The 227282-nt window shown below is 72.2% G+C and carries 206 protein-coding genes, 8 tRNA genes and 2 pseudogenes (2 of these 216 cut by a window edge); 138 read left to right on the top strand and 78 right to left on the bottom strand.

Annotation, left to right across the window (positions count from 1 at the left end; all coding sequences use genetic code 11):
- From GTY67_RS05115 to GTY67_RS05105, 3 genes are all read left to right on the top strand, one after another.
- On the top strand, positions 1 to 3426 hold the 3' portion of the coding sequence (locus GTY67_RS05115; protein ID WP_161277915.1) for a DNA polymerase III subunit alpha. It extends 123 nt beyond the left edge of the window; 3426 of the gene's 3549 nt are visible here — the last part of the coding sequence; its start codon lies off the left edge, out of view; it ends in the stop codon at positions 3424 to 3426.
- Positions 3423 to 4424, top strand: coding sequence for a hypothetical protein (locus tag GTY67_RS05110; protein ID WP_161277914.1), 1002 nt, complete (start codon positions 3423 to 3425; stop codon positions 4422 to 4424). The genes GTY67_RS05115 and GTY67_RS05110 overlap by 4 nt, the downstream gene beginning before the upstream one ends.
- A gap of 333 nt (positions 4425 to 4757) precedes the next feature.
- A complete protein-coding gene (locus GTY67_RS05105) occupies positions 4758 to 5651 on the top strand; it encodes an alpha/beta fold hydrolase (protein WP_093685865.1) in 894 nt (297 codons plus the stop codon).
- Positions 5652 to 5745: 94 nt separating this feature from the next.
- Here the strand turns inward: GTY67_RS05105 and GTY67_RS05100 are convergent, their stop codons facing one another.
- Positions 5746 to 6816: a lytic polysaccharide monooxygenase gene (locus GTY67_RS05100; protein WP_161277913.1), complete on the bottom strand. Its 1071-nt coding sequence runs from the start codon at positions 6814 to 6816 to the stop codon at positions 5746 to 5748.
- Positions 6817 to 7173: 357 nt separating this feature from the next.
- On the opposite strand from GTY67_RS05100, the gene GTY67_RS05095 reads away from it, so the two are divergent.
- Complete coding sequence (locus tag GTY67_RS05095) at positions 7174 to 7686, top strand: hypothetical protein (RefSeq protein WP_093685867.1); 513 nt, start codon at positions 7174 to 7176, stop codon at positions 7684 to 7686.
- 37 nt (positions 7687 to 7723) lie between these two features.
- Here the strand turns inward: GTY67_RS05095 and GTY67_RS05090 are convergent, their stop codons facing one another.
- Entirely contained in the window at positions 7724 to 8377 is a 654-nt protein-coding gene (locus GTY67_RS05090; protein ID WP_202461713.1) for a response regulator, read from the bottom strand.
- A 148-nt stretch (positions 8378 to 8525) separates the two neighbouring features.
- Between GTY67_RS05090 and GTY67_RS05085 the strand changes: the two genes are divergently transcribed.
- Genes GTY67_RS05085 through GTY67_RS05070 form a run of 4 tightly spaced genes read left to right on the top strand, consistent with a single transcriptional unit; the run spans position 8526 to position 13121 of the window.
- Positions 8526 to 9509, top strand: a complete 984-nt coding sequence (locus tag GTY67_RS05085) for a tripartite tricarboxylate transporter substrate binding protein (RefSeq protein ID WP_161277912.1) — start codon at positions 8526 to 8528, stop codon at positions 9507 to 9509.
- Between the two features lie 32 nt (positions 9510 to 9541).
- A complete protein-coding gene (locus GTY67_RS05080; RefSeq protein ID WP_256062074.1) occupies positions 9542 to 10075 on the top strand; it encodes a tripartite tricarboxylate transporter TctB family protein in 534 nt (177 codons plus the stop codon).
- Between the two features lie 3 nt (positions 10076 to 10078).
- Positions 10079 to 11614 carry a tripartite tricarboxylate transporter permease gene (locus tag GTY67_RS05075; protein WP_161277911.1) on the top strand — a complete coding sequence of 512 codons (1536 nt, stop codon included), beginning with the start codon at positions 10079 to 10081 and terminating at the stop codon, positions 11612 to 11614.
- Between the two features lie 13 nt (positions 11615 to 11627).
- Positions 11628 to 13121, top strand: coding sequence for a trifunctional class I SAM-dependent methyltransferase/NUDIX hydrolase/VOC family protein (locus GTY67_RS05070; protein ID WP_161279955.1), 1494 nt, complete (start codon positions 11628 to 11630; stop codon positions 13119 to 13121).
- A 43-nt stretch (positions 13122 to 13164) separates the two neighbouring features.
- On the opposite strand, the gene GTY67_RS05065 is transcribed toward GTY67_RS05070, so the two are convergent.
- Positions 13165 to 13677: a DUF402 domain-containing protein gene (locus GTY67_RS05065; protein ID WP_093685871.1), complete on the bottom strand. Its 513-nt coding sequence runs from the start codon at positions 13675 to 13677 to the stop codon at positions 13165 to 13167.
- Positions 13658 to 14578, bottom strand: coding sequence for a GNAT family N-acetyltransferase (locus GTY67_RS05060; RefSeq protein ID WP_161277910.1), 921 nt, complete (start codon positions 14576 to 14578; stop codon positions 13658 to 13660). Before GTY67_RS05060 ends, GTY67_RS05065 begins: the two co-directional genes overlap by 20 nt.
- Before the next feature lie 97 nt (positions 14579 to 14675).
- Between GTY67_RS05060 and GTY67_RS05055 the strand changes: the two genes are divergently transcribed.
- A complete protein-coding gene (locus tag GTY67_RS05055; RefSeq protein ID WP_093685873.1) occupies positions 14676 to 15050 on the top strand; it encodes a GntR family transcriptional regulator in 375 nt (124 codons plus the stop codon).
- A 173-nt stretch (positions 15051 to 15223) separates the two neighbouring features.
- Here GTY67_RS05055 and GTY67_RS05050 read toward each other — a convergent pair whose 3' ends face one another.
- Complete coding sequence (locus tag GTY67_RS05050; RefSeq protein WP_161277909.1) at positions 15224 to 16318, bottom strand: DUF5925 domain-containing protein; 1095 nt, start codon at positions 16316 to 16318, stop codon at positions 15224 to 15226.
- 257 nt (positions 16319 to 16575) lie between these two features.
- Between GTY67_RS05050 and GTY67_RS05045 the strand changes: the two genes are divergently transcribed.
- Together GTY67_RS05045 and GTY67_RS05040 are read left to right on the top strand one after the other, a co-directional pair.
- Positions 16576 to 17385: an SGNH/GDSL hydrolase family protein gene (locus GTY67_RS05045; RefSeq protein ID WP_161277908.1), complete on the top strand. Its 810-nt coding sequence runs from the start codon at positions 16576 to 16578 to the stop codon at positions 17383 to 17385.
- Positions 17386 to 17627: 242 nt separating this feature from the next.
- Positions 17628 to 17891 (top strand): hypothetical protein, encoded by a 264-nt coding sequence (locus tag GTY67_RS05040; protein ID WP_026242095.1) that lies wholly within the window; start codon positions 17628 to 17630, stop codon positions 17889 to 17891.
- Positions 17892 to 18004: 113 nt separating this feature from the next.
- Here the strand turns inward: GTY67_RS05040 and GTY67_RS05035 are convergent, their stop codons facing one another.
- The 4 genes from GTY67_RS05035 to hmgA form a co-directional block, all read right to left on the bottom strand.
- Positions 18005 to 19201, bottom strand: coding sequence for a CaiB/BaiF CoA-transferase family protein (locus GTY67_RS05035; RefSeq protein WP_161277907.1), 1197 nt, complete (start codon positions 19199 to 19201; stop codon positions 18005 to 18007).
- Between the two features lie 68 nt (positions 19202 to 19269).
- Positions 19270 to 20517 carry a type ISP restriction/modification enzyme gene (locus GTY67_RS05030; protein ID WP_161279954.1) on the bottom strand — a complete coding sequence of 416 codons (1248 nt, stop codon included), beginning with the start codon at positions 20515 to 20517 and terminating at the stop codon, positions 19270 to 19272.
- Positions 20518 to 20838: 321 nt separating this feature from the next.
- On the bottom strand, positions 20839 to 21702 hold the full coding sequence (locus GTY67_RS05025) for a GntR family transcriptional regulator (RefSeq protein ID WP_176727328.1): 864 nt from the start codon (positions 21700 to 21702) through the stop codon (positions 20839 to 20841).
- A gap of 62 nt (positions 21703 to 21764) precedes the next feature.
- Positions 21765 to 23084 (bottom strand): homogentisate 1,2-dioxygenase, encoded by a 1320-nt coding sequence (gene hmgA, locus GTY67_RS05020; RefSeq protein WP_161277906.1) that lies wholly within the window; start codon positions 23082 to 23084, stop codon positions 21765 to 21767.
- Positions 23085 to 23257: 173 nt separating this feature from the next.
- Here hmgA and GTY67_RS05015 point away from each other — a divergent pair, with 173 nt between their 5' ends.
- The 7 genes from GTY67_RS05015 to GTY67_RS04985 all read left to right on the top strand — a co-directional run bounded on the left by GTY67_RS05015 (position 23258) and on the right by GTY67_RS04985 (position 33408).
- Positions 23258 to 23869, top strand: a complete 612-nt coding sequence (locus GTY67_RS05015) for a TetR/AcrR family transcriptional regulator (RefSeq protein WP_161277905.1) — start codon at positions 23258 to 23260, stop codon at positions 23867 to 23869.
- A gap of 154 nt (positions 23870 to 24023) precedes the next feature.
- Positions 24024 to 26207 (top strand): molybdopterin-dependent oxidoreductase, encoded by a 2184-nt coding sequence (locus GTY67_RS05010; RefSeq protein WP_161277904.1) that lies wholly within the window; start codon positions 24024 to 24026, stop codon positions 26205 to 26207.
- Between the two features lie 151 nt (positions 26208 to 26358).
- Positions 26359 to 27765, top strand: a complete 1407-nt coding sequence (locus GTY67_RS05005) for a citrate:proton symporter (RefSeq protein ID WP_161277903.1) — start codon at positions 26359 to 26361, stop codon at positions 27763 to 27765.
- Positions 27766 to 27835: 70 nt separating this feature from the next.
- A complete protein-coding gene (locus GTY67_RS05000; RefSeq protein ID WP_161277902.1) occupies positions 27836 to 29197 on the top strand; it encodes an MFS transporter in 1362 nt (453 codons plus the stop codon).
- Positions 29198 to 29344: 147 nt separating this feature from the next.
- Positions 29345 to 30718, top strand: a complete 1374-nt coding sequence (locus GTY67_RS04995; RefSeq protein WP_161277901.1) for an ABC transporter ATP-binding protein — start codon at positions 29345 to 29347, stop codon at positions 30716 to 30718.
- 181 nt (positions 30719 to 30899) lie between these two features.
- Positions 30900 to 32294, top strand: a complete 1395-nt coding sequence (locus tag GTY67_RS04990; protein WP_161277900.1) for an aldehyde dehydrogenase family protein — start codon at positions 30900 to 30902, stop codon at positions 32292 to 32294.
- 34 nt (positions 32295 to 32328) lie between these two features.
- The gene (locus GTY67_RS04985) at positions 32329 to 33408 is read left to right on the top strand and encodes a Zn-dependent alcohol dehydrogenase (RefSeq protein ID WP_161277899.1); all 1080 of its coding nucleotides are present in this window, start codon (positions 32329 to 32331) and stop codon (positions 33406 to 33408) included.
- Here the strand turns inward: GTY67_RS04985 and ppk2 are convergent.
- From ppk2 to GTY67_RS04965, 4 genes are all read right to left on the bottom strand, one after another.
- Entirely contained in the window at positions 33405 to 34427 is a 1023-nt protein-coding gene (ppk2, locus tag GTY67_RS04980; RefSeq protein WP_161277898.1) for a polyphosphate kinase 2, read from the bottom strand. The genes GTY67_RS04985 and ppk2 overlap by 4 nt on opposite strands.
- Positions 34393 to 35370: a DMT family transporter gene (locus GTY67_RS04975; RefSeq protein WP_161277897.1), complete on the bottom strand. Its 978-nt coding sequence runs from the start codon at positions 35368 to 35370 to the stop codon at positions 34393 to 34395. Before GTY67_RS04975 ends, ppk2 begins: the two co-directional genes overlap by 35 nt.
- Before the next feature lie 321 nt (positions 35371 to 35691).
- Positions 35692 to 36450: a helix-turn-helix domain-containing protein gene (locus GTY67_RS04970; RefSeq protein ID WP_161277896.1), complete on the bottom strand. Its 759-nt coding sequence runs from the start codon at positions 36448 to 36450 to the stop codon at positions 35692 to 35694.
- Between the two features lie 14 nt (positions 36451 to 36464).
- A complete protein-coding gene (locus GTY67_RS04965; protein WP_093685888.1) occupies positions 36465 to 37142 on the bottom strand; it encodes a TetR/AcrR family transcriptional regulator in 678 nt (225 codons plus the stop codon).
- An 89-nt stretch (positions 37143 to 37231) separates the two neighbouring features.
- Between GTY67_RS04965 and GTY67_RS04960 the strand changes: the two genes are divergently transcribed.
- The 3 genes from GTY67_RS04960 (at position 37232) to GTY67_RS04950 (ending at position 39497) form a co-directional block, all read left to right on the top strand.
- Positions 37232 to 38383 carry an acyl-CoA dehydrogenase family protein gene (locus tag GTY67_RS04960; protein ID WP_161277895.1) on the top strand — a complete coding sequence of 384 codons (1152 nt, stop codon included), beginning with the start codon at positions 37232 to 37234 and terminating at the stop codon, positions 38381 to 38383.
- Between the two features lie 96 nt (positions 38384 to 38479).
- Positions 38480 to 38770 carry a YiaA/YiaB family inner membrane protein gene (locus GTY67_RS04955; RefSeq protein ID WP_015607581.1) on the top strand — a complete coding sequence of 97 codons (291 nt, stop codon included), beginning with the start codon at positions 38480 to 38482 and terminating at the stop codon, positions 38768 to 38770.
- Positions 38771 to 38858: 88 nt separating this feature from the next.
- Complete coding sequence (locus GTY67_RS04950; RefSeq protein WP_161277894.1) at positions 38859 to 39497, top strand: TetR/AcrR family transcriptional regulator; 639 nt, start codon at positions 38859 to 38861, stop codon at positions 39495 to 39497.
- A 10-nt stretch (positions 39498 to 39507) separates the two neighbouring features.
- Here GTY67_RS04950 and GTY67_RS04945 read toward each other — a convergent pair whose 3' ends face one another.
- Complete coding sequence (locus GTY67_RS04945; protein WP_093685892.1) at positions 39508 to 39969, bottom strand: MaoC family dehydratase; 462 nt, start codon at positions 39967 to 39969, stop codon at positions 39508 to 39510.
- A 135-nt stretch (positions 39970 to 40104) separates the two neighbouring features.
- On the opposite strand from GTY67_RS04945, the gene soxR reads away from it, so the two are divergent.
- Positions 40105 to 40590 (top strand): redox-sensitive transcriptional activator SoxR, encoded by a 486-nt coding sequence (gene soxR, locus GTY67_RS04940; RefSeq protein WP_093685893.1) that lies wholly within the window; start codon positions 40105 to 40107, stop codon positions 40588 to 40590.
- On the opposite strand, the gene GTY67_RS04935 is transcribed toward soxR, so the two are convergent.
- Both GTY67_RS04935 and GTY67_RS04930 read right to left on the bottom strand, forming a co-directional pair.
- Positions 40587 to 41306: a 3-keto-5-aminohexanoate cleavage protein gene (locus tag GTY67_RS04935; protein ID WP_161277893.1), complete on the bottom strand. Its 720-nt coding sequence runs from the start codon at positions 41304 to 41306 to the stop codon at positions 40587 to 40589. The genes soxR and GTY67_RS04935 overlap by 4 nt on opposite strands.
- Before the next feature lie 61 nt (positions 41307 to 41367).
- Positions 41368 to 41991 carry a hypothetical protein gene (locus tag GTY67_RS04930; protein WP_031123776.1) on the bottom strand — a complete coding sequence of 208 codons (624 nt, stop codon included), beginning with the start codon at positions 41989 to 41991 and terminating at the stop codon, positions 41368 to 41370.
- Between the two features lie 277 nt (positions 41992 to 42268).
- On the opposite strand from GTY67_RS04930, the gene GTY67_RS04925 reads away from it, so the two are divergent.
- On the top strand, positions 42269 to 42751 hold the full coding sequence (locus tag GTY67_RS04925) for a GNAT family N-acetyltransferase (RefSeq protein WP_093685894.1): 483 nt from the start codon (positions 42269 to 42271) through the stop codon (positions 42749 to 42751).
- A 103-nt stretch (positions 42752 to 42854) separates the two neighbouring features.
- On the opposite strand, the gene GTY67_RS04920 is transcribed toward GTY67_RS04925, so the two are convergent.
- Entirely contained in the window at positions 42855 to 44120 is a 1266-nt protein-coding gene (locus GTY67_RS04920; RefSeq protein WP_161277892.1) for a DUF1343 domain-containing protein, read from the bottom strand.
- Positions 44121 to 44431: 311 nt separating this feature from the next.
- Here GTY67_RS04920 and GTY67_RS04915 point away from each other — a divergent pair, with 311 nt between their 5' ends.
- From GTY67_RS04915 to GTY67_RS04900, 4 genes are all read left to right on the top strand, one after another.
- A complete protein-coding gene (locus GTY67_RS04915) occupies positions 44432 to 45208 on the top strand; it encodes an SDR family oxidoreductase (protein WP_161277891.1) in 777 nt (258 codons plus the stop codon).
- Positions 45205 to 46890 (top strand): AMP-binding protein, encoded by a 1686-nt coding sequence (locus GTY67_RS04910; protein ID WP_161277890.1) that lies wholly within the window; start codon positions 45205 to 45207, stop codon positions 46888 to 46890. Before GTY67_RS04915 ends, GTY67_RS04910 begins: the two co-directional genes overlap by 4 nt.
- 49 nt (positions 46891 to 46939) lie before the next feature.
- Complete coding sequence (locus GTY67_RS04905; RefSeq protein WP_093685898.1) at positions 46940 to 47533, top strand: TetR/AcrR family transcriptional regulator; 594 nt, start codon at positions 46940 to 46942, stop codon at positions 47531 to 47533.
- A gap of 304 nt (positions 47534 to 47837) precedes the next feature.
- The gene (locus GTY67_RS04900) at positions 47838 to 49175 is read left to right on the top strand and encodes a M28 family metallopeptidase (RefSeq protein WP_093685899.1); all 1338 of its coding nucleotides are present in this window, start codon (positions 47838 to 47840) and stop codon (positions 49173 to 49175) included.
- A gap of 54 nt (positions 49176 to 49229) precedes the next feature.
- Here the strand turns inward: GTY67_RS04900 and GTY67_RS04895 are convergent, their stop codons facing one another.
- On the bottom strand, positions 49230 to 50444 hold the full coding sequence (locus GTY67_RS04895; protein ID WP_093685900.1) for an acyl-CoA dehydrogenase family protein: 1215 nt from the start codon (positions 50442 to 50444) through the stop codon (positions 49230 to 49232).
- Between the two features lie 6 nt (positions 50445 to 50450).
- Positions 50451 to 51473, bottom strand: a complete 1023-nt coding sequence (locus GTY67_RS04890) for a phosphotransferase family protein (protein WP_161277889.1) — start codon at positions 51471 to 51473, stop codon at positions 50451 to 50453.
- A 194-nt stretch (positions 51474 to 51667) separates the two neighbouring features.
- Between GTY67_RS04890 and GTY67_RS04885 the strand changes: the two genes are divergently transcribed.
- Positions 51668 to 52972, top strand: a complete 1305-nt coding sequence (locus tag GTY67_RS04885; protein WP_161277888.1) for a glucarate dehydratase family protein — start codon at positions 51668 to 51670, stop codon at positions 52970 to 52972.
- A gap of 23 nt (positions 52973 to 52995) precedes the next feature.
- Here GTY67_RS04885 and GTY67_RS04880 read toward each other — a convergent pair whose 3' ends face one another.
- The gene (locus tag GTY67_RS04880; protein WP_161277887.1) at positions 52996 to 53352 is read right to left on the bottom strand and encodes a helix-turn-helix domain-containing protein; all 357 of its coding nucleotides are present in this window, start codon (positions 53350 to 53352) and stop codon (positions 52996 to 52998) included.
- A gap of 100 nt (positions 53353 to 53452) precedes the next feature.
- Between GTY67_RS04880 and GTY67_RS04875 the strand changes: the two genes are divergently transcribed.
- Together GTY67_RS04875 and GTY67_RS04870 are read left to right on the top strand one after the other, a co-directional pair.
- Positions 53453 to 53941, top strand: a complete 489-nt coding sequence (locus tag GTY67_RS04875) for an NAD(P)-binding domain-containing protein (RefSeq protein ID WP_161277886.1) — start codon at positions 53453 to 53455, stop codon at positions 53939 to 53941.
- Positions 53942 to 53977: 36 nt separating this feature from the next.
- A complete protein-coding gene (locus tag GTY67_RS04870; RefSeq protein WP_161277885.1) occupies positions 53978 to 54913 on the top strand; it encodes an NADP-dependent oxidoreductase in 936 nt (311 codons plus the stop codon).
- Between the two features lie 89 nt (positions 54914 to 55002).
- Here the strand turns inward: GTY67_RS04870 and GTY67_RS04865 are convergent, their stop codons facing one another.
- From GTY67_RS04865 to GTY67_RS04855, 3 genes are read right to left on the bottom strand one after another with little or no spacing between them, the layout of a single operon-like run.
- Positions 55003 to 55317 carry a DUF202 domain-containing protein gene (locus GTY67_RS04865; protein ID WP_161277884.1) on the bottom strand — a complete coding sequence of 105 codons (315 nt, stop codon included), beginning with the start codon at positions 55315 to 55317 and terminating at the stop codon, positions 55003 to 55005.
- On the bottom strand, positions 55314 to 55709 hold the full coding sequence (locus GTY67_RS04860; RefSeq protein ID WP_093685906.1) for a DUF202 domain-containing protein: 396 nt from the start codon (positions 55707 to 55709) through the stop codon (positions 55314 to 55316). Before GTY67_RS04860 ends, GTY67_RS04865 begins: the two co-directional genes overlap by 4 nt.
- Before the next feature lie 18 nt (positions 55710 to 55727).
- Positions 55728 to 56237, bottom strand: coding sequence for an NUDIX domain-containing protein (locus GTY67_RS04855; protein ID WP_161277883.1), 510 nt, complete (start codon positions 56235 to 56237; stop codon positions 55728 to 55730).
- A gap of 120 nt (positions 56238 to 56357) precedes the next feature.
- Between GTY67_RS04855 and GTY67_RS04850 the strand changes: the two genes are divergently transcribed.
- The gene (locus tag GTY67_RS04850) at positions 56358 to 58010 is read left to right on the top strand and encodes an FAD-binding dehydrogenase (protein WP_161277882.1); all 1653 of its coding nucleotides are present in this window, start codon (positions 56358 to 56360) and stop codon (positions 58008 to 58010) included.
- 122 nt (positions 58011 to 58132) lie between these two features.
- Here GTY67_RS04850 and GTY67_RS04845 read toward each other — a convergent pair whose 3' ends face one another.
- The gene (locus tag GTY67_RS04845) at positions 58133 to 58576 is read right to left on the bottom strand and encodes an ASCH domain-containing protein (protein ID WP_093685909.1); all 444 of its coding nucleotides are present in this window, start codon (positions 58574 to 58576) and stop codon (positions 58133 to 58135) included.
- A gap of 204 nt (positions 58577 to 58780) precedes the next feature.
- Here GTY67_RS04845 and GTY67_RS04840 point away from each other — a divergent pair, with 204 nt between their 5' ends.
- Positions 58781 to 59752, top strand: a complete 972-nt coding sequence (locus tag GTY67_RS04840; protein ID WP_093685910.1) for a hypothetical protein — start codon at positions 58781 to 58783, stop codon at positions 59750 to 59752.
- Positions 59753 to 59823: 71 nt separating this feature from the next.
- The gene (locus GTY67_RS04835; protein WP_093685911.1) at positions 59824 to 61404 is read left to right on the top strand and encodes an APC family permease; all 1581 of its coding nucleotides are present in this window, start codon (positions 59824 to 59826) and stop codon (positions 61402 to 61404) included.
- Positions 61405 to 61493: 89 nt separating this feature from the next.
- Here the strand turns inward: GTY67_RS04835 and GTY67_RS04830 are convergent, their stop codons facing one another.
- Together GTY67_RS04830 and GTY67_RS04825 are read right to left on the bottom strand one after the other, a co-directional pair.
- Complete coding sequence (locus GTY67_RS04830; RefSeq protein ID WP_161277881.1) at positions 61494 to 62891, bottom strand: gluconate:H+ symporter; 1398 nt, start codon at positions 62889 to 62891, stop codon at positions 61494 to 61496.
- Positions 62892 to 62902: 11 nt separating this feature from the next.
- Positions 62903 to 63412 carry a gluconokinase gene (locus GTY67_RS04825; protein WP_093685913.1) on the bottom strand — a complete coding sequence of 170 codons (510 nt, stop codon included), beginning with the start codon at positions 63410 to 63412 and terminating at the stop codon, positions 62903 to 62905.
- Positions 63413 to 63542: 130 nt separating this feature from the next.
- Here GTY67_RS04825 and GTY67_RS04820 point away from each other — a divergent pair, with 130 nt between their 5' ends.
- The 3 genes from GTY67_RS04820 (at position 63543) to GTY67_RS04810 (ending at position 66029) form a co-directional block, all read left to right on the top strand.
- Positions 63543 to 64244, top strand: a complete 702-nt coding sequence (locus tag GTY67_RS04820; RefSeq protein WP_161277880.1) for an FCD domain-containing protein — start codon at positions 63543 to 63545, stop codon at positions 64242 to 64244.
- 70 nt (positions 64245 to 64314) lie between these two features.
- A complete protein-coding gene (locus GTY67_RS04815; protein ID WP_161277879.1) occupies positions 64315 to 65400 on the top strand; it encodes an S-(hydroxymethyl)mycothiol dehydrogenase in 1086 nt (361 codons plus the stop codon).
- On the top strand, positions 65400 to 66029 hold the full coding sequence (locus GTY67_RS04810; RefSeq protein ID WP_161277878.1) for an MBL fold metallo-hydrolase: 630 nt from the start codon (positions 65400 to 65402) through the stop codon (positions 66027 to 66029). Before GTY67_RS04815 ends, GTY67_RS04810 begins: the two co-directional genes overlap by 1 nt.
- Before the next feature lie 12 nt (positions 66030 to 66041).
- Here GTY67_RS04810 and GTY67_RS04805 read toward each other — a convergent pair whose 3' ends face one another.
- Together GTY67_RS04805 and GTY67_RS04800 are read right to left on the bottom strand one after the other, a co-directional pair.
- Positions 66042 to 66980: an RluA family pseudouridine synthase gene (locus GTY67_RS04805; RefSeq protein WP_161277877.1), complete on the bottom strand. Its 939-nt coding sequence runs from the start codon at positions 66978 to 66980 to the stop codon at positions 66042 to 66044.
- A 62-nt stretch (positions 66981 to 67042) separates the two neighbouring features.
- A tRNA-Leu gene (locus tag GTY67_RS04800) sits at positions 67043 to 67130 on the bottom strand.
- A gap of 184 nt (positions 67131 to 67314) precedes the next feature.
- On the opposite strand from GTY67_RS04800, the gene GTY67_RS04795 reads away from it, so the two are divergent.
- From GTY67_RS04795 to GTY67_RS04785, 3 genes are all read left to right on the top strand, one after another.
- The gene (locus tag GTY67_RS04795) at positions 67315 to 68649 is read left to right on the top strand and encodes a M20/M25/M40 family metallo-hydrolase (RefSeq protein ID WP_093685918.1); all 1335 of its coding nucleotides are present in this window, start codon (positions 67315 to 67317) and stop codon (positions 68647 to 68649) included.
- 165 nt (positions 68650 to 68814) lie between these two features.
- Positions 68815 to 69048, top strand: coding sequence for a chaplin ChpH (gene chpH / locus GTY67_RS04790; protein ID WP_015607544.1), 234 nt, complete (start codon positions 68815 to 68817; stop codon positions 69046 to 69048).
- Positions 69049 to 69186: 138 nt separating this feature from the next.
- Positions 69187 to 69984 (top strand): chaplin, encoded by a 798-nt coding sequence (locus GTY67_RS04785; RefSeq protein WP_093685919.1) that lies wholly within the window; start codon positions 69187 to 69189, stop codon positions 69982 to 69984.
- 97 nt (positions 69985 to 70081) lie between these two features.
- Here the strand turns inward: GTY67_RS04785 and GTY67_RS04780 are convergent, their stop codons facing one another.
- Complete coding sequence (locus GTY67_RS04780) at positions 70082 to 70270, bottom strand: DUF5703 family protein (RefSeq protein WP_003970138.1); 189 nt, start codon at positions 70268 to 70270, stop codon at positions 70082 to 70084.
- A 47-nt stretch (positions 70271 to 70317) separates the two neighbouring features.
- Here GTY67_RS04780 and GTY67_RS04775 point away from each other — a divergent pair, with 47 nt between their 5' ends.
- On the top strand, positions 70318 to 70980 hold the full coding sequence (locus GTY67_RS04775) for a hypothetical protein (protein ID WP_093685920.1): 663 nt from the start codon (positions 70318 to 70320) through the stop codon (positions 70978 to 70980).
- A 51-nt stretch (positions 70981 to 71031) separates the two neighbouring features.
- Here the strand turns inward: GTY67_RS04775 and GTY67_RS04770 are convergent, their stop codons facing one another.
- Positions 71032 to 73362 carry a helix-hairpin-helix domain-containing protein gene (locus GTY67_RS04770; RefSeq protein ID WP_161277876.1) on the bottom strand — a complete coding sequence of 777 codons (2331 nt, stop codon included), beginning with the start codon at positions 73360 to 73362 and terminating at the stop codon, positions 71032 to 71034.
- A complete protein-coding gene (locus tag GTY67_RS04765) occupies positions 73359 to 74342 on the bottom strand; it encodes an aldo/keto reductase (RefSeq protein ID WP_093691564.1) in 984 nt (327 codons plus the stop codon). Before GTY67_RS04765 ends, GTY67_RS04770 begins: the two co-directional genes overlap by 4 nt.
- Before the next feature lie 138 nt (positions 74343 to 74480).
- On the opposite strand from GTY67_RS04765, the gene GTY67_RS04760 reads away from it, so the two are divergent.
- Both GTY67_RS04760 and GTY67_RS04755 read left to right on the top strand, forming a co-directional pair.
- Entirely contained in the window at positions 74481 to 75530 is a 1050-nt protein-coding gene (locus GTY67_RS04760) for an LLM class F420-dependent oxidoreductase (RefSeq protein ID WP_161277875.1), read from the top strand.
- A gap of 234 nt (positions 75531 to 75764) precedes the next feature.
- The gene (locus GTY67_RS04755; RefSeq protein ID WP_093691568.1) at positions 75765 to 76553 is read left to right on the top strand and encodes a hypothetical protein; all 789 of its coding nucleotides are present in this window, start codon (positions 75765 to 75767) and stop codon (positions 76551 to 76553) included.
- A gap of 61 nt (positions 76554 to 76614) precedes the next feature.
- On the opposite strand, the gene corA is transcribed toward GTY67_RS04755, so the two are convergent.
- The gene (gene corA / locus GTY67_RS04750) at positions 76615 to 77601 is read right to left on the bottom strand and encodes a magnesium/cobalt transporter CorA (protein ID WP_093691570.1); all 987 of its coding nucleotides are present in this window, start codon (positions 77599 to 77601) and stop codon (positions 76615 to 76617) included.
- 125 nt (positions 77602 to 77726) lie between these two features.
- On the opposite strand from corA, the gene GTY67_RS04745 reads away from it, so the two are divergent.
- The 5 genes from GTY67_RS04745 to GTY67_RS04725 all read left to right on the top strand — a co-directional run bounded on the left by GTY67_RS04745 (position 77727) and on the right by GTY67_RS04725 (position 84449).
- Positions 77727 to 78449 carry a histidine phosphatase family protein gene (locus tag GTY67_RS04745; RefSeq protein ID WP_093691572.1) on the top strand — a complete coding sequence of 241 codons (723 nt, stop codon included), beginning with the start codon at positions 77727 to 77729 and terminating at the stop codon, positions 78447 to 78449.
- A gap of 73 nt (positions 78450 to 78522) precedes the next feature.
- Positions 78523 to 79113 (top strand): DUF3090 domain-containing protein, encoded by a 591-nt coding sequence (locus GTY67_RS04740; protein WP_018515374.1) that lies wholly within the window; start codon positions 78523 to 78525, stop codon positions 79111 to 79113.
- Positions 79077 to 79916: an SCO1664 family protein gene (locus tag GTY67_RS04735; protein ID WP_161277874.1), complete on the top strand. Its 840-nt coding sequence runs from the start codon at positions 79077 to 79079 to the stop codon at positions 79914 to 79916. The genes GTY67_RS04740 and GTY67_RS04735 overlap by 37 nt, the downstream gene beginning before the upstream one ends.
- Before the next feature lie 130 nt (positions 79917 to 80046).
- Positions 80047 to 81276 (top strand): cysteine--1-D-myo-inosityl 2-amino-2-deoxy-alpha-D-glucopyranoside ligase, encoded by a 1230-nt coding sequence (gene mshC / locus GTY67_RS04730; RefSeq protein WP_093691576.1) that lies wholly within the window; start codon positions 80047 to 80049, stop codon positions 81274 to 81276.
- Between the two features lie 125 nt (positions 81277 to 81401).
- Positions 81402 to 84449 (top strand): NPCBM/NEW2 domain-containing protein, encoded by a 3048-nt coding sequence (locus GTY67_RS04725; protein ID WP_161277873.1) that lies wholly within the window; start codon positions 81402 to 81404, stop codon positions 84447 to 84449.
- 66 nt (positions 84450 to 84515) lie between these two features.
- Here the strand turns inward: GTY67_RS04725 and GTY67_RS04720 are convergent, their stop codons facing one another.
- The 6 genes from GTY67_RS04720 to GTY67_RS04695 form a co-directional block, all read right to left on the bottom strand.
- Positions 84516 to 85583 carry a PAC2 family protein gene (locus tag GTY67_RS04720; protein WP_161277872.1) on the bottom strand — a complete coding sequence of 356 codons (1068 nt, stop codon included), beginning with the start codon at positions 85581 to 85583 and terminating at the stop codon, positions 84516 to 84518.
- 146 nt (positions 85584 to 85729) lie between these two features.
- A complete protein-coding gene (locus GTY67_RS04715) occupies positions 85730 to 86788 on the bottom strand; it encodes an LLM class flavin-dependent oxidoreductase (protein WP_161277871.1) in 1059 nt (352 codons plus the stop codon).
- 96 nt (positions 86789 to 86884) lie between these two features.
- Positions 86885 to 88495, bottom strand: a complete 1611-nt coding sequence (locus tag GTY67_RS04710; RefSeq protein ID WP_161277870.1) for a glycerol-3-phosphate dehydrogenase/oxidase — start codon at positions 88493 to 88495, stop codon at positions 86885 to 86887.
- A 14-nt stretch (positions 88496 to 88509) separates the two neighbouring features.
- Positions 88510 to 90054 carry a glycerol kinase GlpK gene (glpK, locus tag GTY67_RS04705; protein WP_093691586.1) on the bottom strand — a complete coding sequence of 515 codons (1545 nt, stop codon included), beginning with the start codon at positions 90052 to 90054 and terminating at the stop codon, positions 88510 to 88512.
- A 78-nt stretch (positions 90055 to 90132) separates the two neighbouring features.
- A complete protein-coding gene (locus GTY67_RS04700; protein WP_093691588.1) occupies positions 90133 to 90924 on the bottom strand; it encodes an MIP/aquaporin family protein in 792 nt (263 codons plus the stop codon).
- A 395-nt stretch (positions 90925 to 91319) separates the two neighbouring features.
- Positions 91320 to 92066, bottom strand: a complete 747-nt coding sequence (locus tag GTY67_RS04695; protein WP_161277869.1) for an IclR family transcriptional regulator — start codon at positions 92064 to 92066, stop codon at positions 91320 to 91322.
- 240 nt (positions 92067 to 92306) lie between these two features.
- Here GTY67_RS04695 and metH point away from each other — a divergent pair, with 240 nt between their 5' ends.
- From metH to GTY67_RS04680, 3 genes are all read left to right on the top strand, one after another.
- Positions 92307 to 95822 carry a methionine synthase gene (gene metH, locus GTY67_RS04690; RefSeq protein WP_161277868.1) on the top strand — a complete coding sequence of 1172 codons (3516 nt, stop codon included), beginning with the start codon at positions 92307 to 92309 and terminating at the stop codon, positions 95820 to 95822.
- A gap of 141 nt (positions 95823 to 95963) precedes the next feature.
- Positions 95964 to 96665 carry an HAD family phosphatase gene (locus tag GTY67_RS04685; protein ID WP_093691592.1) on the top strand — a complete coding sequence of 234 codons (702 nt, stop codon included), beginning with the start codon at positions 95964 to 95966 and terminating at the stop codon, positions 96663 to 96665.
- 261 nt (positions 96666 to 96926) lie between these two features.
- Positions 96927 to 98525, top strand: a complete 1599-nt coding sequence (locus GTY67_RS04680; RefSeq protein WP_161277867.1) for an ABC transporter substrate-binding protein — start codon at positions 96927 to 96929, stop codon at positions 98523 to 98525.
- Positions 98526 to 98603: 78 nt separating this feature from the next.
- Here GTY67_RS04680 and GTY67_RS04675 read toward each other — a convergent pair whose 3' ends face one another.
- Together GTY67_RS04675 and GTY67_RS04670 are read right to left on the bottom strand one after the other, a co-directional pair.
- On the bottom strand, positions 98604 to 99275 hold the full coding sequence (locus GTY67_RS04675) for a response regulator transcription factor (RefSeq protein WP_030570198.1): 672 nt from the start codon (positions 99273 to 99275) through the stop codon (positions 98604 to 98606).
- Positions 99276 to 99284: 9 nt separating this feature from the next.
- On the bottom strand, positions 99285 to 100130 hold the full coding sequence (locus GTY67_RS04670) for a PD-(D/E)XK nuclease family protein (RefSeq protein ID WP_237502704.1): 846 nt from the start codon (positions 100128 to 100130) through the stop codon (positions 99285 to 99287).
- A 177-nt stretch (positions 100131 to 100307) separates the two neighbouring features.
- On the opposite strand from GTY67_RS04670, the gene GTY67_RS04665 reads away from it, so the two are divergent.
- The 3 genes from GTY67_RS04665 (at position 100308) to GTY67_RS04655 (ending at position 103318) form a co-directional block, all read left to right on the top strand.
- Positions 100308 to 101558, top strand: a complete 1251-nt coding sequence (locus GTY67_RS04665) for a site-2 protease family protein (RefSeq protein ID WP_161277865.1) — start codon at positions 100308 to 100310, stop codon at positions 101556 to 101558.
- A 43-nt stretch (positions 101559 to 101601) separates the two neighbouring features.
- On the top strand, positions 101602 to 102519 hold the full coding sequence (locus GTY67_RS04660; protein ID WP_093691602.1) for a tRNA (adenine-N1)-methyltransferase: 918 nt from the start codon (positions 101602 to 101604) through the stop codon (positions 102517 to 102519).
- Positions 102520 to 102736: 217 nt separating this feature from the next.
- A complete protein-coding gene (locus tag GTY67_RS04655) occupies positions 102737 to 103318 on the top strand; it encodes a hypothetical protein (RefSeq protein WP_161279953.1) in 582 nt (193 codons plus the stop codon).
- Between the two features lie 9 nt (positions 103319 to 103327).
- Here the strand turns inward: GTY67_RS04655 and GTY67_RS04650 are convergent, their stop codons facing one another.
- Positions 103328 to 103639 carry a ferredoxin gene (locus tag GTY67_RS04650; protein ID WP_093691604.1) on the bottom strand — a complete coding sequence of 104 codons (312 nt, stop codon included), beginning with the start codon at positions 103637 to 103639 and terminating at the stop codon, positions 103328 to 103330.
- A gap of 240 nt (positions 103640 to 103879) precedes the next feature.
- On the opposite strand from GTY67_RS04650, the gene arc reads away from it, so the two are divergent.
- The 6 genes and pseudogenes from arc (at position 103880) to prcA (ending at position 109747) form a co-directional block, all read left to right on the top strand.
- Positions 103880 to 105646: a proteasome ATPase gene (arc, locus tag GTY67_RS04640; protein WP_093691606.1), complete on the top strand. Its 1767-nt coding sequence runs from the start codon at positions 103880 to 103882 to the stop codon at positions 105644 to 105646.
- A 234-nt stretch (positions 105647 to 105880) separates the two neighbouring features.
- The gene (gene dop, locus GTY67_RS04635) at positions 105881 to 107392 is read left to right on the top strand and encodes a depupylase/deamidase Dop (RefSeq protein WP_093691608.1); all 1512 of its coding nucleotides are present in this window, start codon (positions 105881 to 105883) and stop codon (positions 107390 to 107392) included.
- 128 nt (positions 107393 to 107520) lie between these two features.
- Positions 107521 to 107739: a ubiquitin-like protein Pup gene (locus GTY67_RS04630; RefSeq protein ID WP_003970166.1), complete on the top strand. Its 219-nt coding sequence runs from the start codon at positions 107521 to 107523 to the stop codon at positions 107737 to 107739.
- 153 nt (positions 107740 to 107892) lie between these two features.
- A pseudogene (locus GTY67_RS34770) lies at positions 107893 to 108079 on the top strand (endonuclease domain-containing protein); the annotation flags it as partial.
- Positions 108031 to 108876, top strand: a complete 846-nt coding sequence (gene prcB, locus GTY67_RS04620) for a proteasome subunit beta (protein ID WP_030570217.1) — start codon at positions 108031 to 108033, stop codon at positions 108874 to 108876. The pseudogene GTY67_RS34770 and the gene prcB, both read left to right, overlap by 49 nt.
- Positions 108877 to 108934: 58 nt before the next feature.
- On the top strand, positions 108935 to 109747 hold the full coding sequence (prcA, locus tag GTY67_RS04615; protein WP_161277864.1) for a proteasome subunit alpha: 813 nt from the start codon (positions 108935 to 108937) through the stop codon (positions 109745 to 109747).
- 48 nt (positions 109748 to 109795) lie between these two features.
- Here prcA and GTY67_RS04610 read toward each other — a convergent pair whose 3' ends face one another.
- On the bottom strand, positions 109796 to 110830 hold the full coding sequence (locus GTY67_RS04610; protein ID WP_161277863.1) for a LacI family DNA-binding transcriptional regulator: 1035 nt from the start codon (positions 110828 to 110830) through the stop codon (positions 109796 to 109798).
- Positions 110831 to 110960: 130 nt separating this feature from the next.
- On the opposite strand from GTY67_RS04610, the pseudogene GTY67_RS04605 reads away from it, so the two are divergent.
- The 12 genes and pseudogenes from GTY67_RS04605 (at position 110961) to GTY67_RS04550 (ending at position 123343) form a co-directional block, all read left to right on the top strand.
- Positions 110961 to 112231: pseudogene (locus tag GTY67_RS04605) on the top strand (MFS transporter).
- A gap of 9 nt (positions 112232 to 112240) precedes the next feature.
- On the top strand, positions 112241 to 113602 hold the full coding sequence (gene pafA / locus GTY67_RS04600; RefSeq protein ID WP_030114134.1) for a Pup--protein ligase: 1362 nt from the start codon (positions 112241 to 112243) through the stop codon (positions 113600 to 113602).
- 130 nt (positions 113603 to 113732) lie between these two features.
- On the top strand, positions 113733 to 114671 hold the full coding sequence (locus GTY67_RS04595; RefSeq protein ID WP_093691616.1) for an FKBP-type peptidyl-prolyl cis-trans isomerase: 939 nt from the start codon (positions 113733 to 113735) through the stop codon (positions 114669 to 114671).
- A gap of 64 nt (positions 114672 to 114735) precedes the next feature.
- Positions 114736 to 115107: an FKBP-type peptidyl-prolyl cis-trans isomerase gene (locus GTY67_RS04590; RefSeq protein ID WP_093691618.1), complete on the top strand. Its 372-nt coding sequence runs from the start codon at positions 114736 to 114738 to the stop codon at positions 115105 to 115107.
- Positions 115108 to 115240: 133 nt separating this feature from the next.
- A complete protein-coding gene (locus GTY67_RS04585; protein WP_015607505.1) occupies positions 115241 to 116194 on the top strand; it encodes a WYL domain-containing protein in 954 nt (317 codons plus the stop codon).
- Positions 116195 to 116206: 12 nt separating this feature from the next.
- Positions 116207 to 117160 (top strand): WYL domain-containing protein, encoded by a 954-nt coding sequence (locus GTY67_RS04580; protein ID WP_093691622.1) that lies wholly within the window; start codon positions 116207 to 116209, stop codon positions 117158 to 117160.
- A gap of 321 nt (positions 117161 to 117481) precedes the next feature.
- On the top strand, positions 117482 to 117766 hold the full coding sequence (locus GTY67_RS04575) for a hypothetical protein (protein ID WP_161279952.1): 285 nt from the start codon (positions 117482 to 117484) through the stop codon (positions 117764 to 117766).
- A 36-nt stretch (positions 117767 to 117802) separates the two neighbouring features.
- Positions 117803 to 118000 carry a hypothetical protein gene (locus tag GTY67_RS04570; RefSeq protein ID WP_093691624.1) on the top strand — a complete coding sequence of 66 codons (198 nt, stop codon included), beginning with the start codon at positions 117803 to 117805 and terminating at the stop codon, positions 117998 to 118000.
- 217 nt (positions 118001 to 118217) lie between these two features.
- Complete coding sequence (gene tatA / locus GTY67_RS04565; RefSeq protein ID WP_093691626.1) at positions 118218 to 118514, top strand: Sec-independent protein translocase subunit TatA; 297 nt, start codon at positions 118218 to 118220, stop codon at positions 118512 to 118514.
- A 49-nt stretch (positions 118515 to 118563) separates the two neighbouring features.
- Positions 118564 to 119529, top strand: coding sequence for a twin-arginine translocase subunit TatC (tatC, locus tag GTY67_RS04560; RefSeq protein WP_161277862.1), 966 nt, complete (start codon positions 118564 to 118566; stop codon positions 119527 to 119529).
- A gap of 19 nt (positions 119530 to 119548) precedes the next feature.
- Positions 119549 to 120457 carry a diacylglycerol kinase gene (locus tag GTY67_RS04555; protein WP_161277861.1) on the top strand — a complete coding sequence of 303 codons (909 nt, stop codon included), beginning with the start codon at positions 119549 to 119551 and terminating at the stop codon, positions 120455 to 120457.
- A 45-nt stretch (positions 120458 to 120502) separates the two neighbouring features.
- Positions 120503 to 123343, top strand: a complete 2841-nt coding sequence (locus tag GTY67_RS04550; protein ID WP_093691632.1) for a DEAD/DEAH box helicase — start codon at positions 120503 to 120505, stop codon at positions 123341 to 123343.
- A 330-nt stretch (positions 123344 to 123673) separates the two neighbouring features.
- On the opposite strand, the gene GTY67_RS04545 is transcribed toward GTY67_RS04550, so the two are convergent.
- Together GTY67_RS04545 and GTY67_RS04540 are read right to left on the bottom strand one after the other, a co-directional pair.
- Positions 123674 to 124123, bottom strand: coding sequence for an SPW repeat protein (locus GTY67_RS04545; RefSeq protein ID WP_161277860.1), 450 nt, complete (start codon positions 124121 to 124123; stop codon positions 123674 to 123676).
- A gap of 181 nt (positions 124124 to 124304) precedes the next feature.
- Positions 124305 to 124952 (bottom strand): fasciclin domain-containing protein, encoded by a 648-nt coding sequence (locus GTY67_RS04540; RefSeq protein WP_093691636.1) that lies wholly within the window; start codon positions 124950 to 124952, stop codon positions 124305 to 124307.
- Positions 124953 to 125098: 146 nt separating this feature from the next.
- Between GTY67_RS04540 and GTY67_RS04535 the strand changes: the two genes are divergently transcribed.
- From GTY67_RS04535 to GTY67_RS04510, 6 genes are all read left to right on the top strand, one after another.
- The gene (locus GTY67_RS04535; RefSeq protein ID WP_161277859.1) at positions 125099 to 125455 is read left to right on the top strand and encodes a hypothetical protein; all 357 of its coding nucleotides are present in this window, start codon (positions 125099 to 125101) and stop codon (positions 125453 to 125455) included.
- Between the two features lie 165 nt (positions 125456 to 125620).
- Positions 125621 to 126895: an FAD-dependent oxidoreductase gene (locus GTY67_RS04530; RefSeq protein WP_161277858.1), complete on the top strand. Its 1275-nt coding sequence runs from the start codon at positions 125621 to 125623 to the stop codon at positions 126893 to 126895.
- Positions 126892 to 127626, top strand: a complete 735-nt coding sequence (locus GTY67_RS04525; RefSeq protein WP_161277857.1) for a DUF1365 domain-containing protein — start codon at positions 126892 to 126894, stop codon at positions 127624 to 127626. The genes GTY67_RS04530 and GTY67_RS04525 overlap by 4 nt, the downstream gene beginning before the upstream one ends.
- A complete protein-coding gene (locus tag GTY67_RS04520; protein WP_161277856.1) occupies positions 127623 to 129038 on the top strand; it encodes a class I SAM-dependent methyltransferase in 1416 nt (471 codons plus the stop codon). Before GTY67_RS04525 ends, GTY67_RS04520 begins: the two co-directional genes overlap by 4 nt.
- Positions 129035 to 130384, top strand: coding sequence for a cyclopropane-fatty-acyl-phospholipid synthase family protein (locus tag GTY67_RS04515; RefSeq protein ID WP_161277855.1), 1350 nt, complete (start codon positions 129035 to 129037; stop codon positions 130382 to 130384). Before GTY67_RS04520 ends, GTY67_RS04515 begins: the two co-directional genes overlap by 4 nt.
- A complete protein-coding gene (locus GTY67_RS04510; protein ID WP_161277854.1) occupies positions 130381 to 131184 on the top strand; it encodes a DUF1295 domain-containing protein in 804 nt (267 codons plus the stop codon). Before GTY67_RS04515 ends, GTY67_RS04510 begins: the two co-directional genes overlap by 4 nt.
- 40 nt (positions 131185 to 131224) lie before the next feature.
- Here the strand turns inward: GTY67_RS04510 and GTY67_RS04505 are convergent, their stop codons facing one another.
- The 5 genes from GTY67_RS04505 to GTY67_RS04485 all read right to left on the bottom strand — a co-directional run bounded on the left by GTY67_RS04505 (position 131225) and on the right by GTY67_RS04485 (position 135439).
- Complete coding sequence (locus tag GTY67_RS04505; RefSeq protein WP_161277853.1) at positions 131225 to 132577, bottom strand: deoxyribodipyrimidine photo-lyase; 1353 nt, start codon at positions 132575 to 132577, stop codon at positions 131225 to 131227.
- Positions 132578 to 132607: 30 nt separating this feature from the next.
- On the bottom strand, positions 132608 to 133360 hold the full coding sequence (locus GTY67_RS04500) for an anti-sigma factor (protein WP_161277852.1): 753 nt from the start codon (positions 133358 to 133360) through the stop codon (positions 132608 to 132610).
- A complete protein-coding gene (locus GTY67_RS04495) occupies positions 133357 to 133965 on the bottom strand; it encodes a sigma-70 family RNA polymerase sigma factor (protein WP_176727500.1) in 609 nt (202 codons plus the stop codon). The genes GTY67_RS04500 and GTY67_RS04495 overlap by 4 nt, the downstream gene beginning before the upstream one ends.
- A gap of 104 nt (positions 133966 to 134069) precedes the next feature.
- Positions 134070 to 134513, bottom strand: a complete 444-nt coding sequence (locus GTY67_RS04490) for an ABA4-like family protein (RefSeq protein WP_161277851.1) — start codon at positions 134511 to 134513, stop codon at positions 134070 to 134072.
- On the bottom strand, positions 134510 to 135439 hold the full coding sequence (locus GTY67_RS04485; RefSeq protein WP_202461318.1) for a hypothetical protein: 930 nt from the start codon (positions 135437 to 135439) through the stop codon (positions 134510 to 134512). The genes GTY67_RS04490 and GTY67_RS04485 overlap by 4 nt, the downstream gene beginning before the upstream one ends.
- 179 nt (positions 135440 to 135618) lie before the next feature.
- Here GTY67_RS04485 and GTY67_RS04480 point away from each other — a divergent pair, with 179 nt between their 5' ends.
- Positions 135619 to 136275: a MerR family transcriptional regulator gene (locus GTY67_RS04480; protein ID WP_161277849.1), complete on the top strand. Its 657-nt coding sequence runs from the start codon at positions 135619 to 135621 to the stop codon at positions 136273 to 136275.
- Positions 136276 to 136364: 89 nt separating this feature from the next.
- Here the strand turns inward: GTY67_RS04480 and GTY67_RS04475 are convergent, their stop codons facing one another.
- Complete coding sequence (locus GTY67_RS04475) at positions 136365 to 137216, bottom strand: siderophore-interacting protein (protein WP_093691686.1); 852 nt, start codon at positions 137214 to 137216, stop codon at positions 136365 to 136367.
- A 126-nt stretch (positions 137217 to 137342) separates the two neighbouring features.
- On the bottom strand, positions 137343 to 138251 hold the full coding sequence (locus GTY67_RS04470; protein ID WP_202461694.1) for a 5'-3' exonuclease: 909 nt from the start codon (positions 138249 to 138251) through the stop codon (positions 137343 to 137345).
- A gap of 261 nt (positions 138252 to 138512) precedes the next feature.
- On the opposite strand from GTY67_RS04470, the gene GTY67_RS04465 reads away from it, so the two are divergent.
- From GTY67_RS04465 to GTY67_RS04450, 4 genes are all read left to right on the top strand, one after another.
- Positions 138513 to 139664 carry a glycine betaine/L-proline ABC transporter ATP-binding protein gene (locus tag GTY67_RS04465; protein ID WP_161277847.1) on the top strand — a complete coding sequence of 384 codons (1152 nt, stop codon included), beginning with the start codon at positions 138513 to 138515 and terminating at the stop codon, positions 139662 to 139664.
- Positions 139657 to 142284, top strand: coding sequence for an ABC transporter permease/substrate binding protein (locus tag GTY67_RS04460; RefSeq protein ID WP_161277846.1), 2628 nt, complete (start codon positions 139657 to 139659; stop codon positions 142282 to 142284). The genes GTY67_RS04465 and GTY67_RS04460 overlap by 8 nt, the downstream gene beginning before the upstream one ends.
- 161 nt (positions 142285 to 142445) lie before the next feature.
- Entirely contained in the window at positions 142446 to 142991 is a 546-nt protein-coding gene (locus GTY67_RS04455) for a helix-turn-helix domain-containing protein (RefSeq protein ID WP_161277845.1), read from the top strand.
- 11 nt (positions 142992 to 143002) lie between these two features.
- Positions 143003 to 143713: a helical backbone metal receptor gene (locus tag GTY67_RS04450; RefSeq protein WP_161277844.1), complete on the top strand. Its 711-nt coding sequence runs from the start codon at positions 143003 to 143005 to the stop codon at positions 143711 to 143713.
- Here GTY67_RS04450 and GTY67_RS04445 read toward each other — a convergent pair.
- Positions 143652 to 144830, bottom strand: a complete 1179-nt coding sequence (locus GTY67_RS04445) for a TDT family transporter (protein WP_161277843.1) — start codon at positions 144828 to 144830, stop codon at positions 143652 to 143654. The two genes, GTY67_RS04450 and GTY67_RS04445, sit on opposite strands and share 62 nt — an antisense overlap.
- Positions 144831 to 144900: 70 nt before the next feature.
- Between GTY67_RS04445 and GTY67_RS04440 the strand changes: the two genes are divergently transcribed.
- Both GTY67_RS04440 and GTY67_RS04435 read left to right on the top strand, forming a co-directional pair.
- Positions 144901 to 145848, top strand: coding sequence for a LysR family transcriptional regulator (locus tag GTY67_RS04440; protein ID WP_161277842.1), 948 nt, complete (start codon positions 144901 to 144903; stop codon positions 145846 to 145848).
- 51 nt (positions 145849 to 145899) lie between these two features.
- On the top strand, positions 145900 to 146853 hold the full coding sequence (locus tag GTY67_RS04435; RefSeq protein WP_161277841.1) for a DUF2510 domain-containing protein: 954 nt from the start codon (positions 145900 to 145902) through the stop codon (positions 146851 to 146853).
- A 15-nt stretch (positions 146854 to 146868) separates the two neighbouring features.
- On the opposite strand, the gene GTY67_RS04430 is transcribed toward GTY67_RS04435, so the two are convergent.
- Positions 146869 to 148071, bottom strand: coding sequence for an amino acid deaminase/aldolase (locus GTY67_RS04430; RefSeq protein ID WP_161277840.1), 1203 nt, complete (start codon positions 148069 to 148071; stop codon positions 146869 to 146871).
- Positions 148072 to 148774: 703 nt separating this feature from the next.
- On the opposite strand from GTY67_RS04430, the gene GTY67_RS04425 reads away from it, so the two are divergent.
- Genes GTY67_RS04425 through GTY67_RS04415 form a run of 3 tightly spaced genes read left to right on the top strand, consistent with a single transcriptional unit; the run spans position 148775 to position 151661 of the window.
- Positions 148775 to 149659 carry a hypothetical protein gene (locus tag GTY67_RS04425; protein WP_343238639.1) on the top strand — a complete coding sequence of 295 codons (885 nt, stop codon included), beginning with the start codon at positions 148775 to 148777 and terminating at the stop codon, positions 149657 to 149659.
- Positions 149656 to 150840: a type VII secretion-associated serine protease mycosin gene (mycP, locus tag GTY67_RS04420; RefSeq protein WP_161277839.1), complete on the top strand. Its 1185-nt coding sequence runs from the start codon at positions 149656 to 149658 to the stop codon at positions 150838 to 150840. Before GTY67_RS04425 ends, mycP begins: the two co-directional genes overlap by 4 nt.
- A gap of 44 nt (positions 150841 to 150884) precedes the next feature.
- Positions 150885 to 151661, top strand: a complete 777-nt coding sequence (locus GTY67_RS04415; RefSeq protein ID WP_093693438.1) for an SseB family protein — start codon at positions 150885 to 150887, stop codon at positions 151659 to 151661.
- 76 nt (positions 151662 to 151737) lie between these two features.
- Here the strand turns inward: GTY67_RS04415 and GTY67_RS04410 are convergent, their stop codons facing one another.
- On the bottom strand, positions 151738 to 152103 hold the full coding sequence (locus GTY67_RS04410) for a DUF1844 domain-containing protein (RefSeq protein ID WP_073881883.1): 366 nt from the start codon (positions 152101 to 152103) through the stop codon (positions 151738 to 151740).
- A gap of 324 nt (positions 152104 to 152427) precedes the next feature.
- On the opposite strand from GTY67_RS04410, the gene infC reads away from it, so the two are divergent.
- The 9 genes from infC to GTY67_RS04365 all read left to right on the top strand — a co-directional run bounded on the left by infC (position 152428) and on the right by GTY67_RS04365 (position 162435).
- Positions 152428 to 153150, top strand: coding sequence for a translation initiation factor IF-3 (gene infC / locus GTY67_RS04405; RefSeq protein ID WP_093693439.1), 723 nt, complete (start codon positions 152428 to 152430; stop codon positions 153148 to 153150).
- Between the two features lie 121 nt (positions 153151 to 153271).
- A complete protein-coding gene (rpmI, locus tag GTY67_RS04400) occupies positions 153272 to 153466 on the top strand; it encodes a 50S ribosomal protein L35 (protein WP_003970213.1) in 195 nt (64 codons plus the stop codon).
- A 107-nt stretch (positions 153467 to 153573) separates the two neighbouring features.
- Entirely contained in the window at positions 153574 to 153957 is a 384-nt protein-coding gene (rplT, locus tag GTY67_RS04395) for a 50S ribosomal protein L20 (RefSeq protein WP_003970214.1), read from the top strand.
- Between the two features lie 114 nt (positions 153958 to 154071).
- On the top strand, positions 154072 to 154917 hold the full coding sequence (locus GTY67_RS04390; RefSeq protein WP_093693440.1) for an RNA methyltransferase: 846 nt from the start codon (positions 154072 to 154074) through the stop codon (positions 154915 to 154917).
- 172 nt (positions 154918 to 155089) lie between these two features.
- Complete coding sequence (locus GTY67_RS04385) at positions 155090 to 156235, top strand: ATP-binding protein (RefSeq protein WP_093693441.1); 1146 nt, start codon at positions 155090 to 155092, stop codon at positions 156233 to 156235.
- A 167-nt stretch (positions 156236 to 156402) separates the two neighbouring features.
- Positions 156403 to 157542 (top strand): phenylalanine--tRNA ligase subunit alpha, encoded by a 1140-nt coding sequence (gene pheS / locus GTY67_RS04380; protein WP_010070207.1) that lies wholly within the window; start codon positions 156403 to 156405, stop codon positions 157540 to 157542.
- The gene (pheT, locus tag GTY67_RS04375) at positions 157542 to 160055 is read left to right on the top strand and encodes a phenylalanine--tRNA ligase subunit beta (RefSeq protein WP_161277838.1); all 2514 of its coding nucleotides are present in this window, start codon (positions 157542 to 157544) and stop codon (positions 160053 to 160055) included. The genes pheS and pheT overlap by 1 nt, the downstream gene beginning before the upstream one ends.
- Before the next feature lie 416 nt (positions 160056 to 160471).
- Positions 160472 to 161821: a transcriptional regulator gene (locus GTY67_RS04370; RefSeq protein ID WP_161277837.1), complete on the top strand. Its 1350-nt coding sequence runs from the start codon at positions 160472 to 160474 to the stop codon at positions 161819 to 161821.
- 86 nt (positions 161822 to 161907) lie between these two features.
- Positions 161908 to 162435, top strand: coding sequence for an NUDIX domain-containing protein (locus GTY67_RS04365; RefSeq protein WP_093693444.1), 528 nt, complete (start codon positions 161908 to 161910; stop codon positions 162433 to 162435).
- A gap of 69 nt (positions 162436 to 162504) precedes the next feature.
- Here the strand turns inward: GTY67_RS04365 and GTY67_RS04360 are convergent, their stop codons facing one another.
- A complete protein-coding gene (locus GTY67_RS04360) occupies positions 162505 to 163365 on the bottom strand; it encodes a 3-hydroxybutyryl-CoA dehydrogenase (RefSeq protein ID WP_161277836.1) in 861 nt (286 codons plus the stop codon).
- A gap of 229 nt (positions 163366 to 163594) precedes the next feature.
- Here GTY67_RS04360 and GTY67_RS04355 point away from each other — a divergent pair, with 229 nt between their 5' ends.
- A complete protein-coding gene (locus tag GTY67_RS04355) occupies positions 163595 to 164833 on the top strand; it encodes a family 10 glycosylhydrolase (RefSeq protein ID WP_161279950.1) in 1239 nt (412 codons plus the stop codon).
- A 49-nt stretch (positions 164834 to 164882) separates the two neighbouring features.
- Here GTY67_RS04355 and GTY67_RS04350 read toward each other — a convergent pair whose 3' ends face one another.
- Positions 164883 to 165092, bottom strand: coding sequence for a DUF1918 domain-containing protein (locus GTY67_RS04350; RefSeq protein ID WP_018515301.1), 210 nt, complete (start codon positions 165090 to 165092; stop codon positions 164883 to 164885).
- Positions 165093 to 165134: 42 nt separating this feature from the next.
- Entirely contained in the window at positions 165135 to 166193 is a 1059-nt protein-coding gene (locus GTY67_RS04345) for a DMT family transporter (RefSeq protein ID WP_161277835.1), read from the bottom strand.
- Between GTY67_RS04345 and GTY67_RS04340 the strand changes: the two genes are divergently transcribed.
- From GTY67_RS04340 to GTY67_RS04325, 4 genes are all read left to right on the top strand, one after another.
- Positions 166192 to 167661, top strand: coding sequence for a PLP-dependent aminotransferase family protein (locus GTY67_RS04340; RefSeq protein WP_161277834.1), 1470 nt, complete (start codon positions 166192 to 166194; stop codon positions 167659 to 167661). The two genes, GTY67_RS04345 and GTY67_RS04340, sit on opposite strands and share 2 nt — an antisense overlap.
- Before the next feature lie 641 nt (positions 167662 to 168302).
- Positions 168303 to 168878, top strand: coding sequence for a histidine phosphatase family protein (locus GTY67_RS04335; RefSeq protein ID WP_093691126.1), 576 nt, complete (start codon positions 168303 to 168305; stop codon positions 168876 to 168878).
- A 93-nt stretch (positions 168879 to 168971) separates the two neighbouring features.
- Positions 168972 to 170141 carry a serine hydrolase domain-containing protein gene (locus GTY67_RS04330; protein ID WP_161277833.1) on the top strand — a complete coding sequence of 390 codons (1170 nt, stop codon included), beginning with the start codon at positions 168972 to 168974 and terminating at the stop codon, positions 170139 to 170141.
- Between the two features lie 75 nt (positions 170142 to 170216).
- The gene (locus GTY67_RS04325; protein WP_093691117.1) at positions 170217 to 170714 is read left to right on the top strand and encodes a peptidylprolyl isomerase; all 498 of its coding nucleotides are present in this window, start codon (positions 170217 to 170219) and stop codon (positions 170712 to 170714) included.
- Positions 170715 to 170818: 104 nt separating this feature from the next.
- Here the strand turns inward: GTY67_RS04325 and GTY67_RS04320 are convergent, their stop codons facing one another.
- Positions 170819 to 171211 carry a DUF5997 family protein gene (locus GTY67_RS04320; RefSeq protein WP_093691115.1) on the bottom strand — a complete coding sequence of 131 codons (393 nt, stop codon included), beginning with the start codon at positions 171209 to 171211 and terminating at the stop codon, positions 170819 to 170821.
- 90 nt (positions 171212 to 171301) lie between these two features.
- Here GTY67_RS04320 and GTY67_RS04315 point away from each other — a divergent pair, with 90 nt between their 5' ends.
- A complete protein-coding gene (locus GTY67_RS04315) occupies positions 171302 to 172114 on the top strand; it encodes a LysR family transcriptional regulator substrate-binding protein (RefSeq protein WP_093691113.1) in 813 nt (270 codons plus the stop codon).
- Between the two features lie 385 nt (positions 172115 to 172499).
- Entirely contained in the window at positions 172500 to 172946 is a 447-nt protein-coding gene (locus tag GTY67_RS04310) for a peptidoglycan-binding domain-containing protein (protein ID WP_093691111.1), read from the top strand.
- Positions 172947 to 173165: 219 nt separating this feature from the next.
- Here GTY67_RS04310 and gap read toward each other — a convergent pair whose 3' ends face one another.
- Both gap and GTY67_RS04300 read right to left on the bottom strand, forming a co-directional pair.
- On the bottom strand, positions 173166 to 174164 hold the full coding sequence (gene gap, locus GTY67_RS04305; protein WP_161277832.1) for a type I glyceraldehyde-3-phosphate dehydrogenase: 999 nt from the start codon (positions 174162 to 174164) through the stop codon (positions 173166 to 173168).
- A gap of 107 nt (positions 174165 to 174271) precedes the next feature.
- Positions 174272 to 175228 (bottom strand): helix-turn-helix domain-containing protein, encoded by a 957-nt coding sequence (locus GTY67_RS04300; RefSeq protein ID WP_161277831.1) that lies wholly within the window; start codon positions 175226 to 175228, stop codon positions 174272 to 174274.
- A gap of 111 nt (positions 175229 to 175339) precedes the next feature.
- Here GTY67_RS04300 and argC point away from each other — a divergent pair, with 111 nt between their 5' ends.
- From argC to GTY67_RS04275, 5 genes are read left to right on the top strand one after another with little or no spacing between them, the layout of a single operon-like run.
- Positions 175340 to 176368 carry an N-acetyl-gamma-glutamyl-phosphate reductase gene (gene argC / locus GTY67_RS04295; protein WP_093691107.1) on the top strand — a complete coding sequence of 343 codons (1029 nt, stop codon included), beginning with the start codon at positions 175340 to 175342 and terminating at the stop codon, positions 176366 to 176368.
- Positions 176365 to 177519, top strand: coding sequence for a bifunctional glutamate N-acetyltransferase/amino-acid acetyltransferase ArgJ (gene argJ, locus GTY67_RS04290; RefSeq protein ID WP_093691105.1), 1155 nt, complete (start codon positions 176365 to 176367; stop codon positions 177517 to 177519). Before argC ends, argJ begins: the two co-directional genes overlap by 4 nt.
- On the top strand, positions 177516 to 178445 hold the full coding sequence (gene argB / locus GTY67_RS04285; protein WP_093691103.1) for an acetylglutamate kinase: 930 nt from the start codon (positions 177516 to 177518) through the stop codon (positions 178443 to 178445). Before argJ ends, argB begins: the two co-directional genes overlap by 4 nt.
- Positions 178442 to 179650 (top strand): acetylornithine transaminase, encoded by a 1209-nt coding sequence (locus GTY67_RS04280; RefSeq protein ID WP_161277830.1) that lies wholly within the window; start codon positions 178442 to 178444, stop codon positions 179648 to 179650. Before argB ends, GTY67_RS04280 begins: the two co-directional genes overlap by 4 nt.
- 25 nt (positions 179651 to 179675) lie before the next feature.
- Positions 179676 to 180215: an arginine repressor gene (locus tag GTY67_RS04275; RefSeq protein ID WP_093691099.1), complete on the top strand. Its 540-nt coding sequence runs from the start codon at positions 179676 to 179678 to the stop codon at positions 180213 to 180215.
- Positions 180216 to 180225: 10 nt separating this feature from the next.
- Here GTY67_RS04275 and GTY67_RS04270 read toward each other — a convergent pair whose 3' ends face one another.
- Complete coding sequence (locus GTY67_RS04270; RefSeq protein ID WP_161277829.1) at positions 180226 to 180930, bottom strand: L,D-transpeptidase family protein; 705 nt, start codon at positions 180928 to 180930, stop codon at positions 180226 to 180228.
- Positions 180931 to 181198: 268 nt separating this feature from the next.
- A complete protein-coding gene (locus GTY67_RS04265; RefSeq protein ID WP_161277828.1) occupies positions 181199 to 182461 on the bottom strand; it encodes a hypothetical protein in 1263 nt (420 codons plus the stop codon).
- 171 nt (positions 182462 to 182632) lie between these two features.
- Here GTY67_RS04265 and GTY67_RS04260 point away from each other — a divergent pair, with 171 nt between their 5' ends.
- The 3 genes from GTY67_RS04260 to GTY67_RS04250 all read left to right on the top strand — a co-directional run bounded on the left by GTY67_RS04260 (position 182633) and on the right by GTY67_RS04250 (position 186523).
- Entirely contained in the window at positions 182633 to 183826 is a 1194-nt protein-coding gene (locus GTY67_RS04260) for an argininosuccinate synthase (RefSeq protein ID WP_015607439.1), read from the top strand.
- A gap of 113 nt (positions 183827 to 183939) precedes the next feature.
- On the top strand, positions 183940 to 185367 hold the full coding sequence (argH, locus tag GTY67_RS04255) for an argininosuccinate lyase (protein WP_161277827.1): 1428 nt from the start codon (positions 183940 to 183942) through the stop codon (positions 185365 to 185367).
- 184 nt (positions 185368 to 185551) lie between these two features.
- Positions 185552 to 186523, top strand: coding sequence for an aldo/keto reductase (locus GTY67_RS04250; protein WP_161277826.1), 972 nt, complete (start codon positions 185552 to 185554; stop codon positions 186521 to 186523).
- 23 nt (positions 186524 to 186546) lie between these two features.
- Here GTY67_RS04250 and helR read toward each other — a convergent pair whose 3' ends face one another.
- A complete protein-coding gene (helR, locus tag GTY67_RS04245) occupies positions 186547 to 188712 on the bottom strand; it encodes an RNA polymerase recycling motor ATPase HelR (protein WP_161277825.1) in 2166 nt (721 codons plus the stop codon).
- 180 nt (positions 188713 to 188892) lie between these two features.
- Complete coding sequence (rox, locus tag GTY67_RS04240; RefSeq protein ID WP_161277824.1) at positions 188893 to 190341, bottom strand: rifampin monooxygenase; 1449 nt, start codon at positions 190339 to 190341, stop codon at positions 188893 to 188895.
- 286 nt (positions 190342 to 190627) lie between these two features.
- On the opposite strand from rox, the gene GTY67_RS04235 reads away from it, so the two are divergent.
- On the top strand, positions 190628 to 191179 hold the full coding sequence (locus GTY67_RS04235) for a TetR/AcrR family transcriptional regulator (RefSeq protein WP_015607434.1): 552 nt from the start codon (positions 190628 to 190630) through the stop codon (positions 191177 to 191179).
- Positions 191176 to 192720: an MFS transporter gene (locus GTY67_RS04230; RefSeq protein ID WP_093687484.1), complete on the top strand. Its 1545-nt coding sequence runs from the start codon at positions 191176 to 191178 to the stop codon at positions 192718 to 192720. Before GTY67_RS04235 ends, GTY67_RS04230 begins: the two co-directional genes overlap by 4 nt.
- A gap of 72 nt (positions 192721 to 192792) precedes the next feature.
- Here the strand turns inward: GTY67_RS04230 and GTY67_RS04225 are convergent, their stop codons facing one another.
- Positions 192793 to 193464 carry a lysophospholipid acyltransferase family protein gene (locus tag GTY67_RS04225; RefSeq protein WP_093687482.1) on the bottom strand — a complete coding sequence of 224 codons (672 nt, stop codon included), beginning with the start codon at positions 193462 to 193464 and terminating at the stop codon, positions 192793 to 192795.
- A gap of 277 nt (positions 193465 to 193741) precedes the next feature.
- Between GTY67_RS04225 and GTY67_RS04220 the strand changes: the two genes are divergently transcribed.
- The 3 genes from GTY67_RS04220 to GTY67_RS04210 all read left to right on the top strand — a co-directional run bounded on the left by GTY67_RS04220 (position 193742) and on the right by GTY67_RS04210 (position 196110).
- A complete protein-coding gene (locus GTY67_RS04220) occupies positions 193742 to 194902 on the top strand; it encodes a glycerophosphodiester phosphodiesterase (RefSeq protein ID WP_161277823.1) in 1161 nt (386 codons plus the stop codon).
- Between the two features lie 109 nt (positions 194903 to 195011).
- Entirely contained in the window at positions 195012 to 195569 is a 558-nt protein-coding gene (locus GTY67_RS04215; RefSeq protein ID WP_161277822.1) for a sigma-70 family RNA polymerase sigma factor, read from the top strand.
- A 37-nt stretch (positions 195570 to 195606) separates the two neighbouring features.
- On the top strand, positions 195607 to 196110 hold the full coding sequence (locus GTY67_RS04210) for a GNAT family N-acetyltransferase (RefSeq protein ID WP_015607429.1): 504 nt from the start codon (positions 195607 to 195609) through the stop codon (positions 196108 to 196110).
- Positions 196111 to 196143: 33 nt separating this feature from the next.
- Here GTY67_RS04210 and GTY67_RS04205 read toward each other — a convergent pair whose 3' ends face one another.
- Complete coding sequence (locus tag GTY67_RS04205) at positions 196144 to 196578, bottom strand: hypothetical protein (RefSeq protein WP_093687476.1); 435 nt, start codon at positions 196576 to 196578, stop codon at positions 196144 to 196146.
- A gap of 1 nt (position 196579) precedes the next feature.
- Positions 196580 to 196939, bottom strand: coding sequence for a hypothetical protein (locus GTY67_RS04200; RefSeq protein WP_161277821.1), 360 nt, complete (start codon positions 196937 to 196939; stop codon positions 196580 to 196582).
- 595 nt (positions 196940 to 197534) lie between these two features.
- Between GTY67_RS04200 and GTY67_RS04195 the strand changes: the two genes are divergently transcribed.
- From GTY67_RS04195 to GTY67_RS04160, 8 genes are all read left to right on the top strand, one after another.
- Complete coding sequence (locus GTY67_RS04195) at positions 197535 to 198626, top strand: ATP-binding cassette domain-containing protein (protein WP_093687474.1); 1092 nt, start codon at positions 197535 to 197537, stop codon at positions 198624 to 198626.
- The gene (locus GTY67_RS04190; protein WP_161277820.1) at positions 198623 to 199291 is read left to right on the top strand and encodes a methionine ABC transporter permease; all 669 of its coding nucleotides are present in this window, start codon (positions 198623 to 198625) and stop codon (positions 199289 to 199291) included. The genes GTY67_RS04195 and GTY67_RS04190 overlap by 4 nt, the downstream gene beginning before the upstream one ends.
- An 88-nt stretch (positions 199292 to 199379) precedes the next feature.
- Entirely contained in the window at positions 199380 to 200246 is an 867-nt protein-coding gene (locus tag GTY67_RS04185) for a MetQ/NlpA family ABC transporter substrate-binding protein (RefSeq protein ID WP_093687470.1), read from the top strand.
- A 175-nt stretch (positions 200247 to 200421) separates the two neighbouring features.
- Positions 200422 to 201069: a GNAT family N-acetyltransferase gene (locus GTY67_RS04180; protein WP_093687468.1), complete on the top strand. Its 648-nt coding sequence runs from the start codon at positions 200422 to 200424 to the stop codon at positions 201067 to 201069.
- A gap of 104 nt (positions 201070 to 201173) precedes the next feature.
- Positions 201174 to 202412: a precorrin-6y C5,15-methyltransferase (decarboxylating) subunit CbiE gene (cbiE, locus tag GTY67_RS04175; RefSeq protein ID WP_093687466.1), complete on the top strand. Its 1239-nt coding sequence runs from the start codon at positions 201174 to 201176 to the stop codon at positions 202410 to 202412.
- A gap of 335 nt (positions 202413 to 202747) precedes the next feature.
- Positions 202748 to 206332, top strand: a complete 3585-nt coding sequence (cobT, locus tag GTY67_RS04170; RefSeq protein ID WP_161277819.1) for a nicotinate-nucleotide--dimethylbenzimidazole phosphoribosyltransferase — start codon at positions 202748 to 202750, stop codon at positions 206330 to 206332.
- A gap of 355 nt (positions 206333 to 206687) precedes the next feature.
- On the top strand, positions 206688 to 207995 hold the full coding sequence (gene cobA / locus GTY67_RS04165) for a uroporphyrinogen-III C-methyltransferase (protein WP_161277818.1): 1308 nt from the start codon (positions 206688 to 206690) through the stop codon (positions 207993 to 207995).
- Positions 207996 to 208078: 83 nt separating this feature from the next.
- Positions 208079 to 208897 (top strand): RNA methyltransferase, encoded by an 819-nt coding sequence (locus GTY67_RS04160; RefSeq protein WP_161277817.1) that lies wholly within the window; start codon positions 208079 to 208081, stop codon positions 208895 to 208897.
- Positions 208898 to 208979: 82 nt separating this feature from the next.
- Here the strand turns inward: GTY67_RS04160 and GTY67_RS04155 are convergent, their stop codons facing one another.
- A complete protein-coding gene (locus tag GTY67_RS04155; protein ID WP_161277816.1) occupies positions 208980 to 210290 on the bottom strand; it encodes a serine/threonine-protein kinase in 1311 nt (436 codons plus the stop codon).
- Positions 210291 to 210884: 594 nt separating this feature from the next.
- Between GTY67_RS04155 and GTY67_RS04150 the strand changes: the two genes are divergently transcribed.
- From GTY67_RS04150 to GTY67_RS04140, 3 genes are all read left to right on the top strand, one after another.
- Positions 210885 to 211091 carry a hypothetical protein gene (locus tag GTY67_RS04150; RefSeq protein WP_093687456.1) on the top strand — a complete coding sequence of 69 codons (207 nt, stop codon included), beginning with the start codon at positions 210885 to 210887 and terminating at the stop codon, positions 211089 to 211091.
- A 917-nt stretch (positions 211092 to 212008) separates the two neighbouring features.
- The gene (locus tag GTY67_RS04145; RefSeq protein WP_161279949.1) at positions 212009 to 213004 is read left to right on the top strand and encodes a phosphotransferase; all 996 of its coding nucleotides are present in this window, start codon (positions 212009 to 212011) and stop codon (positions 213002 to 213004) included.
- A gap of 66 nt (positions 213005 to 213070) precedes the next feature.
- A complete protein-coding gene (locus tag GTY67_RS04140) occupies positions 213071 to 213376 on the top strand; it encodes a zf-TFIIB domain-containing protein (protein WP_161277815.1) in 306 nt (101 codons plus the stop codon).
- 60 nt (positions 213377 to 213436) lie between these two features.
- Here the strand turns inward: GTY67_RS04140 and GTY67_RS04135 are convergent.
- The 5 genes from GTY67_RS04135 to GTY67_RS04115 all read right to left on the bottom strand — a co-directional run bounded on the left by GTY67_RS04135 (position 213437) and on the right by GTY67_RS04115 (position 213899).
- Positions 213437 to 213511 (bottom strand) — tRNA-Val (locus GTY67_RS04135).
- A 23-nt stretch (positions 213512 to 213534) separates the two neighbouring features.
- A tRNA-Val gene (locus GTY67_RS04130) sits at positions 213535 to 213606 on the bottom strand.
- A 36-nt stretch (positions 213607 to 213642) separates the two neighbouring features.
- Positions 213643 to 213714: transfer RNA gene (locus GTY67_RS04125), tRNA-Val, on the bottom strand.
- Between the two features lies 1 nt (position 213715).
- Positions 213716 to 213789 (bottom strand) — tRNA-Cys (locus tag GTY67_RS04120).
- Positions 213790 to 213826: 37 nt separating this feature from the next.
- Positions 213827 to 213899: transfer RNA gene (locus GTY67_RS04115), tRNA-Gly, on the bottom strand.
- Positions 213900 to 214073: 174 nt separating this feature from the next.
- On the opposite strand from GTY67_RS04115, the gene GTY67_RS04110 reads away from it, so the two are divergent.
- The 3 genes from GTY67_RS04110 to GTY67_RS04100 all read left to right on the top strand — a co-directional run bounded on the left by GTY67_RS04110 (position 214074) and on the right by GTY67_RS04100 (position 216845).
- On the top strand, positions 214074 to 215126 hold the full coding sequence (locus GTY67_RS04110; protein WP_093687454.1) for a chorismate-binding protein: 1053 nt from the start codon (positions 214074 to 214076) through the stop codon (positions 215124 to 215126).
- Positions 215123 to 215944, top strand: coding sequence for an aminodeoxychorismate lyase (locus GTY67_RS04105; protein ID WP_161277814.1), 822 nt, complete (start codon positions 215123 to 215125; stop codon positions 215942 to 215944). Before GTY67_RS04110 ends, GTY67_RS04105 begins: the two co-directional genes overlap by 4 nt.
- A gap of 64 nt (positions 215945 to 216008) precedes the next feature.
- A complete protein-coding gene (locus GTY67_RS04100) occupies positions 216009 to 216845 on the top strand; it encodes a GNAT family N-acetyltransferase (protein WP_161277813.1) in 837 nt (278 codons plus the stop codon).
- Between the two features lie 23 nt (positions 216846 to 216868).
- Here GTY67_RS04100 and GTY67_RS04095 read toward each other — a convergent pair whose 3' ends face one another.
- Positions 216869 to 217384, bottom strand: coding sequence for a DsbA family protein (locus GTY67_RS04095; RefSeq protein WP_093687448.1), 516 nt, complete (start codon positions 217382 to 217384; stop codon positions 216869 to 216871).
- 181 nt (positions 217385 to 217565) lie between these two features.
- On the opposite strand from GTY67_RS04095, the gene GTY67_RS04090 reads away from it, so the two are divergent.
- Both GTY67_RS04090 and GTY67_RS34435 read left to right on the top strand, forming a co-directional pair.
- Positions 217566 to 218027, top strand: coding sequence for a hypothetical protein (locus GTY67_RS04090; RefSeq protein ID WP_161277812.1), 462 nt, complete (start codon positions 217566 to 217568; stop codon positions 218025 to 218027).
- A gap of 207 nt (positions 218028 to 218234) precedes the next feature.
- The gene (locus tag GTY67_RS34435) at positions 218235 to 218390 is read left to right on the top strand and encodes a hypothetical protein (RefSeq protein WP_164711272.1); all 156 of its coding nucleotides are present in this window, start codon (positions 218235 to 218237) and stop codon (positions 218388 to 218390) included.
- Positions 218391 to 218428: 38 nt separating this feature from the next.
- Here GTY67_RS34435 and GTY67_RS04085 read toward each other — a convergent pair whose 3' ends face one another.
- The gene (locus tag GTY67_RS04085; protein ID WP_161277811.1) at positions 218429 to 219025 is read right to left on the bottom strand and encodes a CGNR zinc finger domain-containing protein; all 597 of its coding nucleotides are present in this window, start codon (positions 219023 to 219025) and stop codon (positions 218429 to 218431) included.
- 269 nt (positions 219026 to 219294) lie between these two features.
- Positions 219295 to 219708 carry an SsgA family sporulation/cell division regulator gene (locus GTY67_RS04080; RefSeq protein WP_003959770.1) on the bottom strand — a complete coding sequence of 138 codons (414 nt, stop codon included), beginning with the start codon at positions 219706 to 219708 and terminating at the stop codon, positions 219295 to 219297.
- Positions 219709 to 219898: 190 nt separating this feature from the next.
- On the opposite strand from GTY67_RS04080, the gene GTY67_RS04075 reads away from it, so the two are divergent.
- Together GTY67_RS04075 and GTY67_RS04070 are read left to right on the top strand one after the other, a co-directional pair.
- Positions 219899 to 220393 (top strand): TIGR02611 family protein, encoded by a 495-nt coding sequence (locus tag GTY67_RS04075; RefSeq protein ID WP_161277810.1) that lies wholly within the window; start codon positions 219899 to 219901, stop codon positions 220391 to 220393.
- A gap of 16 nt (positions 220394 to 220409) precedes the next feature.
- A tRNA-Val gene (locus tag GTY67_RS04070) sits at positions 220410 to 220481 on the top strand.
- Between the two features lie 90 nt (positions 220482 to 220571).
- Here GTY67_RS04070 and GTY67_RS04065 read toward each other — a convergent pair.
- The gene (locus GTY67_RS04065) at positions 220572 to 223145 is read right to left on the bottom strand and encodes a hypothetical protein (protein ID WP_161277809.1); all 2574 of its coding nucleotides are present in this window, start codon (positions 223143 to 223145) and stop codon (positions 220572 to 220574) included.
- Positions 223146 to 223305: 160 nt separating this feature from the next.
- Here GTY67_RS04065 and GTY67_RS04060 point away from each other — a divergent pair.
- Positions 223306 to 223377, top strand: a tRNA-Val gene (locus GTY67_RS04060).
- 50 nt (positions 223378 to 223427) lie between these two features.
- On the opposite strand, the gene GTY67_RS04055 is transcribed toward GTY67_RS04060, so the two are convergent.
- Positions 223428 to 224156 carry a 3'-5' exonuclease gene (locus GTY67_RS04055; protein ID WP_161277808.1) on the bottom strand — a complete coding sequence of 243 codons (729 nt, stop codon included), beginning with the start codon at positions 224154 to 224156 and terminating at the stop codon, positions 223428 to 223430.
- Positions 224157 to 224350: 194 nt separating this feature from the next.
- On the opposite strand from GTY67_RS04055, the gene GTY67_RS04050 reads away from it, so the two are divergent.
- The 3 genes from GTY67_RS04050 to thrS form a co-directional block, all read left to right on the top strand.
- A complete protein-coding gene (locus GTY67_RS04050) occupies positions 224351 to 224944 on the top strand; it encodes a DUF4365 domain-containing protein (RefSeq protein ID WP_161277807.1) in 594 nt (197 codons plus the stop codon).
- The gene (locus tag GTY67_RS04045) at positions 224944 to 226194 is read left to right on the top strand and encodes a hypothetical protein (RefSeq protein ID WP_161277806.1); all 1251 of its coding nucleotides are present in this window, start codon (positions 224944 to 224946) and stop codon (positions 226192 to 226194) included. Before GTY67_RS04050 ends, GTY67_RS04045 begins: the two co-directional genes overlap by 1 nt.
- Before the next feature lie 99 nt (positions 226195 to 226293).
- A protein-coding gene (gene thrS / locus GTY67_RS04040) for a threonine--tRNA ligase (RefSeq protein WP_093693453.1) crosses the window boundary here: on the top strand, positions 226294 to 227282 show its 5' portion. Its footprint extends 988 nt past the window's final position; the window shows 989 of its 1977 coding nt (coding positions 1-989); its start codon is at positions 226294 to 226296; its stop codon lies off the right edge, out of view.

The following is a 227282-nucleotide window of genomic DNA, read 5'->3' as shown; positions in this document are numbered from 1 at the left end:
CGCGACACCCTCGCGGGGGCGGTCCGGTTCGCCAAGGCGTGCCAGGAGGAGGGTGTCGAGGTCCGGCCGGTCTTCGGGGTGGACCTCGCGGTGGCTCCGTACGCGGATGGGGAGGGGCGGGCTGCTGTGCGCCCGCGCACCCCCGCGCGGGGCGGTGCCTTTGTCGATGAATCCGCACCCCGGGCCACCTTCCTCGCCCGGGACGGCGCACACGGCTGGGCCGAGCTGTGCCGCCTGGTCACCGCCGCCCACACCCGGGGCACCGGCTCCCGGCCGCTGGACGGGTCCGGGCCGCCGGACGTCACCGGACCGCCCCTGGTCGGCCGGGAAGCGCTGCCCGCCGACGGGCTGACCGTGCTGCTCGGGCCCGCCTCCGAGGTGGGCCGGGCGCTCGCCGCGGGCCGCCCCGACCGGGCCGCCGCGCTGCTCGCGCCCTGGCGGAAGATGTACGGCGACGACCTCCGCCTCGAAGCCGTCGACCACGGCCGCCCGGGCGCCGGGGCCGGATCGCTGCGGCTGGCCGCCCGTACCCTCGGCTTCGCCGCCGACCAGGGCGTACGGGCCGTGCTGACCAACGCCGTCCGGTACGCCGACCCGGGGCAGGGCCCCCTCGCCGACGTACTCGACTCCGCCCGCAGGCTCGTCCCCGTCGACCCGCGCCGCTCGCCCCTGGACAGCGGTGAGCGCTGGCTCAAGGGTGAGGACGCGATGCGGGAGGCCGCCGGGCGGATCGCCTCCGCCGCCGGGCTCGGGCAGAGCGCGGCGGCCCGGCTGCTGGCGGAGACCCGGCACACCGCCGACGCCTGCCGGGTGGACCCCGCCGCCGACCTCGGACTGAACGGCATCCACTTCCCCGAGCCGCACCTGGTCGGCGCCGGCCGGCGTACCGCCCAGCGGGTGCTCGCCTCCCGGGCCGCTGCCGGGATGGTGCTGCGCGGCCACGACCGCGACCGCGCGTACTGGGACCGGATGCACGAGGAGCTGGACATCATCGCCCACCACGGCTTCGCCTCGTACTTCCTGACCGTGGCCCAGGTCGTCGACGACGTACGGGAGATGGGCATCCGGGTCACCGCGCGCGGCTCGGGCGCGGGCTCCCTGGTCAACCACCTCCTCGGCATCGCCCACGCCGACCCGGTGGAGCACGGGCTGCTCATGGAGCGCTTCCTCTCCAAGCGCCGCTTCGTCCTGCCCGACATCGACATCGACGTCGAATCGGCCCGCCGCCTCGACGTCTACCGCCGGATCATCGAACGCTTCGGACCCGAACGCGTCGCCACCGTCGCCATGCCCGAGACCTACCGGGTGCGCCACGCCATCCGCGACGTCGGCGCCGCGCTCTCCATGGACCCGGCCGAGACCGACCGGCTCGCCAAGGCGTTCCCGCACATCCGGGCCCGCGACGCCCGCGCCGCGATGGAGGAGCTGCCCGAGCTGAAGGAGGTCGCGCGGAACCAGGAGAAGTACGGGCGGCTCTGGGAGCTGGTGGAGGGGCTGGACGCGCTGCCGCGCGGCGTCGCCATGCACCCGTGCGGGGTGCTGCTCTCGGACGCCGGGCTGATGCGCCGTACGCCGGTGATGCCCACCAGCGGCGAGGGCTTCCCGATGTCCCAGTTCGACAAGGAGGACGTGGAGGACCTCGGGCTGCTCAAACTCGATGTGCTGGGCGTACGGATGCAGTCGGCGATGGCGCACGCCGTCGCCGAGGTGAAGCGCGCCTCGGGCACGGAGGTGGACCTGGACGCCGTGCCGCCGGGCGACCCGGAGACGTACCGGCTGATCCGCACCGCCGAGACCCTGGGCTGCTTCCAGATCGAGTCGCCCGGCCAGCGCGACCTGGTCTCCAGGCTCCAGCCCGCCACCTTCCACGACCTGGTCGTCGACATCTCGCTGTTCCGGCCGGGGCCGGTCGCCGCCGACATGGTGCGGCCGTTCATCGAGGCCCGGCACGGCCGAGCCCCGGTCCGCTACCCCCACCCTGACCTGGAAGAACCGCTGAGCGGCACCTACGGCGTGGTCGTCTTCCACGAGCAGATCATCGAGATCGTCGACATCATGACCGGCTGCGGCCGGGGCGAGGCCGACCGGGTGCGGCGCGGGCTCTCCCACCCCGAGTCGCCGGGGCTGATCAAGGTCTGGTTCGCGCGGCATGCGGAGGCCCGGGGATACGACCCCGAGGTGATCGCCCGTACCTGGAAGATCATCGAGGCGTTCGGCAGCTACGGCTTCTGCAAGGCGCACGCCGTCGCGTTCGCCGTACCGACGTACCAGTCGGCCTGGCTCAAGGCGCACCACCCGGCCGCCTTCTACGCCGGTCTGCTCACCCATGACCCCGGGATGTACCCGAAGCGGCTGCTGCTCGCGGACGCCCGGCGGCGCGGGGTGCCGGTGCTGCCGCTGGATGTGAACCGGTCGGCGGTCGCTCACCGAATCGAACTGGTGTCTGATGAGGTGGATTCCTGGGGGCTGCGGCTCGCGCTCTCCGACGTCCACGGCATCAGCGAGGCCGAGGCCGCCCGGATCGAGGAGGGGCAGCCGTACACCTCGCTGCTGGACTTCTGGCAGCGGGCCCGCCCGGGCCGTCCGGTCGCCGAACGGCTCGCGCAGGTCGGCGCGTTGGACGCCTTCGGCGCCAACCGCCGCGATCTGCTGCTGCACCTCTCCGAGCTGCACCGTGCCCACCGTGCCCACCGAGGCGCCCGCTCGGGCTCCGGCTCCCGCTCCGGTTCAGGTTCCGGTTCCGGCGCCCGGGAAGCCCAGCTCCCGCTGGGCGGCGGCCACCGCACGGGCTCCATCGGGCTGCCCGATCTCAACGAGGCGGAGCGGCTGAGCGCCGAGCTCGGGGTGCTGAGCATGGATGTCTCCCGCCATCTGATGGGGGACCACCGGGCGTTCCTGGACGAGCTGGGCGTGGTCTCCGCCAAGCGGCTGCGTGAGGCGCGGCACGGCGAGACCGTGCTGGTCGCCGGGGCCAAGGTGGCCACCCAGACGCCGCCGATCCGCTCCGGCCGCCGGGTCGTCTTCACCACCCTGGACGACGGCAGCGGCCTGGCCGACCTGGCGTTCTTCGAGGACAGCCACGCCGCCTGCGCGCACACCGTCTTCCACTCCTGGCTGCTGCTGGTACGCGGAGTGGTGCAGCGGCGCGGCGCGCGCAGCCTGAGCGTGGTGGGCGAGGCGGCCTGGAACCTCGCCGAACTGGCCGAACTGCGCCGTACCGGAGGACTCGACGCGGTGGCGGCGCGGCTGGCGGAAGAGGAGGGGGAGCCGGAGAAGGGCACGGATGAGGAGACGCCCGGCCCCGGCCGTCGTATACGGATGGAGACCGGTTACGAGATGAACCCCTGGGCCGACCTCCAGCCACCCGGCGAAGGGACGCCCACCGGAAGGAAGTTGTGGCACCAGTCGCAGGGGAGCGCGGGATGACGCAAGACCCGGGAGGCGTCCTGTACCTGCGGTTCCGCAGGACCGCCGGCGGGCCCCCCGACAGCGCCGGCTACATCGGACTGCTCGCCCTGCTCGGCGCTTTCACCCCGCTCGTCGAGGCCGCACCGCCCGACGGGGCGCTCGCCGATGTGGGCGGCGCGCTGCGCTACTTCGGGCGGGACGCGCAGGGCCTGGCCTCGGTGATCCGGGTCCGGGCGCTCGCCCTGCACGGTGTGGACTGCGCGATCGGGGCGGGGAGCAACCCCATGGTGGCCCGGATGGCGGCCCGGCGGGCGGCGCCCGGGACCACCTTCGTGGTGGGCCGGGGCGAGGAGGCGGCCTTCCTCGCCCCGCTCCCGGCCGCCGCCCTGGACGGCGTCGGTGCCGCCACGGCGCGCACCCTGTGCGGATACGGGCTGGACTCCGTCGGCCGGATCGCCGCCGCACCGCTCGCCACGCTCCAGCGCATCACCGGCGTACGCACCGGGCGTGAGCTGTGGGAACGGGCGCGGGGCATCGACCGTACCCGGGTCGTCCCGAACGCGGCCGCCCGCTCGCTCGCCGCCGAACGCTCCTTCCCCCGCGACGAGTTGTCCCCCGAGCAGCACCGCCGGGCCCTCCTCTCGCTCACCGAGGAGCTGGGGGCGCGGCTGCGGGGCGAGGGGCAGGTGTGCCGGTCGCTGGCGGTCTCGGTGCGGTACGCGGACCGGACCGGTTACGCCACGCTGACCCGGAGCCGGACGCTGGGGGAGGCCACCGCGCACTCGGCGGCGCTCACCGAGCTCGCCTACCGGATCCACGAGTCCTTCGGGCTCCAGCGGGCCCGGGTGCGGGGGATCGCGCTGCGGGCGGAGGGGCTGGTCGACGCCGGCCGGTCCTCCCGCCAGCTCACCTTCGACCCGGCGGACGAGCGGTCGCGCCGGATCGAGGAGGTGGCGGACCGGCTGCGGGAGAGGTTCGGGCCGGGTGCGGTGAAGCCGGCGGGACTCGCGGCCTGATCGGCGGGGTTGACGTACGAGGGTGGGCGGGGGAACGGAGCCGCACGTCCGGGCCTGACGCACGAGGGTGTCGAGTGGAGCGGGGCCGCACGTCCAGGGCTGACGCGCGAGGGTGTCCGGTGGAGCGGGGCCGCACGTCCAGGGCTGACGAGCCGGAGACGTCCGGGACACCCTCTACTCGGCCGACGGCGATACCGCGCCACCTTTTACCGACGCGTAACTTCCCACCGAACCTTACCCGTGCGTAATTTGGCATGAGCACATAAAGCTTGTGGTCCGGGCCACAGGGCGCACCGCCATCGCACCTCCCTTGAGCCGCAAGGAGACCACACGATGCTGCCCTGGTTCCGTGCTGCGCGCGTCCCCCGCACGCGCAGCGTCTTCGCCGCCTTCCTCCTGGCCGTCACCCTGCTGGTCGCCCCCACGGCGACCGCGACCGCGGCTGCCCCCACCGCCGCGACGGCCACTTCCCGTGGCTGGAACGACTACTCCTGCAAGCCCTCCGCCGCCCATCCCCGCCCCGTCGTCCTGGTCCACGGAACCTTCGGGAACTCGATCGACAACTGGCTGGTCCTCGCCCCCTACCTGGTCAACCGGGGCTACTGCGTCTTCTCCCTCGACTACGGCCAGCTCCCCGGCGTGCCGTTCTTCCACGGCCTCGGCCCCATCGACAAGTCCGCCGAACAACTCGACGCGTTCGTCGACAAGGTGCTCGCCTCCACCGGAGCGCCCAAGGCCGACATCGTCGGCCACTCCCAGGGCGGCATGATGCCGAACTACTACCTGAAGTTCCTGGGCGGCGCCCCCAAGGTCAACGCCCTCATCGGCCTCGCCCCGGACAACCACGGCACCACGCTGCTCGGCCTCACGAAGCTGCTGCCGTACTTCCCCGGCGTCGAGAAGTTCATCAGCGACAAGACCCCCGGCCTCGCCGACCAGGTCGCGGGATCCCCCTTCATCACCAAGCTCACCGCGGGCGGCGACACCGTCCCCGGCGTCCGCTACACGGTCATCGCCACCAAGTACGACCAGGTGGTGACCCCGTACCGTACGCAGTACCTGGACGGCCCGAACGTACGCAACGTCCTGCTCCAGGACCTGTGCCCGCTGGACCTGTCCGAGCACGTGGCGATCGGGACCGTCGACCGGATCGCCTTCCACGAGGTGGCCAACGCCCTGGACCCGGCGCGCGCGACCCCGACCACCTGCTCCTCGGTGATCGTCTGACACACGACGTACGACGTACAACGGGGCTGAGGCCGCTGTCCGGTGGGGCGGACAGCGGCCTCAGCCCGTGTGTCATGGCCTGCTACGCGTGGGGTCAGCGGCCGTGACGACCACCGGAGGCGGTGGCCCGGCGGCGCTGGGAGGAGAACAGCACGGCCGCACCGACGGCGAGCGCGGCGGCGCCGCCCATGGCGAGGTAGGTGCTGCTGCTCGAACCACCGGTCTCGGCGAGCACGTCACCCTGCCCGGCGGCGTTGACCTGCGGAGAGTTGCCCTCGGCGGCATCGTCACCGGCACCGGCGTCGGCCTCGGTCTCGGCGACCGGGGCGGCGGTGTCGACCTTCGCGTTGGTGTTCGCGTCGTCGTCGCCGTGCCCGTTGTGCTCCACGGAGGACTTCTCGGCCCCTTCGGTGATGGCGTCCTCGGAGGGAGCGGAGGGGGCGGGAGCAGGCGCACTCTCCTGAGGCTTCGGCGCCTCACCCGCAGGCTTCTCCTCCTGACCGCCACCGCCACCACTGGCATCGCCCGACCCACCACCGAAGACCACGTCGGAGCAGGCGTAGAAGGCCTCGGGCGAGTCGGAGCGCTGCCACACGGTGTAGATCAGCTGCCGCCCGGCCCGCTCGGGGATGGTCCCGTCGAACACGTACGAACCGTCCACCAGTGCCGGATCGGTGGCCTGGGCGAAGGGCTCGGCCTCCAGATCCGACCAGGCCAGCGGCTTCGTCGGGTCATAGCCCGGCTTGGTCAGGTACAGCTCGAAGGAGCCCTTGTGCGGCGCCGTGGCCCGGAACTTGAAGGTGTGCTTGCCCGCCTTCACGGGGGAGGCCGGCCAGTCGGCGCGCGGCAGGTCGAGACCCTTGAACTTGTCATTGGCGGCGCTGCACAGCTTGCCGTCCGGGATCAACTCCTGGTGCTTGCCCGCCGCGTTGGCGATGTTCACCCCGTTCCAGTCGTACAGCGCCTGCGTCCCGCCCGCCGCCACCGCCGCCTTGCACGCCGCAGACACCGGACTCTCCGGCCCCTCCGCGAAGCACGCGGACACCCGGCTCACCGGGTCGGTGAGCGAACCGTGGGCCAGCGCCGGAGTAGCGGTGATTCCGGCCAGCGCGAACGGTGCGAAGCCGAGGGCGACGATCCCGGCGGCCTTGCGACGAGCGGTCATGGAGGGTTCTCCTTCAAAGCGGCACAACGGTGGGGCGCCGGGCCCTGAATCCGTCCCGGCGATCAGCAAGCTAGCCGCTCGGAAGGGCGAAAAACCCTGCTGGGACGGGGTGGAGGGGATCCTTATGGTCGCTTTAAGGAGGGGCTAAGAGGGGGCTGAGACGGGAGCCGTTGAGAGCGGGAGCGAAGTCCGCCGAACTGGTCGGCGGGTGCCGTCCCACGGCTGGCGGGGTCGGCGTCCGAGCGGCGTTCAGGACGTCCACCGGCCCCGCCTCTCCACGGCCGTTGTCAGTGCTGTGCGTGATACTCGGCAGCACGTGAGGAAACGCCGAGGCGTTACGGGGGCGGGGGCCTGGAGATGACGAACCGTTGGGGTGAACACGAGGCGGCGGAGGGCGGGAGCCTGCCGTTGGAGTACGCCGTGCTGCCCGGGCAGCGCAGGTTGTGGCGGTGGATCGCCGGAGGGTGGACGGTGACCTATGCCCTGACCGCCCTGTACATGGGGGCGGGCAGCGATGCCGCTCTGCCGTTGTGGGTGGCTGCTCTCGTCTGTCTGCCGGTGATGGCCGGGGCGGTGCACTCGTGGCGTAAGGCCGCTGGAGGGACCCGTATCGATGACGACGGGGTCACCACCGGGGTCTGGCCCAGCCGGCGGTTGTGCCGGTGGGAGGAGATACGGACCGTCACCACCGTGCAGACGGGGATGGGCCCCAGCGCCCGTACCTTCATCCAGCTCATACGCCAGGACAGCCGTGCCGTGACGCTCCAGGCGCCTGTCGATCTCGCCGAGAACCCGGACCACCGCTTCCGGCGTGCCCATGAGTTCGTGCGGTCCACCTGGGAGGAGCGGTGCGCCGGCGGTACGCGGTGAGAGTGGGCGTACAGGGGTGGGGGCGTGGCGCCGGGGGTCAGGCCGTCCACCGGTAGCGGCGTTCCGGACGGCCCGTGCCCCCGTAGCGCAAGGTCACCTCCGCCCGCCCCGTGCCCACGAAGTGTTCCAGGTAGCGCCGTGCGCTCACCCGGGACAGGGCGCCCGCCTCCGCGCACTCCGAGGCGGACAGGCCCTCGGGGCGGGCGCGCAGGGTGCGTTCGACCAGGTCTGCTGTGGGGGCGGCCAGGCCCTTGGGGAGTTCGCGGGAGCCGGGTGGGCGGGGGCCGAAGATCTGGTCCACGTCCTCCTGGCGCGCCTCGCCCAGCTCGTCCAGGCGGGTGCGGAGCGCAGCCACATGGCGCAGCTGCTCCTGGAGGGCCGACCGGCTGAACGGCTTGATCAGGTAGTGCAGGGCCCCGGCCCGCAGCGCCGACCGGATCACCCCCGCGTCCCTCGCCGCCGTGATGAACAGGGCGTCCGCGCTGGGGCGTGAGGCGTCCCGCTCCTCCGCCGTACGCAGGGCGCGCAGGACGTCGATCCCGTCCATGTCCGGCAGGTAGATGTCCAGCAGCACCAGGTCGGGGCGCAGCCGCTCCGCCGCCCGCAGGGCGTCGGCGCCGTTGTGTGCCACACCGGCCACCGTGAAACCGTCCATTGCGGATACGTAGCGGCTGTGCAATTTCGCGACCATGAAGTCGTCGTCCACCACCAGCACCGTCGTCACGCCGACACGCTAAGCCGCGACCGCAACGACCACAACGTCCGTTGATTCCGGAAGAGAGACAGGTTCTTAACGCGCGGGCAACATGTGGGCCACTTCACAGCGAAAGGCGGAACCCGTGCGACTACGCACCCCCCTCGCCCTGCTCGGAGCCGCCCTGTTGGTGCTCGTGGGCCCGCCCCTGCTCGCCACGGGCGACGGCTCCGACACCGGCACCCAGATCCCCGGGCTCCGCTTCATGGTCCCCAACACCCCCGGCGGCGGCTACGACATCACCGCCCGCACCATGGCCAAGAACGCCGAGGACGCCGGACTCACCCACAACATCGAGGTGTTCAACCTCCCCGGAGCCGGCGGCACGGTCGGCCTGACCCGGCTCGTCGGCGAGCACGGCAACGGCAAGCTCGCCCTCTCCATGGGCCTCGGCGTCGTCGGCGCCGTCCACACCAACAGGTCCCCGAGCACCCTCGCCGACACCACCCCCATCGCCCGGCTCACCGAGGAGCCGGACATCGTGGTTGTCGGTAAGGACTCCCCGTACCGCACCATCGGTGAACTGCTTGCGGCCTGGAAGAAGAACCCGGCCGCCGTGCCGGTGGGTGGCGGATCGTCGCCCGGCGGGCCCGACCACCTCGCTCCCATGCTCATGGCGCAGGCCGCCGGGATCGCCCCCAAAGCGGTCAACTACGTCCCCTTCGACGGCGGCGGTGAGCTTCTCGCCTCCGTCCTCGGCAACAAGGTCGGCTTCGGCGTCTCCGGCCTCGGTGAGTACCGCGACCAGATCGAGGCCGGCGAACTGCGCCTGCTCGCCGTCACCGGCCCGAAGCGGGTGCCCGGCATGGACGCGCCCACCCTGCGCGAGGCCGGACTCGACACCGAGTTCACCAACTGGCGCGGCATCGTCGCCCCGCCCGGCCTCTCCGACGCCGAACGCACCAAGCTCATCGGCCTGATCACCAAGCTGCACGCGTCGAAGGAGTGGCAGGAGTCGATGGAGAAGAACGGCTGGGACGACGCCTTCCTCGCCGGTGAGCCCTTCGGGGACTTCCTCGCCGAGCAGGACCGGCGCGTCGCCACCGTGCTGAAGGAGCTGGGGCTGTGACCGTCGGACCCGAAGGCCCCACCGCGGAACCTGTGGACCCCGCAACGCCCGCCCCGGAGCACGACACCACCACCCGCTCCTGGCTCCGCGACCACTCCGAACTAGGCATCTGCGTCCTCCTCCTGGCCATCGGCGCCCTGGTCCTCACCGACGCCCTCACCATGAGCGTCGACATCGCCCAGCGCGGCCCCATCGGCCCCCGTACCGTCCCCTTCGTCGTCGGCTCCGCGCTCCTCCTGGTCGCCGTCCTCCTCGCCGTCGACGTCCTGCGCGGCGGACGCGGTGAGGCCGAGGGCGGTGAGGACGTCGATCTGGACGAGCCCGCCGACTGGCGCACCGTCCTCCTGCTCAGCGGTGTCTTCCTCGCCGCCGCCGTCCTCATCGGCCCGCTCGGCTTCCCGATCGCCGGGGCGCTGCTCTTCTGGGGCTCCGCCTACGCCCTCGGCAGCCGCCACCACGACCGCGATCCGCTCATCGCCGCCGTCCTCTCCCTCGCCACCTACTTCCTCTTCGACAACCTGCTCGGCGTCCCCCTCCCGGGCGGCCCGCTGATGGGAGTGATCTGACCGATGGACTCCCTCAACTCCCTCCTCGACGGCTTCGGTACGGCGCTCACGCCGGCCAACCTGCTCTGGGCCGCGCTCGGTGTCCTGCTCGGCACCGCCATCGGTGTGCTGCCCGGCATCGGGCCCGCCATGGCGGTGGCCCTGCTGCTCCCGGTGACGTACGGACTCGACCCGACCGGCGCGTTCATCATGTTCGCCGGGATCTACTACGGCGCGATGTTCGGCGGCTCCACCACCTCGATCCTCCTCAACACCCCCGGCGAGAGCGCCGCCGTGGTCGCCGCGATCGAGGGCAACCCGATGGCGAAGGCCGGACGCGGCGCCCAGGCGCTGGCCGCAGCCGCGATCGGCCACTTCGCGGGCGGCATGATCGGCACGATCCTGCTGGTCGTCCTCGCGCCGACCGTCGCCTCCCTCGCCATCGGCATCGGAGCGCCCGACTACTTCGCGATCATGGTGCTGGCCTTCATCGCCGTCACCTCCGTCCTCGGCGCCTCCCGCATCCGGGGCCTGGCCTCCCTGCTCATCGGCCTCACCATCGGACTGGTCGGCCTCGACCAGATGACCGGGCAGCAGCGCCTCACCTTCGGCTCGCTCCAACTCGCCGACGGGGTCGACGTGGTGATCGTCGCGGTCGGCCTCTTCGCGATCGGCGAGGCCCTCTGGGTCGCCGCCCATCTGCGCCGTACGACCGGGGAAGCGATCCCCGTCGGGCGCCCCTGGCTCGGCCGGGCCGACCTGCGCCGCACCTGGAAGCCCTGGCTGCGCGGCCCGCTCATCGGCTTCCCGTTCGGGGCGATACCCGCGGGCGGTGCGGAGATCCCCACCTTCCTCAGTTACGTCACCGAGAAGCGGCTCTCCAAGCACCGCGCCCAGTTCGGCAAAGGGGCCATCGAAGGCGTCGCCGGACCGGAGTCGGCGGCCTCCGCCTCCGCCGCCGGAACCCTCGTCTCGATGCTCACCCTCGGCCTGCCCACCACCGCCGTCGCCGCCGTGATGCTCGCCGCCTTCCAGCAGTACGGGATCCAGCCCGGGCCCCTGCTGTTCGAACGCGAACCGGAACTGGTCTGGGGCCTCATCGCCTCGCTCTTCGTCGGCATGGTGCTGCTGCTCGCCCTCAACCTGCCGCTCGCCCCCGTCTGGGCGAAGCTCCTGCGAATCCCGCGCCCCTATCTGTACGCGGGCATCCTCTTCTTCGCCGCCGTCGGCGCGTACGCGGTCGGCGGGGAGTCCCTGGACCTGGTGATCCTCCTGGTCATCGGCCTGATCGGGTTCGGCATGCGGCGCTACGGGCTGCCGGTGCTCCCCGCCGTCATCGGGGTCATCCTCGGCCCGGCCGCCGAGCAGCAGCTGCGGCGCGCGCTCCAGATCAGCGACGGCAGCGCGACCGGGCTGGTCGACACCCCGTTCTCCATCACCGTTTACGCGATCGTGGCTCTGATCCTCGTCTGGCCGCTGGTGTACCGGCTGGTCGTCGTGCGGCGGGGCGGCGACCAGGAGAAGGAGAACGGGAAAACCGGCGCTGTCACTGGTGGCTGAGAGTATCGACGGCATGACGACGATCGACTGGGACGCGGCGGCCGGATCCTTCGACGAGGAGCCCGACCACGGGCTTCTCGACCCCGCCGTGCGCGACGCGTGGGCCGGGCGGCTGGAGAGCTGGCTGCCCGCCACCCGCGGTGACCTGCTGGACCTGGGGTGCGGTACGGGGAGCCTCTCGCTGCTCGCCGCCGGCCAGGGACATCGGGTCACCGCCGTCGACCGCTCGCCCAGGATGGCCGAGCTGGCCCGCGCCAAGCTCGTCGGGACCGGCGCCGAGGTCCTGGTCGGGGATGCGGGCCTGCCGCCGGTGGGGGAGCGGGCGTTCGACGTGATCCTGGCCCGGCATGTCGTCTGGCTGCTGCCCGATCCGGCGGCCGCCCTGGCCCATTGGTTCGGGCTGCTGAAGCCCGGCGGGCGGCTGGTCCTGATCGAAGGGGTCTGGGGCGGGGTCGGCCTCTCCGCCGCCCGGACCACCGCCCTGCTCGCTCCGCACACCGAGCGCGTCCACCATGAGGACCTGGCCGGTGACGCGCGGCTGTGGGGCAAGGAGGTCGACGACGAGCGGTACGCCTTGGTGGCCCGCGCCGAGCCGCCCCACCGGCACACCGAGGTCGTCGACGTCCACCTGATCCTGCGCCGCGGCCCGGACGTCCTGCTCGCCCGCCGCGCCAACACGGGTTACGCGGACGGCCTGCTGCACCTGCCCTCCGGCCACGCGGAGGACGGGGAGGACGTCCGCGAGGCGATGATCCGGGAGGCCGCCGAGGAGATCGGTGTCGTCCTGGGTCCGGACGAGGTGCGGGTCGCGCTCGTGATGCAGCACCGGGGGCCCGGTGGCGGGGCGCGGATGGGCTGGTTCTTCGTCGCGGAGTACGACGCGGAGCACCCGCCGCGCAACGCGGAGCCGGAGAAGTGCTCCGAGCTGGACTGGTTCCCGCTGGACGCCCTGCCGGACGACATGGTCGCGTACTGCCGTGCGGGCCTGGACGGTTACCGGGCGGGCGAGCACTTCATGATCCACTGGCACGAGGACGGCGACCCGATCGCCCACCGGCCCGACGGCCCCGGCCGGGCTGTGGCGCTGCCACCCGCCGCCGAGCGGACCGGCCGGGTGCACCACATCGAGTTGTGGGTGCCCGACCTCGCGGGGGCGGAGCGCCGTTGGGGCTGGCTGCTGACCCGGCTGGGCCACCTTCCGTACCAGCGCTGGGCGGACGGCCGCAGTTGGCGGCGCGGTGAGAGTTACGTGGTCGTGGAGCAGTCCCCCGATCTCTCCGCCGACCACCACGACCGCCGCCGCCCCGGCCTCAACCACCTGGCGTTCCACGTCGCGGACCGGGCCACGCTGGACGCCCTGACGGCCGAGGCCCCCTCGTACGGCTGGCGGCTGCTCCACCCCGACCGCCACCCGTACGCCGGGGGTGAGGGCCACTGCGCCGCCTATCTGGAGGACGAGGCGGGGTACGAGGTGGAGCTGGTCGTAAGGTCCACGCCCCGCCCCTGAAGCGCCTGGTTGGCGGTGGGGGTGGGGGGAGGGGGGAAGGAGGTCAGGCCAACAGTCCCGTCAGCCCCTCCGCCCTGGCCTGCCGCTCCAGCTCGTCCAGAGCCCGGGCCGCCGAACCCGCCGCCTCCGGGTCGCGGGCGGCCAGGCCGCTCGCCTCGAACTCGTCCTCGTCCAGCCGGAGTACGCACGAGCCGTCCGCCGACACCCACAGGTCCAGGTCCAGGTCCTCGACCGCCAGCACCCCGTCGGCCAGGACCGCGGGGCGGGTGATGTCGCAGTACCAGCCCTTCAGCTCGCCGTCACCGGTGCGGACCTCCTTCACCGCGAACCACCGGTCCCGCCAGTAGTGCTCGGTGAAGACATCGCCCGGCTCGAACCGGACGAAGCCGAAGTCCCGTACCCCGGGCGCGGCCCAGGGCGCCCGGACGGTGACGCGGGTGCCGTCGTCGCGGACCAGCTCCGCCGGGTATCTGATCTTGGTGCGGCCCGCTTTGGTCAACGTGACCACCAGGCCCTTGGAGCGCGGTGCGCGGGGCTCAGCCGAGGGTGCGGGCATGGCGGACCTCCGTGGCGCAGACGGTGTAGCCGAACCACTTGTTGATGGCCAGCATCGGGCTGTTGCCCGTGTCGTTGGCGGTGTAGGCGTCCGTGTATCCGGCCGCCCGCGCCCGGTGCAGCGAGTCGTTCTTCGCCAGCTTGGCCAGACCCCGCCCCCGGAAGGCCCGCAGGGTGCCGGTCATGTTGCTGGAGTACGTCCGGGTCCCGTCGGTGCCGGCCGCGCTGAAGGCCGCCACCTGACCGTCCACCAGGGCCACCGTGGTCAGGGCGGCGTCGAAGGTCGGGTGGCGCCAGGTGTTCGTCAGCCAGTCCTCGTAGTCGTCCAGCGCGGTGGGGATGTCGCTCGGCTCGTCCCGCGTCACCTCGGCGTCCGCCGCGAAGAGCGGCCGGGGATCGTCGGCGAAGTCGGCCCCCGGTCTCAGCTCCACGCCCGCCGGGACCTCCTGGAGCGGGGGCAGGGCGCCGCCCGCCAGGTCCAGGTGCTGGAAGTGGGCGGAGCGGCCCGGCCGGTAGCCCCGGGCGCGGGCGAACCCCAGGCTCTCCGGCGTGTCCAGCACCCAGGCGTGCACGACCGTGGCCCCGGCCTGCGCCAGATGTTCCTCCGCCGTGCTCAGCAGCAGTGAACCCGCCCCGCGGCCGGTGTGGCGGGGAAGCACATGCGGGGTGCAGAAGCCCTGTCCCGGCTCCGGGCTGTCGTGGGCGATCCCGGCCTGTGCGGTGCCGACGACCTCGCCGTCCCGCTCCGCCACCAGCAGCCGGTAGTGCCGGTCCGGATGGGCGTGGGCCAGATCGTGGGTCACCTGCTCGGGCGTGGACACCAGGTAGGGGACCGCCGCCCGCCGGACGCGGGTCCACGCCTCCGCATCGGACGGCCGGAAATCGCGCACAATCACAGTCATGCGGCGGAGGTTACGCGCGGCCCCGCCGCGACCGCCTCCCCTTTTTCCCGCCGTGGCGGCGCCCGTGGGGGACAATCGGCCGGTGACTGAGAAGCCCGTGACTGAGAAGATCGTCCTGGACCCGGACTCCGGCATCGCCCCGTACGAGCAACTGCGCACCCAGCTCTCCGAACTGGCCCGTTCCGGCGTGCTCCCGGTCGGCCACCGCCTCCCGACCGTACGCGGCTACGCCGAGGAGCTGGGCCTCGCCGCCAACACCGTGGCCAAGGCCTATCGCGCCCTGGAGGCGGATGGGGTGATCGAGACCCGGGGCCGCAACGGGACCTTCGTCGCGGCCGCCGGGGGAGCGGCCGAGCAGAAGGCGGCCGCCGCCGCGCAGAGTTACGCGGAGGCCGCCCAGCGGCTCGGGCTGCCCCGGGACCGGGCGCTGTCGCTCGCCCAGGACGCGGTCCGGGCGGCGTACGCGCGCTGAGCGGACCCGCCCCCTCGCGCGCCCCGGGCCCGCCCCGCCTCCCTCACGCGCCGCGTGCCCCGAGCCCGCCGCCCCGTGCCCGAGCGCGCCCCCATGCCTCGGGCCTGCTCCCGTACCGACCGCGGACCCCGCACCCACCCCCGTACCGGCTCCAGGCGCCCACCCCCGTACGGCTACAGATACAGCCCCGCGTCCGCCCCCGCGTCCTGCTTCGGCACCGACGCGGGGCCGATGCCCCGGCGCAGCGCGTACAGCTCCGCGAGCGAGCTGCCCTCCCGGCTCACGCCCTCCTCCGTGCCCAGCCAGGCCACCGACTCCTGGCGGGTCAGCGGGCCCACCTCGATCCGGGCCAGGCAGCGCCCCGGCCGGACGACCGCCGGGTGCAGCCGCTCCAGGTCCTCGTTGGTGGTGACCCCCACCAGCACGTTCCGGCCCTGGCCGAGCAGACCGTCCGTCAGGTTCAGCAGCCGGGACAGCGCCTGGCCCGCCGTGTGCTTGGCCTCGCCCCGGATCAGCTCGTCGCAGTCCTCCAGGAGCAGCAGCCGCCACCGGCCCTTCGCCGTGCCGTCGTCCTCGCCGATCGCGATGTCCATCAGATAGCCGACGTCGTTGAAGAGCCGCTCCGGGTCCAGTACGCAGTCGACCTGGCACCAGTCGCGCCAGGAGCGGGCCAGGGTGCGCAGCGCGGAGGTCTTGCCGGTGCCGGGCGGCCCGTGGAGCAGGAGCAGCCTCCCCGCGATGTCGTCCGGGGTGACCTTCATCAGCCGGTCCATGGCATCGGCCACCGGGGCGGTGTAGTTGGGGCGCACCTCGTCCCAGCTGCCGGCGCTGATCTGCCGGGTGGTGCGGTACGGGCCGCGGCGCGGGGAGACGTACCAGAAGCCCATGGTCACGTTGTCGGGCTGCGGCTCCGGCTCGTCCTGGGCGCCGTCGGTCGCCTGCCCGAGGATCTTCTCCGCCAGCTCGGGGCTGGTCGCGGTGACGGTGACGTCCGCGCCCCGGTTCCACCGCGAGACCAGCAGGGTCCAGCCGTCGCCCTCGGCCAGGGTGGCGCTGCGGTCGTCGTCACGGGCGGCCCGCAGCACCGAGGCGTGCGGGGGCAGCAGGGTCGCCGCGGCCTTGACCCGGTCGAGGGAGGAGCTGTGGGAGTAGGGCTGCTCGCCCGTCGCGAAGCGGCCGAGGAAGAGCGCGTCGACGACGTCGGAGGGGGAGTCGCTGTCGTCGACGGTGAGCCGGATCGGCAGAGCGGACTCGGGGTTGGCAGACATGGCGCCCATGATCCGGCACGGGGCCACCCCACGCACCCGGGTTTCACCGGCCCGGCATCCCCGTTCCCTGCCGACGACCCGTCACCGTACGCACGCCGGAGGTGACCCCACGACACCGGCGCGTCAAGGCGCGTGCGTTGAACTCCTGGGGGCGGGCGGAAGCACTCGTCACTTATTTTTGGCATGAACACTTCCAGAGAAGTGGGTGCGCTGCTACTACGGAGTAACGCAGTTACCCCTGCTCAAGGAGTCCCCCCATGAAAATGTCCAGACTCGTGGCGTTCTCGTCCTCGCTCCTCCTCGGTGCCGCCCTCGCCCTGACCGGTGCGGGGATCGCGAACGCCGACTCCTCCGCCCAGGCCGTCGACTACGTCGCCCTCGGCGACTCGTACTCCTCCGGCGTCGGCGCCGGCAGCTACGAGAGCTCCAGCGGCGACTGCAAGCGCAGCACCCGCGCCTTCCCCCGGCTCTGGGCCAACGCCAACTCCCCCTCCAGCTTCGCCTTCACCGCCTGCTCCGGCGCCCGCACCAACGACGTCACGAGCAGCCAGCTCGGGCCGCTCAACGCCTCCACCGATCTCGTCTCGATCTCCATCGGCGGCAATGACGCGGGTTTCGCCGACGTCATGACGACCTGTGTCCTCCAGTCCGAGGCCACCTGCCTCAACCGCATCGCCACCGCCCGCGCCTACGTCGACTCGACCCTGCCCGCCCGGCTGGACTCCGTGTACTCCGCCATCAAGGCCAAGGCCCCCTCCGCCCGGGTCGTCGTCCTCGGCTACCCCCGCTTCTACCAACTCGGCGGCAGCTGCGTGGCCGGCCTCAGCGAGAAGGAGCGCTCCGCCATCAACGGCGCCTCCGACCACCTCAACGCCGCCACCGCCAAGCGCGCCGCCGACCACGGCTTCACCTTCGGTGACGTCAGGGCGACTTTCACCGGGCACGAGATCTGCTCCAGCAACTCGTGGTTGCACAGCGTGAACTGGCTCAACATCGGCGAGTCCTACCACCCCACCGCCGCCGGACAGTCGGGCGGCTATCTGCCCGTCTTCAACTCGGCGGCCTGACAGGCGAGTTGCGCCGCCATCCGTCCCGCTGGGCGGGGGGCCCCGGCTGTCCGGGCCTCCCGCTCCATCGAACAGGCCATCCGAACTGTCCGAAGTCGCCCTGGAATCGGGCGGATTCGGTAACTGGTCGTCAACCTCCGTATGTGTGTGCTCGATCCTGTGGGCGGGATACCCGTGTGTCACCGTGGGGCGATAGGGTTAACCTGCCCGGACCGGGTGCCCTCGTACGGGTGGGGAGTGACATGGAACAGATAACGGTGCGGAGCAGGCCGCGAGTGCCTGCCATCACATGCGGAAGCGGTGCGACCAGTACGCGCCTCGACCGCCATCTCGCGGTGCTCGGCGGCCCTGTCGTCCCGCAGCGCGAGTCGGCGGAAGCGACGCTGCTGATGCGCGAGCTGACCTCGCGTGATGCCGCGCACACCCGCCGGAGCAGGAGCGCCCGTGTGTCGCTCTTCGCCCCGCTGCGGCGACTGCGGCGTTCGCTCTTCGGCAGCCGCCACTGACCGACGCCAGGGTCGATTCGGCAGCGTCTCTCGACCGACGCCGCGTCAACCACTGGGCCGGCCCACCGCTCGGGGCGGCCCACCCCCTGAGGCTTCCCGCCTCATGGGGTGGCTCAGGCGATCACCCCGTCCCGGCGCAGCACCGATGCCTGTTCGTCCGTCATCCCCAGGGCCCGCAGCAGCGCATCGGTGTGTTCACCCAGCGCCGGTACGGCACCCATCCGAGGTTCCGGGCCGCCCGGCAGCGTGATCGGCGGCAGCAGCGCCCGCAACGGCCCGACCGGTGACTCCACTTCCCGCCACCGGTCCCGCGCCGCCAGCTGCGGGTGCGCCGCCACATCGGCCACCGTGTTCAGCCGGGCACAGGCGATCCCCGCCGCCTCCAGCGCGTCCAGCGCCTCCCGACCCGTCAGCCGCCCCAGCGCCCGCCCCACCACCTCGTCGGTCCGCTTCCGGTTCGCCGTGCGCGCGGTGTTCGTCGCGAACTCCGGATCGTCGGCCAACTCGGGCCGTACGAGAACCTGTTCGGCGAGCCGCCGCCACTCCCGGTCGTTCTGCACGGAGAGCAGCACCTGTTCGCCGTCGGCCGTGCCGTAGGCGTCGTACGGGGCGATCACCGAGTGCGCGAGCCCCGTACGCGGCGGGGGCGGGGCCCCGTGCATCCCCTGGTGCAGCGGGTGGCCCATCCACTCGGCCAGCGCGTCCAGCATGGAGACCTCCACCGGCCCGCCCCGTCCGGTCGTACCCCGCCGGACCAGCGCCGCCAGCGCCCCGGAGAACGCGTACATGGCCGCCGCGATGTCCGCCGCCGGGATGCCCGCCTTCACCGGCTGCTCAGCCGTCCCGGTGACGGAGACCAGGCCCGCCTCGCACTGCACGAGCATGTCGTAGGCCCGCTTGTGGGCGTACGGTCCGCTCTCCCCGTAACCGGAGATGTCCACGGCCACCAGCCTCGGGTGCGCCGCACAGAGCGTGGCGGCGTCCAGCCCCAGCCGGGCCGCCGCGCCCTGGGCCAGGTTCTGCACGAACACATCGGCCCCGGCGACGAGTTCACGCACCACCGCGAGACCGCGCGGGTCCTTCAGATCCACCGCCAGGGACTCCTTGCCCCGGTTGCACCAGACGAAGTGCGAGGCGAGACCGCGCGCCGCCGTGTCGTAGCCGCGCGCGAAATCGCCGCCGTCCGGGCGCTCCACCTTGATGACCCTGGCCCCGAGATCGGCGAGCTGGCGGGTGGCGAAGGGGGCGGCGACGGCCTGTTCGACGGCCACCACGGTGATGCCGTCGAGGGGGAGTGGCGATGTGTTCATGGCCCGTGCTTACCTTGTTGACCGGCCCATCTGCCACTCCCGCCCCTCACGGCAGGCTCAGAGCAGGCTCACAGCAGCGCGAACTGCCCCTCCGGCCCCTCCTCCTGGTGGCCCAGCACCGAGGCGGGCCGCCGTACCGCCGCCGGGACCGGCAGCACCCCGGCCGCCCGTAGCTCGTCCCGGGAGATCAGGGGCACCTCGGCCCGCTCCAGCCGGGCCCGCAACGCCGCCTGCCGGGGCCGCAGACCGTCCAGCAGCGTCAGTACGGAGACGAGCTCCAGCAGCTCCGAGGTCCACTCCGGGGTCCACCCGCGCGCCCCGACCGCGTCCAGCCCGTCCGCCTCCGCGCCCTCCGGGAGGGTGCCCACCGCTGCCGCCGCCCGGCGCTCGAACCAGAGTTCCAGCACCCGTACGCCGCTCACCGTGAACTCCCACGCCCCCGCGTCCACCGGCGAGATCCGGCCATCGCCGATCACCAGGGCCTCGGCCTCCGCGTCGTACACGATCCCGGTGGGCCGGGCCGGGAGCGCCGCCCGTACGTAGGGCCTGCGCCCGCCCGGCAGCCGGGGCCGCTCCCCGCCCCTGGCTCCCCGCAGCTGCACCCGCGTCAACTCCCGGCCGAGCTCCACCCCGGCCGCCCACACCTCGGCGTCGGCGGGCAGCGGGACCCGGCAGCCGGACGGGGAGGGCAGAGCGGCGGCCAGGATCCAGGCCAGTACGGACTCGGGCGCCACCTCCGGCCCCAGCCGCGTACGCAGCACGTCCAGCAGGCCGGGCGCCAGGTTGGGGTCGGTGGCGTCGGGCCGCCGGTACAGCGGCCGGATCCGGCCCGGGCGCCCGGCGGGGGAGTGCCCGTCGGGGAGCAGATGGGTCACCGACAGGGCTGGCCCGTCGGCCTGGGGGACGTAACCGTGTTCGACCGCGAAGAGCTGCCGCTCGTCGCCCACCCGCCATAGCTCCGGGCGGGCCGCGTCGATCAGCCGGTGGTCGGGGAGCAGCCACTGCTCGTCGAACGGGCCGTGCAGGATGCGTACGGGGTCGGGGCAGGCGCCCGGTTCGCGGGCGAAGCGGCCGGTGCCTGCGGCGGTCCCGGCGCCGGTGCCGGTGGTGGACCGGCCGGGCAGCGCGGCGACCGGGGTGTGCGGCGTACGGGAGCGGCTCGGGCGGAACAGCCGCTCCTGCTCGGCGCCCTCGGCGGCGGCCAGCCGCTCCCAACGGGCGCGGAGCGCGGCGGGATCGGGGCCGCTCACCCAGGAGCGGCCGGTTCGCAGGGGGCGTACCGACCACGGCATCAGCTCGTCCAGCTCCACGGACACCGTGTCCTCGCCCGGTCCGGCCGCCGTCGCCGCCCCCGCCCCCGTGGTCCTGCGCGCTGCCACCGAGCCGTCCTCCCGTGTCCGCCGCTCCCGTCCGGCCCTGCCCGCCGTCACCGTTCGCATCGTAACGGCGGGGGCAGGCGCCCCCTAGGGCCTGTCGTCGAACTGCCGTCTGCCGTGCGACGCCCGGCACGCCCGCTCGCGGCGTTGCCGAAATGGCCAAGTAGCTCCGCTACGAGGCCATTCCGGCGCCTTGCGATCGCACGCACCGGACGCCGCGCGGCCGCCCTTCGGGCGACGACGGCAGTTTGACGACAGGCCCTAGTGCGCCTCCACCGTCACGGAGAACGAGAACCGGTCGCCCCGGTAGCGGATGCGGGCCACATCCACCACGCGTCCCTCCTCGTCGTACGTCACGCCCGTGTAGTGCAGGATCGGGCTGAGCAGCGGGACCTGGAGCAGTTCGGCGGTGACCGGGTCGGCGAGCCGGGCCTCCACCGTGTCGGTGATCCGGGAGATGCGGACGCCGACGACATCCCGCAGGACCTTGGTCATCGGCCAGCGTTCGAGGTCGGCCACGTCGATGCGGGCGGCGATGTCGGGGCGTACCGCGTTCTCCGCCCAGTTGGTCGGCTCACCGCTCTCGCCGTCGCGGCGCAGCCGCCGGTAGCTGACCACCTCGCCGCAGTCCGGGAAGAACTCGGCGAGATCGCCCGGCACCGCCACCGCACCGTGGCCGAGAACCGTCGTCGGCTCCCCGGACTGCTGGGCCACGATCGCGTCGACCGAGCCCAGCAGCCGGACCGGGGAGACCCGCCGGGCGCGCGGCTCTATGAACGTGCCGCGCCGCCGGTGCCGGCTGATCAGCCCCTCCGTCTCCAGCTCCTTCAGCGCCTGGCGCATCGTGAGCACGCTGACCCCGTAGTGGGCGGCCAACTGCTCCTCGGTGGGCAGCCGGAGGGAGGCGTCCCGCGGGCGGCCAAGTATGGAGGCCCGCAGCGACTGGGAGACCTGGTACCAGAGCGGCAGCTTCCGGTTGAGGACGAGCGAGTCGGGCGCGAAGGCGGGCGGGTGCGCCCGGCCGACGGGGGTCACCCCTGCCCCCGCCCGTTCCACCGCGTCACCGGGTGTGCCCGCCTCGGCAGGCCCCGCCTCGGCAGTCGTCGTCTCATGGCTCTCTGTCACGTCGTCCCCGTCCCGTCCCTCCGGGCCCCTCCGGCCGCCCGGCCCGTCTCCGCAGCAGCTCTCTACGGCCGGAAGTTGCGGCTCAGACCCTGCCACACGTCGTCGTAACCGCGCTGAAGATGGTCGGCCCCGGCCGCCTGCGGGGTCGAGATGATCGGCCAGCGGGTCTCGAACATGAAGGCCAGGCCGTCCTCGATCTTCTGCGGCTTCAGCTCCGCCGCGCTCGCCCGGTCGAAGGTCTCCCGGTCCGGTCCGTGGGCCGACATCATGTTGTGCAGCGAGCCGCCACCGGGGACGAAACCGTCGGCCTTCGCGTCGTACGCGCCGTCGATCAGCCCCATGTACTCGCTCATCACGTTCCGGTGGAAGTACGGCGGCCGGAACGTGTCCTCGCCGACCAGCCAGCGCGGCGCGAAGACGACGAAGTCGACACCGGCCAGGCCGGGGGTGTCCGACGGCGAGGTCAGCACCGTGAAGATCGAAGGGTCGGGGTGGTCGTAGCTGATCGACCCGATGACGTTGAAGCGGCGCAGATCGTAGACGTACGGGGCGTGGGTGCCGTACCAGGCGACCACGTCGAGGGGCGAGTGGTCGTACGTCGCCGACCAGAGGTTCCCGCAGAACTTGTTGACCACCTCCACCGGCCGGTCCTCGTCCTCGTACGCGGCGACCGGGGCCAGGAAGTCCCGTGCGTGGGCCAGCCCGTTGGCGCCGATCGGCCCGAGGTCCGGGAGCACGAACGGGCGGCCGTAGTTCTCGCAGACGTACCCGCGCGCGCTCTCCTCCAGCAGCTCCACCCGGAAGCGGACCCCGCGCGGGATCAGCGCGACATGGCCCGGTTCGGCGCGCAGCAGGCCCAGTTCGGTGCGGAGCAGCAGCCCGCCGCGCTCCGGGACGATCAGCAGCTCGCCGTCGGAGTCGCTGAACACCCGGTCGGTCATGGAGGAGTTGGCGTGGTAGAGGTGGACCGCCATGCCGGTCCGCTGGGCGGCGTCACCGTTGCCGCCCAGGGTCCACAGCCCGCCGACGAAGTCCGTGCCGGGCGCGGGGTCGGGGAGCGGGTTCCAGCGGAGCCGGTTCGGGTCCGGCACGGACTCGGTGAAGGGTGCCGTCCGCAGGTTGCCGTTGTCGGTCCGGGTGAAGGCCGGGTGTGCGGCGGAGGGGCGGATCCGGTAGAGCCAGGAGCGGCGGTTGTCGGCGCGGGGCTCGGTGAAGGCGGAGCCGCTCAACTGCTCGGCGTAGAGCCCGAGGGGGGCGCGCTGGGGTGAGTTGCGGCCGTGCGGCAGCGCCCCCGCAACCGCCTCCGAGCTGTGCTCGTTGCCGAAACCGGAGGAGTACGTCAGCCCCTCCGCCGTCTTCCTCGCCTGCTCGATGCCGCTCATCCCGCACTCCCGGTGACCGTAAAGCCTTGGATCCGCCGGACAACGAATCCTATAGGACACCGTAGGAATAGGAGGCGGGCGCGTCAACGGCCTGGATCACGCCATTCGGGGTGTCGGTCGGCGCCCGGGGGGCTTGCGGACGGCCCCGGGAAGGTGCACGGCATCATGGGTCCGTGCCCCACCCGAACCCGAATCTCCGCCGCGCCCCCGTACAGCAGCGCAGCGCCGACCGGCTCGCCCGGATACTCGACGCCTGCGCCGGACTCCTCGACGAGACCGGTTACGAGCAGCTCTCCACCCGCGACGTCGCTTCGCGCGCCGAGGTGCCCATCGGCTCCGTCTACCGCTTCTTCTCCAACAAGCGGGCCCTCGTCGACGCCCTGGCGCTGCGCAACCTGGACCTCTACGCCGAGCGCATCACCGACCGGCTCGGCTCTCTCCCCGCCGACGACTGGCGCGGAGCCATCGACGCGGTGCTGGACGAGTACCTCGCGATGAAGCGGACCGTGCCCGGCTTCGCCCTGGTCGACTTCGGGCCCCCGTCGCCCGCCGAGGACACCTCGGACGACGCCAACCGCCGCCTCGCGGGCCGCCTCACCGAACTCCTCGCCGGACACCTCGGCCGCCACCCCGGCCCGGAACTGCTGCGGGCCATCCTGGTCAGCGTCGAGGCCGCCGACGCGCTGCTCCAGCTCGCCTTCCGTACGGACCCCGCGGGGGATCCGGCGATCGTGGCCGAGACCCGGACGCTGGTACGGGCGTACCTCGCGCAGATCCTGGACTGAGGGGGGCGGGGCGCGGGGGGAGGTGGCTGCCAAGTGCCTGCCCTCCAGCACCTCCCCGCCATGCGTACCGGTCGGTATGCTCGCGGTGCTGCCAGCGCCGTCACCGCCCTCACCGCGGCCGGCGCCGCCACCGCCACCGCCCCGGGGAGGGCCCATGTCCCACGCATCCCGTACCGCACCGCGTATCTGCCCCCTCTGCGAGGCCACCTGCGGCCTCACCCTCACCATCGAGGGAACCACCGTCACCGGAGCGCGCGGCGACCGCGACGACATCTTCAGCCGGGGGTTCATCTGCCCCAAGGGGGCGTCCTTCGGCGGCCTGGACGCCGACCCCGACCGGCTGCGCGTCCCGCTCGTGAGGGGCGGGGACGGGGAGCTGCGGGAGGCGGCCTGGAGCGAGGCGTTCGACCGTATCGCCGCCCGCATACCCGCCCTGGTCGAGGCCCACGGCCCGCAGGCCGTCGGGGTGGTCCTCGGCAACCCCAACGTCCACACCATGGCGGGCGCCCTCTACCCGCCCCTGCTCCTCGCCGCCCTGCGCACCCGCAACGTCTTCACGGCGAGCACCCTGGACCAGATGCCCAAGCACGTCTCCAGCGGGCTGCTCTTCGGTGACGCCAACGCCATCCCCGTACCGGATCTCGACCGCACCGACCACCTCCTCCTGATCGGCGCCAACCCGCTGGAGTCCAACGGCAGCCTCTGTACGGCCCCCGACTTCCCCGGCCGCCTCCGGGCGCTGCGCAGGCGCGGCGGCACCCTCACCGTCATCGACCCGCGCCGCACCCGGACCGCCCGCCTCGCCGACCGGCATGTGGCGATCCGGCCGGGGGCCGACGCCCTGCTGCTCGCCGCGATGGCCCATGTCTTGTTCGAGGAGAAGCTCACCGACCCCGGCCCGCTCGCCGACCACCTGGAGGGGACGGACGAACTCGCCGCCGCCCTCGCCGACTTCACCCCGGACGCGGTCGCTGCCGCCTGCGATGTGGAGGCGGCCACCATCACCGCCCTCGCCCGGGAACTGGCCGCCGCGCCGACCGCCGCCGTCTACGGGCGGATCGGCAGCTGCACCGTGGAGCACGGCACCCTCGCCAGCTGGCTGGTGGACGTCCTCAACATCCTCACCGGCAACCTCGACCGCCCCGGCGGCGCGCTGTTCCCCCTTTCGGCGACGGCCCGGGGACCCCGACCCGCCGCCCCCGGCAAGGGCTTCGCCCTGGGCCGCTGGGCTTCCCGGGTCTCCGGCCACCCCGAGGCCAAGGGCGAACTGCCCACCGCTGCCCTGGCCGAGGAGATCGAGACCCCGGGGGAGGGCCGCATCCGGGCCCTGGTCGTGCTCGCCGCCAACCCCGTCCTCTCCGCGCCCGACGGCGACCGGCTGGACGCGGCGCTCTCCGGCCACCTCGACTTCATGGTCAGCGTCGACCCGTACCTCAACGAGACCTCCCGCCACGCGGATGTCGTGCTGCCCCCGCCGCCGCCCTCGCAGAGCGCCCACTTCGACTTCGCGTTCAACTCCTTCGCCGTGCACAACCAGGTCCGCTATACCCCGGCCCCCGTCCCCCTGGAGGACGGGCGGATGGACGAGAGCGAGATCCACGCCCGGCTGATCCTCGCGGTGAGCGGGATGCACGGCGCCCCGCCCTCCGCCGTCGACGACCTCGCCATCACCACCGCGATCACCAAGGCGGGCGCCCCCAAGGAGCTGGCCGACGAACTCACCGGCCGCACCGGCCCCGAACGCCGCCTCGACCTGATGCTGCGGCTCGGCCCGTACGGTCTGACGCTGGAGCAGCTCCTCGCCCACCCGCACGGCATCGATCTTGGTTTGTTGAAGCCGCGCGTCCCGGAGATCCTGCGCACCCGCTCCGGCCGCATCGAACTGCTCCCCGCTCCGATCGCCGCAGACCTGCCCCGCCTGCGCCGGGCGCTGGGGGACCGGCCCGCCCCGCTCGTCCTCGTCGGCCGCCGCCATCTGCGGTCCAACAACAGCTGGATGCACAACGTCGGTTCGCTCAGCGGCGGGTCCAACGTCTGCACCCTCCAGATCCACCCCGACGACGCGGCCCGGCTCGGACTGGCGGACGGGGCCACCGTACGGATCGAGTCGGCGGGCGGCGGGATCGAGGCCCCTGCCGAGATCACGGACACCGTACGCAGCGGGGTGGTGAGCCTCCCGCACGGCTGGGGCCACAGCCGCCCCGGGACCCGCATGGCGGTCGCCGCCGCCCACCCCGGCGCGAACGTGAACCAGCTCCTGGACGGCACCCTCCTGGACCCGCTCTCCGGCACCGCCGTGCTGAACGCGATTCCGGTGACCGTGACCCCGTCTCCGTAACCCTCCCCGTAACACCACCGCGTTGACCTGGGGTTTTGCTCGTATTGCTCACGCGTCAACGTCTTGTTAACTCTTCGAGGAGGCCCCTAACGTCGTCCGGACCGACCGCCGAGACCGGTGGGAGTTCAAGGATGAACGTTAGGTATCCCCCATGCTGACAATCCTCGGCTTCGCCATGATCGCGACCTTCCTGGTCCTGATCATGACGAAGAAGATGTCGCCGATCGCGGCGCTGGTACTGATCCCCGCACTCTTCTGTGTCGCCGTCGGGCAGGGAGCGAAGCTCGGCGACTACGTCATCGACGGCGTCGGCAACCTGGCGCCGACCGCCGCCATGCTGATGTTCGCCATCGTCTACTTCGGCGTGATGATCGACGTCGGCCTCTTCGACCCGGTCGTCCGGGCCATCCTGCGGTTCTGCAAGGCGGACCCGATGCGGATCGTCGTCGGTACGGCGGTGCTCGCCGCGATCGTCTCGCTGGACGGTGACGGCTCCACCACCTTCATGATCACCGTCTCGGCGATGTATCCGCTCTACAAACGGCTCAAGATGAGCCTGGTCGTCATGACCGGTGTGGCGGCCACGGCGAACGGCGTCATGAACACCCTGCCCTGGGGCGGCCCCACGGCCCGCGCCGCGACCGCGCTCAAGCTGGACGCCTCCGAGATCTTCGTCCCCATGATCCCGGCGCTGGCCGTCGGACTGCTCGCCGTCTTCCTCCTCTCGTACGTGCTGGGTCTGCGCGAGCGCAAGCGCCTGGGCATGCTCACGCTGGACGAGGCGCTGGTACGGGAGCCGGAGACCGTCCTCGCGGGGGCGGGCGGCGGTACGGGCGGCGAGGACCTGCTGCGCAAGGGCCCCGCCACCTCGGGGACCGGCTCGGCGGATCTCACGGATGACGAGGACGAGGACGAGTTCCAGGGCCTCGACCCGAACCGGTCCACGCTGCGGCCCAAGCTCTACTGGTTCAACGCCGGTCTCACCGTGGCCCTGCTGACCGCCATGATCATGGACCTGATGCCGATCCCGGTCCTCTTCCTCCTCGGCGCCGCCCTCGCCCTCACCGTCAACTTCCCCCACATGCCCGACCAGCGGGCCCGGATCGCCGCCCACGCCGACAACGTCCTCAACGTCTCCGGCATGGTCTTCGCCGCCGCCGTCTTCACCGGCGTCCTCACCGGCACGGGTATGGTCGAGAACATGGCCGACTGGGTGGTCGGGGCCGTCCCCGACGCGATGGGCCCGCACATGGCCATCGTCACCGGGCTGCTCAGCCTGCCGCTCACCTACTTCATGTCCAACGACGGCTTCTACTTCGGTGTCGTCCCCGTCCTCGCCGAGGCCGGTGCCGCCCACGGCGTCTCGCCGCTGGAGATCGCCCGCGCCTCCCTGGCCGGCCAGGCGCTGCACATGTCCTCGCCGCTGGTCCCGGCCGTGTACGTCCTGGTCGGCATGGCGAAGGTGGAGTTCGGCGACCACACCCGGTTCACCGTCAAGTGGGCGGTGCTGACGTCGCTGGTGGTGCTGGGGGCGGGCATCCTGTTCGGCACGATCTGATGGACGGCTTCTGATGGACGGCTTGTGATGGGTGGCTCGTGATGGGTGGCTTCTGGTGGGTGGGCTTTCGATGACACCCGCATCGCGACCCGGGCCCGGGAGGGGCTGGCTGCTGCGTCTCGTCATCGCCTTCGCCTTCGCGCAGGGGGCGGTGTCGATGGCGCGGCCCGCCGTCTCCTACCGGGCCCTCGCGCTGGGAGCGGACGAAACGGCGGTCGGTGTCATCGCCGGTGTCTACGCCCTGCTGCCGCTGTTCGCCGCCGTCCCGCTCGGCCGCCGCACGGACCACGGCCGGTGCGCGCCCCTGCTGCCGGTCGGCGTGGTGCTGATCTCCGGCGGCTGCGCGCTCAGCGGTGCGGTCTCCTCACTGCCCGCGATGGCCGCGTGGAGCGGGGTGATGGGCCTCGGCCACCTGTGCTTCGTGATCGGCGCCCAGTCGATCGTGGCCCGGCAGTCCGCCCCGGCCGAACAGGACCGCAACTTCGGCCACTTCACCATCGGCGCCTCGCTCGGCCAGCTGGGCGGCCCGATCGCCGCCGGAGCGCTGATCTCCGGCGAGAGCGGTGCTCTGGGGCGTACGAGCGCACTCGCGCTCCTCGTCTCGGCGGGGGTCTGCGCGGTCGCGCTCACCTCGCTGTGGCGCATCGAGCACCGGCGTACGCCCGGCGCCGGGCCCGCCACGAAGGCGGGGGCGGCCAAGGTCCCGGTCACCAGGATCCTCGGGGCGCGGGGCGTCCCGGCCGGGATCTTCATCAGCATGGCGGTCCTGTCCTCGACCGACATCCTCACCGCCTACCTGCCGGTGGTCGGCGAGCACCGGGGGATCGCCCCCGCCACGGTCGGGCTGCTGCTCAGCCTGCGGGCCGCCGCCACCATCGCCTGCCGTCTGGTGATGACCCCGATGCTGCGGCTCCTCGGCCGGACGGCCCTGCTGACCACCAGCTGCCTGCTGGCCGGCCTGCTCTGTACGGGAATGGCCCTCCCGGTCCCCGTACCGGTGCTCGCCGTCATGCTGGCCGCCCTCGGCTTCTGCCTCGGCGTCGGCCAGCCGCTGTCGATGACCACGGTGGTCCAGGCCGCGCCCGCCGAGGCCCGGTCCACGGCCCTGGCCCTGCGGCTGACCGGCAACCGGCTGGGCCAGGCCGGCGCGCCCGCCGCTGCGGGCCTGATCGCGGGTACGGCGGGGGCGGCGGCCCCGTTCGCGCTGCTCGGCGCGTTGCTGCTGGCGGCGGCGGGGCTGGGTTTGCGCAGCGGACGGGCGGCGGGGGCGTCCTCCGTACGACCGGAGTCCGCGCCCGTACGACCGCCGGAGCCCACGCCCGTACCACCTGCGCCGGACGCCGTACGACCGCCGGAGCCCACGCCCGTACCGCCTGCGCCGGACGCCGTACGTGAGCGGAGCGCGCCCCGGGCCGACCGGCACCGCTCCTGACGCACCCGCCCCGCCCAACCCCGTACGTCCCACACGTCCCAACCTTCGCGCGAGTCATTCCCACACCCCGCCCGGTGGGCTAACTTCCCCCACAGCCGCTCCCCACCGCGACGTACACCTCGTACACCTTCATCCCGGGGACACTCCATGACGCGCGCCATCTCCCTGCACCACGTCAGCAAGAGCTACGGCCGGGACCGGCGGGCCGTCGACCGGTTCACGCTCTCCATCGACCCCGGCGAGTTCGTCGTGCTGCTCGGTCCGTCCGGCTGCGGCAAGTCGACCGTGCTGCGCATGATCGCGGGGCTTGAGGAGATCAGCGAGGGCGAGCTGCTCCTCGACGGCGAGTTCTCCAACCACATCCCGCCGCGCGAACGCGGGATGGCGATGGTGTTCCAGAACTTCGCGCTGTACCCGAGCATGACCAACCGCGCCAACATCGGCTTCCCGCTGAAGCTGGAGAACCCGCGCGAGGACAACAGCGCGCGGATCGAGGCCACCGCCCGGATGCTCGGCATCGACCACGTACTCGACCGCTACCCGGCCCAGCTCTCCGGCGGCGAGCGCCAGCGCGTGGCGATGGGCCGCGCGATCTCCCGCAGGCCCTCCGTCTTCCTGATGGACGAGCCGCTCTCCAACCTGGACGCCAAGCTCCGCAACCATCTGCGCGCCGAGATCGCCCTGCTCACCAAGGAACTCGGCGTCACGACCGTGTATGTGACGCATGATCAGGCAGAGGCCATGTCGCTGGGCGATCGGGTGGCCGTGATGCGCGGCGGGGTCCTGCAACAGGTCAGCCCGCCCCGCGAGGTCTACGCGCTGCCCGAGAACGTCTTCGTGGCCGCGTTCATCGGCACCCCGCGGATCAACCTCCTCCAGGCCGTCGTGCACGCCCCGTTGGAGGGGCGGATGTCCATCGACCTGGGCCGCCAGCGGCTCGCCCTGCCCGAACCCCTCAGCCCGGACCACCAGTTGCTCCGCATCCAGCAGGGCCGCCGGATCATCGTGGGGCTGCGCTCGGAGGCGGTCCGGATCGCCCCGCCCAGCCATGCCCGCCCCGGCGAGGTGGCGCTCAGCGGGATCGTGGAGCACGTCGAGTACCAGGGGCACGAGGCGCTGGTCCACCTCAACACCGGTTCGCGGCCCGCCGTCGTCCCGGACCTCGAATCGGCCCAGCCGCGCGCCGTGCCCCGCCGCCGCAGGGCCGCGGCGGGCCGTTCCCGAGGCAGTACACCAGGCGCCCTCGGTGTCCTGGACCGGCTGAAGGGGCGGGCCGGGGCGCGGGTCGGCGGCCCGGTCGTCACCCTCGACGACCCCGCCCCGGACCCGACGGCGCTCCGCACCCCCGACCGGCCCTCCGTCATCTCCGGCGACCTGGTGGTCCGCACCGGCCCCGACATGCGGCTGCGGACCGGCGGCCAGGTGCCGCTGCTGGTGGACCCGGCCCACCTGTACGTCTTCGACCACTACGGCCGCCGCATCTGCCCGCTGCCGCAGGACGTGCCCGGACTGGACAGCTGAGGCTTCGTCCTCGGGGCGGGGGCGCGCCCCGGCGTGACGGGCGCGACCGGCGTGGCGCGCACGCCCGGCGTGACCGGCGTCTCCGGAAGCTCCCTGGCGCCGGAAAACTAACGGCGCTAGTTTGGGCGGTGGGGGACAGCACGTCGGCGCTCCGCACAGCCCGTCCGGGAGGAAACAGCCCATGAAGGCCCATGACCAGATGTACATCGGCGGCGCGTGGCGGCCCGCCGTCGGCCAAGACACGATCGCGGTCGTGAACCCGGCCGACGAGCAGCTGATCGCCCATGTACCGGCGGGCACGGCCGAGGACGTCGACGCGGCGGTGAAGGCCGCGCGCGCCGCGTTCCCCGGCTGGGCCGCCACCCCGCCCGCCGAGCGCGCCGCCCGCCTCTCCGCGCTGAGCGACGCGCTGGCGGCCCGCAAGGACGAGCTGGCCGAGACGATCACCGCCGAGCTGGGCTCGCCGCTGCCGCTCTCGCAGATGGTCCACGCCGCCGTGCCGGTCATGGTCGCCGCCTCGTACGCCGAACTGGCCGCGTCCTACGCCTTCGAGGAGAGGATCGGCAACTCCACCGTCCTGCTGGAGCCGGTCGGCGTCGTCGGCGCGATCACCCCCTGGAACTACCCGCTCCACCAGATCGTCGCCAAGGTCGCCCCCGCCCTCGCCGCCGGCTGCACGGTCGTCCTCAAGCCGGCCGAGGACACCCCGCTCACCGCCCAGCTCTTCGCCGAGGCCACCGAGGCGGCGGGCCTGCCGCCCGGGGTCTTCAACCTGGTCACCGGCCTCGGCCCGGTAGCCGGACAGGCGCTCGCCGAGCACGAGGGCGTCGACCTCGTCTCGTTCACCGGATCGACCGCCGTCGGCAAGCAGATCGGTGCCACGGCCGGGGCCGCGATCAAGCGCGTCGCCCTCGAACTCGGCGGCAAGTCCGCCAACGTGATCCTCCCGGGCGCCGACCTCGCCAAGGCGGTCAACGTCGGCATCGCCAATGTGATGACCAACTCCGGGCAGACGTGCAGCGCCTGGACCCGGATGCTGGTCGACGCCGAGCGGTACGACGAGGCCGTGGAGCTGGCCGCGCAGGCCGTGCTCAAGTACGCGCCCGGCGGGCGGGTCGGCCCGCTCGTCAACGCCAAGCAGCAGGCCCGGGTGAGCGGTTACATCCGCAAGGGCATGGAGGAGGGCGCCCGGCTGATCGCGGGCGGCCCCGACGCGCCCCTGGAGGCCGGCTACTACATCAGCCCCACCGTCTTCGCCGACGTCACCCCGGACATGACCATCGCCCAGGAGGAGATCTTCGGCCCGGTGGTCTCGATCCTCCGCTACGAGGACGTGGACGACGCCCTCCGTATCGCCAACGACACCGTCTACGGGCTCGCGGGAGCCGTATGGGCGGCCGACGACGAGGAGGCGGTGGCCTTCGCCCGCCGGATGGACACCGGACAGGTCGACATCAACGGCGGCCGGTTCAACCCGCTGGCCCCCTTCGGCGGTTACAAGCAGTCGGGCGTGGGGCGCGAGCTGGGGCCGCACGGTCTGGCGGAGTACCTCCAGACCAAGTCGCTCCAGTTCTGACCCCCGTAACCCTTCCCATGCAAGGAGCCTGTTCGTGGTCCGCGCCGCCGTACTGCCCGCCGTCGGAGCTCCGTTGGAGATCACCGACATCGTCCTGCCGGAGCCCGGCCCCGGCCAGGTGCGCATCGCCCTCGCCGCGGCGGGGGTCTGCCACTCCGACCTGTCCCTGTCCAACGGCACCATGCGCGTGCCGGTGCCCGCCGTCCTCGGCCACGAGGGCGCCGGTACGGTCCTGGCGGTCGGCGAGGGCGTCGCCCATGTCGCCCCGGGCGACGGTGTCGTCCTCAACTGGGCGCCCTCCTGCGGCGCTTGCTTCCACTGCGGGATCGGCGAGGTCTGGCTCTGCGCCGACGCGCTGAAGGGGACCGCCAACCTCCACGCCCGTACGGCCGAGGGCACCGAACTCCACCCCGGCCTCAACGTGGCCGCCTTCGCGGAGGAGACCGTCGTCGCCGCGAACTGCGTGCTCCCGGCCCCCGACGGCATCCCGCTCACCGACGCCGCCCTCCTCGGCTGCGCGGTCCTCACCGGCTACGGGGCGATCCACCACAGCGCCCGGGTCCGCGAGGGCGAGAGCGTGGTCGTCTTCGGGATCGGCGGCGTCGGCCTCGCCGTGCTCCAGGCCGCCCGGATCGCGGGCGCCTCCCGGATCATCGCGGTCGACGTCTCCCCGGCCAAGGAGGAGCTGGCCCGGCAAGCCGGGGCGACGGACTACGTCATCGCCTCCGCCACCACCCCGCGCGAGATCCGCAAGCTCACCGGCGGCCAGGGCACGGACGTGGCGGTGGAGTGCGTCGGCCGGCCCGCGACCATCCGGGCCGCCTGGGAGTCCACCCGGCGCGGCGGGCGTACGACGGTCGTGGGGATCGGCGGCAAGGACCAGGAAGTCACCTTCAACGCCCTGGAGATCTTCCACTGGGGCCGGTCCCTCACGGGCTGCGTCTACGGCAACAGCGACCCGGCCCGCGACCTGCCCGCCCTGGCCGACCACATCCGGGCGGGCCGGTTCGACCTGTCGATGATGGTCACCGAACGCATCGCGCTGGCAGGCATCCCGGCCGCCTTCGACAACATGATCGCGGGCAAGGGCGGCCGCGCGCTGGTGGTGTTCTAGGGGGTGTTCGTCGTCCGGGAGGTCGAGGCGACCGGCCCCAGCAGCCGGGCGTCCATCTCGCCCTCCTCGAACAGCCGGGAGGCCGGGCCCACGATCAGCGGGTCCGGCACCCCGACCACCTCCGGGTCCTTGCCCGGGTAGTCGAAGCGGTCCAGCACGTGCCGCATCGCCTCCAGCCGGGCCCGCTTCTTGTCGTTGCTCTTCACCACCGTCCACGGAGCATCGGCCGTGTCGGTGTGGAAGAGCATCAGCTCCTTGGCCTCCGTGTACTCGTCCCACTTGTCCAGCGAGGCCAGGTCGACAGGGCTCAGCTTCCACCGTCGTACGGGGTCGATCTGCCGGATCATGAACCGGTTGCGCTGCTCGTTGCGCGAGACGGAGAACCAGAACTTCACCAGGTGGATGCCGTCCCGGGCGAGCATCCGCTCGAAGCCGGGCGCCTGGTGCATGAACTCCAGGTACTCGCGGGTCGTGCAGAACCCCATCACCCGCTCCACCCCGGCCCGGTTGTACCAGGAGCGGTCGAACAGGACGATCTCCCCGGCGCTCGGCAGATGCGCCACGTACCGCTGGAAGTACCACTGGGTCCGCTCACGTTCGGTGGGCTTCTCCAGGGCGACTACGCGGGCACCACGCGGATTCAGATGCTCGGTGAACCGCTTGATCGTGCCGCCCTTGCCCGCCGCGTCCCGCCCCTCGAAGAGGATCACCAGCCGCTCGTCGCGCTCCTTCACCCAGTGCTGGAGCTTCAGCAACTCGATCTGCAAGGCGCGCTTGGTCTTCTCGTAGTCGCGGCGCCGGAGCTTGTGCGCGTACGGGTAGTCCTCCCGCCACGCGTCCCGGGCATGGCCGTCCGGCTCCACCAGGACCGGGTCGTCGTCACCGCTGTCGGCCACGCGGAAGCCGTCGAGGTACGGCCCGCCGTAGCGGGCCGCCCGTGCGGCCTCCTCGCGGGCGGTCCTCTTCTTCGCCCCGTTGCGACCGTTACGGTCGCCGTGCGCCCCGGTACTCCGCGTCATGACGGTTTCCCTCCACCGGCCCAGCCGGATTTCCACGTGTGGGGCCAGTCTGCTGACGGCTCCGGGAGACCGCCACCCCTGCCAGGCAGAGCAGCCCGCCGAGAACGCCGAGCGGGGTCGGCACCTCGTCCAGGAGCAGCCACGCCATGAGCACCACGATCGCCGGGACCGCGTACGTGGTGGCGCCCATCCGGCCCGCCGTGGTGCGGGCCAGCGCGTAGCCCCAGGTGGTGAAGGCCAGCGCGGTCGGGAAGACGCCCAGGTAGATCATGTTCAGCGTGGCGGACATCGGGGCGTCGGCCGCCTCGGAGATCAGCACCCCGGTGAACGGCAGGCAGGCGACGGCGCCGATCAGGCAGCCGAAGGTGTTGATCTGGAGCGAGGAGCCGTACGCGAGCGCCGGCTTCTGGCTCACCACGCCCAGCGCGTACACCACGGCGGCCAGCAGGCAGAGCGCCACGCCCAGCACGGACGAGCTGCCGTGGCCGGACATGGCGAGGCCGACGACGACCGCGCCGGAGAACGAGATGCCCATGCCCAGCAGCAGGCGGCGGGGCAGCCCCTCGCCGAGCATCCGGGCGCCCATCAGGGCCATCAGGATCGGCCCGATGTTCACGAGCATCGCCGCCGTCCCGGCGTCGACCTCCTGCTCGCCCCAGTTGAGCGCCACCATGTACAGCCCGAACCACAGCACCCCGGACGTGATGATCCCGCGCCAGGCGCCGCGCCCCGGCAGCCCTTCGCGGCGTACGAGGAGGATCGCCCCGAGCACCAGGGAGCCCGCCAGCAGCCGCCCGAGGGCCAGGGCGCCGGGGGAGTAGACCTCGCCCGCACTGCGGATGGAGACGAACGCGGAGGCCCACAGGACCACAGTGGTACAGGCGGCGGCGGTGGCCCGCCAGGATCGGGCGGGGGTGGCCGGGGCGGCGGGGGTGGTCGTCATGGCCCCGACGGTAAAGCCGAAACGCTTCGGTCCCTACCGAATTGTCGGGGCGCGTCAATCGGCGGGGCGCCGTGCCTGCCTGCGCCCTTCAGCCCGTGCGCGCCCTTCCGGGGTGCCCGCGCGACCACTCAGCCCGTCCGTGCACCCCCCTCAGCCCGTCCGGCGTTTGAGGACGGAACCGTGGCGGTGGCACCGGGCAACCCTTCCGTGTCCGGGAAGCATGGATGTCGCCCGGACCCGAGCACCGGTTCCGTCCTCAAACCCCGGACGGGCTGGAGTGGGCGCACCGCTCCCTGCCCTCTGGCCCGCCGGACGGCCCCGTCAGGTGTCGGCGGCCAGTGACGCCGCATCCACCCCCAGCAGCCCCCGCAACGCCCCCACCCCCGACGGAGTCACCCGTACCGCCCGGCCCGACCCGAACCTCTCGCACCAGCCCGCCCCCAGCACATGCGCGCACAGCGCCGCCCCCGCCGCCCCTGCGAGATGCGGGCGCCGTTCCGTCCAGTCCAGGCACCCCCGTGCCAGGGGCCGCCGGCCGCCCCGGTCCAGCGGGATGCCGAGCGAGTCGAACCAGCCGAGCCCCGCATCCGTCAGCGCGAACCCGGTGTCCTGCCGCAGCAGCCCCCGTACGGTCATCGCCTCGGTGATCCGGATGCCGAGGCGCCCCGCGAGATGGTCGTAGCAGGTCCGCCCCCGGGCCAGCGCGCTGCTGACGCTCGCCGCCCGCAGCGTGCGCGGCGGCTCGGGCGCGCCGGGCACGGCGTGCGAGGCCAGCTCCTCCACCAGGTGCGCGACCCGCTCGTCGGCGAGCCGGACGTACCGGTGCCGCCCCTGCCGCTCCTCGGTGAGCAGCCCGCCCGCCACCAGCCGCCCGAGGTGCTCGCTGGCGGTGGAGGGGGCGACCGAGGCGTACCGGGCCAGCTCCCCGGCCGTCCAGGCGCGGCCGTCCAGCAGGGCGAGGCAGAAGGCGGCGCGGGTCCCGTCCGCGAGGAGGGCGGCCAGTGCGGCGAGGCGCGGCGCGGTGGTGTCGTGCGGGCGGGCCCCGGCCGGACGGCCCGAGGGGCGCGGTGAAGGGCTCATGGGTCCAGGGTGCGTCAAGGACGGTTCGGCGCCCGCCGAACCGTTTCCGTGGGCCGCGCGTACTCCTCGTACTGGACCGCCAGCCCGTCCAGCAGCGCCCGCAGCCCCGTCTCGAAGGCCCCCTCGTCCACCTGCCGCCGGTGGTCGGCCAGCAGGTGCGCCTGGCCGAGGTGCGGGTAGTCGGCCGGGTCGTACGCGCTCTCGTCGTCCACGAAGCCCCCGGCGAAGGAGCCCAGCGCCGACCCGGTGATGAAGTACCGCATCAGCGCCCCGATCCGGGTGGCCTGCGCGGCCGGCCACCCCGCCCCCACCATCGCCCCGAACACCGCGTCGGCGACCCGCAGCCCCGCCGGCCGCCGCCCCGGGCCCCGCGCGAGGACCGGCACGATGTGCGGGTGCGCGGCGAGGGCGGCCCGGTAGGAGAGCGCCCAGTCGTGCAGGGCCTCCCGCCAGTCGCGCGGGTCCGACTCCTCGAACATCGACAGGTCGACCTGTACGGAGACGGCGTCGGCGACCGCGTCCAGGATCTCGTCCTTGTTGCGGAAGTGGTTGTAGAGCGAGGGCCCGCTGACCCCCAGCACGGCCGCCAGCCGCCGCGTGGAGACGGCGTCCAGCCCTTCGGCGTCCACGAGCGCACTCGCCGCCTCGACGATGCGGTCTCTGCTCAGGAGGGGCTTGCGCGGTCGGGCCATGCGGCTCATAGTAGGCGCTGCGAACCGGAAACTAGCAGTGCTAATTAAAGCGCTGCGTGAGAAGCCGTGACAGAAGTGGGTGGCGCACGATGAACCTGGAGCTCAGCGAGGAGCAGGAAGCCGTCCGGCGGCTGGCCGAGGAGTTCGTGGCCCGTGAGGTCACCCCGCACGTCGTCGCCTGGGACCGGGCTGAGAATGTCGACAGGTCGATCGTGAAGAAGCTGGGCGCGCTCGGCTTCCTCGGCCTCACCGTCCCCGAGGAGTACGGCGGCTCGGGCGGCGACCACCTCACGTACTGCCTGGTCACCGAGGAGCTGGGCCGCGGCGACTCCTCCGTGCGCGGCATCGTCTCCGTCTCGCTCGGCCTGGTCGCCAAGACCATCGCCTCCTGGGGGAACGAGGAGCAGAAGCGCCAGTGGCTGCCCCGGCTCACCTCGGGCGAGGCGATCGGCTGCTTCGGCCTCACCGAGCCCGGCACCGGCTCGGACGCCGGGAACCTCGCCACCAGGGCCGTACGCGATGGCGGCGACTACGTCATCAACGGCACCAAGATGTTCATCACCAACGGCACCTGGGCCGATGTGGTGCTGCTCTTCGCCCGCACCAACGACGCCCCCGGCCACCGCGGCGTCTCCGCCTTCCTCGTCCCCGCCGACACCCCCGGCCTCACCCGCCGCACCATCCACGGCAAGCTCGGCCTGCGCGGCCAGGCCACCGCCGAACTGGTCCTGGAGGACGTCCGCGTACCGGCCACCGCTCTCCTCGGCCCCGAGGGCAAGGGCTTCACCGTCGCCATGTCGGCCCTCGCCAAGGGCAGGATGTCGGTCGCGGCGGGCTGCGTCGGCATCGCCCAGGCCGCCCTGGACGCCTCCGTGCGGTACGCCGGTGAGCGCGAGCAGTTCGGAAAGGGCATCGCCGGACACCAGCTCGTGCAGGAGCTGCTCAGCGACATATCCGTGGACATCGAGGCGGCCCGGCTGCTCACCTGGCGGGTCGCCGACCTGATCGACCGGGGCCAGGAGTTCGCCACCGCCGCCTCCCAGGCCAAGCTGTACGCCTCCGAGGCCGCCGTCCGCTGCGCCAACAACGCCATCCAGGTCTTCGGCGGCTACGGCTACATCGACGAGTACCCGGTCGGCAAGCTGCTCCGCGACGCCCGCGTGATGACCCTCTACGAGGGCACCAGCCAGATCCAGAAGCTCATCATCGGCCGCGCGCTGACAGGCGTATCCGCGTTCTGACTGGGGCCGCTGGCGCCCGGCTCGTACGCGTGTCTGAGTACCCGGCTGAGTACGGGCACGGATGTGGCGCACGCCACGTCGGCGGATGCTGAGCCCATGAGTGACACGACATCGGTCAAGCAGCAGAGCACCGCCGCCTTCTACGGCCAGGCCGTCGCCTCCTTCCTGGTGGCGATGGGCGCGGTGGCCCTCGGAATCTTCTTCCTCGACGCCGACGCCTGGGTGCGCGGCTTCCTCGCCATCGGGGTGCTCTACCTCGTGACGTCCTGCTTCACGCTGGCCAAGGTGATCCGGGACCGGCAGGAGGCCGGGCAGATCGTCAGCCGGGTCGACCAGGCCCGGCTGGAGAAGATCCTCGCCGAGCACGACCCCTTCCAGAAGCTCTGACATCCGTACCGCCCACGAGACGACCCTAAGCGCTTGCTCAGGTTCGGGGTATGGTGTTCGTCCTGTTGACGGAGAGGGGTCCTGGGCGATGAGTACGGCGGAGGAGACGAGCGGCGACGACGCTCCCTGGGGCGAGGTCACCCCGGAGGCGGCCCGGCGGCTCCTCGTCGCCGCGGTCGACGCCTTCGCCGAGCGCGGGTACCACGCCACCACCACCCGCGACATCGCCGGCCGCGCCGGGATGAGCCCGGCCGCCCTCTACATCCACTACAAGACGAAGGAAGAGCTGCTCCACCGGATCAGCAAGATCGGCCACGACCGGGCGCTGTACGTCCTCCAGGCCGAGGCCGACCGGGACGGCACCGCCGCCGAGCGGCTCGCCGGAGCCGTACGGTCCTTCGTCCGCTGGCACGCGGAGCGCCACACCACCGCCCGCGTCGTCCAGTACGAACTCGACGCCCTCGGCCCCGAGCACCGCACCGAGATCGTCGAACTGCGCCGCAGGAGCGACGCGGTGGTGCGCCGGATCATCAGCGAGGGGGTGGAGGCGGGGGAGTTCGACGTCCCCGACATCCCTGGCACCACCCTCGCGGTGCTGTCCCTCTGCATCGACGTGGCCCGCTGGTTCAACGCCCAGGGCAGCCGCACGCCTGACGAGGTCGGCGCACTCTACGCCGACCTCGTCCTGCGGATGGTCGGGGCCCGTACGGCCCCGGACCCGAAGTAGCGGCGGGAGATCAGAAGTAGTAGCGGGACACCGACTCGGCGACACAGGCCGGCTTCTCGCTGCCCTCGCGCTCCACGGTGACGAGCGCGGTGATCTGCACGCCGCCCCCCGCCTCCTCGACGTTCGTGAGCACCGCCGTGGCCCGCAGCCGTGAGCCGACCGGGACGGTGGAGGGGAAACGCACCTTGTTGGTCCCGTAGTTGATGCCCATCTTCATGCCCTCGACCCGCATGACCTGCGGCACCAGCGCGGGCAGCAGCGAGAGCGTCAGATAGCCGTGCGCGATGGTCGTGCCGAACGGTCCGGCCGCAGCGCGCTCCGGGTCCACATGGATCCACTGATGGTCGCCGGTCGCCTCGGCGAACAGGTCGATCCGCTTCTGGTCGACCTCCAGCCAGTCGCTGTGTCCGAGCTGCTCGCCCACTCCGTCGCGCAGCTCCTGTGCGGACGTGAAGATCTTCGGCTCTGCCATGTTCCGGGTCCCTGCCTTCCGGCTCGCCGCGCCTTCCGGCGCAGATGTCCAAGCGCTTGCTCAGCATCGTGGTGCGGTGGCTTCCTGTCAACGATCGGCGGCGGTCTCCGCCGGGGGAGCAGTAGGGTCTGAGGAGTGCCACAGATCCCACAGACACTCCATGAACTCTCGGTCGGCCAGCTCTCGGCGCGCAGCGGCGCCGCGGTCTCCGCTCTGCATTTCTACGAGTCCAAGGGCCTGATCAGCAGCCGCCGCACCAGCGGCAACCAGCGCCGCTACTCCCGCGACGCCCTGCGCCGCGTCGCCTTCGTGCGGGCGGCCCAGCGCGTCGGCATCCCGCTGGCCACGATCCGGGACGCCCTCGCCTCACTGCCCGAGGAGCGCACGCCGAACCGGGACGACTGGGCCCGCCTCTCCGAGACCTGGCGCCAGGAACTGGACGAGCGCATCAAGCAGTTGCACCGGCTGCGCGACCATCTGACCGACTGCATCGGCTGCGGCTGTCTGTCGCTGGAGAACTGTGTCCTGTCCAACCCCGACGACATCTCCGGCGACCGGATCACCGGCTCGCGCCTGATGCCCGAGCGCAGGCAGGACCCGGAGGAGGAGCACACCTCCTAGGAGGCGCCGCCTCGTAACCGCACCGCCGCGGTGACCAGTTCGGCGTTCGAGCGGGCGGGGCGGCCGTCCGGCAGCACCGTCACGTCCTCCGCGCCGATCCGGGTGTCCAGGCCGAGCCGGAAGGCCAGCGCGGCCACCGGCCACGCTCCGCCGTCCTCCCCGTGCAGCAGCACCGGGCGGCCGTGCGCGGCGCCCACCTCGGCCAGGAGCAGCCGGGCCGAGCCGGTCGCCGTCGCCGGGTCCGTGTCGGTGACCTCGGCCAGCACCCGCAGGACCCGGGGCGCCAGGGGCGAGCGGCGGAAGAGGCGGTGCCCCTCCGTCCCCGACCAGAGCCCGGCCTCCACGCCCACGCCCCGCTCCAGCAGCGCGGCGGCCAGCTCCTCGGCGCCCGGCTCGTGCCAGTTGACCGAGGCGTGGTCGGGCAGCACCGTCCATTCCCGCACCCGCTCCACCCGGCGCCGGGGATCCGGCTCGGCCCAGGCGCCCGTCGTCACCCCGACCGGGACGCGCACCGCCGCCCGTATCGCCGTCAGCGTCGCGGCCACCACCCGGGGCGAGAGCGTGTCCCGCCCGCAAGGGGTACGCGGATGCACATGGGTGTCGGTGGCACCGGCCGCGACGGCCTCGGCCGCCGACCGGGCCAGCGCTTCGGGGGACAGGGGCACGGCGGCCGAAGCCTCCGCACCACGCCGGCCGTTCAGGCAGACCTGGATCATGTCCCCGATGGTGACATCCGCCACTGACAACGGCCCTGACGGCCGCTCCGAAGACGACGCCCTACGCCGCTGCCGCCGCTGCGAGCCTCCGGTGCCGTACCAGCCGGGCCCTGGCCAGCGTGCGGTCCGTCAGCACCGGCTGCGGCACCGCGATCCCGCACGCCGTGCACACCGGACCCGACCACGGCTCGTGCCCGCGCTCCCGCTCCTGGCGCCACTCGATCCCGGTGTCCGCACAGACCGGGCAGGCGGAGCCGGGGCCGGAGCCGAGCGCCGCGATCAGCCGGCGCAGCACCTCGGCGAGCGGCTCGCTGGGGTGGACCTCCGGATCCGCGCAGCGGGCCACCCCGTGGCCGCCCCACGTCCGGCGGTGCCAGTCGTCGAAGGCGCCGGGCCGCCGCAGGCCCTCGTGCTTCTCGCGCCGCCGCCGCTCGGCGAACCCCGCCTCGTAGGCGAGCCAGATGGCCCGCGCCTCCTCCAGCTCCTCCAGGGCGCCCAGCAGGCGCGCCGGATCGGGTGCCCGGTCCTCGGGATCGATCCCGTGCCGGGCGCACAGATGGTCCCAGGTCGCCCGGTGACCGTACGGGGCGAACCTCTCCAGGCACTTGCGCAGCGAGTACCGCCGCAGGGCCAGATCGCCCAGCGGATCGCGGACCTGTCTCGCAAGACTCCGGAAACCGGCCATGTCTGCCACCTCCGTCGTTCGTCCTTCGGCGTCAAGGAGTGGACGTACGCCTGCCCGTTTCGGCTCCATCGAAAGATGGAAACCGTCCATTGGCTGAGACTCCCCATGTCGGGCGGGGACCGCGGACGGAAGCGGAACGGCGCACGGACGGGTGGTGAGAGGGCGCGCGGGTGTGCGGGGGCTTGCGCCGCCCCGGCGCCCGGAGGCCGTTCGCGCCCGTCCGCTGACCAGGGAAAACCGGTGGCGGAGCCTCGGACGGGTGCGCTTGGCTGCCCCCATGGCAGCCGTCTCTCCCCGCCTGGAAAAGGTCACGCCCGACACCGTGCTGGCCGCCTGTCGGCTGGAAGTCGCTCCCGAGCAGCGGAAGTTCGTCTCGCCGGTCGCGCAGTCCTTGGCCGAGGCCTATGTGCACCCCGAGGTCGCCTGGCCCCGGCTGATCCGTGACGGCGACCGCGTCGTGGGCTTCGTGATGGCCTTCTTCGACGTGCGGTTCGACTACGACGCCGAGGTGCCGGACGCCCCGCGGCGCTCCGGCCTCTGGCGGCTGGCCGTCGCCGCCGGGGAGCAGGGCCGGGGGTACGGGCGGTTCGCGGTGGGCGCGGTGAACGAGGAGATCCGCCGCCGCGGTGGGACCGTCTCGACCGTCACCTGGCATCCCGGTGAGGGCGGCCCGGAGGAGTTCTACCTCAAGCTCGGCTACCGCAAGCGGGGCCTGACCGCCGACGGCGAGTACCTCGGCGACCTGGACCTCACGGGCTGAGGGCGGACGGCGGCCGGGCGCGTTTCTGCGGGCGCCTCGGCCTCCCTGACCCGGCGATTCGGCCCGTCGGCCCCGTCCCGCCCCGGCCGGCGACGGGCCCGCACTACCCCCCGTACCGCAGATACCTCCGCCGCTTCGCCCGGAACGCCGTCAGGTCCGCCTGCCACGCGGCCACCACCGCGTCCGTGTCCGCCCCCGCGTCGATCATGGTGCGGACCCTGGTGTTGCCGGTGAGCTTGTCGATCCAGTTGTCGGGGCGCCAGGCGAACCCGCTCCATGTCTTCTTCGCCGTGACCAGCAGGGCGATGCCCGTACGGACCGGGTCGAAGACCTCCCGGTCCTGGACGTGCACCTGCACCCCGCCGACCGTCTTCCCCTCGAACTTGGAGAACGTCGGCGCGAAGTACGCCTCCCGGAACGCGACCCCCGGCAGCCGCAGCGCGTTCGCGGCGGCCGCCCAGCGGTGGTCGATGCCCTCCGCACCCAGCAGCTCGAACGGCCGCGTCGTGCCCCGGCCCTCGGAGAGGTTGGTGCCCTCGAAGAGGCAGGTGCCGGAGTAGACGAGGGCGGTCTCCGGCGTCGGCATGTTCGGGCTCGGCGGCACCCACGGCAGCCCGGTGGCGTCGAAGAAGTCCGAGCGCCGCCACCCCGACATGGTCACCACCTCCAGCCGCACCGGATTCTCGTGCAGGAACTCCGCGTTGAAGAACAGCGCCAGCTCCGCCACCGTCATCCCGTGCGCCTGCGCGATCTCCCGGCGGCCCACGAACGTGGCGAACGCCGGGTCCAGCACCGGCCCCAGCGCCGCCCGCCCGGTCACCGGGTTCGGCCGGTCCAGCACCACCAGCCGCTTGCCCGCGAGCGCGGCCGCCTCCATGCAGTCGTACAGCGTCCAGATGTACGTGTAGAAGCGCGCGCCCGCGTCCTGGATGTCGAAGAGCACCGTGTCCACGCCCGACGCGGTGAAGATGTCCGCGAGCTCCTGCCCGCTCTTGAGGTACGTGTCGTAGACCGGCAGCCCGGTCGCCGGGTCGTCGTACCGCCCCTCCGAACCGCCCGCCTGCGCGGTCCCCCGGAAGCCGTGCTCGGGTCCGAAGACGGCGGTCAGGTTCACGCGGGAGTCCGGGTGCATCACGTCGACGATGTGCCGTACGTCGGCGGTGACGCCGGTCGGGTTGGTGACGATGCCGACCTTCCGGCCCCGCAGCAGCCGGTAGCCGTCGGCCGCCAGCCGGTCGAAGCCGGTACGCACCCGTGTGCGCCCGGGCCCGGAGCCGCGTACGGAGGCGGCGGCCGCTCCACCGGTACCGGCCGCCAGCGCTCCCAGGGCGCCTCCGGCGGCCAGCACACCACGTCGGGACAGGCTCATTCCGCTACCTCCATGATCGCGCCGACTGTCATGGCCACGCACGCTAGCGCGACCGCAGGCCACACGGAACGACCCGGGCCGCGCCGATTCCCCGAGCCGGGACCCTCTCTCCGCCGACCTGCCACCGGGCCGTTTCCCGGAGCCGAACCGCTGTCCCCGCCGACCTGCCACCGGGCCGTTTCCCCGAGCCGGACCGCTCCCCGCGCCGACCTGCCCCGGGGTCCTTCCCGGCCCTTCCCCGATCACATACCGACCGGTTAGTCTGCCGGTGCGGAGGGACCGGACGCGGGTGGACGGAAGGCGGTACGACGATGAGCACGGCGGATACGGTGCGAGGCGCCGGCGTAGTGGTCACAGGGGCCGGAGGCGGCATCGGCGCCGCTCTGGCCCGCAGGTTCGCCGAGCAGGGCGCGCGGGTCGTCGTCAACGACCTCGACCTCGCGCGCATCGAACCGCTGGCGAAGGAGATCGGCGGGACCGCCGTCGCCGGGGACGCCTCCGGCATCGTGGAGGCCGCCCGTGACGCGCTGGACGGCACGGTCGACATCTACTGCGCCAACGCCGGACTCGCCTCGCCCGGTGACGCGTTCGCCGACGAGGAGGTCTGGGCCGCCGCCTGGGACGTCAACGTGATGGCCCACGTCCGCGCGGCCAGGGCCCTGCTGCCGCAGTGGCTGGAGCGCGGCAGCGGGCGGTTCGTCACCACCGCGTCCGCCGCCGGACTGCTGACGATGGTCGGCGCGGCCCCCTACAGCGTCACCAAGCACGGGGCGGTCGCCTTCGCCGAGTGGCTCTCGCTCACCTACCGCCACCGCGGCATCAAGGTGCACGCCATCTGCCCGCAGGGCGTACGGACGGACATGCTCACGGCCGCCGGTTCGGCCGGCGAACTGGTGCTCGCCCCCGGGGCCATCGAGCCGGACGCGGTCGCCGACGCGCTGTTCGACGCGATGGCGGCCGACCGCTTCCTGGTCCTGCCGCACCCCGAGGTCGCCGGGTACTACCAGGCGCGCGCCGCCGATCCCGACCGGTGGATGGGCAACATGAACCGGCTCCAGCAGAAGTGGGAGGAGGTGAGCGGCGCATGAGCGACGCGCGTTCCGCCGGCTCCGTCTACGCCGCCAAGCCCTGGCTCGCCCTCCTCAGCGACGCCCAGCGGGCCCCCGTCACCCCGGCCCCGACCGTGCTGCACGCCTTCCGGGACGCGGTCGGCCGGGCCCCCGACGGCCACCCCGCCCTCGCCTACTTCGACGGGCGCCTCACCTACCGCGAGACCGACGCGCTCTCCGACTCGGTCGCCGGACACCTCGCCGCCCGGGGCCTGCGGCGCGGCGACCGGGTCGCGATCATGCTCCAGAACAGCCCGCACTTCGTCCTCGCGCTCCTCGGCGCGTGGAAGGCCGGGGCCACCGTCGTACCGCTCAATCCGATGTACAAGTCCGGCGAGGTCGGGCACGTGCTGAAGGACGCCGGGGTCACCGCGCTCATCTGCTCGGACCGGGCCTGGGCGGCGTATCTGCGGGAGACCGCCGAGGCCGCCCCGGACCTCACCGTCGCGCTGACCGCCTGCGAGCTGGACCTCCAGAGCGTGGACGACCCCCGGGTCCTGGGTTTCGAGCGGCTCCCCGCCCCCGGCCCCGACGACCTCGCCGACGACCTGCTCACCGTCGCCCGGGCCGGCCACGCACCCCCGGAAGACCGGGAGCTCACCGCCGAGGACGTGGCGCTGATCAGTTACACCTCCGGGACCAGCGGCACCCCCAAGGGCGCCATGAACTCCCACGCCAACATCATGGTCAACGCCGAACGGCAGCGCGTCGGCCATCCCGTCGCCGAGGGCTCCGCCTACTTCGCGCTCGCCCCGCTCTTCCACATCACCGGCATGGTCTGCCAGCTCGCCGCCTGTATCGCCAACGCGGGCACCCTGGTCCTGGCCTACCGCTTCGAGGCGGGCGTCGTCCTCGACGCCTTCGCCGCCCACCGCCCCGCGTACACGGTCGGCCCCTCCACCGCCTTCATGGCCCTGGCCGCCCACCCGGACGTCACCCCGGACCACTTCGCCTCCTTCCAGGTGATCTCCTCCGGCGGCGCCCCGCTGCCGCCCGCGCTGGTGGAGAAGTTCCGCGCCGGCTTCGGCCCGTACATCCGCAACGGCTACGGACTCACCGAGTGCACCGCCCCCTGCGCCTCGGTCCCGCCCGAGCGCGAGGCCCCGGTGGACCCGGTCTCCGGCACCCTCTCCGTCGGCGTGCCCGGCCCCGACACCGTCGTACGGATCCTCGACGAGACGGGGCAGGAGGTGCCCTTCGGGGAGCAGGGCGAGATCGCGGTGCGCGGCCCCCAGGTGGTCTCCGGCTACTGGAACCTCCCCGAGGCCACCGAGGCCGCCTTCCCGGACGGCGAGCTGCGCACCGGGGACATCGGGTTCATGGACGCGGCGGGCTGGCTCTACGTCGTCGACCGCAAGAAGGACATGATCAACGCCTCCGGCTTCAAGGTCTGGCCCCGCGAGGTGGAGGACGTCCTGTACACCCACCCGGCGGTGCGCGAGGCGGCCGTCGTGGGCGTGCCCGACGCGTACCGGGGGGAGACCGTACGGGCCTATGTCAGTCTGCGTCCGGGCACATCCGTCGAACCGGGTGAGCTGGGGACGTACTGCAAGGAAAGGCTCGCCGCCTACAAGTATCCGCGCGAGGTGGAGATCCTGACCGAGCTGCCGAAGACGGCGAGTGGGAAGATCCTCAGGCGGGAACTGCGTTCCTCCCGTTAGAACCTCGTCGAAACAGCGAACGCACGGTATGAAAGGCAGGTGGCGGCTCATGGTCAAGGCGACGGAGCAGAACGGCACTCCCGTCCCCCAGAGGCTGCTGGCCGCCGCCACCCGGCTCTTCGCCGAGCGCGGGTACGACCGCACCTCGGTCCAGGAGATCGTCGAGGCGGCGGGCGTCACCAAGGGGGCGCTCTACCACTACTTCGGCTCCAAGGAGGACCTGCTCCAGGAGGTCTACGCCCGGGTGCTGCGGCTCCAGCAGGAGCGGCTGGACGCCTTCGCGGACGCCGAGGCCCCCGTGGAGCAGCGGCTGCGGGACGCGGCGGCCGACGTGGTCGTCACGACCATCGACAACCTCGACGACGCGGCGATCTTCTTCCGCTCCATGCACCACCTGAGCCCGGAGAAGAACAAGCAGGTACGGGTGGAGCGGCGCCGCTACCACGAGCGGTTCCGGGCGCTGATCGAGGAGGGCCAGCGCAGCGGGGTGTTCTCCACGGCCACCCCCGCCGACCTGGTGGTCGACTACCACTTCGGCTCGGTCCACCACCTCTCCACCTGGTACCGGCCGGACGGACCGCTCAGCCGCCAGCAGGTCGCCGACCACCTCGCGGATCTGCTGCTGCGGGCCCTGCGCCCGTAACACCGCGCTCTTCAGCACCGCCCGGTTCAGCACCGGCCTGGCGGGCGCCGCTCTGTTCAACACCGCCCTGTTCAGAGCCGGTTGAACACGTCCAAACGCCGATATGTGTTCGTTAATGGAACTGACATGTCCGCTTTCCGCTCTTGACGGAACACTGTCACCTCATTGACCATCGGTCACGCATCGCACCGGCCACCGGCCCCGCGCTGCGCACCACCAGCTCCAGGACCCGGCCGTACGTTCCACGCGGCCGGGTGCCCCCCGCACGTTCCGTCAGTCCCCGAACGGAATCCGGAGCCCCACCATGAGACCGAACCGCCTCACCCTGCGCAGATCCCCGGCGGCCGTCGCGGCCGTCGCCCTCGCAGCCCTCCTCGGGACCGCCGCGCCCACCGCGCAGGCCGCCCCGGCGGCGACCACGGCGACCGCCGCCGTCGCAGCGCCCGACATACCCCTGGCCAACGTCAAGGGCCACCTCACCCAGTTCTCGACGATCGCCGCGAACAACGGCGGCAACCGCGCCCACGGCCGCCCCGGCTACAAGGCGTCCGTCGACTACGTGAAGGCCAGACTCGACGCGGCCGGATACACCACGACGCTCCAGCAGTTCACCTCCAGCGGCGCCACCGGCTACAACCTGATAGCCGACTGGCCCGGCGGCGACCCGAACAAGGTCATCTTCGCCGGAGCCCACCTGGACTCCGTCACCTCCGGCGCCGGGATCAACGACAACGCCTCCGGCTCGGCCGCCGTCCTGGAGACCGCCCTCGCCGTCTCCCGCACCGGCTACCAGCCCGACAAGCACCTGCGGTTCGCCTGGTGGGGTGCGGAGGAGCTGGGGCTGATCGGCTCCAAGTTCTACGTCAACAACCTGCCGGCCGCCGAGCGTTCGAAGATCTCCGGCTACCTCAACTTCGACATGATCGGCTCGCCGAACGCGGGCTACTTCGTCTACGACGACGACCCGGTCATCGAGAAGACCTTCAAGGACTACTTCGCGGGCCTCGGCGTGCCCACCGAGATCGAGACCGAGGGCGACGGCCGCTCCGACCACGCCCCGTTCAAGTCGGCGGGCGTCCCCGTCGGCGGTCTCTTCACCGGCGCCAGCCGCACCAAGACCGCCGCCCAGGTGCAGAAGTGGGGCGGGACGCAGGGCCAGGCCTTCGACCGCTGCTACCACACCTCGTGCGACACCACGGCGAACATCAACGACACCGCCCTGGACCGCAACAGCGACGCCGCCGCCCACGCGATCTGGACCCTCTCCGCGGGCTCCACGGGCGAGCCGCCCACCGGCAACGTCTACACCAACTCCACCCGGGTCAACGTCCCGGACGCCGGGGCGGCCGTGACCTCCACGATCACGGTCTCCGGCCGGACCGGCAACGCCCCCGCCGCCCTCCAGGTGGGCGTGGACATCAAGCACACCTACCGCGGTGACCTCGTCGTCGACCTGCTGGCACCGGACGGCACCGCCTACCGGCTGAAGAACTCCAGCAGCGGCGACTCCGCCGACAACGTCATCGCCACGTACACCGTCAACGCCTCCGCCAAGCCCGCCAACGGCGACTGGAAGCTCCGGGTGCAGGACGTCTACCGGTCCGACACCGGCTACATCGACAGCTGGAAGCTCACCTTCTGATCCTCCGGCGATCGCGGTGTGGCCCCCTCCCCCGGGAGGGGGCCACACCCGGTCTCACAGATACCGCTTGATCTCCCGCCGGGCCAGCGACCGCTGGTGCACCTCGTCAGGCCCGTCCGCCAGCCGCAGCGTCCGCGCCGACGCCCACAGCTCCGCCAGCGGGAAGTCCTGGCTCACCCCGCCCGCCCCGTGCAGCTGCACGGCGGAGTCCAGGATGTCCACCACCGCGCGCGGGGTGGCGATCTTGATGGCCTGGATCTCGGTGTGCGCCCCCTTGTTGCCCACCGTGTCCATCAGCCAGGCCGTCTTCAGCACCAGCAGCCGCAGCTGCTCCACCGTCACCCGGGCGTCCGCGATCCAGTTCTGCACGACGCCCTGCTGGGCGAGCGGCTTGCCGAACGCCGTACGTTCCACCGCCCGGCGGCACATCAGCTCGATGGCCCGCTCCGCCATCCCGATCAGCCGCATGCAGTGGTGGATGCGGCCCGGACCCAGCCGCGCCTGGGCGATGGCGAAGCCGCCGCCCTCCTCACCGATCAGGTTCGCCGCGGGCACCCGTACGTCGTGGAAGACCACCTCGGCGTGGCCGCCGTGGGAGTGGTCCTCGTACCCGTACACCTGCATCGCGCGCCGCACCTCCAGCCCCGGGGTGTCGCGCGGGACCAGGATCATCGACTGCTGGCGGCGGAGGTCGTCGCCGTCCGGGTCGGTCTTGCCCATCACGATGAAGACCGCGCAGTCCGGGTTCATCGCCCCGGAGATGTACCACTTGCGGCCGTTGATGACATAGTCCTCGCCGTCCCGCACGATCCGGGTCTCGATGTTCGTCGCGTCCGACGAGGCCACCTCCGGCTCCGTCATCGCGAACGCGGAGCGGATCTCCCCGGCCAGCAGGGGTTCCAGCCACTGCTTCTTCTGCTCGTCCGTGCCGAACTGGAAGAGGACCTCCATGTTCCCGGTGTCCGGGGCCGCGCAGTTCAGCGCGGTCGGCGCGAGGTGCGGGGAGCGGCCGGTGATCTCCGCGAGCGGTGCGTACTGGAGGTTCGTCAGCCCGGCCCCGTACTCCGCGTCGGGCAGGAAGAGGTTCCACAGCCCCTGCCGCCGCGCCTCCGCCTTCAGCTCGTCCACGACGGCCGGGGTGTCCCACGGCGAGGCGAGCAGTGCCCGCTGCTCGTGGTCGGTCTTCTCCGCCGGGTAGACGTACTCGTCCATGAAGGCGAGCAGCTTGTTCCGCAGCTCCTCGGTACGGGCGTCGAATGCGAAGTCCATGGGTGTTCAGCCTTCCTGGAGAGTGGTGAGGCCGTGCTCGATGAAGACCGGGACCAGATCGCCGATCTGATCGAAACCGGCGCCGACGGTCTGGCCGAGGGTGTAGCGGTAGTGGATGCCCTCCAGGATCACGGCGAGCTTGAACCAGGCGAACGCGGTGTACCAGGCGATGGCCGAGGTGTCCCGGCCCGACCCGGCGGCGTACCGCGCGATCAGCTCGGCGGGGGAGGGGTGCCCGGCGGCGCCGCTGGTGGTGGAGACGGGGGAGTGCGGCAGATCGAGGTCGGAGCTGTACATCACGAGGAGCCCGAGGTCGGTCAGCGGGTCGCCCAGGGTGGACATCTCCCAGTCCAGCACCGCGTTGATGCGGTCGTCCGGGCCGAGCAGCACGTTGTCCAGGCGGTAGTCGCCGTGTACGACGGTGGGCGCGGGCGATGCGGGCAGCTCACGGCCGAGCGAGGCGTGCAGCTCGTCGATGCCGGCCAGCTCGCGGTTGCGGGAGGCGTCCAGCTGCTTGCCCCAGCGCCGCAGCTGCCGGTCCAGGAACCCGTCGGGCCGCCCGAAGTCCCCGAGCCCCACGGCCGCCGGGTCCACCGCGTGCAGGTCGACCAGGGTGTCGACGAGCGCGAGGACGGCGGCCCGGGTGCGCTCGGGACCCAGCGGGGCGAGCTGTTCGGCGGTGCGGTACGGGGTGCCCTCGACGTGCTCCATGACGTAGAAGGGCGCCCCCAGCACCGCGTCGTCCTCGCAGAGCAGCACCGGCTCCGGTACCGGGACGGCGGTGGGGTGCAGGGCGCTGATCACCCGGTGCTCGCGCTTCATGTCGTGCGCGGTGGCCAGCACATGGCCCAGCGGGGGCCTGCGGACCACCCAGCGGCCGGTCCCGTCGGTGACCGTGTACGTGAGGTTCGAGCGGCCGCCCTCGATCAGCCGCGCTTCGAGGGGTCCGCTCACCAGCCCCGGCCGTTCGCGGTCGAGATGGCCGCGCAGCAGCTCCGGGTCGAGACCTGGTGGGGGGACGGGGCTCATGGGGCGTACCTCCGGGGCGATGGAACGAGGCGATGGAACGTGGCGGTCGGGCGAGGCGGTCGCATGCTCGGTGACCACGGACGTCGACCATGATGCCGACCAGTCGGTATGTCGCCCAGTGAACTCCCGCAATCGGGCGCCGGAAGTGGCTCCGGACTCTGGTCGCGGATCTCATCCCTGAATACAGTTCACGTATGCATACCGACCTGGTGATCGAAGACATCCGGCTCACCCCGGTCCTCGTGGCCGACCCGCCCCTGCTGAACACGCAGGGCGTCCACCAGCCGTACACCCCCCGGCTCATCGTGGAAGTGGTCACGCGGGGCGGGGTGACCGGGGTCGGGGAGACGTACGGCGACGGGAAGTACCTGGCCCCCGCCGACGCGCTCGCCCGGGCGCTCCCCGGCCACGCGGTCACCGATCTGAACGGCCTGTTCGCCCTGGCCGAGGAGGTGTGCGGCGACTCACGGCCCGCCGGGGGCCGGGAGGCGGACCTCCGCGTGGACGCAGGCGGGCTGCGCGGCGTCCAGAGCGCCGACAAGATCCGCCTCTCCGTCGTCTCCGCCTTCGAGGTCGCCTGCCTGGACGCCCTCGGCAAGGCGCTCGGCCTGCCCGTGCACGCGCTGCTCGGCGGGAAGGTCCGCGAGACCGTCGAGTACAGCGCGTACCTCTTCTACCGCTGGGCCCACCACCCGCAGGACGGTGAGCGGGACGACTGGGGCGCGGCCCTCGACCCGGCGGGCATCGTCGCCCAGGCCCGGCGCTTCGCCGACACGTACGGCTTCGCCTCCTTCAAGCTCAAGGGCGGCGTCTTCGCCCCCGACGAGGAGATCGCCGCGATCCGCGCCCTGGCCGAGGCGTTCCCCGGCCGCCCGCTCCGCCTGGACCCCAACGGCGCCTGGTCCGTCCGCACCTCGCTGTACGTCGCCGAGCAGCTCAAGGGCGCCCTGGAATACCTGGAGGACCCCACCGGCGGCACGGAGTCCATGGCCGCCGTCTCCGCCGCCACCGACGTCCCGCTGGCCACCAACATGTGCGTCACCACCCTCGCCGAGGTCCCCGAGGCCTTCGCCACCGACGCCGTGCAGATCGTCCTCAGCGACCACCACTACTGGGGCGGCCTCCACCGCACCCGCGAACTCGCCGCGCTCTGCCGCACGTTCGGCGTCGGCCTCTCCATGCACTCCAACACCCACCTCGGCATCAGCCTCGCCGCGATGACCCACGTGGCCGCCACCGTGCCGGACCTCGCGTACGCCTGCGACAGCCACTACCCGTGGCAGACCGAGGACGTCATCACCGAACGCCACACCTTCACCGACGGCCGCCTCACCGTCTCCGACACCCCCGGCCTCGGCGTGGAACTGGACCGCGACCGGCTGGCGGCCCTGCACCGCCGCTGGCTGGCGGACGACGGCACCTACCGCGAGCGCGACGACGCGGCGGCGATGCGCAGGGGCGACCCGGAGTGGGAGACGCCGGTGATCCCGCGCTGGTGAGGGGGCTCGCGCGGGGGGAGGCCCTACGCCGACGTGTCCTCCTCGTCCCACCTCTGCGCGGCGGCGAACGCGTCCCCGTACTCCGCCGACCAGCGGCCCAGCGCCTCGATCGGCTCCAGCAGGGTCCGCCCCAGGGCGGTGAGCGCGTACGCGACACCCGGCGGGGAACCGGCGACGGCCCGCCGCTCCACCAGCGCGTACCCCTCCAGCCGGCGCAGGGTCTCGGTCAGCACCTTGGAGCTGATGGAACCGATCGCCACCCGGAGGTCCCGGGGCCGCAGCTCACCGTCGGCCAGGGCGCAGATCACCACGGCGTTCCAGGTGTGGGAGAGCAGGTCGAAGCCGAGCCTGGCCCGGCAGTCCGCGAGCACCCGGTCCACACGTCTCCCCCTCCCGCCGGGCACCGATCGGTAACCGGGCGCCCCTCTGGCGTTTCCGTACGGAGGACATCACACCCGACGCGCAAGCGGGGAGAGGGACATGAGGATCGGCATCATCGGCACGGGCTCCATGGCGGACGCGCTCGGCACATCCTGGGCGCGGGCCGGGCACGACGTGCTCTTCGGCGGCCGCTCCCCGGACCGGGCCCAGGCCCTCGCCGGACGTACGGGCTCCAGCGCGGGCACCCCCGCCGAGGCCGCCGCCTTCGGGGACGCCACCCTGCTCGCCCTGCCGTACGACGCGGTCGCGGAGGTGCTCCCTCCGCTGGGCTCCCTGCGCGACCGCGTCCTCATCGACTGCACCAACGCCATCGGCCCCGGCTGCACGCTCACCACCGGACACGGCCCCGGAGCCGCCCGTACGATCGCCGACGCCACCGGCGCCCGGGTCGTCAAGGCGTTCAACCACCTCCCGGCCCATCTCTGGGCCGCCTACCTGGAGACCGCCACCGCCTTCCTCATCGGCCTCTGGCACGCCGGCCACGACCCCCGCACCCTCCTGCCGCCCCTCACCGCCGTTCGGCCCTGAGTTGCGACGACCCCGGCCTGCGCCGAAGGTCGAGGAATGAAGGCGATCAGCTACAACACGTACGGCTCGGCCGATGTCCTGGAGTACGGCGAGCGGCCCGACCCCAAGGTCGGCCCCGACTCGGTCCTGGTGAAGGTGCGGGCCGCCGCCGTCAACCCGGTCGACTGGAAGGCGCGTGAGGGCTACCTCCAGGGCGGCCTCGAAGCCGTCTTCCCGGTGATCCCCGGCTGGGACGTCTCCGGGGTCGTCGTGCAACCGGGCGTCGCCGTCGACGAGTTCGCGGTCGGGGACGAGGTGATCGGCTACGTCCGGGAGGACTTCCTCTCCCGGGGTACGTTCGCCGAGTACGTCGCCGCCCCCGTACGCACCCTCGCCCGCAAGCCGCTCAGCCTCAGCTTCGAGGAGGCCGCGGGCCTGCCGCTGGCCGGGCTCACCGCGTACCAGGTGCTGCACCGCACCCTGAAGATCCGCGACGGCGACACCGTCCTGGTCCACGCGGCGGCGGGCGGGGTCGGCTCCCTCGCCGTACAGCTCGCCCGCCACAGCGGCTGCCGGGTCGTCGGCACCGCGAGCGCCCGCAACCACGACCATGTACGGAGCCTGGGCGCCGAACCGGTGGAGTACGGGGACGGCCTCGCCGACCGGCTGCGGGAGCTGGTCCCCGAGGGTTTCGACGCCGCCTTCGACACGGTGGGCGGCGAGGCGCTGCGGGTCTCGGCCGAGACGCTGGCGGAGGGCGGCCGGCTCGCCTCGATCGCCGACAACGAGGTCTTCTCCTACGGCGGCCGCTACGCCTTCGTCCGGCCCGACGCCGCCGACCTGGTCCAGCTCGCGGAGCTGGCCGAACAGGGCATCGTCACCGTCCATGTGGACCGGGTCTTCCCGCTGGAGCAGGCGGCCGAGGCGTACCGCCTCAACCAGGAGGGACGCACCCGGGGCAAGATCGTGGTCAGGGTGGACTGGGACAGCTGACCTCTTCGGGGCGCATGCAGACCGACCCCGGGGTGCACTCGGAACAGCATCCCCGGGGTGCACTCAGAGCGGCATCCCTGGGGGCACGCTCAGAACAGCATCGCCACCGCGAACACCGCGAACGCCACCGTGCACAGCGCCGCCGTCAGCGCCCGGCGCGGTGCGAGTGGCTCCGGCCGTGCCACGGCCATGCGCTGCACCCGGCGGTGGGCCACCGCCAGGAACCCCAGCCAGGCCGCCACGGTCAGCGCCAGGGCGACCAGCCCGGCCGGGGTCGCACCGCTGTGCAGCGCCTGCCGTCCGGCGAGCAGCGCCACCACCGTGGCGGACAGCGTCGTACGCCGCCAGGCGAGCCGCGTCCGCTCGGGCTGGAGCCCCGGGTCCCGTTCGGCCACCGCCGTCACCGCCCCTCCCAGCCGAAGAGGACCACCACCACCATCGCCACGGCCACGACCGCCACCACGATCCCCAGCACCGTCGGGAACCGGGAGACCGGCAGGTCCTCCCCGCGCCGCATCGCCCGCTCGCACCGCACCCAGTGGTTGACCGCCCGCAGCGCACACAGCACCCCCGCGGCGAGCAGCCCGAGGGCGAGCCCGGCCCGCACGCCCCAGACCAGCTCCGGCAGGAACTGGTCCACGGCGAAGCCCCCGCCGATCAGGGCCAGCGCCGTCCGGATCCAGGCGAGGAACGTGCGCTCGTTGGCCAGCGAGAACCGGTAGTCGGGGGTGGCCCCCTCGTCCCGGATCCGCTGCGGCGCGAACCACAGCCGTACGCTCTGCGCGATCTTGTTCACACCCGGCACCTTACGAGGTCAGAGGGCCCGGAACTCCTTGAGCCGCCGGTACGCCTCCACCCCGTCCGGCACCCACGGCCACTCACCCAGACGCTCCTCCAGCTCCGCGTCGTCCAGGAAGGTGTGCCAGGCGACCTCCTCCGCCTGCGGGGCCACCGGCAGTTCGCACCGCACCTGGTAGACGGCGGACCACCAGGTGTGCTCGGCGCTCGTGTAGAGGAAGCGGAACAGCGGCTCGGGCGCCGGCAGGCCCGAGACGCCCAGCTCCTCCTCGGCCTCGCGCAGCGCCGCCTCGTCGTAGGACTCGCCCGCGCCCACCACCCCGCCGACGAACATGTCGTAGTGCGAGGGGAAGACCAGCTTCGTGGGCGTACGGCGGTGGACGAAGACCCGCCCCTCGGCGTCGCGGGCCTCGATGAAGACGCAGCGGTGGCGCAGGCCCCGGGCGGTCGCCTCGCCGCGCGGGGCCTGGCCGATGACCTCGTCGTTCTCGTCGACGATGTCCAGGATCTCGTCAGAAGGCGTCATGCGTTTCATCCAACAGCACCCGGGTGGTTGACGTGGCAGCGGCCGGTACCCAAGATCTGACGCACGGGTAACTTGTCATCCCGGTGCCCCGCCCCGCCCCTTCCCGACAGGATGGAACCCATGGCGTACGACGCTGATGTGATCGTGATCGGGGCAGGGCTCGCCGGACTCGTGGCCACCGCCGAGCTGGTCGACGCCGGCCGCTCCGTGATCGTCCTCGACCAGGAGCCCGAGCAGTCCATCGGCGGGCAGGCCCACTGGTCCTTCGGCGGCCTCTTCCTCGTCGACTCGCCAGAGCAGCGGCGGCTGAGGATCAAGGACAGCCGGGAGCTGGCCCTCCAGGACTGGTACGGCACCGCCGGGTTCGACCGCGAGGAGGACCACTGGCCCAAGAAGTGGGCCGAGGCGTACGTCGACTTCGCGGCCGGGGAGAAGCGCTCCTGGCTGCACCAGCAGGGGCTGCGGATCTTCCCCGTAGTCGGCTGGGCGGAGCGCGGCGGCTACGACGCGACCGGCCACGGCAACTCCGTACCCCGCTTCCACATCACCTGGGGCACCGGGCCCGGCGTCGTCGCCCCCTTCGAGCGGCGGGTCCGCGCGGGCGTCGCCAAGGGGCTCGTCCAGCTGCGGTTCCGCCACCGTGTCACGGGTCTCGCCCGCACGGCCGGGGCGCTGGACACGGTCACCGGCGAGATCCTGGAGCCGAGCGGGGCCGAGCGCGGCACCGCCTCCGGCCGGGAGGCGACCGGCGCCTTCGAGCTCAAGGCCCAGGCGGTGATCGTCACCTCCGGAGGCATCGGCGGCAACCACGACCTGGTCCGCTCCCAGTGGCCGAAGCGGCTCGGCACCCCGCCCGAGAAGCTGCTCTCCGGTGTCCCCGCCCATGTCGACGGGCTGATGCTGGGCATCGCCGAGGAGGCGGGCGCGCACCACATCAACCGCGACCGGATGTGGCACTACACCGAGGGCATCGAGAACTGGAACCCGATCTGGTCCAAGCACGCCATCCGCATCCTGCCCGGCCCCTCCTCCCTCTGGCTGGACGCCCGCGGCAAGCGGCTGCCCGTCCCGCTCTTCCCCGGCTTCGACACGCTCGGCACCCTCGAACACATCATGAAGTCGGGCCACGGCTACACCTGGTTCGTGCTCAACCAGCGCATCATCGGCAAGGAGTTCGCCCTCTCCGGCTCGGAGCAGAACCCGGACCTGACCGGCAAGTCGGTCCGCGACGTGATCGGCCGGGCCCGCGCGGACGTCCCCGCACCGGTCAAGGCGTTCATGGACCACGGCGCGGACTTCGTCGTGGAGAAGGACCTCGACGCGCTGGTCCGGGGCATGAACGCGGTGAGCGGCGACGGGCTGATCGACGTGGAGGAGCTGCGCCGCGAGATCACCGCCCGCGACCGCGAGATCGCCAACCCCTTCACCAAGGACCTCCAGGTCACCGCGATCCACGGCGCCCGCGCCTACCTGGGCGACCGCCTGATCCGTACGGCGAAACCGCACCGCATCCTGGACCCGGCGGCGGGCCCGCTCATCGCCGTACGCCTCAACATCCTGACCCGCAAGTCCCTGGGCGGCCTGGAGACGGACCTCTCCTCCCGGGTCCTCACCGCGGACGGCACTCCGCTCCCCGGCCTGTACGCGGCGGGCGAGGCGGCCGGCTTCGGCGGCGGCGGGGTCCACGGCTACCGCTCGCTGGAGGGCACGTTCCTGGGCGGCTGCATCTTCTCGGGCCGAGCAGCGGGCCGGGCGGCGGCCAGGGCCCTATAGGCCCCCGCAGATTGCGGTCCGGTCCGGCAGATCAAGCCCCTCCGGCGATCGAGGAGCGGGGGCCGGGGCAGCGCCCCGGAGCTTCACCCGGCCGAAGGCCCGCCGCGCACCCGAGGGGCCCCTCACCCCGAGGAGGCCCCGCCGTCCAACCGCTCCACCACCCGGAACCGCTCGGCCACGATCATCGTCCCGTCGTCCACCGTGAACCCCGGATCCCCCATCGCCTCCCGCATCTCCTCCCCGTGCCAGAACGCCTCGTGCCCCGCACGCCATTCGGCCACCGACCGGTAGCCCTCGCCCTCGTCCAGTGCGTGCCGCAGATCGACCTCGCCCAGCGGCAGCACCCGTACCTCGGTCAGCTCCACCACCGCCACCTCCCGCCCCTGCGAGTCGATCAGCGCGGACCGTTCGCCCACCGGCGGAAGCTCCTCCTGCTCCAGCTCGTACTCGGCCAACAGCCCGGAGGTGGAGACCTTTTCGCCGGAGAGAACCGCCGCCACCAGCCGGTCGCGCAGCGGGCCGGGGAAGGCCAGGAGGAAGGGGGGCAGGGGTTCACGGGGTTCCATACCTCCAGTGTGTCAGGCGTCACTCCGCACCCGCCCACCCCACCCGCACGCTGCGCAAACGTCTGATCACACACGACGATTTCCAGCCAACTATCCGGAAAGCGAGATGAGTTGGTAGAGACCACCTCTTGACTCGGAGCATTCCCTACCGCTTTGCTGTGCGCGATCATCTGCTCGCACACCGCGTCGAAAGAAGTCTGCGGCATGTCCCCGCCTCCGCCGCCCCTGGGCCGCTCCCGCCGCCGGGGCGGCCGCTCGGACCACGCCTTCGACCCGGCCCTGGACGACCGCGAACTGGTCGACGCGCGTAGCCAGTTCACCCAGGGGCGGTGGGGCGACGCCCGGGCCCTGCTGGTGGCCACCGGGAACGACTGGGACCGCCGGGGACACCGCCTCCTGGCCCTCGCCGAGATCCCCTCCGCCGCGGACTGGGCCGGCGACTGGCTGCTCGCCGAACCCGAGAGCGCGGACGCCACCACCCTCCTCGGCTGCGCCTGTGTCGTACGGGCCCTGCGCCCCAAGGCCAGGCCCGGAGATGTCAGCCGCGCCCGGCAGGCCTGCCTCGCCGCCGCCCGGCTCACCCCCGACGACCCCACCCCGTGGCTCGCCCTGCTCCTGCTGGACCGGGGCCGCGACGACGGCGGGGACGAGACCGGCAGGCTCTTCGAGGAGGTCCGCTCCCGCCACCCCGAGCACCACCACGCCCACCACGTGATGACCGCGCTCCTGGCCGAGAGCCACCCCGACAGCGGCCAGGACCCGCTCCACGAGGTGTACGACTTCGCCGCCTGGGCCGCCGAACAGGCCCCGGCCGACTCACCGCTGGCGGTGCTCCCGGTCGTCGCCCACGCCGAGCGCTACCGCGTACTCGTGGCGGCGGGCAGCGAGCCGGACGATCCGGTGGCCTCCGGGCACTGGTCGGGGCGGCGGGCCCGGCAGGTGATGAAGGCCGCCTTCGACTGGTGGCTGGAGTGGGAGCGCGAGGACCACCCCCGCCACCGCGTCGACCTCAACTTCCTGGCCCACGCCAAGGTCTGCGAGGGCCGGACCGCCGAGGCCGCCGCCCTCTTCCACCGCATCGGCCCGCACGCCACGGCCGCCCCCTGGTCGTACGCGGGCCGTGACCCGTACGCCGCGTTCACCGCAGCCCGCGACCACGCACTCGGCACCCCCTGACCAGGGCCTCACCCGAGAAGCGAAGACGGAACACCGAGATAGCGAAGACCGAAGAAGGGACCACCCCCGCCATGTCGACGGGCAGTTCATTTCCAGGCAAGACCCGGCAGACCGGTACCACCCGGCTGACGGGCGATACCGGCGGGATCAACACCTACAAGGGTGAGGAACGCGCCCTGCGGGCGAACCGCCTCGGCACCCCCGGACTGCTGCTCTCCGTACTCGCCGCCAGCGCCCCGCTGATGGTGGTCGCCGGGGTGATGCCCACGGTCTTCGGCGTGATGGGCATCGTCGGCCAGCCCCTGCTCTACGTCATCCTCGGCGCCGTCCTGATGCTGTTCAGCGTCGGCTACGCGGAGATGAGCCGGCACGTCCACAACGCCGGCGCCTTCTACGCGTACATCGCCCGGGGCCTCGGCCCCACGGCCGGTGCCGGCGCCTCGCTCGTGGCGCTGGTGGCGTACAGCGCGATGCAGGTCGGCATCTACGGGATCCTCGGCTTCGAGGTCTCCGTCATCTTCTCCACGTACCTCGGCATCGACGTCCAGTGGTGGATCCCCGCGCTGATCTCGGTCGTCGTGGTCGGCGTCCTCGGCTGGCTGAAGATCGACCTCAACGCCAAGGTGCTCGGCGTTCTGCTGGTCATCGAGTGCCTCCTCGTCGTGATCTTCGACATCGCCGCCGTCTCCAAGCCGGGCCCCGAGGGGCTCTCGTTCCAGGCGTTCAACCCCGAGACGCTCACCGGCGCCGGGCTCTCCACCGCGCTCTGCTTCTGCATCGCCGCGTTCGTCGGCTTCGAGCAGGCGCCCGTCTACGCCGAGGAGACCAGCCGCCCGCAGATCGTGGTCTCCCGGGTGATGTTCCTCGCGGTGGGGTACGCGGCGCTGTTCCTCGCCATCAGCTCCTGGGCCCTGACCGTCGCCGCCGGCCCCGGCTTCATCGCCGACACCTCCCTCAAGGAGGGGCCCGGCATGCTGTTCGGCCTCACCGAGGAGCGGCTCGGCGCCACTTTCACCGACGTCCTGCACATCCTCTTCGTCACCGGCATGTTCGCGGCGCTCCTCAGCTTCCACAACGTCGTCGCCCGCTATGCCTTCGCCATGGGCCGCGAGGGTCTGCTGCCCGCCCGCTTCGGCCGCACGAACCGGGCCAGCGGCGCCCCCGGCACGGGTTCGCTGCTCCAGTCCGTCATCTCCGTCGTCATCGTGCTCGCCTTCGCCTTCACCGACGACAACCACATCGGCGACCCCACCGTCCCCGTCCTGCGCCTGTTCACCTGGATGGGCAACGTCGGCGCGCTGGGCGTCATCCTGCTGATGGCCGCCGCCTCCTTCGCCGTCATCGCCTTCTTCGTCAAGCGCGGCGCGGGCCGAGCCCAGGCCCCGCGCCTGGTCGCCTCCGGCCTCGCCGGGATCGCGCTCCTGTCGATCGCCCTCTTCACCGTCCGCGACTTCGACGTCCTCGTGGGCTCCGGCTCCGGCTCGGTCCTCAACTGGCTGCTGCCCGGCGTGATCGTCCTCGCGCTCGTCGGCGGCCTGGTCTACGGAGTGGTCCTGCGCAAGGTCAAGCCCGAGGTGCACGCCCGCATCGGCCTCGGCAACGAGGCGTTCCAGCTGGAGAAGGCGGCCGAGAGCGAGGCCACCCGCCGCTGAACACCCCGTACCCCTTGCTCCGTACGCACGAAAAGCGCCCGCCCCGGTGGAATCCACCAGGGCGGGCGCTTTCCCTCTGCGCGGGGCCGCTACAGCAACAGCGACAGCAGCAGGATGAAGGCCATCGCGACCACCGAGATGATCGTCTCCATCACCGACCAGGTCTTCACGGTCTGGCCGACGTCCATCCCGAAGTACTCCTTCACCAGCCAGAACCCGGCGTCGTTCACATGGCTGAAGAAGAGCGAACCGGCGCCGACCGCCAGGACCAGCAGGGCCGCGTGGGCGGTCGGCATGTCGGCCGCGAGCGGGGCGACCAGCCCGGCGGCGGAGATCGTGGCGACCGTGGCCGAGCCGGTGGCGAGGCGGATCGCGACGGCGATCAGCCAGCCGAGCAGCAGGGCGGGGATCGACCAGTTCTCGGAGAAGTCCAGGATCATCTGGCCGACCCCGGCGTCGATCAGCGTCTGCTTGAAGCCGCCGCCCGCGCCGACGATCAGCAGGATCCCGGCGATCGGGGCGAGCGACTTCTCCACGGTCCCGGCGAGCTTGCCCCTGGTGAACCCGGCGGCCCGGCCGAGGGTGAACATGCCGAGCAGTACGGCGGCGAGCAGGGCGATCAGCGGCGAGCCGACCACGTCCGTCACCCGCTGGACGCTGTTCTCCGGGTCGTCCACCACGATCTCGACGAGCGCCTTGAGCAGCATGAGGACGACCGGCAGCAGGATCGTCACCAGGGTGGCGGCGAAGCTCGGGCGGCGGTCCAGCTCCTCGGACGGGCGCTGCGGGATCATCTTCTCCGGCGGTTCGATGTCCACCCAGCGCGCGGCGTAACGGGCGAAGACCGGACCGGCGATGATCACCGTCGGGATGGCGACCAGCACACCGAGCGCCAGCGTCACCCCGAGGTTGGCGTCCAGGGCGTCGATCGCGACCAGCGGGCCGGGGTGCGGCGGGATGAGCCCGTGCATCACGGAGAGTCCGGCCAGCGCCGGGATGCCGATCCGCATCAGGGAGAAGTTGCCGCGCTTGGCGACGAGCAGCACCACCGGGATCATCAGCACGATCCCGACCTCGAAGAAGAGCGGCAGACCGATGATCGAGGCGATGAGGACCATCGCCCACGGCATCGCTCCACGGCTCGCCTTCGCCAGGATGGTGTCGACGATCTGGTCCGCTCCGCCCGAGTCCGCGAGCAGCTTGCCCAGGATGGCGCCGAGCGCGATGAGGACGCCGACGCTCGCGACGGTGGAGCCGAGGCCCGCGGTGAAGCTGGCGATCGTGTCGGCCGGGGCCGCTCCGGCGAAGGAGCCGAGCGCCAGCGAACCGACGGTCAGCGCCAGGAACGCGTGCATCTTGAGCTTGGTGATCAGGAGAACGATGACGGCGATGCCCGCCAGTACGGCGATGCCCAACTGCGCGTTGCCTGCCGAGGTGATCGGTTCGGCGGCGTCCGCTGCCAGCATCTCGACGCTGAGACTGGTCACGGTGATGATCCTTAGCTGTCGAGTCGTCGCAGCGCGGCGACGGCTCGCTGGGTGATTTCCTCGGGGGTGCCGGACACATCGACGTCCACCCCGGCCTCGTCGGCCTGGAGCGGCTGCAACGTCGCGAACTGCGAGTCGAGGAGCGCGGTGGGCATGAAGTGGCCCTTGCGGTCCGCCATCCGCTCCTCGATCAGTGCCCGGTCGCCGGTCAGATGCAGAAAGAGGGCGTCGGGCGCCCCGGCCCGCAGCCGGTCCCGGTAGGACCGCTTGAGGGCCGAGCTGGAGACGACCCCGCCGAGCCCCGCCCGCCCGTGCGCCCACTCACCGATGGCATCCAGCCAGGGCCACCGGTCGTCGTCGTCCAGGGGGGTGCCGGCCGACATCTTCTCGATGTTCGCCGGGGGGTGGAAGTCGTCGCCCTCGGCGTACGGAACGCCGAGTTCGGCGGCGAGCAGGGGACCGATCGTGGTCTTGCCGGTTCCTGCCACGCCCATCACCACGACGACGTGGGGGGTGCTCATGGGTGCCTCGCTGTCTTCTTCGACATCGGTCCGTCGCGCTACTGAAACCTATTAGGTACGACTTATTCAAGAGTCTGTGACGCATACGTCGTACTTTTTGTTCCCGAGGGCCGCCCCGTAGGCTTGACCCATGACCACACAGAGCCAGGGGCTGCATACACATGTGCTGGACACCCTGGGTCTGGAGATTTCCTCCGGCCAGTGCCCGCCCGGCAGCGTCCTGCGCACCGACGAGCTGGCCCAGCGCTTCGACGTCTCCCGTACGGTCGTCCGCGAAGTCGTCCGGGTCCTGGAGTCCATGCACCTGGTCGAGTCCCGCCGCCGGGTCGGGGTGACCGTCCGCCCCACCGAGACCTGGAACGTGTACGACCCCCAGGTCATCCGCTGGCGTCTGGCCGGCGCCGACCGCCCCCGCCAGCTGCGCTCCCTCACCGTGCTGCGCTCGGCCATCGAACCGGTCGCCGCCTCCCTCGCCGCCCGCCACGCCACCGCCGAGCAGTGCGCCGAGCTCACCGAACGCGCCCTCGGCATGGTCGCCACCTCGCGCGGCCAGCAGCTGGAGGGCTACCTCGAACACGACATCGCCTTCCACCGGGTCGTCCTCAACGCCTCCGGCAACGAGATGTTCGCCCGCCTCGGGGACGTCGTCGCCGAGGTCCTGGCCGGCCGCACCCACCACCAGGTGATGTTCGAGGACCCCGACCCGGCCGCGGTCACCCTCCACGTACGGCTGGCCGAGGCGGTCCGCGAGGGCGACCCGGAAGCGGCCGAGCGCATCACCAAGGAGATCGCGGTCGGCGCCCTGCACGAACTGGACGTGCTGGCTCCCTAGGGGGTGTCCCGAGGCGTACGGTGGTCGGCGTTCGATCTTCGCGAAGCGCGGGAGCAGGGAGACCAGGGTTATGCCACAGCAGGTGCAAGGGGTCATCGCACCGGGAAAGAACGAGCCGGTCAGGGTCGAGACGATCGTGATCCCGGACCCCGGTCCCGGGGAGGCCGTCGTCAAGATCCAGGCGTGCGGCGTCTGCCACACCGACCTGCACTACAAGCAGGGCGGGATCAACGACGAGTTCCCCTTCCTCCTCGGCCACGAGGCGGCGGGCGTCGTGGAGTCGGTCGGCGAGGGCGTCACCGACGTCGCCCCCGGTGACTTCGTCATCCTCAACTGGCGTGCGGTGTGCGGGCAGTGTCGTGCCTGCCTGCGCGGCCGCCCCTGGTACTGCTTCGACACCCACAACGCGAAGCAGAAGATGACGCTGCTGGACGGCACGGAGCTGTCGCCCGCCCTCGGCATCGGCGCCTTCGCGGAGAAGACCCTCGTCGCCTCCGGCCAGTGCACCAAGGTCGACCCCGAGGTGGCCCCCGAGGTCGCCGGTCTCCTCGGCTGCGGCGTCATGGCGGGCATCGGCGCCGCCATCAACACCGGCCAGGTCGGCCGCGGCGACTCCGTCGCCGTCATCGGCTGCGGCGGCGTCGGCGACGCGGCGATCGCCGGGGCCCGCCTCGCGGGAGCGGCGAAGATCATCGCGGTCGACATCGACGACCGCAAGCTGGAGACGGCGAAGAAGATGGGTGCCACCCACACCGTCAACTCCCGCTCCGACGACCCGGTCGAGGCGATCCGCGCCCTCACCGACGGCAACGGCGCCGACGTCGTCATCGAGGCCGTCGGCCGCCCGGAGACGTACGAACAGGCCTTCTACGCCCGCGACCTGGCCGGAACGGTCGTCCTCGTCGGCGTCCCCACCCCGGACATGAAGCTCGAACTGCCGCTCCTGGACGTGTTCGGCCGCGGCGGCTCGCTCAAGTCCTCCTGGTACGGCGACTGCCTGCCCTCCCGCGACTTCCCGATGCTCGTCGACCTCCACCAGCAGGGCCGCCTCGATCTCGCCGCCTTCGTCACCGAGACCATCGGCCTGGGCGACATCGAGCAGGCCTTCGGCCGGATGCACGACGGCGACGTCCTCCGCTCGGTGGTGGTCTTCTGATGGCCGCCCGCATCGACCACCTGGTCACCTCCGGCACCTTCGCCCTCGACGGCGGCGAGTGGGACGTCGACAACAACGTCTGGATCATCGGCGACGACACCGAGGCGATCGTCATCGACGCCGCCCACGACGCCGCCGCCATCGAGGCCGCACTCGGCGGCCGTACGCTGCGCGCCATCGTCTGCACCCACGCGCACAACGACCACATCGACGCCGCCCCGGCCCTCGCCGAGGCCACCGGCGCCCCGATCCTGCTCCACCCGGACGACCTTCCGCTCTGGCAGCAGACCCACCCGGACCGCGCCCCCGACGGAACCCTGACCGACGGACAGGAACTCACCGTCGCGGGCACCACCCTCACGGTCCTGCACACCCCGGGCCACGCCCCCGGCGGCGTCTGCCTCTACGCCCCCGAGCTGGCCACGGTCTTCACCGGTGACACGCTCTTCCAGGGCGGCCCGGGCGCCACCGGCCGGTCGTTCTCGGACTTCCCGACGATCATCGACTCGATCAGGGACCGGCTGCTCACGCTCCCGGGCGACACCACGGTCCGCACGGGCCACGGCGACCCCACCACCATCGGCGCGGAAGCACCGCAGCTGGACGACTGGATCAAGCGCGGCCACTGAGCACCGCCTACGTCATCCCTCCGGCCAGGCGGAGAGCCGCAGCCCGCTCTCGAAGCGGCGCGGCTCCCCGCTGACCGGATCGGTGAACTCCAGCCGCCGCGCCAGCAGCTGGAGCGGCCGTGAGAAGTCCTCCCCGGCCCCCTCCGGCTCCACCACCGGATACAGCGGATCGTGGACGATCGGCACCCCCAGCGCGTTCATATGGACCCGCAGCTGATGCGTCCGCCCGGTGGCGGGCACCAGCCGGTAGCGCCCCAGCCCGCCCCGCCGCTCCAGCAGCTCCACGTGACTCTCACTGTTCGCCTCACCCGGCTCCTCCCGGGCGGCGAGCACCCCGCGCTCCTTCACGATCCGGCTGCGTACGGTCCGGGGGAGGGCCAGCTCCGGGTCGTACGGGGCCACCGCCTCGTACTCCTTGCGCACCAGCCGGTCCCGGAACAGCGTCTGGTACGCGCCCCGCTCCTCCGGCCGCACCACGAACAGCACGAGCCCCGCCGTCAGCCGGTCCAGCCGGTGCGCGGGCTGGAGCGCGGGCACCCCCAGCTCCCGCCGCAGCCGGGCCACCGCGGTCTGGGTGATGTGCCGCCCCCGGGGCGTGGTCGCGAGGAAGTGCGGCTTGTCGGCGACCACGAGATGCGCGTCCCGGTGGACGATCCCGATCGGGAAGGGCACCGGCTCCTCGGCCGCGAAGTCCCGGTGGAACCAGAGGCTCCGCCCGGCGGTGTACGGCTCGTCGCCCCGTACAGCTCTCCCGTCGGCCCCCACGAACCGCCCCGCGCCGATCATCGCCGCGACCCTCCCAGCCCCGACCGCCCCGCCGAACCGCGCGACCAGATGCTCCCCGACGCTCGCCCAGAGCCCATCGGGATCTTCCGGCAGCCGCACCCGCACGGCATCGATCCCGTCCCGCTGGGGGAGGGGAGCGGCGGACACCTTCCTACGGCCCCTCATCGTCGCCCCTTTTCCGCCGAACCCGGTGACGCAAAAGAGCCCCACCGAAGTGGGGCTCCTGCTGGTGTCCGAGGGGGGACTTGAACCCCCACGCCCGATAAAGGGCACTAGCACCTCAAGCTAGCGCGTCTGCCATTCCGCCACCCGGACAAGGTGTCTGTCTCGCGGGCCCTTGCCCGTTCCGACGTGGAAAACCATAGCAAACATTCGGGGGTGCTCGATCACGCCCCGATGGCTGTGAACGGTGCGTGACGGGGGGTGCACGGCCTTGGGTGTGGGCCGTGGGCGCGGGAGGATGAAGGGGAGCACCACAGCGACAGCGGAAGGAAGCAGCGTGAGCGAGAGCAGCACGGGCAGCACCGTCAGCGGCGGCAACGCCGAGAGGGAGGTCGTGGACCTCTGTCGTGACCTGATCCGGATCGACACCAGCAACTACGGCGACCACTCCGGCCCCGGTGAGCGGCTCGCCGCCGAGTACGTGGCGGAGAAGCTCGCCGAGGTCGGTCTGGAGCCGCAGATCTTCGAGTCGCACAAGGGCCGCGCTTCCACCGTCGCCCGGATCGAGGGCGAGGACCCCTCCCGGCCCGCGCTGCTCATTCACGGGCACACCGATGTCGTCCCGGCCAACGCGGCGGACTGGACCCATGACCCGTTCTCCGGGGAGATCGCCGACGGCTGCGTCTGGGGCCGGGGCGCGGTCGACATGAAGGACATGGACGCGATGACCCTCGCGGTCGTACGCGAGCGGATGCGCACCGGCCGCAAGCCCCCGCGCGACATCGTGCTGGCCTTCGTCGCGGACGAGGAGGCGGGCGGTACGTACGGGGCCCGCTACCTCGTCGACAACCACCCGGGGCTCTTCGAGGGCGTCAACGAGGCGATCAGCGAGGTCGGCGGATTCTCGTTCACCGTCAACGAGAACCTGCGCCTCTACCTGGTGGAGACGGCCCAGAAGGGCATGCACTGGATGAAGCTCACCGTGGACGGCACCGCCGGGCACGGTTCGATGATCCACAAGGACAACGCCATCACGGAGCTGTCCGAGGCGGTCGGGCGGCTCGGGCGGCACAAGTTCCCGGTGCGGGTCACCAAGACGCTGCGGCACTTCCTGGACGAGCTCTCGGACGCGCTCGGCACCGAGCTGGACCCGGAGAACATGGACGAGACGCTCGCCAAGCTGGGCGGCATCTCCAAGCTGATCGGTGCCTCCCTCCAGAACACCGCCAACCCCACCCAGCTCGGCGCGGGCTACAAGGTCAACGTGATCCCGGGCCAGGCCACCGCCCACGTCGACGGCCGGTACCTGCCGGGGTACGAGGAGGAGTTCCTCGCCGACCTGGACCGGATCCTGGGCCCCAACGTGAAGCGCGAGGACGTGCACGCCGACAAGGCGCTGGAGACCACGTTCGACGGCGCCCTGGTCGATGCCATGCAGACCGCGCTGGTCGCCGAGGACCCGATCGCCCGGGCGGTGCCGTACATGCTCTCGGCCGGCACCGACGCCAAGTCCTTCGACGACCTGGGCATCCGCGGCTTCGGCTTCGCCCCGCTGAAGCTGCCGCCGGAGCTGGACTTCGCCGGGATGTTCCACGGCGTCGACGAGCGCGTCCCGGTCGACGGCCTCCAGTTCGGCGTGCGGGTGCTCGACCGGTTCATCGACAACTGCTGACCGGGCCCGCACGAACCGCCGACCGGTCCCGTACGCAATTCGACTGCCTGTGCGTACGTGACCGAAAGGGTGAAACGCGGTGTTTACGCGTAGCCCCGCCCCGCCCTCCTCGTTACAAGGTTTGCGGTCCGCGGCTGGGACCGCACTTTCCAACTAGGAGGAATCATGATCAAGAAGGTCGTCGCAGTTGCGGCTGCCACCGGTGGCCTCGTTCTCGCGGGTGCGGGCATGGCTTCCGCCGACGCGGGCGCCCAGGGTGCGGCCATCGGCAGCCCCGGCGTGCTCTCCGGCAACGTCGTCCAGGTCCCGGTCCACGTGCCGATCAACCTGTGCGGCAACACGGTCTCCGTGATCGGGCTGCTGAACCCCGCCTTCGGCAACACCTGCGTCAACGCCTGACGCTGGTCGTAACCCGTAAGGGTTTGAGCTCGGCCGGTCCCGGAGTGCGTGCCATGCACTCCGGGACCGTTCGGCATTCGGCTCCCGCACGGTCATGTCCGGGGGTTTTTCGGAAGGCAGAAGGCAGGAAACGAACCTATGCGACAGGTCACTCGTAAAGGCCTGATCACCATGGCGGCGGCGGGCGGGGTCCTCGCTCTCAGTGGCGGCTACGCCCACGCCGACGCCGGGGCGGCCTCGGCGGCCACGGGCTCGCCGGGCGTGCTGTCCGGCAACTCGGTCTCGGTCCCGATCGACATCCCGGTCAACGTCTGCGGCAACTCGGTCACCGTCGGCGGTCTCATCAACCCCACCTTCGGAAACGACTGCGAGAACGGGTCGGCGCAGTCGCGCCAGGACTCCGGACCGCAGAACCGTATCGGCGGCGGCTCCGCCGACGGGGCCCAGGCCGGCAACGGCGCGCAGGCGGGGAACACCACCGCGACGGACCGGCACGGCGAGCCCGGCACGGGCCGCCACCGGGCCGGCGGCGCGGGTGCGGAGGGGGTCGCCCAGGGCTCGCCCGGCATCCTCTCCGGCAACGCGGTCCAGGCGCCCATCAGCGTCCCCGTGAACGTCTGCGGCAACAGCGTCTCCGTGATCGGGCTGCTGAACCCGACCTTCGGCAACAGCTGCTCCAACGACGCCGAGCCGCCGCCCCCGCCGCCGGAGGAGCCGGAGAAGCCCCCGGTCACGCCCGAGACGCCGGAGACGCCGGTCGAGCCGCCGGCCAACCAGCCGCCCGAGCCGAACGTCCCCGGGCCCCAGCTCGAGCCGGAGGAGCAGCTCGCACAGACCGGCGCGGGGGGCATGGAGATGCTCATCCCGGCCAGCGCCGGACTGCTGCTCGCCGGGATGGGATCGGTGCTCTACCGCCGCTCCCGCAGCGCCGCCTGATCCAGGCGCGCACACCGGGCAGCACAGCAGGACGCACCACGGACGGGCCCCGCATCAGCGGGGCCCGTTCCCTGTGGTGAGGTGGCGCGTAACCCTGTCACCAGGTGGCGCGTAGCTGACGGATGATCCGTCGGCGCAGCCGCACCCTCCGGCTGCCGTCACGGCGCAGCGTCAGGCGGTCCAGCTCCCAGTGTCCGTACTCGGCGTGGTCGGTCAGCAGTCGGGCCGCTTCCTTGCGGGAGACCCCGCGCGGCACATACACGTCGACAAATTCGTATTCCGGCATCGCATCTATTGTGCGGGCAGAGCCCCGGTACGGATAGCGTCTGCACTATGTCTGATGCTGCGCAGCCCACCGCTGCCGAGGTACGTGCCGCCGCCGAGGCGGTCAAAGCCGCGATCGACCGTCACCTCGAGGCGGTCGAACGCCGTACCGGGGACGACGACCCCGCCGTCTACGAAGCGTTCAACTCACTGGCCGCTGCGGCCGAGGTCTACGACGAGCTCCTCTACGACCGCTACGACGAGGTCACCCCCTTCGAGATCCCCGGCGCGGACGACTCCCTGCCGCCCTACGCCGGACCCGCCGAGCCCAGCGCGCTGAGTGTGCTGATCCGGCGCGACTACGCGGTCGCGGAGCCCCCGCGCCTGCTCGCCCAGGCCCAGCGCCTCGCCGACATCGACGCCGGACCCGGTGTGGACGGGATCACCACCCCGGTGGTCGGCACCAGTGTCCATGCCGCGCTCGGCATGCTCTTCGGGGAGTACGAACCGGACGAGATCGCCTCCCGGCACAAGGAGTTCGGCCTGGAGGAGGGCGACTCCACCCTCTGGGTCTCCGCCGCCGAGGCGCTGCCCGAGCCGGGGGAGTGGCTCGGCGCCCCGTTCGAGGACGCCGATCCCGAGCTGGTGGTGTGCCGCTTCGACGTCAGCGCCGTCTTCGACGAGGAGGAGCTGGACGAGGAACTCGACGAGCCGGCGGCCGGCCGCGCGTGACATGACAGCGGGCCCCGGCGTATCCCGCCGGGGCCCGCTGTCATGCGTCGCTCAGGAAGCCGCGTCGGGCGTCGGGAGCGCCTCGAGCAGCGGGCGCAGCCGGGTCGTCCGCTCCTGGGCCGGGATCTGCGCCACCGCGTGCGGGAGCGCCTGGTCCACCCCGTGCACCACGGACAGATGCCGCTCGCCCCGGCCGAACGCGGTGTACACCCACGGCCGGCTCAGCCCCGCCGCCGCGTCGCCCGGCAGCACCACCACCGCGGCGGGCCAGCGCATCCCGGCCGCCTGGTGGGCACTGAGCGCCCAGCCGTGCCGCACCGCCGACTCCACCCGCTCCTGCGGTACGACGACGGGGACGCCGCCGCACTCCAGGTGCAGCCCCTCGGCGTCGGCCGAGCGCACCACCCCGGGCACCGCACGGCCGGGCGCGGGGACATGGATCACCCGGTCGCCCGGGTCGAACCCGCCGAACCGGCCGGGCCCCGGGTTGAGCCGCTGCTTCAGGGCCTCGTTCAGCACCCGGGTCCCGGCCGCCCCGCCATGGCCCACCGTGATGACCTGGGTCTCCGTGGCGGGGATGGAGAAGGCCCGGGGCACCGAGTCCGCGACCAGCTGCACCGTGCGGTGGACCGCCTCACCCGCATCGCGGACCGGGACGATCACGACCTCCTTGCCGGGGGCCTCCACCTGGGTCAGCTCGCCGATACCGATCCCGGAGACCAGCTCGCCGATCGGGCCGGGATCCGGCGTACGGGAGACGACCTGCGGGCACGCCCGTGCGGCCAGCACATCGGCGAAGACCCGCCCGGCGCCCGCCGAGCCCAGCACACCGGGGTCACCGCTCAGCACCAGCCGTACGCCGTCCGCCAGGGCCTCGACCAGGACGGCCGCGCCCTCCACGTCCAGCTGCGGGGCGTCCAGCACCACCAGCAGGTCCAGGGCGAGCGCCCCGTCCTCGTCGCGGCCGGGGCCCTCGGTGCCGGAGAGCAGCCCGGCCAGGGTGACCGCCGCGTCCGGAGAGCCGACCGCGTCCGCCAGCCGTCGGCGGCCGTCCTCGCTGTGGGTGGCGCCCAGGGCCCGCAGCCCCAGGCCCCGCGCCGCCGCGATCAGGGCGGCGGGCTCGGCCCGGGCCGCCTCGCCGCCGCTGTGTGCGACGAGCCCGGCGGTGGCCGTCGTACGGATCAGCTCGGCGGCCGAGGGGGAGGGCGCGGCGGCAGCCGCCTCCGCCCAGTCGGCGCCCTTCTCGCAGGCGTTCATGAGGCGGGCCAGGCCGTCGGCGAGGCTCTCCTCGGCCAGTGCGTAACGGTCCAGGCCCAGCAGCACCTGGACCGGCTCCGGGGTCTCGGGCTCCTCGCCCTCCGCCGGGGCCTCGGGCTCATCGTCGAACCCGGCCTCCGCGCCCTCCTGGAAGACCAGGGCGACACCCTCCTCCACCGCGTTGCGCACGGCCTCCTCCGGGTCGCTCACCGCACGCTCGGCGAGCGCCGCCCGGACCGCCTCGGCGTCCAGCGCCGTGTGGCCCTGGAGGGCGGCGCGCTCCAGCAGCCAGCCGACCAGGGCCGCGGTGCGGCGCCCGTCGTCCGGGCCGCACGCGGAGCCCAGCAGGGCCCGGGCGAAGCCGTCCGCCTGCTCGGGCCGGACGCCCGGCACGGCCAGCAGCTGCCAGGGGTCGGCGCGGAGCAGTTCGGCGGCCTGCTCGCCCAGGGTCGCGGTGGCGGGGCGGGCCAGGGCCTCGGGGGCGCCGCCCTCGGTGAGGACCGCCCGCACCGCGTCCACGGCCTCGGGCGGGGCGGCCCGGTCGGCGGCGGGAGCGGTGGGGGCCGGAGCGGGGCGCTGGGGCTGTCCGGCGGGGGCCGGTGCGGGGCGGCGGGGCGCGGGGGCGGCGGCGGGGGAGTCGAAGAACTCCGTGCCCGCCTTCTCACCGCTCTCCACGGCCCGGACCGCCGCGAGCAGGTCGGCGGCGGTGCCGCTCAGCTTCGTACCGGCGGCGACGGGGCCCTCCTTCTCGGCCTTGCGCTTCGCGATCTTCTCGCGCAGCTCACGCTGGGCGGCCAGCTCGGCCTGCGCCTCGGAGAGTGCGGCGGCGACCGGAGCGTCGGCCTCCTGGCCGGTGGACGCGTCACCGGAGGGTGCGGCACCGGCCGGCGGGTCCTCCGCAGAGGCCTCCGCGTCGGAGCTGTCCGCTGCGGGCTGCTCGGAGTCCACCGGCTCCTCGGCCTCAGCGGTCCCGGTGGCGTCGGCGGACGCCTCGGCCCCCTGAGGCTCGGCGTCGGGCGCTTCGGTGTGCGCGGGGCCTTCGGCGTCGGTGACCGCCGGGGGCTCGGCGCCCTCCGGCGTGTCCGTGCCGACGGTGCCGGGGGTCTCCCCGGGAAGCGCAGTCACAGCGTGCTCCAGTCCTGGTCGGGATAGCGGTGCACGGGCGCCGACACATCGTCGAGCGCCTGGCAGATCTCGTAGGGAAGACTAAGCGCCTCCACTGACAAAGCCTCCGCGAGCTGCCCGGCGTTGCGCGCACCGACGATCGGGGCCACCACCCCGGGGCGGTCCCGCACCCAGGCCAGCGCCACCTGGAGGGGGCTCGTCGCGAGCCCGTCGGCCGCCGTCGCCACGGCGTCGGTGATCCGGGCCGCCGCGTCGTCCAGATACGGCTCCACGAACGGGGCGAGCCGCTCGGAGGCGCCCCGGGAGTCCGACGGGGTGCCCTGGCGGTATTTGCCGGTCAGCACGCCACGGCCCAGCGGCGAGGAGGGCAGCAGCCCGATCCCGAGGTCCAGCGCGGCGGGCAGCACCTCCCTCTCGATGCCCCGCTGGAGCAGCGAATACTCCATCTGCGTACTGGCCAGCCTCGTGCGCACCCCGGGCGCGGCGAGCTGCCAGGTGGCGGCCTTGGCCAGCTGCCAGCCGCAGAAGTTCGACACGCCCGCGTAGCGGACCCGGCCGGAGGAGACGGCCAGGTCGACCGCCTGGAGCGTCTCCTCCAACGGGGTCTCCGGGTCGAAGGCGTGGATCTGCCACAGGTCCACGTAGTCCGTGCCGAGCCGCTCCAGCGAGGCGTCCAGGGCGGCCAGCAGGTGCCCGCGCGAGCCGTTGAAACGGCGGTAGGGGTCGGGGACGTTCCCCGCCTTTGTGGCGACGACCAGATCCTCGCGCGGCACCAGGCTGCCGACGAGCCGCCCGAGCAGGTATTCCGCCTCCCCGCCCCCGTACACATCGGCGGTGTCCACCAGGGTGCCGCCCGCGTCCCAGAAGGCCTTGAGCTGGTCGGCGGCGTCGTGCTCGTCGGTGTCCCGGCCCCAGGTGAGGGTGCCGAGCCCGATCCGGGACACGCGTAGGCCGGTGCGGCCGAGATGCCTCTGCTCCATGGGCGCTGAGATTACTGGCCAAGGCCCCACGGGGTGCAGGCCTGTGGACAACGGGAGGTCGCGCGGGCCTGCCGGATCGCCGCCACCCGCGCTAGAGTCCCCAGGAAGGGACGTTACTGATCAGTAAGGGGAGCGGCTATGCGGCTCGGCATCAATCTCGGTTACTGGGGCGCGGGCATGGACGGCGACAACCTCGCCGTCGCCCAGGAGGCCGACCGGCTCGGCTACGACGTCTGCTGGGCCGCCGAGGCCTACGGCTCGGACGCACCGACCGTGCTGACCTGGGTCGCGGCCCAGACCGAATCCATCGACGTCGGCTCCGCGATCATGCAGATCCCGGCCCGCCAGCCCGCCATGACCGCGATGACCGCCGCCACCCTCGACTCGCTCTCCGGCGGCCGCTTCCGGCTCGGCCTCGGCGTCTCGGGCCCGCAGGTCTCCGAGGGCTGGTACGGCGTCAAGTTCGACAAGCCGCTGGCCCGCACCCGCGAGTACGTGGAGATCGTCCGCAAGGCGATGACCCGCGAGCGGCTCTCCTACGAGGGGCAGCACTGGACGCTGCCGCTGCCCGGCGGCCCCGGCAAGCCGATCAAGCTGACCGTCCACCCGGAGCGCGAGCACATCCCGCTCTACATCGCCGCGATCGGCCCCAAGAACCTGGAGCAGACGGGCGAGATCGCCGACGGCGCCCTCCTGATCTTCCCCTCCGCCGACCACTTGGAGGAGACCGCGCTCACCTATCTGCGCGCGGGCCGGGAGAAGGCCGGGAAGACCATGGAGGGCTTCGACGTCTCCCCGACGCTGCCGCTCGCCATCGGCGACGACGTCAAGGGCCTCGCCGACATGTTCCGCCCGTACACCGCCCTGTACGTCGGCGGCATGGGCAGCCGGAAGCAGAACTTCTACAACCAGCTCGCGCAGCGCATGGGGTACGAGAAGGAGGCCGCCGAGATCCAGGACAAGTACCTGGACGGGGACAAGGCCGGGGCGGCCGCCGCCGTACCGCACCAGCTGATCGACCAGACCACGCTGCTCGGCCCCGTCGAGAGGATCGCCGAGCGGATGCAGGCGTACGCCGCCGCCGGGGTCACCACGCTCAACCTCGCCCCCGCCGGCTTCACCCTGGAGGAGCGGCTCACCGCTCTGCGCGCCGGTACGGACGCCCTGGAGCGCTCCGGACTCGCGTAACGCCTGCGGGCAGCACTACGGCCGTGGTGGGGGCTCGGGGGTCTTCCCCGCCACGGCCGTCACCGGGAACAACGCGCCGTACGCCCTGTGGTTACGCCGGGCCGCGCGGCCGGCCCCGTGCCCGCACCGCCGTTGCTCCGGTTGCCGACTGACCCCCGGCGCATTTGACTGCTGCTCCGCGCACTACTGCCCGGCGGCGTTCGCCAGACGGGGACCGGTACGGAGGTGGCCGTCATGCTCTCAGCCCGCAGCCTTTTCCAGGAGATCCTGGACGACGACGAGGCCTACCGGCTCTTCTGCTCCATCGCCGCCAGCGGGGAGTCCCAGGGCGGCTGGGAGAACGCCCGGATCGCCGCGCTGGTCCCCGAGAGCCGCCGCTCCCTGGCCCCGAGGATCGTGCGGCACGGCGCCGACGAGGACAAGCACGGCCGGATCTTCAACGCCCTCCTGAAGAAGCGCGGGCTGCGACCGGCCGACGTCCCGCCGGAGACCGACTACACGATGCTCCTGGAGCAGCAGGGCATCGGCCTCGCCCACTCCCGGCTGCGCGGCGAGGAACGCCTCACCGAGCGCGACATCATCACCTATCTGGCCCACAGCAGGATCACCGAGCAACGCGCCTCGGAGCAGATGCGGCTGCTGCGGCGGTACTTCTCCGACCACCCCGACATCGGCCGTGCGGTGCGGATGATCTCCGACGACGAGGACAACCACCTCGCCTACTGCCACGAGGAGCTGCTGCGGCTCGCCCGGGAGGGCCACGGCCGCACCATCCAGCGGATCATGCGCGAGTGCGCCCTGGCGGAGATCAGGGTCTACCGCGACGTCAGCCTCGCGGTCATGGACCACATGGGCCGGCTGCTGGGCTGGCCGCGCCCCAAGGCCGCCGCGCTCGCCGCCGGAATCCACGCGGTGTACGCGTACGAGCGCTTGGTCGGCTGGCGGCGCATGGTGAGCCTGGAGATGCCCGAGCGGCGCGACGCGCTCGGTGGCCGGGCCGTACCGGAACCTGAGTACGCGTGACCCTTTACGCGCACGCGTGCCCCATGAGCACGCGTGTCATCTCACTGCTCGCGCGCGAGCCTCACAGCCATCCGCGCCGCTTGAACTGGCGGTGGAGGCCGACCACCGCCACGGTCATGAACAGGATGACCGCCGGATAGGTCCACGCCCAGTGCAGCTCCGGCATGTGGTCGAAGTTCATGCCGTAGATGCCCGCCACCATCGTCGGGACGGCGGCCATCGCCGCCCACGCCGAGATCTTGCGCATGTCGTCGTTCTGCCGCACCCCCATCTGCGCGAGATGGGCCGAGAGGATGTCCGACAGCAGCCGGTCCAACCCCTCCACCTGCTCGTTGACCCGAGTCAGATGGTCGGCCACGTCACGGAAGAACGGCTGCGCCTCCTGGTGGACGAACGGCACCCCGGCCCCCGCGAGCCGGGTCATCGGCGCCGTCAGCGGGCCGGTGGCCCGGCGGAACTCCAGGACCTGCCGCTTGAACGTGTAGATGCTCGCCGCCGTGTTCGAGGAGTCGCCGGTCCCGCTCGGGGCGAAGACCTCGGTCTCCAGCTCCTCCAGGTCCACCTGGAGCTCACCGGCCACGTCGATGTAGTGGTCCACCACCGCGTCGCTGATCGCGTAGAGCACGGCGGTCGGCCCGTGCGCCAGTATCTGCGGGTCCGCCTCCAGGCGGCTGCGCACATCCGCCAGCGGGGCGCTGTCACCGTGCCGGACCGTCACCACGAACGAGTCCCCGATGAAGATCATCAGTTCGTCGGCGCTCACCGTGTCGCTCTTCGACTCGTAGACGACGGGCTTCAGCACCGCGAACAGGGAGTCGTCGTACACCTCCAGCTTGGGGCGCTGATGCGCGCGCAGCGCGTCCTCGATCGCGAGCGGGTGCAGCCCGAACTCGTGGCGCACCAGGTCGAATTCCCGCTCGGTCGGCTCGTGCAGGCCGATCCAGAGGAAGGCGTCGTCGGACTTCCGCGCCTGGTCGAGGGCGGCGGAGAAGTCGTCGGGCCCATCGGTCCGGCGGCCGTCCTGGTAGATGGCACAGTCCACGATCATTTAGGCATCCTTGGGAGGTTAAGGACCACAACGTACAAGGTGGGCGGGGGTCAGGTCACCGCACCCTCCTGCCCCGTGACGGCCGTCCTCGCACCCGCGCCCGTGAGACATCTAGGCTGACGGGTATGCCCACGCTGATCCTCGTACGCCACGGACGCTCCACCGCCAACACCGCCGGAGTGCTCGCTGGCCGCACCCCCGGGGTCCTCCTCGACGAGCGCGGCACCGAGCAGGCCGCCGCCCTGCCGGCGCGGCTCTCCGCGCTCGCCCTCGTCGCCGCCGTCACCAGCCCCCTGGAGCGCTGCCGCCAGACGCTCCAGCCGCTCATCGACGCCCGGCCCGGGCTGCCCGTGCACCCCGAGGAGCGGATCAGCGAGTGCGACTACGGCGACTGGTCGGGCCGCAAGCTCGCCGAGCTCTCCGACGAACCGCTGATGTCCGTCGTCCAGCAGCACCCCTCCGCCGCGGCCTTCCCCGGCGGCGAGTCGATGCGCGCCATGCAGGCCCGCGCCGTCGACGCCGTACGCGACTGGAACGACCGCGTCGAGGCGGAGCACGGCGAGGACGCCACGTACGTCATGTGCTCGCACGGCGACATCATCAAGTCCCTCGTCGCCGACGCCCTCGGCATGCATCTGGACCTCTTCCAGCGCATCCACGTGGACCCCTGCTCGGTCACCGCGATCCGCTACACCCGGCTGCGCCCCTTCCTCCTGCGGGTCGGCGACACGGGCGATCTCACCCCGCTGGCGCCGCGCGAACAGTCCGTCGGGGCGGACGCCGCGCCGTCCGGTGCGGGTGACGCCACGTCGGACGCGGCGGTCGGGGGCGGCGGGGGCGCGCCGTGATCTCCGCGGGCAGTAGGGTGGACGCGCCGTAGCGCCGCTATCCACCCCCAACGATTCTCAAGGGAGACAGGACGTGTCCCGTCAGGTGTTCCTCTACGACCCACCGGACCGATTCGTGGCCGGTACGGTCGGGTTGCCTGGCCGCCGTACGTTTTTCCTCCAGGCCTCCTCCAAGGGGCGGGTCACCAGCGTCGCCCTGGAGAAGACCCAGGTAGCCGCCCTGGCCGAGCGGATCGACGAACTGCTGGACGAGGTCGTCCGGCGCACCGGGGGCAACTCGCCGGTGCCCGCCGTCGCTCCCACCGACGTCACCGACACCGCCCCCCTGGACGTCCCTGTCGAGGAGGAGTTCCGGGTCGGCACCATGGCCCTGGCCTGGGACGGCGACGAGCAGCGCATGATCGTCGAGGCGCAGGCCCTCGTCGAACTCGACGCGGACTCCGAGGACGACCTCGCGGAGGCCGAGGAGAAGCTCCTCCAGGACGAGGAGAACGGCCCGCCGATGCTCCGCGTCCGGCTCAGCGGTGCCCAGGCCCGCGCGTTCGCCAAGCGCGCCCTGGACGTCGTCAACGCCGGCCGCCCGCCGTGCCCGCTGTGCAGCCTGCCGCTCGATCCGGAAGGACACGTATGCCCGCGCCAGAACGGATACCGTCGCGGAGCCTGACGGAGACCGAGCTGCTCACCCTGCTCACCGAGGGCACGCTCACCGTGCTCGGGCAGGTCGGCGGGGCCTCCAACGCGGTGCTGCACTGCGCGGTGGCGTACGAGGGCGAGGAGGTCACCTGCGCCTACAAGCCGGTCGCGGGCGAGCAGCCGCTGTGGGACTTCCCGGACGGGACGCTCGCGCAGCGGGAGGTGGCCGCGTACGAGATCTCCCGGGCGACCGGGTGGGGCCTGGTGCCGCCCACCGTGCTGCGGGACGGGCCGTACGGCGAGGGCATGTGCCAGCTCTGGATCGACGGGCCCGGACCCGGTGAGGAGCCGCCCGAGCTGCTGGCCCTCGTCGAGGGCGACGAGCCGGGCGATGGCTGGAAGGCCGTGGGCTTCGCCGATGTGGGGGAGGGGAGGACCGCGCTGCTGGTGCACGCGGACGACCCCCGGCTGCGGCGGCTCGCGGTGCTGGACGCGGTGATCAACAACGGTGACCGCAAGGGCGGCCATCTGCTGCCGGCCCCCGGCGGGCTGCTGTACGGCATCGACCACGGGGTCACCTTCAACGCGGACGACAAGCTGCGCACCCTCCTGTGGGGCTGGGCCGGCGAGCCGCTCACCGAGGAGGCGCTGCGGGTGCTCGCGCTGCTCGCCGGGGAGCTGGCGGCGGGCGAGCCCCTGGCCACCCGGATGGCCCAACTCATCACGGGGGCCGAGCTGGAGGCCCTCCGGGCGCGGGTGGCGGGGCTGCGGGACAGCGGGGTGCACCCGAAGCCGAGCGGCCAGTGGCCGCCGATCCCGTGGCCACCGGTGTAGCGGACCCCGGCAAGCCTCGGTGAACGCCCTGGCCGTACAGCCTTTCGAAGGTTTACCGCAAGAGTGCCTCTTCGGACAGGAATCCGGATCCGGTTCGTATCCGGAAGCATCGTCCGGTTACGCTCATGACATGCATGCCTGGCCCGCTTCTGAGGTCCCCGCCCTGCCTGGCAAGGGCCGCGACCTTCGGATCCACGACACCGCGACCGGCGGACGGATCACCCTTGACCCCGGTCCCGTCGCCCGCATCTACGTCTGCGGCATCACGCCGTACGACGCGACCCACATGGGTCATGCGGCGACCTACAACGCGTTCGACCTCGTTCAGCGCGTGTGGCTCGACACCAAGCGGCAGGTTCACTACGTCCAGAACGTGACCGACGTGGACGATCCGCTCCTGGAGCGGGCCGTGCGCGACGGTCAGGACTGGACCGAGCTCGCGGAGCGCGAGACGGCACTCTTCCGCGAGGACATGACCGCCCTGCGGATGCTGCCCCCGCAGCACTACATCGGAGCGGTCGAGGCCATACCGGGCATCGTTCCCCTCGTCGAACGGCTGCGGGAGGCGGGCGCCGCCTACGACCTCGAAGGCGACGTCTACTTCTCCGTCGACGCCGACCCGCACTTCGGCGAGGTCTCCGGCCTCGACGCGGCGGCGATGCGCCTGCTCTCCGCCGAGCGCGGCGGCGACCCCGAGCGCCCCGGCAAGAAGAACCCCCTCGACCCGATGCTCTGGATGGCCGCCCGCCCGGGCGAGCCGAGCTGGGACGGGGCCTCCCTGGGCGAGGGCCGCCCGGGCTGGCACATCGAGTGCGTCGCGATCGCCCTGGACCACCTCGGGATGGGCTTCGACATCCAGGGCGGCGGTTCCGACCTCGCCTTCCCGCACCACGAGATGGGCGCCTCGCACGCCCAGGCGCTGACCGGCGAGCACCCGTTCGCCAAGGCGTACGTCCACGCCGGCATGGTCGGTCTCGACGGCGAGAAGATGTCCAAGTCCAAGGGCAACCTCGTCTTCGTCTCCACCCTGCGCCGCGAGGGCGTCGACCCGGCGGCCATCCGCCTCGCGCTGCTCTCCCACCACTACCGCGCCGACTGGGAGTGGACCGACCAGGTCCTCGCCGACGCCGTGGAGCGCCTCGCCCGCTGGCGCGCTGCGGTCTCGCGCCCTGACGGGCGGTCGGCCGACGCCCTGGTCGAGGAGGTCCGCGAAGCCCTCGCGGACGACCTGGACACGCCCTCGGCGCTCGCCGCCGTGGACCGCTGGGCCGAGCTCCAGAGCGCGGAGGGCGGTACGGACGAGGGGGCGCCCGGCCTCGTCTCCCGTACCGTCGACGCCCTGCTGGGGGTCGCGCTGTAGCACGGAGGGCGGCCCGCCGCCGCCCGATCCGATCACCCGGACCGGCCTCGGACTTCTCTACGAAGTTCGGGGCCGGTCCCCTTTTGTCCGTAGTCACATGCTCGAAGTTGCGCTAAAAGCTTCCTATGCAATCAACAACGCGCATCAGAGCGGCGGCAGTTGCCGTGGCGCTCGGGCTGTTCGCCGCCCTGGCCGGGCCCGGCAACGCCCGCGCCGATCAGGCAGCGCCGGAGGCCACCACGGTCGGCGACGTGACCGGGTTCCGTGCCCAGGGGGCCGTGTACCGGCTGAGCGCCGGTCCGGCCGAGGCCCGCGTCAGCTTCGTCTCCGAGGAGACCTTCCGCATCGAACTCGCCCCCGACGGCACCTTCACCGACCCCACCGGCGACGACATCGTCCTGCCGCAGGGCAAGGCGCCCCGCACCCGCTGGAAGGACCGCGGCGACCGCTACGAGCTGTCGACCGACGAGGTAACCCTGCGGGCCTACAAGAAGCCGCTGCGCTTCGCCCTCCACCGGGCCGACGGCAGCCGTATCTGGTCGGAGGCGAAGGGGCTGAGCTGGACCGGCGACACCACCGTCCAGACGCTCGCCCGGGGTGCCGGGGAGCAGTTCTACGGCGCCGGGATGCAGAACGGCCGCGGCAACACCTCCCACCGCGACAAGACCGTCCAGGTCGCCGTCGACTACAACTGGAACGACGGCGGCCACCCCAACTCCGTACCCTTCTACCTCTCGTCGGCCGGCTACGGCGTCTTCCGCAACACCTACGCCCCCAACACCTACGCGTTCACCGACCCGGTGACGACCAGTGCGAAGGAACAGCGCTTCGACGCCTACTACTTCGCCGGGGACGGCGCCAAGGACGTCATCGGCCGGTACACCGACCTCACCGGGAAGCCCTTCCTGCCGCCCGTCTACGGCATGGAGGTGGGTGACGCCGACTGCTACCTCCACAACGCCAACCGGGGCGAGCGCCGCACCCTGGACGCGCTGAAGGTCGCCGACGGGTACGTCGAACACGACATGCCGAACGGCTGGATGCTCGTCAACGACGGCTACGGGTGCGGCTACGAGGACCTGGAGGAGACCGCCCAGGGCCTGAAGGACCGCAAGATGGAGCTCGGCCTGTGGACCGAGGACGGCATCGAGAACCTCGCCGCCCAGGTGAAGGCGGGTCAGCGCGTCGCCAAGCTGGACGTCGCCTGGGTCGGCGAGGGCTACAAGTTCGCCCTCGACGGCTGCAAGGACGCCTATAAGGGCATCGAGGACAACAGCGACGCCCGGGGCTTCACCTGGGCCCCCGAGAGCTGGGCGGGCGCCCAGCGCTGCGGAGTCCAGTGGTCCGGCGACCAGTCCGGCACCTGGGAGTACATCCGCTGGCAGATCCCCACCTACGCGGGCGCCACGATGTCCGGACTCGCCTACACCACCGGTGACATCGACGGCATCTTCGGCGGCAGCGCCAAGACGTACACGCGTGACCTCCAGTGGAAGATGTTCCTCGGTACGACCATGACCATGGACGGCTGGGCCCCCATGGACAAGCAGCCCTTCCGCCACGGGGAGCCGTACACCTCCATCAACCGCGACTACCTGAAGCTCAAGGAGTCGCTGCTGCCGTACCAGTACAGCTACGCCCACGAGGCGACCAAGTCCGGTGTCGGTATGGTCCGACCGCTGATCCTCGAATACCCGGACGACCCGAAGGCGGCGACGGAGGCCGCGAAGTACGAGTTCCTCTCCGGCGAGCACTTCCTCGTGGCACCCGTCTACCAGGACACCACGGAGCGCCGGGACATCTATCTCCCCAAGGGCACCTGGATCGACTACTGGAGCGGCCGCACCTACGAGGGCCCCACCACCATCGGCTCCTACAGCGCCCCCCTCGACACCCTGCCGCTCTTCGTGAAGGCGGGCGCGGCCATCCCGATGTGGCCAGGCATCCGCTCGTACCGCGACCGCACCGCCTCCTCCCCGCTGGCCTGGGACGTCTACCCGCAGGGCAGCAGCTCCTTCACCCTGTACGAGGACGACGGCGTCACCCGCCAGCACCGCGACGGCAAGTACGCCACCCAGCGCGCCGACGTCCGCGCCCCCGTGCGCGGGCCGGGCGATGTCTCCGTCACCGTCAACGAGAGCCGGGGGAGCTTCACCGGCAAGCAGACGAAGCGACCGTACGAGTTCACCGTGCACACCGGCTCCGAGCCGCGCGCGGTGCAGCTGGACCGGGCCCTGCCCCGGCTGACCTCCGAGGCCGCCTACAAGGCCGCGCGGCAGGGCTGGTGGTACGACCGGGACGACCGTGGCGGTGTGGTGCACATCAAGACCGCACCCCTGCGCACGGACAAGAAGTTCACCGTGAAGCTGAGCGGCACCAGCGCGGTCGGCGGCAAGAAGGCTTCCGCGTCAGCTGTGCTGTCCGCTCCGACGGGCCAGGAGGCCGGTGCGGGAACGCCCGGCCAGGTCCAGGTGGACATCACCGCGGGCACCGCCGACCTCACGGACGCCACGGTCACCCTCCAGGTGCCCGCGGGCTGGAAGAGCGCCACGGCCAAGATCCCCGGCCGGATACCGGCGGGCACCACCCGCCGGGTCGCGGTGGAAGCCACCCCGGCGGAGGAGGCGGAGGTACGGGAGACCCGGCTCACCGCCCTCACCCGCTACCGGGCCGCCGGGGACGCCCGCACCAGCGAACAGCGGCTCGCGCTCTCCGTACTGCCACCGCCGCCCACCGGCCAGGCCTGGGCGAGCGACCTGGTCTGGCTCTCCGAGACCAACGGCTACGGGCCCGCCGAACGCGACCGCTCCAACGGGGAGTCGGGCGCGAGCGACGGGCGGACGCTGACGCTGGCGGGCACCACGTACGAGAAGGGCATCGGCACCCACGCCGACTCCGACATCGCGATCCACCTCGGCGGCCGCTGCACGGCCTTCACCGCCGACGTGGGCATCGACGACGAGATCGACGGCTATGGAGAGGTCGCGTTCTCCATAGAGGGTGACGGCAAGGTGCTGTGGACCTCACCGAAGCTGACCGGAGCCTCGGCGACCGTCCCGGTGGACGTGAAACTCGACGGCGTACGGCAGGTGCGTCTGAAGGTCACCGACACCAACGGGTCCAAGACGGGGGACCACGGCGACTGGGCGGCGGCGAAGTTCCACTGCGCCTGAGCCCCGGAACGCCGGAGGGGGTGCTGTACGGGGACGTCACCCCGTACAGCACCCCCTGCTCGCCCGTCACTCCTCGTCGGGACTCTCCCCGGACGCCTCGTCAGGGCCCTTGTCCTCGGGCTTCTTCCCCGGACCGTGACCCGGCTGACCCTGACCCTGACCCGACGGACCCTGGCCCGGTCCGGCCTCGGGACGCGGCGGCTTCGGCGGCCGGTTGCGGCCGCTGGACGGGTCCCGCAGATACGCCGAGTCCCCGCTCTCCGTCGCATGGCCGCCAGGACCCGGCCCGGGACCGCCGTCCCGGCGCCGCAGATACCGCTCGAACTCCCGGGCGATGGCCTCGCCGGACGCCTCGGGCAGCTCCGCGGTGTCCCGCGCCTCCTCCAGCGTCTGGACGTACTCCGCGACCTCGCTGTCCTCCGCCGCCAGCTGGTCCACGCCGAGCTGCCAGGCCCGCGCGTCCTCCGGCAGCTCACCCAGCGGGATGCGCAGCCCGATCAGGTCCTCAAGACGGTTCAGCAGGGCCAGCGTCGCCTTGGGGTTCGGCGGCTGCGACACATAGTGCGGCACCGCCGCCCACAGGCTCACCGCCGGCACCCCGGCATGCGTGCACGCCTCCTGGAGGATGCCGACGATCCCCGTCGGGCCCTCGTACCGGGTCTCCTCCAGGTCCATCGTCCGCGCCAGGTCCGCGTCGGAGGTGACCCCGCTCACCGGCACCGGCCGGGTGTGCGGGGTGTCACCGAGCAACGCGCCCAGGATGACGACCATTTCGACGCCCAGCTCATGGGCGAAGCCGAGGATCTCGTTGCAGAACGAGCGCCAGCGCATCGACGGTTCGATCCCGCGTACCAGGACCAGGTCCCGGGGCTTCTCCCCGCCGACGCGCACCACCGAGAGGCGGGTCGTCGGCCAGGTGACCTTCCGTACCCCGTTCTCCAGCCACACCGTGGGGCGGTTGACCTGGAAGTCGTAGTAGTCCTCGGCGTCCAGCGCCGCGAAAACCTCGCCCTTCCACTCCCGGTCCAGGTGGCTCACCGCTGTGGAGGCGGCGTCACCGGCGTCGTTCCAGCCTTCGAACGCGGCCACCATGACCGGGTCGATCAGCTCGGGCACCGACTCGAGCTCGATCACCCGGGCCTCCTTCCGAAGTCTCCATACGTACGGAGCAACCTTACGGCTTCGGGACCCTCGGACCGCAGCCCGTTTGCACGGCCGGGTGAACCTTGCCAGCAGGAGTGGATCATCGGGCCGAACAGTGCATCAGCCCGTGTCCGATCTCACTGCCAGAGCGTGGAAGGCGCCTCCCGCCGCACCACCGGCGCGATCTCCTCCGCGAACCGCTGGAGCGTCTCCAGCTGCTCCGGCCGGCTCAGCCCGAAGCCGTCCACGGTGATCGACTGGAGGTCGTGGCGGTAGACCGTGTGCCAGCCGAGGATCTTGTCGATGATCTGCTGCGGGGAGCCGATCAGCTGGGGGCCGCCCTCGATCGCGTCCTCGATGGTGCGGTACGGGGTGTTGTAGCCGGCCTTGCCCGCCAGGTGCGGCTTGAACGACTGCCGCACCCGCGCCTCGTACAGCTCCTTGTACTGCGCCACCGCCGCCTGCGAGCTGTCCGCGATGAGCAGCCCGCCCGAGCCCGCCGCCACGCGCGCGTCCGCCGGATCGTGCCCGTACGCCTCGAACCGCTCCCGGTAGTGCGCGATGAGCTTCGCGTACGCCTCGCGGGGCTGGATGGCGTTGGCGGTGAAGAGCGGGTCGCCGTGCTTCGCCGCCAGCTCGGGGGAGTTGAGGCTGGTGGCCGAGCCGTGCCAGATGCGGGGGAGACCGCCGTACGGGCGCGGCACGGTGGTCACGTTCTTCAGCGGCGGGCGGAACTCGCCCTCCCAGTCGACGCCCTCCTCGGTCCAGAGGCGGCGCAGCAGCTCGTACTTCTCCTTCTGGAGGTCCCACTGCCGCTCCTCGTCGAGGCCGAAGAGATCGAAGTGGCCCGCTTCGGCGCCCTTCCCGACGACCAGTTCGATCCGGCCCCGGGATATCTGGTCGAGGGTCGCGAAGTCCTCCGCCACCCGGACCGGGTCGAGGATCGCGACGACGGTGACCCCGGTGAGCAGCCGGATCGTGGTCGTACCGGCCGCGATCGCGCCGAGCACCACGCTCGGGCTGGAGGAGAGGAACGCCCCGGCGTGCCGCTCGCCGACCGAGTAGGAGTCGAAGCCCAGCTCCTCCGCCACGGACGCGGTGGCGATCACTTCCTCGAACCGGTCGGCAGGGGAGGGGAGTTCACCGGTCAGCGGGTGGCGGTCATGGCCGATCAGGGAAAGCACCGAAAATCTCATGACCTCCACTCTCCTCGCGGCACATTGCGCGCGTATGGCGGGAGTGTGGCGCGTGCCGAGGGCGGCCTCCCCGCAAGGGAGGCCGCCCTGGGTGGATCAGTCGCGGTCGGCCAGCAGCTTCTCGACGCCGTCGCGGACGTCGTCCGTCGCCAGGCCGCGGATCGTCAGCGTGGTCCGGTGGCGCAGCACGTCGTCCGCCGTCTCGGCCCACTCGTGGTCGCGGGCGTAGGCGACCTGCGCCCAGATCTCCGGGGCGTCCGGGTGGACGCGCTCGGCCAGCTCCGGGCTCTCGTTGGCCAGGCGCGCGATGTCGAAGGCGAGCGAGCCGTAGTGCGTGGCCAGGTGCCGGGCGGTGTCCGGCGCCATGCGCGGGCCGGGGGCGGGGCCGTCGATGAGCAGCCGGTGGGCGACCGCGTTCGGGTTGGCGATCCCGGGCAGCGGCAGCTTCTTCGGCAGCCGGTTCATCGGCTCCATGTCCTCGGCCAGCGGGTGCCCGGGCAGGGCGGCCAGCTTGTTCATCACCGTACGGCCGATGTGGCGGAACGTCGTCCACTTGCCGCCCGCGACCGACAGCATCCCGCCGCGGCCCTCCGTGACGACCGTCTCGCGCTTGGCCTTGGAGGTGTCCCCCGGACCGCCGGGCAGCACCCGAAGACCGGCGAAGGAGTACGTGATCAGGTCGCGCGAGAGCTGCTGGTCCTTGATCGAGAACGCCGCCTCGTCGAGGATCTGCGCGGTGTCCGCCTCGGTCACCGAGACGTCCGCCGGGTCGCCCTCGTACTCCTCGTCCGTCGTGCCGAGCAGGAGCATGTCCTCCCACGGCAGCGCGAACGTGATGCGGTACTTGTCGATCGGCGTGGCCAGCGCCGCCCGCCACGGACGGGTCCGCTTGAGGACCAGGTGGGCGCCCTTGGAGAGGCGGATGGAGGGGGCCGCGTTCGGGTCCTCCATCTTCCGCAGGTGGTCGACCCAGGGGCCGGTCGCGTTCAGCACGAGGCGGGCGGTGACGCCGAACTCCGTACCGTCCACGCTGTCCTTCAGCTCGGCGCCGGTGACCCGGCCCCGGGTGAAGCGGAGACCGGTGACGGCCGCGTGGTTGAGGACGACCGCGCCCGCGTCGACGGCCGCGCGGACCGTCATCAACGCCATCCGGGCGTCGTTCATCTGGTCGTCGCCGTAGACCGCGACGGCCTTCAGGTTGTCGGTGCGCAGCTCGGGCACATCGCGCTGCGCCTTGGCGGGGGAGATGACGTGGCCGACGCCGTCGCCGAACGCGGAGAGCGCGGAGTAGGCGAAGACGCCCGCGCCGAGCTTGGCCGCGCCGTGCGGGCCGCCCTTGTAGACCGGCAGGTAGAAGGTGAGCGGGTTGGCCAGGTGCGGGGCCACCTCGCGGGAGACCGCGCGGCGCTCGAAGTGGTTCTCCGCGACCAGCTTGACCGCACCGGTCTGGAGGTAGCGCAGACCGCCGTGGAGCAGCTTGGAGGAGGCGGAGGAGGTGGCGCCGGCGAAGTCGCCGGCATCCACCAGTGCCACCCGCAGCCCGGACTGCGCGGCATGCCAGGCGGTGGAGATGCCCAGGATGCCACCGCCGATGACCAGGAGGTCGTACGTCGCCCGGGACAGCTGCTCCCGGGTTTCGGCGCGGCTCGGCAGGGAGCCGGAGGCCGGGTGCGTTCCGAGGGCGGGAACGCTCTGCAGGGTGGTCATTTGAATGCTCCTCGTCAGCTTTCTTCGTCCTCGATCCAGCCCATGGTCCGTTCGACGGCCTTGAGCCAGCTCTTGTACTCGCGGGCACGGGTGTCCGCGTCCATGCGGGGGGTCCACTCGGCGGCCCGGCGCCAGTTGGCGCGCAGCGCGTCGGTGTCCGGCCAGAAGCCGACGGCGAGGCCGGCGGCGTAGGCCGCGCCGAGGCAGGTGGTCTCGGCGACCATGGGGCGCACCACCGGCGCGTCCAGGAAGTCGGCGAGCGTCTGCATCAGCAGGTTGTTGGAGGTCATGCCGCCGTCGACCTTGAGCGCGGCCAGCTCGACGCCGGAGTCCTTCGTCATGGCGTCGCTGATCTCGCGGGTCTGCCAGGCGGTGGCCTCCAGGACGGCACGGGCGATGTGCGCCTTGGTGACGTAACGGGTCAGTCCGGCGATCACACCGCGGGCGTCGGGACGCCAGTAGGGGGCGAACAGCCCGGAGAAGGCGGGCACGAAATAGGCGCCGCCGTTGTCCTCGACCGAGGAGGCCAGCGTCTCGATCTCGGCGGCCGACTTGATCAGGCCCATCTGGTCGCGCATCCACTGCACCAGCGAACCGGTGACCGCGATGGAGCCCTCCAGGGCGTACACCGGGGGCTTGTCGCCGATCTGGTAGCCGACGGTGGTGAGCAGCCCGTTGTACGAGTTGACCGGCGTGCCACCGGTGTTCATCAGCATGAAGGTGCCGGTGCCGTACGTGGACTTGGCCTCGCCCTCGGCGAAACAGGTCTGGCCGAACAGGGCCGCCTGCTGGTCGCCGAGCGCGGAGGCGACGGGCACGCCGTCGAGGATGCCGCCCTTGGCGTGGCCGTACACCTCGGCGGAGGAGCGGATCTCGGGGAGGACCGCGGCCGGGATGCCGATGGAGTGGAGGATCTTCTCGTCCCACTCCATCCGGTGCAGGTTCATCAGGAGGGTGCGCGAGGCGTTGGTGACGTCGGTGACGTGGACGCCGCCGTCGGTGCCGCCGGTCAGGTTCCAGATGACCCAGGAGTCCATGGTGCCGAAGAGGATGTCGCCGGCCTCGGCGCGCTCGCGCAGCCCTTCGACGTTGTCGAGGAGCCAGCGGACCTTGGGCCCGGCGAAGTACGAGGCGAGCGGCAGCCCGGTCTCACGGCGGAAGCGGTCCTGGCCCACGTTGCGGCCCAGCTCCTTGCAGAGCGCGTCGGTACGGGTGTCCTGCCAGACCAGCGCGTTGTGCACCGGCTCACCGGTGTTCTTGTCCCACAGCAGGGTGGTCTCGCGCTGGTTGGTGATGCCGATCGCCTTGACGTCGGCGGAGGTGATGCCGGCCTTGACGATGGCCCCGGCGACGACCTCCTGCACGTTCTCCCAGATCTCGGTCGCGTCGTGCTCGACCCATCCCGGCTTCGGGAAGATCTGCTCGTGCTCCTTCTGGTCGACCGAGACGATCCGGCCGTCCTTGTCGAAGACGATGCAGCGGCTGGAGGTGGTGCCCTGGTCGATGGCCGCGATGAACGGGCCGGTGCCGTGGGTGCCGGTGGTGTGTGCGTCGGTCACGGTGTGCTCCCGGAAGTCTGTGAAGTGATGGGGTTACGGCGCTGGTACCCGGTCTCGGGTCCGCGTCCCGGTCTCGGGCTAGGCGAAGGCGAGGTTGTAGAGCCCGCCGGCGAGGGCGCCGCCGATGAGCGGACCCACGATGGGTACCCACGCGTAGCCCCAGTCCGAACCACCCTTGTTCGGCAGCGGCAGCACCGCGTGCACGATGCGCGGTCCGAGGTCGCGGACCGGGTTGATGGCGTAACCCGTGGGCCCGCCGAGCGAGAGGCCGATGCCGACCACGACCAGGGCGGTGACCAGGGCGCCGAGCACGCCGAGGCCGTTGCCCTCGTCGTTCAGGCCCTGGGTCAGGATCGCCAGGACCAGCACGACGGTGGCGATGACCTCGGTGACGACGTTCTGCACGCCGTTGCGGATCTCGGGGCCGGTGGAGAAGATCCCGAGCACCGGTCCGGCCTTGGGGGCGGAGGTCTGGTCGACCATCGCCTCGTCGGCGGGCTGCGCCTTGATGATCTCCGGGTCGTTGAGGTGGGCGTGGAACTGCCCGTAGTACACCGCGTAGACCAGTACGGCGCCGATCATCGCGCCGAGCAGCTGCGAGCCGAGGTAGAGGGGCACGTCGCCCCACGCGGTGCCGCCCTTGATGGCGAGGCCGAGGGTGACCGCGGGGTTGAGGTGGGCACCCGAGACGCCGCCGGCCAGATAGGCGCCGGTCAGCACGGCGAAACCCCACCCGAAGGTGATGGCCGGCCAGCCCGCGTTCTGGGCCTTCGAGCGCTTCAGCGTGACGGCGGCACAGACACCGCCGCCGAGCAGGATGAGTACGGCGGTCCCGATGGTCTCGCCGATGAAAATGTCGGAGCTGGACACCCGCGACTCCTTTGTCCTTCGTCCAGGGGAGAGCGGAACACCGGGTCCCTCCGGTGGTCCGCGCCCCAGATGGGTATCCACAAAGCGTGGGCAGCCCACCTGTAAGGGCTTGACCGGCCCTTGGCACTGTCACACCCTAACGCGTATTGCCGTTAGGCGTTCGACAATGCCGACCGTTGAACGGCAGTGTTTCCCCCGAGTGAAGGAAGCGTCAAGGGTTCTGTGTCCGAGGACTCGGTGCGCGACGCGATCGTTACCCCACAATGCGCCCGGGTGCACGCGGGCGCATCCGGGCGCTCAGATGTGGACACGCGCCAGGCGTTACGGGGGTGGTCTCCGGGTCCTCAGGGGCGGCCCGGCTCTCGGTGGCAGCCCCCCCCGGGAGCGCCCGGTCCTCAGAAGCGGCCGGCGCCCAGGTCCCGGGAGACCGCCCGGGCGCAGTCCCGTACGGCCGCGATCAGCTCGGGGCGCAGCACGCCGCCCGGAGCCACCCGCTCCACCGCGCCCACCGGCATCCTGCGCCGGTCGTGGATCGGGGCGGACACGGCGGCCACCCCCTCCCAGGTCTCCTCGGCGTCGGCGGCCCAGCCCTGGGCGCGGATCAGGTCCAGCATCGCCTCGAACTCGTCGGCGGCCGTGACCGTACGCGCGGTGAAGGAGCGGCGCTCCGCCTCCATGACCTCGCTGTGCGCCACCGGGTCGTACGCGGACAGCACCTTGCCCAGCGCCGTGGAGTGCAGCGGCTGCATCGCCCCGACCTCCAGCACCTGGCGGCTGTCGTCGGGCCGGAAGACGTGGTGGACGATGAGCACGCCGTGCTGGTGGAGCACGCCGAGGTGGACGCTCTCGCCGCTGGAGCGGGCCAGGTCGTCCGTCCAGACCAGGGCGCGGGCCCGCAGCTCGTGGACGTCGAGATAGCTGTTGCCGAGCCGCAGCAGCTCGGCGCCGAGCTGGTAGCGCCCCGAGGTGGCGTCCTGCTCCACGAACCCCTCCAGCTGGAGGGTGCGGAGGATTCCGTGGGCGGTGCCCTTGGCCAGCCCCAGGGAGGAGGCGATGTCGGACAGCCCGAGCCGCCGCTCGCCGCCCGCCAGCAGACGCAGCATCGCGGCCGCCCGCTCCAGCGACTGGATGTTCTTGGCCATCGCGCCGTACTCCTCCACCTCGGTTCGACAATGCTGAACACTATCGGTCGATGCCGACCTGCGCCGGACTCCGGGGGAAAGTCTCCTCCCGACGGCCCGCCGCGCCCGCACCCGCACAGCATGCAGTCCGCCTCATGGACGGACCGACCACGCACCGAGGTGTCCGGCTACGCTGACGGGGTGCGCCTTCCCCAAGAAGGACGCAAAGCCGACAGCCGTCGCATCCCTGGGAGATCATCCATGGCCTCGTTGCCGACACCCGCCCCCGACAGCCGGACTCGCGCGCAGGCCCTGCGCGAGGCACTCGCCACCCGGGTGGTGGTGGCCGACGGAGCGATGGGCACCATGCTCCAGGCACAGGACCCGACCCTTGAGGACTTCGAGAACCTCGAAGGCTGCAACGAGATCCTCAACATCACCCGCCCGGACATCGTGCGCACCGTCCACGAGGAATATTTCGCGGTCGGCGTCGACTGCGTCGAGACCAACACCTTCGGTGCGAACCACTCCGCCGCCAACGAGTACGAGATCGCCGACCGGATCCACGAGCTCTCCGAGTCCGGCGCCCGCATCGCCCGCGAGGTCGCCGACGAGTTCACCGCCAAGGACGGCCGCCAGCGCTGGGTCCTCGGCTCCATCGGCCCCGGCACCAAGCTGCCCTCGCTCGGCCACATCTCCTACGACGTCCTGCGCGACGGCTACCAGCAGAACGCCGAGGGCCTCCTCGCGGGCGGCTCCGACGCCCTGATCGTCGAGACCACCCAGGACCTGCTGCAGACCAAGTCCAGCATCATCGGCGCCCGCCGGGCGATGGACGCGCTCGGCATCGACGTCCCCCTGATCTGCTCCCTCGCCTTCGAGACCACCGGCGTCATGCTGCTCGGCTCCGAGATCGGCGCCGCCCTGACCGCCCTGGAGCCGCTGGGCATCGACCTCATCGGGCTGAACTGCTCCACCGGCCCGGACGAGATGAGCGAGCACCTGCGCTATCTGGCGCGCCACTCCCGTACGCCCCTGATGTGCATGCCCAATGCCGGCCTGCCCGTCCTCACCAAGGACGGCGCGCACTTCCCGCTCGGCCCCGACGGTCTCGCCGACTCCCAGGAGCTGTTCGTCCGGGACTACGGCCTCTCCCTCATCGGCGGCTGCTGCGGTACGACCCCGGCGCACATGAAGGCCGTCGTGGAGCGGGCCCAGGGGCTCACGCCCACCGAGCGCGACCCGCGCCCCGAGCCCGGCGCCGCCTCGCTCTACCAGACGATCCCCTTCCGCCAGGACACCGCCTACCTGGCGATCGGTGAGCGCACCAACGCCAACGGCTCCAAGAAGTTCCGCGAGGCCATGCTGGAGGCCCGCTGGGACGACTGCGTGGAGATGGCCCGCGACCAGATCCGCGAGGGCGCGCACATGCTCGACCTCTGCGTCGACTACGTGGGCCGCGACGGCGTCGCCGACATGAGCGAGCTGGCCGGCCGCTTCGCCACCGCCTCCACCCTGCCGATCGTGCTGGACTCCACCGAACTGCCCGTGCTCCGCGCCGGACTGGAGAAGCTCGGCGGCCGCGCGGTGCTGAACTCGGTCAACTACGAGGACGGTGACGGCCCCGACTCCCGCTTCGCGCAGGTCAGCGCCCTGGCCGCCGAGCACGGCGCCGCCCTGATCGCCCTGACGATCGACGAGGAGGGCCAGGCCCGCACCGTCGAACACAAGGTCGCCATCGCCGAGCGGCTCATCGAGGACCTCACCACCAACTGGGGCATCCGCGAGTCCGACATCCTCATCGACACCCTGACCTTCACCATCTGCACCGGCCAGGAGGAGTCCCGCGGCGACGGCATCGCCACCATCGGGGCGATCCGCGAGCTGAAGAAGCGCCACCCGGACGTCCAGACCACCCTGGGCCTCTCCAACATCTCCTTCGGCCTCAACCCGGCCGCCCGGGTCGTGCTGAACTCCGTCTTCCTCGACGAGTGTGTCAAGGCGGGCCTGGACTCCGCGATCGTCCACGCCTCCAAGATCCTGCCCATCGCCCGGCTGGAGGAGGAGCAGGTCAAGGTCGCCCTCGACCTGATCTACGACCGCCGCGCCGAGGGCTACGACCCCCTCCAGAAGCTCATGGAGCTCTTCGAGGGCGTCAACATGAAGTCGATGAAGGCGGGCAAGGCCGAGGAGCTGATGGCCCTCCCGCTGGACGAGCGGCTCCAGCGCCGCATCATCGACGGCGAGAAGAACGGCCTGGAGGCCGACCTCGACGAAGCCCTCCAGGACACCCCCGCCCTCGACATCGTCAACAACACGCTGCTCGAAGGCATGAAGGTGGTCGGCGAGCTGTTCGGCTCCGGCCAGATGCAGCTGCCGTTCGTCCTCCAGTCCGCCGAGGTCATGAAGAGCGCGGTGGCACACCTTGAGCCGCACATGGAGAAGACCGACGACGACGGCAAGGGCACGATCGTGCTCGCCACCGTCCGCGGCGACGTCCACGACATCGGCAAGAACCTCGTCGACATCATCCTCTCCAACAACGGCTACAACGTCGTCAACCTCGGCATCAAGCAGCCCGTCTCCGCGATCCTGGAAGCCGCCGAGGAGCACCGCGCCGACGTCATCGGCATGTCCGGTCTCCTGGTCAAGTCCACCGTGATCATGAAGGAGAACCTCCAGGAGCTGAACCAGCGCAAGATGGCCGCCGACTTCCCGGTCATCCTCGGCGGCGCCGCGCTGACCAGGGCCTACGTGGAGCAGGACCTGCACGAGATCTACGAGGGCGAGGTCCGCTACGCCCGCGACGCCTTCGAGGGCCTGCGCCTGATGGACGCGCTCATCGGGGTCAAGCGCGGTGTGCCGGGCGCGGCCCTGCCCGAGCTCAAGCAGCGCCGGGTCCCCAAGAAGGACGTGGCGGCGGTGCTGGAGGTCGAGGAGCCCGAGGGTTCGGTGCGCTCGGACGTCTCCACCACCAACCCCGTCCCCGAGCCGCCGTTCTGGGGCACCCGGGTCATCAAGGGCATCCCGCTCAAGGAGTACGCCTCCTGGCTGGACGAAGGCGCCCTGTTCAAGGGGCAGTGGGGCCTCAAGCAGGCCAGGACCGGCGACGGACCGACGTACGAGGAGCTGGTGGAGACCGAGGGGCGCCCGCACCTGCGCGGCTGGCTGGACCACCTCCAGTCCAACAACCTCCTGGAAGCGGCCGTCGTCTACGGCTACTTCCCCTGCGTCTCCAAGGGCGAGGACCTGATCCTCCTCCACGAGGACGGCTCCGAGCGGACCCGCTTCACCTTCCCGCGCCAGCGCCGCGGCCGCCGCCTCTGCCTCGCGGACTTCTTCCGCCCCGAGGAGTCCGGCGAGACGGACGTCATCGGCCTCCAGGTCGTCACCGTCGGCTCCCGGATCGGCGAGGCCACCGCCGAGCTGTTCGCCGCCAACTCCTACCGCGACTACCTGGAGCTGCACGGCCTCTCCGTCCAGCTCGCCGAGGCCCTGGCCGAGTACTGGCACGCCCGGGTCCGCAGCGAGCTGGGCTTCGCGGGGGAGGACCCCGCCGACGTCGAGGACATGTTCGCGCTGAAGTACCGGGGCGCCCGGTTCTCGCTCGGCTACGGGGCCTGCCCGGACCTGGAGGACCGCGCGAAGATCGCCGACCTCCTGGAGCCGGGCCGGATCGGTGTGGAGCTCTCCGAGGAGTTCCAGCTCCACCCGGAGCAGTCCACCGACGCCCTCGTCATCCACCACCCCGAGGCGAAGTACTTCAACGCACGGTAGCCGCCCCTTCACCCCGCGGCTCCGCGTCGTTCGCGCGCCGTGGCCGGACAAGTCGTACACTGGTCGGTCCAGTGCAGGCCGGTCGCCCTCCCACCCGGGAATGGCGGCCGGCCTTCTCGTCCCTTACGGAAGGTGTGCCGGATGACGAGTACGGTCCCCGCGTCCCTGACCCGCACGGCCGAAGGCGCCGCCCTCCAGGCGGTCCTTCTCGACATGGACGGAACCCTGGTCGATACCGAGGGCTTCTGGTGGGACGTCGAGAAGGAGGTCTTCGCCGACCTCGGACACCGGCTGGAGGAGCCCTGGCGGGACGTCGTCGTCGGCGGACCGATGACCCGCAGCGCGGGCTACCTCATCGACGTCACCGGTGCCGACATCTCCCTGGACAAGCTGACCGTGCTGCTGAACGACCGCTTCGAGCAGCGCATCCGGCACGGCGTGCCGCTGATGCCGGGCGCCGAGCGGCTGCTCGCCGAGCTGGCCGAGTCGAAGATCCCCACCGCGCTCGTCTCGGCCTCCCACCGCCGGATCATCGACCGGGTGCTGGACTCCGTCGGCCACCACCACTTCGCGCTCACGGTCGCCGGTGACGAGGTCACCCGCACCAAGCCGCACCCCGAGCCCTACCTCACCGCCGCCGCGGGCTTCCGCGCCGACCCGTGGCGCTGCGCCGTCATCGAGGACACCGCGACCGGGGTCGCCGCGGCCGAGGCGGCGGGGTGCCGGGTGGTCGCCGTACCGTCCGTGGCGCCCATCGCACCCGCCGTCGGCCGGGTCGTCGTCGGCTCGCTCGAAGAGGTCGACCTCCCCTTCCTCCGCAAGCTCATCACCGGCACGGGCTGAAGAAACCGTGTGCGTTCCGGCAACTTTCCGTGGACGTGAATCAGCCACAGCCCATCTGTGTGAAGAGGTGTGACGGGTGAGCTTCCTCACCTGAAAGCCCTCCACGGCCTGCCGTCATCGGTTGATCTGTCCGGAATGGTGATCAAATATCGCCCCCTTCGGACGCCGGAGGAGGTCGGCCGCCTCCGAGCGCGGTCGGGGCGGCCACCGGCGGCTACTAACTTTGATTCCTCACCCACCGTGATGAGGGAGAACGCCCGTATGAACCGCAAGACCCTGGTGCTGCCGGCCGTCGTCGGCCTGCTCGCCCCCGTGCTCGCCGCCTGCGGCAGCACGGACAGCGGCGCCGGTGGCGAAGGCGCCATCGTCGTCGGCACCACGGACCAGCTCGTGGCCTCCGAGGAGAACCCCGCTCCTCTCGACCCGGCCATCGGGTACGAGGCAGGCGTCTGGAACGTCCTGCGGCAGACCGTGCAGACCCTGACCACCGTCCCCAACGGCGGCGGCGAGCCGGTCCCCGAGGCCGCCCAGAGCTGCACCTTCACGGACACGGCGAACGAGAGCTACCGCTGCACCCTGCGCGCGGGCCTGAAGTTCGCCGACGGCACCCCCGTCACCGCCGAGGATGTGAAGTTCTCCATCCAGCGGGTCATCGACATCAACTCCGACAGCGGACCGGTCGGGCTCCTCGCCAACATCGACACGATCGAGACCAAGGGCGACAACCAGGTGGTCTTCCACCTGAACACGCCCGACGCGACCTTCCCGTACAAGCTCGCCACCCCCGCCGCCGGCATCGTCCCCAAGGCGAAGTACCCGGCGAAGGAGGCGCGCGACGGCTTCCAGGTCGACGGCTCGGGGCCGTACACCATGAAGCCGCGGACCGAGGGCGGCCGGGTCACCCGCATCACCTTCACCAAGAACCCCTCCTACAAGGGCGAGCTGAAGGTCCTCAACGACAAGGTCGACATGGACCTCTTCCCCGACGCCGAAGCCATGGGCAAGGCGCTGGAGGAGAAGAAGATCCACATGATGACCCGGGCCATGTCGCCCGAGCAGGCCCGCGACATGCTCGTGAAGCCGAAGGAGGGCATCGAGTTGACCGAGATGCCCGGCCTCGCCATCAGCTACCTCGGGTTCAACACCAAGGACCCGGTGGTCAACAAGGCCGTACGGCAGGCCATGGCGCAGATCATCGACCGGGGCGAGATCGCGGGCAAGGTGTACGGCACCACCGCCGAGCCGCTCTACTCGGTGATCCCCTCCAGCATCACGGGCCACACCAACGCCTTCTTCAACAAGTACGGCGAGCCCAGCACCGCCAAGGCCGCGCAGACCCTGGAGAAGGCCGGGGTCAAGACGCCGGTGAAGTTCACCCTGCACTACACCAACGACCACTACGGCTCCGCCACCGCCAAGGAGTTCAAGGCGCTCCAGGGCCAGCTGAACGGCTCGGGCCTCTTCGAAGTCGCGGTCCAGGGCAAGGAGTGGTCGAAGTACCGCCCGGAGCAGAAGCGCGGCGACTACGCGGCGTACGGCATGGGCTGGTTCCCCGACTTCCCGGACCCGGACAACTACACCGCCCCGTTCCTGGACAAGAACAACTTCCTCAACTCGCCCTACCGGTCGCAGGAAGCGCAGAACGTCCTGATCCCCAAGTCGCGCCGTGAGGCCGACCGCAGCGCCGCCGCCACGACGTACGAGAAGCTCCAGGACATCGTCGCCACCGACGTCCCGGTCCTGCCGATCTGGCAGGGCAAGCAGTACGTCGCCTCCCGCAGCGGGGTCGCCGGGGTCGAGAGGTCCGTCAGCGCCACCTCCGAGCTCCAGCTCTGGGAGCTCAACAGGACCAGCGCCTGAGCAAACGCCGAAGCCGTCCGGCCCGCACCTCCTGTCAACAGGACCGGTGCGGGCCGGACGGCTTTCGTGCGGTGGCCACTACTGCGCGCCGGGGCGCACCAGCCCGCTCTCGTACGCGTACACCGCGGCCTGCACCCGGTCGCGCAGGCCCAGCTTCGTCAGCACATGGCCCACATGCGTCTTGACCGTCGTCTCGCTGACGAACAGGTCCGCCGCGATCTCCGCGTTGGACAGCCCGCGCGCCACCAGCTTCAGGACCTCCACCTCACGGTCCGTCAGCGTGTGCAGGGCGTCCGGCACCGGGTCCTCGCCGGAGGGCAGATGGTCCGCGTACTTGTCGAGGAGGCGGCGCGTGATGCTCGGGGCGAGCATCGCCTCGCCCGCCGCCACCACCCGGATCGCCTGGACCAGCTCATTGGCCGGGGCGTCCTTCAGCAGGAAGCCGCTCGCCCCCGCCCGCAGTGCCTCCACCACATACTCGTCGAGGTCGAACGTGGTCAGCACCAGCACCTTGGCCGGGCCGTCCTTGCCGGGGCCGGTGATCTGCCGGGTCGCCTCCACCCCGTCCATCCGCGGCATCCGGATGTCCATCAGCACCACATCGGGCTGGAGCGCCCGCACCTGGTCGATGGCCTGGAGACCGTCGCCGGCCTCACCGACCACCGCCAGATCGCCCTCGGCCTCCAGAATCATCCGGAAACCCGTGCGCAGCAGCGGCTGGTCGTCGACCAGTAGGACGCGGATCGCCACGGAAACTCCTTAACGGCCCTCAAGAGCCACGGGTCGGCCGGCCTCGGCCCGGTCGGAGCCCATTCTGCCCTGGTCATCCTCGCCCGACTCCGCCGGGCGGACCGACAGCGGGTATACCGGGGGAGTCCCGCCGAATTCCGGACAGACCGCCTGGTGGTCGCACCAGCCGCACAGCTTCGTCGGACGCGGCCGCCAGTCACCGGTCTCCGTCGCCAGCGCGATCGCCTCCCACAGAGCCAGCAGCTTGCGCTCCACCCGCTCCAGATCCGCCACCACCGGGTCGTACGTCAGCACATCGCCGCTGCCCAGATAGACCAGCTGGAGCCGGCGCGGCACGATCCCCTTCAGCCGCCAGATCACCAGCGCGTAGAACTTCATCTGGAAGAGCGGGCCCTCGGCATACTCCGGCCGCGGCGCCTTCCCCGTCTTGTAGTCGACGATCCGCACATCACCGGTGGGCGCCACATCGACCCGGTCGATCACCCCGCGCAGCCGCAGCCCCGACTCCAGCTCCGTCTCGACGAACAGCTCGCGCTCGGCCGGCTCCAGACGCGTCGGGTCCTCCAGCGAGAACCACCGCTCCACCAGCCGCTCCGCCTCACCGAGCCAGCGCGACAGCCGCTCACCCTCGGCGTCCCCGGCGAACAGCTCACCCAGCTCCGGCTTCGCCTCCAGCAGCCGCTCCCACTGGCCGGGAATCAGCGCCCGCGCCCGAGGTGCCGTACGGTCCGCCGCCGGGGCGTCGAAGAGCCGCTCCAGCACCGCATGGACCAGGGTGCCCCGGGTAGCAGCCTCGCTGGGCTTCTCCGGCAGTTTGTCGATGACCCGGAAGCGGTAGAGCAGAGGGCACTGCATGAAATCGCTCGCGCGCGAGGGCGACAGAGATGTGGGCGGCTGCGGCGGCCGGGGCACGGAGGTCATGTCTCAAGACCCTACGGCCCGCCACTGACAGTCGGCGGCATACCATCGACGGCAGACCCTCGCAGACAGCATCATCGTGGCACCGGCCACGTACCGAACCGAAGGGATCACGTGGACAAGAGCGGCGACAGCGGGTGGCCGCAGCCCGGCGCAGGGGGAACGGACCCCGGCGCCGCCCCCGACGACGGCAAGCCGAAACGCCCCGCTGATCCGGGCGGCGGCCTGCTCATGGGCCGCCCCTTCGGTGTGCCCGTGTACGTCGCGCCCAGCTGGTTCGTCGTCGCCGCACTGATCACCTGGGTCTTCGGCGGCCAACTCGACCGGGTGCTGCCCGAACTCGGCGGCGCCCGCTATCTCGTCGCCCTCTTCTTCGCGATCGCCTTCTACGCCTCCGTACTCGTCCACGAACTGGCCCACACGGTCGCCGCCCTGCGCTACAAGCTTCCCGTCCGCCGCATCCAGCTCCAGTTCTTCGGCGGCGTCTCCGAGATCGAGAAGGAGACCGAGACCCCCGGCCGCGAGTTCATCCTCGCCTTCGTCGGCCCCCTCCTCTCCCTCGTCCTCGGCGGGGTCTTCTACGGCGCGATGCAGTTCGTGGAGCCCGGCACGGTCCCCGGCGTCCTGATCGCCGGGCTGATGATCTCCAACCTCATCGTGGCCGCCTTCAACCTGCTGCCCGGCCTGCCCCTCGACGGCGGCCGGATGCTCCGCGCCATCGTCTGGAAGATCACCGGCAAGCCCATGAGCGGCACCGTCGCCGCCGCCTGGGTCGGCCGGGGCCTCGCCGTCACCGTCCTGATCGGGCTGCCGCTGCTCACCCACACCGGGGCCGTCGGCAGCGCCAACGAGGAGATCGGCGGGGTGGAGACCGTCATGGACGCCCTCCTCGCCGCGATCCTGGCCGGCATCATCTGGACCGGCGCCGGCAACAGCCTGCGCATGGCCCGGCTCCGCGAGCACCTGCCCGACCTGCGGGCCCGCACCCTCACCCGCCGCGCCGTCCCCGTCGAGTCCGCCACCCCCCTCTCCGAGGCCCTGCGCCGGGCCAACGAGGCGGGCGCCCGCGCGCTGGTCGTCGTCGACGGACAGGGCAACCCCAAGGGCGTCGTCCGCGAGGCCGCCATCGTCGGCGTCCCCGAGCACCGCCGCCCCTGGGTCGCCGTCAGCGGCCTCGCCCAGGACCTCACCGACGGCATGAAGGTCCCCGCCGAGCTCGCCGGTGAGGCCCTGCTGGACCGGCTGAAGGCCACCCCGGCCACCGAGTACCTGGTGATCGAGGAGACCGGCGAGATCTACGGCGTCCTCTCCACCGCCGACGTGGAGCGCGCCTTCGTCAAGGCCATGGCCCGCCCCGAGTCCTGAAGGCCCCGGAAAAGGGCCCCCGAAACACCGGTACGCTGGTCACATGTCTGAACCGACCGGTGCCGCCCGCCGACGTGGGCCCTTCAAGGTCGGGGACCAGGTACAGCTCACCGACCCCAAGGGACGCCACTACACCTTCACGCTCGAAGCCGGAAAGAACTTCCACACCCACAAGGGTTCTTTCCCGCACGACGAGCTGATCGGTGCTCCCGAGGGCAGTGTTGTCCGAACCACGGGAAACGTCGCCTATCTCGCGCTGCGCCCCCTGCTCCCCGACTACGTCCTCTCCATGCCCCGCGGCGCCGCCGTGGTCTACCCCAAGGACGCGGGCCAGATCCTGGCCTTCGCCGACATCTTCCCCGGCGCCCGCGTCGTGGAGGCCGGGGTCGGATCCGGCTCGCTCTCCACCTTCCTGCTGCGCGCCATCGGTGAGCAGGGCATGCTGCACTCCTACGAGCGCCGCGAGGACTTCGCCGAGATCGCCCAGCAGAACGTGGAGCGCTACTTCGGCTCCCCGCACCCGGCCTGGCAGCTGACCGTCGGAGACCTCCAGGACAACCTCTCCGACACCGACGTCGACCGCGTCGTGCTGGACATGCTCGCCCCCTGGGAGTGCCTGGAGGCCGTCTCCAAGGCCCTGGTGCCCGGCGGCATCCTCTGCGCCTACGTCGCCACCACCACCCAGCTCTCGCGCACCGTCGAGTCCATCCGCGAGATCGGCTGCTTCGCCGAACCGCAGCCCTGGGAGTCGATGATCCGCAACTGGCACGTCGAGGGCCTCGCCGTCCGCCCCGACCACCGGATGATCGGCCACACCGGCTTCCTGGTCACCGCCCGCCGCCTCGCGGACGGCGTCGAGCCGCCGCTGCGCCGACGCCGCCCCTCCAAGGGCGCCTACGGCGAGGACTACGAGGGTCCGGGCAGCCAGAGCCGCGGAGGCTCCCCCGCCGACCGCGGCTGATCCGCCCAACGAACCGGCGCCGCCGCGCAGTTCCCCGACCGACCGGGGAACTGCGCGGCGGCGCCTTCGCGTTGCCACCGGGCGCGCGCCCCGGCGCTGAAACCGGCGCACACCCCGCCGTTCCCACGGCGTGTGAGGTGTGGCACGATGCTGGCCACCCCTCGGGGGCGGGCCCACCCCACCCCGGGCTCCCAGGAACCACATGGAGACACACCGCGTGCAGACCTCCGCGCTCCCGGACCTCGCGCACACCGCCACGAAGCCGGTGCACTGGCTCGCCACGGCCGCGGCCATGGCCGGCGTCGTCGCCCTGGCCGGGCTGCTCCAGCCCCGTACGGCCACCGCCACCGCCACGCCCCCCGAGCAGCGGACCACGACCGAGCAGGGCGCCCCCGCGGCCGCCCCGGACCCGGCGAAGGTGGAGTTCCCCCTGGAGTGCGGCGGGGCCGGGACCACCGTGGCCAAGCAGGCCCCCGGAGACCTCGACGGCGACGGGCGGCCCGAAACGGTCGCCGTGGTCCACTGCGCCGCGGGATCGGGGACCCCGCCGAGCGGCATCTACGTCCTGACACAGACAGACGGGGCCGCACCCAGGGTCGTGGCGACCCTGGTGGACCCCGCCGACAAGAAGACCGTCGGTGACTTCGCCGTACGCGAGGGGCGCGTCTCGGCGACCCTGCTGGGCTACTCCTCGCTGGAGGTGCCGCGCTGCTGCCCCGACCAGGAGGAACAGGTCTCCTGGCGGTGGAAGGGCAACGCGTTCGTCCGCACCTCAGGGGACCTCGCGCGCGCTGTCTGACCGTACGGGTCAGGCCGCGTCCGGCCCGTACACCTCGACGCTGTCCTTCACGCGCCGCACATGGATGCAGTCCCCGGGGCACTCCTTGGCCGAGTCGACCACGTCCTGGAGGAGCGGCAGCGGCACCGGAGTGGTGGCCCCCGGGTCCTGGAGGAGCTCGTCGTCACCGCTCTTCACATACGCCAGGCCGTCGATGTCCAGCTCGAAGACCTCCGGCGCGTACTGCACGCAGATGCCGTCGCCCGTACAGAGGTCCTGGTCGATCCAGACCTCCAGGTCCTGCGTGTCACTGTCGCCCGGCGAGTCCTGCTGCACGGTCATGTGTCCTGCCGTTCCTGCGTATCCGAACCAATTGGAGCCAGCCCTGACGGGTGTTGAACGCTTCGACGATACAACCGGCGGCTTTCCGATGCCGAAGGGTGGGTATTCCCTTGACGTGAGGGAGAGCGCAAGGGTGAAGATCGGACACACCCCGCAGTCTTTGTGATCTAGGGGTTTCAATCACCACCCACCCAGGTAGGGTCAGGAAGCGTCCAGCTCCCCATGGAGGAGGTGAGGACCGTGGCAGCCCACGACGACGACATCAACCGCGGCATCCGGCCCGCGCGAGGGTCAGAAGACCCGGCCGGCCAGGTTGCCTATCTCGAGCAGGAAATCGCCGTCCTGCGACGTAAGCTCGCCGACTCTCCGCGTCATACGAGGATTCTCGAAGAGCGGATCGTCGAGTTGCAGACGAATCTGGCAGGCGTGTCCGCACAGAACGAGCGGCTCGCCAACACGCTCCGTGAGGCGCGTGACCAGATCGTGGCCCTCAAGGAGGAGGTCGACCGGCTCGCACAGCCGCCGGCCGGCTTCGGTGTCTTCCTACAGGCCAACGAGGACGGCACCTGCGACATCTTCACCGGGGGCCGCAAGCTCCGGGTGAACGTGTCCCCCAGCGTCGAACTGGAGGACCTCCGGCGCGGCCAGGAGGTCATGCTCAACGAAGCGCTCAACGTGGTCGAGGCCATGGAGTTCGAGCGGGCCGGGGACATCGTCACCCTCAAGGAGATCCTTGAGGACGGCGAGCGCGCCCTGGTGGTCGGGCACACCGACGAGGAGAGGGTGGTGCGGCTCGCCGAGCCGCTGCTGGACATCACCATCCGCTCCGGTGACGCCCTGCTGCTGGACTCCAGGTCCGGTTACGTCTACGAGGTGGTCCCCAAGAGCGAGGTCGAGGAGCTGGTCCTCGAAGAGGTTCCGGACATCGACTACGACAAGATCGGCGGTCTGGGCGACCAGATCGAGCTGATCCGCGACGCGGTCGAGCTCCCCTACCTGCACCCCGACCTCTTCAAGGAACACGAACTGCGACCGCCGAAGGGCATCCTGCTCTACGGTCCGCCCGGCTGCGGCAAGACGCTCATCGCCAAGGCCGTCGCCAATTCGCTCGCCAAGAAGGTCGCCGAGGTGACCGGGCAGCCCGCGGGGAAGAGCTACTTCCTCAATATCAAGGGCCCCGAGCTGCTCAACAAGTACGTCGGCGAGACCGAGCGGCACATCCGCCTGGTCTTCCAGCGTGCGAGGGAGAAGGCGAGCGAGGGCACCCCCGTCATCGTCTTCTTCGACGAGATGGAATCCCTCTTCCGCACCCGCGGCAGCGGCGTCAGCTCGGACGTGGAGAACACCATCGTCCCCCAGCTGCTCGCCGAGATCGACGGTGTGGAGGGGCTGGAGAACGTCATCGTCATCGGCGCCTCCAACCGCGAGGACATGATCGACCCCGCCATCCTGCGCCCCGGCCGCCTCGATGTGAAGATCAAGATCGAGCGTCCGGACGCCGAGGCCGCGAAGGACATCTTCGCTAAGTACCTGACCCCGTCGCTCCCGCTGCACTCGGACGATCTGGCCGAGCACGCCGGCTCCCGGCCGGCCGCCGCCCACGCCATGATCCAGTCCGTCGTGGAGCGGATGTACACGGAGTCCGAGGAGAACCGCTTCCTCGAGGTCACGTACGCCAACGGCGACAAGGAAGTCCTGTACTTCAAGGACTTCAACTCCGGCGCGATGATTCAGAACATCGTCGACCGGGCAAAGAAAATGGCCATCAAGGCATTCCTCGAACACCAGCAGAAGGGTCTGCGCGTCTCCCATCTCCTCCAGGCCTGCGTGGATGAGTTCAAGGAGAACGAGGACCTGCCCAACACCACCAATCCGGACGACTGGGCCAGGATTTCCGGTAAGAAGGGTGAGCGGATCGTCTTCATCCGCACACTCGTCACCGGAAAGCAGGGCGCGGACACCGGGCGCTCCATCGACACGGTGGCCAATACCGGCCAGTACCTGTAATACGCCGACCGGCTGCGGATGCCTGGAGGGGCATCCGCAGCCGGTCGTTTTCCCCCGTTCCGGCCACACCGGAACAATGTCGCAATTGATCTCCCCACCGGCGCAGAGGCGCTCTAGGCTCTGCGGTACCGCCGAGTCGCGCAGTGCGGTGACGGGCACCGCATACGCACCGGACAAGCAGCGGTACTTGAGCGTCGCTCCCGGAGGGGACCGACGCCGGGCAAGGAGGGCCGCATGACCGTACGGCGAGTAATGGGCATCGAGACGGAGTACGGGATCTCCGTCCCCGGCCACCCCAACGCCAATGCCATGCTCACCTCGTCCCAGATCGTCAACGCCTACGCGGCGGCGATGCACCGGGCGCGCCGCGCCCGCTGGGACTTCGAGGAGGAGAATCCGCTGCGCGACGCGCGAGGCTTCGACCTCGCCCGTGAGACCGCCGACTCCAGCCAGCTCACCGACGAGGACATCGGCCTGGCCAATGTGATCCTCACCAACGGTGCCCGGCTCTACGTCGACCACGCACACCCCGAATACAGCTCACCGGAGATCACCAACCCGCTGGACGCGGTGCTCTGGGACAAGGCCGGCGAGCGGATCATGGCCGAGGCCGCCGAGCGGGCGGCCGCCATCCCCGGCGCCCAGCCGATCCACCTCTACAAGAACAACACCGACAACAAGGGCGCCTCCTACGGCACGCACGAGAACTACCTGATGCAGCGGGAGACCCCGTTCTCGGACATCGTGCGCCATCTGACGCCGTTCTTCGTCTCCCGCCAGGTCGTCACCGGCGCGGGCCGGGTCGGCATCGGCCAGGACGGCCACGAGCACGGCTTCCAGATCAGCCAGCGCGCCGACTACTTCGAGGTCGAGGTCGGCCTGGAGACCACGCTCAAGCGGCCCATCATCAACACCCGGGACGAGCCCCACTCCGACGCCGAGAAGTACCGCCGGCTCCATGTGATCATCGGGGACGCGAACCTCTCGGAGATCTCGACCTATCTGAAGCTGGGCACCACGTCCCTGGTGCTGTCCATGATCGAGGACGCGTTCATCAACGTCGACCTCGCCGTCGACCAGCCCGTCCGCACCCTGCACCAGGTCTCGCACGACCCGGACCTGCGGCAGCTGATCACGCTCCGCAGCGGCCGGACACTCACCGCTGTCCAGCTCCAGATGGAGTATTTCGAGCTGGCCCGCAAATACGTCGACGAGCGGTACGGCGCCGACGCCGACGAGCAGACCAAGGACATCCTGACCCGCTGGGAGGACACGCTCAACCGGCTGGAGACCGACCCGATGAGCCTCGCCGGCGAGCTGGACTGGATCGCCAAGCGGGAGCTCATGGAGGGCTACCGCCGCCGCGACTCGCTGGACTGGGACGCCCCCCGCCTGCACCTGGTCGACCTCCAGTACGCCGACGTACGGCCCGACAAGGGGCTCTACAACCGTCTGGCGGCCCGTGGGCGGATGAAGCGGCTGCTGGACGAGGACGACGTCACCAGGGCCCGTACGAAGCCCCCGGAGGACACCAGGGCCTATTTCCGGGGCCGCTGTCTGGAGCAGTACGCCGACGATGTGGCGGCCGCCTCCTGGGACTCGGTCATCTTCGACCTGCCGGACCGCGACTCGCTCCAGCGGGTGCCCACCCTGGAGCCGCTGCGGGGCACCAAGGAGCACGTCAAGGACCTCCTCGACCGCTGCCGTACGGCGGAGGAGCTGGTCCGGACGCTGTCGGGCGGCTGAAAGGCGTCCGGGCGGGGAATCAATCACCCGAGGCCCGGACGTTGCACAACTACCGGGCCAAATGTCGGACCTCGTGGGTAGGGTCTGATCAAGAGCTTGATTGCTTCGAACCGAGCGGGGTGAGCTACATGGCGACCAAGGACACCGGCGGCGGACAGCAGAAGGCGACGCGTTCCACCGAGGAGGTCGAGGAGCAGGCGCAGGACGCGCAGGCGTCCGAGGACCTCGCGGAGCGCCAGGAGAAGCTGAGCGACGACGTCGACTCGGTGCTGGACGAGATCGACGACGTCCTCGAAGAGAACGCCGAGGACTTCGTCCGCTCCTTCGTCCAAAAGGGTGGACAGTAGTTCACGAGTGTGAACGCCCGGTAGCGTTCCGGGCACCTGCGGTACTCGGGGGAGACGGGGTGACGACGCCCGCCACGGCGGGCGTCGTCACCCCGCTCGCCACCCGGCGGACCCTTCGCCAGTCGCGAGCGCGGGATCCTCGCAGATCCCTCCGCCGAACATGTGGATCACTGCCCCGGGACGGGTAGGGTCCGTGGCGTACGTTGCTTCAACTGCAATTCGGCCATCGGCAAGTTGGGGGATGATCCTGACTCTCTTGCGCAGGGCCATCGCATACCTGGAGGGAAACGCGTGGAAGCCAACACTCGTAGCACCGGGCGTCTACCAGCTGCCTTCCTGACGCCGGGCTCGTCCTCGTTCATGGACTTCCTGTCCGACCAGTCGCCCGAGATGCTCCCGGGCAACCGGAGTCTGCCGCCGCTCCAGGGGGCCATCGAGGCACCGCACGGGACGACCATCGTCGCGGCGTCCTTCCCCGGTGGCGTCGTCCTGGCCGGTGACCGGCGCGCCACCATGGGCAACATGATCGCGCAGCGCGACATCGAGAAGGTCTTCCCGGCCGACGAGTACTCGGCGGTGGGCATCGCCGGCACCGCCGGACTGGCCGTGGAGATGGTCAAGCTGTTCCAGCTGGAGCTGGAGCACTTCGAGAAGGTCGAGGGCGCCCAGCTCTCCCTGGAGGGCAAGGCCAACCGGCTCTCCACCATGATCCGCTCCAACCTCGCCATGGCCATGCAGGGCCTCGCCGTGGTGCCGCTCTTCGCGGGGTACGACGTGGACCGCGAGAAGGGCCGCATCTTCTCCTACGACGTCACCGGCGGCCGCTCCGAGGAGAACGGCTACGCCGCCACCGGCTCCGGGTCGATCTTCGCCCGCGGCTCCATGAAGAAGCTCTACCGCGAGGACCTGACGGAGGAGCAGGCCCTCACCCTGGTCGTGCAGGCGCTGTACGACGCCGCTGACGACGACTCGGCGACCGGCGGCCCGGATGTGGCCCGCCGGATCTACCCGATCGTCACCGTCATCACCGACGAAGGCTTCCGGAGGCTGGGCGACCAGGAGTCCGCCGACATCGCGCGCTCCATCCTGGAACGCCGCCTGGAGCAGCCCGACGGCCCGCGCGCCGCGCTGCTCTGACCCGGACTCCGAGCCTTCCGAGATGCACTCGTCACTGACAGAAAGGGACGGATAGCCGGTGTCGACGCCGTTCTATGTCTCACCCCAGCAGGCCATGGCCGACCGGGCGGAATACGCCCGCAAGGGCATCGCCCGTGGTCGCAGCCTCGTTGTGCTGCAGTATGCCGACGGCATTGTGTTCGTCGGCGAGAACCCGTCCCGCGCGCTGCACAAGTTCAGCGAGATCTATGACCGGATCGGCTTCGCGGCCGCCGGCAAGTACAACGAGTACGAGAACCTCCGCATCGGCGGCGTGCGCTACGCCGACCTCCGCGGATACACCTACGACCGCGACGATGTGACGGCCCGTGGGCTGGCCAACGTCTACGCCCAGACGCTCGGCACCATCTTCTCCAGCGCGGCCGAGAAGCCGTACGAGGTGGAGCTGGTCGTCGCCGAGGTCGGCACCGCCCCCGAGGGCGACCAGATCTACCGGCTGCCGCACGACGGTTCGATCGTGGACGAGCACGGCTCGGTCGCGGTCGGCGGCAACGCCGAGCAGATCAGCAGCTTCCTGGACCAGCGCCACCGCGACGGCATGACGCTCGCCGAGGCGCTCAAGCTGGCCGTCCAGGCGCTCTCCCGCGAGCCGGGCGGCGGGGAGCGGGAGATTCCCGCCGAGCGCCTCGAAGTCGCGGTGCTGGACCGTACGCGGCCTCAGCAGCGCAAGTTCAAGCGGATCGTCGGCCGCCAGCTGACCCGGCTCCTCGACGCGGAAGCGGCGAGCGCCACCCCGACGGACGCCCCGTCCGACACCGAGGAGACGGACGCTCCGGAGAACCGCACCCCCGGGACCGACACCGGGAGCTCGCCCGACTCCACCGAGGAGTAGGCGGAACGCACCTCACGGATGCCCCCGGGCCCGGCCCGGGGGCATCCGTCATGCCCGGGAGGCGGGCGGCGGCGCCGTGGAGCCCCGGACGACCAGCCGCACCGGCAGGCTGCCCGTCTCGGCGGGGCGGCCGTCCAGCACGGCGAGCAGTGCCGCCATCCCGCGCTCCCCGACCTGCTCGGCTGGCAGCTGCACGGTGGTCAGCTCCGGTTCGACGGCGGTGGCCAGCGCCAGGTCGTCGAAGCCGGTGACCGAGAGGTCGTCCGGGACGCGCAGCCCGAGCCGGCGGGCCGCCTTGCAGGCCCCGGCCGCCAGGATGTCGTCGTCGCAGACGATCGCGGTGGGCCGCTCCCCGGTGACGGCCAGCGCCTGTTCGGCGGCCTCCCGCCCGGCCCGTACGTCGAGGGGCGCCCGTACCGTACGCACCGTGGCGCCCGGGACCGCGCCCGCCGCCTCCCGTACCGCCTGCGCCCGGACCGCGAACGTCCAGGTGTCCACGGCGGACGCCAGATGGACGAACCGGCGGTGGCCGAGGCCGAGCAGATGCTCCGTCACCTGCCGCATGCCGTCGGCGATGTCCAGATTCACGTGGGCCGCCGCGTCCGTCCCGGCCGGGTCGCTGTCCAGCATCACCAGCGGCAGGTCGGCCCCGTGCAGGGCGCTGAGCGCGTCGGAGGCCATGGAGGAGGCGATCACCCCGTCCAGGGCGGCGCGGGCCGAGGCGAACGGGTCCCGGGCCGGTCCGGTGCCGTCGGGGGAGGGGTAGAGCACCACGCCGAAGTCGTGCTCGGCGGCGACGGCGGCGGACCCGGTGTAGACGCGGGCGAAGAACTCGTTGGTGAGCGCGGGGACCACCAGCAGCGCGGTCCTGGTGCGGCCGAGCCGCAGATTGCGGGCGGCCAGATTGGGCCGGTAGCCGAGCTCCGCCGCACGGTCCCGGACCCGCTGGGCCGTGGCCTCGGAGACCCGGCCCGGCCACTTCTCCCCGAGCACGAGCGAGACCGTCGCCTGCGAGACGCCCGCCGCACGGGCCACGTCGCGGCTGGTGGGCCGGGGCGGGACGGGCTGGTGGGGGTCGGTCACGCGGGCCTCCGTGCGGGGTTTCCGTGGTGCCGCGAGGTGGACCCGCGAACTGCGGACATGGTACGTATGAACCTCGACGTTATACGTAAAACCTCGGGTGGTGGCAGCCGTCCGGCGGAAAGGGGCGGGAATGGCCGCGGGCTATCTGGACATCCTCCGGGCGCGGCATGCCGCCCGGCTGCTGACGGGCACCCTGGTGGGGCGGCTGCCCAACGGCACCGCGCACATCGCGATCGTGCTGTTCACCCGCGCCGAGGGCGGCAGCTACACCCTGGCCGGCGCCCTGGCCGCCGCGTACGGGCTCGCCACCGCCGTCGGACAGCCGCTGCTCGGCCGGGCCGTCGACCTGTACGGGCAGCCGCGCGTCCAGCTCCCCGCCGCCGTCCTCTCCGCCCTCGGTATGGCCCTGCTGGCCGTCGCGGGCCTCGGCTCGCTCCCTCTGGCGTACGCCGCCGTCATCGTCGCCGGAGTCGCCACACCGCCCCTGGAGGGCGGTCTGCGGGCCCTGTGGCCCAGCGTGCTCAAGCGCGAGGACCAGGTGCACCGGGCGTACGCCATGGACGCCGTGGCGCAGGAGATCATGTTCACCGTCGGGCCGCTCCTGGTGACGCTCCTCGTCTCGCTCTGGTCCCCGGCCGCCGCCCTGCTCGTCATCAACGCCATCGGCGTCCTGGGCGCGTTGTCGGTCGTCCTGTCCGAACCCTCCCGCACCTGGCGCTCCGCGCCCCGCGAGGCGCACTGGCTCGGTGCCCTGCGCTCGCCCGGACTCCTCGCCCTCCTCGGCGCGTTCTTCTTCGTCGGGCTCGCGCTCGGCTCCATCACGGTGGCCGGTGTGGCCTACGCGGACGACCACGGCCGCGAGTCGGTGTACGGCTGGCTGATGGCCGCGCTCGGCCTCGGCGCCCTCATCGGGGGACTGGGCTACGGGGCACGGCAGTGGGCCGGTGCGCCCGAGCGGCGGCTCCGCGTCATCGTCGGCCTCCTGGCCCTCGGCTACCTGCCGTTGACGCTCACCCCCTCGGTCCCCGTCATGACCGCGCTGGCCGCCCTCGCCGGAGTCTTCCTCGCCCCCGCCATCGCGTGCTCGTTCATCGTGGTGGACCGGCACGCCCCGCGCGGCACGGTGACCGAGGCGTTCTCCTGGCTCGTCACCACCTTCGGCGTCGGCGCGGCAGCCGGAACGGCCGTGGCGGGACCGGCCGTCGAGATCGGTTCCACCGCCTGGAGCTTCGGCGTGGCGGGGGTCGGCGGAGTCCTCGCGCTGGTGGTCCTGCTGGCCACGGGGAAGGTCCTGGGGGGCGTGTCGCCGATCATGGCCGCGACCCCGCCGTCGTGACCGGATCGGAAAATGATCGAAACGGTGCTGTCGAACCCGGTTTCAGCACCGGCCGTAAGGCGTAATGTTCAGTCATGGACCGCCGCATTTTCGGGCTGGAGAACGAGTACGGCGTCACGTGCACGTTCAGGGGACAGCGCCGACTGTCACCTGACGAAGTGGCGCGCTACCTCTTCCGCCGTGTTGTGTCATGGGGCCGCAGCAGCAATGTCTTTCTGCGGAACGGCGCCCGCCTCTACCTCGACGTGGGATCGCATCCGGAATATGCAACCCCCGAATGCGACAACGTGACCGAGCTGGTCACGCACGACAAGGCCGGCGAGCGCATTCTCGAAGGCCTGCTCGTCGACGCCGAACGCCGCCTGCACGAGGAGGGAATCGCGGGCGACGTCTATCTCTTCAAGAACAACACCGACTCGGCGGGAAACTCCTACGGGTGCCACGAGAACTACCTCGTCGCCCGGCACGGAGAATTCTCCCGGCTCGCGGACATCCTCATCCCCTTCCTCGTCACCCGGCAGCTCATCTGCGGCGCGGGCAAGGTGCTCCAGACGCCGCGCGGAGCCGTCTACTGCGTCAGCCAGCGTGCCGAGCACATCTGGGAGGGCGTCAGCTCCGCCACCACCCGCTCCCGGCCGATCATCAACACGCGTGACGAACCCCACGCCGACGCCGAGCGGTACCGCCGCCTCCACGTCATCGTCGGCGACTCGAACATGTCCGAGACGACCATGCTGCTCAAGGTCGGCGCCACCGACCTGGTGCTCCGCATGATCGAGGCGGGCACGGTGATGCGCGACCTGACCCTGGAGAACCCGATCCGGGCCATCCGCGAGGTCAGCCACGACCTCACCGGGCGGCGCAAGGTGCGCCTGGCCAGCGGCCGCGAGGCCTCGGCCATCGAGGTCCAGCGGGAGTACTACGAGAAGGCCGTGGACTTCGTGGAGCGCCGGGGCATCCGCACCGGCACCGTCGACCAGGTCCTGGAGCTGTGGGGCCGCACGCTGGACGCCATCGAGGCCGAGGACCTCGACCGGATCGACACCGAGATCGACTGGGTCATGAAGTACAAGCTCATCGAGCGGTACCGGGCCAAGCACAACATGACCATGTCGAACCCGCGGGTCGCCCAGATAGACCTCGCCTACCACGACATCCACCGTCGCCGCGGTCTGTTCTACCTCCTGGAGAAGAAGGGCCAGACCGCCCGCATCTGCAACGACCTGAAGATCTTCGAGGGCAAATCGGTGCCCCCGCAGACCACCCGGGCGCGGCTGCGCGGCGACTTCATCCGCCGGGCCCAGGAGCAGCGGCGGGACTTCACCGTCGACTGGGTCCACCTCAAGCTCAACGACCAGGCGCAGCGCACGGTGCTCTGCAAGGACCCGTTCCGCTCCGTGGACGAGCGCGTGGAGAAGCTGATCGCGGGCATGTGAGCGGCGCCCAGGAGGCACCTCCCGGCCGGCCGTCGTACGACAGGGCCCCGTACGTTCCTCGTACGGGGCCCTGTCCACGGCCTAGAGTGGTCGGACTCAACCACAGTGCCCCCTGAGATCTGAGGAACCAGTGCGCCGAATTGCCGGCCTTCTCGTCGCCCCCCTCCTGCTGCTGTCGGCAGTGGCCTGCGGCAGCGACGACAAGGCCTCCGACTCCGCCTCGTCCAAGAACGGCGTGCCCGCGATCACCGCGGGAGCGAAGTTCGGCGAGAAGCCCACCCTCTCCAAGGGCAAGGGAGACCCGCCCAAGGAGCTGAAGACCGAGGTCATCAGCGAGGGTGACGGTGCGAAGCTCAAGAACGGCGACGCGATCCAGGTCAACTACCTCGGTCAGTCGTGGGACTCCGACAAGCCGTTCGACAACAGCTTCGACCGCAAGCAGCCCTTCGACCTGACGCTCGGCGCGGGCATGGTCATCCAGGGCTGGGACAAGGGCCTCGTCGGCCAGAAGGTCGGCAGCCGCGTCCAGCTGGTCATCCCGCCGGAGCTCGGCTACGGCGAGCAGGGCCAGGGCGACATCAAGCCGAACGCCACCCTCGGCTTCGTCGTCGACATCCTGAAGGCGACCCAGATCCCGGCCTCCGCCAAGGGCACCGAGGTCGCCCAGGACAGCATCGACCTGCCCAAGGTCGGGACGAACGACGACGGCAAGGCGCCGAAGGTCACCATCCCCAAGAGCGACCCGCCGAAGAAGCTGGCCTCCAACTACATCCTGGAGTCCGACGGTGAGGTCATCAAGGAGACCGACAGCGTCGTCGTGAACTACGTGGGTCTGATCTGGAAGGATGCCAAGGAGTTCGACTCCACCTACGCCCAGGGCAAGACCCAGACCTTCCCGCTGGCCCAGGTCACCCTCAAGGGACTGAAGGACGGCCTGATCGGCAAGAAGGTCGGCAGCCGCGTGCTTCTGGTGATCCCGCCGGACCAGGCCTTCGGCGACCAGCAGCAGCAGGCCATCCCGAAGAACTCCACGCTGGTCTTCGCCGTGGACGTCCTGGCCAAGATGTAACGCCTCCTGACCAGGATGTAAGACTGTCCCGGTTGCCCAGTTCACCATTCAGAGGAGCAGTTCAGTGAGCATCGAGAAGCCCGAGATCGACTTCCCGGGTGGCGAGCCGCCGGCCGACCTGGAGATCAAGGACATCTGGGAGGGCGACGGCCCCGTCGCCAAGGCCGGCGACAAGGTCAAGGTCCACTACGTGGGCGTGGCCTTCTCCACCGGCGAGGAGTTCGACGCCTCCTGGAACCGCGGCGCGCCGCTGGCCTTCCAGCTCGGTGTCGGCCAGGTCATCTCCGGCTGGGACCAGGGCGTGCAGGGCATGAAGGTCGGCGGCCGCCGCCAGCTGACCATCCCCGCGCACCTCGCGTACGGCGACCGCGGCGCGGGCAGCGCGATCGCCCCGGGCGAGACGCTGATCTTCGTCTGCGACCTGATCTCGGTCTGATCCGTTCCGGTCGATGAGGGCCTCCACCGCTCGGTGGGGGCCCTCACCGCTGTCCGGTGCACGGTCCCGCTTTGGCCCGGACACCCCGGGGCGGTACGGTCGACGGTCGTAGAGCACAAGAGAAAGGGCGTCGATGGCGATTGCCAAGGCCGAGCGGTTGATGAACCTCGCGCTGTGCCTGCTGGGGACCCGGCGCCCGCTCAGCAAGCGCGAGCTGCGCGGCTCCATCGAGGCCTACCTCGAAGCGGGCTCCGACGACTCCTTCAACCGGATGTTCGAGCGCGACAAGGACGATCTGCGCGAGCTCGGCCTCGTCATCGAGACCGTCGAGAACCTCGACGGCGACACCGGCTACCTGGCCCGCCGCGACAGCAACCGGCTGCCCCCCATCACCCTGGACGCCGAGGAGGCCGCCGCCCTCGGCCTCGCCGCCAAGGTCTGGCAGCAGGCCCGCCTCGCCGGGGCCGCCAGCGGCGCGCTCCAGAAGCTGCGGGCGGCCGGGATGCCCGAGGCCGAGGACGCGTACGAGGTGCACAGCGCCCTGGAACCCCGTATCCCCGTCCACGAGGCGGCCTTCGAGCCCCTGATGCTCGCCTGCCGCGACCGCCGCCCGGTCACCTTCGACTACCGCAAGGCCAACTCCGCCGCCCCCGTCCAGCGCCAGGTCGAACCCTGGACCCTGGAGTGCTGGCGCGGCCACTGGTACCTCGCGGGCTGGGACCGGGGCCGTGGCGCCGAGCGCGTCTTCCGGCTCTCCCGCATCACCGGCAAGGTCCGCTCCCGCGCCGGAGCGTTCACCGCCGAGGTGCCCGACGTCGTCACCGTCCGCGAGACCGTCGAGAGCTGGGCCGGCGAGACCGCCACCCGCACCGCCCGGATCAGGCTCCGCGCCGGATCCGGCTACCCGCTGCGGTCGCGGGCGATATCGGTCCATGAGCGCGGCGACGGCTGGGACGAGCTGGAGATCCCGTACGGACACGGTCTTGACGCCTGGCTCGTCGAGTTCGGGCCGGACGTCGTCGTGGAGGAACCCGCCGATCTGCGGGCCGATGTGGTGGACCGGCTCCGAGCCGTGGCCAAGGACTAGGGGAACGTACCGATGGCCACGAACGCGATCGACCAGACCCGCCGGATGCTCTCCCTGGTGACGTACCTCCGCGAGCGCCCCGGCGCCCACGTCCAGGACGTGGCCCGGGCCTTCGGGATCACCGAGGACGAGCTGATCTCGGACCTCGACGTGCTGCCCATGTGCGGGACCAGCTTCCGGGGCGGCGACCTCCTCGACATCGACACCGACGGCGACCGGATCTGGTGGCACAACCCGGACGACGTCGCCGAGCCGCTCCGCCTCGCCGCCGACGAGGCCACCGCCCTGCTGGTCGCCGCGCGCGCCGTCGCGACCCTGCCCGGACTGCGTGAGAGCGACCGGCAGGCGCTGGTCCGGGCCACCGCCAAGCTGGAGACGGCGGCGGGGGAGTCCGGGGCTGCCAGCTCCCGGCTCTCGGTGACCTTCGAGGCGGAGGGCGGCGTCTTCGCCGACGTCGACCGGGCCATCTCCGAGCGCCGCCGCCTCTGGCTGCGCTACTACTCGCCCGCGCGCGACGAGCTCACCGAGCGCGAGGTCGACCCGATCCGGCTCTTCGCCGTCGGCCACACCTATATGGAGGGCTGGTGCCGGCTCTCCGAGGCCCGCCGGACCTTCCGGCTGGACCGGGTCGCCGAGATCCGCCTCCTCGACGCCCCCGCCGCACCGCCCGAGCTGGAGCTGCGGGACCTCTCCGAAGGGCTGGTCCAGCCCGCGGCCGAGGACCCCGAGGTCGTCATCGAGGTCGGCACCGGCGGCCGCTGGGTCGCCGAATATTATCCGCACGACTCCGCCGAGGAACTCCCCGACGGCGGGCTGCGGATCACCCTGCGCACCCCCGACCCGGCCTCGCTGCGCCGCCTCGCCCTGCGCCTCGGCGGCGAGGGCCGCATCGTCGCCCCGCCGGAGCTCGCCGAGAGCGCCCGGACGGCGGCCCGTGAGGCGCTCGCCGCCTACGACACGGTCTGAGCGGGGCCCGGAGCGGAGAACGAGATGCACCCGACGTACCTCATGCCGGTCGCCCCGACCGGGACCGCCGTCCGCACGGGGCGGGGCGCGATGACGGACGGCCGTAGCGGTTCGGTCGCGATGACCGGCGGCCGTACGGGATCGGCCGCCACGCCCACCGCGCGTACGGAATCGGCCGCGACGGCCGACGGCCGTAACGGGTCGGTCGCCACGCCCACCACACGTACGGGGTCGGTCGCTACGTCCACCGGGCGCACGGGACCGGCCGCGACGACCACCGCGCGTACCGGATCGGCCGCCGCGCCCATCACACGTGGACGGTTGGCCGCCGAGTCCACCGGCGCCGCCCCCGCCCGTAGCGGGCCGGTTCCGGTCCCCGTGCCCGCTGCCGTGCGGTTCCGGGCCGCCTGCCCCGACTGCCGCGGGCGCTTCGAGCTCGCGGCGGGCGCGCTGCGGCTGGTGATCGGCGCCAGCCGCAGCACCACCTTCTACACCTTCACCTGCCCGGAGTGCGCCGCGCCGGTCCGCAAGCCCGCCGGGGAGCGCATCATCGAACTGCTCACCGGCGGCGGCGTACGGACCCTGCGTCTGCACGCCACCCCGTAGTACCCCCTAGCGCCCCGTAGGAAGAGGCACCGCCGCATGTTCTGGCCCATGCTCGCCATCGCCCTGGGATTCCTGGGGGTCGCCGTCCTCGGCGTCCTCGGCATCAAGGTCTTCGTCGAGGCGCAGCGCCTCGGACGTCAGGTCACCACCACCACCGAGCGGATCAACCGGGCGTCGGAAGACCTCGAACGGGCGGCGACGCGCCTCGCGGCCACCGGCGACAGCCTGCGATAACAGGCCTGCGGCCTGATGTTCGACGGCCCCGAAGGGTACGCTGCAAGGGACGGCCCAGGCAGGGAGGTGCGGGCCGCAAGCCGTAGGACGCACGGGCATTGCCTCGCGTTTACCCCTGCGGGTTACGATCGCTGCCAAGCGCAACGATCGGACGTATGCCCGGTCGAACGGGTAGCGAGCCCACCCTCCAGCCGCCTCAGTGAGAAGGAAGTCGCACATGATCGGCAATCTGAAGCCCCTCGAGATCGTTCTGATCATCGCCGTCATCCTGCTGCTCTTCGGTGCCAAGAAGCTTCCCGACATGGCGCGTTCGCTCGGCAAGTCGGCCCGCATCCTCAAGAGCGAGGCCAAGGCGATGAAGAAGGACGACGCGGCGACCGCCACGCCGACGACGGAGACCGTCGCGGACCCGGCACCCCCGCAGTCCACCACCGCGCGCACCATCCAGGCCGCTCCGGGGGACGTCACCAGCTCCCGCCCGGTCAACGAGACCAACCCCACCACCCAGAGCTGACCGCTGACGCGCTCCGCCGACAGCCGCCGCACGAGACGAGGGAAGTGGGTTGCTCAAGTCTGCCCGCAAGCAGGAGAAGGACGACGAGGGGCGGATGCCTCTCCTCGATCACCTGCGTGAGCTGCGTAACCGGCTGCTGAAGGCCGTGCTGGCGATCGTCGTCGTGATGATCGTGGCGGCGTTCTACCAGAAGGAGATCTACGAGTTCCTCCTGGCCCCCATCCAGGACTCGGTCGGCTGCAAGAATGGCGTCGTCACCACCGTCGACGGCAAGTCCTGCGCGCTGCTGAAGACCGACACCCTCATCGGGCCGTTCACCAACGCGCTCAAGGTCGCGCTGATGTCCGGTGTGCTGCTGGCCACCCCGATCTGGCTGTACCAGCTGTGGGCCTTCGTCGCCCCCGGGCTGCACAAGGGCGAGAAGCGTTACGCCTACGCCTTCGCCGTCGTCGGCGCACCGCTCTTCCTGGCCGGCGGCTACCTCGCCTACGCGATCCTGCCGCAGACCGCGGAGATCATGCTCGGGTTCAGCCCCGACGACGTGCAGAACCAGATCGGACTCGACAGCTATCTGGATCTGCTCGTCCGCATGGTGATCGTCTTCGGGCTCGCCTTCGAGCTGCCCCTGCTGCTCATCGCACTGAACATGACGGGCGTCATCTCCGGCAGGCGGATGCTCGGCTGGTGGCGCGGCATGATCGTCGGCCTGACGGTCTTCGCCGCTTTCGCCACCCCCGGTGGCGAGCCCATCTCGATGCTGCTGCTGGCCGGTCCGCTCGCCCTCCTCTACTTCATCGCCGTCGGCTTCTCCCTGCTGAACGACAAGCGCCGCAACCGCAACAACCCCGACGCCGAGCTCGGCGACGACGAGGCCTCCGAGCTGGACCTGACCCCCGAGCCGGTCGGCGGGATCGAACCCGTGGCGGCCCCGCGCAGGGCGCTGCCGGAGCAGGCGTCGGGCGAGTCGGAAGGCTCCCGTTCGCACCGGCTCAACGGTTACGACGACATCACCTGACCTTGTAGGGTCCGGAAGGGTGACCAGCGAGATCACCCTCTTCGTCAATCCCACCGCAGGAGGCGGCCGGGGCGCGCACGCCGCGCAGCCGGCCGCTTCCGCGTTGCGGGACGCAGGATTCTCCGTCCGTACGGTCCTCGGTGAGGACGCCGACGACGCCCTGCGCCGGGCCCACGAGGCCGTGGCGGCGGGGACCGGGGCGCTGATAGCCGTGGGCGGGGACGGGCTGATGTCCCTCGCCCTCCAGGCCGTCGCGGGGACGAGCACGCCGCTGGGCGTCGTCGCCGTCGGCACCGGCAACGACTTCGCCCGCGCGCTGGGCCTGCCGGTCCGCGACCCGGCCGCCGCCGGAGCGCGGGCCGCACGGGCGCTCAAGGAGAGCGGCCACCGTGACATCGACCTCGGACGGGTCGGGGAGCGCTGGTTCGGCTCCGTCCTCGCCTCCGGCTTCGACTCCCGGGTCAACGACCGGGGCAACCGGATGCGCTTCCCCGGCGGCCGGTTCAAGTACGACCTCGCCATCCTCGCGGAGCTGGCCGCCTTCGCCCCGATCCCGTACCGGATCCGGCTGGACGGGGGAGCGGCCCGCGAGATCGAGGCCACGCTCATCGCGGTCGGCAACGGCACCACGTACGGCGGGGGCATGCGGATCTGCGCCGGTGCCGAGATGGACGACGGCCTCTTCGACGTGACCGTGGTGGGGGAGTGCTCCCGCGCCACCCTCCTCAAGGTGTTCCCGAAGGTCTACAAGGGCACGCACCTGAGCCACCCCGCCGTCACCGTCCACCGGGTCTCCACGATCGAGCTGGCCGCGGCCGGTGTCACGGCGTACGCGGACGGTGAACCGCTGGGCGCGCTGCCGCTCACGGCGGCCTGCGTGCCGGGCGCCGTACGGGTGCTGACAGGGCCAAGAGCCGGGGGGATTTAAAGATCGGGCTGACTGTCGGAGGTGACGGGTAGGCTCGTATGCAAGATGACAGAGGACCTCTCACCAGCTGAGCGATACCAGGCATCCCGCGCCCGTGCGGCCGAGATGGCGACGGCCCTCGGGCCCTTCCGGGAGATGTACGAGTTCGGACTGGACCCGTTCCAGATCGAGGCCTGCCAGGCCCTTGAGGCGGGCAAGGGGGTGCTGGTCGCCGCCCCGACGGGGTCGGGCAAGACGATCGTCGGCGAGTTCGCCGTGCACCTGGCCCTGGAGCAGGGCCGCAAGTGCTTCTACACCACGCCGATCAAGGCGCTCTCCAACCAGAAGTACGCCGATCTCGTCAAGCGGTACGGCGCGGACAAGGTCGGCCTGCTGACCGGCGACAACAGCGTCAACTCCGAGGCGCCGGTGGTCGTGATGACCACCGAGGTCCTGCGGAACATGCTGTACGCGGGCTCGCAGTCGCTCTCCGGCCTCGGCTATGTGGTCATGGACGAGGTGCACTACCTCTCCGACCGCTTCCGGGGCGCGGTGTGGGAGGAAGTGATCATCCACCTGCCGGAGTCGGTGACTCTGGTCTCCCTGTCGGCGACCGTGTCCAACGCCGAGGAGTTCGGCGACTGGCTGGACACTGTGCGCGGCTCCACCGAGGTGATCGTCTCCGAGCACCGGCCCGTGCCGCTCTGGCAGCACGTCATGGCCGGACGCAAGATGTACGACCTCTTCGAGGAGGCCACCGACCACGGCGGCCGGGGCGCCGGACGCCGCGAGGTCAACCCGGACCTGGTCCGGCTCGCTCGCATGGAGAACCAGAACGGCTACAACCCCCGTGACCGCCGCCGGGGCAAGATGGTCCGCGAGGCCGACCGCGAGCGCGAGCGGCGCCAGCGCAGCCGGATCTGGACGCCCGGCCGGCCCGAGGTCATCGAGAGGCTGGACAACGAGGGGCTGCTCCCGGCCATCACCTTCATCTTCAGCCGGGCCGGCTGCGAGGCCGCCGTCCAGCAGTGCATGTACGCGGGGCTCCGGCTCAACGACGAGGACAAGCGGCGGCTGGTGCGCGAGATCGTCGAGGAGCGGACGGCCTCCATCCCCGGCGAGGACCTGCACGTCCTGGGGTACTACGAGTGGCTCGAAGGGCTGGAGCGAGGCATCGCCGCGCACCACGCGGGCATGCTGCCGACCTTCAAGGAGGTCGTGGAGGAGCTGTTCGTACGGGGTCTGGTGAAGGCGGTCTTCGCCACCGAGACCCTGGCGCTCGGCATCAACATGCCCGCGCGCTCCGTGGTCCTGGAGAAGCTCGTCAAGTGGAACGGTGAGCAGCACGCCGACATCACCCCCGGCGAGTACACCCAGCTCACCGGCCGGGCCGGACGCCGTGGCATCGACGTCGAGGGCCACGCGGTGGTCCTGTGGCAGCGCGGCATGGACCCGACGGCGCTGGCCGGGCTCGCGGGGACACGTACGTATCCGCTGCGCTCCAGCTTCCGCCCCTCGTACAACATGGCGGTCAACCTGGTGCAGCAGTTCGGGCGGCACAGGTCGCGGGAGCTGCTGGAGACCTCGTTCGCCCAGTTCCAGGCGGACAAGTCCGTGGTCGGGATCTCGCGGCAGGTGCAGCGCAACGAGGAGGGGCTGGAGGGCTACAAGGAGGGCATGACCTGCCACCTCGGTGACTTCGAGGAGTACGCGCGGCTGCGCCGCGACCTCAAGGACCGGGAGACGGAGCTGGCCAAGCAGGGCGCGGCGCAGCGGCGGGCGGCGGCGGCCTCCTCGCTGGAGAAGCTGAAGCCGGGCGATGTCATCCATGTGCCGACGGGGAAGTTCGCGGGTCTCGCGCTGGTGCTGGATCCGGGTCTGCCCGCCGGGCGGGCCAACGGGCACCGAGGGTTCGACCACCACGACGGGCCGCGGCCGCTGGTGCTGACCGCCGAGCGGCAGGTCAAGCGGCTGGCCTCGATGGACTTCCCGGTGCCGGTGGAGGCGCTGGACCGGATGCGGGTCCCGAAGTCGTTCAACCCGCGCTCACCGCAGTCCCGGCGGGATCTGGCCTCCGCGCTTCGGACGAAGGCCGGGCACATCGTGCCCGACCGGCACCGCAAGGGCCGGGCGCCGGCCGCCGACGACCGCGAGATCGCCCGGCTGCGGACGGAACTTCGCGCGCACCCGTGCCACGGGTGCGACGAGCGCGAGGACCATGCGCGGTGGGCTGAGCGCTACCACCGGTTGCAGCGGGACACGCGGCAGCTGGAGCAGCGGATCGAGGGGCGGACGAACACGATCGCCCGGACCTTCGACCGGATCGTCGCGCTCCTGACCGAGCTGGACTACCTCCGGGGCAATGAGGTCACGGAGAACGGGCGGCGGCTGGCCCGCTTGTACGGGGAGCTGGACCTGCTGGCCAGTGAATGTCTGCGGGAGGGGGTCTGGGAAGGGCTCAACCCCGCCGAACTGGCGGCTTGCGTCTCGGCGTTGGTCTACGAGGCGCGCCAGGCGGACGACGCGGTGGCGCCCAAGCTGCCGTCCGGGCCCGCCAAGGTCGCCATGGGCGAGATGGTGCGGATCTGGGGGCGGCTGGACGCGCTGGAGGAGGACTTCAAGATCAACCAGACGGAGGGGGTCGGACAGCGCGAGCCCGATCTCGGCTTCGCCTGGGCGGTCTACATGTGGGCCTCCGGGCGCACGCTGGACGAGGTGCTGCGCGAGGCGGAGATGCCGGCGGGAGACTTCGTACGGTGGTGCAAGCAGGTGATCGACGTGCTGGGGCAGGTGGCTGCGGCGGCTCCTCGGGAGGGGAGTGCGGGGGCGAGTTCTGTTTCTCGTAATGCGCGGAAGGCGGTTGATTCGGTGTTGCGGGGGGTTGTGGCTTACAGCTCTGTGGGCTGATGCCGGTGCGGGGCGGGGCCGGTGGGGTGCGGGGCGGGGGTGGTGGGTCGCCCGCGGCGGGCCTGTTCCCCTACCCGCCCCTTCCCGAAACCGGGGCCCCGCCCCGGGCCCTGCTCCTCAGGCGCCGGAGGGGCTGGGGGTGAGGCGGGGCACTGTCCCGGGCCCTGCTCCTCAGGCGCCGGAGGGGCTGGGGGTGAGGCGGGGCGCTGCCCCGGACCCCGCTCCTCAGGCGCCGGAGGGGCTGGGGGAGCCGCGCCGCAGAGGGGGGAAGTCATGCCTGAGGGGCGGGGGAAGCGCCGACGCCGCAAGGGCTGAAAGTGGCCGGGCTTGTCACGTGTTGCGGCTTCTCATCGCCGCTCCGGCGCAGACCAGGCCCAGCAGCACCGTCAGTCCGCCGACGATGATGTTGTTGATCACGACTCCCGTGTCCGGGCTGCTTCCGACCACCCAGGTCGACACGATGACCCACGCACCGATCGCGCACATCGCCCAGCTCAGGCCGTACATCCGCTCGGGCATCACGGTGAAGCCCAGGGCCAGGACGGCGATCGCGATACCCATCACGAGGTTGTGCGTCACCAGGGCGGGCTGGCTGGCCGTGAAGTGGAGCACCCACGGGGAGACGGCGCAGTAGAGGCCGACGAGGAACACCGGCGCGTCCACCAGGGCCACATCGCGGCCGCCCATCATCTTGTCGTACCGTGCGCGCATTTCGGAGGCGTCGGGGTGGCCCGATATGTCACCCCTGAGGTCACTCCTGGCGTCCGAGACGTTGCTCATGAGATTTCGTCTCCTTCGGTCCTGCGGGCCCCGACGCCGCGCGGAGTGCGCGCCAGGCACCCATATATCCATTCTGCTCTTATCTGCCCCTTATGTGCACCCTGTGTGTATCCCCGGACAGGACGAAGGGCGGTGGGCCGCAGAGAATCGCGGCCCACCGCCCTTCGTCACACCCCTGGGGTTACTTCGGGGGCATCAGGACCGAGTCGACGATGTACACCGTCGCGTTGGCGGTCGGGACGTTGCCGCAGACGACCTTCGAGGCGTCGTTCACGGTGTACTCCGTGCCCGAACCGGCCGTCGTCAGCTTGCTCTTCTCCAGCGTGTCGAAGGAGCCCTTCTCCAGCTGCTTCGGCGTCAGCTTCTCGCCCACCACGTGGTATGTGAGGACCTTGGTCAGCTCGGCCTTGTCGGCCAGCAGGGCGTCCAGGTCGGCCTTCGGGATCTTGGCGAAGGCGTCGTTGCTCGGGGCGAACACCGTGATGTTCTCGGCGTTGTTGAGCGTGTCGACCAGGCCGGCCTGCTTCACCGCGGTCACCAGCGTCGACAGCTCCGGGTTGTTCGAGGCGGCCGTCGCGACCGGGTCCTTCGCCATGCCGTCGAACGAGCCCGCGCCGTCCTGCGGCACGGACGCACAGCCCGGGCCGAACGGCTTGTCCGTGGTCATGGAGTCGTCGGCCGAGGCGCTCGTCGAGGCGGCCGCGCTCGGGGTGGAGCCCGCGGCCGAGTCCTTGGAGGAGTCCCCCGAGGAGCAGGCGGTCAGGGCCAGCGGCAGCACGGCTGCGGCGGCCACGGCGACGGCGGTGCGGCGGAAGTGGAGGGTGTTCATGGTGTTTCTCCTGGATCGATGGTCTTGAGCGGGAGGGGACGGGAGGAGACGGAGGTGCTCAGGGGAGAGGTGGGTGGGGAGGGGCGCGGTGCGGCGCCGGCGCCGGCGTTCCGTGGTCCGTCTCCCAGCCGCAGGAGACGGACCCGGTGCCGGAGCCGGTCGTCCGACCAGGAGCCGCCTCGCTCCTGCGGCCGGCCCGGCGCCCCCGACCGGTGGCGGCGCACCGCACGAACGGCTCCCCGGCCGTCCGTGCGGCGCTGCCGCCGCCGACCGCGCCGCAGACCGGAGCCCCCGACGGGGTGGACCGCCGGCCCGCCCCGCCCACCGCGGTGACCGGCGCCGGCCGGTGCACGTGGGGCGCGGAGGGCGAGGGGGCGGCACACCGCGCACCGGGCCCGGAGGCCGGGCCGCCGGGCGCGGCGAACAAGGCGCGCGCCGGGCGGGACCGCCGGGACCCGAGGGTCCCGTCCGTCCGCGAGGTGTTCCGATCTGCTCTCACGTAAGGGATTCGGCGCGGGGCTCCCCGCGGATTGGTCCGGCGGGTGCATTCACTCGATCGAGGTACTTCCGATCATCGACCAATCCTTTCGGCCACCTGCGACGAATGGAGTGCGAGGAGCGTCTCGGTACTGCTCCGAACAGCGCAGAAGGACCGGAGGGAGCCCGGGATGGCACGGGAGCGGCGGCGGACAGCCGTGGTGGGCAGCGGAGTGGCGGGACTGACCGCAGCGCACGTTCTGCGGAGGGCCCACGACGTCACGCTGTACGAGGCGGACGACCGTATCGGCGGCCACGCCCACACGCATGAGCTGGACGCCTCCGACGGCCGGGTGCACCGTGTCGACTCGGGCTTCATCGTGCACAACCGGCGGACCTACCCCCACCTGCTGCGGCTCTTCGACGAACTGGGCGTCGCCACCCAGGAGTCCGAGATGTCGATGTCCGTACGGTGTGAAGGGTGCGGCCTGGAGTACTCGGGCGCCCGCGGGCCCGCCGGGCTCTTCGCCCAGCCGCGCTCGGCCCTGCGCGGCCCCTACCTCCGGATGCTCGCCGAGGTGACCCGCTTCCACCGTGCCGCCCGCGCGCTGCTGGAGCTTCCGGAGGGGCCGGCCACCGACATGACGCTGGGCGAGTTCGCCCGGCGCGGCCGCTTCTCCCGGTACTTCCGCGCCCACTTCCTCACCCCCATGGTCTCCGCCGTCTGGTCCTGCGACCCGGTCACCGCCCTGCGCTACCCGGCCCGCTACCTCTTCGCGTTCCTGTCCCACCACGGCATGCTCGCCATCGGCGGCTCCCCGGTCTGGCGGACCGTCACCGGCGGCTCGCGCGCGTACGTGGAGCGCGTCGCCAAGCAGCTCACCGCCGTCCACACCGCGACCCCGGTCCGCGCCGTCACCCGCCACGCGGACGGCGTCGACCTCACCACCGAGGACGGCACGACCACCCCGTACGACGCCGTCGTCATCGCCACCCACCCCGACCAGGCGCTCCGGCTGCTGGCCGACCCGACCGACGCCGAACGGGAGACGCTCGGCGCCTTCACGTACTCCCGTAACCCCACACTCCTGCACACCGACACCACGCTGCTGCCCCGCAGCCGGGGCGCCCGGGCCTCCTGGAACTACCTGATGCCCTCCTGCGCCGCCGACGCCGACCGGGTCACCGTCAGCTACGACATGAACCGGCTCCAGCGACTCGACGCGCCCGAGACCTTCGTCGTCACGCTGAACGGCTCCGACCGGGTCGACCCCGATTCGGTACGGGCCCGCATGGTCTACGAACACCCCGTCTACACCCCGGAGTCGGTGTCCGCCCAGGCCCGGCTGCCCGCCCTCTCCGGGCCCGTCACCGCCTTCGCGGGGGCGTACCACGGCTGGGGTTTCCACGAGGACGGCTGCCGCTCGGGGGCCGAGGCCGCCGCGGCGCTGGGGGTGGAGTGGTGATCGGCCCCGAGGGTGCCCTGTACCCGTGCACCATCACGCACGTACGGACGCGGCCGAGCAAGTACGCGCTACGGCACCGGACCTACCTGTGGCTCATCGACCCGGACGCCCCGCCCCGGCTGCCGCGCGCCCTGCGGCCCCTGGCCCGGTTCGAGGCGCGGGACCATTTCGGCGGCACCGCACCCACCATCCGGGCCGGGCTCAGCCGGTTCCTGGAAGCCCGTGGGGTGGACCTCGCCGACTCCACCGTCACCATGCTCACCCAGGCCCGCGTCCTCGGCCATGTCTTCAACCCGCTCACCGTCTACTGGTGCCGCCGCGCCGACGGCTCCCCGCTCTGCGTCGTGGCCGAGGTGCACAACACGTACGGCGAACGCCACGGCTATCTGCTCCACCCGGACGGCGAGCACCGGGCCACGGTCGGCAAGGAGTTCTACGTCTCGCCGTTCTTCCCCGTGGACGGCGGGTACCGGATGCGGCTGCCCGAACCCGGCGAGCGGCTGGACCTGAGCGTCCATCTGGAGCGCGACGGGGCCCGCCCGTTCACCGCGACCGTACGGGGCACCCGCCGCCGGGCCACCCCCCGGGCACTGGCCCGCCTCGCCCTGCGCCACCCCTTCTCCACCCTCGCCGTCTCCCTCGCCATCCGGCTGCACGGCATCCGGCTCTACCTGCGCGGCCTCCCCGTGCAGCCCCGTCCCCAGCACCGCCCACAGGAAGGCATGCAGTGACCGCGCCCACCCACCAGCTGCCGGCAGACCGGACCCCCGACCCGGCAGACCGGACCGCCGATCCTGCGGGACAGACCGCCCATCCCTCGGGGCAGGTCCCCGCGCCGAGGGGCCAAGCCCCCGCACCGGCCGGACAGCAGTCGCCCGACCCCGAGCGCTGGCCCGACATCGTCACCCGGCCCCGCGCCTCCCGCGCCCGTACCGCCGTCGCCCGACGCATCGTCCGCCACGCGCTCGCGAAGCTCCCCCTGCGCGCCCGGCTCGCCGGTGTGGAGGACATCGGCCTCGGCGGGCCGCTCATGGACATCCGCGATCCCGACGCCTTCTTCGGGCGGATCGGCGCGAGCGGGCTCATCGGGTTCGGCGAGTCCTACATGGCCGGTGAGTGGGACGCCCCCGACCTCGTGGCCGTCCTCACCGTCCTCGCCGACAACGCCGCCGAACTGATCCCCGCCCCGCTCCAACGGCTCCGCTCCCTCTGGGCGCTGCGCAAGCCCGAGGCGCAGCTCAACACCCCCGAAGGCTCGCGGGACAACATCAGCCACCACTACGACCTCTCCAACGACCTCTTCGCCCTCTTCCTGGACGAGACGCTCTCCTACTCCTCCGCCGTCTTCCGCGGCTTCCCCGCCGAGCAGGCCCTGCTGCCCGCCGCCCAGCACCGCAAGATCGACCGGCTGCTGGACTCCGCCGGCGTCGGCGAGGGAACCCGGCTCCTGGAGATCGGCACCGGCTGGGGCGAACTCGCCATCCGGGCCGCCGCCCGTGGCGCCCGCGTCACCACCGTCACCCTCTCCGCCGAACAGCGCGAACTGGCCCGGACCCGGATCAGCGAGGCCGGGTTCGCGGACCGGGTCGAGGTCCGGCTCAGCGACTACCGCCAGGTCACCGGCGCGTACGACGCCATCGTCAGCGTCGAGATGATCGAGGCGGTCGGCGAGGAGTTCTGGCCCGTCTACTTCGAGACCCTGGACCGGCTGCTCGCCCCCGGCGGCCGGATCGCCCTCCAGGCCATCACCATGCCGGACGACCGGCTGCGCGCCAGCCGCTCCACGTACACCTGGATCCACAAGTACATCTTCCCGGGCGGACTGCTGCCCTCCACCGAAGCGATCGAACGGGTCACCACCGAGCACACCCGGCTGCGGACCGCCCAGCGCATCGGCTACGGCGCGCACTACGCCGAGACGCTGCGCCTGTGGCGCGAACGGTTCACCGAGCGGTCCGCCGAGGTCGACGCCCTCGGCTTCGACGCCGTCTTCCGCCGGATGTGGACCTTCTACCTGGCCTACTCCGAGGCGGGCTTCCGCTCCGGCTACCTCGATGTGCAGCAACTGCTCCTGACCCGCGAGCCCGCCGACCGGACCGGCGGCGCACCGGCCGGTGACCCGACCCACCAGGAGACCCTGTGACCACCACCGCCCCCAGGCCCCCCGCTGTGCCCGCCGCCCGCCGCATCCCCACCGGCGCCGCCCAGCGCCTCGAACCCCTGGCCGAGCGGCTGCTCGGCGGCGGGCTGCCGGTCCGGGTACGGATGTGGGACGGCAGCGAGGCCGGGCCCGAGGACGCCCCCACGGTCCATGTACGCTCCCGGCGCGCGCTGCGCCGCCTGCTCTGGGAGCCGGGCGAACTGGGCCTGGCGGAGGCGTACATCACCGGCGAGATCGACCTCGACGAAGACCTCGGCGACGGGCTGCGCGCCATGCGCCGCGCGATCGACGAACGCGGCCTCACCCCGCCCGCGCCCGGCCTCGCCGACCGTCTCAGAGCGGCGGGCACCGCCCTGCGCCTCGGTGCCGTAGGGCCCCGCCCGCCGGTGCCCGCGGCCCGGGCCGGGCTGCGCGGGGCGCTGCACAGCAAGGCCCGGGACCGGGCGGCGATCAGCCACCACTACGACCTGTCCAACGCCTTCTACGCGCTGCTCCTCGACGAGACCATGGCGTACTCCTGCGGCTACTGGACCAGCGACGCACCCGGTTACGGCCCGGCCGACGCGCAGCGCGACAAGCTGGAGCTGATCTGCCGCAAGCTCGGACTGCGGCCCGGCGCCCGTCTGCTGGACATCGGCTGCGGCTGGGGCTCGCTGACCCTGCACGCGGCCCGGCACCACGGTGTCCGGGTCACCGCCGTCACGCTCGCCGCCGAACAGGCCGCGTACGTACGGGAGCAGGTGACGGCACGCGGTCTGGAGGAGCTGGTCGAGGTCCTCAACATCGACTACCGCGACATCGCGGAGCGGCCGGAGACCCGGGGCACGTACGACGCCGTCTCCACCATCGAGATGGGCGAGCACGTCGGCGACGCCGAGTACCCGGCCTTCACCCGTATCCTGCACGACTCCCTGCGCCCGCAGGGCCGGGTGCTGGTCCAGCAGATGTCGCGCGGGGCCAACGCCCCGGGCGGCGGTGCGTTCATCGAGTCGTACATCGCCCCGGACATGCACATGCGGCCGGTCGGGGAGACCGTCGGACTGCTGGAGGGAGCGGGTCTCGAAGTGCGGGACGTCGAGGCCCTGCGTGAGCACTACGTCCTGACCGTGGACGCCTGGCGGCGGACGCTGGAGGAGCGCTGGGCGGAGTTCACCGACCTGGTGGGGGAGGAGACCGCGCGCGTCTGGCGGCTCTATCTCGTCGGCGGCGCCCTCGCGTTCGAGGAGCGGCGCATGGGCGTCGACCAGATCCTGTGCGTACGTCCCGGCCGGGCCGGTGACGCCGGGATGGAGCCGACCCGTCGGGACTGGTACGGGGCACACCGGTGAGCGGCTTCGCCTGGGCCGCGTTCGCGAGCGGGCTCGCGGGCGCGGCCGGTGCCGCCCTCGCCGTCATGCTGGTCACCTTCGCCATCGCCCTGAAGAAGGGTGTCCACCGCATCGTCGACGTGGCGTGGGGCATCGGCTTCGCCGCCGTCGCCCTCGTCTCGTACGGCCTCTCGGCCGGTGAGGGCGACGACGTACGGCGCCTGGTGGTGACGGTCCTGACCGTGGTCTGGGGCCTGCGGCTCGCCGTCCACATCGGCCGGCGCGGGCGCGGCCACGGGGAGGACCCGCGCTACGAGAAGATGCTCGCCAAGGCCCCCGGCAACCCCCAGCTCTACGCCCTGCGCAAGGTCTACCTGCTCCAGGGCGCGCTGGTCTGGCTGGTCTCGCTGCCCGTCCAGGCCGCGCAGTATCTGACCGGGCCCCTGGAGCGGTGGGCCTGGGCGGGTGCGGTCCTGTGGGCGGTCGGGCTCGCCTTCGAGGGGATCGGTGACCACCAGCTCGCCCGCTTCAAGGCCGACCCCGCCAACAAGGGGAAGATCATGGACCGGGGCCTGTGGTCGTGGACCCGGCACCCGAACTACTTCGGCGACTTCCTTGTCTGGTGGGGCCTGTTCCTCTTCGTCTGCCAGGCGCCCACTGCCGCCGCCGCGACGGTCGTGGCCCCGCTGGTGATGACCTTCCTGCTGACGAAGGGGAGCGGGGCGGCCCTGCTGGAGCGTCACATGGCCGACCGTCCGGGCTTCACCGAGTACCAGGCCCGGACCAGCGGGTTCTTCCCCCGGCCGCCGCGGCGCGGCTGACATCCGTGGAGGGCCTGTAGGCGATCACGCGTACAGGCCCTCACTCCAGCCCGCGCGCCCTCTCGAACCGTGCCCGCGCCTCGCCCAGGTCCACCACCGGCGCCGGATAGTCCAGCCCCTCCACCTTCCATGGCTCATGGACGGCAGACCCCTTCACCTCCGCCAGCTCCGGCACCCACCGCCGTACGTAGTCGCCGTGCGGGTCGTAGCGCTTCGCCTGGGTCACCGGGTTGAGGACCCGGTTGGGGCGGGTGTCCGTGCCGGTGCCCGCGACCCACTGCCAGTTGAGCTGGTTGTTGGCGATGTCGCCGTCGACCAGCAGCTCCAGGAAGTGGCGGGCGCCCACGCGCCAGTCCACGTACAGCGTCTTGGTGAGGAAGCTCGCGGCGAGCAGCCGGCCCCGGTTGTGCATCCACCCCTCGTGCGCCAGCTGCCGCATCGCCGCGTCCACCACGGGATACCCGGTCCGGCCGGTCTTCCAGGCGGTGATCTCGTCCTCGTCCGAGCGCCAGTTGTCGTGGCGCGGCCGGTAGTCGGACCAGGAGGCGTCGTGGCGGGCGGCGAGGACCTGGTGGTGGAAGTCGCGCCAGGCCAGCTGCCTGACGAACGCCTCGCCGCCGGGTCCGCCCTTCTCCTGGGCGCGGGTGGCCAGTTCGGCGGCGGAGACCGTACCGAAGTGGAGGTGCGGGGAGAGCCGGGAGGTGGCGTCCCCGGCGAGGTCGTCGTGGCCGTCCGCGTAGTCGTCCATGTCGCCGTTGAGCCAGGACGTCACCAGCTTGCGGGCCATCTGCTCGCCGCCCTCGGCGAGGCCGGGCGAGGTGTTCTTGATGTCGGCCCGGGTGAGGAGGGGGTCGGAGGGGAGCTCGCCGTCCGGGAGCCGGACCGTGCGGGGTGCGGTCAGTGTGCCCCGTACCCCCGCCGCCTCCCAACGGCGGAAGTACGGGGTGAACACCGCGAAGTGGTCCTTGCCCGTCGGGACCACCCGGCCCGGAGCGAGCGCGGTGACCACCGCGTCATGGATGCGCAGGTCGCAGCCGGTGTCCGCCAGGGCGGTACGCAGCTGTTCCTCACGCCGTGCCGCGTACCCGCTCACTCCGGCGGCCATGTGCACCGCCCCCGCCCCGGTCTCCTCGACCAGCCGGCGCACCTCCTCCGCCACCGCGCCCGTACGGACGATGAGCCGGCCGCCCCGCTTCCGCAGCCCGGCGTCCAGGTCCGCCAGGCAGTCGGCTAGGAAGGCGAGCCGGTTGGGGGCGTCGAACCCGGCCCGGTGGACCGCGTCGTCCCGGACGAAGAGCGGGACGACCCGGCCCGCGTCCCGCAGGGCGGAACGCAGTACCGGGTTGTCGTGCAGACGCAGATCGGAGGTGAACAGCACCACCGCGACGTTCATGGAACGGGTGCTCCTTGCAGAGAGGGTGGATCAGGCCGTCGGGAAGTCCATCAGGGCCACCGGGTCGGAGGTCGGTTCGGCCGATCCGCCCGCCGGTTCGACCGTGATGCCCATGCCCGTCGCCCGGTCCACGGGGCCGTCCAGCAGCACCGCGTCATCGCTCGCCGACGGGTTCATCAGACCGGCCGAACGCATGGTGCCGTCGTCGTTGAACCAGAGCTGGTACACCTTGCCGCTCGGCGGCCGCTCCATCCCCGAGGCCAGGAACACCGCCCGGTTCTCCTGCTGCGAGACGACGACGGTGCCGCGTGCGCCGCCGGTCAGCTCGCCCGAGCTGGTCTTCGCGTCCGGGGCGGAGAGCACCTGGGCCAGCTGCTGGTTCTGCCGCTGGGCCTGGTTGGCCTCCTGGCGGGCGTCCTGCGCCACCTGGTTCTGCCACACCGCCACCCCGCCGAAGGCGGCCGCCGCCGCGATGCAGGCGGCCAGCGCGTAGGTGGTCCAGCGGCCGGTGCGGCCACCGCCTCCCGTACGCCCTGGTCTGCCGTGCGACGGGACCTCCTGCCGTACGGTCGTGATCTCCCGCAGGACCCTCTCGCGCAGCTCGCGCGGCGGGCTCTCGGCGACGGCGAGGCCGAGCCGGGCGGCCGTGGCCGACAGCTCCCGCACCTCCTGGGTGCAGGCCTCGCAGTCGCCCAGATGCCGCTCGAACTCGCGGCGCTCGTCCTCCGGCAGCGCATGCAGGGCATAGGCCCCGGTCAGCGTGTGCAGTTCGGCCGTGCTCATGCGCTCACCCCCAGGCAGTCGCGCAGCCGGATCAGGCCGTCGCGGAGTCGTGTCTTGATGGTGCCCAGCGGCACGGTGAGGAGTTCCGCCACCTCACGGTAGGTCAGCCCCCGGTAGTAGGCCAGGGTCACGGACTGCCGCTGGAGTTCGGACAGGGTCCGCAGACAGCGGCGTACCTGCTCTCTCTCCAACCGTGTCTCCACCTGTTCGGAGACCTCGTCGAAGGCGGGCGTCCGGTCCAGCAGCGCCGCCTTGTGCTCCCGCGCCGCCGACGCCTCCGCCGAGCGGACCCGGTCGACGGCCCGGTGGTGGGCGAGGGTCAGCACCCAGTTCATGGCGCTGCCCCGGGCGGCCTGGAAGCGGGGGGCGGTACGCCACACCTCGACCAGGACCTCCTGGGCGACCTCCTCCGACTGGGCCGGGTCGCGCAGGACGCTGCGTACGAGGCCGAGCACGGGCCCGGAGACCGCGTCGTACACCCTGGCGAACGCGTCCTGGTCCCCCCGCGCGACCAGCACCATCAGTTCTTGCAGGTCAGGCTCTGGCGAGGGCACCCCGCTGATCTGTACGGCTTGGTTCACGCGGGTTTCCTCCCGGGACGTCATCGGTTCCGGAAATTGATTCGGAGCCGATGGCCGTCCGGATTGGTCCGATGCCCGCGATCTTTCCAGAACCGGTCCCGCCCGGCGCTGCGACGCAGCGGCGCGTTTCAGCCGTGCTGCCCCTGCGGCCGGTCCGCGCCCCGGCGGAGGGCGCGCAGGCCGAGGAAGAGCAGCACCCCGAACGGCGAGAGCAGGATCGTCAGCACGAGCAGCGGGCCCATCAGCCACGGCGAGAACCCCAGCTTCCGGCTCTGGAGGAACATCCACTGGCCGACCAGCAGATCCCAGGCGATCACCTGCGCCCACAGGGCTCCGGCACCTTCGGCCAGCGCCGTCAGCTCCTGGAAGGTGCCGAGGTCCGGGGCGCTCACCGCCGTCCAGAGCTCCGGGAAGACCTGGACGGCCAGGACGGTGTAGAGGGCGAGGAGCGGCAGGACCGTCAGCGGTGAGGAGACGATCCGGGTGGTGACCGACCAGGCCGGGGCGAAGATCATCAGCAGCCAGAAGGGTGCGGCCAGATAGAACGTGATGTCGAAGAGGGTGCCGGTCATGCCGTGAACTCCTTGCTGTCGGAAGCGGGTTCGGTCTCTGCGCGTACGGATACGGGTTCGGGTGCGGGGCGCAGCGCCGCCCACACCCCGGCCGCCACCGCCGCCAGGAGCACCCCGGCGGCTATGAGGGTCGCCGCGTCCGGGTGGATGAGGGGCTGCCCCCGCAGCGCCTGCCAGATGGTCAGCGCGACGAGCCCCGCGTACCCGACGGTCACCACCCGTACGAGACGCAGCCGCACCCCGGCGTCGCGCAGCCGGGCGAACCGGGGCGCGAGCACCACCAGGGCGATCAGGAACAGCGGGATCAGCTGGAGCGCGTGCATCCCCACGAAGTGCGGGATCCGCAGGTCGCCGCCGGTGGTGGACCAGCCGGTCAGCGGCATCGCGGGTCCGCCGTCCGGCACACCGACGGAGTGGGCGCCGATCACGTCGGTGGTGTCCAGGTTCCCGGCGGCCCGCTGCTCGGCGGTCGGCTGCGCCATCAGGAAGCCGACAGCCGCGCCCACCAGGGCGATCAGCACACCGCCCCGGATCGCCCAGGCCGTCGCCCGGTCGGCGAGCCGGGTGCGCAGCAGCAGGACGGCGATGACCAGGGTGGCCGCCCACAGGACGACGACGGTGAGCCCCATCACCGTGTACAGGGTCTCGTCGAAGGGGGTCTCGGCGTTGAAGTGGCTGCGCTTCCCCCGGATGACCTGCCCGGTGATGATCACCATCTCGACGAGGCTCGTGAGGACGACGACGTTCCCCGCCCACCAGCCGGTGCGGCGCCCCCAGGTCGTCTGCGCCAGCATCCAGGCCAGCGTCAGGCCGTAGGCGGCGAAGGAGACGTAGAACTTGAACGGCTTCGCCCAGATCGGGGCGCCCACCAGGACCCGGTCGTCGACCGCGAGGCCCACGGCGGAGACGAGTGCCCAGAGGGCCATCGCGGCGGAGAAGACGACTAACGGACGATGCCAGGAACGCCATGACGACATGAGGGACCCCCTGGGTGCTGTGTGCTTGCTCTGCACGGACATATGGATAGTGGTGCTTGCCGCTATCCGGTAGTGGCACTATCTATGATGGCGGTCTGATCTGGCAAGGGCGGAAAGGCGAACACGCGGTGCGCATCGGCGAGTTGAGTCGCAGGTCCGGGGTTCCGGTACCGACGATCAAGTTCTATGTACGGGAACGGCTTCTGCCCGCAGGGGAGCTGACGAGCCCCAACCAGGCGGACTACGGCCCCGGGCACGAACGGAGGCTGCGTCTGATCCGGGTCCTGCTGGAGGTCGGCGGCCTCTCGCTCGCGGCCATCGGCGAGGTCCTGGAGGCCGCGGACGACCCCGCGCAGCCGGTGATAAAGGTGCTGGGCCGGGCCTCGGAAGGCGTTCCCCCGCTCGGCGAGGGCGAGGCCGGGCCGGAGCTGGAACAGGCCCGGGAGGAGGTGGCCGAGCTGCTGCGGCGGCGCGGCTGGCAGGTCGATGAGGGGGCGGCGGCCGCCGAGTCGCTGGCCGGGGTGATCGCCGCGCTGCGCCGGGTCGGGCACGGCGGGTTCGCCGAGCTGATGGACGTCTACGCGGACGCGGCCGAGTCGGTCGCCCGCGTCGACCTCGACTACGTACAGCGCCGGGTGGCCCGCGAGGAGCTGGTGGAGAGCGTGGTCGTCGGGACGGTCCTGGGGGAGGCGATGTTCGGGGCGCTGCGCAGGCTGGCCCACGAGGACGTCTCGGTCCAGCGCTACGAGTCGCGGGCGGCGGGCGGGGGCGCTTCGGACGCTTGACGCCCGGCCGCGACCGGTGGGACATGCACGGACCCCGTCCGCCGAGGACGGCGGACGGGGCCCGGGTGCTTCCGGGTGCTGGGGCGGTCCTACGCGGCCGCGCCCGGCCCCTCCTGCTCGCGCTCCACCTGCTCGTTCCACTCGCGCTTGACCGCGCGCCAGGCGTCGTCGTTCTGGCCGAGGCGCCAGTAGCCGGAGATCGACAGCTGGGCGAGCGGGATCTGCCGCTCCACCCGCAGATAGCGGCGGATCTCCTTCACGAAGCCCGCCTCCCCGTGCACGAACGCCTGGACCTCGCCCTCGGGGAAGTCCAGCCCCTTCACCGCTGCGGTCAGCAGCTCGCCGACCGGGCGGTCGCCGCGGTGCAGCCAGGTCACGGCCACCCCGTCGGGCGTCACGATCTTCTGCTCCTCGGAGGCGTCCGGCACCTCGACGAAGGCGTGCACCAGGGCGCCCGCCGGCATCTGCTCCAGCGACGCGGCGATCGCCGGAAGGGCGCTCTCGTCGCCGGCCAGGAGGTGCCAGCCGGCCGAGGCCTGCGGGGCGTAACCGCCGCCGGGGCCGAGGAAAGTGACCTGCTCGCCGGCCTGGGCGCGCTGCGCCCAGGGGCCCGCGAGGCCCTCGTCGCCGTGGACGACGAAGTCGACGGCCATCTCCCGGGCCACCGGGTCCCACGAGCGGATCGTGTACGTCCGCGTGGTGGGCCACAGCTCGCGCGGGTGGCTCTCGCGGATGGCGGCGATGTCGAACGGGTGCGCGTAGTCCGCGCCCTCGGGCGCGAAGCACAGCTTGATGTAGTGGTCGGTGAAGCCGTCCAGGGAGAAGTCGGCGAGCCCCTCGCCGCCGAGGACCACACGCACCATGTGCGGGGTGATCTGCTCGGTGCGCACGACCTGCGCCCCCTGGGCCTTGGGTCCTTGCCGGGCCGGCCGCTCTGCCACGAGGTACTCCCTGGGTTTCGACGTACGGGCGCGCTCGTCGGTGGACGGGTGCGTGCGGCGTACGTATCGGCGCATGGGGCCGGACACCTCCGGCCCCGATGACTTAGGTATACCTAAGTTAACACCTCAGGCCTGGAGTGTGGTGAGGAGTCGCTGAAGCGCTCCGCCCAGCCCCCACTGGTCGGCAAGCGCTTCCAGGGCGGCCGGGTCGCGCGGCTCGCGCGGCAGCGCCGGGTCGAAATCGGGCAGCGGCACGTCCTGGGCCACCCGCACGACCTTGGGCGCGACCGCCACATAGTCCCGCGCCTCGTCCAGCCGCTTGCGCTGCGAGGGGGTGAGCTTGGCTTTCGGGTCGTCCACCGCCGCCATGATCCCGGCCAGGTCCCCGTACGCGTCCAGCAGCTTCGCCGCCGTCTTCTCACCGATGCCCGGCACGCCCGGCAGCCCGTCGCTCGGGTCGCCGCGGAGCAGGGCCAGGTCCACATAGCCCGCGCCGTCCACCCCGTACTTCTCGCGCAGCCACGCCTCGTCCGTCATCTGGAGCGTGCCGACCCCCTTGAGGGGATAGAGCACCCGCACCTGCCGGGCGTCGTCGACCAGCTGATAGAGGTCGCGGTCGCCGGTCACGATGTCCACGGGCCCGGCCGCCCGGGCGGTGAGCGTGCCGATCACGTCGTCCGCCTCGTACGGCGTGACACCGACCCGGGCGATGCCGAGCGCGGCCAGCACGTCCTCGATGATCGGGACCTGCGGGGAGAGCGTGTCGGGGATCTCCTCCTCGTCGCTCTGCCCCGCGGGCGTCTCGACGGCCACCCGGTGCGCCTTGTACGTCGGGATCAGGTCCACCCGCCACTGCGGGCGCCAGTCGTTGTCCCAGCAGGCGACCAGCTCGTCCGGCCGGTGGTCCTGGACCAGGCGGGCGATGAAGTCGAGGAGTCCGCGCGCGGCGTTGACCGGGGTCCCGTCGGGTGCGCGCACCGAGTCGGGGACGCCGAAATAGGCGCGGAAGTAGAGGGAGGCGGTGTCGAGGAGCATCAGGCGTCGCGTCACGGAACCGATGATGCCCCACACCACTGACAGTCGCCGTCGATGGCTGCCGGTGACCGGAAAACGCCCACGTCAGTGACCTGGATCACTCTTGTGTTTGGCCTGTGTAAGGACGGGCAGGCGCGGCACCGGAGCGGACCACGTCGCCATTTCACCTGGTGTACGGGCCCTGCGGACCGAACCCGCACCGCTCCACGGTCTGCCGGCGGGGGTGGCAGACCGTTTTTCAGTTCAACCCGTGAGGTGTATGTGTCCAGGCTGCAAGCCGAGAACTTGTACAAAGTGTTCGGCCGACGACCCGATGAAGCCGTACGGAAGCTGGAGAGCGGCACCGACCGCGACGAGCTCCGCGCCGACGGAACGACCGCAGCGGTGATCGACGCCTCCTTCACGGTGGAGCCGGGCCAGATCTTCGTCGTGATGGGCCTGTCCGGCTCGGGCAAGTCCACGCTGCTGCGAATGCTCAACGGGCTGCTCGAACCGACCGCCGGGCGCGTGCTCTTCGACGACCAGGACCTCACCGCCCTGAGCCCCCGCGAGCTGCGCCATGTGCGTTCCTCCAAGATCAGCATGGTCTTCCAGCATTTCGCGCTCTTCCCTCACCGGAGCGTCCTGGACAACGCGGCCTACGGCCTTGAGGTCCAGGGTGTACCCCGTTCCGAGCGGATCAGGCGTGCCACCGAGGCGCTGGAGCTGACCGGCCTCGCCGGCTGGGAGAACTCCTGGCCCGACGAGCTCTCCGGCGGTATGCAGCAGCGCGTCGGCCTCGCCCGCGCCCTGGCCACCGACGCCGACCTGCTCCTCATGGACGAGTCCTTCAGCGCACTCGACCCGCTGATCCGCCGTGACATGCAGGACCAGCTCCTGGAGCTCCAGAAGCGGCTGAAGAAGACCATCGTCTTCATCACCCACGACCTCAACGAGGCCATGCGCCTGGGCGACCGGATCGCCGTGATGCGCGACGGCAGGATCGTCCAGCTCGGCACCGCCGAGGACATCCTCGTCACCCCGGCCAACGACTACGTCGCCTCCTTCACCCAGGACGTCGACCGCTCCCGGGTCCTCACCGCGGGCGCGATCATGGCCGAACCGCACACCGTCATGGGCTCCACCACGACCGACGGCAAGGAGCTGCGCACCCCGCAGGACGTCCTCGCGGCGGCCCCCGCCACGGTGGCGGAGTCCACGCCGATCATCGAGCTGTTCACCCCCTGCTCGCAGAGCGCGGACCCGGTGGCCGTCACCGACGCCGAGGGCAAGCTCGTCGGCGTCGTCCCCAGCTCCCGGCTGCTCGCCGTGCTCGGCGACCCGATGACGCCCACCGAGGCCCCCAAGGACTCCGGGGCGCCGCACAAGACGCTCTCCGACAACGATGCCGCGAAGAAGGTGGCCAGTGTTTAGGCTCCCTCTCGGCGAATGGGTCGACTCCGCCGTCGACTGGCTCCAGACCCACCTCGCCTGGCTCTTCGACGCCATCAGCTCCATCGTCGGCGGGATGTTCGACGGCATAGCCGCCGTACTCTCCGCCCCCCACCCGCTCCTCTTCGCGGGCATCGTCGCGATCATCGCCTGGTGGCTGCGCGGGCTGCCCGCCGGGCTGCTGGCCTTCGTCGGCTTCGCCCTCATCGACTCCGTCGAACTCTGGGCCGAGGCGATGGACACCCTCACCCTGGTGCTCGTCGCGACCCTGGTCACGCTGCTCATCGCCGTACCGCTCGGCATCTGGGCCTCCCGGTCCAGGACCGTCAGCGCCGTGGTCCGGCCGGTCCTCGACTTCATGCAGACCATGCCCGCCATGGTCTACCTGATCCCCGGCGTCATCTTCTTCGGCGTCGGCGTGGTCCCCGGCATCATCGCCACCATCATCTTCGCGCTGCCCCCGGGCGTCCGGATGACCGAACTCGGCATCCGCCAGGTCGACGGCGAACTCGTCGAGGCGGCCGAGGCCTTCGGCACCACCTCGCGCAACACCCTGCTGCGCATCCAGCTGCCGCTCGCCCTGCCCACGATCATGGCGGGCATCAACCAGGTCATCATGCTGGGCCTGTCCATGGTCGTCATCGCGGGCATGGTCGGCGGCGGCGGCCTCGGTGGCTCCGTCTACCGCGCCATCGGCAACATCGACGTCGGCCTCGGCTTCGAGGCGGGCATCTCCATCGTCATCCTCGCCATGTACCTGGACCGGATGACCGGCGCGCTCGGCCGCGAGGTCTCCCCGCTGGGCCGCCGCGCCGCCGCCAAGGCCCAGGCGTCCGTCGAGGGCTGGAAGATCTGGGCCTACCGCCCGCAGCCCGTCGTCGCGGTCGCCGGCATCGTGGCCCTCGCGCTCGTCGCGGGCGGCATGGGCATCTTCGGCGGCTCCGGCAAGAACACCGCCTCCGGTGCCGACGCGAAGGTCGGCGACGGCAAGAAGATCTCCATCGGCTACATCCCGTGGGACGAGGGCATCGCCTCCACCTTCCTCTGGAAGGAGATGCTGGAGCAGCGCGGCTACGAGGTCGACGTCAAGCAGTACGAGGCCGGCTCGCTCTACACCGGCATGGCCAACGGGCAGATCGACTTCCAGACCGACTCCTGGCTACCGACCACCCACGCCACGTACTGGAAGAAGTACCAGGACCGCCTGGAGGACATGGGCGCCTGGTACGCCCCCACCTCGCTGGAGCTCGCCGTCCCCGCGTACATGAAGGACGTCCGGTCGATGGACGACCTGAAGGGGCGGGCCTCGGAGTTCAAGGGCCGGATCGTCGGCATCGAGCCGAGCGCCGGTGAGATGGGCCTGCTCAAGGACAAGCTGCTGCCGGGCTACGGCCTGGACAAGGAGTACAAGCTCGTCGACGGCTCCACGCCGTCCATGCTCGCCGAGCTGAAGCGCGCGTACGCCAAGAAGGAACCGATCGTCGTTCCGCTCTGGTCGCCGCACTGGGCGTACAACGAGTACGACCTCACCAAGCTCAAGGACCCCAAGGGCCTCTGGGGCGAGGGCGACGGCGTCCACACCCTGGCGCGCAAGGGCTTCTCCGCCGAGAACCCCGTGGTCGCCAAGTGGCTCAAGGACTTCAAGATGAGCGAGAAGCAGCTCACCAGCCTTGAGGCCGAGATCCAGAAGGCAGGCTCCGGCAAGGAGCAGGAGGCCGTCCGCACCTGGCTCAAGGACAACCCGGGCGTCGCCGACAAGTGGTCGCCCGCCCCGAAGGACGCCAAGGCAGCCCCCGGGGGCAAGGACGAGCGCGACCGCGCCCTGGAGGTCGCCTGGTTCCCCTGGGAGGAGGACATCGCCGCCACGTACCTGTGGAAGGCGGTCCTGGAGGAGCGCGGCTACAAGATCAACCTCAAGCAGTTCGAGGTCGGCCCGATGTACGCCGCCATGTCGCGCGGCCAGATCGACGTGCAGTTCGACGGCTGGCTGCCGTACACCCAGAAGAATTACTGGGACAAGTACGGCGACAAGCTGACCAACCTCGGCTCCTGGTACGGGCCGACCTCCATCGAGGTCGCGGTCCCCGACTACGTCAAGGACGTCAGGAGCATCGAGGACCTCAAGGGCAAGGGCGCCGACTTCAAGGGCCGGATCGTCGGCATCGAGCCCGGCACCGCCACCATGGAGAACCTCAAGACGAACGTCCTGCCGCAGTACGGCCTGGACAAGGAGTACAAGGTCCTGGACTCCTCCACGCCCGGCATGCTCGCCGAGCTGAAGAGGGCGTACGCCAAGAAGGAGCCCATCGCCGTCCTGCTCTGGACCCCGCACTGGGCGTACAACGAGTACGGCATGACCAAGCTGAAGGACCCCAAGAAGGCGTTCGGTGACGGCGACCGGCTGCACACCATCGCCTCCAAGGAGTTCCCGAAGCAGTACCCGCAGCTGACGAAGTGGTTCAAGGACTTCGAGCTGGACGAGAAGCAGCTCGGCGGTCTGGAGAACGAGATCCAGAAGCGCGGCGCGGGTCACGAGGAGGAAGCCGTGAAGGCCTGGATGGACGAAAATCCGGGCATCGCGGACACCATGGCACCCCAGTAGGGGCTGCCGGGCAGGAAAAGCGCAGGTGAGGGGTGGGTGCCGCCGTCGGGCGGGGCCCACCCCTTCCGGCTGTCCGGGAGCCGATTACCGGACGTCTCGCGCAACCATGTGCGTAAGGTGCTGGCAGCCGGGAGGATGGCTGAGGCGGGAGGGAGCCGTTCATGGACGACAAGGACACACCGCGCGTGGGTGCCGCGGTCCGCCGTCGGCGCCGCACCCTGGGCCTCACACTGGCCGCGGTCGCCGAGCGCAGCGGGCTCTCCGTGCCCTTCCTCAGCCAGATCGAGAACGAGCGCGCCCGCCCCAGCGCCCGCTCCCTCGACCGGGTCGCGGAGGCGCTGGAGACCACCACCTCACGGCTCCGGGCCGCCGCCGACTCGGCGCGCGCGGTCGATGTCGTACGGGGTGAGGAGGGCGACGGCGTACGCCGGGTGGTGCGCGGACGCCACCAGCTCAGCGCCCTGGAGTTCACCGGCGAGCAGGACCTCGGGCGCGAGTTCCAGCACCGCAACGACGAACTGATGTACGTCGTCGAGGGCGCCGCCGAGGTCGAGGCAGAGGGCCAGGCCTACCGGCTGGAGCGCGGCGACACCCTGTTCCTCTCCGGCGGCGTACGGCACCGCTGGCGGGCCACCCGGCCCGGCACCCGGCTGCTGCTCGTCGCGGTGGCGGAGCACATCGACGCGACCTTCGACTCGCGCCGCTGAGGGCCGGACCCATGCGCGTCGTCTCCCTGGTGCCCTCCCTCACCGAGGCCGTCGCCACCACCGCCCCCGGGCTGCTCGTCGGCGTCACCGACTGGTGCACGCACCCCGCCGGCCTCACCGCCGCGCGGATCGGCGGCACCAAGAACCCGGACGTGGCCGCGATCACCGCCCTCGCCCCGGATCTGGTGATCGCCAACGAGGAGGAGAACCGCGCCCCCGACCTCGCCGCACTCCGGGAGGCCGGGCTGCACGTCCTGGTCACCGAGATCCGCACCCTGGACCAGGCCTTCACCGAGCTGGACCGGGTCCTCACCACCGCCTGCGGCCTGACCCGCCCCCGCTGGCTGGACGAGGCAGAGGCCGCCTGGGCAGGGCTCCCCGCCCCCTCCGCGAGCCCGCGCCCCGCCGTCGTACCCATCTGGCGCCGCCCCTGGATGGTGCTCGGCCGCGACAACTTCGCCGGTGACCTGCTGGCCCGCCTCGGGGTGCGCAACGTGTACGCGGACCACGCCGAGCGCTACCCGCGCATCCCGCTCGCCGAGCTGAACGCGTCCGGCGCCGAGCTGGTCGTGCTGCCCGACGAGCCCTACCGCTTCACCGCCGACGACGGGCCCGAGGCCTTCCCCGGCCTGCCCGCCGCCCTCGTCGACGGCCGCCTGCTCACCTGGTACGGGCCGTCGCTGCTGCGGGCGGCACAGGAGCTGCCGTCAGCGCTCCGCTGACCACCCCGCGCACGGTCCGAGACCCTGCCACCGCCCACGCCGCCACCAGGAACACATAGAGCGCCACGGCCAGCCAGGTCAGCGCATCCAGACCGGTATGCCGGGCCAGTCCGGCCGCCCCCGTCACACACGTCCCCACAGGGAACGTGAACGCCCACCACGTCATAGCGAAACCCATACCGTCACGCGTCGCCCTTATGACCATCGCCGAGGCCAGCGCCAGCCACAGGAGCGCGAAGCCCATCACCGGCACCCCGTAGAGCACCGCGAACGCCCCGAACGCCGAGGCATAGGGCGCTGCGACCGCCCCAGGAGCCGCGTCGGCCAGCTGGTTGACGGCGGTCGTCGACTGGCCCAGCGGCCCCAGCACCAGGAAGAGCGTCGGGGTCAGCGCGAGCGGCAGCGGCCCGTGGTGGACGAGCCGGGCGAAGACCAGCGGCAGCACCACCAGGGTGGCCAGCAGGGAGAGCCCGAACATCGCGTAACAGGCCAGCAGCAGCGCCGCCCGCGCCTGCCCGGCCGCCAGGTGGGGCACCAGCAGCGCCCCCTGCGAGGCCGAGACCATCGGGGCGACCAGCGGCAGCAGCCAGACCGGCGACGCGGTCCCGGGCGCGGGACGGTGACGTACGACCATCAGGTACGGGACCACGACGGCGGCCACCAGACCGATCGCCGTCCCCGCGACGAACAGCACCACGTCCACGGCGAGAGCGGCCCGTACGCCGACGACGTCCACGCCCACGGTCAGCGTGGCCCCGCCGACCGCGAGCAGCGCCATGGCCAGGCACCCGTAGAACGGGGCGACGGCCGGGTCCAGGAGGTGGGCGCGTGCCTGGTCGCGGTGGTGGAGCCAGTGGCCGGCCCGGGCGGCGAGGACGGTGGCGAGCAGGACGGCGGACAGCGCCCACACCACCGTGCACGCTCCGCGCAGACCGGGGACGTCCACCGGGAGGGCCGCCCCGGCGCTCGCGACGATCGCGGTGCCCATGACGCTCGCGTACCAGTTCGGGCCGATGTGCCGCAGGGACGGCAGCCGCCGCGCACGGTCCGTCCGGTGGGGGACGCGGGCGATCACAGGGAGCGGTTCGGCGGTGCGGGTCTGCGGAAAGATGGCCATGCCACGATTCTTCGGGCGCCCGTCCCCGCCCACCAGGGACCTCGTTCCTATGAGGTCATAAGCTGGCTTTATGCCCAGCGACGACCGAGCCCCCCGCGCCCCCCTCACCCACCGGGTCCCCGACCTCGGAGCGCTGGAGCTGCTGCTCGCCGTCGCCCGGCACGGCAGCCTCGGCCGGGCCGCCAAGGACGTCGGCATCACCCAGCCCGCCGCCTCCAGCCGTATCCGCTCCATGGAACGGCAGCTCGGCGTCGCCCTGCTGGACCGCTCCCCGCGCGGCTCCCGGCTCACCGACGCGGGCGCACTCGTCACCGACTGGGCGCGCCGGGTGGTCGAGGCGGCCGAGGCGTTCGACGCGGGGGCGCAGGCGCTGCGCGACCGGCGGGACTCCCGGCTTCGGGTCGCGGCCAGCATGACGATCGCCGAGTACCTGCTGCCCGGCTGGCTGATCGCCCTGCGCGCCGAGCGCCCGGACACGGCCGTCTCGCTCCTCGTCGGCAACTCGGCGGACGTCGCCCGCCGCCTGGTCACCGGCGAGGCCGATCTGGGGTTCGTGGAGGGCCTGTCGATACCGGAGGGCCTGGACGGCACGGTCATCGCCCACGACCGCCTCGTCGTCGTGGTCGCCCCCGGCCACCCGTGGGCCCGCCGCCGCACCCCGCTGCTCCCCGACGAACTGGCCGCCACCCCGCTGATCCTGCGCGAGCGCGGCTCCGGCACCCGGCAGGTCCTGGACGCCGCCCTCGCCGTGCACGGCGGCCTCGCCCAGCCGCTGCTGGAACTCTCGTCCACGACCGCCGTGAAGGGCGCGGCGGAGAGCGGCGCCGGACCGTGCGTCCTGAGCGAACTGGCCCTCGGCGAGGAGCTGTCGTCCCGCCGCCTGGTCAAGATCCCGGTCGCGAACGTACGGCTGCGCCGCCAGCTCCGGGCCGTCTGGCCTGCGGGCCACCGCCCCACCGGACCGGCCCGCGACCTGCTCTCCCGCACCGGGCGGGACGCGGTGACCTCCGCCCCGTAAGAGGCTCGCAACCGCGTCGAACACGTCGTGCACGGAACCTAGAGTGGGGCCATGAGCTTCACGACGCCGCCCGGCTGGTACCCGGACGCGGGGACACCCGGCACCGAGCGCTGGTGGGACGGCACGGCCTGGACCGCGCACACCCGCGCGCCCGGCGCCGCGCCCTCCGTCCCGTACGAGCCGGCGCACCAGCCGTACGCTCCCCAGGCGTTCGGGGCCCCGGTCACGCCCCCGCCGCCACCCCGGGGCGGCAGCCGTACGCGAGCCCTGGCGATCGCGCTCTCCAGCGTGCTGGTCCTGGGCGCGGCCGTCACCGCCGCCATCCTGCTGGGCCCCGACGACAGCGGTACGCGGGCGGCTCCGGGGCCGACCGCCTCCGACCCGGCCCCCACCGCGTCCGCGAACTCCGCGACGCCCACTCCGGACAGCCCGGACAACGACCCCGCTCTGCTCGTCGACCAGCTCAACGGGATCACGCTGGCGGTGCCCGACGGCTGGGAGAAGCCGAAGAACACCCCGGACGACGCCCCCACCATCCGTACCGCCGTCTCCTACGACTGCCCCGGCACCTCGACGTCCTTCTGCTACCGGGGCACCGCCTCCACCCGCAGCGCCCGGGCCGGCCAGACCGATCCCAAGGCCATCGCGGAGGCCGACATCACGACCGCCGCCGACAAGGCCTACGAGGAGGACGGCCTCGGCCGGCGCCCCCACGGCGGCATCACGTCCCACCAGGTGCTCAAGGCGGAGCCGGTGGCGGTCGCCGGGCGTGCCGGGTACCTGGTGCGCTGGCGGGTCGTCACCGCGAAGGGGCCCGGCGGGGTGGTGCAGTCCGTGGCCTTCCCCTCGACGCTGGGCAGCGGGACCCCGGTGATCGTCCGGCTCGCCTTCGACGCGGACCGGCCGGAGCTGCCGCTCTCGCTGATGGACACGATCACGCGGTCGATCCGTCCGATCGGGGGCAGTGCGACGAACGGCGGCGTGGGCGCGTCGATCGGCCCCTGAACTCTCCCGCTGCGCTCAGAGGAAGGTCTTCCCCTCTCCCCGGTACGTCGGAACGGTCGCCGTGATCCGGTCGCCCTCGATCAGCTGGAGCGCGTCGAACCGCTCGCACAGCTCACCGGCCTTGGCGTGCCGGAACCAGACCTTGTCGCCGATCAGCAGGTCGTCGGCGGGGGAGCCCAGCAGCGGGGTCTGGACCTCGCCCGCGCCCTCCTGCGGGTCGTAGCGCAGCCCTTCCGGGAGGTACGGAACGGGGGAGCGGTCCGCGCCTGCCGCGCCGGAGGCCGGGTAGCCGCCGCCGAGGACCGTCACCACGCCCACGCCGGGCCGCCGCACCACGGGCTGGGCGAAGAGGGCCGCCGGGCGCGCGGTGAACGACGTGTAGTTGTCGAAGAGGCGCGGCACGTACAGCCCCGAACCCGCCGCGATCTCCGTCACCGCGGCCTCGGCCGCCGTGTGCTGCACGCTGCCGGTGCCGCCGCCGTTGACGAACTCCAGGTCCGGGGCGACCGCGCGGACCGCCCGCACCACCTCGGCGCGCCGGGCCGCCAGCTCCTTGCGGGCGGTGGCCTGCATCAGCCGGATCGCCCGGGACCGGAAGGGCCGCCCGGCCAACGAGTCGCCGACCCCGGCGACATGGCCCTCGTACGCCATCAGCCCCACCAGCTTGAAGCCCGGCCTACGGTTCACCGAGCGGGCCAGCTCGGCCAGTTGGGCGGGGGAGCGCAGCGGCGAACGGAGCGCCCCGATCCTGATCCGGCCGCCCAGCAGCTGGAGCGAGGTGTCGAGTTCCAGGCAGACCCGGATCTCCTCCTGCCCACCGGCCCGGGAGGCGTCGATCAGCTCCAGCTGGGAGTGGTCGTCCACCATCACCGTCACCGCGGCCGCCAGCTTCGGATCGGCGGCCAGTTCGGCGAAGGCGGACCGGTCGGCGGACGGGTAGGCGAGCAGGATGTCCTCGAACCCGGCACGCGCCAGCCAGAGCGACTCGGCCAGCGTGTACGACATGATCCCGGCGAACCCGGGGCGCGCGAGCACCCGCTCCAGCAGGGCCCGGCACCGCACGGACTTGCTCGCGACCCGGATCGGCTTCCCGCCCGCCCGGGCCACCAGATCGTCGGCGTTGGCATCGAAGGCGTCCAGATCGACGATCGCGATCGGGGCGTCGAGATGGGCGGTGGCCCGGTTGTAACGGGTCCGGTCAGCGGTGCGGGCAGTCATGGCCGCAGCTTGCCAGAGAGCGCTACCCCTGGGTAGGGGACGTTCGGGGCAGATCCGCCGAGGCCGGGCGTCCCGTTCCCCGCCGTGCGCCCGCAGCCCGTAGAGTGACGGGCACACGGACACCAACGCGCCTGACGGCGGCGGTGATCCGTGGTCGGTACGGGGACGTGAACCAGGGGGCCGGATGAGTACCGAAGCGCAACGCGCTCCCGTGCCACCCCGCCCGACGACACCGCCGCTCCCGGCCCAGGCCCCCCTTGGCCCGGGCACCCCGCAGACACCGGGCGCCTCGGCGGCCCCGCAGGCCCCGCCCACCGCACAGGCCCCTCGCGGCGTGGGGGTCTCGCAGGCACCGGGCGCCTCGTCCGCCCCGGTGGCCCCGCAGGCCCCGCCCACCGCACAGGCCCCTCGCGGCGCTGGCGCCCCGCAGACCCCGGCCGCCTCGTCCGCCCCGGTGGCCCCGCAGGCCCCGTCGGTCCTGCGCCCCTCGCAGGCCCCTCGCGGCGCTGGCGCCCCCCAGACACCGGCCACCCCACCCGCCCCACCGGCCCCCCGCCCCCCACACGCACCCCCCACCCCACCGAACACACCACCCCCCGCCGCCCCCTCGGCGCGCACCGCCCCGGCGCCCGCGCCCGCCCCGTACCCCACGCACCCCGGCTCCGGGCCGCCTCCTGCCTTCACCATCCAGAAGCGCAGGCCCGTGGGGGCCGTCGACCTCACCCCGGCGCCGGGAGCCGTGCCGCCGCCCCCGGGCGCGTACCGCGTACCGGCCCGCTACGGCTACCCCGAGACGCCCGTGGAGACCACCACCCGGCTCCGCCCCGTCCCGCCCCGGCAGCGGTGGCGGGCACCCGTGGCCGCCGCCTGCGTTGTGCTCGGGCTCGGGCTGATCGGCGGCGCCGCCACCGGGGCCTGGCTCACCGGTGATTCCTCCGCCGAGCCCACCCGGACCCCGTACACCGAAGGCCGCACCGTCTGGCACAGCGTCCCCGTCGACACGCTCTTCCCGCGCACACTGAAGGGCACCGGCGCCGGGCCCGGCGGCACCAACCGCAACTGGACCCGGCTCTCCGTCGCCCCGGACAGCGACTGCTCCAAGGGACTCGACCCGCTGCTGCGCACCACCCTCCGGTCCGTCGGCTGCGAGCGGATGGTCCGGGCCACCTACACCGACGCGACCCGCTCCGCCGTCACCACCGTCGGCATGGTCGTCACCGAGGCCGACGCCGCCGGGATGCAGGCCCTGAGCACCCGGTTCACCGAGCAGAAGCTCGCCGCGCGCAAGGACCTGATGCCGCGTACGTACGCCCCCGAGGGCACCGTCGCCGCCGGCTTCGGCGACCGGCAGCGGGCCAGCTGGACGGTCCGGCCGCTCACCGAGCTGCCCGTCGTCGTCTTCGCCGTCTCCGGCTTCGCCGACGCGCGTACCGTCGCCGAGCCGCAGCCCGCCGACGCGGCGACGGAGACGCCCGCCACCACGGACATCGCCCAGGCCGGGCTCGGCCATGAGGCGAAGGGCATCGCCGACCGGGTGGAGCGAGGGCTGCGCAGGACCGTCACCGACCTCGTGGAGCCGCCCGCATGACCCGACGACGACCCCACCGCGTCCTCGCCGCGGTCTGCGCCGCCGCCGTCCTCGCGCTCACCCCCGCGGCCCCCGCCCACGCCGACGCCATCCGCGACCAGCAGTGGGCCCTGGCGGCGATGCACACCGACCGCGCCTGGCAGACCACCCAGGGCCGGGGGATCACCGTCGCGGTCCTGGACACCGGGGTCGACGGCACCCACCCCGACCTCGTGGGCCAGGTGCTCCCTGGCAAGGACCTCGTCGGCTTCGGCGCCACCAAGGGCGACCCCTCCTGGGCCCTGCACGGCACCGCGATGGCCGGGATCATCGCCGGACGCGGCAACGGCCCCGGCCGCGCCGACGGCGTCCTCGGCATCGCGCCCGAGGTCAAGATCCTGCCCGTGCGGGTGATCCTGGAGTCCAAGGACCCGGCCCGCGCCAAGGCCCGCAAGACCCGTGGCACCGCGCTCGCCCAGGGCATCCGCTGGGCCGCCGACAACGGCGCCGACGTCATCAACCTCTCCCTGGGCGACGACAGCGAGTCCGCCCACCCGGACCCGGGCGAGGACTCCGCCATCCAGTACGCCCTCTCCAAGGGCATCTCCGTGGTCGCCTCGGCGGGCAACGGCGGCGAGAAGGGGGACAGGATCTCCTACCCGGCCGCCTACCCCGGCGTGATCGCGGTCGCCGCCGTCGACGAGTACGGCACGCACGCCTCCTTCTCCACCCGCCGCTGGTACGCCACCGTCAGCGCGCCCGGCGTCGACATCGTCGTCGCCAACCCGGACGGCCACTACTACATCGAGTGGGGTACGTCGGCGGCCGCCGCGTTCGTCTCCGGCGCCGTCGCCCTGGTCCGCGCGGCCCACCCCGGCCTCGACCCCGCCCAGATCAAGAAGCTCCTCGCGGACACCGCCCGCGACGCCCCCGCCGAAGGCCGCGACGACGCCCGCGGCTACGGCATCGTCGACCCGGCGGAAGCCATCGAGGCGGGCTCCCGGCTGCGCCCCGGGGATCTGAGCGCCCGGACCGCGACGGCGGGCCACCGCAAGAAGTTCTTCGGCCCCGGCCCGACCCCGCCGCGCGTCGCCGACGACCCGGTCAACTGGGCGGCCCCGCTCGCGGGCGGTCTGGGCGCGGCCCTGCTGGCAGCGGCCGTCGTCCTGTGGCGCGGCCGGAACGCCCCCGGCCACCGCTGAACCCCAGGCTCAGCGGCCACGCCGCCAGGCACTACCCTCGACCCGTGGCGCTCAAGAACATCCCGGACTCCGGTTTCTCCGACGACGACGGCTCGGCCTCTCCCGCCCTGACCAGCGCACTCGACGCCTGGGCCAAGGACCGCACCGCCGTGGGCCCGGTCCTCGCTGCCCTCCGCGAGGCCCGCCTGCTCGTCCCCGTCGTCGCCGTCCTCGGTGAGGTGGAGGAGGACAGCCAGGAGGAGCGCGAAGCTCATCAGAAGCGCGGTGGTGGCAGACGGGGGGGCGGGCTGCGGCGCGAGAAGACCAGCGACATGGCCGTCCCCACCCTCCAGGCGGGCGACCGGCGTGCGCTGCCCGCCTTCACCTCGACCGACTCGCTGGCCCGCTGGGACCCCGAGGCCCGCCCCGTCGCCGTACCGCTGCACCAGGCCCTCCAGGCCGCCGCGCACGAGAAGGCCGACACCGTGGTGCTGGACCTCGCCGGGCCCGTCGCCTTCGAGCTGAGCGGGCAGGCGCTGCTGGCCCTGGCGGAGAACCGCACCAGCACCGACCCGCTCCAGGACCCCGCGGTGATCGACGCGGTACGGGAGGTCGTCGCCGCCGAACCCGCCGTGCTCCGCGCCCACCTCGGCCCGGGCCGGGCGGACGGCACCCTCGCCCTGGTCCTCGCCCCGGACGCGGTCCCCGCCGAGGCGGCCCGCCGGGTGGCCGAGGCGCTCTCCGGCAGCGAGGCGCTGAGAGCCCGGCTGGTCGGCGGGCTGGACCTGGCGCTGCTGCCGGCCGGGGCCACCGCACCGGGGGAGCCCCTGTTCAGCCGCTGAGCCCGCGACCCGCACAGGCGAGAGCCCGCCGCCCCGACGAGGGGGAGGCGGGCTCACGTACGCACGAACGGAAGACCTAGCCGTAGACCGGGCCCGTGTACTTCTCGCCCGGCCCCTGGCCCGGCTCGTCCGGCACCAGCGAGGCCTCGCGGAAGGCGAGCTGGAGCGACTTCAGGCCGTCCCGCAGCGGGGAGGCGTGGAAGGTGCTGATCTCCGTGGTGGAGGCGTCCAGCAGCCCGGCCAGGGCGTGGACCAGCTTGCGGGCCTCGTCGAGGTCCTTGTGGTCCTCGCCCTCCTCGGTGAGGCCCAGCTTCACCGCCGCCGCGCTCATCAGGTTGACGGCGACCGTCACGATGACCTCGACGGCCGGGACCTCCGCGATGTCGCGGGCCATGGCGTCGAAGCCGGGGTTCTCACTGCTGGTGGGGGTCGCGTCGCTCATGCCCACACGATAAGGCCCGGCGGTGGCGGCCCCGCCCCCGGGAGCCCCGCGGACGGACGATTAGCGCCCCCGCGACCGGGCTGCTAACCTTGTGTAACGACCGGCCGGACACCTATGTGCTCGGCCCACAAGTGGAGGCTCCGATCTCCCACCTGGCCGTCCTCACCGGACGGCGGGTCACCGGTCAGGCGGTCCCCATCGTTCCGTACGGACGATGGAGCCGCCCGATGCGCCCCGCGGTTGACCGCGGCGGTGCTCCGGTAGTTCCAGGAGCCCCGCCTGTGTCCCGTCCGGGGCATTTTTGCCGTTCCGGCGCGGTTGGTCTTGAGACACACACGTAACGCGGCTGTCCGCCAGGCGGTCGCGTGGTGCTACCGAGGAGGATCCATCAGCGCCGAGCCCCGCATCAACGACCGGATTCGCGTTCCCGAGGTCCGACTTGTCGGTCCCAGTGGCGAGCAGGTCGGGATTGTTCCGCTTGCCAAGGCCCTGGAACTCGCACAGGAGTATGACCTCGACCTGGTCGAGGTGGCGGCGACAGCCCGTCCGCCCGTGTGCAAGCTCATGGACTACGGGAAGTTCAAGTACGAGTCGGCCATGAAGGCCCGTGAGGCGCGCAAGAACCAGGCGCACACGGTCATCAAGGAGATGAAGCTCCGGCCGAAGATCGACCCGCACGACTATGACACCAAGAAGGGTCACGTCGTCCGGTTCCTCAAGCAGGGCGACAAGGTCAAGATCACGATCATGTTCCGTGGTCGTGAGCAGTCCCGCCCGGAGCTGGGCTTCCGACTGCTCCAGCGTCTCGCTTCGGACGTGGAGGACCTGGGCTTCATCGAGTCCAACCCGAAGCAGGACGGCCGGAACATGATCATGGTTCTGGGCCCGCACAAGAAGAAGACCGAAGCCATGGCCGAGGCCCGCGAGGCCCAGGCCGCCCGCAAGGCGGAGCGTCAGGGCACGACCGACGCACCGTCCGAGGGTGACACCGCTGAGGCCCCGGCCGCAGCGGCCGAGGCTCCGGCCGAGACACCTTCCGAGGCGTGACCTTCGGGGGCCGCCATCCAGGCGCCCCCGGGTCCCCCCGGAATCCCATAGAGATCTGACGCCCCTGCAGTCCGGTGCCCCGCACCGTGAGGGGCGCCACTGACGAGGAGAGAACGGCGCGATGCCGAAGAACAAGACGCACAGCGGTGCCAGCAAGCGCTTCAAGATCACCGGCTCCGGCAAGGTGCTCCGCGAGAGGGCCGGCAAGCGCCACCTGCTCGAGCACAAGTCGTCCAAGAAGACCCGCTCGCTGACCGGCACGGTCGTCGTGGCTCCGGCCGACGCCAAGAAGATCAAGAAGCTTCTCGGCAAGTGAGGCCCGGCCTCCGGCTCGCGCCGGAGGCACGACCTCGATCACACCGGGACCAATTCGTTTCCGGGCCGTGTGAGGACACCCACGGCCCCGCTACAAGGAGTTAACAAGTGGCACGCGTCAAGCGGGCAGTCAACGCCCACAAGAAGCGCAGGGCGATCCTCGAGGCCGCCAGCGGCTACCGCGGTCAGCGCTCGCGTCTGTACCGCAAGGCCAAGGAGCAGGTCACCCACTCCCTGGTCTACAACTACAACGACCGCAAGAAGCGCAAGGGCGACTTCCGTCAGCTGTGGATCCAGCGCATCAACGCCGCTGCCCGCCAGAACGGCATGACGTACAACCGCCTCATCCAGGGTCTGAAGGCCGCCAACATCGAGGTGGACCGCAAGATCCTGGCCGAGCTCGCGGTCAACGACGCCAACGCGTTCGCCGCTCTCGTCGAGGTCGCTCAGAAGGCCCTCCCGAGCGACGTCAACGCCCCGAAGGCCGCCTGATCCAGGCACCGCTTTCCAGGTACGTGAACCGGACCCGCAGGCGCACGCCGTCTGCGGGTCCGGTGCGTTGCCACTGAACCCCACCGACGTACGCAGAGAGGCTCGCCGCCGACCATGGGCACCCCCGAACTGATCTCCCCGCGCTCCCCGCGCGTCGCCGCCGCCCGCCGGCTGGCCCGCCGCAACTTCCGCGGCAAGGAGCGCAGGTTCATCGCCGAGGGGCCCCAGGCCGTACGCGAGGCAGCCGCCCACCGGGGCGGCGACGGCGAGCCGACCCTCCTGGAGCTCTTCGCCACCCCCGAGGCCGCCGACCGGTACGCCGACATCGTCGACGCCGCCCACGCGGCGGGGGCCCGGGTCCACCTGGCCGGCGACGACGTCCTCGCGGACGTCTCGCAGACCGTCACCCCGCAGGGCCTCATCGGCGTCTGCCGCTTCCTGGACTCCCCGTTCCAAGAGATCCTCGACGCGAAGCCCACCCTGGTGGCCGTTCTGGCCAACGTCCGCGACCCGGGGAACGCCGGTACGGTACTGCGCTGCGCCGACGCGGCCGGGGCCGACGCCGTGGTCCTGACCGACGCCTCGGTGGACCTGTACAACCCCAAGTCCGTACGGGCGTCGGTCGGTTCGCTCTTCCACCTGCCCGTCGCCGTCGGCGTCCCCGTCGACCAGGCCGTGCAGGGGCTCCGGGACGCCGGGGTGCGCATCCTCGCCGCCGACGGGGCCGGGGACGACGACCTGGACGACGAGCTGGACGCGGGCACCATGGGCGGGCCCACCGCCTGGGTCTTCGGCAACGAGGCCTGGGGGCTGCCCGAGGAGACCCGGGCGCTCGCCGACGCCGTCGTCCGCGTCCCGATCCACGGCAAGGCGGAGAGCCTCAACCTGGCCACCGCGGCCGCCGTCTGCCTCTACGCGTCCGCCCGCGCCCAGCGCCCGCGCCGAGCCCCCGAGGCGTAACTCCGGGCCCTCCGACGGCCCGTCAGCGATCGGTCCCGGCCATTCCGCTTTCCCGCCCACCGGCGCACTCCCACCGCGCGCCCCCGCAGGGTGTCGCCGGTTCACCGACGGCTAGTAGGGTGACGAACTCGGGCGCCCACTGCACCGGTTCGAGAGGTGGGGATACGGGATAATGGCTGTCGGCATGAGCTCGCCGCGACCGGCGCACACCGCTGCCGGGAGCGCGGACGGCACCGGCATCGGACACGTGGACGCCCTCTCCGCCGGCATCGACCCCGACGACCTGCCCGACGGGCTCGTCGTCGCCGACGAGAGCGGACGCGTCGTCTGCTTCAACGCAGCCGCCGCCCGTATCACCGCCACCCCCCGCGCCTCCGCGATCGGCCGCCCCCTGGAGACGGCCCTCCCGCTGGAGGACCTCAAGGGCAAGCGCTGGTGGCCGCTGACCGACCCGTACGGCGGTCTCGCCACCCGTAACGGCCAGCCCGAGCGCAATCTGCTGCTGCCCGGCGGCCGTGAGGTCCTGGTCTCCGCCCGTTACGTACGCGAGCACCCGCTCGGTCCGGTGCGCCGGGTCGTGGTCTCGCTGCGCGGCACCGAGGCCCGGCGGCGTACCGAACGCAGCCACGCCGAGCTGATCGCCACCGTCGCCCATGAGCTGCGCTCCCCGCTGACCTCGGTGAAAGGGTTCACCGCCACCCTGCTCGCCAAATGGGAGCGGTTCACCGACGACCAGAAGCGGCTGATGCTGGAGACCGTCGACGCCGACGCCGGGCGGGTCACCCGGCTCATCGCCGAGCTGCTGGACATCTCCCGGATCGACTCCGGCCGCCTGGAGCTGCGCCGCCAGCCGGTCGACATCACCGCCGCCGTCGCCCGCCACATCCAGGCCCTGATCACCGGCGGCCAGGCCGTCGACCGTTTCCTCGTCCGTACCCGGGGACCGCTGCCCGCCCTGTGGGCCGACCCCGACAAGATCGACCAGATCCTCGGCAACCTCCTGGAAAACGCGGTGCGCCACGGCGAGGGAACCGTCACCATCGATATCGCCCCCGCACCCGCGCCGGGTGGCTGCGACGAGATGGGAACGGCTGTCACCGTGAGCGACGAAGGCCCCGGTATCCCCGAGGAGTCGATGGGCCGCGTCTTCACCCGCTTCTGGCGGGGGAGCAAGCGCGGCGGCACCGGCCTGGGCCTCTACATCGTCAAGGGCATCGTCGAGGCGCACGGCGGGACCATCACCGTCGACCGGGGGCCCGGCGGCGGGGCCGAGTTCCGATTTATTCTGCCCGTGAGCATGCCCGCCTATCTGAAGTAGAGGGGTTTGCGCAGCAATCAGGCAGGGTGGTGGTGGGCGACGGGAGCGCTGAGCGGCCCACGGGCGCCCCGACCGTCCTGCGGCCCGTAGACTCGACCTTTGGCACCTTTGCGTCCAGCGGTCTCCAGCCGGGTCGCGCCATCAGCCAATCGGAAGCACGGGAAGAGATGTCGGCACCGAACAAGTCGTACGACCCAGTCGAGGTCGAGGCACTGAAACCGGAAGAGATCGAGCGCATGCGGGACGAGGCGTTCGCCGCCTTCGCCGCCGCCGGCGACCTCGACGCGCTCGCCCAGGCGAAGACCGCGCACACCGGAGGTACCTCGCCCCTGTCGCTCGCCAACCGCGAGATCGGCGCCCTGCCCCCGCAGGCCAAGGCCGAGGCGGGCAAGCGCGTGGGCCAGGCCCGCGGCGCCGTCTCCAAGGCCCTGGCCGCCCGCCAGGCCGAGCTGGAGGCCGAGCGCGACGCCCGGGTGCTCGTCGAGGAGGCCGTGGACGTCACGCTGCCCTACGACCGCACCCCGGCCGGCGCCCGCCACCCGCTGACGACCATCATGGAGCGCGTCGCGGACGTCTTCGTGGCCATGGGCTACGAGATCGCCGAGGGCCCCGAGGTCGAGGCGGAGTGGTTCAACTTCGACGCCCTGAACTTCGTGCCCGACCACCCGGCCCGCCAGATGCAGGACACCTTCTTCGTCCAGGGCACCACGCCCGACGGGAAGGCGACCGAGGGCGACGAGTCCGGCGTCGTGCTGCGTACGCACACCTCGCCCGTCCAGGCCCGCTCGCTCCTGGAGCGCAAGCCGCCCGTCTACGTGGTCTGCCCCGGCCGGGTCTACCGCACCGACGAGCTGGACGCCACGCACACCCCGGTCTTCCACCAGATCGAACTGCTCGCCGTCGACGAGGGCCTCACCATGGCCGACCTCAAGGGCACCCTGGACCACATGGTCCAGGCGCTCTTCGGGCCGGACATGAAGACCCGGCTGCGGCCGAACTTCTTCCCGTTCACCGAGCCGTCCGCCGAGATGGACATGGTCTGCTACGTCTGCCGCGGCGAGTCCGTCGGCAACCCGGACCGCCCCTGCCGCACCTGCGGCAGCGAGGGCTGGATCGAGCTCGGCGGCTGCGGCATGGTCAACCCCAAGGTGCTCACCGCCTGCGGTGTCGACCCCCAGAAGTACAGCGGATTCGCCTTCGGGTTCGGCATCGAACGGATGCTGATGTTCCGCCACAACGTCGAAGACATGCGAGACATGGTCGAGGGTGACGTCCGGTTCACCCGGCCGTTCGGGATGGAGATCTGATGCGCGTCCCGCTTTCCTGGCTGCGGGAGTACGTCGACCTGCCGGCGACGGAGACCGGCCGTGACGTACAGGCCAAGCTCGTCTCCGTCGGCCTGGAGGTCGAGACCGTCGAGCAGATCGGCGCGGGTCTCAAGGGCCCCCTGGTCGTCGGACAGGTCCTGACCATCGAGGAGCTGGAGGGGTTCAAGAAGCCCATCCGCTTCTGCACGGTCGACGTCGGCACCGCCAACGGCACCGGCGAACCGCAGGAGATCGTCTGCGGCGCTCGTAACTTCTCGGTCGGCGACAAGGTCGTCGTGGTCCTCCCGGGCGCGGTCCTGCCCGGCGACTTCGCGATCGCCGCCCGCAAGACGTACGGCAAGACCTCGCACGGCATGATCTGCTCCACCGACGAGCTCGGCATGGGCGACGACGGCACGCACGGCATCATCGTGCTGCCGCCCGAGCACGAGGTCGGCACCGACGCCATCGAGCTGCTCCAGCTCGTCGACGAGGTCCTCGACATCGCCGTCACCCCGGACCGGGGCTACTGCCTCTCGATGCGCGGTGTCGCCCGCGAGACCGCCATCGCGTACGGGCTGCCGCTGCGCGACCCGGCACTCCTGGACGTGCCCGCGCCCAACGCGTACGGCTACCCGGTCCAGATCTCCGACCCGATCGGCTGCGACCGCTTCACCGCGCGCACCGTGACCGGTCTCCAGCCCGAGGCCCGCTCCCCGATCTGGATGCAGCGCCGCCTCCAGAAGGCCGGGATGCGGCCGATCTCGCTGGCCGTCGACATCACCAACTACGTGATGCTGGAGCTCGGCCAGCCGCTGCACGCCTACGACCGCAACCGGGTCGACGGGCCGATCGGCGTGCGCCGCGCCACCCAGGGCGAGAAGCTCACCACGCTGGACGGCACCGTCCGCGTGCTGGACGCCGAGGACCTGGTCATCACCGACAACCGCGGGCCGATCGGCCTCGCGGGCGTCATGGGCGGCGCCAACACCGAGATCGCCGACGCGGACGGCGAGCACGCGCTCACCACCGAGGTCGTCATCGAGGCCGCGCACTTCGACGCGATCTCGATCGCCCGCACCGCGCGCCGCCACAAGCTGTCCTCCGAGGCGTCCAAGCGCTTCGAGCGCGGTGTCGACCCGCAGGCCGCCGCCGCTGCCGCGCAGCGCACGGTGGACCTGCTGGTCCTCCTCGCGGGCGGCACCGCCGAGGCCGGGGTCACCGAGATCACCTCGCCCCACGCCCCGCGCACCATCGCCATGCCGGCGAACCACCCCGACAAGGTGGCCGGTGTGGAGTACGGGCGCGAGACCGTCGTCCGCCGCCTCCAGGAGGTCGGCTGCGACGTCTACGGGCAGGACGAGCTGATCGTCACCGTCCCGTCCTGGCGGCCCGACCTGAACGAGCCGAACGACCTGGCCGAAGAGGTCATCCGCCTGGAGGGCTACGAGAACCTGCCCTCCACCCTGCCGACGCCCCCCTCCGGCCGCGGTCTCACCGACCGCCAGCGGCTGCACCGCCGCATCGGCCGGGCGCTGGCCGGAGCCGGGTACGTCGAGGCGCTGAACTACCCGTTCATCGGCGACGCGGTCCTGGACCAGCTCGGCCTGGAGGCGGACGACGACCGCCGCCGCACGGTCAAGCTCGTCAACCCGCTCTCCGACGAGGAGCCGGCGCTGCGCACCACGCTGCTGCCGGGCCTCCTCGGCGCGCTGCGGCGCAACGACGGCCGGGGCAGCCACGACCTCGCCCTCTTCGAGACGGGGCTCGTCTTCCGGCCCACGGGTGAGGAGACGGCCGCCGTCCGGCTGCCCGTCGACCGCCGTCCCACCGACGAGGAGATCGCCGGTCTCGACGCGGCCCTCCCGCGTCAGCCGCGCCGCGCCGCCGTCGTCCTCGCGGGCGCCCGCGAGCAGGCCGGCTGGTGGGGCAAGGGCACCCCGGCGACCTGGGCGGACGCCGTCGAGGCCGCCCGGTCCATCGCGGCCGAGGCCGGCGTGGAGGTCACCGTCCGCGCCGACCAGCACGCCCCGTGGCACCCGGGCCGCTGCGCCGCGCTGTACGTCACCGTGGACGGCGAGGAGACCCTCTTCGGACACGCGGGCGAACTCCACCCGCGCGTCATCAAGGCGCTCCACCTGCCCGAGCGGACCTGTGCCGCCGAGGTCGAGTTGGACGTCCTGGAGCGGGCCGTCGACGGAGCGCTCCAGGCGCCCCGGATCTCCACCTTCCCGGTGGCGACCCAGGATGTCGCGCTCGTCGTCGCCGGGGACGTCCCGGCCGCCGACGTGGAGCGGGCGCTGCGCGAGGGCGCGGGTGAACTCCTCGAATCGCTGCGGCTGTTCGACGTCTTCACCGGCGAGCAGATCGGCGAGGGCAACAAGTCCCTGGCGTACGCGCTCCGCTTCCGCGCCGCCGACCGCACGCTGACCGTGGACGAGGCCTCGGCCGCCCGCGACAGCGCGGTGGCCCTGGCCGCCGAGCGCACGGGCGCGGTGCTGCGCGGGGCGTAACACCCCCTGGGCGTTGAGAAGGGGCGTATCCGGCCACCGGGTACGCCCCTTCTCGTTGTCCCGCCGGGCGGCTGGGGGACCGCACGCGGACCGGACACGGAACCGGGAGGAAGCGCGGTTCCGGCCCCGGCCCGCAGCCACCCTCCTTCGTCGTTGGGCAGTGGGTCGTGCGATCCGGCGCCCGTCCGCACGGCCACGGAGTGTCGGGCAGGCCGGCGGTGCGGACGGACGCGGGTGCGGGTCGTCAACCGTTACGAGGGGGAGCCGACGACCCGGCCGCCTCTTGCGAGGAGCTCATTCAACCGAGCCCCGCCCCGGCGCGGCAGGGTGCACAGCCCGACGGTTCGGGCATTCCGTTCACACCCCGTGTGAAACGTGCTGGACTAGGCTCATTGCGACACGCACCTGGGGGGACCATGGAGCCGAATGTCCTGCTCGAATCCCTGATCGACGAGGCCGGGATGTCCCGGGCGGGGCTCGCCGGTCACGTCAACCGGGCGGGCCGGACACGCGGCCTGACCCTGCGGTACGAACACACCGCGGTCTCCCGCTGGCTGAAGGGCCAGCGCCCGCGCGGCCAGGTGCCGGACCTGATCTGCGAGGTGCTGGGCGGCCGGCTGGGCCGCCCGGTCGCGCTGGACGACATCGGCATGGGCGTCTTCGGCGGCCACGGCACCGAGAGCGCACCGCACAGCGCTACCCTCTCCGGCTTCGTCGACCGGGCCACGGCGCTCTGGCGCTCGGACGAACAGCAGCGCCCCCACCTGGCCACCGTCCCCGCCGTCACCGGCACCACGGCGGTGATGCCGGTCTGGGAGTGGGAGAACCCTCCGGAGGACACCGACGTCTCCCGCCCGGGCCCCGGCCGCGTCAGCATGGCCGACATAGAGACGCTCCGCTCCGCCCGCGACCACTACGAGCAGATGTACCGCAAGGCGGGCGGCATCGCTACCAGACCCCGCATCGTCCGCTTCCTCAACGCCGAGGCCGCACCCCTGCTGCGCGGCGGCCACAGCGACGCGCTCGGCCGCCGCCTGCACCGGGCGACGGCCGCGCTGGTGGCGGTGGCCGGCATCTGCGCGTACGACTCCGACGCCCACGGCCTCGCCCAGCGCTACTTCCACCAGGCGCTGCGGCTCGCCAAGTCCAGCGGCGACCGCGCGCTCGGCGGCTATGTGATCGCCCTGCTGACCACCCAGTCCCTCTTCCTCGGCGACCACCGCCGCTCCATCGCCTTCGCCGAAGCGGCGCTGCGGGCCGCCGGGGACCACATCACCCCGGCGCTCGCCGCCGATCTGCACGCCATGCAGGCCAAGGCGTACGCCCACCTCGGCGACGCGGCGGCGGCCCGGGCCCGCATCGGGCGGGCCGAGGCGCAGGCGGGCCGGATCCACACCGGGCGGGAGCCCGACGAGACCGGGTACGTCCAGCCGGGGCTGGTCGACGTCCAGGTGGCGGAGGCGCTGCTCAGCCTCGGGGATCTGCCCGCGGCACGGGAGCACGCGGCCTCCGCCGTGCGCGCCCCGGCGCACGACCGGGGGCGCGTGCACCGACTGGCGATGCTCAGCCATATCGAACTGCTCCAGGGCGAGCCGGACCGCGCGGCCGGGACCGCCGCCGAAATGGCCGAGCGCGCCCGGGGCATGGAGTCCCAGCGGCTGCGCGACCGGCTGCGCCAGGTGCGGCGGGAGCTGGCGGAGAGCGGCTGCGCCGACGCCGTACAGACGGCCGATGTGATCGGCGGGGCGCTCCGCGTGCCCCTGTGAGCTCCGCCGCGCACCCGCCGCTCGTTCCGCTTCGCGGCCGACCCTGCTGGCATGTTGCCCCCAACATGTCGAAAGGCGGCAGAACCGTGCAGTGGACGAACTTAAGCGAACAGAATGTGTATCAGAACCGTTGGTTCCGGGTGAACCTGGCCGATGTGGAGCTGCCCGACGGCAGCCACCTCGACCACTACGTCATCCGGCTGCGGCCCGTCGCCGCGGCCACCGTCGTCAACGCGGCGGACGAGGTGCTGCTGCTCTGGCGCCACCGGTTCATCACCGACAGCTGGGGGTGGGAGCTGGCCGCGGGGGTCGTCGAGGACGGCGAGGACATCGCGGCCGCGGCGGCCCGCGAGATGGAGGAGGAGACCGGCTGGCGGCCGGGCCCGCTGCGCCCGCTGCTCACCGTGGAGCCCGCCAACGGCCTCACCGACGCCCGCCACCACCTCTACTGGGCGGAGGAGGCGCAGTACACGGGCCCTCCGCAGGACGCCTTCGAGTCCTCACGCCGTGAGTGGATACCGCTGAAGCTGGTTCCGGACATGATCGCCCGGGGCGAGGTGCCGGCGGCGAACATGGCGGCGGCGCTGCTGATGCTGCACCACCTGCGGCTCTGACCGGTTCTGTACGCACGAGGAGCCGGTCCCGGGGTGTCCGGGACCGGCTCCACGAAGTGACGGGGGGAGTCAGGCGTACGGGTAGAAGCCCGACCCCGTCTTGCGGCCGAGGCGGCCCGCGTCGACCATGCGCTGGAGCAGCGGGGGAGCGGCGTACAGCGGCTCCTTGTACTCGGCGTACATCGAATCGGCGACCGAGGCCACGGTGTCCAGGCCGATCAGGTCCGCGAGCTTCAGCGGGCCCATCGGGTGGGCGCAGCCCATCTCCATGCCGTTGTCGATGTCCTCGCGGCTCGCGATGCCCGACTCGAACATCCGGATCGCCGAGAGCAGGTACGGGATCAGCAGCGCGTTGACGACGAAGCCGGACCGGTCCTGGGCGCGGATCGGGTGCTTGCCCAGCACGTCCTGGACGACGGCCTCGGCGCGCGCGATCGTCTCGTCCGACGTGGTCAGCGCCGGGATCAGCTCCACCAGCTTCTGGACCGGCGCCGGGTTGAAGAAGTGGATGCCGATGACCCGGTCCGGGCGCGAGGTCGCCACGGCCAGCTTCACCAGCGGGATGGAGGAGGTGTTGGAGGCGAGGATCGCGTCCTGCCGGGTCACCACCTGGTCCAGGACCTGGAAGATCTCCGTCTTGACCTGCTCGTTCTCCACGACGGCCTCGATGACGAGGTCGCGGTCGGCGAACTCCCCGAGGTCGGTGGTGAAGCTGAGGCGGCCGAGGGTCTCGTCCCGCTCCTGCTCGGTGATCTTGCCGCGTTCGGCGGCCTTCGAGAGGGAGTTGTGCAGCCGGGTGCGGCCGATCTCCAGCGCCTCGCCGGTGGTCTCGGCGACCTTCACTTCGAGGCCGCTGCGCGCGCACACCTCCGCGATACCTGCGCCCATCTGGCCACAGCCCACCACCCCGACGCGTGCAATGTCGGCCATAGAGTCCGTCACCTCGTGCCTTTCGATGTTCTCCGCATTGCAGGGTCCCGTCTGATTCCGGTGCCCGCCTCGACCCCACGACGTTACTCCGCGAGCCCACCCCGGTGACCTGCGGGTCATACGGCTACGGAAGGGCATCATCCTGTTACGTGGAGCGATGGTGGTGATGGCCGACGTGAAGGGACGAGTGTGGCGTATGCGACGTACAGGGATGACCCGGAGAGCACTGGTGGCCAGTGCGGCCGGACTGCTGGCGGCGATGACGACGGGGAGTGACGCGGCGGTCGCGCGGACGGCCCGGGCGGTACGGGGAGGAGGCGGCGGCGAGGACCTCTTCGCGCGGGGCGAGCTGCGCGGTGTGTGGATCGCCACGGTCGCCAACCTGGACTGGCCCTCCAAGAAGGGCCTGACGGCGGCGGCCCAGCAGGCAGAACTGATCGCCCACCTGGACCGGGCCGTCCGGCTGCGGCTCAACGCGGTGGTGCTCCAGGTCCGCCCCACGGCGGACGCCCTGTGGCCCTCCCCGTACGAACCGTGGGCCGACTGCCTCACCGGCGTCCAGGGCCAGGACCCGGGCTGGGACCCGCTGGCCACGGCCGTCCGCGAGGCGCACGACCGGGGTCTGGAACTGCACGCCTGGTTCAACCCGTACCGGGTGGCGAACCACACGGACCCCACCCGCCTCGCCGCCTCCCACCCGGCCCGGCGCAACCCCGACTGGGTCCTGCCGTACGGCGGGAAGCTCTACTACAACCCGGGCCTGCCGGAGGTCCGCCGCTTCGTCCAGGACGCGATGCTGGACGCCGTCCGCCGCTACGAGATCGACGCGGTGCACTGGGACGACTACTTCTACCCGTATCCGGCGGCGGGCGAGACGTTCAAGGACGACGCCGCCTACGAGCGGTACGGGGGTGCCTTCCCGGACAAGGCCGCCTGGCGCCGCGACAACGTGGACCGGCTGGTGCGCGAGATGGGCGAGCGGATCCGGGAGACCCGGCAGGGCGTCCGGTTCGGCATCAGCCCCTTCGCCGTCTGGCGCAACAAGACCGCCGACCCGCTCGGCTCCGACACCCGGGCCGGGGTGGAGACGTACGACGACCTGCACGCCGACACCCGTAAATGGGTCAAGGAAGGCTGGATCGACTACATCGCCCCGCAGATCTACTGGCATCTCGGCCAGACCGCCGCCGACTACGCCAAGGTCCTCGCCTGGTGGGCCGCGACCGTACGAGGCACAGGCGTGAGCCTGTACGTCGGGGAGGCGCTCTACAAGGCCGGTGACCCGGCTCAGCCCGCCGCCTGGCAGGACCCGGCGGAACTCTCCCGCCACCTCACCCTCGCCCGCGACCACGAGGAGGCGGGCGGCCACATCTTCTTCTCCGCCAAGCACGTGGCGGCGGACCGGATCGGCGCGATGGCCAGGGTGGCCGCCGACCACTACCAGGACGTGGCCCGCGCCCCGCGCTGACCCGGAGCTGTGAGGGGCCGGGGCCGCTCGGACCCCGGCCCCGGCCCTCCTACTGCGGCTGCCGGCCCTGGGGCGCCTCGATGTGCTGGACGACGCTGTCGGGCCCGGGGGACATCAGGTGTTCGTGGCCGTCGGGGAAGCGGAGCCGGTACGGAGGGGCGCCCCCGTCCCCGAGCACTTCGATGATCTCTGCGACTCTGTCGTGCTGCCCCACGGTCCTGCCGTGCATCAGCAGCCGGTCGCCCGCGTGTGCCTCCATCGGGAGTGACCTCCTCACGGGTGGCGGTCCGTACGACCAAGTCTATGACCGTACGGGCCGGGATCCCCTTGCTGCGCGCTGCTCGGCCCGGGCCCGGCGTCCCGTCCGCTGGGTGGCCGCGATGCACACCAGCACCGCCACCGCCGCGAGGGGAGCCGCCGCCGAGACCTCCTCGCCGAGCAGCAGGAAAGACCAGGCCAGAGTGAGGAGCGGTTGGGCGAGCTGGAGTTGGCTGGCGCGGGGGACGCCGATCTCGGCCATGCCCTTGTACCAGACGTACAGGCCGAAGAAGGTCGATCCGGCGGCCACCCAGACCAGGCCGAGGACGCCGTGCGCGGTGAGGTGGACCGGCTCCAGCGGCAGGGCCACCGAAGTGCCCGCCACCGCGAACGGCAGGCAGAGGATCAGTGCCCAGCCGATCACCTGCCACCCCGGCATCACCCGGGCCAGCCGGCCGCCCTCGGTGTACCCGGCCGCGCACACCAGCAGCGCGCCGAACAGATACAGGTCGCCCGAGGTCAGGGCGCCGCCGCTCTGCTGCACGGTGAAGCCGATGACGACGGCCGCGCCGGCGAGGGCGGCGACCCAGAACGCACGGGAAGGGCGCTCCCCGGTACGGAGGGACCCCAGCACCGCCGTCGTCAGCGGCAGCAGGCCCACGACCACGGCCGCGTGCGAGGTGGTGGAGGTTTGCAGGGCCAGCGTCGTCAGCAGCGGGAACCCGACCACCACGCCGCCCGCCACCACCGCGAGCCCGCCCCAGTGGCGGCGCGCGGGCACCGGCGCCCGGACCGCCAGCAGGAAGCAGCCCGCGATCAGGGCGGCGAGCGTGGAGCGCAGGGCGACGAGGGACCAGGGGCCGAAGCTCTCCAGGCCCCAGGCGGTGGAGGGGAAGGTCAGCGAGAACGCCACGACGCCGAGCGCGGCGAGGAGCGTGCCACGGCGGGCGGGGGCCTTGGGTGTGTGCTGCGGCGCGTCCGTGGCCCCGGGGGTGTCCTGCGGTGCGTGCGGGGGCGAGGCTGTGGCCGGCGTCGGGGAGGTCTCCGTACCGATGGTGACCGCTATCGTGCCCGATGCGGTAGCGCTATCCTGTGCTCTCATGCAAGAGCGTAGCAGCGTCGCCGAACTGGTCAATTCCCTGCGGGCCGAGCTCAACCGCTACTCACCCGGTGGAAAGCTGCCCTCCAGTCGCGCGCTCGTCGAACGCTTCCGGGTCAGCCCCGTCACCGTCTCCCGCGCCATCGCCCAGCTCGCCGCCGAAGGGCTTGTCATCACCCGCCCCGGCTCCGGCGCCTTCCGGGCCGAGCCCCGTGCCGAAGTGCCCGCTCCCGGTGACACGTCCTGGCAGGAGGTGTCGCTGAGCGGCGACGGCGGACCCGAGGTCGTGCCCCGTACGGTCGATGCCTCCGGGGTCCTTGCCACCCTCGCCGCACCACCGCCCGGCACCATCGAGTTCAACGGCGGCTACCTGCACGCCGATCTCCAGCCGGAGCGGGCCCTCTCGGCCGCCCTCGCCCGGGCCGGCCGCCGCCCGGGAGCCTGGGGCCGCCCGCCCACGGACGGACTGCCCGAACTGCGGTCCTGGTTCGCCCGCGAGATCGGCCCGGCCCTCTCCGGCGCCGACGTCCTGATCACCGCGGGCGGCCAGAGCGCCCTGGCCACCGCCCTGCGCGCCCTCGCCCCGCCCGGCGCCCCGGTCCTCGTCGAGTCGCCCACCTACCCCGGCATGCTCGCGGTCGCCCGCGCCACGGGGCTCCGCCCGGTCCCCGTTCCGATGGACGCCGACGGGGTCCGGCCCGAGCTGCTCGCCGACGCGTTCCGTGCCACCGGGGCCCGGGTCTTCGTCACCCAGCCGCTCTTCCAGAACCCCACGGGGGCGACGCTCGCCCCCGCCCGCCGCCCCGAGGTCCTGGCGATCGCACGGGCGGCCGGAGCCTTCGTCATCGAGGACGACTTCGCCCGGCGCCTCGTCCACGAGGACGCCGGACCGCTCCCGCCACCGCTGGCCGCCGAGGACCCCGACGGGGTGGTCGTCCACGTCTGCTCGCTCACCAAGGTCACCTCGCCCAGCCTCCGGGTCGGCGCACTGGCCGCCCGGGGCCCGGTCCTCGAACGCCTGCGCGCCATCCAGGTCGTCGACAGCTTCTTCGTCCCCAGGCCGCTCCAGGAGGCCGCGCTCGAACTCGTCGGCTCCCCGTCCTGGGGCCGCCACCTGGCCGCGGTGGCGGTGGAGCTGCGCAGCCGCCGTACGGTGATGGCCGCCGCCCTCCGCTCCCAACTCCCCGCGTTCGCCCTGCCCCACGTCCCGGCGGGCGGCGGCAGCCTCTGGCTCCGGATCCCGGCGACGGGCGCGGGCACGGGCCCAGACGAGGCAGCCGTCGCCTCGGCCGCCCTGCGCGCCTCGGTCGCCATCGCCCCGGGCAGCCCGTACTTCTGCGCCGAACCCCCGGCCGGCCACGTACGGCTGAGCTTCGCGGCGGTCTCCGGGGCGGCCGAGATCGCGGAGGGTGTACGCCGGTTGCGTACCGCGTACGACGGGGTGCGGGGGTCTGGGGTGTCGGGCGGCTGACCGCGGCCGGGTACGGGTTGGGCGGGCGGTGGGCCCGGAGGAGGCTGGCGGTTGAGCGCGGCTTGGTACGGGTTTGGGCCCACGGCCACCGGCTCACGGCGGCCCACCGCCACTGGCCCACGGCGGCCCTCGGCCCCCGGCTCACGGCGGCCGCCGGCTCATGCCCGCGTCAGGTCCCGGCTTACGGCCGCGGGCCCACCGCCCACGGCCCCCGGCCACCGGCTCACGCCCCGCGTCAGGCCCCGGCCACCGGCCCACGGCCACCAGCTCCCCCCCCGGCGCGTCAGGCCTGGCTCCCGGCCCCGGGCCCACGGCCCACCGGCCACGGCGCGACCGGCCATCGGCTCTCGTCCCCCGCATCGGCCCTCGGCCCCGGCTCACGCCCCCGCGTCAGGCCCTGGCTCCCGGCCCCGGGCCCACGCCCCACCGCCCACGCCGACCGGCTACCGCTCACCCCCGGCCCCCGCCCCCGGCCCCACCGCCCACGGCCACCAGCCCACGCCCCCGCATCGGGCCCCGCCCCACGCCCCGGCCCCCGCCCCCCTGGCCCTCCCCGCCCCCGCCCCACGCCCCCCACAGACCGGGGCCCTCTTGACCGGACACGCGTTCGGCACCACGATCCGGCCATGACGCATCCGGCCATCACGCAGCGGGTCACCCTGGTCGCGGCGGCGCGCACCTCGCCCCGCCTGGCCGAGCGCTTCGACGACGACCGGCCCCTCGACCACGCGGGCTGGCACGAGGTGCAGTTGGTCGCCCACACCCTCGTCCCGCTCGGGGCGGCCGAACTGCGCTACTGCTCGCCCACCCCGCGCAGCCGCGCCACCGGCGACGCGCTCGGCTACGCGCCCATGGCCCAGCCCGCCCTGCGCGACTGCGACATGGGCCGCTGGCGCGGGATGACCCTGGCCGAGGTCGCCGCCCGCGAACCCGCCGCCGTCGAGGCCTGGTTCGCCGACCCGGGCGGCTCCCCGCACGGCGGCGAGTCCCTCCTCGCCTTCATCGGGCGGGTCGGGAGCTGGCTGGACACCCGTCCGGCCTGCGACGGGTTCATCGTCGCGGTCGCCGAACCCGCCGTGATCCGTGCGGCCCTGGTCTACGCGCTGAACGTGCCGCCGACGGCGTACTGGAACATCGACGTCCGCCCGCTCTCCACGGTCACGCTCGCCGGTGCGCCCGGCCGCTGGAGCCTGAGCCTGGAATCCGGCATCCGCTGACCCCGACTCCGGCCGGCACCCGCCCTTCCCTCCAGTCCGACCAGTCGGTACGTTGCAGGGGCGCCGGTCCCGCACCGTACCGAAGGAGCCCCTGTGCCGCAGATCCACGGCCACTGCGACGACCGGTTCGCCGGGGTCCGGGCCGCCTTCGAGGAGAACTTCAGAGCCCGCGGCGAGCTGGGCGCGGCGGTCACCGTCCTCTCCGGCGGCGTCCCCGTGGTGGACCTCTGGGGCGGCTGGGCCGACGAGTCCCGCACCCGCCCCTGGGAGCGGGACACCGTCGTCAACGTCTGGTCCACGAGCAAGGGCCCCACCGCGCTCTGCGCCCACATCCTCGCCGACCGGGGCCTCCTCGACCTCGATGCCCCCGTGGCCACGTACTGGCCGGAGTTCGCGGCGAACGGCAAGGACGCCGTCCTCGTACGCCATCTCCTCTCGCACCGCTCCGGGGTCGCCGGGATCGACGTACCGCACACCCTGGACGAGCTGTACGACTGGGAGCTGACCTGCGCCCGGCTCGCCGCCACCGCCCCCATGTGGGAGCCGGGGACGCGGTCCGGCTACCACGCGATCTCGTACGGATTCCTCGTCGGCGAGGTGGTCCGCAGGATCAGCGGCTCGCTGCCCGGGGAGTTCCTGCGGCAGGAGATCACCGGCCCGCTCGCAATCGACTTCACCTTCGGCCTCCCGGAGAAGGAGACGCCCCGGCTCGCCGAACTCGTCCAGGAACGTACCGACCGCGCCGCCCAGGCCGCCCTCCTGGCCCGGATGGAGCCCGTGGCCGTCGCCTCCCTGCTCAACCCGCCCACGGGCCGGGCCGCCGCCAACACCCCCGCCTGGCGCGCCGCCGAGATCCCCGCCGCCAACGGCCACGGCACCGCCCGCGCGGTCGCCGCGCTCTACGGCATCCTCGCCGGACGCGGCACCCTCGACGGCCGCCGCATCCTCTCCGAGCGGGCCGCCGAACGCGTCCGGGAGAGCCAGGGCGCCTGCCGCGACCTCGTCCTCGGCGACGCCTTCGCCCACGAGACGGAGATCGCCCTCGGCCTCTGGCTGAGCGGTCCTAACCGCTCCTACGGCCCCAACCCGCGGGCGATGGGCCACGACGGCGCGGGCGGCTCCTGCGGGCTGGCCGACCCGGAAGCGGGAATCGCCCTCGGCTACGTCATGAACCGCATGGGCTCCGGAGTGGCCGACGATCCCCGCAAGACGGCCCTGGTCGAAGCGGTCTACGCGGCCCTCGGGGACCCCGCCCGGGCGTGAGCGGAACGCGACATTCCACACCACCGACCCAACCCGGGTTTCGCCTGCGGTTGCCAGGAATGTGAGGATGTCACCATGACAACCAAGGTCTACTTCGACATCACCATCGACGACGCGCCCGCAGGGCGGATCACGTTCAACCTGTTCGACGACGTCGTCCCCAAGACGGCGGAGAACTTCCGCGCGCTCGCCACCGGCGAGAAGGGCTTCGGCTACGCCGGCTCGTCCTTCCACCGCGTCATCACCGACTTCATGCTCCAGGGCGGTGACTTCACCCGGGGTGACGGCACCGGCGGCAAGAGCATCTACGGCGAGAAGTTCGCCGACGAGAACTTCAAGCTCAAGCACGACCGCGTCGGCCTGCTCTCCATGGCCAACGCCGGCCCGAACACCAACGGCTCGCAGTTCTTCATCACCACGGTGCTCACCCCGTGGCTGGACGGCAAGCACGTGGTCTTCGGCGAGGTCGCCGACGAGGACGGCATGGCCCTGGTCCGCAAGATCGAGGCGCTCGGCTCCTCCAGCGGCCGCACCCGCGCCAAGGTCACCATCGCCGAGTCCGGCGTTCTCTGACCGAGGCGGGCCTTCGGGCCCGGCAGCCCGGCACTCCCGGCACACAGGAAGCCCGGCCGACGCATCGCGTCGGCCGGGCTTCCCGGTATTGCGGTCGTTCGCGGTCAGTTCGCCTGGGCGGCGCGCTCCGCGTTGCGCTCCTTGATCCGGGCGGCCTCCTTGCGGACCTCCGCCTGGGTGGCCCGCTCCTTCTGGAGCCACTCGGGCATCTCGTCCTTCAGGGCGTCGATCTGCTCGGTGGTGAGGGCATCGGTGACCCCGCCGCGGGCGAGCCCCGCGATGGAGACGCCGAGCTTCGCCGCGACCACCGGACGGGGGTGCGGTCCGGTGCGGCGCAGCTCCACCAGCCATGCGGGCGGGTCGGTCTGGAGGGCGTTGAGCTCGGTGCGCGAGACGGCACCCTCCTGGAACTCGGCGGGGGTGGCCTGGAGGTACACACCCAGCTTCTTCGCCGCGGTGGCGGGCTTCATGGTCTGGGCGGTCTTGTGCGACGTCATGGGTCCAGGGTATCGACCATGGGACATACCTCCGACCACTCACCGCCGACCGGGGCGGGCCGGCGGCGACCCGGCCGGTAGCCTGGTTCCGTGACAGGCTCGGACACCCCCTCATCCTTCAGGCTCGCGTACGTCCCCGGCGTGACGCCGACCAAGTGGGTGAGGGTCTGGCACGAGCGGCTGCCCGGCACCCCCCTGGAGCTCGTCCAGGTCCCCGCGGCCGAGGCCTCGCGGCTGCTGGCGGACGGAGGCGCGGAGGCCGGTCTCGTACGGCTGCCGGTCGACCGGGACGTCCTCAGCGCGATCCCCCTCTACACCGAGACGACCGTCGTCGTGATCCCCAAGGACCACGTCGCCACGGCCGCCGAGGACGTGACGCTCGCCGACCTGGCGGACGAGATCGTCCTGCACCCCCTCGACGACCTCCTCGACTGGGACACCCTCCCCGGCCGTCCCGCACTCGAACGCCCGGCCACGACGGCGGACGCGATCGAACTGGTGGCGGCGGGCGTGGGCGTCCTCCTCGTCCCGCAGTCCCTGGCCCGCCTGCACCACCGCAAGGACCTCACCTACCGCCCGGTCCTGGAGGCCCCCGAGTCCCGCGTCGCCCTGTCGTGGCCGCAGGAGGAGCCCACCCCCGACCTGGTGGAGGAGTTCATCGGCATCGTCCGGGGGCGCACGGTCAACAGCACCCGGGGCCGCGCGGCCACTCCGCCCCAGCCGTCGGCCAAGGAGAAGGCGAAGGCCAAGCGGGCGGCCACGGGCACCGGCTCCGGCCGCAAGCCCGCACCCGGCGGCAAGCAGTCCGGTACGGGCCGCCGCGCGGGCGCCCCCAAGGGCGGCAGGTCCGGCCAGCCGGGCGGCAAGACGCCCGGCAAACGCGGAAAGCCGCGCGGCCGCTAGAGCCGGGCACCCCGCCCCGTGCGCCTGCCTTGGTGGCTGCGCCCTCTCCGTACGCGCCCTGCGCCCTCGTACGCGTAAGCCGATGGCTTGGGGCCTCCGCCCCCGCGCGCGTATGCCGGCAGCGGGGCCGTCCGGCCCCGTACGCGTAGCCATGCGCTACTCCCACCTGCCTACCCACCCCCTCCCCGCCCCCGCCGTCCCTTCGCCTCCGTGTCCCGACGTCCCGTCCGGCCGATCCCGCGAATGGCGTCCCAGCAGGTCAGGGGGCGGGAATTCCCGGGATTGCGTCACTTCCCCGGCAGCCGTGGTGGGCGGCGCCCCCTGTCCCGCAGGGTTGTCGTCAGCCGGCCGGTGCGGTCGGTTCCGTTCACGGGAGGGGAAGTACATGCGTGCCATGACGCGGACGTTCGTGAGTGTCGCCACCGCTGCGGGGATCGCGGCCGGGACGCTGGGGGCAGCGGGCACCAGCTTCGCGGCGACGCCGGCGCAGCAGTCCGCACCGGCGGTCAGCGCCGAGGCGGTCGCGCCGCTCGCGGTCGTCAACCTCGGCCTGAGCACCGCCCAGGCGAAGAAGGTCCAGGGCTGGCTGAAGCGCTCGTACGGCTACACCGGCGCGATCGACGGACAGCTCGGCACCAACAGCTGGAAGGCCTTCCAGCGCTTCCTCCGCCACTGGGGCTACGACGGCGCCATCGACGGCGTCGTCGGCAGCGGCACGGTGAAGGCGCTCCAGCGCAGCCTCAAGAACCAGTACGGGTACACCGGCGCGATCGACGGCATCGCCGGACCGGGCACCCAGGCCGCGTTCAAGCGCCTGGCCGACCGTCTCTGATCCGGTAGCGAGCGGCCCCTCGGGGGAGGAGGGGCTCCGGCCGGTGATGGGAGGACCGGGAGCGGCGTCGCGACGGGGGTCGCCGATCGCACGGTCAGCGGGGGAGCGGACCGTTCCGCACTCTTCATGAAGGCCCGGACCTGCCCGGTGCGCCAGTGGTGGCGCACCGGGCAGTGGTGTGAACGGACCGTGGTGCGGACGGGGTTGCTCGGTGGCGAGTCAGCCGGCGGCGAGGAGTTCGAGCGTGTCGATCACACGGTTCGAGAAGCCCCACTCGTTGTCGTACCAGGCGACCACCTTCACATGGCGGCCGTCGACGCGGGTGAGCGCCGAGTCGAAGATCGACGAGGCCGGGTTGCCCGTGATGTCGGACGAGACGAGCGCGTCGTCCGAGTATTCGAGTACGCCCGCGAGCGGCCCCTGCGCCGCGGCGCGGTACGCCGCCAGCACGTCCTCGCGCGTCACGTCGCGCGCGACGGTCGTGTTGAGTTCGACGATCGATCCCACCGGAACCGGTACGCGGATCGAGTCGCCCGACAGCTTGCCGTCGAGGTTCGGCAGCACGAGGCCGATCGCCTTGGCGGCGCCCGTCGTGGTCGGCACGATGTTGACGGCGGCGGCGCGGGCGCGGCGGGCGTCGCGGTGCGGGCCGTCCTGGAGGTTCTGCTCCTGGGTGTAGGCGTGCACCGTCGTCATGAAGCCGTGTTCGATGCCGGCCAGGTCGTCCAGCACCTTGGCCAGCGGCGCGAGCGCGTTGGTCGTGCACGAGGCGTTCGAGACGATCGTGTGCGCGGCCGGATCGTACGCGTCGGTGTTGACCCCGAACGCGAGAGTGACATCGGCGCCGGTCGCCGGCGCGCTGATCAGCACCTTCTTCGCACCCGCGTCGAGGTGCGCACGGGCGGCCTCGGCCGAGGTGAAGCGGCCCGTCGCCTCCAGCACGATGTCGACGCCGAGCGAGGCCCACGGCAGCTTCGCCGGTTCGCGCTCGGCGAGCACGGTGATGCGGTGGCCGTCCACGACCAGGGTGTCCCCGTCGACGGTCACCGGGCGGCCGAGCCGTCCCGCCGTGGTGTCGAAGGCGAGCAGCCGCGCCAGCGCGTCGGGCTCCGTGAGGTCGTTGACGGCGACGATCTCCAGGCCGCTGTCGCGCTCCAGCAGTGCGCGCAGCACATTGCGTCCGATGCGGCCGAATCCGTTGATGGCGATGCGGGTCATGAGTGGTGGTGTCCCTTCCGGTCCCTGCGGGTTCGCCACCAGGTTCGCGCGCACCGTCCACCGTCGACAGCGGCGTGATCGCCACGGTCCGAAAGGATCGCGCCAGGCTATTCGTCCCGGGCGAAGGTGCGCCGGTACTCGCTCGGCGTCGTCCCCAGGATGCGCTGGAAGTGCAGCCGCAGATTGGCACCGGTGCCGAGGCCGACGTCGGCGGCGATCTGCTCGATGCCCCGCCGCGAACGCTCCAGCAGCTCGCGGGCCACGTCGATGCGGGCCCGCATGACCCACTGCATCGGCGTGTACCCGGTGTCCTCGACGAAGCGCCGCGAGAGCGTGCGCGGCGACACCGCCGCGTGCCGGGCGAGGGCGTCGAGGGTGAGGGGCTCGGCGAGCCGGTGCAGCGCCCACTCCCGGGTGGCGGCGAACCGCTCGCCGAGCGGTTCGGGCACACTGCGCGGCACGTACTGGGCCTGACCGCCGCTGCGGTAGGGGGCCGCCACCAGCCGCCGCGCCGCGTGGTTCGACGCGGAGACTCCCAGATCGCCGCGGAGGATGTGCAGGCACAGGTCGATACCCGAGGCGGCACCGGCCGAGGTCAGCACGCTGCCCTCGTCGACGAAGAGAACGTTCTCGTCGACCTGGACGAGCGGATACCTCGCCGCGAGCGCCCGCGTGTAGTGCCAGTGCGTCGTGGCCCGCCTGCCGTCGAGTAGCCCTGTGGCGGCGAGCGCGAAGGCCCCCGTGGAGATGGCCGCGAGCCGGGCGCCCCGGTGGTGGGCGGCGATCAGCGCGTCGACGACGGCCGGCGGTGGGTCGTCACGGTCCGGATGCCGGTACCCGGGTACGAAGACGATGTCGGCCCACGCGAGCGCTTCGAGGCCATGGGCGACGTCGTACGACAGCCCGTCCCCACCGGCCACGAGACCGGGCGCCGCCCCGCATACCCGCACCTCGTACGGCATGCTCGCGCGGGTCGTGAACACCTGCGCGGGGATCCCCACATCGAGAGGCTTCGCACCTTCGAGCACGAGGACGGCGACGTGGTACGGGGGTGAGGCGGGCACGGGGGAGAGGGTACGCGGGGCGGGGGCGTCGGCCCTGTTCCGCCCCACGGTCACTGATTGCATAAAAGTGCAGCGCTGCGTATAGTCATGCCATCAACGAGGAGGGTTCCGATGGTGGTACGCGCAGCGGTGGCAGGGGCGAGCGGATACGCCGGCGGTGAGCTGCTCCGTCTTCTGCTGGTGCACCCCGGCGTCGAGATCGGAGCCCTCACCGGGCACTCCAACGCCGGGCAGACGCTCGGCTCGCTCCAGCCTCATCTGCGGCCGCTGGCCGACCGGGTGCTGGAGCCGACCACCGCCGACGTTCTCGCCGGTCATGACGTGGTCTTCCTCGCCCTGCCGCACGGGCAGTCCGCCGCCGTCGCCGAGCAGCTCGGGGACGAGGTCCTCGTCGTCGACATGGGGGCCGACTTCCGGCTCAAGGACGCCGGGGACTGGGAGAAGTTCTACGGGTCCCCGCATGCCGGGACCTGGCCCTACGGGCTGCCCGAGCTGCCGGGCGGGCGGGACGCGCTCGCCGGGTCCAAGCGGATCGCGGTGCCGGGGTGCTACCCCACCGCAGTCTCCCTCGCGCTCTTCCCGGCGTACGCGGCCTCCCTCGCCGAGCCGGAGGCCGTGGTCGTCGCCGCGTCCGGGACCTCCGGGGCGGGCAAGGCGGCCAAGCCGCATCTGCTCGGCTCCGAAGTGATGGGCAACATGACCCCGTACGGCGTCGGCGGCGTCCACCGCCACACGCCAGAGATGATCCAGAACCTCAGCGCCGCCGCCGGACAGCCGGTCACCGTGTCCTTCACGCCCACCCTCGCGCCCATGCCCCGCGGCATCCTCGCCACGTGCAGCGCGAAGGCCAAGCCGGGCGTGAGCGCCGAGGCCCTGCGCGCGGTGTACGAGAAGGCGTTCGCGGACGAGCCGTTCGTCGACCTCCTGCCCGAGGGCCAGTGGCCCGCCACCGCCGCGGTGTACGGCTCCAACGCCGTACAGGTGCAGGTCGCCCACGACGAGGCCGCCGGACGGATCGTCGTCATCTGCGCCATCGACAATCTCGCCAAGGGCACCGCGGGCGGCGCCCTCCAGAGCATGAACATCGCCCTCGGGCTCCCCGAGGACACAGGTCTTACGACGATCGGAGTTGCACCGTGAGCGTCACGGCAGCACAGGGATTCTCGGCGGCGGGCATCGCCGCCGGAATCAAGGAGAGCGGTAACCCGGACCTGGCCCTCGTGGTCAACAACGGGCCCCGTCGCGCCGCCGCGGGCGTCTTCACCTCCAACCGCGTCAAGGCCGCCCCGGTGCTCTGGTCCGAGCAGGTCCTCAGGGGCGGCGAGGTCACCGCCGTCGTCCTCAACTCCGGGGGCGCCAACGCCTGTACGGGACCCAAGGGGTTCCAGGACACCCACGCCACCGCCGAGAAGGTGGCCGAGGTGCTGGAGGGCCACAGCGCGGGGGAAGTAGCCGTCGCCTCCACCGGGCTCATCGGGCTCCTGCTGCCCATGGACAAGCTGCTCCCCGGTATCGAGAAGGCCGCAGCCGCTCTCAGTGAGCACGGCGGTGAGAAGGCCGCCATCGCCATCAAGACCACCGACACCGTGCACAAGACGGCCGTCGCGGGCGGCGAGGGCTGGACCGTCGGCGGCATGGCCAAGGGCGCGGGCATGCTCGCCCCGGGCCTCGCCACCATGCTCGTCGTCCTCACCACCGACGCCGATGTGCCCGCCCCGCAGTTGGACGCCGCCCTCCGCGAGGCCACCCGGACCACCTTCGACCGGGTCGACTCCGACGGCTGCATGTCCACCAACGACACCGTGCTGCTGCTCGCCTCCGGTGCCAGCGGCATCACCCCGGAGCAGGACGCGTTCGCCGAGGCCGTACAGGCCGTCTGCGCGGACCTCGCCCGGCAGCTCATCGGGGACGCCGAGGGCGCCTCCAAGGACATCCGGATCGAGGTGGTCAACGCGGCCACCGAGGACGACGCCGTCGAGGTCGGCCGGTCCATCGCCCGTAACAACCTCCTCAAGTGCGCCATCCACGGAGAGGACCCCAACTGGGGCCGTGTCCTCTCCGCGATCGGCACGACGAAGGCGGCCTTCGAGCCGGACCAGCTCAACGTCGCCATCAACGACGTCTGGGTCTGCAAGAACGGCGGCGTGGGGGAGGACCGCGACCTCGTCGACATGCGCTACCGGGAGGTCAAGATCACCGCCGACCTCGCCGCGGGCACCGAGTCCGCCGTCATCTGGGCCAACGACCTCACCGCGGACTACGTCCACGAGAACAGCGCGTACAGCTCATGAGCGCCGCGCGGAAGCACACCGCACTCCCGAAGGCGCAGATCCTCATCGAGGCGCTGCCCTGGCTGACCCGGCACAACGGCAAGACCGTCGTCATCAAGTTCGGCGGCAACGCCATGATCGACGAGGAGCTGAAGGCCGCCTTCGCCCAGGACGTCGTCTTCCTGCGCCACGCCGGGCTCAAGCCCGTCGTCGTGCACGGCGGCGGCCCCCAGATCAGCGCCCAACTCGACAAGCAGGGCCTGGTCAGCGAGTTCAAGGCCGGGCTGCGGGTCACCACCCCCGAGGCGATGGACGTCGTACGGATGGTGCTCGCCGGGCAGGTCCAGCGCGAACTGGTCGGCCTCCTCAACCAGCACGGCCCCCTCGCCGTCGGCATGACCGGCGAGGACGCCCACACCATCACCGCCACCCAGCACCGGCCCACCATCGACGGCGAGTCCGTCGACATCGGCCGGGTCGGCGAGATCACCGCCATCGACACCGGGGCCATCCAGGCGCTCCTGGACGACGGCCGCATCCCGGTCGTCTCCTCCATCGCCCGCTCCGCCGACGACCACCACGTCTACAACGTCAACGCCGACACCGCGGCCGCCGCGCTCGCCGCCGCCCTGAACGCCGAGACGCTGATGGTCCTCACGGACGTCGAGGGGCTGTACGAGGACTGGCCCAACAGCGACGACGTCATCAGCCGGCTCACCGCGACCCAGCTGGAGAAGCTGCTGCCCGAGCTGTCCAGCGGCATGGTCCCCAAGATGCAGGGCTGTCTGCACGCCGTACGCAACGGGGTCGAGACCGCCCGCGTCATCGACGGCCGGGTCCAGCACTCGATCCTGCTGGAGATCTTCACCGACGAGGGCATCGGCACGATGGTCGTGCCGGACGCCCCCATCGACGTACACGGAGTACCTGAACAGGGGGAATCATGACCGGCACCGGAGCCGACACCGGACTCACCTCGCGCTGGCAGGGCGCGCTGATGGACAACTACGGCACACCGCAGCTGTCGCTCGTCCGCGGTGAGGGCGCCCACGTCTGGGGCGCGGACGGCACCCGCTACCTCGACTTCGTCGGCGGCATCGCGGTCAACGCCCTCGGCCACGCCCACCCCGCCGTCGTCGAGGCCGTCTCCCGCCAGGTCGCCTCGCTCGGCCACGTATCGAACCTGTTCATCGCCGAACCGCCGGTCGCCCTGGCCGAGCGGCTGCTCCAGCTCTTCGGCCGCACCGGGCGGGTCTTCTTCGCCAACTCCGGCGCCGAGGCCAACGAAGCGGCCTTCAAGATCGGCCGGCTCACCGGGCGCACCCATATGGTCGCCACCGACGGCGGCTTCCACGGCCGGACGATGGGCGCGCTCGCCCTCACCGGCCAGCCGGGCAAGCGGGAGCCGTTCGTGCCGCTGCCCGGGGATGTCACGCATGTGCCGTACGGGGACGTGGACGCGCTGCGCGCGGCCGTGACCACCGACACCGCGCTCGTGATCATCGAGCCGATCCAGGGCGAGAACGGCGTCGTCGTGCCGCCCAAGGGCTATCTGGAGGCGGCCCGGGAGATCACGCGGGCCACCGGCACCCTGCTCGTCCTGGACGAGGTGCAGACCGGGATCGGGCGGTGCGGCCAGTGGTTCGAGCACCAGGCCCACCAGGGCGTGGAGCCGGACATCGTCACCCTCGCCAAGGGGCTCGGCGGCGGGCTGCCGATCGGCGCGGCCGTCGCGTTCGGCCCGGCGGCCGACCTGCTGAAGCCCGGTCACCACGGCACCACGTTCGGCGGCAACCCGGTCGCCTGCGCGGCCGGACTCGCCGTCCTGGACACCCTCGCGGCCGACGGAGCCCTCGACGAGGTCAAGCGGCTCGGGGAGAAGATCCGCGACGGCGCGGAGGCGCTGGGACACCCGCTGGTCTCCCATGTCCGCGGCGGCGGCCTGCTGCTGGGTATCGTGCTCACCGGACCCCTCGCACCGCAGGTGCAGCAGGCGGCCCAGGGAGCCGGCCTCCTGGTGAACGCGCCCGCCCCCGATGTCGTACGGCTCATGCCGCCGCTGATCATCGGTGACGCGGAGGTGGACGCGTTCCTGGAGATCCTGCCGAGCGCTCTCGACGCGGCACACGGGGACGGACGATCCGGAGCATGACCCTCCGGAGAATGAGGCGACGACGATGACCGAGGCGCAGCAGGAGACCGAGCACGGCGGACCGTCCGTGCCGCAGACCCGCACCGCCCGCCACCGCCGGATCGTGGACATCCTGAACCGGCAGCCGGTCCGCTCGCAGAGCCAGCTGGCCAAGCTCCTCGCCGACGACGGGCTGAGCGTCACCCAGGCGACGCTCTCCCGCGACCTCGACGAGCTGGGCGCGGTCAAGATCCGCAACACCGGCGGCGAGCTGATCTACGCGGTGCCGAGCGAGGGCGGCTTCCGCACCCCGCAGGCGCCGCTGGGCGGCTCGGCCAAGGAGGAGCGGATGCGCAGGCTCTCGGCCGAACTGCTCATCTCGGCGGAGGCCTCGGCCAACCTGGTGGTGCTGCGTACGCCGCCGGGCGCCGCCCAGTTCCTCGCCTCGGCCATCGACCAGGCCGAACTGCACGACATCCTCGGCACGATCGCGGGCGACGACACGCTGATGCTCATCAGCCGCGACCCGAACGGCGGCCAGGCGCTCGCCGACCATCTGCTGAGGCTCGCTCAGAACGACCGCTGAGCCGCCGCGTTCAGTAGCGCGTGATCGCGGTCGGGCCCGAAGAGGTCCCGACCGCGATGTGCGGCCGCCGCTCCGGTTCGGCCCAGGCCAGGATCTCCGCCATCGCGTCCGCCGGGACGGAGACGCACCCGGCCGTCGCCCCGCGCCCGTTCACATGCAGGAAGATCCCGGCGCCCCGGTTGCGTACGGGCTTGGCGTAGTTGAAGCCGATCACCAGCGCGTGGGCGTACTGCGTCCCGTACGAGACCAGGTGCTCGGCCTCGTCCGCCCGGCAGTCGGCGGGACGCGGTTCCACCCAGCGGTTGTACGCGCGCGAGGCGTTGTCCTGGCACCACCAGGAGTCGTCGTTCACCGTGCGGTACGGGTACGTGGTCCCGGCCGGGGCGTCCTTGATGCCGAAGGCGTACGGCAGGTCGTACAGCCCGGTCGGGGTGGTGCTGGTGCCCTGCTCGCGGGTGGCGCCCTCGGCCAGCCCGTTGGCCCCGAACCGCGCGGGCGCGGACCCCGCCGCCACCCACCGGCCCCCGCGCCGCTCCCACCAGGTCACCGTGCCTGTGGTGGAGGCGGCGTCCGGGGCCTCGGCGGTGATCAGCTGGGAGCCGCCCCCCGTGTCCGCCAGCCGGTCCGGGAGGGGCGGTTCCTCGGCGGGTACGGCCCCGAGGGAGCCGGTGGCCAGGGTGAGGAGGACGGCGAAGGTCAGCAGAGGTCGGCGCATGCTCCGGACCGTACGGCGGCCGGGGCCGACGCCCCACCGGACCTGCTCCGTACGGCCCAGCGCCACGCTCCGCGCGGGGCGTGCTATCGGCCCCCGGCGACGCACCCCGCGCGAGGCGCGTCACCGGTCCAGCGGGCCCGCCTCGCGCGAGGCGCGCTTCCGGCCCACCGCCGCGCCCGCGCGAGGCGCGCTTCCGGCCCAGCGGCCCACCCCGCACGAGGCGCCACCAACCCCCGGCGGCTCACCCCGCCCAAGGCGCCACCAGGCGCTACGCCACGCCCCTCCCCGCCGCCCGCAGCAGCCGCTCCGCCGCCACCCGGACCGCGCGCGGCCGGTCCGGCGCGGTCCGCTCGCGCAACAACGACTCCGGAATACCGGCGGCCTCCGGGAGCAGGGCCCCGGTCGCCGCCCGCACCACGGCCGGGCTCGGGTCGTCCAGCGAGGGCGTCAGCCGCTCCCGTACCACCTCGTCCAGCGCGCGCAGCCCGGTGATCGCACACAGGCGGACGGCGGGTGACGGGTGCTCCACCAGCGCCCACAGGGTCCCGGCGTCCGTCGCCCGGTCCCCGCACTCACCGAGCCCGGCGGCGGCCCCGGGGTGTGCGGCCGGTTCGGTGCACAGGGCCCGGTAGACGGGCAGCGGGTCGATGCCGCCCTGACGCAGCACATAGCGGGCGCAGGCCCGTACGACGGCCGAGCGGTCGGCCAGGAACGGCTCCGCCTCACCGTGGCGCCCGGTCCGGCGCAGCGCGGTCACTCCGGCCGAGCGCACCCGGGCGGAGCGGGCCGTCAGCAGCCGGCCGAGCACGGCGGCCTGCCCCGCCTCCCCGTCCGTTGCGGTCAGGGTGGCGACGGCGGCCTCCGCGCACAGGTCCTGGAGGGTGACGTCACCGCAGGTCGCGGCGGTGGTGGCCAGTTCCGCCGGGGTCAGCAGCGCGCGTTCCACCGCGATCCGGTACGCCAGCCGGTACGTGGCCCGGTCCTGGTGGGCCATCAGCGCCACGACGTCCGCCGCCGGGCCCTCCCGCAGCGCGCGTTCCAGCAGGGACCGGGCGAAACCGCCCCGGGTGCGTCGCGACAGCAGCAGGATCAGCTCGGCGAGCGGGACCAGGGCACTCCCGGGCAGCTCGGCCAGCAGCACCCGCGCCCGCTCGCGCACCGGGCCCGCCCAGTCGGAGCACCGCACCGCCAGCAGCGGGCGCAACTCCGGCGCGGTGGGGGCCTCCTCCAGTGCCGCTTCCCGGATCCGGCCGTCCGCGTGGCACAGGGCGATGGCGGGCGGCGGAGGCGAGTTCCGGGGAGCCGTACGGGAAGGGGCCGTTCCGCGCAGCCGGTCCAGCAGCGTCCGGGCCGGTCGTACCGGCTCCTCGGGCGGGCGGGGCAGCAGCCACGAGCGGTCGTCGAGATTCCGTACGCCTGCGTCGAAGTCCACCCACGCCCGGGCCGGCGCGCCATCCAGCACCTCGGCCGGCGAGGCGCCCTCGCACACCCGCACCACAGCTCTCAGGGACTCCTCGTCGTAGCCGTCCACCGCGTCCCCCTCCCCGTGATCAGGTGCCGATGCTAGAGGCCTTCCGGTCAGGCAGCGACGGCGTTTTCCGCCGGGCAAGCCCTACACGCCGCTCTGACCTGCGGTTTTGACAAAGCATACGGAGTACCGCATAGTTATACCCATCAGTGATTGCACCGTAAGGAGAAACCCGTGACCGAGCGCGTCGTACTCGCCTACTCGGGCGGCCTGGACACCTCCGTCGCCATCGGCTGGATCGCCGAGGAGACGGGCGCCGAGGTCATCGCCGTTGCCGTGGACGTCGGCCAGGGCGGCGAGGACCTGGACGTCATCCGCAAGCGCGCGCTCGCCTGCGGTGCCGTCGAAGCCGAGGTCGCGGACGCCAAGGACGAGTTCGCCGAGGAGTACTGCCTCCCGGCGATCAAGGCCAACGCCCTCTACATGGACCGCTATCCGCTGGTCTCGGCCCTCTCGCGGCCGACGATCGTCAAGCACCTCGTCGCCGCCGCCAAGAAGCACAACGCCGGGATCGTCGCCCACGGCTGCACCGGCAAGGGCAACGACCAGGTCCGCTTCGAGGCCGGCATCTCCGCGCTCGGCCCCGACCTGAAGTGCATCGCCCCGGTCCGCGACTACGCGATGACCCGGGACAAGGCGATCGCCTTCTGCGAGGAGAAGAACCTCCCGATCGCGACCACCAAGAAGTCCCCGTACTCCATCGACCAGAACGTCTTCGGGCGCGCCGTAGAGACGGGCTTCCTGGAGGACATCTGGAACGCGCCGATCGAGGACATCTACGAGTACACCTCCAACCCCGCCACCCCGCGCGAGGCCGACGAGGTCGTCATCTCCTTCAAGGAGGGCGTCCCGGTCGCCATCGACGGCCGTCCCGTCACCGTCCTCCAGGCGATCCAGCAGCTCAACGAGCGGGCCGGCGCCCAGGGCATCGGCCGGATCGACATGGTCGAGGACCGGCTCGTGGGCATCAAGTCCCGTGAGGTGTACGAGGCGCCCGGCGCGATCGCGCTGATCACCGCCCACCAGGAGCTGGAGAACGTCACGGTCGAGCGCGAGCTGGCCCGCTACAAGCGGCAGGTGGAGCAGCGCTGGGGCGAGATGGTCTACGACGGCCTGTGGTTCTCCCCGCTGAAGCGGGCCCTGGACGGCTTCATCAACGAGGCCAACCAGCACGTCACCGGCGACATCCGGATGACCCTGCACGCGGGCCGCGCCGTCGTCACCGGCCGGAAGTCCGACGAGTCGCTGTACGACTTCAACCTCGCCACCTACGACTCGGGCGACACCTTCGACCAGTCCAAGGCGCAGGGCTTCATCGAGCTCTTCGGCCTCTCGTCGAAGATCGCCGCCAAGCGCGACCTCGCCTGACCCCCTCTCGTTGTACAGCCGCCTCCCCGTCGTCACGCGGCAGGGAGGCGGCCGCATATCCGCACCGGGGCCCACGCCTTGGCCTTTGCCTTTGCCTTTTTGAGGAGCACGCAGTGAGCAGCAACAACGGTGACGTCCGGCTCTGGGGCGCGCGTTTCGCCGACGGACCGGCCGAGGCGCTGGCCAAGCTGTCGGCCTCCGTCCACTTCGACTGGCGGCTCGCGCCGTACGACATCGCCGGCTCCCGCGCCCACGCACGCGTCCTCAACAAGGCGGGCCTGCTCACCGAGGACGAGCTGACCCGGATGCAGGACGGCCTCGACCAGCTCGAAGCCGATGTCGCCAACGGCTCCTTCACCGGCACCATCGCCGACGAGGATGTCCACACCGCCCTGGAGCGCGGGCTCCTGGAGCGGCTGGGCCCCGACCTGGGCGGCAAGCTGCGGGCCGGCCGGTCGCGGAACGACCAGATCGCCACCCTCTTCCGAATGTACCTCCGCGACCACGCCCGGATCATCGGCGGCCTCATCGCCGACCTCCAGGGCGCGCTGGTCGGCCTCGCCGAGGCCCACCCGGACGTGGCGATGCCCGGCCGCACCCACCTCCAGCACGCCCAGCCGGTGCTCTTCGCCCACCATGTGCTCGCCCATGTGCAGTCCCTGTCCCGGGACGCCGAGCGGCTGCGCCAGTGGGACGAGCGGACGGCCGTCTCCCCGTACGGCTCGGGGGCGCTGGCCGGGTCCTCGCTCGGTCTCGACCCGGAGGCGGTCGCCGCCGATCTCGGCTTCGAGCACGGTTCGGTCGGCAACTCCATCGACGGCACCGCCTCGCGGGACTTCGTCGCCGAGTTCGCCTTCATCACCGCGATGATCGGCGTCAACCTCTCCCGGATCGCCGAGGAGGTCATCATCTGGAACACGAAGGAGTTCTCCTTCGTCACCCTCCACGACGCCTTCTCCACCGGCTCCTCGATCATGCCGCAGAAGAAGAACCCGGACATCGCCGAGCTGGCCCGGGGCAAGTCCGGCCGCCTCATCGGCAATCTGACCGGCCTCCTCGCCACGCTGAAGGCGCTCCCGCTCGCGTACAACCGCGACCTCCAGGAGGACAAGGAGCCCGTCTTCGACTCCTGCGACCAGCTGGAAGTCCTGCTCCCCGCCTTCACCGGCATGATGGCCACCCTCACCGTCAACCGGGAGCGCATGGAGGAGCTGGCCCCCGCCGGCTTCTCGCTCGCCACCGACATCGCGGAGTGGCTGGTCCGGCAGGGTGTCCCCTTCCGGGTCGCGCACGAAGTCGCGGGCGCCTGCGTCAAGGAGTGCGAGCAGCACGGGATCGAACTCGACCAGCTCACCGACGAGCAGTTCGCGAAGATCTCCGAGCACCTCACCCCGGAGGTCCGCACCGTCCTCAACGTGCGCGGCGCCCTCGCCTCCCGCAACGGCCGGGGCGGAACGGCACCCTCCGCCGTCGCCGTACAGCTCGCCGAGGTGAAGAAGGACCTGGAGGCGCAGAACGCCTGGGCGGCCGCCCGCCGCTAGCCGCACCGCGCCACCGAAGCCGCACGACCTCGCGTACGTACGGTCGCGCCCGGGCGGCGTACGTACGGTGTCGTCACAGGTGCACGAGTCAGGTGCGTACGGTGTCGTCACAGGTGTACGAAAGGTGTCGCGGGCTACGTTGACCGGGGTAGGAGTATCCGCAACCGACCCCGAGGAGCCCGCGATGCCCTTCACCGCCCTGGCCACCGCGACGACCCCGACCGCCCACATCGGACTGGGCCTCGCAGCCGTCGGCAGGCCCGGATACATCAACCTCCACCGCGACGAGGACTTCCCCGACGGCCGGGACGTGGAGGATCTGCGCGCCCGTACGCACGAGCTGCTGGACGCGGCGTACGCGCAGGGCGTCCGGTACGTCGACGCCGCCCGCTCCTACGGCCGCGCCGAGGAGTTCCTGGGGGAGTGGCTGGACGCCCGGCCCTCCTTCACCGACCTCGTCGTCGGCTCCAAGTGGGGGTACACCTACACCGCCGACTGGAGCACCGACGCCGAGGCCCACGAGGTCAAGGACCACAGCCTCGCCACCTTCGAGCGCCAGCGCGCCGAGACCCGCGAACTCCTCGGGGACCGACTCGACCTCTACCAGATCCACTCGCTCACCCCCGACAGCCCGGCCCTCGCCGACAAGGAGCTCCACGAGCGCCTGGCCGCCCTCGCCGCCGACGGGGTCGCCGTCGGCTTCTCCACCAGCGGCCCCAACCAGGCCGACGCCATCCGGGCCGCGCTCGCCCTCACGGTCGACGGCAACCCCCTCTTCCGTACGGTCCAGGCCACCTACAACGCCCTGGAGACCTCGGCCGCACCCGCCCTCGCCGAGGCCCACGAGACCGGGCTCACCGTGATCGTCAAGGAGGGCATGGCCAACGGGCGCCTCGCCGGGGACGAGGCGCCCGCCGTGTTCCGCGAGATCGCCGCCGACGCGGGGGTGGGCGGCGACGCGGTGGCCCTGGCGCTCGTCCTGCACCAGCCCTGGGCCGGGGTCGTCCTCTCCGGCGCCGCCACCGTCACCCAGCTCGCCGGGAACCTGCACGCGGCCGTCGTCGACCTCGACGAGGAGCAGCGGGACCGGCTGGACGCCCTGGTGGAGGAGCCGGAGTCGTACTGGCGCCACCGCGCGGCCCTGCCCTGGCACTGATCCCGCCGGGCCCCAGGGGCTCGTCAGCTCCTCAGGACGACGAGCTCCTGGGTCGCCCGCGTCATCGCCACATACCGGTCGACCGCCCCCTCGACGCCCTCGCCGAACGCCTCCGGGTCGACGAGCACCACCAGGTCGAATTCGAGGCCCTTCGACAGCTCCGGCGTCAGCGACCGCACCCGCGATGTCCCCCGGAACGCCGGATCGCCGATGACACAGGCGATCCCCTCCGCGTGCGCGGCGAGCCAGGTGTCCAGGAGCGATGCCAGCTCGTCCACGCGCCCGTGCACGACCGGCCGGCCGCCGGAACGGATCGACGTCGGCACATTGGCGTCCGGCAGCACGGCCCGGATCACCGGCTCGGCCTCCGCCATGACCTCCTCCGGCGTCCGGTAGTTGACGGTCAGGGAGGCCAGGGCGACCCGGTCGAGTCCGACCCGCTCCAGCCGCTCCCGCCACGGCTCGCTGAACCCGTGCCGGGCCTGGGCGCGGTCCCCGACGACGGTGAAGCTCCGTGACGGGCACCGCACCAGCAGCATCTGCCACTCGGCGTCGGTCAGCTCCTGCGCCTCGTCCACGACGATGTGCGCGAACGGACCCGCCAGCCGGTCCGGTTCGGTGCCGGGCGATCCGTCCGGGTCGACCAGGGTGTCCTTCATGTCCTGGCCGTGCAGCATCACCAGCGCGCCCTCACTGTCGGCATCGGCGTCGATCAGGGTCTCGTCCGCGAGCAGCGCGTCGATGACCTGGGCCATGCCCGCGCGTTCGGCGGCCACGGCCGCCTCCTGCCGACGCCTGCGCCGCCACGCCTCCGGGTCACCGACCCGCTGCCGCGCCGCGTCCAGGACCGGCAGATCGGAGACCGTCCAGGCCTGCGGGTCCGCGCGCTGCAACAACCGCACCTCGTCCCGGGTGAGCCAGGGGGCGGCCATGCGGAGGTAGGCGGGGACCGACCACAGGTCCCCGACGAGTTCGGCCGCGTCCAGCAGGGGCCACGCCCGGTCGAAGGCGGCGGCCAGCTCCCGGTCCTGCCCGAGCGCCTTCCGGACCAGCTCCGGCGCGACCTCCTCACCGTCGTACTTCTCCACCAGCAGCGTGAGCAGCTCCTCCCATACCTGGTCGCGTGCCTCGTTGTGTACGGCGCCGGGTCCGGCCGCCCCGAACGCCACGGCCCAGTCGGCGGCGGTGAGCCGGAGGTCGGACCAGGGGGTGGTGACCGTCAGAGACTCGGTGGGCGGCTCCTCGTAGAACCGGACGGCCGCCTCTACCGCCTTCACCAGCTCCGCCGACGCCTTCAGCCGGGCCACCTCCGGATCGGTCTCGGGTGCCGCCGTGGCCCCCTCCTCCACCAGGTCCCGCAGGGTGCAGGTCTGGACGCCCTCCTCCCCGAGGCTCGGCAGCACATCGGCGACGTACCCCAGGTAGGGCCGGGACGGGCCGACGAAGAGGACGCCGCCCCTCCGGTGGGCGAGGCGCGGGTCGGCGTACAGGAGGTACGCGGACCGGTGCAGGGCGACGACCGTCTTTCCCGTACCCGGCCCGCCGTCCACCACGAGCGCGCCCCGGGAACCGGCGCGGATGATGGCGTCCTGGTCGGCCTGGATGGTGCCGAGCACGTCCCGCATCCGCTCCGACCGGTTCGAGCCCAGGCTCGCGATGAAGGCGGACTGGTCGTCGAGTGCGGCATGCCCGGCGAAGGCGTCCGGGGCGAACACCTCGTCCCAGTAGTCGCCGATCCGGCCACCGGACCAGCGGTACCGGCGGCGGCTGGCCAGGCCCATCGGGTTGGCGTGGGTGGCGCCGAAGAACGGCTCGGCGGCGGGGGAGCGCCAGTCGACCACCAGCCGGCGGCCCTCGCTGTCGGTGAGGCCGAGCCGGCCGACGTACACGGGTTCGGAGCCGTCCTCGGCGACCATGCGCCCCAGGCACAGGTCGAGTCCGAAGCGGCGCAGGGTGCGCAGGCGGGCGGTGAGCCGGTGGATCTCCGCGTCCCGGTCCATCGCCTGCCGTCCCGTGCCGCCGGGCGCCCTGCGTTCGGCGTCGAGACGGCCGGTCAGCTCGGCGATCGACGCGTCGAGGGTCCGGCCGATGGCCGCGAAGTGCTGCTCGTCGGCGGCGATCAGGGCCGGGTCGGCTTTGGGGGAGAGGTGGTCGGGGAGGTGGAAAGCGCTGGTGGGGAGGGGGTTCATGGCGTTCGTTCCATTCCGTTCCGGAGTGTCCGCGGGGTGGAGGGGGCGAGGTGGGGGCGGGCGGGGCGAGGCCAGGTTCAGGCCACCGGTCGTGGTGTGGCGGGTCCAGCCGGTTCAGCCCACCGGCACCGGCGCAGGTGGCGCGGCCGTGGCGGAGCAGGCCCAACCGGCCCAGCCGCCTCAACCCGCCGCCACCCGCACCGGCGCTCCGAACCACCGGGCCAGCGCGCCGTCCAGCTCCCCCTGCTCCTCGCCCGCCCACGCCACATGCCCGTCCGGCCGCAGCAGGACGGCGGGCACGTCCAGCTCCTCCGCCGGGTCCACCACGTGGTCCACCCGGTCCTCCCGGCCCGCCACCGACAGGGCGCCGGTCCGGTCGAGGAGCAGGCCGCGGCCCTCGTGCATCAGCTCGTAGAGGCGGCCGCCCCGCTCCAGCCGCACGTCCCGCAGCCGTCGGCCGAGCAGGTCGTGGCCCTCGCCGAGGTCGTAGCGGATGTCCACGGCGGTGATCATCCCGGTCACGTACGCGTTCACCTCATCGAAGTCCAGCAGCTTCGCGAACAGCTCCCGCAGCGCGGTCGCCCCCGGGTCGGTGCCCAGCAGCGTGATCTGGGCGCGGGTGTTGTCCAGCACGCGGGCGCCCACCGGGTGGCGTTCGGTGTGGTAGCTGTCCAACAGCCCTTCCGGCGCCCAGCCGTTGACCTCGGCGGCCAGCTTCCAGCCGAGGTTGAACGCGTCCTGCACCCCGAGGTTGAGCCCCTGCCCGCCGGTCGGCGGGTGGATGTGCGCGGCGTCTCCGGCCAGCAGCACCCGGCCCACCCGGTACCGCTCGGCCTGCCGGGAGGCATCCCCGAACCGGGAGAGCCAGCGGGGCGAGTGGACGCCGAAGTCCGTACCCGCGAGCGCCCGCAGCCGCTCCTTGAACTCCTCCAGGGTCGGCGCGGCCGCCCGGTCCTCGGAGACCCCGGCGGCGGGCACGATCACGCGGTGCGTCCCGTCCCCGTTGGGGATGGTGCCGAACCGCAGCTGGGTCTTGCGGACCTCCGCCACGACGGCGGCGACCACCTCCGGGTCCTCGGCGATCTCCATGTCGCCGAGCAGCGTCTCGACCGTGGCGGGCTCCCCGGGGAAGGCGACGCCGATCGCCTTGCGCACCACACTGCGGCCGCCGTCGCACCCGACGAGGTAGCGGGCGCGCAGCCGCGTCCCGTCCGCCAGCTCGGCCGTCACCGCCTCCTCGTCGGGGGACTGGCTCACCCCGACCACCTCGCACCCCGGCCGGAGCTCGGCGCCGAGCTCCACGGCCCGCTCGCGCAGCAGCCGCTCGGTGACCGGCTGGAGGGTGGAGAGGCCGTACGGGTGCGCCGTGTCCAGCCGGTCCGGCCACGGCTTCTGGATGCCCCCGAAGAACCCGCCGACCTGGAACTTCTCGCTCACCGCGAGGAACCGGTCCAGCAGTCCGCGCTGGTCCATCACCTCGACGCTGCGCACATGCAGACCGCGCCCCCGGGTCTCCCGGGTCGGCTCGGCCAGCTTCTCCAGCACGACGGTCCGCACCCCGGCCAGCCGCAGTTCGCAGGCCAGCATCAGGCCGGTCGGTCCACCGCCGGCCACGATCACGTCGATCATCACAGTTCCGCCCTCGTCGACGTCGAATTCCCGAAGCCCGCCCTTCGTGACCCGGCTTCGGCCGTCGATTCTGCGGCATATGGGGGGTCTTGCGGCAAGACCCCCCATGCGCTATAAGTTGAGAGTGGCAAGGAGTGGGTTCACCTCCTGCCGATCCCGCCGCTCGAAGGACATGCTCGAAGAGCATCGGTTCCTCGCGGCGCCTCTCACGCACCACCTCACCCCTCTGGGCTGCGCCATCCCTGCCGGTGAGACGAGAATGTCTCACATGGGCTAAGCTCGTCTCATGACTCTCGACCGTGAGCAGGTGCTGCGCAGCGCCGCCGCTCTGCTGACCCACAAATCGACCGCCACCATGGACGAGGTCGCCAAAGCAGCCGGGATCGGCCGCGCCACCCTCCACCGCCACTTCGCCGGACGCGACGCGCTGGTGAAGGCCCTGGAGGATCTCGGCATCCAGGAGTTCGAGGCGGCCCTGGACGCCGCCCGACTGGACGAAGGCACCTCCGAGGAGGGGCTGCGCCGCCTCATCGCGGCCGTCGAACCCAGCGCCGGTCTGCTCTCGTTCCTGGTCACGGAGAACCAGCTCTTCGAGGGCGACCAGGTCAACGAGGGCTGGAACCGGGCCGACGCCCGGGTCTCCGCCTTCTTCCGCCGCGGCCAGGAACGCGGCGAATTCCGTATCGACCTCACCCCCGCCTGGCTGACCGAGGCCCTCTACGGGCTCATCGGCACCGGGGCCTGGGCCGTCCAGGTGGGACGGGTCGCCACACAGGACTTCCAGTACATGATCGTCGAGCTGCTGCTCGGCGGAGCCCGCCGGAGCGTGGAGCAGTGACCAGCATCGACCAGCACCCGAAGACCACGGACGACGTGCGCCGCCCCGGACGGTGGATCGCGCTCGCCGTGCTCGTCCTCGCCGTGCTGCTGGTGGCCGTCGACGCCACCGTCCTCGGCCTCGCCACCCCGTTCCTCAGCGAGGACCTCGCCCCGACCGGCAACCAGCTGCTCTGGATCGGTGACGTCTACTCCTTCGTCATCGCCGGCCTTCTCGTCTCGATGGGCTCCCTCGGCGACCGCATCGGCCGCAAGAAGCTGCTGCTGATCGGTGCCGTGGCGTTCGGCGCGGTCTCCGTGCTCAACGCGTACGCCACCACGCCCGAGATGATGATCGTGGCCCGGGCGCTGCTCGGTGTCGCGGGCGCCACCCTGATGCCGTCCACCCTCGCCCTGATCCGCAACCTCTTCCACGACCCGCGCGAGCGCAGCCTCGCCATCGGGATCTGGGGTGCGATGGCCTCGGCGGGTGCGGCCGTCGGCCCGGTCGTCGGCGGGTTCCTGCTCGAACACTTCTGGTGGGGCTCGGTCTTCCTGATCAACCTGCCCGTGATGGCCGTCCTCGTCGTCGTCGGCATCAAGCTGATCCCGGAGTCCAAGAACCCGGCCCCCGGCCCGTGGGACATGCCCAGCGTCGGCCTCTCCCTGGTCGGCATGATCGGCATCGTGTACGCCATCAAGGAGACGGCCTCGCACGGGCTCGGCTGGGGCCCGGGCGTGGCGGCCGTCCTCGGCGCCGGCGCCCTCACCTGGTTCGTCCGGCGGCAGCTCCACCTGCCCGCGCCCCTGCTGGACATGCGGCTCTTCCACCACCGGGGCTTCTCCGGCGCGGTCCTCGCCGACCTGCTGACCATCCTCGGCCTGTCGGGGCTCGTCTTCTTCCTCTCCCAGTTCCTGCAACTGGTCCAGGGCCGGGGGCCGCTGGAGGCTGGGCTCGCCGAACTGCCCGCCGCCATCGGCGCGGTGACCGCCGGTCTGCTGGCCGGGTTCGCCGCCCGCCGGTTCTCGGTGCGCTCGGTCGTGGCGGGCGGGCTCGGCGCGGTCGGGCTCGCGCTGGGCACGGTGACCCTCCTCGACCAGCACACCGGCTACCCGCTGCTCGGCTCCATGCTCCTGGTCGTGGGCGTCGGCGCCGGGTTCTCCTTCACCGTCACCGCCGATGTCATCCTCTCCAGCGTCCCGAAGGAGCAGGCCGGTTCCGCCTCCGCCGTCTCGGAGACGGCGTACGAGCTCGGCGCGGCCCTCGGTATCGCCCTGCTCGGCTCCATCGTCACCGGCATCTACCGGGGCTTCCCGACCCCGGCGGGCATCCCGGCCGATGTCGAGGCGGCGGCCCACGAGTCGCTCGGCGGGGCCGTGGAGGCGGCGACCGCCCTGCCCGCCGCCCAGGCGGGCCCGCTGATCTCGGCGGCCCAGGAGGCGTTCGTCGACGGGATGCGGTCCGCCGCGGGCGTCGGGTCGGCGGTGCTCCTCGCGGCGGCCGTCGCCGCCTGGTTCCTGCTGCGGGGCCAGAAGCTGGAGGACGGGATCGAACACCCGTAGTACGTCGTCACGCGGAAGGGCCCGCACCCCGGTCTCTCGGGGGTGCGGGCCCTTCCACAAGGCTCTACGCGATCAGGCGGCCTTGGCCTTCGTCGCGTACATGTCCACGTACTCCTGGCCGGAGAGCCGCATCACCTCGGACATCACCGAGTCGGTCACCGCCCGCAGCACATAGCGGTCGCGGTCCATGCCCTCGTACCGGGAGAACTCCATCGGCTCGCCGAACCGCACCGTGACCTTGCCCGGCCGGGGCAGACCCGCGCCGCCCGGCTGGAGCTTGTCGGTGCCGATCATGGCGAACGGGACCACCGGGGCGCCCGTCATCAGCGTCAGCCGCGCGATTCCCGTACGGCCCCGGTAGAGGCGGCCGTCGGGGGAGCGGGTGCCCTCCGGGTAGATCGCGAAGGCCTGGCCCTCCTCCAGCACCCGGCGCCCCGTCATCAGCGCCGCGACCCCGCCCCGGCCGCCGTCCCGGTCCACCGGGATCATGCCGCAGCCCGTGAAGAACCAGGCCATCAGGCGGCCCTTGAGCCCCTTGCCGGTCACGTACTCGTCCTTGCCGATGTAGAACACCGGCCGGTCGCAGCAGACCGGCATGATCATCGAGTCGATGAAGGTGAGGTGGTTGCCCGCGAGGATCACCGGCCCGGTCCCGGGAATGTTCTCCGCGCCCTCCACCTGTGGGCGGAACATCAGGCGCAGAATCGGTCCGAGCACTGCCTTGATGACCGTGAGACGGGACAACGGTTCCTCCGGTGTCGTGGCCGGGCCGGCCGGGGCGGGTGAAGTGGTGCGGGGGTGGCGCGCGGTGGTGTCCGGTGGTGCGAAGTGTTGGACTGTGCAGGTGAGGACGATACTCGCGGGTATGCACTGATCGCACATCGGGTTCACGGAGTGGATACGCGATGTTGACGTGTGTTTCCGCCATGTTCGCCCCCGATCCGCCCCGTGGACCGGCCCGGCTGCCTACGATCGGGCCCCGCCCGACAGATGTCAGGACAGCACCGAGCGAGGAGCATTCATGACGGAGCGTGTGACCGGCACCCCCGGACGGCGGGCCCTTCTGGGCGCCGCCGTCCTCTCCACGGCGGCCCTCGGCCTCGCCGGTACGGCCCAGGCCGCCGAGCGGGGACGCGGCGGCCACGGGGGCGGCCGCGGCTCGCTGCGGGACCTGCCCGTACCGACGGTGATCGGCCACCGCGGGGCCAGCGGCTACCGCCCCGAGCACACTCTCGGCTCCTACCAGCTGGCGCTGGACCTGGGCGCGCACATCGTGGAGCAGGACCTCGTGCCCACCAAGGACGGCCACCTGGTCTGCCGGCACGAGAACGACATCACCGCCACCACGGACGTCGCCGACCACCCCGAGTTCGCCGGCCGCAAGGCCACCAAGAAGATCGACGGCGTCTCCTACACCGGCTGGTTCACCGAGGACTTCACCCTCGCCGAGCTCAAGACCCTGCGGGCCACGGAGCGCATCCCCGGCAACCGCCCCGACAACACCCTCTACGACGGCCGCTGGGCCATCCCCACCTTCGAAGAGGTCCTGCGCTGGGCCGACCAGGAGGGCCGCAAGCGCGGAAAGCCCGTCTGGCTGTACGTGGAGACCAAGCACCCCACGTACTTCCGGAGCCTGGGCCTCGGCCTGGAGGAGCCCCTGGCCCGGCTGCTGCGCCGCTACGGCCGGGACCGCAAGAACTCCCCGCTCATCCTCCAGTCCTTCGAGCCGGGCTCGGTCCAGCGCCTCGCCCGGCTGGTGGACACCCCGCGCATCGTGCTGCTCTCCGGCCCGACGTCCCGCCCCTGGGACTTCGTCGAGTCCGGTGACCCGCGCACGGTGGCCGACCTGGTGACCCCCGCCGGGCTGAAGTGGATCGCCTCCTACGCCCAGGGCATCGGCCCCACCCTCGACCTGGTCATCCCCAAGGACGCCGCCGGCCGGCTCACCAGGCCGACGACGCTGGTGAAGGACGCGCACGCCCGGGGCCTGCTCCTGCACCCGTACACGCTGCGCAACGAGAACACCTTCCTGCCCGCCGAGTTCCGGCGCGGCACCGACCCCAACGCCTACGGTGACGTCTTCGGCGCCGCCGCCGCGTACTTCGCCACCGGCATCGACGGCATCTTCTCCGACCAGCCGGACACCGCCCTGCTCGCGGCGGCGGACTTCAACGGGCGCTGAGCGCTCCCTCGTACGGCCCGGCGTCAGCCACCGGGCCCGTACGTGCCCCGGTCGGGTGGTGCCGGACGCGCGGGGCAACCGGGCGCACCACCACCACGTTTGCCCGGGCATGACGCTTCTCGATCATGAACCGGGCCGGGCCACCGCCGACACCGCACCCGTCTTCCGCGCGTTAGCGCCCCTGGTACGCGCGGAGGCGGGAGCGGAGGCACCCGCCGCCGGTCTCGACCCCGCCGACCTCGAACAGACCGTATGGCTGCGGCTCCTAGAGCGCCCCGCCTCGGCCGTGCCGCCCCCCGACCCGGCCCGCTGGGTCCGCGCCACCGTCCGCGCGGAGGCCCGCCGGGGGCGCCGCACCCTCCGGCGGGAACGCCCGTACGCCGGAACGGAACCCGCCGCTCCGACCGCCGGCTCCCCGGAACTGGCCGCGCTCGGCGCCGCCGAACGCCGGGCGCTCCGCGCCGCGATGGCCCGGCTGCCCGAACGCTGCTCCCGGCTGCTGGAGGCGATGCTCGCGCCCACCGACCCGACCTACCGCGAAATCGCAGGGGAGTTGGGTATGTCACAGGGGAGTTTGGGCCCGATCCGTTCCCGTTGCCTTGGATGTCTGCGCAGAATGCTGGCGGCGGAGGTTGTCGCCCCTGAACTGCGGGGAAGAGGGCGGTAGGCAACCGGGCGGACAGGTGAGCGGGAGGCGTGCACACATGGGCATGAGCGTGATCATCTCGGCGGCGACGGCACAGGACGTGGAGCAGATCTTCCGGCTCCAGTACCTCTGCTTCCAGCGCGAGGCCGAGCTGTACGACAACTACCGGATCGACCCGCTCGTCCAGACCCTCGACGCGGTACGCGGCGAAGTCGCCGACGACCTGGTGTTCGTGGCCCGCCTCGGCGACGAAGTCGTGGGCTCGGTACGCGGATTCACCGACCCGGACGGTACGGGCCAGATCGGCAAGCTCTGCGTCCACCCCCGGCTCCAGGGCCACGGGCTCGGCACCCGGCTGCTGAACGCGGCGGAGGCGGCCCTCGCCGCCGACCGCGCGGCCACCCGCTTCCGGCTGCACACCGGACACCGCAGCGAGAGCAACCTGCGGCTCTACCGGCGGGCCGGATACGCCCAGGTCGGCGACGCCACGGGCACGGACGGCGTACGGCTCATCCTGCTGGAGAAGGAAGCGGCCGCCCAGGAGTTCGTGGCCAGCGCCTGACCCCCGGCCGACGACAGGCAGCGCCGCCGGGCCTCAGGCCCGCTTGGAGCGCCGCAGCCAGATCATCCCGGTGACCGGCAGGATCACCGGGATGAACAGGTACCCCATCCCGAAGTCCGACCAGACGGTCGAGTCGGGGAAGGCGGACGGCTCGGCCAGCGTCCAGGTGCCGACGACGAGGACGCCCAGCAGCTCGGCGGCGCAGCACGCCAGCGCCGCCCGGCGGGCCTTCTCGCCCCCGCGCACCAGCGAGTACGTGATGAAGCCGTAGACGACGGCGGCGACGGCCGAGAGCGAGTAGGCGAGCGGCGCCCGGTCGAAGCCCCGGATCACCTCCACGATGGAGCGCGAGGCCGCCGCGACCGTGAACACCCCGTAGAACCAGACGAGCACCCGGCCGGGACCGGTGCCCAGCTCGAAGGCCGGCTTCGGCGCCGTGTCCACCTCGGGGCGGTCGGTGTCACTCACGTCAGTTTCCCCAGATGTCGTAGAGCCGTACTTCGAGGACCGCCAGCACCAGCGCGCCCGCCGCCACCGTCACCGAACCCCAGCGCGTCCGCTCGGACAGCGACAGGACACCGGCCGCAGGCACGGCCGCGAACGAGCCGATCAGATAGGCGATGAACACCGCCATCCCCTGCTCCGGCCGCTCCCCGCGCGCCAGCTGCACGATGCCCACCACCAGCTGGGCCAGCGCCAGGACGGTCACGACGGCCATCCCGATGAAGTGCCAGTCCTTCGTCGGCTGGTCCTTGTAGGCGGCGTGTCCGCACCAGGCGGCGAGGGCGAGCGCGGTCACGGCGACCACGACCGTCAGGGCGTCAAGCATGTAGCGAGGGTATTACGGCCGCACCGCCCGCCCGCGTGCGGCCCCGCCCTGCCCCGGCCCGGCGGCGGAGATCGTGGCCTTGGCCACAACGCCCACCCGCACCGGCCCTGCGGGCGACCGCCCCCAGGGCCGTACGACCTCCTGACCCACCCCTATAAGTGCAGGTCAGGGCCTTGTGTCCGTACGTCGGTGAGTCGGCCCGAAACGCCACCGCCGACCATCCACGGCTGTCCGGAATGCGGACAGCCAGGTTCGTGCCGAGGCGTACGTCTGTTTTACTGGGGCGCATGACCACGACGAGCAGCCGCACCCTTGCGACCGAGGCGATCAGTACGCCCGGTGCTCGTTGTATGTGTCGAATGCGCGCCTTCTGAGGGCCCCCGCCTGAGTCTCACGCCCCGAAGCGAGACCGAGCCTGCGCCGTTCGCCCCCTGTGGAACGAGCCGCCCGAGCATGCGCTGTCCCCCCGGCCGACCGCCGTACACAGCCGTGCTGAGACGTGAACCGGCCGACCAGCCCGAACCAGTCTCTTCAGACGTTTGCCCCGTGCCCGGCGGACACCCGCGCCGCGCACTCGACAGTGACGGAAACCCCTGTGATCACCACGACGGGCCTCACGAAGGTCTACCAGTCGCGCGACCGTGAGGTCACCGCACTCGACGGAGTCGACCTCCACGTCCGCGAGGGCGAGATATACGGCGTCATCGGACAGAGCGGCGCCGGGAAGTCCTCCCTCATCCGCTGCGTCAACCTGCTGGAGCGCCCCACCTCCGGCACGGTGACCGTGGCCGGCCAGGACCTCACCGCCCTCGCCGGGCGGGGCCGCCGGGCGAGCGCGGAGCTGCGCGCGGCCCGCACCCGCATCGGCATGGTCTTCCAGCACTTCAACCTGCTGGACTCGCGCACCGTCCTGGACAACGTGGAGCTCCCGCTGGAGATCCTCGGAGTCTCCGGCCAGGAGCGCACCCGCAAGGCCAAGGAGCTCCTCGACCTGGTCGGCCTCGCCGACAAAGGGAAGTCCTACCCCAAGCAGCTCTCCGGCGGCCAGAAGCAGCGCGTCGGCATAGCCCGCGCCCTGGCGGGCGACCCCAAGGTGCTGCTCTCGGACGAGGCGACCTCCGCCCTCGACCCCGAGACCACCCGCTCCATCCTCCAGCTGCTGCGCGACCTCAACCAGCAGCTCGGCCTGACCATCCTGCTGATCACCCACGAGATGGACGTCGTCAAGACGATCTGCGACTCCGCCGCCCTCATGCAGCGCGGCCGGATCGTGGAGTCCGGCACGGTCGGCGGACTGCTCGCCACCCCCGGCTCCGAGCTGGCGAGCGAGCTGTTCCCGGTCGGCGGGACCGCCTCAGGCCCCGACCGCACGGTCGTGGACGTCACCTTCCACGGGGAGGCCGCCTCCCAGCCGGTGATCTCCCAGCTCTCGCGTACGTACAACATCGACATCTCGATCCTCGGCGCCGCGATGGACACCGTCGCCGGCAAGCAGATCGGCCGGATGCGCATCGAACTGCCCGGCCGGTTCGAGGAGAACGTCGTCCCCATCGGCTTCCTGCGCGAGCAGGGCCTCCAGGCCGAGGTCGTCGAGGACGAGAACGGCCCCCGGGCCCGCGTCACGGCCGCCGAGGCCGTCGTACCGGAGCAGACCCCCGCCGCGATCACCAAGGAGGCCGTCAAGTGACCTGGTCCGAAATGCAGCCCCTCCTGACCCAGGGCACCTTCGACACCCTCTACATGGTGCTCTGGTCGGCGCTGGTCACCGTCATCGGCGGACTGCCGCTCGGCGTCCTCCTCGTCCTCACCGACAAGGGCGGACTGCTCCAGAACACCGTGGTGAACAAGGTCATCGGCGTGATCGTGAACATCGGCCGCTCGCTGCCGTTCATCATCCTGCTGATCGCCCTGATCCCGTTCACCACCTGGGTCGTCGGCACCTTCATCGGCCCCACCGCGATGATCGTCCCGCTCGCCGTCGGCGCCATCCCGTTCTTCGCCCGGCTCGTCGAGACGGCGATCCGGGAGGTCGACCACGGGCTCGTCGAAGCGGTGCAGTCGATGGGCGGCTCCATCCCGACCATCGTCCGCAAGGTGCTCCTGCCGCAGGCCCTGCCCTCGCTCGTCTCGGGTGTCACCACCACCCTCATCGTGCTCATCGGCTACTCCGCGATGGCCGGTGCGGTCGGCGGCGAAGGGCTCGGCTCCAAGGCCGTGACCTACGGATTCCAGCGCTTCGACAACCAGTTCATGCTGATCACCGTCGCGCTCCTCATCGTGCTCGTCAGCGTGATCCAGCTGATCGGCGACATCGCCGTCCGGCTGCTGGCCCGCTGCGGCCGCACCGCCTAGGCCGTCGGCCACCTCTGAACTTTCCGTCCCCACCAAGCCCGAACTCCTTGTCCGGGCGCACCACACAGTTGAGAAAGAGGCACTTTTCGTGCGTAAGAACATCAAGATCACCGCAGCCGTCGCTTCCGCAGCCGCCCTCGCCCTGGGCCTCGGCGCCTGCGGTACGGACTCCGACCCGGCCGCCAAGAGCGAGAGCGGCGCCAAGGCCGACACCTCCAAGGCCCTGGTCGTCGCCGCGTCCCCGACGCCCCACGCCGACATCCTGAACTTCGTCAAGAAGAACCTGGCGGAGAAGGAGGGCCTCAAGCTGGAGGTCAAGGAGTTCACGGACTACGTCCTGCCGAACACCGCCACCCAGTCCGGCCAGGTCGACGCCAACTTCTTCCAGCACAAGCCCTACCTGGACGACTTCAACGCGAAGAACAAGACCACCATCGTCCCGGTCGTCAACGTGCACCTGGAGCCCCTCGGTCTCTACTCCAAGAAGATCAAGGACCTCAAGGACATCAAGGCCGGCCAGACCATCGCCGTCCCCAACGACACCACCAACGGCGGCCGCGCCCTCCAGCTGCTCGCCGAGAACGGCCTGATCACGCTCAAGGACGGCGTCGGCACCACCGCCAAGCTGAGCGACATCACCGACAAGAAGGGCCTGGAGTTCAAGGAGCTGGAGGCCGCCACCGTGCCCCGCGCCCTGAACGACGTGGACGCCGCCGTCATCAACGGCAACTACGCCCTGGAGGCCAAGCTCTCCCCGGCCGACGACTCCCTCGCCCTGGAGAAGGCCGAGGACAACCCGTACGCCAACTTCCTCGCGGTGAAGGACGGCAACGAGAAGGACCCGCGCGTCGAGAAGCTCGCCAAGCTCCTCAACTCCGACGAGGTCAAGAAGTTCATCGAGGACACCTACAAGGGCTCCATCATTCCCGCCTTCGGCGCCCCGGCCACCTCCTGACCCCGGCCAAGTCCTGACCGCCGTCAGGCACTTGACCGACGGAGCCCCGCCCCTTCCCCGCGAAGGCGCGGGGCTCCGCCGTGCGGACCCGCCCATGCACAACGCACACCCGATGCTGCATGCTGTGCTTTTACCCGGTCTTCGCTTTTACCCGGTCTTCTGCATGGAGCTGCGCATGACTACCACCTTTCCGTCCGTCTCCATCAGCACGGACAGGTTGGTGATGCGCCCCTTCGAGATGGCCGACATCCCCGCGTACATCGAGATGATGAACGACGAGGCGGTCACCGCCTGGACCGACGGACCGCACCCCTACACCCAGGTCGACGCCGAACGCTGGGTCCGCAGAATCGCCCCCGGGGAACGCACCTCGGGCCGTGGCATCGCCCTCGCCGTCACCGAGTTCCTCACCCAGCGGCTCGTCGGCAGCGTCCAGCTCCTCAACACCGACTGGCGCACCCTGGCCACCGAGGTCCGCTACATCACCGCCCCCTGGGCCCGCGGCGAGGGTTACGCCACCGAGTCCGTGCTGGCGGTCGCCGAATGGCTCTTCCGCGACCAGGGCTTCGAACGCCTCGAACTGCGCACCCCCGCCGACAACACCGCCTCCCAGCAGGTCGCGCAGAAGCTCGGCTGCATCAGCGAGGGCGTCCTGCGCAACGCCCGGATCGCCCGCACCCGGACCGAGAACGGCACCGACGGCGGCTGGACCGACATCCGTACCGACCTGATCGTCTGGGGGCTCCTCCCCGAGGACCTCGAAGGCGTCGCCGAGGAGCTGGCCGACGCCGGCGGCTACGGCACGTACAACGACTGGAAGTGACCCCGAGGCCCCCGGCCGGACCCCGGTCCGGACCAGGTACTCTCACCCTGCCCGCCACGCAGGACTGATCCCGCCCCCTCCGACACCCCAGGAGACAGACGACGATGGCCGACCGGGTCACGGTGATCGGCTGGGACGGCTCGCCACTGACCAGAGCGGCCACGGCCGCACTCTCGGCCGCCACACTCGTCGCGGGCGCCGCCCACCACCTAGCCCTGCCCGAAGTGCCCGAGAGCGCGGAGCGCATCCGCCTGGGCAGCGTCGACCTGGCCGCCCGCCGCATCGCCGGCCACCGCGGCAGCGCCGTCGTCATCGCCGACGGCGACCCCGGCTTCTTCGGCGTCGTCCGCACCCTGCGCGACCCTGAGCACGGACTCGAAGTCGAGGTCGTCCCCGCCGTCTCGGCCGTCGCCACCGCCTTCGCCCGGGCCGGAATGCCCTGGGACGACGCCCAGATCGTCGTCGCCCACCCCCGCACCCTGCGCCGCGCCGTCAACGTCTGCCGGGCCCACCACAAGGTCGCCGTCCTCACCTCACCGGGCGCGGGCCCCGCCGAACTGGCCCTCCTCCTCGAAGGCGTCCACCGCACCTTCGTGATCTGCGAGGAGCTGGGCACCGACCGCGAACGCGTCACCGTCCTCACCTCCGACAAGGCCGCCGACCACGCCTGGCGCGACCCCAACGTCGTCATCGTCATCGGCGGCGGCCCCGAGACCACCGCCACCGGCGCCTGGTTCGCCGGCCGCGAGCCCGCCTACCCCCAGGGCATCCGGGGCTGGGCCCTGCCCGCCGAGGCCTACCGGGAGGCCGGCGCCGAACGCATGCAGGAGTCCGGCGAGGGGGAGTCCCCGAACCTGCGCGCCGCCCAGCTGGCCATCCTCGGCCCCCGCACCGGCGACCTGGTCTGGGACATCGGCTGCGGCAGCGGCGCCCTGGCCGTGGAGGCGGCCCGCTTCGGCGCGGCCGTCCTGGCGGTCGACGCGGACCCGGGAGCCTGCTCCCGTACGGACGCCGCCGCCCGCGCCTTCGGCGTCCCCCTCCAGATCGTCTGCGGCCGGGCCCCGCACGTCCTGGAACGGCTGCCCGAACCCGATGTCGTACGGGTCGGGGGCGGCGGTGTCCCGGTCGTCCGGGCGGTCGTGGACCGGCGCCCGGAACGCATCGTCACGCACGCCTCCACCCGGGACGAGGCCGAGGCCCTGGGCGCGGCCCTCACCGGCAACGGCTACACCGTCGCGTGCTCGCTGCTCCAGTCCGTCGACCTGGACACCGAGGTCTGGACCGAGCGTGAACGGTCCGTCGTGTTCCTTCTCTCCGCACGGCGTTCGGACGTCTCCCCCTGACCTTTCCGCCCGGTACGGGAGGTAGGCTGGCCGATTGTTGTACCGCGCCCGGACGTTCGTCGCTTCGTTCGTCAATGTCCGGAAAAGTGGACTGTTTTGGTCCGCTCTGTGGTACGGCACCAACCGGGGGACGCGCGACGTGGCGCAGTCCACAGCGAGCCGTGGCGGAACTGCCTGCCGCGGCGGCGAACGGCCGCGAGAATAAGAAGAGGTCCGCGGGCGTTTCGTGCCGCGCGGCGAGCCCGCTCGTTCTTCATGACGAGCACCGGCGTGCCGTGGTCTCGGCGTCCCGGGCGAAGGGCCGAAGGAGCACTGACGATGGGCGAGGGGTACGCATGACTGACACCGGCCAGATCCCGGGCGAGGGACTGCCGGAGAACGCAGGCATGGTGGAGCAGCCGGGCATCCCCGCCCCGGACGCGTACACCTTCCTCGACCCCTCCGAGCACGCACCCGAGGACGACGACCTCCTGCTGATGCCGACCTCCCAGGGCGCGTGGAGCGACCCGCAGACGGTCCAGCCCCAGGCGGCCCCTGCCCCGGCCCCGGTCGCACCTGCTCCGGCCGCGGACCAGGCGGCACAGCAGTACCAGGCCCAGCAGCAGCCGCAGTACGCGACGCAGCCGCAGGTCCCCGCGCAGGGCCAGGAGGCCCAGGTTCCCGACGAGGCGGCGCACGGCACGCACGAGTCCGGCGGCCGTGACACCGGCTCCGTCGACCTCAACGGCGTACGGATCCCGGCTCCGGCCCCCGCGCCCGCGCAGACCCCCACTCCGGTCGGCGCCCCTGCGCAGGCCCGCCGGCCCCTGCACCGGGGCCCGGTGGCGGCCGAGGCCCCGTCGTACGGCGGCGGTACGCAGGGTGGCGGCGTGGTCCGCTCGCTGGCCGACCGAGGCCCCGCCGGAGCGGTGAGGACGGCACCCCCCGCCCGCCACGCGACCCCGCCGGTGACCGGCCCCGAATACTTCCAGGCCCCGGCCGACGAGGCCCCGGTGCTGCCGGGCCCGCAGCTGGGCGAGATCCCGCCGCAGGGCGCGTCCCCTTGGGGGCCGCCGCCGCAGCCGGAGGCCCCTGTGGTCGAGGCCGAGGCTCCCGGGGCTGTGGAGGCTTCTGCCGGGGTGGTTGCGGCCGTGGAGCCTGAGGTCGCGGTTGCGGCCGAGCAGTCGGTGGCGGTGGCCGAGCCGGTCGTGGTGACTGAGGCGCCGGTCCAGCCGGAGGCCCCTGCTCCTGCCGGGGCTGAGCCGGTCGGGGTGGCCGAGGCTCCGGCTCCTGCTGAGGCTGAGCAGCCGTCCGCGCCGGAGGCTCCGGCCCAGCCCGAGCAGGCGGCTCCGCAGCCGCTGGAGCCCGAGGCGGCTGTCGTGGCCGAGGCTCCTGCCGAGCCGGTTGCCGAGCCCGTTGCCGTGGCCGAGGCAGTCGTGGCCGCCGAGCTGGAGCAGCCGGTTCAGCCCGAGCAGGCGGTTCAGGTGGAGACGGACGCTCCGGTCCAGGTGGAGGAGCCGGTCCAGGCTGAGGCAGTCGCTCCGCTGCCCGTGGAGGAGCCGGTCCCGGTCCCGGTCGAGGCGACGGTTGAGGCGGAGCAGGTCGTTCCGCAGCCCGAGCCGGTGGAGCAGGCGGCCCCGGCAGAAACGGTCGTCCCCGAGCCGGCCGCCGAGGAGGCTCCTGCCGAGCCGCTCGCCGCCGAGCAGCAGGAAGCCCCGGCCGAGGCTCCTGCGGAAGCGGCGGTCCCGACGGAGCTGCCCGCCGAGGCGCCCGTGGAGGTGCCGGAGACGGCCGCCGAGGCTCCTGCCGAGCCCGAAGCGCAGTTCGTCCCGGTGGACGCATCCGTGCCGGAACCCCAGGCTCCCGTGGAGCAGCAGGTCGAGACCGCCGAACCGGTTCCGGCCCCGGCACCTGTGACCGACGAGAACACGGAGCCGGTGGAGGCCCCGGTGCCCGCCGAGGCCGACCCCGTACCGGCAGTGGCGGCGGCGCCGGACCCCGCCACGCCGGAACCGGAACCGGAGCCCGTACAGCCGGCCCCCGCCGACACCCTGCCGGAGCCCGCAGCCGCGACCGACACCCAGGAGGGCACCGAGGTCGGCACCGGTCCCGAGGTCACCGAGGACGGCACCGGCCCCGAGGTCATCGAGACGCCGGAGCTGGACGAGGAGCCGGTGGCCGAGGCGACGGCCCCCGAGGCGCCGCTCACCCCGCCCGCCCCCGGCTACGACGACGCCGAGCGCGAGGCGGTGCTCCGGGTCATGCGCGAGCGCCGGGACATCCGCAACGGCTTCCGCGGCGACCCGATCCCGCACGAGGTCCTGCTCCGGGTGCTGGAGGCCGCGCACACCGCGCCGAGCGTCGGCCACTCCCAGCCCTGGGACTTCGTCGTCATCCGGTCCGCCGAGACGCGCCGTTCCATGCACGAACTGGCCCAGCGCCAGCGCGAGGCCTATGCCCAGTCGCTCCCCAAGGGCCGGGCGAAGCAGTTCAAGGAACTGAAGATCGAGGCGATCCTCGACACCCCGGTCAACATCGTCGTCACCGCCGACCCCACCCGGGGCGGCCGGCACACCCTCGGCCGCCACACGCAGCCGCAGATGGCCCCCTACTCCTCGGCGCTCGCCGTGGAGAACCTGTGGCTGGCGGCCCGTGCCGAGGGGCTCGGCGTCGGCTGGGTCAGCTTCTTCGACGAGCGCGAGATGGTCCGCGCGCTCGGCCTGCCGGAGCACCTCGAAGTCGTGGCGTACCTCTGTGTCGGTTACGTCGACGAGTTCCCGGAGGAGCCGGAGCTGCTCCAGGCGGGCTGGTCCAAGCGCCGCCCGCTCTCGTGGGTCGTCCACGAGGAGACGTACGGCCGCCGCGCGCTGCCCGGCGAGGAGCCGCACGACCTGCTCCAGGAGACCATCTCCGCCATCCGCCCGCTGGACGCGAAGGCGCTCGGCGAGGCGTGGGAGCGCCAGAAGCGGATGACCAAGCCGGCGGGCGCGCTCGGCATGCTGGAGATCATCTCGGCGCAGCTGTCCGGCCTCTCCCGGATGTGCCCGCCGCCGATCCCGGAGCCCGCGGCCGTCGCGATCTTCGCCGGTGACCACGGGGTGCACGCGCAGGGCGTCACGGCGTGGCCGCAGGAGGTCACCGCCCAGATGGTGGCGAACTTCCTCGGCGGGGGAGCGGTCTGCAACGCGTTCGCCGCGCAGGTCGGCGCGGAGGTCTGCGTCGTCGACGTCGGCGTCGCCACGGACCTGCCCGCCACCCCGGGCCTGCTGCCCCGCAAGGTGCGCAAGGGCACGTCGGACTTCACCACGGGCCCCGCCCTCACCCGGGACGAGGTGCTGGCGGCGATCGAGGTGGGCATCGAGACCGCCCGCGACCTGGTGGCGGCGGGCAACAAGGCGCTGCTGACGGGTGAGATGGGCATCGCCAACACCACGGCGTCGGCCGCACTGATCTCCGTCTACACCGGGGCCGACGCCGCCGAGGTGACCGGCCGGGGGACCGGCATCAACGACGAGATGCACGCCCGCAAGGTCGACGTCGTACGTCGCGCACTCGACCTCCACCAGCCGGACGCGGCCGACCCGATCGGCGTGCTCGCGGCGGTCGGCGGCCTGGAGCACGCCGCGATGGCGGGCTTCCTCCTCGGCGGAGCCTCTCTGCGTACGCCGGTGATCCTGGACGGCGTGAGCGCGGGCGCAGCGGCCCTGGTCGCCCGAGCCATCGCCCCCGAGGCCCTGGCCGCCTGCATCGCCGGCCACCGCAGCGCGGAACCGGGCCACGTGGCAGCCCTCAACAAGCTGGGCCTGCGCCCCCTGGTCGACCTCGACCTCCGCCTGGGCGAGGGCACGGGCGCACTGCTGGCGCTCCCGATCGTGCAGAGCGCGGCACGGGCGATGCACGAGGTGGCGACGTTTGACGCAGCGGGAGTGACGGAGAAGTAGCCGCCCCGTCAGCCCCGCATTCCAGCCCCTCGGGCCTCGCCTTCCACCCCTTCCGGGCGGCCCCCTCAGCCCCTCCGGCGTTTGAGGAGCGGGGTCCGGGGCGGAGCCCCGATCTCCAGCCCGTCCGGCGCTTGAGGACAAAGGGGGGCCCGGGGCACAGCCCCGGTTTCGGGAAGGGGCGGGGAGGGGGCAGGCCCGCCGCAGGCGCCCCCCACCCCGCCCGGGGCCCCCGGGCCACACCCCCCACCACCCCGTATCGTGTTCCCCACCCAGGAACCCCCACTTCCGCACGTCACAGCCGCTCCACAGCCGCAGCGGCCCTACGCAGCACCCCGCACGAGGAGCCCGCACCGCCATGGCCGAGCACGCAGACCACGCAGGTCACGCCGAGCGCGAGCGCGCAGACAGCGCCGACCACCCCGCGTACCCCGTAGGCCTGCGCCTCCGCGGCCGCCGCACCGTGGTCATCGGCGGCGGCCAGGTCGCCCAGCGCCGCCTGCCGCAGCTCATCGCCACCGGCGCCGACATCACGCTGGTCTCCCCGTCCGCGACGGCCTCCGTGGAGGCCATGGCCGACGCCGGGGAGATCCGCTGGGAGCGCCGCCGCTACCAGGACGGCGACCTCGCCGACACCTGGTACGCCCTGGTCGCCTCCTCCGACACCGCCGCCAACGACGCCGCCTCCGCCGAGGCCGAGCGCACCCGCACCTGGTGCGTACGGGCCGACGACGCCGAGGCCGCGACCGCCTGGACCCCCGCCACCGGCCGTATCGACAACATCACCGTCGCCGTCCTCAACGCCACCCCCCGGGGCCGCGACCCCCGCCACTCCGCCGCCCTCCGCGACGCCATCGTCGAGGGCCTGCGCGAGGGCACGATCGCCGCCCCCCACCACCGCACCCGCGCCCCCGGCGTCGCCCTGGTCGGCGGCGGCCCCGGCGACCCGGACCTGATCACGGTGCGCGGCCGCCGCCTCCTCGCCGAGGCCGACGTGGTCATCGCCGACCGCCTGGGCCCCCGCGACCTGCTGGACGAACTGCCGCCGCACGTCGAGGTGATCGACGCGGCGAAGATCCCGTACGGCCGGTTCATGGCCCAGGAGGCGATCAACCAGGCGCTGATCGACCACGCCAAGGCGGGCAAGGCCGTGGTCCGGCTCAAGGGCGGCGACCCGTTCGTCTTCGGCCGGGGCATGGAGGAGGCCCAGGCGCTGGCAGCCGAAGGCATCCCGTGCACGGTCGTCCCCGGCATCTCCAGCACCATCTCCGTCCCCGGAGCAGCCGGTATCCCGGTCACCCACCGGGGCGTGGCCCATGAGTTCACCGTGGTCAGCGGCCATGTCGCGCCAGAGGACCCGCGCTCGCTGGTCGACTGGGAGGCGATCGCCCGGCTGCGCGGCACCCTGGTCCTGCTGATGGCCGTCGACAAGATCGGTGCCATCGCCGCCGCCCTGATCGCCCACGGCAAGGACCCGGCCACCCCGGTCGCCCTCGTCCAGGAGGGCACCACGGCAGCGCAGCGCCGGGTCGACGCGACCCTCGCGGACGTCGGCGAGCGCGCGGCCGCCGAGGACGTGCGCCCGCCCGCCGTGATCGTCATCGGCGACGTGGTCGCGGTGGGCCCGGACTCCGCGCCGCAGCCGACCGCCCCGTCCGCCGAATGAATTCGGACCCCACCAAGTAACCCGCGGTTACGCATCCCATCCCGGGCGTTGGCACCGCAGACCGGACAAGGCAGTATCACCCTGTGGCAGATCTCATCACCATCGATGACCCCGACGACCCGCGCCTGAGCGACTACATCGGACTGACCGACGTCGAGTTGCGGCGCCGCCGCGAGCCCGCCGAGGGCCTCTTCATCGCCGAGGGCGAGAAGGTCATCAGGCGTGCCCGGCACGCCGGGTACGAGATGCGGTCCATGCTGCTCTCCGCCAAGTGGGTCGACGTCATGCGCGACGTCATCGACGAGGTCCCGGCCCCGGTGTACGCCGTCGCCCCCGAGCTGGCCGAACGCGTCACCGGCTACCACGTCCACCGGGGGGCGCTCGCCTCCATGCAGCGCAAGCCGCTGCCCACCGCCGACGAACTCCTCACCACCGCCCGCCGGGTGGTGGTCATGGAGTCGGTCAACGACCACACCAACATCGGCGCGATCTTCCGCAGCGCCGCCGCCCTCGGCATGGACGCGGTCCTGCTCTCCCCGGACTGCGCGGACCCGCTCTACCGGCGCTCGGTCAAGGTCTCCATGGGGGCGGTCTTCTCCGTTCCGTACGCCCGTCTCGAAGCCTGGCCCAAGACACTGGAGACCGTACGGGAAGCGGGCTTCCGGCTCCTCGCCCTCACTCCGGACCCCAAGGCCACCAGCATCGACGAGGCGGCCCCGCACCGGCTGGAGCGAGTGGCGCTGATGCTGGGCGCGGAGGGGGAGGGACTGTCCACGAAGGCGCTGATGGCCGCCGACGAGTGGGTCCGCATCCCGATGGCGCACGGAGTCGACTCACTCAACGTGGGCGCGGCGGCGGCGGTCGCGTTCTACGCGGTGGCGACGGGCCGCCCGGAGAGCTGAGGGCGCTCCCGAGGACCGGGACGAGGCCGCCCGGAGAGCTGAGAGTCCGGGGCTTGAGGCGAAGGCGCGACTAGGCCTGCTCCTAGCCTCTCTCGGACACCTGCACCTGCGACACCTGGTCCGGACGGTTCGGCAGCTCGCTCCCGCCCAGCCCGCGCGCCGGCCCCTGGCACCCCTGCGCGGCCGCGATCCCCAGGGCCACCAGTAGCGTCACCACCACGAACACCACCAGCCGCTGACGCAGCAGCCGCGGATTGGCCGGACGCCGTCCCGCCGAGGTCGTACGTGCCCCGGAACGGGTCCCCGGCCGCCCGTTCGTCGCCCCCGGCCGCTTCCCGGAACCCGTGGTGGAGCGCGGCCCCCGCTGCGGCCGGGACCCACCGGTGCGCGGCGCGCCCCCGCCCCCCGAACGCGAGGGCGCCGGACGCCGGCCCTGCTGCGGGCGGCCCGTAGAGGAAGGGCCCTCCGCACGGCGGGTGTGCTGTTCGGTGTAGGGGCCGTCGAGACGGCCGGTGGACCGGTCCGCCTCCTGGGCCGAGCGCTGGGCGGGTGGCCGGCTCTCGTGCAGGCCCTGCGCCTCGCGCGCCGCGATCTCCTTGAGCCGCATGGACAGTTGGAGCGTGCTCGGCCGCTCCTCCGGGTCCTTGGCGAGACAGGCGCGGATCAGGGGGGCCAGGGCGTCGTGCACCCCGTGGAGCTGCGCCTCCTCGTGCACCACGCGGTAGAGCATCACCTCGGAACTGCCGTGCCCGAAGGGGGAGTCGGCCATCGCCGCGTACGCCAGGGTCGCACCGAGCGAGAAGACGTCCGTCGCGGGGGTCACCGCCGCGCCCCGGACCTGCTCGGGCGCGAGGAAGCCGGGCGACCCCACCGCCGTACCGACGTGGGTCAGCGTGCTGGCCCCCGTCGCCCAGGCGATGCCGAAGTCGATGATGCGGGGGCCCTTGGGGGAGAGGAGGATGTTCGACGGCTTGAGGTCGCGGTGGACCACGCCCGCCTCGTGCACCGCGACCAGGCCCTCGGAGAGCGCCGCACCGATCGTGGCGACCTCGGCCGCGGCCAGGGGGCCTTCCTCGGCGACCTTGTCGTGGAGGGAGGGGCCTGGGACGTACTGCGTCGCGAACCAGGGGCGGTCCGCCTCCAGGTCGGCGGCGACGAGCCGGGCCGTGCAGCCGCCCCGGATCCGCCGCGCGGCGGACACCTCGCGCGCGAACCGCGACCGGAACTCCTGGTCCTCCGCCAGGTCGGGCCGGATCACCTTGAGCGCCACCCGCTGGCCGCGCCGGTCGGAGCCGAGGTAGACCACGCCCATGCCGCCCGCGCCGAGCCGTCGGTGCAGCCGGAACGAGCCGACGAGACGCGGGTCCTCGCGCCGGAGCCGCATCATCGCCATCGTCTGCCCATCCCCGCTGCCTGGTCCGCCTGACGAGGCACAGCTTACGTACCCCGCGCCCGGTGCGCTCAGAGGCCGCGCCCTCGCCCGGGATTCGATTGTCCCTGCACGGCGGGAGAGGTGAAGGGCGGTCAGGGGGTGGCGGTTCCGGGCCCGTCGACCTCGGCGGCACGGCAAAGGGCTTTCGAACAAGGGGTGTTGGATCAAGCCATGATGGCTGGGACGAGTCGGTGGGGGAGGGTGCGAATACCACCCGGACGTACACGACAACGCTCTTTAGGAGTTGCTGCGAAGCCCGAACCACCCTCCTTCGGAGGGTGGAGGGAGTGAGTGAAGTCACCCGTCGGGACCCTTCCCGGGGGTGGTGGCCCCCCTGTGCCCCCTCCGGGATGACCCCAAGTCCGCGGGGGCCGTCTCCACCCAGGGGAGTACGCGGACGGGCGGCGGCTCATCCTCCGGGAGGCCCGGGATTCGGTACGCGGGCATGACGCCCCGTGCTCGCCGGTTACCTAATGTTGAGGTCAAGCGGCGGGCGCAGCACTCGTCCCCCGAGGTCACACGCCCGTCGCTCCACATCAGGTCAGGAGAGGAACCATGGCGGACACGGCAACGCGGACCATGATCCGCACGCAGGGACGCAAGGCCTACGCCTCGTTCGGCGCCCGCCCGTCCGGCACGCGTCACCCCTTGGTGGCGACGGTCATGGTTCTCCCCCTGGCGGCCCTGCTCGCAGTCGCCTTCGGCGGCTGGGACGCGGTGGTCACACAGGCGTCGTCCGTGGCTGTGATACTGGGGCGCTGAGCGGCGCCCGGGGTCCGGAAGAGCGGTCCGGACCCGGGTATCGGGCCAACAGCCCCGTGGGGACGGGGGTGCGGCGGACGGCAGCGTTTGTCCGGTCAGCTGGGGAGCTGACCGGGCATCGCGCTGTCCGGACCGGTTTCTCCTGGCCGCCGTCCCTGCGGCCGCGCGCCTCCTCCGGACGATGACACGCCGGTACGAACGCGGGCGAGGCCCGCGCATGCGCCCCGCCCAGCGGCTTCCGGCGACCTGCCCGCCCGGCCACCCTGCGGCTCTACCGGCCTCGGCACCGCCCTCCGCGTACGCTCAGCAGGGACCGGCGGCAGGGCCGGGACCGACCGTCGCCGGGGGAGCCGTTGCGTACCACCTCAACCTCAGCCGACCACGACCCGACCGGCCCGAAGCCGACCTCTACTGAGCCGACCGGCCCGAAGTCGCCCCCCGCCGAGCCGACTGGCCCCGCGCCGACGGCTGCCGATCCAGCCGCCCCGACGGCATCTGCCCCCGTGCCGCTTGCCCCAGTGCCGCCTGCCTCCGTGCCGCCTGCTGCCGTGGCGCCTGCCTCCGTGCCGCCCGCCCCCGTGGCGCCTGCCTTCGTGCCGCCGACTTCCCTGCCGGCCCCTCCCGAGCCGGGCGTCTCTCTGCCGCCCCCTCCCCAGCCGGCGGCCCATGAGCGGGCCGCTGCCGAGCCTGTCATCGGCGCCCCGGCGGCCCATGAGCGGGCCGCTGCCGAACCGGCCATCGGCGCCCCGGCCGCCCATGAGCGGGCCGCTGCCGAGCCAGTCATCGGCGCCCCGGCCGCCCACGGGCCGACCGCTGCCGAGCCTGTCATCGGCGCCCGGGCCGCCCACAACCCGACCCCCGCCGAGCCCGCCATCGGCGCCCCGGTCGCCCACAGGCTGGCCGCCGCCGAGCCAGCCATCAGCGACTCGCCCGCCCGCCAGCCCCTCATCCGTGAGCTCGGCGCCCTCGCCCACCGCCTCCACCACCCGCCGGGAAGCCCTCGCGCGACCCCCTGCGCCTGCGCACCACCCCAGCTCCTGGCCGACCGGCCGGACGGCACCGTCGTCCGCAGTGGCCCGGTCGTCGCCAAGGCCCATGCCGCCGACATCGACCGCGACGCCCTGGCGGCCCGCCTCGCCCTGGCGTCGGCGCCGCAGCTGGCCGGTATCCTCCTCGCGCCGCTCACCAGCCCCGGCCCGGTCGATACGGTGGGGCCCGCCCCCCGCCCCGTCACCTTCTGGCCGTACGGCACCCCCGTCGACCCCAAGGCCCCCGACGCGGCCCCCTGGGCCGACGCCGCCATTCTGCTCGCCCGCCTCCACCGAACCGTTTCTCCGCTCCCGTTCCCGCCCCCGCCGATGCGCGGCCCGGTCAAGGCGGCCCGGGCGGTCGCCCGGATGGCCGCCGCCCTCCCCGGCGACGGCGCCGTCCTCCCCGTACAGGCTGCTTGGCATGCCCTGCCGGCCTGGGCGCGGGGCGAGGCCGCACCGCCCGCCGCGCGGTCGGGCTTCCTCTGTCACGGGGACCTGCACCTGGGGCAGCTCGTCCGTCATCCCGCCCCGGACGGGCCCTGGTTGCTCATCGATGTGGACGACGCGGGGCAGGGGGACCCGGCCTGGGACCTGGCCCGGCCCGCCGCCTGGTACGCGGCCGGGGTGCTGGCCCCGGACGACTGGCTGCTCTTCCTGGACGCCTACCGCTCCGCCGGGGGACCCGCTGTGCCCGCCACGGGGGACCCCTGGCCGCAACTGGACGTCCCCGCCCGCGCGCTGACGGTCCAGACGGCGGCCGTCGCCCTCGCCAAGTGCGCGGCGGAAGGCCGGGAGCCGGACGAGATGGAGCAGCTGATGATCGATTCCTGTGCCCGAATCGCTACGTTCCCGCCCGAGTTGGCGGACGGGTGCGCGTCGTAGGCTGAACACACCGCGGCCGGACAGGCTTTCCGGCGGCGGCACGACGAGGGCGAGGAGCCGAGCCGAATGATGCAGTGTCCCAAGTGTCACGCGCAGATGCAGACGTACAACCGCAACGGCGTCCAGATCGAACAGTGCGGCGGCTGCCGGGGGATATTCCTGGACTACGGCGAGCTGGAGTCGCTGACCCGTCTGGAGTCGCAGTGGGCCCAGCAGGCACCGCCTCCGCCGCCCGCCCCCCAGGCCTACCCGCAGGCGGCTCCGCCGGCCCATGCCCCCGCCTGGGGCGCACCGCAGTACGGCCAGCAGCACGGCGGGCACTACGGCCACCGCCGCCAGAAGGGTTTCGGCCGGATGCTCTTCTCGTCCTGACAGGACACAGGCGCCAGCACGAAAGAACCCCCGGTCGTCGAAACGGCCGGGGGTTCTCGGTGGTGCGCGATACTGGGATTGAACCAGTGACCTCTTCCGTGTCAGGGAAGCGCTCTCCCGCTGAGCTAATCGCGCAGGGCAACCGTGCGTTTACTGCGTGCGCGATACTGGGATTGAACCAGTGACCTCTTCCGTGTCAGGGAAGCGCTCTCCCGCTGAGCTAATCGCGCGGGGATCCTTGCGGACCGATGATCCTTGCGGATCAGTGGACGATACTGGGATTGAACCAGTGACCTCTTCCGTGTCAGGGAAGCGCTCTCCCGCTGAGCTAATCGTCCTTGGAGGTGGAGACGGGATTTGAACCCGTGTAGACGGCTTTGCAGGCCGTTGCCTCGCCTCTCGGCCACTCCACCAGGGATGGGGGTTCGGGAAGATCCCCCACCTTCTGCGAGCGGACGACCAGGTTCGAACTGGCGACCTCAACCTTGGCAAGGTTGCGCTCTACCAACTGAGCTACGTCCGCTTGTCTTTCCCGGTCCGCTTGCGCGTCCCGGCGACGTGTTGAACTCTAGCGGATTCCCGGGCCAGTACAAAAACGCGTTTGCGCAGATGGTCGCCGTAGCGCCGCCGTACCGTCGCCCCGACGCAGGTCACCGCGGGCGGTTCTAGACTCAGCAGGGTGTTCCCCCTCGCTCCCATGGCCCGCTTCGGCGGCCTCGTCGCCTCCGGTCTCCAGGATGTGACCGACGACCCCACGGCTCTCGACTCGTCCGGTTTCTGGGCGGTGTGCGCAGACTTCGAGGGCCGTACGGTCTGCGCCCGCTTCTCCTCCGTACGGCGGGAGGAGGTGCCCGCCCCCGTGCCCGGAGCCTGGCGCGGGCCCGCCGCCGGGGAGTGGGCGACCTCGCTGGACCGTGACGCCTACACGGCGGGCGTACGGCGGATCCGTGAATACATCGCCGCGGGCGAGGTCTATCAGGCCAACCTCTGCCGGGTCCTCTCCGCGCCGCTGCCGGACCCCGGCCGGGCCGACGTCGACGCCCTGACCGCCCTGCTCGCGCGCGGCAACCCGGCGCCGTACGCAGGAACGATCCGCCTGCCCGGTCACGGGGTGGAGGTCGCCACCGCGTCCCCCGAGCTGTTCCTCCGCAGGGACGGGCGGACCGTCGAATCCGGGCCGATCAAGGGGACCGGGCGCACCGAGGGCGATCTGCTGGAGAAGGATCACGCGGAGAACGTGATGATCGTGGACCTGGTCCGCAACGACCTCGGCCGCGTCTGCGCCACCGGAAGCGTCACCGTCCCCGACCTCTGCGTGGTGGAGAAGCACCCGGGCCTCGTCCACCTCGTCTCCACCGTGCGGGGCGAGCTGGCGGAAGGGGCGGGGTGGCCGGAGCTGCTGGCGGCGGCCTTCCCGCCCGGCTCCGTCACCGGGGCGCCGAAGTCCAGCGCGCTGCGGATCATCGAGGAGCTGGAGAGGTCGCCGCGCGGGCCGTACTGCGGCGCGGTCGGCTGGGTCGACGCCGACCGGGGAACGGCCTCCCTGGCGGTGGGCATAAGGACGTTCTGGATCGACCGGACCGGCCCCTCGCCGCTCCTGCGGTTCGGGACCGGCGCCGGGATCACCTGGGGCTCCGACCCGGAGCGCGAGTGGGACGAGACCGAGCTGAAGGCGTCGCGGCTGCTCGCTGTAGCGTCGGGCGCGTTCGAGCAGACAGGGTTCGAGCAGACAGGAAGGACCGTTTCATGAGGATTTGGGTCAACGGCGGACTGCGGGACGCCGATGATGCCCGGCTGTCGGTGCTGGACCACGGGCTGACCGTGGGCGACGGCATCTTCGAGACGGTCCGCACCAGCGAGGGCAGGCCCTTCGCCCTCACCCGCCACCTCGACCGCCTCACCCGCTCCGCGCGCGGCCTCGGCCTGCCCGACCCGGACCTGGACGAGGTCCGGCGCGCCGCGGCGGCGGTCATCGACGCCAACCCCGTCACCCTGGGGCGGCTGCGGATCACGTACACCGGCGGGCTCTCCCCGCTCGGCTCGGACCGCGGCACCGCAGGCCCCAGCCTCGTCGTCGCGCTGGACGCGGTGAGCCGCCGCCCGGACACCACGGCGGTGATCACGGTCCCCTGGACCCGCAACGAGCGCGGCGCCCTCACCGGCCTCAAGACCACCTCGTACGCCGAGAACGTCGTCGCCCTCGCCCGGGCCCGCGAGCGGGGCGCCTCCGAGGCGCTCTTCCCGAACACGGCCGGCCGGCTCTGCGAGGGGACCGGGTCCAACGTGTTCGTCGTGCTGGACGGCCGCATCCACACCCCGCCGGTCGCCTCCGGGTGCCTCGCGGGGATCACCCGCGCGCTGGCCGTGGAGTGGACCGGGGCCGAGGAGAGCGACCTGCCGATGGAGGCGCTCGCCGAGGCCGACGAGATCTTCCTGACGTCCACGCTCCGCGACATCCAGGCCGTGCACCGGGTGGACGACCGGGAGCTGGCGCCCGAGCCCGGGCCGGTGACGGCCAAGGCCATGCGGATCTTCGACGAGCGGGCCGGGAACGACCTGGACCCGTAAGCCCTTTCCCACGGGGCCGGAAAAGCGCGTGACGTGGGACCGTCCAGGGGATACAAACCCTTTGATGACCACGACACTCCGGCCGTCCGGGCCGCTTCAGCAAGGCGCCGACGGGGCACGGGCGCGCAGCTACGACGTGTGCGACAACGGCCGTCCCGTCGGCGCCGTGTCGATCAGTACCGACGACGCGTTCGGCGCCTCGGCCGGGGTGGTGCGCTCCCTGAGCGTCGACGAGGACCGCCGCAGGCGCGGCCGGGGCACCATCGCCGCGCTCGCCGCCGAGGAGGTGCTGCGCGGGTGGGGCTGCACCCACGTACGGACCGAGGTCCCGGCGGAGAACGAGCCCGCACGGCGCCTGGCGGCCGCCCTCGGCTACACCGAACGCAGCCGCAACATGGTCAAGACCCTCGGCCCGGACGCCACCCCGCTCCCCGAGGGCCTCACCGCACGCCCGATGAGCGAGCAGGAGTACGCGGAGTGGCTGCGCGAGGCGGTGAGGTCGTACGCGCAGGAGTGGGTCGAGAGGGGCGTACCGCCCGAGCAGGCCCGCCTCAAGTCCGAGGCCGACCACGCGGGCAACCTTCCCGACGGTCTGGCGACCGAGGGCGTGCGGTTCCGGGTGCTGGTCCACGGCGGCGCGGTGGTCGGCCATGTCTGGCTGGCGCTGCGGGAGCTGGAGCCCGGCCGGACCGCCGGGTTCGTCTTCGACGTCGAGGTGCGTGAGGGGCACCGGGGCCGCGGCTTCGGGCGGGCCCTGATGCTCCTCGCCGAGGACGAGACCCGCTCCTGGGGCCACGACCGGCTCGGCCTGCACGTCTTCGCGGCCAACACCCCGGCGCTGCGGCTGTACGAGTCCCTCGGCTACGCGACGACGCGGTACAACCTGGCCAAGGCGCTGTAGGCGGTACGCCGGGGAGCCGGGCGTCAGCCCTGCGCGGCGAGCAGCCGGTCGATGATCTCCTCGATCCGCTCGCGCAGCCCCTCCTGGCTCTTGCCGCCGTCCAGCCGCTCGTCGCCGATCACATAGGTGGGCGTGCCGGTGACCCCGATCGCCTTGCCCTCGGCCTGGTCGGCGTCGACGATCAGCAGATGGCGGCCGTCGATGAGCGCGGTGTCGAACTCCTCGGCGTCCAGCCCCAGTTCACGGGCCACGTCGAGGAGCACCGGCTCCCCGGCCTTAGCGAGCTGCTCGGTCCTGGACAGGAGCGCCTCGATGTACGGCCAGTCCTGGCCCTGGACGGCGGCCTCCTCGGCGGCCTGCGCGGCGGCGTAGGCGTGCTTGTGCTTCTCCAGCGGGAAGTGCCGCAGCCGGACCTCGACCCGGTCGCCGTACCGGGCGCGCACGGCACGCACATCGCTGAGGGCCCGGTGGCAGTCGGGGCATTCGAGATCGCACCAGATGTCGAGGACGACCGGTGCCGCAGGGGTGGAATCGCTCATGGAACCAGTCTTTCAGGCCGGGTGGGCAGCTCCCAATCCGCACCCGTGACCAGGGCGGTCACCGGCACCTGGGGAGGAGCCCGGCCCTGAAATGTCCCTGAAGTGGACCGGCGCCGTGGCCCCGATGCCGGTCGTCGGTGCAGGATGGAAGGGACGTTTCCCCGTGCGCCTGGAGGCCCCGATGCTTGCCGAGACCATCTGTTCCGCGGCGTCGGCGGCGGGCCTGGGCATCGCCGCGGTCACCGCCTACCGCAAGCGGTTCCTCACCGCGACCAGGATCGCCGCCTACTCCCTCGTACCCGTCGGACTCGTCCTGACCGGCGTCGTCGCGTGGGTCTCGGGCATCGCGTTCAAGCCGAGCGTCTGGCTCGGCTTCGGCGTGCTCGGCCTCTCCTGGCTGCTCTTCATGACCACCCGCGCCGTGGAGCGCCGCAGCGGTACCACCCGCGCGGAGCGCAAGGCCGCGCGGGCCGCCGAGCGCAACGAGGCCGTCGCCCCGGGGGCCTCCGCGCCCTCGCTCGGCGCCGGCAGCCAGGCCCGGCCGGCAGCGGCGGCGCCCAAGCCGAAGAAGAAGCAGGAGGCCGCCGCGCCCGGTGACGACTTCAGCGACATCGAGGCGATCCTGAAGAAGCACGGCATCTGAAACACGCGCGGCACCTCGAGGGGCCCGGTGTGTCTGAAGACGAGCCCGGTGTCCGAACAGGCGCCGTTTTGGCGGGCCCGGAGCCGAATGCCTGTCGGCGTCTCGGGCGCCGGTGCGAATTCCGGGCACCACGGGACGGTGAACTCCCGGTGTAATGGCGAAGGTTGATCGCCAACCGGGTCCCGGGTGAGTCATGATCACCCCGAGATGGTGGACACATCCCGGGGCGAAGCCCCCGCACCCCCTGCCGAAGAGCCCCGTGGCTGCCTCTTCGCGCTCTCCCAGCCACCCCTGATGATCTTCCTGACGGTCATCGGAAGCCTGCTGCTGATGGCGGCGCTGCATGACCTGTTCCTGTTATGACCGGCCTCGCCGCGTACCGGGCCCGGCCTCCCCGCGACCTACGCCCCGGCCTCCCGGCGCCGGGCCCGGTACGCGGCGACGTGGAGCCGGTTGCCGCAGGTGCGGCTGGAGCAGTAGCGGCGGGAGCGGTTGCGCGAGAGGTCGACGAAGGCGCGCCCGCAGTCGGGCGCCTCGCAGCGCCGCAGCCGCTCCTGCTCGCCGGCCACGATGATGAAGGCCAGGGCCATGCCGCAGTCGGCCGCGAGGTGGTCGGAGAGCGAGGCGTCCGGGGCGAAGTAGTGCACGTGCCAGTCGTAGCCATCGTGGTCGGTGAGCTGGGGCGTGGTCCCGGCCGCGGCGACGAGGCGGTTGACGAGGTCGGCGGCGGTACGGGCGTCGGGCGCCGCGAAGACCTCGGCGAAGCGGCTCCGGACGTCCCGTACGGCGCCCAGGTCCTTCTCCCCGAGGGTGCCGACGCCGCTGATGTGGTGCCGCTCGGCGAACGCGTACAGCTCCGCGACATCGGCGAGCCCGTCCTCCGGTCCTTCCACGATTCCGTCCGTCGGGCCGTCCTCGGGCGGCTCGCTCTCCGGTGCGGTGTTCACCAGATCGACCACCGTGTCGAGGGCGATCCGGGTGTCGTGAGGGATCAGCACGCTTCGCTCCCTGGCCTTCCGGCGGGCGGGCGCCTGCCGGTGGCGGCTGACTCTACTGGCTCGCCCCGCCGCTCCCCGGCCCGGTGCGGGCCCGCGGGGGAGTGGGGCGCCCGTTCGGTCATCCGGCGCGCCCCCGGGGCCGTGGCGCACGCACAGGCGCCGTCACCGCGGTGGTTTCCGCGGCGACGGCGCCTGTGTCTGCCTTATGTGGTTGTCCGCGCGACGCCGTCTCCCCGAGTCGGACGGCGCCGGGCAGCTCTCGGCCTGGCTCAGCTCTCGGCCAGGATGTGGGAGAGCTCCGTGTCGAGATCGAAGTGACGATGCTCGGTGCCGGGCGGAACCGCGGCGTCGGTCCTTTTCAGGAACGACTCCAGGGCTCTCGCTGGAGCTTCGAGCAGGGCTTCGCCCTCTGGGGAGCTCAGTGCGATGCAGACGACGCCTTGACCGTGACTACGGGATGGCCAGACGCGGACGTCTCCGGTGCCGGTGGGCCGGTGCAGCCCCTCGGCAAGGAGGTCACGGGCGAAAACCCATTCGACCGTCTCCTCCGCTCCGGTGTGGAAGGTGGCGTGCACGGCATAGGGATCGGCCGTGTCATACCGCAGGCCCGCGGGTACAGGCAGTGAGGACTCGCTCGACACAACGAGGCGCAGGTGCAGCTCGCAGCTGACCGTGGTGTTCATAAGCGCCAGGGCCTTTCGCTCAGTGTGCGCTCGGGGATTCGCACGTCGGCGAAATCGACATGCCACCTACGGTGGCGTTGTAAACCCCTCTGACCCATTTGTGATGCTTCGGGTCCCTCGCCCAGCGGTGTGTAACTTTGAGTCATGCGCCCATTCAAGTGACGACGGCGGGTCGGGTAGGTTGAGCTCCATGAATGCGGAGAGTGACGAGCGGATCGAGGCTGCCGGGAAGGCGGCCCCGGGGTCCGCTGCGGGGGGCACCACCAAGGTGGAACGCGAGCTGGGATCGCGGGCGCCGGGCTTCATCAAGGCGTCGAGACCGCTCCACCTGAGCTGGCAGGTCGGCGTCTTCGTCGTCGGCCTGGGCGTCGTGGTGGCCGGCGTGCTGATGCTGGTCCTGCCGGGACCCGGCTGGCTCGTGATCTTCGGCGGCATGGCGATCTGGGCGACCGAGTTCGTCTGGGCCCAGCTGGTGCTGCGCTGGACGAAGCGCAAGGTCACCGAGGCCGCCCAGCGGGCGCTGGATCCCAAGGTCCGGCGGCGCAACATCATCCTCACCACGGTGGGGCTGGTGATCATGGCGGTGCTGGTCGGGATCTATGTCTGGAAGTTCGGCCTCGCCCTGCCGTGGACGGTCGACGACCAGCGCCAGGGACGGTCCGGAAGCACCGCTGACATGGGGTAATGTTTGCGGTGCGCCCGGGCGATTAGCTCAGTGGGAGAGCGCTTCGTTCACACCGAAGAGGTCACTGGTTCGAACCCAGTATCGCCCACCCGGACAGAGGCCCCCGAGACTTCCGAGTCTCGGGGGCCTCTGCGTTCCCCGGCCCAGGACCGCTGCCGGATCCCGGGCCGGGAACCGCTCACCGCATCCGGCCCAGCACGTCCTTCAGCTTCCGCGCGTCGCGCAGCCGCTGCTCGTACGTGGCTCCCACGGCCAGCAGCAGCAGTCCGGCCAGCGCCGGGGGCAGCCAGCGCGGCAGTGCGCCGGCCACCTGGACGACGTACGGCGCCAGCTCGTGCAGGGTGTCCAGGGCCAGCACCGCACCGCCGAGCAGCAGCAGCGCCTGGAGCCGGTACTTCGCGCCCAGCAGCGTGACCACCAGCGCCGCCACGCCCAGCAGCAGCGGCCGCAGCCAGCCGGGGTCGGTCCAGGCCACGGCCAGGCTCGGCAGGAGCGTCGCCGCGAGCCCGGGCCCGTACGCCGTCCAGGAGGACGCCTCGGGATCCTTGCGCCGCCGCAGTACGCCGACCACCAGGGCGGGCACCGTCACCGGCAGGGTGTACGCCTCCGGGGCGGACACGTCCGACGCCGCCAGCCGGACCCAGGTCGCCGTCACGAACAGCACCGCCGCCAGGTACCCCGCCACGGGCCGCCGCTCCGGGCGCACCGCCGCCCCCGCCGCCAGCACCCCGCACAGGGCGAGCACCAGGGCCAGGAACGGCGCCCGGCCCACCGCGAGCCCGATAGCCACCAGCGCACCCAGCGCCCCGGCCAGCTCCACCGGCAGCGCCACCGGGTGCAGCCGCAGCCGCGCCCCCAGCAGCACCGTCAGCGCGGGCACCAGGAGCAGCAGGGGTGCGGCCTCGTGCGGGGCAAGCCCCAGGGACCCGGCCACGCACCCGGTCAGGGCCGTACCCCACACCACCGCGGCCACCGCGAACACCGCCTGCTCCACCACCGCACGGGTCCGCAGCGCCGCCACCGCGAACAGGACCACCAGCGCCCCGAACACCGCGTACGCCGCCGCCTCCGTGGCCAGCGACAGCAGCCCCACGCTCACCGCACCGCCGACGGCGGCCACCAGCGCGGTCACCGTCACGACGGACCGGCCCCTGCCCGCCGCTGCCGGTGCTCCGGCGGAGGCCCCGGCACCATCGCCCTCGGCCACCCCCGCGCCCTCGGCCATCCCCGCACCGGCGGAGGCCCCACCGGCGGACGCCCCCGCGCCCCGCACCGCCACCACCAGCAGTACCGCCACCAGCACCGTCTCCAGGGCCACGGCGACCGCGTACGGCACCCCCAGCGTCGCCGCCGCGAGCAGCAGCGTCCCCCAGCCGAGGACCAGCGCCCCCGCGCCCACCGCACCGCGCGCCTTCGCCCCCGGCGCGGCCAGCGGAGCGGCGATCCGGACCAGCGACGGCCACCAGCGGTACGCCGCACCGAGCAGCCCGGCCACCACCGCGAGCACCACCGGGGCCGTGGCCATCTGCGACCACCCCATCGACGCCCCGAGCGCGCCCCGGAACCCGTCCGGCGCCCCCGCCCACACCTCGGCGACCAGCTGCACCGGCCCCAGCAGCACCGCCGCGACCGGCGGCAGCGCCCACACCAGCGCACCGGCCACCACCGCGCCCGCCGCCGCCAGCACCCCGCGCCCGGCGCTGCGCGGGAGCCGGGCCCGTACGACGGACAGCAGAGCGAGGCCGCAGAGCAGGTACACCGGAACGTTCCACGTGCCCGGCACCGCCGCCCGCAGCACGCCGCCGACCGCCGCCACCGCCGCCAGACCGGCCACCGCGCCGCCCACCTGGGCGTAGCCGTTCGGGGCGCGCCAGGCCCCGGCCAGGGCCACCACGGCCGCCGTCAGCAGCAGCGCGCCCGGCAGGACGGCACCGAGCGGACCGTCGGCCGTCAGCGACTCCCCGAGCCCCGTCAGCAGCGCGGCGGACCCCATCACCGCCAGGCCGATGCCCGCCGTGACCCGTACACCCAGGCCCTTGCCCCACAGGGCGATCGCCCCGTCGAGAGCGGCCGTCACCAGCAGCGCCCAGCCGATCACGATCGCCGGGGCGCCGGCGGCCCAGGCGCCCAGCAGCAGCGGCCACTGGACGAAGAACACGGCCGCGGGCAGCGGCAGGTGCAGCTTGCCCAGCGCCAGGCCGTAGGCCGTCCAGAGCGCGGCGAGCACCGCCGAGGCCACCGCGGTGAACGTGAGCCCGTCGGCGTCCGGTGCCGCCACCGCGTGGACCGCGTAGACGTCCAGCAGCGTCAGCGCCAGGGCGAGCGCCGCCAGCGCCTCCGCCGTGGCCGCGAGTTTCCGGCGCAGCAGGACCGCCGGGGCCGCGAGCGCCGCCAGGGTGACCAGTGCCAGGACGGCGGACCGGCCGCCGATGCCCATGGAGCCCCAGCTGACGAGGGTGAACGCGACGGCCGCGACCGTCAGCAGCAGACCGCCCAGCGTCAGCAGCACGTTCTGCGCGCTGCGCGGCGCCGACGGCTTCGGGGCGCGCGGCGCGGACCCCCACGGCTGCCCCGGCCCCCAGCCGTGGCCGACGGGCGGAGTGCTCCAGCGGGGTCCGTTCGGCGTCTGCGGCTGCAATGCGCTGACCAGCCAGGCGCGACGGCTCAGCAGCTGGGCCCGGCGGGCGTCCAGCTGAGCCAGTTCTCGGTCGAGGAGCGCCAGTTCCTCGGCGGGCGGCGGCACATGTTCCATGTACGGGAGTGTCGCCCGGGCCCTCCGCCTCGTACATGCGCTCGGATACTCAGTTTCCGCGTTTCCGCGCCTGTGTACGTTCCGCGTGCGCCCCGGGGCCGCCCGGCCGGAAGCGGTTTGAACGAAGCCCGCCGAGCCCTGTATGGTTCAACCCGTTCCCGGGCGATTAGCTCAGTGGGAGAGCGCTTCGTTCACACCGAAGAGGTCACTGGTTCGAACCCAGTATCGCCCACCGGGGAAAGCCGGTCCGCCAGCATCACGGCGGACCGGCTTTCGCACGTTTCAGGCCGCCGCCGCGGGCAGCTCCGGGCGCAGCGGCCACGCCGGATCCACCGGCTCCGGCGCGCCGCTCCTGGCGAACCACGCCTCCAGCCCGCGCGCCTGCGCCGCGTGCCAGGTGGCCTGGAGGGTGTGCAGCTCGGCCGGGGAGAGCCGCTCCAGCCGGGACGAGAAGCGCCGGCATATCGCGCGCACCAGCTCCAGCGAGGCCGAGGCGTCCGCCGCCGCGTCGTGGGCGCCGTCGAGGGGCACCTCGTACAGCCGGCACAGATCGATGAGCGTGCGGCGGCCCTTGCGGTAGCGGTCCAGGTGTTTGTCCAGCACCCGGGGGTCCACCACCCTCAGCGGCACGTCCGCCATGTACCCGGCCAGCGACGAGGCCCGATGGCGCTTCAGCTCGCGGTCCAGCAGGGTCAGGTCGAACGGTGCGTTCATCACGACCAGCGGGCGGCCCGTGGCGCACTGCTCGGCCAGCGAACGGGCGATCTCGTCCATCACCGGCGCGGGCCAACGGCCGTTGCGCTGAAGGTGATCGTCGGTCAGACCGTGGATCTCGGTCGCCCCCGGGGGTACCGGGATCCCCGGGTTGACCAGCCAGCGGGTGACGCGGACGCGTCCGCCCGTCGTGTCCTGCGCGACGAGAGCGGCCGAAACGATCCGGTCCTGCTCGACGTCCACGCCTGTCGTCTCCGTGTCAAAAGCGGCCAGCGGCCCTTCGAACCAGTGCATCATCCCCGAACTCCTCGCACCTGCGCGGCAGATGGAGTGATTCCTCTGCCCGATATCGGTGATACCCGTGCTGTTTGCCTGATACGCCGTTTGCGGGCGTTCTCCTGCGGTGACAACACAGGTGAGGGCCAAGGAAGTTGCCCCTCGATCACCACTGACGTCAGATCTGACGGCACGTCCGGAAGGCATACGGAGCCATGGCGCTCGCGCAGCCCGACCCCGGGGGGCCGCCCGCCCGCGCCGAAGCGTTCGGGCCGGTGGATCAGCGCACCGCACCGCTGCGCGGCTCCCTCGCCACCACCGCCTGCATGGAGACCCTCCAGGTGGGCTACCTGCACGCCGTCGCCGCGGCGGCGGGCTGCTCGCTCTCCCAGCCCTTCCCCGACAACGGCATCGACTGGCACGTCAGCCACGGCGCCGCCGCCCACACCGTCGACGACGAGGTGACCATCAAGGTGCAGCTCAAGTGCACCTACCAGATACCGCCGCACCCGGCGGGCGGGGCGTTCTCCTTCACCCTCGACAACGCCCACCTCGTCAAGCTGGCCCGCACCCCGGTCTCGGTGCACAAGATCCTGGTGGTGATGCTCGTGCCGCGCAGCCAGGACGAGTGGCTGAGCGCCGGGCCCGGAAGCCTCGATCTGCGGCACTGCTGCTACTGGACCAACCTGGCCGGCCACGCGGTGACGGGCCGGTACCGGACCACCGTGCGCATCCCGACCTCACGGATCTTCGACGACCGCGCACTCTGCGACATCATGGCCCGGGTCGGGGCCGGAGGGAGACCCTGATGCACCGGTCGATGGACGAACCCACGGGCCCGGCCGAGCTGCCCCGCGCCCGGTCGCACCCCGCCGTGAGCAGGGAGTACGCCGACCCGGGCGGCGACGGCACCCCGCTGCCCGACCCGGCGGTGCTCACCGCGCTCCTGCACCGCTACGGCTGGCAGCGGCGCGGGGGAGCGGCCGGCCGCTACAGCCGCTGGTCCCCGCCCGGACCGGGCTCAGGCGCCAGCCTGCTGGTCCCCGAGAACGCCGCCTTCCCCGACACCGAGGACCTGCTGTCCGAGGCGCTCACCGCGCTCTCCCGCAGCGCCGCCCCCTCCGCCCGCGACATCCTCGTCTCGCTCGCGGTCCCCAGCGACGAGGTCCGCTGGTGGCGCGAGGTCCCCGAATCGGCGGCCGGAGCGGCGGGCGCCTCGGGGTGGGCGGAGGCCGAGGAGCTGCGCTCGGCGGCCCGGCAGATCCTGCTCGCCGGGGCGCTCGCCGCGCGGGGCCGGGCCGGGTACCACGGGGCCCGGCACCGCAGGAAAGCGCGGGCGGCGCTGGAGGGCACCCTCGTCGGGCCCGCGCCGGGCGGGCGCCGGCTCACCGCGTTCGTCCCCGTCGACTCCGGGCGCGCCGTCGCCGTACAGCTCTGCCACGCCCTGCACGCCACCCGCGAAGCCGTGGACTACCAGCGGGCCACCGGCGGCATGGAGGCCTTCGACAGCGCGGTGGCGGCGGGCGTCAGCCGGGAGCTGACCGAGGCGCTGGTGACCCTGGTACGCGGCACCGAGGGGGCCGGGATCGATGTGCGGTGGGCGCCCGCCGCAGGCACCCCGGACGGCTGCCCGGCCCGCCCCGCACCCGTCGAGTTCTCCCCGGGCGACCTGCCTGCCCTGCGCTCCGCCGGGGCCCGCTACCTCCGTGAGGAGCCCGCCGTCCCGGTGCGGATCACCGGCGCGGTGGTCCGGCTGCGCCGCTCCGGGCCGCGCGGCGCCGGGATCGTACGGCTGAGGGTGCTGGCGGGGGCGGAGGTCGCGCACGTACGGGTGGAGCTGGACGAGGAGGCGTACCGGATCGCGGGCCACGCCCATCTCGTGGGGCTGCCGCTGCGGCTGGAGGGACGGCTTGAGCGGCGCGGCGGCTTCCGGCGGCTCACCGGGGCCTCGCAGGTCGCACCCGTGCAGGTGGACGAGGCCGAGCGGGACCGGCTGATGAAGTCGCTCCAGGAGAACGTGGACTTCTTCGAGGAGGCGTGCGCGGGCGAGGAAGCCTGACGAGGGGGAAGGCGTTCGCATCGGGGGCGTACGGCTCGGTACGATTCGCCTTGTCTGGTCGATAGGAAGACAGGCAACCCCCTCAGTCAGGAGAGACCGGTGTCAGACGTCCGTGTGATCATCCAACGCGATTCCGAGCGGGAAGAGCACGTGGTGACGACGGGCACGACCGCCGGCGAGCTCTTCCCCGGTCAGCGCACCGTCGTCGCCGCGCGCATCGGCGGCGAGCTGAAGGACCTCTCCTACGAGCTCCAGGACGGCGAGTCCGTCGAGCCGGTGGAGATCTCCTCCGAGGACGGCCTCAACATCCTGCGCCACTCCACCGCGCACGTCATGGCCCAGGCCGTGCAGGAGCTCTTCCCCGAGGCCAAGCTCGGCATCGGCCCGCCGGTCAAGGACGGCTTCTACTACGACTTCGACGTCGAGAAGCCGTTCACCCCCGAGGACCTCAAGGCCATCGAGAAGAAGATGCAGGAGATCCAGAAGCGGGGCCAGAAGTTCTCCCGCCGCGTGGTCTCCGACGAGGACGCCCGCGAGGAGCTGGCGGACGAGCCGTACAAGCTGGAGCTCATCGGCATCAAGGGCTCGGCCTCCTCGGACGACGGCGCGGATGTCGAGGTGGGCGGCGGCGAGCTGACCATCTACGACAACCTGGACGCCAAGACCGGCGAGCTGTGCTGGAAGGACCTCTGCCGTGGTCCGCACCTGCCGACCACCCGGTTCATCCCGGCGTTCAAGCTGATGCGCAACGCCGCGGCGTACTGGCGCGGCAGCGAGAAGAACCCGATGCTCCAGCGCATCTACGGCACCGCCTGGCCGACCAAGGACGAGCTGAAGGCGCACCTGGAGTTCCTGGAGGAGGCCGCCAAGCGCGACCACCGCAAGCTCGGCAGCGAGCTGGACCTCTTCTCCTTCCCCGACGAGATCGGCCCCGGCCTCGCGGTCTTCCACCCCAAGGGCGGCGTCATCCGCCGGGCCATGGAGGACTACTCGCGCCGCCGCCACGAGGAGGAGGGCTACGAGTTCGTCTACAGCCCGCACGCCACCAAGGGCAAGCTCTTCGAGAAGTCCGGCCACCTGGACTGGTA

The sequence above is a fragment of the Streptomyces sp. SID8374 genome (assembly GCF_009865135.1).
Lineage (GTDB): Bacteria > Actinomycetota > Actinomycetes > Streptomycetales > Streptomycetaceae > Streptomyces.
Note: the sequence above shows the minus strand (reverse complement) of the source record. Positions and strands in the feature narration are given on the sequence as shown.

Excerpts from the sequence above, each read along its gene's own strand:
- GTY67_RS04930 (WP_031123776.1), bottom strand. The coding sequence starts at position 41,991 with ATGGCCGGTTTCCGGAGTCTTGCGAGACAGGTCCGCGATCCGCTGGGC.
- GTY67_RS04960 (WP_161277895.1), top strand. The coding sequence starts at position 37,232 with ATGAACCTGGAGCTCAGCGAGGAGCAGGAAGCCGTCCGGCGGCTGGCC.
- GTY67_RS04585 (WP_015607505.1), top strand. The coding sequence starts at position 115,241 with ATGGCGATTGCCAAGGCCGAGCGGTTGATGAACCTCGCGCTGTGCCTG.
- GTY67_RS04095 (WP_093687448.1), bottom strand. The coding sequence starts at position 217,384 with ATGAGCGATTCCACCCCTGCGGCACCGGTCGTCCTCGACATCTGGTGC.
- GTY67_RS04200 (WP_161277821.1), bottom strand. The coding sequence starts at position 196,939 with ATGCTTGACGCCCTGACGGTCGTGGTCGCCGTGACCGCGCTCGCCCTC.
- pafA (WP_030114134.1), top strand. The coding sequence starts at position 112,241 with ATGGACCGCCGCATTTTCGGGCTGGAGAACGAGTACGGCGTCACGTGC.
- GTY67_RS04910 (WP_161277890.1), top strand. The coding sequence starts at position 45,205 with ATGAGCGACGCGCGTTCCGCCGGCTCCGTCTACGCCGCCAAGCCCTGG.
- dop (WP_093691608.1), top strand. The coding sequence starts at position 105,881 with ATGACCGTACGGCGAGTAATGGGCATCGAGACGGAGTACGGGATCTCC.
- mshC (WP_093691576.1), top strand. The coding sequence starts at position 80,047 with ATGCATGCCTGGCCCGCTTCTGAGGTCCCCGCCCTGCCTGGCAAGGGC.
- GTY67_RS04155 (WP_161277816.1), bottom strand. The coding sequence starts at position 210,290 with ATGGCGATGATGCGGCTCCGGCGCGAGGACCCGCGTCTCGTCGGCTCG.
- GTY67_RS04325 (WP_093691117.1), top strand. The coding sequence starts at position 170,217 with ATGACAACCAAGGTCTACTTCGACATCACCATCGACGACGCGCCCGCA.
- GTY67_RS05075 (WP_161277911.1), top strand. The coding sequence starts at position 10,079 with ATGGACTCCCTCAACTCCCTCCTCGACGGCTTCGGTACGGCGCTCACG.
- GTY67_RS05040 (WP_026242095.1), top strand. The coding sequence starts at position 17,628 with ATGGAACAGATAACGGTGCGGAGCAGGCCGCGAGTGCCTGCCATCACA.
- tatA (WP_093691626.1), top strand. The coding sequence starts at position 118,218 with ATGATCGGCAATCTGAAGCCCCTCGAGATCGTTCTGATCATCGCCGTC.
- GTY67_RS04735 (WP_161277874.1), top strand. The coding sequence starts at position 79,077 with ATGCCCGCGCCAGAACGGATACCGTCGCGGAGCCTGACGGAGACCGAG.
- GTY67_RS04470 (WP_202461694.1), bottom strand. The coding sequence starts at position 138,251 with ATGCTCCTCGACACCGCCTCCCTCTACTTCCGCGCCTATTTCGGCGTC.
- GTY67_RS04495 (WP_176727500.1), bottom strand. The coding sequence starts at position 133,965 with ATGACGTCCCGGGAGGAAACCCGCGTGAACCAAGCCGTACAGATCAGC.
- GTY67_RS04105 (WP_161277814.1), top strand. The coding sequence starts at position 215,123 with ATGAGGATTTGGGTCAACGGCGGACTGCGGGACGCCGATGATGCCCGG.
- GTY67_RS04345 (WP_161277835.1), bottom strand. The coding sequence starts at position 166,193 with ATGAGAGCACAGGATAGCGCTACCGCATCGGGCACGATAGCGGTCACC.
- GTY67_RS04855 (WP_161277883.1), bottom strand. The coding sequence starts at position 56,237 with ATGACGCCTTCTGACGAGATCCTGGACATCGTCGACGAGAACGACGAG.
- GTY67_RS04965 (WP_093685888.1), bottom strand. The coding sequence starts at position 37,142 with ATGGCCCGACCGCGCAAGCCCCTCCTGAGCAGAGACCGCATCGTCGAG.
- GTY67_RS04760 (WP_161277875.1), top strand. The coding sequence starts at position 74,481 with ATGCGGCTCGGCATCAATCTCGGTTACTGGGGCGCGGGCATGGACGGC.
- GTY67_RS04995 (WP_161277901.1), top strand. The coding sequence starts at position 29,345 with ATGACGCGCGCCATCTCCCTGCACCACGTCAGCAAGAGCTACGGCCGG.
- GTY67_RS04360 (WP_161277836.1), bottom strand. The coding sequence starts at position 163,365 with ATGGCCGACATTGCACGCGTCGGGGTGGTGGGCTGTGGCCAGATGGGC.
- GTY67_RS05060 (WP_161277910.1), bottom strand. The coding sequence starts at position 14,578 with ATGACTGTGATTGTGCGCGATTTCCGGCCGTCCGATGCGGAGGCGTGG.
- GTY67_RS04955 (WP_015607581.1), top strand. The coding sequence starts at position 38,480 with ATGAGTGACACGACATCGGTCAAGCAGCAGAGCACCGCCGCCTTCTAC.
- GTY67_RS04540 (WP_093691636.1), bottom strand. The coding sequence starts at position 124,952 with ATGAACACCCTCCACTTCCGCCGCACCGCCGTCGCCGTGGCCGCCGCA.
- GTY67_RS04090 (WP_161277812.1), top strand. The coding sequence starts at position 217,566 with ATGCTTGCCGAGACCATCTGTTCCGCGGCGTCGGCGGCGGGCCTGGGC.
- GTY67_RS04685 (WP_093691592.1), top strand. The coding sequence starts at position 95,964 with ATGACGAGTACGGTCCCCGCGTCCCTGACCCGCACGGCCGAAGGCGCC.
- GTY67_RS04890 (WP_161277889.1), bottom strand. The coding sequence starts at position 51,473 with ATGAGCCCCGTCCCCCCACCAGGTCTCGACCCGGAGCTGCTGCGCGGC.
- corA (WP_093691570.1), bottom strand. The coding sequence starts at position 77,601 with ATGATCGTGGACTGTGCCATCTACCAGGACGGCCGCCGGACCGATGGG.
- GTY67_RS04500 (WP_161277852.1), bottom strand. The coding sequence starts at position 133,360 with ATGAGCACGGCCGAACTGCACACGCTGACCGGGGCCTATGCCCTGCAT.
- GTY67_RS04835 (WP_093685911.1), top strand. The coding sequence starts at position 59,824 with ATGTCGACGGGCAGTTCATTTCCAGGCAAGACCCGGCAGACCGGTACC.
- GTY67_RS04785 (WP_093685919.1), top strand. The coding sequence starts at position 69,187 with ATGCGACAGGTCACTCGTAAAGGCCTGATCACCATGGCGGCGGCGGGC.
- GTY67_RS04650 (WP_093691604.1), bottom strand. The coding sequence starts at position 103,639 with ATGACCGTGCAGCAGGACTCGCCGGGCGACAGTGACACGCAGGACCTG.
- GTY67_RS04210 (WP_015607429.1), top strand. The coding sequence starts at position 195,607 with ATGGGCATGAGCGTGATCATCTCGGCGGCGACGGCACAGGACGTGGAG.
- cobT (WP_161277819.1), top strand. The coding sequence starts at position 202,748 with ATGACTGACACCGGCCAGATCCCGGGCGAGGGACTGCCGGAGAACGCA.
- GTY67_RS04215 (WP_161277822.1), top strand. The coding sequence starts at position 195,012 with ATGACGCTTCTCGATCATGAACCGGGCCGGGCCACCGCCGACACCGCA.
- GTY67_RS04950 (WP_161277894.1), top strand. The coding sequence starts at position 38,859 with ATGAGTACGGCGGAGGAGACGAGCGGCGACGACGCTCCCTGGGGCGAG.
- GTY67_RS04505 (WP_161277853.1), bottom strand. The coding sequence starts at position 132,577 with ATGAACGTCGCGGTGGTGCTGTTCACCTCCGATCTGCGTCTGCACGAC.
- GTY67_RS04670 (WP_237502704.1), bottom strand. The coding sequence starts at position 100,130 with ATGCAGTGCCCTCTGCTCTACCGCTTCCGGGTCATCGACAAACTGCCG.
- GTY67_RS04430 (WP_161277840.1), bottom strand. The coding sequence starts at position 148,071 with ATGACTGCCCGCACCGCTGACCGGACCCGTTACAACCGGGCCACCGCC.
- GTY67_RS05010 (WP_161277904.1), top strand. The coding sequence starts at position 24,024 with ATGTCCCACGCATCCCGTACCGCACCGCGTATCTGCCCCCTCTGCGAG.
- GTY67_RS04140 (WP_161277815.1), top strand. The coding sequence starts at position 213,071 with ATGATGCAGTGTCCCAAGTGTCACGCGCAGATGCAGACGTACAACCGC.
- GTY67_RS04385 (WP_093693441.1), top strand. The coding sequence starts at position 155,090 with ATGGCTGTCGGCATGAGCTCGCCGCGACCGGCGCACACCGCTGCCGGG.
- GTY67_RS04270 (WP_161277829.1), bottom strand. The coding sequence starts at position 180,930 with ATGCGCCGACCTCTGCTGACCTTCGCCGTCCTCCTCACCCTGGCCACC.
- GTY67_RS04970 (WP_161277896.1), bottom strand. The coding sequence starts at position 36,450 with ATGAGCCCTTCACCGCGCCCCTCGGGCCGTCCGGCCGGGGCCCGCCCG.
- GTY67_RS04310 (WP_093691111.1), top strand. The coding sequence starts at position 172,500 with ATGCGTGCCATGACGCGGACGTTCGTGAGTGTCGCCACCGCTGCGGGG.
- GTY67_RS04570 (WP_093691624.1), top strand. The coding sequence starts at position 117,803 with ATGTTCTGGCCCATGCTCGCCATCGCCCTGGGATTCCTGGGGGTCGCC.
- GTY67_RS04850 (WP_161277882.1), top strand. The coding sequence starts at position 56,358 with ATGGCGTACGACGCTGATGTGATCGTGATCGGGGCAGGGCTCGCCGGA.
- GTY67_RS05035 (WP_161277907.1), bottom strand. The coding sequence starts at position 19,201 with ATGAACACATCGCCACTCCCCCTCGACGGCATCACCGTGGTGGCCGTC.
- GTY67_RS04075 (WP_161277810.1), top strand. The coding sequence starts at position 219,899 with ATGAATGCGGAGAGTGACGAGCGGATCGAGGCTGCCGGGAAGGCGGCC.
- GTY67_RS04530 (WP_161277858.1), top strand. The coding sequence starts at position 125,621 with ATGGCACGGGAGCGGCGGCGGACAGCCGTGGTGGGCAGCGGAGTGGCG.
- GTY67_RS04990 (WP_161277900.1), top strand. The coding sequence starts at position 30,900 with ATGAAGGCCCATGACCAGATGTACATCGGCGGCGCGTGGCGGCCCGCC.
- GTY67_RS05000 (WP_161277902.1), top strand. The coding sequence starts at position 27,836 with ATGACACCCGCATCGCGACCCGGGCCCGGGAGGGGCTGGCTGCTGCGT.
- GTY67_RS04840 (WP_093685910.1), top strand. The coding sequence starts at position 58,781 with ATGTCCCCGCCTCCGCCGCCCCTGGGCCGCTCCCGCCGCCGGGGCGGC.
- GTY67_RS04805 (WP_161277877.1), bottom strand. The coding sequence starts at position 66,980 with ATGAGGGGCCGTAGGAAGGTGTCCGCCGCTCCCCTCCCCCAGCGGGAC.
- GTY67_RS04725 (WP_161277873.1), top strand. The coding sequence starts at position 81,402 with ATGCAATCAACAACGCGCATCAGAGCGGCGGCAGTTGCCGTGGCGCTC.
- GTY67_RS05105 (WP_093685865.1), top strand. The coding sequence starts at position 4,758 with ATGCTGCCCTGGTTCCGTGCTGCGCGCGTCCCCCGCACGCGCAGCGTC.
- GTY67_RS04550 (WP_093691632.1), top strand. The coding sequence starts at position 120,503 with ATGACAGAGGACCTCTCACCAGCTGAGCGATACCAGGCATCCCGCGCC.
- GTY67_RS04100 (WP_161277813.1), top strand. The coding sequence starts at position 216,009 with ATGACCACGACACTCCGGCCGTCCGGGCCGCTTCAGCAAGGCGCCGAC.
- ppk2 (WP_161277898.1), bottom strand. The coding sequence starts at position 34,427 with ATGACGCGGAGTACCGGGGCGCACGGCGACCGTAACGGTCGCAACGGG.
- pheT (WP_161277838.1), top strand. The coding sequence starts at position 157,542 with ATGCGCGTCCCGCTTTCCTGGCTGCGGGAGTACGTCGACCTGCCGGCG.
- GTY67_RS04710 (WP_161277870.1), bottom strand. The coding sequence starts at position 88,495 with ATGACCACCCTGCAGAGCGTTCCCGCCCTCGGAACGCACCCGGCCTCC.
- metH (WP_161277868.1), top strand. The coding sequence starts at position 92,307 with ATGGCCTCGTTGCCGACACCCGCCCCCGACAGCCGGACTCGCGCGCAG.
- chpH (WP_015607544.1), top strand. The coding sequence starts at position 68,815 with ATGATCAAGAAGGTCGTCGCAGTTGCGGCTGCCACCGGTGGCCTCGTT.
- GTY67_RS04975 (WP_161277897.1), bottom strand. The coding sequence starts at position 35,370 with ATGACGACCACCCCCGCCGCCCCGGCCACCCCCGCCCGATCCTGGCGG.
- GTY67_RS04580 (WP_093691622.1), top strand. The coding sequence starts at position 116,207 with ATGGCCACGAACGCGATCGACCAGACCCGCCGGATGCTCTCCCTGGTG.
- GTY67_RS04660 (WP_093691602.1), top strand. The coding sequence starts at position 101,602 with ATGTCTGAACCGACCGGTGCCGCCCGCCGACGTGGGCCCTTCAAGGTC.
- GTY67_RS04825 (WP_093685913.1), bottom strand. The coding sequence starts at position 63,412 with ATGAGCACCCCCCACGTCGTCGTGGTGATGGGCGTGGCAGGAACCGGC.
- hmgA (WP_161277906.1), bottom strand. The coding sequence starts at position 23,084 with ATGAGCGGCATCGAGCAGGCGAGGAAGACGGCGGAGGGGCTGACGTAC.
- GTY67_RS04045 (WP_161277806.1), top strand. The coding sequence starts at position 224,944 with ATGCACCGGTCGATGGACGAACCCACGGGCCCGGCCGAGCTGCCCCGC.
- GTY67_RS04235 (WP_015607434.1), top strand. The coding sequence starts at position 190,628 with ATGACTCTCGACCGTGAGCAGGTGCTGCGCAGCGCCGCCGCTCTGCTG.
- GTY67_RS04065 (WP_161277809.1), bottom strand. The coding sequence starts at position 223,145 with ATGGAACATGTGCCGCCGCCCGCCGAGGAACTGGCGCTCCTCGACCGA.
- GTY67_RS04445 (WP_161277843.1), bottom strand. The coding sequence starts at position 144,830 with ATGGCCATCTTTCCGCAGACCCGCACCGCCGAACCGCTCCCTGTGATC.
- GTY67_RS04180 (WP_093687468.1), top strand. The coding sequence starts at position 200,422 with ATGACTACCACCTTTCCGTCCGTCTCCATCAGCACGGACAGGTTGGTG.
- GTY67_RS04050 (WP_161277807.1), top strand. The coding sequence starts at position 224,351 with ATGGCGCTCGCGCAGCCCGACCCCGGGGGGCCGCCCGCCCGCGCCGAA.
- GTY67_RS04945 (WP_093685892.1), bottom strand. The coding sequence starts at position 39,969 with ATGGCAGAGCCGAAGATCTTCACGTCCGCACAGGAGCTGCGCGACGGA.
- cobA (WP_161277818.1), top strand. The coding sequence starts at position 206,688 with ATGGCCGAGCACGCAGACCACGCAGGTCACGCCGAGCGCGAGCGCGCA.
- GTY67_RS04350 (WP_018515301.1), bottom strand. The coding sequence starts at position 165,092 with ATGGAGGCACACGCGGGCGACCGGCTGCTGATGCACGGCAGGACCGTG.
- GTY67_RS05045 (WP_161277908.1), top strand. The coding sequence starts at position 16,576 with ATGAAAATGTCCAGACTCGTGGCGTTCTCGTCCTCGCTCCTCCTCGGT.
- helR (WP_161277825.1), bottom strand. The coding sequence starts at position 188,712 with ATGAACCCCCTCCCCACCAGCGCTTTCCACCTCCCCGACCACCTCTCC.
- pheS (WP_010070207.1), top strand. The coding sequence starts at position 156,403 with ATGTCGGCACCGAACAAGTCGTACGACCCAGTCGAGGTCGAGGCACTG.
- GTY67_RS04845 (WP_093685909.1), bottom strand. The coding sequence starts at position 58,576 with ATGGAACCCCGTGAACCCCTGCCCCCCTTCCTCCTGGCCTTCCCCGGC.
- GTY67_RS05065 (WP_093685871.1), bottom strand. The coding sequence starts at position 13,677 with ATGCCCGCACCCTCGGCTGAGCCCCGCGCACCGCGCTCCAAGGGCCTG.
- GTY67_RS04775 (WP_093685920.1), top strand. The coding sequence starts at position 70,318 with ATGTCTGATGCTGCGCAGCCCACCGCTGCCGAGGTACGTGCCGCCGCC.
- GTY67_RS05070 (WP_161279955.1), top strand. The coding sequence starts at position 11,628 with ATGACGACGATCGACTGGGACGCGGCGGCCGGATCCTTCGACGAGGAG.
- GTY67_RS04875 (WP_161277886.1), top strand. The coding sequence starts at position 53,453 with ATGAGGATCGGCATCATCGGCACGGGCTCCATGGCGGACGCGCTCGGC.
- mycP (WP_161277839.1), top strand. The coding sequence starts at position 149,656 with ATGACCCGACGACGACCCCACCGCGTCCTCGCCGCGGTCTGCGCCGCC.
- GTY67_RS04055 (WP_161277808.1), bottom strand. The coding sequence starts at position 224,156 with ATGATGCACTGGTTCGAAGGGCCGCTGGCCGCTTTTGACACGGAGACG.
- GTY67_RS04280 (WP_161277830.1), top strand. The coding sequence starts at position 178,442 with ATGACCGGCACCGGAGCCGACACCGGACTCACCTCGCGCTGGCAGGGC.
- GTY67_RS04755 (WP_093691568.1), top strand. The coding sequence starts at position 75,765 with ATGCTCTCAGCCCGCAGCCTTTTCCAGGAGATCCTGGACGACGACGAG.
- GTY67_RS04450 (WP_161277844.1), top strand. The coding sequence starts at position 143,003 with ATGCGCGTCGTCTCCCTGGTGCCCTCCCTCACCGAGGCCGTCGCCACC.
- GTY67_RS04765 (WP_093691564.1), bottom strand. The coding sequence starts at position 74,342 with ATGGAGCAGAGGCATCTCGGCCGCACCGGCCTACGCGTGTCCCGGATC.
- GTY67_RS04895 (WP_093685900.1), bottom strand. The coding sequence starts at position 50,444 with ATGGACTTCGCATTCGACGCCCGTACCGAGGAGCTGCGGAACAAGCTG.
- GTY67_RS04815 (WP_161277879.1), top strand. The coding sequence starts at position 64,315 with ATGCCACAGCAGGTGCAAGGGGTCATCGCACCGGGAAAGAACGAGCCG.
- GTY67_RS04715 (WP_161277871.1), bottom strand. The coding sequence starts at position 86,788 with ATGAGATTTTCGGTGCTTTCCCTGATCGGCCATGACCGCCACCCGCTG.
- argB (WP_093691103.1), top strand. The coding sequence starts at position 177,516 with ATGAGCGCCGCGCGGAAGCACACCGCACTCCCGAAGGCGCAGATCCTC.
- GTY67_RS04680 (WP_161277867.1), top strand. The coding sequence starts at position 96,927 with ATGAACCGCAAGACCCTGGTGCTGCCGGCCGTCGTCGGCCTGCTCGCC.
- GTY67_RS04340 (WP_161277834.1), top strand. The coding sequence starts at position 166,192 with ATGCAAGAGCGTAGCAGCGTCGCCGAACTGGTCAATTCCCTGCGGGCC.
- GTY67_RS04080 (WP_003959770.1), bottom strand. The coding sequence starts at position 219,708 with ATGAACACCACGGTCAGCTGCGAGCTGCACCTGCGCCTCGTTGTGTCG.
- GTY67_RS04390 (WP_093693440.1), top strand. The coding sequence starts at position 154,072 with ATGGGCACCCCCGAACTGATCTCCCCGCGCTCCCCGCGCGTCGCCGCC.
- argC (WP_093691107.1), top strand. The coding sequence starts at position 175,340 with ATGGTGGTACGCGCAGCGGTGGCAGGGGCGAGCGGATACGCCGGCGGT.
- GTY67_RS04630 (WP_003970166.1), top strand. The coding sequence starts at position 107,521 with ATGGCGACCAAGGACACCGGCGGCGGACAGCAGAAGGCGACGCGTTCC.
- GTY67_RS04870 (WP_161277885.1), top strand. The coding sequence starts at position 53,978 with ATGAAGGCGATCAGCTACAACACGTACGGCTCGGCCGATGTCCTGGAG.
- GTY67_RS04485 (WP_202461318.1), bottom strand. The coding sequence starts at position 135,439 with ATGGCCCTCTGGGCACTCGTCTCCGCCGTGGGCCTCGCGGTCGACGAC.
- GTY67_RS04695 (WP_161277869.1), bottom strand. The coding sequence starts at position 92,066 with ATGGCCAAGAACATCCAGTCGCTGGAGCGGGCGGCCGCGATGCTGCGT.
- GTY67_RS04455 (WP_161277845.1), top strand. The coding sequence starts at position 142,446 with ATGGACGACAAGGACACACCGCGCGTGGGTGCCGCGGTCCGCCGTCGG.
- GTY67_RS04935 (WP_161277893.1), bottom strand. The coding sequence starts at position 41,306 with ATGATCCAGGTCTGCCTGAACGGCCGGCGTGGTGCGGAGGCTTCGGCC.
- GTY67_RS04490 (WP_161277851.1), bottom strand. The coding sequence starts at position 134,513 with ATGACCGGCACCCTCTTCGACATCACGTTCTATCTGGCCGCACCCTTC.
- GTY67_RS04905 (WP_093685898.1), top strand. The coding sequence starts at position 46,940 with ATGGTCAAGGCGACGGAGCAGAACGGCACTCCCGTCCCCCAGAGGCTG.
- GTY67_RS05090 (WP_202461713.1), bottom strand. The coding sequence starts at position 8,377 with ATGGTCGCGAAATTGCACAGCCGCTACGTATCCGCAATGGACGGTTTC.
- rox (WP_161277824.1), bottom strand. The coding sequence starts at position 190,341 with ATGATCGACGTGATCGTGGCCGGCGGTGGACCGACCGGCCTGATGCTG.
- GTY67_RS04410 (WP_073881883.1), bottom strand. The coding sequence starts at position 152,103 with ATGAGCGACGCGACCCCCACCAGCAGTGAGAACCCCGGCTTCGACGCC.
- GTY67_RS05050 (WP_161277909.1), bottom strand. The coding sequence starts at position 16,318 with ATGTCTGCCAACCCCGAGTCCGCTCTGCCGATCCGGCTCACCGTCGAC.
- GTY67_RS04900 (WP_093685899.1), top strand. The coding sequence starts at position 47,838 with ATGAGACCGAACCGCCTCACCCTGCGCAGATCCCCGGCGGCCGTCGCG.
- GTY67_RS04820 (WP_161277880.1), top strand. The coding sequence starts at position 63,543 with ATGACCACACAGAGCCAGGGGCTGCATACACATGTGCTGGACACCCTG.
- GTY67_RS04925 (WP_093685894.1), top strand. The coding sequence starts at position 42,269 with ATGGCAGCCGTCTCTCCCCGCCTGGAAAAGGTCACGCCCGACACCGTG.
- GTY67_RS04885 (WP_161277888.1), top strand. The coding sequence starts at position 51,668 with ATGCATACCGACCTGGTGATCGAAGACATCCGGCTCACCCCGGTCCTC.
- GTY67_RS04110 (WP_093687454.1), top strand. The coding sequence starts at position 214,074 with ATGGCCCGCTTCGGCGGCCTCGTCGCCTCCGGTCTCCAGGATGTGACC.
- GTY67_RS04320 (WP_093691115.1), bottom strand. The coding sequence starts at position 171,211 with ATGACGTCGCACAAGACCGCCCAGACCATGAAGCCCGCCACCGCGGCG.
- GTY67_RS05100 (WP_161277913.1), bottom strand. The coding sequence starts at position 6,816 with ATGACCGCTCGTCGCAAGGCCGCCGGGATCGTCGCCCTCGGCTTCGCA.
- GTY67_RS04440 (WP_161277842.1), top strand. The coding sequence starts at position 144,901 with ATGCCCAGCGACGACCGAGCCCCCCGCGCCCCCCTCACCCACCGGGTC.
- GTY67_RS04370 (WP_161277837.1), top strand. The coding sequence starts at position 160,472 with ATGGAGCCGAATGTCCTGCTCGAATCCCTGATCGACGAGGCCGGGATG.
- GTY67_RS05005 (WP_161277903.1), top strand. The coding sequence starts at position 26,359 with ATGCTGACAATCCTCGGCTTCGCCATGATCGCGACCTTCCTGGTCCTG.
- GTY67_RS04810 (WP_161277878.1), top strand. The coding sequence starts at position 65,400 with ATGGCCGCCCGCATCGACCACCTGGTCACCTCCGGCACCTTCGCCCTC.
- GTY67_RS04250 (WP_161277826.1), top strand. The coding sequence starts at position 185,552 with ATGCCCTTCACCGCCCTGGCCACCGCGACGACCCCGACCGCCCACATC.
- GTY67_RS04220 (WP_161277823.1), top strand. The coding sequence starts at position 193,742 with ATGACGGAGCGTGTGACCGGCACCCCCGGACGGCGGGCCCTTCTGGGC.
- GTY67_RS04920 (WP_161277892.1), bottom strand. The coding sequence starts at position 44,120 with ATGAGCCTGTCCCGACGTGGTGTGCTGGCCGCCGGAGGCGCCCTGGGA.
- cbiE (WP_093687466.1), top strand. The coding sequence starts at position 201,174 with ATGGCCGACCGGGTCACGGTGATCGGCTGGGACGGCTCGCCACTGACC.
- GTY67_RS04545 (WP_161277860.1), bottom strand. The coding sequence starts at position 124,123 with ATGAGCAACGTCTCGGACGCCAGGAGTGACCTCAGGGGTGACATATCG.
- GTY67_RS04745 (WP_093691572.1), top strand. The coding sequence starts at position 77,727 with ATGCCCACGCTGATCCTCGTACGCCACGGACGCTCCACCGCCAACACC.
- GTY67_RS04435 (WP_161277841.1), top strand. The coding sequence starts at position 145,900 with ATGAGCTTCACGACGCCGCCCGGCTGGTACCCGGACGCGGGGACACCC.
- GTY67_RS05110 (WP_161277914.1), top strand. The coding sequence starts at position 3,423 with ATGACGCAAGACCCGGGAGGCGTCCTGTACCTGCGGTTCCGCAGGACC.
- GTY67_RS04780 (WP_003970138.1), bottom strand. The coding sequence starts at position 70,270 with ATGCCGGAATACGAATTTGTCGACGTGTATGTGCCGCGCGGGGTCTCC.
- gap (WP_161277832.1), bottom strand. The coding sequence starts at position 174,164 with ATGACCCGCATCGCCATCAACGGATTCGGCCGCATCGGACGCAATGTG.
- rpmI (WP_003970213.1), top strand. The coding sequence starts at position 153,272 with ATGCCGAAGAACAAGACGCACAGCGGTGCCAGCAAGCGCTTCAAGATC.
- GTY67_RS04915 (WP_161277891.1), top strand. The coding sequence starts at position 44,432 with ATGAGCACGGCGGATACGGTGCGAGGCGCCGGCGTAGTGGTCACAGGG.
- GTY67_RS04150 (WP_093687456.1), top strand. The coding sequence starts at position 210,885 with ATGGCGGACACGGCAACGCGGACCATGATCCGCACGCAGGGACGCAAG.
- GTY67_RS04275 (WP_093691099.1), top strand. The coding sequence starts at position 179,676 with ATGACCGAGGCGCAGCAGGAGACCGAGCACGGCGGACCGTCCGTGCCG.
- GTY67_RS05095 (WP_093685867.1), top strand. The coding sequence starts at position 7,174 with ATGACGAACCGTTGGGGTGAACACGAGGCGGCGGAGGGCGGGAGCCTG.
- GTY67_RS34435 (WP_164711272.1), top strand. The coding sequence starts at position 218,235 with ATGGTGGACACATCCCGGGGCGAAGCCCCCGCACCCCCTGCCGAAGAG.